This is a genomic window from Sphingomonas sp. TREG-RG-20F-R18-01 (assembly GCF_022662475.1).
In the GTDB taxonomy this organism is placed as follows: domain Bacteria; phylum Pseudomonadota; class Alphaproteobacteria; order Sphingomonadales; family Sphingomonadaceae; genus Sphingomonas.
On the sequence record NZ_JAKNQQ010000002.1, the window covers coordinates 223666 to 451425 of the forward strand.

213 protein-coding genes and 2 riboswitches (2 of these 215 cut by a window edge) are annotated in these 227760 nt (G+C 67.7%); of the genes, 114 read left to right on the forward strand and 99 right to left on the reverse strand.

Going from position 1 to position 227760, the window contains the following annotated elements; genetic code table 11:
* On the reverse strand, window positions 1–23 hold the start of the coding sequence (locus tag L8K25_RS06590; protein ID WP_242138722.1) for a sterol desaturase family protein. The gene continues 493 nt to the left of window position 1, outside the view; only the first 23 of its 516 coding nucleotides appear in the window; its start codon is at window positions 21–23; its stop codon lies beyond the left edge, outside the window.
* Between the two features lie 112 nt (window positions 24–135).
* On the opposite strand from L8K25_RS06590, the gene sucC reads away from it, so the two are divergent.
* From sucC to L8K25_RS06605, 3 genes are all read left to right on the forward strand, one after another.
* Window positions 136–1335, forward strand: a complete 1200-nt coding sequence (gene sucC / locus L8K25_RS06595) for an ADP-forming succinate--CoA ligase subunit beta (protein WP_242138103.1) — start codon at window positions 136–138, stop codon at window positions 1333–1335.
* Between the two features lie 221 nt (window positions 1336–1556).
* On the forward strand, window positions 1557–2303 hold the full coding sequence (locus L8K25_RS06600; RefSeq protein WP_242138104.1) for an electron transfer flavoprotein subunit beta/FixA family protein: 747 nt from the start codon (window positions 1557–1559) through the stop codon (window positions 2301–2303).
* Window positions 2300–3229, forward strand: coding sequence for an electron transfer flavoprotein subunit alpha/FixB family protein (locus tag L8K25_RS06605; protein WP_242138105.1), 930 nt, complete (start codon window positions 2300–2302; stop codon window positions 3227–3229). The genes L8K25_RS06600 and L8K25_RS06605 overlap by 4 nt, the downstream gene beginning before the upstream one ends.
* A 237-nt stretch (window positions 3230–3466) precedes the next feature.
* Here L8K25_RS06605 and L8K25_RS06610 read toward each other — a convergent pair whose 3' ends face one another.
* From L8K25_RS06610 to L8K25_RS06630, 5 genes are all read right to left on the reverse strand, one after another.
* Window positions 3467–4693, reverse strand: a complete 1227-nt coding sequence (locus L8K25_RS06610) for an MFS transporter (protein ID WP_242138106.1) — start codon at window positions 4691–4693, stop codon at window positions 3467–3469.
* Window positions 4693–5697: a histone deacetylase family protein gene (locus tag L8K25_RS06615; protein WP_242138107.1), complete on the reverse strand. Its 1005-nt coding sequence runs from the start codon at window positions 5695–5697 to the stop codon at window positions 4693–4695. Before L8K25_RS06615 ends, L8K25_RS06610 begins: the two co-directional genes overlap by 1 nt.
* A complete protein-coding gene (gene nhaA / locus L8K25_RS06620) occupies window positions 5690–6919 on the reverse strand; it encodes a Na+/H+ antiporter NhaA (RefSeq protein WP_242138108.1) in 1230 nt (409 codons plus the stop codon). The genes L8K25_RS06615 and nhaA overlap by 8 nt, the downstream gene beginning before the upstream one ends.
* 250 nt (window positions 6920–7169) lie before the next feature.
* On the reverse strand, window positions 7170–7991 hold the full coding sequence (locus L8K25_RS06625; protein ID WP_242138109.1) for a shikimate 5-dehydrogenase: 822 nt from the start codon (window positions 7989–7991) through the stop codon (window positions 7170–7172).
* Window positions 7992–8005: 14 nt separating this feature from the next.
* Window positions 8006–9574, reverse strand: a complete 1569-nt coding sequence (locus L8K25_RS06630; protein ID WP_242138110.1) for a lysine--tRNA ligase — start codon at window positions 9572–9574, stop codon at window positions 8006–8008.
* Between the two features lie 53 nt (window positions 9575–9627).
* Between L8K25_RS06630 and L8K25_RS06635 the strand changes: the two genes are divergently transcribed.
* The 3 genes from L8K25_RS06635 to L8K25_RS06645 all read left to right on the forward strand — a co-directional run bounded on the left by L8K25_RS06635 (window position 9628) and on the right by L8K25_RS06645 (window position 13605).
* Window positions 9628–10200, forward strand: a complete 573-nt coding sequence (locus L8K25_RS06635) for a Uma2 family endonuclease (protein ID WP_242138111.1) — start codon at window positions 9628–9630, stop codon at window positions 10198–10200.
* Between the two features lie 104 nt (window positions 10201–10304).
* Complete coding sequence (locus tag L8K25_RS06640) at window positions 10305–13052, forward strand: ATP-dependent DNA helicase (RefSeq protein ID WP_242138112.1); 2748 nt, start codon at window positions 10305–10307, stop codon at window positions 13050–13052.
* A gap of 16 nt (window positions 13053–13068) precedes the next feature.
* Window positions 13069–13605, forward strand: coding sequence for a histidine phosphatase family protein (locus tag L8K25_RS06645; RefSeq protein ID WP_242138113.1), 537 nt, complete (start codon window positions 13069–13071; stop codon window positions 13603–13605).
* 745 nt (window positions 13606–14350) lie between these two features.
* Here L8K25_RS06645 and L8K25_RS06650 read toward each other — a convergent pair.
* Together L8K25_RS06650 and L8K25_RS06655 are read right to left on the reverse strand one after the other, a co-directional pair.
* Complete coding sequence (locus L8K25_RS06650) at window positions 14351–14884, reverse strand: DUF177 domain-containing protein (RefSeq protein WP_242138114.1); 534 nt, start codon at window positions 14882–14884, stop codon at window positions 14351–14353.
* Complete coding sequence (locus L8K25_RS06655) at window positions 14881–15396, reverse strand: ubiquinol-cytochrome C chaperone family protein (protein WP_242138115.1); 516 nt, start codon at window positions 15394–15396, stop codon at window positions 14881–14883. The genes L8K25_RS06650 and L8K25_RS06655 overlap by 4 nt, the downstream gene beginning before the upstream one ends.
* Window positions 15397–15523: 127 nt before the next feature.
* Here L8K25_RS06655 and bamE point away from each other — a divergent pair, with 127 nt between their 5' ends.
* From bamE to L8K25_RS06690, 7 genes are all read left to right on the forward strand, one after another.
* On the forward strand, window positions 15524–16042 hold the full coding sequence (bamE, locus tag L8K25_RS06660) for an outer membrane protein assembly factor BamE (RefSeq protein WP_242138116.1): 519 nt from the start codon (window positions 15524–15526) through the stop codon (window positions 16040–16042).
* 140 nt (window positions 16043–16182) lie between these two features.
* On the forward strand, window positions 16183–16689 hold the full coding sequence (locus tag L8K25_RS06665) for an RcnB family protein (protein WP_242138117.1): 507 nt from the start codon (window positions 16183–16185) through the stop codon (window positions 16687–16689).
* A 201-nt stretch (window positions 16690–16890) separates the two neighbouring features.
* A complete protein-coding gene (locus L8K25_RS06670; RefSeq protein ID WP_242138118.1) occupies window positions 16891–18276 on the forward strand; it encodes a glycosyl transferase family protein in 1386 nt (461 codons plus the stop codon).
* Window positions 18273–19322 (forward strand): hypothetical protein, encoded by a 1050-nt coding sequence (locus L8K25_RS06675; RefSeq protein ID WP_242138119.1) that lies wholly within the window; start codon window positions 18273–18275, stop codon window positions 19320–19322. The genes L8K25_RS06670 and L8K25_RS06675 overlap by 4 nt, the downstream gene beginning before the upstream one ends.
* A gap of 39 nt (window positions 19323–19361) precedes the next feature.
* On the forward strand, window positions 19362–20276 hold the full coding sequence (locus tag L8K25_RS06680; protein WP_242138120.1) for a sulfite exporter TauE/SafE family protein: 915 nt from the start codon (window positions 19362–19364) through the stop codon (window positions 20274–20276).
* Window positions 20273–21043, forward strand: a complete 771-nt coding sequence (locus L8K25_RS06685) for a TIGR02186 family protein (RefSeq protein WP_242138121.1) — start codon at window positions 20273–20275, stop codon at window positions 21041–21043. The genes L8K25_RS06680 and L8K25_RS06685 overlap by 4 nt, the downstream gene beginning before the upstream one ends.
* 188 nt (window positions 21044–21231) lie before the next feature.
* On the forward strand, window positions 21232–22878 hold the full coding sequence (locus tag L8K25_RS06690) for a DUF87 domain-containing protein (RefSeq protein ID WP_242138122.1): 1647 nt from the start codon (window positions 21232–21234) through the stop codon (window positions 22876–22878).
* A gap of 202 nt (window positions 22879–23080) precedes the next feature.
* On the opposite strand, the gene L8K25_RS06695 is transcribed toward L8K25_RS06690, so the two are convergent.
* Entirely contained in the window at window positions 23081–24547 is a 1467-nt protein-coding gene (locus L8K25_RS06695) for a M23 family metallopeptidase (protein ID WP_242138123.1), read from the reverse strand.
* Between the two features lie 264 nt (window positions 24548–24811).
* Here L8K25_RS06695 and L8K25_RS06700 point away from each other — a divergent pair, with 264 nt between their 5' ends.
* The 6 genes from L8K25_RS06700 to L8K25_RS06725 all read left to right on the forward strand — a co-directional run bounded on the left by L8K25_RS06700 (window position 24812) and on the right by L8K25_RS06725 (window position 30423).
* Window positions 24812–27328, forward strand: coding sequence for a helicase-related protein (locus L8K25_RS06700; protein ID WP_242138124.1), 2517 nt, complete (start codon window positions 24812–24814; stop codon window positions 27326–27328).
* Window positions 27321–27653 (forward strand): S4 domain-containing protein, encoded by a 333-nt coding sequence (locus L8K25_RS06705; RefSeq protein ID WP_242138125.1) that lies wholly within the window; start codon window positions 27321–27323, stop codon window positions 27651–27653. The genes L8K25_RS06700 and L8K25_RS06705 overlap by 8 nt, the downstream gene beginning before the upstream one ends.
* A 33-nt stretch (window positions 27654–27686) precedes the next feature.
* Entirely contained in the window at window positions 27687–28028 is a 342-nt protein-coding gene (gene fdxA / locus L8K25_RS06710) for a ferredoxin FdxA (RefSeq protein WP_242138126.1), read from the forward strand.
* 244 nt (window positions 28029–28272) lie between these two features.
* Window positions 28273–28806, forward strand: a complete 534-nt coding sequence (locus L8K25_RS06715; protein WP_010161421.1) for a CarD family transcriptional regulator — start codon at window positions 28273–28275, stop codon at window positions 28804–28806.
* Between the two features lie 130 nt (window positions 28807–28936).
* The gene (locus tag L8K25_RS06720; RefSeq protein ID WP_242138127.1) at window positions 28937–29662 is read left to right on the forward strand and encodes a head GIN domain-containing protein; all 726 of its coding nucleotides are present in this window, start codon (window positions 28937–28939) and stop codon (window positions 29660–29662) included.
* Window positions 29663–29706: 44 nt separating this feature from the next.
* On the forward strand, window positions 29707–30423 hold the full coding sequence (locus L8K25_RS06725; RefSeq protein WP_242138128.1) for a head GIN domain-containing protein: 717 nt from the start codon (window positions 29707–29709) through the stop codon (window positions 30421–30423).
* 49 nt (window positions 30424–30472) lie between these two features.
* On the opposite strand, the gene L8K25_RS06730 is transcribed toward L8K25_RS06725, so the two are convergent.
* Together L8K25_RS06730 and mgtE are read right to left on the reverse strand one after the other, a co-directional pair.
* Window positions 30473–30886: a DUF1489 domain-containing protein gene (locus L8K25_RS06730; RefSeq protein ID WP_242138129.1), complete on the reverse strand. Its 414-nt coding sequence runs from the start codon at window positions 30884–30886 to the stop codon at window positions 30473–30475.
* Between the two features lie 25 nt (window positions 30887–30911).
* Window positions 30912–32309, reverse strand: coding sequence for a magnesium transporter (gene mgtE, locus L8K25_RS06735; protein WP_242138130.1), 1398 nt, complete (start codon window positions 32307–32309; stop codon window positions 30912–30914).
* Window positions 32310–32436: 127 nt separating this feature from the next.
* Between mgtE and L8K25_RS06740 the strand changes: the two genes are divergently transcribed.
* The gene (locus L8K25_RS06740) at window positions 32437–32892 is read left to right on the forward strand and encodes a peptidylprolyl isomerase (RefSeq protein ID WP_242138131.1); all 456 of its coding nucleotides are present in this window, start codon (window positions 32437–32439) and stop codon (window positions 32890–32892) included.
* 313 nt (window positions 32893–33205) lie between these two features.
* On the opposite strand, the gene L8K25_RS06745 is transcribed toward L8K25_RS06740, so the two are convergent.
* A complete protein-coding gene (locus L8K25_RS06745) occupies window positions 33206–34096 on the reverse strand; it encodes a LysR substrate-binding domain-containing protein (protein WP_242138132.1) in 891 nt (296 codons plus the stop codon).
* A gap of 334 nt (window positions 34097–34430) precedes the next feature.
* Here L8K25_RS06745 and L8K25_RS06750 point away from each other — a divergent pair, with 334 nt between their 5' ends.
* On the forward strand, window positions 34431–36713 hold the full coding sequence (locus L8K25_RS06750) for a CDC48 family AAA ATPase (protein WP_242138133.1): 2283 nt from the start codon (window positions 34431–34433) through the stop codon (window positions 36711–36713).
* A 301-nt stretch (window positions 36714–37014) separates the two neighbouring features.
* Here L8K25_RS06750 and L8K25_RS06755 read toward each other — a convergent pair whose 3' ends face one another.
* Both L8K25_RS06755 and L8K25_RS06760 read right to left on the reverse strand, forming a co-directional pair.
* A complete protein-coding gene (locus tag L8K25_RS06755; RefSeq protein ID WP_242138723.1) occupies window positions 37015–38262 on the reverse strand; it encodes an MFS transporter in 1248 nt (415 codons plus the stop codon).
* A gap of 44 nt (window positions 38263–38306) precedes the next feature.
* Window positions 38307–39479 carry a phosphatidylserine/phosphatidylglycerophosphate/cardiolipin synthase family protein gene (locus tag L8K25_RS06760; RefSeq protein WP_242138134.1) on the reverse strand — a complete coding sequence of 391 codons (1173 nt, stop codon included), beginning with the start codon at window positions 39477–39479 and terminating at the stop codon, window positions 38307–38309.
* Between the two features lie 138 nt (window positions 39480–39617).
* On the opposite strand from L8K25_RS06760, the gene rpoZ reads away from it, so the two are divergent.
* Complete coding sequence (gene rpoZ, locus L8K25_RS06765) at window positions 39618–39962, forward strand: DNA-directed RNA polymerase subunit omega (protein ID WP_010161409.1); 345 nt, start codon at window positions 39618–39620, stop codon at window positions 39960–39962.
* Window positions 39963–40060: 98 nt separating this feature from the next.
* Here rpoZ and L8K25_RS06770 read toward each other — a convergent pair whose 3' ends face one another.
* Window positions 40061–41890, reverse strand: a complete 1830-nt coding sequence (locus L8K25_RS06770) for an ABC transporter ATP-binding protein/permease (protein WP_242138135.1) — start codon at window positions 41888–41890, stop codon at window positions 40061–40063.
* A gap of 95 nt (window positions 41891–41985) precedes the next feature.
* Here L8K25_RS06770 and L8K25_RS06775 point away from each other — a divergent pair, with 95 nt between their 5' ends.
* Window positions 41986–42216, forward strand: coding sequence for a hypothetical protein (locus L8K25_RS06775; RefSeq protein WP_242138724.1), 231 nt, complete (start codon window positions 41986–41988; stop codon window positions 42214–42216).
* 147 nt (window positions 42217–42363) lie between these two features.
* Here the strand turns inward: L8K25_RS06775 and L8K25_RS06780 are convergent, their stop codons facing one another.
* The 4 genes from L8K25_RS06780 to crtY form a co-directional block, all read right to left on the reverse strand.
* Window positions 42364–43308, reverse strand: a complete 945-nt coding sequence (locus L8K25_RS06780) for a phytoene/squalene synthase family protein (protein ID WP_242138136.1) — start codon at window positions 43306–43308, stop codon at window positions 42364–42366.
* A complete protein-coding gene (locus L8K25_RS06785; protein WP_242138137.1) occupies window positions 43305–43886 on the reverse strand; it encodes a TIGR00730 family Rossman fold protein in 582 nt (193 codons plus the stop codon). The genes L8K25_RS06780 and L8K25_RS06785 overlap by 4 nt, the downstream gene beginning before the upstream one ends.
* Before the next feature lie 118 nt (window positions 43887–44004).
* On the reverse strand, window positions 44005–45525 hold the full coding sequence (locus L8K25_RS06790) for a phytoene desaturase (RefSeq protein ID WP_242138138.1): 1521 nt from the start codon (window positions 45523–45525) through the stop codon (window positions 44005–44007).
* Window positions 45522–46706, reverse strand: coding sequence for a lycopene beta-cyclase CrtY (gene crtY, locus L8K25_RS06795; protein WP_242138139.1), 1185 nt, complete (start codon window positions 46704–46706; stop codon window positions 45522–45524). Before crtY ends, L8K25_RS06790 begins: the two co-directional genes overlap by 4 nt.
* A gap of 387 nt (window positions 46707–47093) precedes the next feature.
* Here crtY and L8K25_RS06800 point away from each other — a divergent pair, with 387 nt between their 5' ends.
* The 8 genes from L8K25_RS06800 (at window position 47094) to L8K25_RS06835 (ending at window position 54159) form a co-directional block, all read left to right on the forward strand.
* Entirely contained in the window at window positions 47094–47897 is an 804-nt protein-coding gene (locus L8K25_RS06800; protein WP_242138725.1) for a sterol desaturase family protein, read from the forward strand.
* Window positions 47821–48258: a DUF2141 domain-containing protein gene (locus L8K25_RS06805; RefSeq protein WP_242138140.1), complete on the forward strand. Its 438-nt coding sequence runs from the start codon at window positions 47821–47823 to the stop codon at window positions 48256–48258. Before L8K25_RS06800 ends, L8K25_RS06805 begins: the two co-directional genes overlap by 77 nt.
* A 78-nt stretch (window positions 48259–48336) precedes the next feature.
* A complete protein-coding gene (locus L8K25_RS06810; RefSeq protein ID WP_242138141.1) occupies window positions 48337–49212 on the forward strand; it encodes a MipA/OmpV family protein in 876 nt (291 codons plus the stop codon).
* Window positions 49213–49354: 142 nt separating this feature from the next.
* Window positions 49355–50359 (forward strand): ferritin-like domain-containing protein, encoded by a 1005-nt coding sequence (locus tag L8K25_RS06815; RefSeq protein ID WP_242138142.1) that lies wholly within the window; start codon window positions 49355–49357, stop codon window positions 50357–50359.
* Between the two features lie 50 nt (window positions 50360–50409).
* A complete protein-coding gene (locus L8K25_RS06820) occupies window positions 50410–51414 on the forward strand; it encodes a ferritin-like domain-containing protein (protein WP_242138143.1) in 1005 nt (334 codons plus the stop codon).
* A gap of 37 nt (window positions 51415–51451) precedes the next feature.
* Window positions 51452–51560: riboswitch (TPP riboswitch) on the forward strand.
* Window positions 51561–51602: 42 nt separating this feature from the next.
* Window positions 51603–53519, forward strand: a complete 1917-nt coding sequence (thiC, locus tag L8K25_RS06825) for a phosphomethylpyrimidine synthase ThiC (RefSeq protein WP_242138144.1) — start codon at window positions 51603–51605, stop codon at window positions 53517–53519.
* A 141-nt stretch (window positions 53520–53660) separates the two neighbouring features.
* The gene (locus L8K25_RS06830) at window positions 53661–53894 is read left to right on the forward strand and encodes a DUF4160 domain-containing protein (protein ID WP_242138145.1); all 234 of its coding nucleotides are present in this window, start codon (window positions 53661–53663) and stop codon (window positions 53892–53894) included.
* Complete coding sequence (locus tag L8K25_RS06835; RefSeq protein WP_242138146.1) at window positions 53878–54159, forward strand: DUF2442 domain-containing protein; 282 nt, start codon at window positions 53878–53880, stop codon at window positions 54157–54159. Before L8K25_RS06830 ends, L8K25_RS06835 begins: the two co-directional genes overlap by 17 nt.
* Window positions 54160–54521: 362 nt before the next feature.
* Here L8K25_RS06835 and L8K25_RS06840 read toward each other — a convergent pair whose 3' ends face one another.
* From L8K25_RS06840 to L8K25_RS06850, 3 genes are all read right to left on the reverse strand, one after another.
* Window positions 54522–55868, reverse strand: a complete 1347-nt coding sequence (locus L8K25_RS06840) for a PepSY domain-containing protein (protein ID WP_242138147.1) — start codon at window positions 55866–55868, stop codon at window positions 54522–54524.
* Window positions 55865–58108 (reverse strand): TonB-dependent receptor, encoded by a 2244-nt coding sequence (locus L8K25_RS06845; protein ID WP_242138148.1) that lies wholly within the window; start codon window positions 58106–58108, stop codon window positions 55865–55867. The genes L8K25_RS06840 and L8K25_RS06845 overlap by 4 nt, the downstream gene beginning before the upstream one ends.
* Before the next feature lie 177 nt (window positions 58109–58285).
* Window positions 58286–58723, reverse strand: a complete 438-nt coding sequence (locus L8K25_RS06850) for a hypothetical protein (RefSeq protein ID WP_242138149.1) — start codon at window positions 58721–58723, stop codon at window positions 58286–58288.
* 113 nt (window positions 58724–58836) lie between these two features.
* Here L8K25_RS06850 and L8K25_RS06855 point away from each other — a divergent pair, with 113 nt between their 5' ends.
* The 3 genes from L8K25_RS06855 to L8K25_RS06865 all read left to right on the forward strand — a co-directional run bounded on the left by L8K25_RS06855 (window position 58837) and on the right by L8K25_RS06865 (window position 63193).
* The gene (locus L8K25_RS06855) at window positions 58837–59310 is read left to right on the forward strand and encodes a GFA family protein (protein ID WP_242138150.1); all 474 of its coding nucleotides are present in this window, start codon (window positions 58837–58839) and stop codon (window positions 59308–59310) included.
* Window positions 59311–59537: 227 nt separating this feature from the next.
* Entirely contained in the window at window positions 59538–60797 is a 1260-nt protein-coding gene (locus L8K25_RS06860) for an MFS transporter (protein WP_242138151.1), read from the forward strand.
* On the forward strand, window positions 60794–63193 hold the full coding sequence (locus L8K25_RS06865; RefSeq protein WP_242138152.1) for a TIM-barrel domain-containing protein: 2400 nt from the start codon (window positions 60794–60796) through the stop codon (window positions 63191–63193). Before L8K25_RS06860 ends, L8K25_RS06865 begins: the two co-directional genes overlap by 4 nt.
* A 69-nt stretch (window positions 63194–63262) precedes the next feature.
* Here the strand turns inward: L8K25_RS06865 and L8K25_RS06870 are convergent, their stop codons facing one another.
* Window positions 63263–63898: a porin family protein gene (locus L8K25_RS06870; RefSeq protein WP_242138153.1), complete on the reverse strand. Its 636-nt coding sequence runs from the start codon at window positions 63896–63898 to the stop codon at window positions 63263–63265.
* A 239-nt stretch (window positions 63899–64137) separates the two neighbouring features.
* Between L8K25_RS06870 and L8K25_RS06875 the strand changes: the two genes are divergently transcribed.
* The 5 genes from L8K25_RS06875 to L8K25_RS06895 all read left to right on the forward strand — a co-directional run bounded on the left by L8K25_RS06875 (window position 64138) and on the right by L8K25_RS06895 (window position 72115).
* Window positions 64138–64986, forward strand: coding sequence for a hypothetical protein (locus L8K25_RS06875; RefSeq protein ID WP_242138154.1), 849 nt, complete (start codon window positions 64138–64140; stop codon window positions 64984–64986).
* Window positions 64868–66460 (forward strand): DNA polymerase Y family protein, encoded by a 1593-nt coding sequence (locus tag L8K25_RS06880; protein WP_242138726.1) that lies wholly within the window; start codon window positions 64868–64870, stop codon window positions 66458–66460. Before L8K25_RS06875 ends, L8K25_RS06880 begins: the two co-directional genes overlap by 119 nt.
* Entirely contained in the window at window positions 66457–69717 is a 3261-nt protein-coding gene (locus L8K25_RS06885; protein ID WP_242138155.1) for an error-prone DNA polymerase, read from the forward strand. The genes L8K25_RS06880 and L8K25_RS06885 overlap by 4 nt, the downstream gene beginning before the upstream one ends.
* Window positions 69718–69841: 124 nt before the next feature.
* The gene (locus tag L8K25_RS06890; protein WP_242138156.1) at window positions 69842–71293 is read left to right on the forward strand and encodes an ATP-binding protein; all 1452 of its coding nucleotides are present in this window, start codon (window positions 69842–69844) and stop codon (window positions 71291–71293) included.
* 84 nt (window positions 71294–71377) lie between these two features.
* Window positions 71378–72115, forward strand: a complete 738-nt coding sequence (locus L8K25_RS06895) for a hypothetical protein (protein ID WP_242138157.1) — start codon at window positions 71378–71380, stop codon at window positions 72113–72115.
* A 90-nt stretch (window positions 72116–72205) separates the two neighbouring features.
* On the opposite strand, the gene L8K25_RS06900 is transcribed toward L8K25_RS06895, so the two are convergent.
* Genes L8K25_RS06900 through L8K25_RS06910 form a run of 3 tightly spaced genes read right to left on the reverse strand, consistent with a single transcriptional unit; the run spans window position 72206 to window position 74622 of the window.
* Window positions 72206–72592 (reverse strand): thioesterase family protein, encoded by a 387-nt coding sequence (locus L8K25_RS06900; RefSeq protein WP_242138158.1) that lies wholly within the window; start codon window positions 72590–72592, stop codon window positions 72206–72208.
* 37 nt (window positions 72593–72629) lie between these two features.
* Window positions 72630–73403 (reverse strand): sulfite exporter TauE/SafE family protein, encoded by a 774-nt coding sequence (locus L8K25_RS06905; protein ID WP_242138159.1) that lies wholly within the window; start codon window positions 73401–73403, stop codon window positions 72630–72632.
* Between the two features lie 10 nt (window positions 73404–73413).
* Window positions 73414–74622 (reverse strand): LL-diaminopimelate aminotransferase, encoded by a 1209-nt coding sequence (locus tag L8K25_RS06910; RefSeq protein WP_242138160.1) that lies wholly within the window; start codon window positions 74620–74622, stop codon window positions 73414–73416.
* Between the two features lie 307 nt (window positions 74623–74929).
* Here L8K25_RS06910 and phaC point away from each other — a divergent pair, with 307 nt between their 5' ends.
* From phaC to clpS, 3 genes are all read left to right on the forward strand, one after another.
* Window positions 74930–76675 carry a class I poly(R)-hydroxyalkanoic acid synthase gene (phaC, locus tag L8K25_RS06915; protein WP_242138161.1) on the forward strand — a complete coding sequence of 582 codons (1746 nt, stop codon included), beginning with the start codon at window positions 74930–74932 and terminating at the stop codon, window positions 76673–76675.
* A gap of 122 nt (window positions 76676–76797) precedes the next feature.
* Window positions 76798–77619, forward strand: coding sequence for a phasin family protein (gene phaP / locus L8K25_RS06920; RefSeq protein ID WP_242138162.1), 822 nt, complete (start codon window positions 76798–76800; stop codon window positions 77617–77619).
* 130 nt (window positions 77620–77749) lie between these two features.
* On the forward strand, window positions 77750–78088 hold the full coding sequence (gene clpS, locus L8K25_RS06925; RefSeq protein ID WP_131533747.1) for an ATP-dependent Clp protease adapter ClpS: 339 nt from the start codon (window positions 77750–77752) through the stop codon (window positions 78086–78088).
* Window positions 78089–78104: 16 nt separating this feature from the next.
* Here the strand turns inward: clpS and L8K25_RS06930 are convergent, their stop codons facing one another.
* Window positions 78105–78839, reverse strand: a complete 735-nt coding sequence (locus L8K25_RS06930) for a Crp/Fnr family transcriptional regulator (RefSeq protein ID WP_242138163.1) — start codon at window positions 78837–78839, stop codon at window positions 78105–78107.
* Window positions 78840–78983: 144 nt separating this feature from the next.
* Between L8K25_RS06930 and murA the strand changes: the two genes are divergently transcribed.
* A complete protein-coding gene (gene murA, locus L8K25_RS06935; RefSeq protein WP_242138164.1) occupies window positions 78984–80267 on the forward strand; it encodes a UDP-N-acetylglucosamine 1-carboxyvinyltransferase in 1284 nt (427 codons plus the stop codon).
* Window positions 80268–80439: 172 nt separating this feature from the next.
* On the opposite strand, the gene L8K25_RS06940 is transcribed toward murA, so the two are convergent.
* From L8K25_RS06940 to lgt, 6 genes are all read right to left on the reverse strand, one after another.
* Window positions 80440–80838 (reverse strand): DUF2147 domain-containing protein, encoded by a 399-nt coding sequence (locus L8K25_RS06940; protein ID WP_242138165.1) that lies wholly within the window; start codon window positions 80836–80838, stop codon window positions 80440–80442.
* Window positions 80839–80907: 69 nt separating this feature from the next.
* Window positions 80908–82257, reverse strand: a complete 1350-nt coding sequence (locus L8K25_RS06945) for a cystathionine gamma-synthase family protein (RefSeq protein ID WP_242138166.1) — start codon at window positions 82255–82257, stop codon at window positions 80908–80910.
* 780 nt (window positions 82258–83037) lie between these two features.
* Entirely contained in the window at window positions 83038–83832 is a 795-nt protein-coding gene (gene pgeF / locus L8K25_RS06950) for a peptidoglycan editing factor PgeF (RefSeq protein ID WP_242138167.1), read from the reverse strand.
* Window positions 83829–84338, reverse strand: coding sequence for a GNAT family N-acetyltransferase (locus L8K25_RS06955; protein ID WP_242138168.1), 510 nt, complete (start codon window positions 84336–84338; stop codon window positions 83829–83831). Before L8K25_RS06955 ends, pgeF begins: the two co-directional genes overlap by 4 nt.
* The gene (locus tag L8K25_RS06960) at window positions 84335–85399 is read right to left on the reverse strand and encodes an SAM-dependent methyltransferase (protein WP_242138169.1); all 1065 of its coding nucleotides are present in this window, start codon (window positions 85397–85399) and stop codon (window positions 84335–84337) included. Before L8K25_RS06960 ends, L8K25_RS06955 begins: the two co-directional genes overlap by 4 nt.
* Before the next feature lie 381 nt (window positions 85400–85780).
* Complete coding sequence (lgt, locus tag L8K25_RS06965; protein WP_242138170.1) at window positions 85781–86689, reverse strand: prolipoprotein diacylglyceryl transferase; 909 nt, start codon at window positions 86687–86689, stop codon at window positions 85781–85783.
* A 78-nt stretch (window positions 86690–86767) separates the two neighbouring features.
* On the opposite strand from lgt, the gene L8K25_RS06970 reads away from it, so the two are divergent.
* The 5 genes from L8K25_RS06970 (at window position 86768) to L8K25_RS06990 (ending at window position 94388) form a co-directional block, all read left to right on the forward strand.
* Complete coding sequence (locus tag L8K25_RS06970) at window positions 86768–88474, forward strand: class I adenylate-forming enzyme family protein (RefSeq protein WP_242138171.1); 1707 nt, start codon at window positions 86768–86770, stop codon at window positions 88472–88474.
* Window positions 88475–88658: 184 nt separating this feature from the next.
* Window positions 88659–90914 (forward strand): molybdopterin cofactor-binding domain-containing protein, encoded by a 2256-nt coding sequence (locus L8K25_RS06975; RefSeq protein WP_242138172.1) that lies wholly within the window; start codon window positions 88659–88661, stop codon window positions 90912–90914.
* On the forward strand, window positions 90914–91927 hold the full coding sequence (hemH, locus tag L8K25_RS06980) for a ferrochelatase (RefSeq protein ID WP_242138173.1): 1014 nt from the start codon (window positions 90914–90916) through the stop codon (window positions 91925–91927). The genes L8K25_RS06975 and hemH overlap by 1 nt, the downstream gene beginning before the upstream one ends.
* A 39-nt stretch (window positions 91928–91966) precedes the next feature.
* A complete protein-coding gene (phbB, locus tag L8K25_RS06985; RefSeq protein WP_242138174.1) occupies window positions 91967–92689 on the forward strand; it encodes an acetoacetyl-CoA reductase in 723 nt (240 codons plus the stop codon).
* A gap of 82 nt (window positions 92690–92771) precedes the next feature.
* Window positions 92772–94388, forward strand: coding sequence for a hypothetical protein (locus tag L8K25_RS06990; protein WP_242138175.1), 1617 nt, complete (start codon window positions 92772–92774; stop codon window positions 94386–94388).
* Here the strand turns inward: L8K25_RS06990 and L8K25_RS06995 are convergent, their stop codons facing one another.
* The 15 genes from L8K25_RS06995 to flgB all read right to left on the reverse strand — a co-directional run bounded on the left by L8K25_RS06995 (window position 94389) and on the right by flgB (window position 107983).
* On the reverse strand, window positions 94389–95525 hold the full coding sequence (locus L8K25_RS06995) for a GNAT family N-acetyltransferase (protein ID WP_242138176.1): 1137 nt from the start codon (window positions 95523–95525) through the stop codon (window positions 94389–94391). It abuts the gene before it with no gap.
* 9 nt (window positions 95526–95534) lie between these two features.
* The gene (locus L8K25_RS07000; RefSeq protein ID WP_242138177.1) at window positions 95535–96914 is read right to left on the reverse strand and encodes a glycosyltransferase; all 1380 of its coding nucleotides are present in this window, start codon (window positions 96912–96914) and stop codon (window positions 95535–95537) included.
* Window positions 96914–97819 carry a flagellar motor protein MotB gene (locus tag L8K25_RS07005; protein ID WP_242138178.1) on the reverse strand — a complete coding sequence of 302 codons (906 nt, stop codon included), beginning with the start codon at window positions 97817–97819 and terminating at the stop codon, window positions 96914–96916. Before L8K25_RS07005 ends, L8K25_RS07000 begins: the two co-directional genes overlap by 1 nt.
* A gap of 282 nt (window positions 97820–98101) precedes the next feature.
* Window positions 98102–98965 (reverse strand): flagellar motor stator protein MotA, encoded by an 864-nt coding sequence (gene motA, locus L8K25_RS07010; RefSeq protein WP_242138179.1) that lies wholly within the window; start codon window positions 98963–98965, stop codon window positions 98102–98104.
* Window positions 98966–99255: 290 nt separating this feature from the next.
* Entirely contained in the window at window positions 99256–100170 is a 915-nt protein-coding gene (gene flgL / locus L8K25_RS07015; protein WP_242138180.1) for a flagellar hook-associated protein FlgL, read from the reverse strand.
* A gap of 19 nt (window positions 100171–100189) precedes the next feature.
* On the reverse strand, window positions 100190–101530 hold the full coding sequence (gene flgK, locus L8K25_RS07020; protein ID WP_242138181.1) for a flagellar hook-associated protein FlgK: 1341 nt from the start codon (window positions 101528–101530) through the stop codon (window positions 100190–100192).
* Window positions 101527–101892: a rod-binding protein gene (locus L8K25_RS07025; protein WP_242138182.1), complete on the reverse strand. Its 366-nt coding sequence runs from the start codon at window positions 101890–101892 to the stop codon at window positions 101527–101529. Before L8K25_RS07025 ends, flgK begins: the two co-directional genes overlap by 4 nt.
* Window positions 101889–102983: a flagellar basal body P-ring protein FlgI gene (locus L8K25_RS07030; protein WP_242138183.1), complete on the reverse strand. Its 1095-nt coding sequence runs from the start codon at window positions 102981–102983 to the stop codon at window positions 101889–101891. Before L8K25_RS07030 ends, L8K25_RS07025 begins: the two co-directional genes overlap by 4 nt.
* Window positions 102983–103660, reverse strand: a complete 678-nt coding sequence (locus tag L8K25_RS07035; protein ID WP_242138184.1) for a flagellar basal body L-ring protein FlgH — start codon at window positions 103658–103660, stop codon at window positions 102983–102985. Before L8K25_RS07035 ends, L8K25_RS07030 begins: the two co-directional genes overlap by 1 nt.
* Window positions 103661–103671: 11 nt before the next feature.
* Complete coding sequence (flgG, locus tag L8K25_RS07040; protein ID WP_242138185.1) at window positions 103672–104460, reverse strand: flagellar basal-body rod protein FlgG; 789 nt, start codon at window positions 104458–104460, stop codon at window positions 103672–103674.
* Window positions 104461–104471: 11 nt separating this feature from the next.
* The gene (flgF, locus tag L8K25_RS07045; protein WP_242138186.1) at window positions 104472–105215 is read right to left on the reverse strand and encodes a flagellar basal-body rod protein FlgF; all 744 of its coding nucleotides are present in this window, start codon (window positions 105213–105215) and stop codon (window positions 104472–104474) included.
* A 23-nt stretch (window positions 105216–105238) separates the two neighbouring features.
* Window positions 105239–106486: a flagellar hook protein FlgE gene (locus L8K25_RS07050; protein WP_242138187.1), complete on the reverse strand. Its 1248-nt coding sequence runs from the start codon at window positions 106484–106486 to the stop codon at window positions 105239–105241.
* 37 nt (window positions 106487–106523) lie between these two features.
* Window positions 106524–107210 carry a flagellar hook capping FlgD N-terminal domain-containing protein gene (locus L8K25_RS07055; protein WP_242138188.1) on the reverse strand — a complete coding sequence of 229 codons (687 nt, stop codon included), beginning with the start codon at window positions 107208–107210 and terminating at the stop codon, window positions 106524–106526.
* 2 nt (window positions 107211–107212) lie between these two features.
* On the reverse strand, window positions 107213–107623 hold the full coding sequence (gene flgC / locus L8K25_RS07060; RefSeq protein ID WP_242138189.1) for a flagellar basal body rod protein FlgC: 411 nt from the start codon (window positions 107621–107623) through the stop codon (window positions 107213–107215).
* A 3-nt stretch (window positions 107624–107626) separates the two neighbouring features.
* Window positions 107627–107983 carry a flagellar basal body rod protein FlgB gene (flgB, locus tag L8K25_RS07065; protein ID WP_242138190.1) on the reverse strand — a complete coding sequence of 119 codons (357 nt, stop codon included), beginning with the start codon at window positions 107981–107983 and terminating at the stop codon, window positions 107627–107629.
* 393 nt (window positions 107984–108376) lie between these two features.
* Here flgB and L8K25_RS07070 point away from each other — a divergent pair, with 393 nt between their 5' ends.
* From L8K25_RS07070 to L8K25_RS07105, 8 genes are all read left to right on the forward strand, one after another.
* A complete protein-coding gene (locus L8K25_RS07070) occupies window positions 108377–109030 on the forward strand; it encodes a MotA/TolQ/ExbB proton channel family protein (protein WP_242138191.1) in 654 nt (217 codons plus the stop codon).
* Window positions 109027–109605, forward strand: a complete 579-nt coding sequence (locus tag L8K25_RS07075) for an OmpA family protein (RefSeq protein WP_242138192.1) — start codon at window positions 109027–109029, stop codon at window positions 109603–109605. Before L8K25_RS07070 ends, L8K25_RS07075 begins: the two co-directional genes overlap by 4 nt.
* A 6-nt stretch (window positions 109606–109611) precedes the next feature.
* On the forward strand, window positions 109612–110166 hold the full coding sequence (locus L8K25_RS07080; RefSeq protein WP_242138193.1) for a flagella basal body P-ring formation protein FlgA: 555 nt from the start codon (window positions 109612–109614) through the stop codon (window positions 110164–110166).
* Window positions 110167–110229: 63 nt separating this feature from the next.
* Window positions 110230–110514: a flagellar biosynthesis anti-sigma factor FlgM gene (locus L8K25_RS07085; RefSeq protein ID WP_242138194.1), complete on the forward strand. Its 285-nt coding sequence runs from the start codon at window positions 110230–110232 to the stop codon at window positions 110512–110514.
* Entirely contained in the window at window positions 110511–110864 is a 354-nt protein-coding gene (locus L8K25_RS07090) for a flagellar protein FlgN (protein ID WP_242138195.1), read from the forward strand. The genes L8K25_RS07085 and L8K25_RS07090 overlap by 4 nt, the downstream gene beginning before the upstream one ends.
* 230 nt (window positions 110865–111094) lie before the next feature.
* Window positions 111095–112000 (forward strand): lytic transglycosylase domain-containing protein, encoded by a 906-nt coding sequence (locus L8K25_RS07095; RefSeq protein WP_242138196.1) that lies wholly within the window; start codon window positions 111095–111097, stop codon window positions 111998–112000.
* Between the two features lie 34 nt (window positions 112001–112034).
* Complete coding sequence (flhA, locus tag L8K25_RS07100; RefSeq protein WP_242138727.1) at window positions 112035–114086, forward strand: flagellar biosynthesis protein FlhA; 2052 nt, start codon at window positions 112035–112037, stop codon at window positions 114084–114086.
* Window positions 114083–114823 (forward strand): FliA/WhiG family RNA polymerase sigma factor, encoded by a 741-nt coding sequence (locus tag L8K25_RS07105; protein ID WP_242138197.1) that lies wholly within the window; start codon window positions 114083–114085, stop codon window positions 114821–114823. The genes flhA and L8K25_RS07105 overlap by 4 nt, the downstream gene beginning before the upstream one ends.
* Before the next feature lie 542 nt (window positions 114824–115365).
* Here the strand turns inward: L8K25_RS07105 and L8K25_RS07110 are convergent.
* The 3 genes from L8K25_RS07110 to L8K25_RS07120 all read right to left on the reverse strand — a co-directional run bounded on the left by L8K25_RS07110 (window position 115366) and on the right by L8K25_RS07120 (window position 116968).
* On the reverse strand, window positions 115366–115605 hold the full coding sequence (locus L8K25_RS07110) for a hypothetical protein (protein WP_242138198.1): 240 nt from the start codon (window positions 115603–115605) through the stop codon (window positions 115366–115368).
* Window positions 115606–115619: 14 nt separating this feature from the next.
* The gene (locus L8K25_RS07115; RefSeq protein WP_242138199.1) at window positions 115620–115991 is read right to left on the reverse strand and encodes a DUF4440 domain-containing protein; all 372 of its coding nucleotides are present in this window, start codon (window positions 115989–115991) and stop codon (window positions 115620–115622) included.
* A gap of 119 nt (window positions 115992–116110) precedes the next feature.
* Window positions 116111–116968 (reverse strand): LysR substrate-binding domain-containing protein, encoded by an 858-nt coding sequence (locus L8K25_RS07120; RefSeq protein ID WP_242138200.1) that lies wholly within the window; start codon window positions 116966–116968, stop codon window positions 116111–116113.
* A 91-nt stretch (window positions 116969–117059) separates the two neighbouring features.
* On the opposite strand from L8K25_RS07120, the gene L8K25_RS07125 reads away from it, so the two are divergent.
* Window positions 117060–118064, forward strand: coding sequence for a bile acid:sodium symporter family protein (locus tag L8K25_RS07125; protein WP_242138201.1), 1005 nt, complete (start codon window positions 117060–117062; stop codon window positions 118062–118064).
* Between the two features lie 137 nt (window positions 118065–118201).
* Here L8K25_RS07125 and L8K25_RS07130 read toward each other — a convergent pair whose 3' ends face one another.
* Window positions 118202–119467, reverse strand: a complete 1266-nt coding sequence (locus tag L8K25_RS07130; protein ID WP_242138202.1) for a nucleoside transporter C-terminal domain-containing protein — start codon at window positions 119465–119467, stop codon at window positions 118202–118204.
* A gap of 305 nt (window positions 119468–119772) precedes the next feature.
* Between L8K25_RS07130 and L8K25_RS07135 the strand changes: the two genes are divergently transcribed.
* From L8K25_RS07135 to L8K25_RS07160, 6 genes are all read left to right on the forward strand, one after another.
* Window positions 119773–120447, forward strand: a complete 675-nt coding sequence (locus tag L8K25_RS07135) for a queuosine precursor transporter (RefSeq protein WP_242138203.1) — start codon at window positions 119773–119775, stop codon at window positions 120445–120447.
* Between the two features lie 212 nt (window positions 120448–120659).
* Entirely contained in the window at window positions 120660–121559 is a 900-nt protein-coding gene (gene argB / locus L8K25_RS07140; protein WP_242138204.1) for an acetylglutamate kinase, read from the forward strand.
* A 238-nt stretch (window positions 121560–121797) separates the two neighbouring features.
* On the forward strand, window positions 121798–122100 hold the full coding sequence (locus L8K25_RS07145; RefSeq protein WP_242138205.1) for a YggT family protein: 303 nt from the start codon (window positions 121798–121800) through the stop codon (window positions 122098–122100).
* A gap of 16 nt (window positions 122101–122116) precedes the next feature.
* Window positions 122117–122992 (forward strand): bifunctional methylenetetrahydrofolate dehydrogenase/methenyltetrahydrofolate cyclohydrolase FolD, encoded by an 876-nt coding sequence (gene folD / locus L8K25_RS07150; RefSeq protein WP_242138206.1) that lies wholly within the window; start codon window positions 122117–122119, stop codon window positions 122990–122992.
* A gap of 25 nt (window positions 122993–123017) precedes the next feature.
* Window positions 123018–123638, forward strand: a complete 621-nt coding sequence (locus L8K25_RS07155; RefSeq protein ID WP_242138207.1) for a MarC family protein — start codon at window positions 123018–123020, stop codon at window positions 123636–123638.
* A 287-nt stretch (window positions 123639–123925) separates the two neighbouring features.
* On the forward strand, window positions 123926–124546 hold the full coding sequence (locus tag L8K25_RS07160) for a PEPxxWA-CTERM sorting domain-containing protein (protein WP_242138208.1): 621 nt from the start codon (window positions 123926–123928) through the stop codon (window positions 124544–124546).
* A 165-nt stretch (window positions 124547–124711) separates the two neighbouring features.
* Here the strand turns inward: L8K25_RS07160 and L8K25_RS07165 are convergent, their stop codons facing one another.
* Window positions 124712–126529 carry an AcrB/AcrD/AcrF family protein gene (locus L8K25_RS07165; RefSeq protein WP_242138209.1) on the reverse strand — a complete coding sequence of 606 codons (1818 nt, stop codon included), beginning with the start codon at window positions 126527–126529 and terminating at the stop codon, window positions 124712–124714.
* Between the two features lie 107 nt (window positions 126530–126636).
* Here L8K25_RS07165 and L8K25_RS07170 point away from each other — a divergent pair, with 107 nt between their 5' ends.
* Window positions 126637–127020 carry a GtrA family protein gene (locus L8K25_RS07170; protein ID WP_131533754.1) on the forward strand — a complete coding sequence of 128 codons (384 nt, stop codon included), beginning with the start codon at window positions 126637–126639 and terminating at the stop codon, window positions 127018–127020.
* Window positions 127020–127763: a class I SAM-dependent methyltransferase gene (locus tag L8K25_RS07175; RefSeq protein WP_242138210.1), complete on the forward strand. Its 744-nt coding sequence runs from the start codon at window positions 127020–127022 to the stop codon at window positions 127761–127763. The genes L8K25_RS07170 and L8K25_RS07175 overlap by 1 nt, the downstream gene beginning before the upstream one ends.
* On the opposite strand, the gene L8K25_RS07180 is transcribed toward L8K25_RS07175, so the two are convergent.
* Window positions 127682–128737 carry a glycosyltransferase family 2 protein gene (locus tag L8K25_RS07180; protein WP_242138211.1) on the reverse strand — a complete coding sequence of 352 codons (1056 nt, stop codon included), beginning with the start codon at window positions 128735–128737 and terminating at the stop codon, window positions 127682–127684. The two genes, L8K25_RS07175 and L8K25_RS07180, sit on opposite strands and share 82 nt — an antisense overlap.
* A 1085-nt stretch (window positions 128738–129822) precedes the next feature.
* Window positions 129823–131643, reverse strand: a complete 1821-nt coding sequence (locus L8K25_RS07185) for a DUF885 family protein (RefSeq protein WP_242138212.1) — start codon at window positions 131641–131643, stop codon at window positions 129823–129825.
* 302 nt (window positions 131644–131945) lie between these two features.
* Between L8K25_RS07185 and L8K25_RS07190 the strand changes: the two genes are divergently transcribed.
* Entirely contained in the window at window positions 131946–133229 is a 1284-nt protein-coding gene (locus L8K25_RS07190; RefSeq protein WP_242138213.1) for a DEAD/DEAH box helicase, read from the forward strand.
* A gap of 311 nt (window positions 133230–133540) precedes the next feature.
* On the opposite strand, the gene L8K25_RS07195 is transcribed toward L8K25_RS07190, so the two are convergent.
* Window positions 133541–135631, reverse strand: a complete 2091-nt coding sequence (locus L8K25_RS07195; RefSeq protein ID WP_242138728.1) for a bifunctional (p)ppGpp synthetase/guanosine-3',5'-bis(diphosphate) 3'-pyrophosphohydrolase — start codon at window positions 135629–135631, stop codon at window positions 133541–133543.
* 154 nt (window positions 135632–135785) lie between these two features.
* Window positions 135786–136103 carry a hypothetical protein gene (locus L8K25_RS07200; protein WP_242138214.1) on the reverse strand — a complete coding sequence of 106 codons (318 nt, stop codon included), beginning with the start codon at window positions 136101–136103 and terminating at the stop codon, window positions 135786–135788.
* A 129-nt stretch (window positions 136104–136232) separates the two neighbouring features.
* Here L8K25_RS07200 and L8K25_RS07205 point away from each other — a divergent pair, with 129 nt between their 5' ends.
* From L8K25_RS07205 to L8K25_RS07230, 6 genes are all read left to right on the forward strand, one after another.
* Window positions 136233–136742 (forward strand): helix-turn-helix domain-containing protein, encoded by a 510-nt coding sequence (locus L8K25_RS07205; protein ID WP_242138215.1) that lies wholly within the window; start codon window positions 136233–136235, stop codon window positions 136740–136742.
* 59 nt (window positions 136743–136801) lie between these two features.
* On the forward strand, window positions 136802–137551 hold the full coding sequence (ccmC, locus tag L8K25_RS07210; protein WP_242138216.1) for a heme ABC transporter permease CcmC: 750 nt from the start codon (window positions 136802–136804) through the stop codon (window positions 137549–137551).
* Between the two features lie 97 nt (window positions 137552–137648).
* Window positions 137649–138083, forward strand: coding sequence for a cytochrome c maturation protein CcmE (gene ccmE, locus L8K25_RS07215; protein ID WP_242138217.1), 435 nt, complete (start codon window positions 137649–137651; stop codon window positions 138081–138083).
* Window positions 138084–138216: 133 nt separating this feature from the next.
* Window positions 138217–140175, forward strand: a complete 1959-nt coding sequence (locus L8K25_RS07220; protein ID WP_242138218.1) for a heme lyase CcmF/NrfE family subunit — start codon at window positions 138217–138219, stop codon at window positions 140173–140175.
* Window positions 140172–140699, forward strand: coding sequence for a redoxin family protein (locus L8K25_RS07225; RefSeq protein WP_242138219.1), 528 nt, complete (start codon window positions 140172–140174; stop codon window positions 140697–140699). The genes L8K25_RS07220 and L8K25_RS07225 overlap by 4 nt, the downstream gene beginning before the upstream one ends.
* A gap of 134 nt (window positions 140700–140833) precedes the next feature.
* Window positions 140834–141217, forward strand: a complete 384-nt coding sequence (locus tag L8K25_RS07230) for a cytochrome c-type biogenesis protein (protein WP_242138729.1) — start codon at window positions 140834–140836, stop codon at window positions 141215–141217.
* A gap of 111 nt (window positions 141218–141328) precedes the next feature.
* Here L8K25_RS07230 and L8K25_RS07235 read toward each other — a convergent pair whose 3' ends face one another.
* Window positions 141329–142777 carry a mannitol dehydrogenase family protein gene (locus L8K25_RS07235; protein ID WP_242138220.1) on the reverse strand — a complete coding sequence of 483 codons (1449 nt, stop codon included), beginning with the start codon at window positions 142775–142777 and terminating at the stop codon, window positions 141329–141331.
* Between the two features lie 297 nt (window positions 142778–143074).
* Here L8K25_RS07235 and uxaC point away from each other — a divergent pair, with 297 nt between their 5' ends.
* The 4 genes from uxaC (at window position 143075) to L8K25_RS07255 (ending at window position 147073) form a co-directional block, all read left to right on the forward strand.
* Window positions 143075–144493 (forward strand): glucuronate isomerase, encoded by a 1419-nt coding sequence (uxaC, locus tag L8K25_RS07240; RefSeq protein ID WP_242138221.1) that lies wholly within the window; start codon window positions 143075–143077, stop codon window positions 144491–144493.
* A 264-nt stretch (window positions 144494–144757) separates the two neighbouring features.
* Window positions 144758–145762 carry a sugar kinase gene (locus tag L8K25_RS07245; protein ID WP_242138222.1) on the forward strand — a complete coding sequence of 335 codons (1005 nt, stop codon included), beginning with the start codon at window positions 144758–144760 and terminating at the stop codon, window positions 145760–145762.
* Entirely contained in the window at window positions 145759–146778 is a 1020-nt protein-coding gene (locus tag L8K25_RS07250; RefSeq protein ID WP_242138223.1) for an oxidoreductase, read from the forward strand. The genes L8K25_RS07245 and L8K25_RS07250 overlap by 4 nt, the downstream gene beginning before the upstream one ends.
* Before the next feature lie 139 nt (window positions 146779–146917).
* Window positions 146918–147073: a hypothetical protein gene (locus tag L8K25_RS07255; RefSeq protein ID WP_242138224.1), complete on the forward strand. Its 156-nt coding sequence runs from the start codon at window positions 146918–146920 to the stop codon at window positions 147071–147073.
* A 96-nt stretch (window positions 147074–147169) separates the two neighbouring features.
* Here L8K25_RS07255 and L8K25_RS07260 read toward each other — a convergent pair whose 3' ends face one another.
* The 3 genes from L8K25_RS07260 to L8K25_RS07270 form a co-directional block, all read right to left on the reverse strand.
* Window positions 147170–147640, reverse strand: coding sequence for a DUF1203 domain-containing protein (locus L8K25_RS07260; RefSeq protein WP_242138225.1), 471 nt, complete (start codon window positions 147638–147640; stop codon window positions 147170–147172).
* An 84-nt stretch (window positions 147641–147724) separates the two neighbouring features.
* A complete protein-coding gene (locus tag L8K25_RS07265; RefSeq protein ID WP_242138226.1) occupies window positions 147725–148801 on the reverse strand; it encodes an LLM class flavin-dependent oxidoreductase in 1077 nt (358 codons plus the stop codon).
* A complete protein-coding gene (locus tag L8K25_RS07270; protein WP_242138227.1) occupies window positions 148798–149706 on the reverse strand; it encodes an aldo/keto reductase in 909 nt (302 codons plus the stop codon). The genes L8K25_RS07265 and L8K25_RS07270 overlap by 4 nt, the downstream gene beginning before the upstream one ends.
* Before the next feature lie 36 nt (window positions 149707–149742).
* Between L8K25_RS07270 and L8K25_RS07275 the strand changes: the two genes are divergently transcribed.
* Window positions 149743–150819: a Gfo/Idh/MocA family oxidoreductase gene (locus L8K25_RS07275; RefSeq protein WP_242138730.1), complete on the forward strand. Its 1077-nt coding sequence runs from the start codon at window positions 149743–149745 to the stop codon at window positions 150817–150819.
* Window positions 150820–150976: 157 nt separating this feature from the next.
* On the forward strand, window positions 150977–153373 hold the full coding sequence (locus tag L8K25_RS07280) for a TonB-dependent receptor (protein ID WP_242138228.1): 2397 nt from the start codon (window positions 150977–150979) through the stop codon (window positions 153371–153373).
* Window positions 153374–153576: 203 nt separating this feature from the next.
* Here the strand turns inward: L8K25_RS07280 and L8K25_RS07285 are convergent, their stop codons facing one another.
* Complete coding sequence (locus tag L8K25_RS07285) at window positions 153577–154818, reverse strand: MFS transporter (RefSeq protein ID WP_242138229.1); 1242 nt, start codon at window positions 154816–154818, stop codon at window positions 153577–153579.
* Window positions 154819–155042: 224 nt separating this feature from the next.
* On the opposite strand from L8K25_RS07285, the gene L8K25_RS07290 reads away from it, so the two are divergent.
* Window positions 155043–156086 (forward strand): putative sulfate exporter family transporter, encoded by a 1044-nt coding sequence (locus L8K25_RS07290; RefSeq protein WP_242138731.1) that lies wholly within the window; start codon window positions 155043–155045, stop codon window positions 156084–156086.
* A 144-nt stretch (window positions 156087–156230) separates the two neighbouring features.
* On the opposite strand, the gene L8K25_RS07295 is transcribed toward L8K25_RS07290, so the two are convergent.
* Together L8K25_RS07295 and L8K25_RS07300 are read right to left on the reverse strand one after the other, a co-directional pair.
* Window positions 156231–157247 (reverse strand): LacI family DNA-binding transcriptional regulator, encoded by a 1017-nt coding sequence (locus L8K25_RS07295; RefSeq protein ID WP_242138230.1) that lies wholly within the window; start codon window positions 157245–157247, stop codon window positions 156231–156233.
* Window positions 157248–157317: 70 nt separating this feature from the next.
* The gene (locus L8K25_RS07300; protein ID WP_242138231.1) at window positions 157318–158943 is read right to left on the reverse strand and encodes an alkaline phosphatase D family protein; all 1626 of its coding nucleotides are present in this window, start codon (window positions 158941–158943) and stop codon (window positions 157318–157320) included.
* A gap of 73 nt (window positions 158944–159016) precedes the next feature.
* Here L8K25_RS07300 and L8K25_RS07305 point away from each other — a divergent pair, with 73 nt between their 5' ends.
* Window positions 159017–160543 carry a DUF2029 domain-containing protein gene (locus L8K25_RS07305; protein ID WP_242138232.1) on the forward strand — a complete coding sequence of 509 codons (1527 nt, stop codon included), beginning with the start codon at window positions 159017–159019 and terminating at the stop codon, window positions 160541–160543.
* Here L8K25_RS07305 and L8K25_RS07310 read toward each other — a convergent pair.
* From L8K25_RS07310 to L8K25_RS07320, 3 genes are read right to left on the reverse strand one after another with little or no spacing between them, the layout of a single operon-like run.
* Window positions 160530–161720: a glycosyltransferase gene (locus L8K25_RS07310; protein ID WP_242138233.1), complete on the reverse strand. Its 1191-nt coding sequence runs from the start codon at window positions 161718–161720 to the stop codon at window positions 160530–160532. The two genes, L8K25_RS07305 and L8K25_RS07310, sit on opposite strands and share 14 nt — an antisense overlap.
* 4 nt (window positions 161721–161724) lie before the next feature.
* Complete coding sequence (locus L8K25_RS07315; RefSeq protein ID WP_242138234.1) at window positions 161725–162255, reverse strand: DUF2141 domain-containing protein; 531 nt, start codon at window positions 162253–162255, stop codon at window positions 161725–161727.
* 2 nt (window positions 162256–162257) lie between these two features.
* Window positions 162258–163232: a hypothetical protein gene (locus L8K25_RS07320; protein ID WP_242138235.1), complete on the reverse strand. Its 975-nt coding sequence runs from the start codon at window positions 163230–163232 to the stop codon at window positions 162258–162260.
* Window positions 163233–163416: 184 nt separating this feature from the next.
* Here L8K25_RS07320 and L8K25_RS07325 point away from each other — a divergent pair, with 184 nt between their 5' ends.
* Window positions 163417–164532, forward strand: a complete 1116-nt coding sequence (locus tag L8K25_RS07325; RefSeq protein WP_242138236.1) for a glycosyltransferase — start codon at window positions 163417–163419, stop codon at window positions 164530–164532.
* Here the strand turns inward: L8K25_RS07325 and maiA are convergent.
* The 6 genes from maiA to pyrE form a co-directional block, all read right to left on the reverse strand.
* Complete coding sequence (gene maiA / locus L8K25_RS07330; RefSeq protein ID WP_242138237.1) at window positions 164504–165154, reverse strand: maleylacetoacetate isomerase; 651 nt, start codon at window positions 165152–165154, stop codon at window positions 164504–164506. The genes L8K25_RS07325 and maiA overlap by 29 nt on opposite strands.
* A complete protein-coding gene (locus L8K25_RS07335; RefSeq protein WP_242138238.1) occupies window positions 165151–166215 on the reverse strand; it encodes an AI-2E family transporter in 1065 nt (354 codons plus the stop codon). Before L8K25_RS07335 ends, maiA begins: the two co-directional genes overlap by 4 nt.
* On the reverse strand, window positions 166215–167141 hold the full coding sequence (gene lepB, locus L8K25_RS07340) for a signal peptidase I (protein WP_242138239.1): 927 nt from the start codon (window positions 167139–167141) through the stop codon (window positions 166215–166217). Before lepB ends, L8K25_RS07335 begins: the two co-directional genes overlap by 1 nt.
* A complete protein-coding gene (gene acpS, locus L8K25_RS07345; RefSeq protein ID WP_242138240.1) occupies window positions 167138–167548 on the reverse strand; it encodes a holo-ACP synthase in 411 nt (136 codons plus the stop codon). Before acpS ends, lepB begins: the two co-directional genes overlap by 4 nt.
* 124 nt (window positions 167549–167672) lie before the next feature.
* Window positions 167673–168401: a pyridoxine 5'-phosphate synthase gene (locus tag L8K25_RS07350; protein WP_242138241.1), complete on the reverse strand. Its 729-nt coding sequence runs from the start codon at window positions 168399–168401 to the stop codon at window positions 167673–167675.
* A complete protein-coding gene (gene pyrE, locus L8K25_RS07355; RefSeq protein ID WP_242138242.1) occupies window positions 168398–168979 on the reverse strand; it encodes an orotate phosphoribosyltransferase in 582 nt (193 codons plus the stop codon). The genes L8K25_RS07350 and pyrE overlap by 4 nt, the downstream gene beginning before the upstream one ends.
* Window positions 168980–169208: 229 nt before the next feature.
* Here pyrE and coxB point away from each other — a divergent pair, with 229 nt between their 5' ends.
* From coxB to L8K25_RS07420, 13 genes are all read left to right on the forward strand, one after another.
* Window positions 169209–170336, forward strand: a complete 1128-nt coding sequence (gene coxB, locus L8K25_RS07360) for a cytochrome c oxidase subunit II (protein WP_242138243.1) — start codon at window positions 169209–169211, stop codon at window positions 170334–170336.
* 3 nt (window positions 170337–170339) lie between these two features.
* Window positions 170340–172001, forward strand: coding sequence for a cytochrome c oxidase subunit I (gene ctaD / locus L8K25_RS07365; protein ID WP_242138244.1), 1662 nt, complete (start codon window positions 170340–170342; stop codon window positions 171999–172001).
* 130 nt (window positions 172002–172131) lie between these two features.
* Entirely contained in the window at window positions 172132–173037 is a 906-nt protein-coding gene (locus L8K25_RS07370; protein WP_242138245.1) for a heme o synthase, read from the forward strand.
* Entirely contained in the window at window positions 173034–173189 is a 156-nt protein-coding gene (locus L8K25_RS07375; protein ID WP_242138246.1) for a hypothetical protein, read from the forward strand. Before L8K25_RS07370 ends, L8K25_RS07375 begins: the two co-directional genes overlap by 4 nt.
* On the forward strand, window positions 173186–173743 hold the full coding sequence (locus L8K25_RS07380) for a cytochrome c oxidase assembly protein (protein WP_242138247.1): 558 nt from the start codon (window positions 173186–173188) through the stop codon (window positions 173741–173743). The genes L8K25_RS07375 and L8K25_RS07380 overlap by 4 nt, the downstream gene beginning before the upstream one ends.
* A gap of 47 nt (window positions 173744–173790) precedes the next feature.
* Entirely contained in the window at window positions 173791–174651 is an 861-nt protein-coding gene (locus L8K25_RS07385) for a cytochrome c oxidase subunit 3 (RefSeq protein WP_242138248.1), read from the forward strand.
* Window positions 174651–175037, forward strand: a complete 387-nt coding sequence (locus L8K25_RS07390) for a DUF983 domain-containing protein (RefSeq protein ID WP_242138249.1) — start codon at window positions 174651–174653, stop codon at window positions 175035–175037. Before L8K25_RS07385 ends, L8K25_RS07390 begins: the two co-directional genes overlap by 1 nt.
* Entirely contained in the window at window positions 175034–175669 is a 636-nt protein-coding gene (locus L8K25_RS07395) for an SURF1 family protein (protein WP_242138250.1), read from the forward strand. Before L8K25_RS07390 ends, L8K25_RS07395 begins: the two co-directional genes overlap by 4 nt.
* An 11-nt stretch (window positions 175670–175680) precedes the next feature.
* A complete protein-coding gene (gene thrC, locus L8K25_RS07400; RefSeq protein WP_242138251.1) occupies window positions 175681–177081 on the forward strand; it encodes a threonine synthase in 1401 nt (466 codons plus the stop codon).
* A gap of 51 nt (window positions 177082–177132) precedes the next feature.
* Window positions 177133–177996, forward strand: a complete 864-nt coding sequence (locus L8K25_RS07405) for a class I SAM-dependent methyltransferase (protein ID WP_242138252.1) — start codon at window positions 177133–177135, stop codon at window positions 177994–177996.
* 324 nt (window positions 177997–178320) lie between these two features.
* Entirely contained in the window at window positions 178321–181470 is a 3150-nt protein-coding gene (locus tag L8K25_RS07410) for a YdbH domain-containing protein (protein WP_242138253.1), read from the forward strand.
* A 47-nt stretch (window positions 181471–181517) separates the two neighbouring features.
* On the forward strand, window positions 181518–181700 hold the full coding sequence (locus L8K25_RS07415; protein ID WP_242138732.1) for a YnbE family lipoprotein: 183 nt from the start codon (window positions 181518–181520) through the stop codon (window positions 181698–181700).
* On the forward strand, window positions 181701–182075 hold the full coding sequence (locus L8K25_RS07420) for a YdbL family protein (RefSeq protein ID WP_242138254.1): 375 nt from the start codon (window positions 181701–181703) through the stop codon (window positions 182073–182075).
* Window positions 182076–182396: 321 nt separating this feature from the next.
* Here L8K25_RS07420 and L8K25_RS07425 read toward each other — a convergent pair whose 3' ends face one another.
* On the reverse strand, window positions 182397–182966 hold the full coding sequence (locus L8K25_RS07425) for a TlpA disulfide reductase family protein (RefSeq protein ID WP_242138255.1): 570 nt from the start codon (window positions 182964–182966) through the stop codon (window positions 182397–182399).
* Window positions 182967–182985: 19 nt separating this feature from the next.
* Here L8K25_RS07425 and argH point away from each other — a divergent pair, with 19 nt between their 5' ends.
* Genes argH through L8K25_RS07450 form a run of 5 tightly spaced genes read left to right on the forward strand, consistent with a single transcriptional unit; the run spans window position 182986 to window position 187602 of the window.
* On the forward strand, window positions 182986–184356 hold the full coding sequence (argH, locus tag L8K25_RS07430) for an argininosuccinate lyase (protein ID WP_242138733.1): 1371 nt from the start codon (window positions 182986–182988) through the stop codon (window positions 184354–184356).
* Complete coding sequence (locus L8K25_RS07435; protein ID WP_242138256.1) at window positions 184353–184610, forward strand: hypothetical protein; 258 nt, start codon at window positions 184353–184355, stop codon at window positions 184608–184610. The genes argH and L8K25_RS07435 overlap by 4 nt, the downstream gene beginning before the upstream one ends.
* A 12-nt stretch (window positions 184611–184622) precedes the next feature.
* Window positions 184623–185891: a diaminopimelate decarboxylase gene (gene lysA / locus L8K25_RS07440; protein ID WP_242138257.1), complete on the forward strand. Its 1269-nt coding sequence runs from the start codon at window positions 184623–184625 to the stop codon at window positions 185889–185891.
* Window positions 185888–186655, forward strand: coding sequence for an NAD(P)-dependent oxidoreductase (locus L8K25_RS07445; RefSeq protein WP_242138734.1), 768 nt, complete (start codon window positions 185888–185890; stop codon window positions 186653–186655). The genes lysA and L8K25_RS07445 overlap by 4 nt, the downstream gene beginning before the upstream one ends.
* Window positions 186652–187602 carry a zinc transporter ZntB gene (locus tag L8K25_RS07450; protein WP_242138258.1) on the forward strand — a complete coding sequence of 317 codons (951 nt, stop codon included), beginning with the start codon at window positions 186652–186654 and terminating at the stop codon, window positions 187600–187602. Before L8K25_RS07445 ends, L8K25_RS07450 begins: the two co-directional genes overlap by 4 nt.
* Window positions 187603–187754: 152 nt before the next feature.
* Here L8K25_RS07450 and fliS read toward each other — a convergent pair whose 3' ends face one another.
* The 18 genes from fliS to L8K25_RS07540 all read right to left on the reverse strand — a co-directional run bounded on the left by fliS (window position 187755) and on the right by L8K25_RS07540 (window position 204262).
* Window positions 187755–188159, reverse strand: coding sequence for a flagellar export chaperone FliS (gene fliS, locus L8K25_RS07455; protein WP_242138259.1), 405 nt, complete (start codon window positions 188157–188159; stop codon window positions 187755–187757).
* Window positions 188156–189667, reverse strand: coding sequence for a flagellar filament capping protein FliD (gene fliD / locus L8K25_RS07460; RefSeq protein WP_242138260.1), 1512 nt, complete (start codon window positions 189665–189667; stop codon window positions 188156–188158). Before fliD ends, fliS begins: the two co-directional genes overlap by 4 nt.
* A 79-nt stretch (window positions 189668–189746) precedes the next feature.
* Complete coding sequence (locus L8K25_RS07465; protein WP_242138261.1) at window positions 189747–190871, reverse strand: flagellar type III secretion system protein FlhB; 1125 nt, start codon at window positions 190869–190871, stop codon at window positions 189747–189749.
* Entirely contained in the window at window positions 190871–191650 is a 780-nt protein-coding gene (fliR, locus tag L8K25_RS07470; RefSeq protein ID WP_242138262.1) for a flagellar biosynthetic protein FliR, read from the reverse strand. Before fliR ends, L8K25_RS07465 begins: the two co-directional genes overlap by 1 nt.
* A 171-nt stretch (window positions 191651–191821) precedes the next feature.
* Entirely contained in the window at window positions 191822–192091 is a 270-nt protein-coding gene (gene fliQ, locus L8K25_RS07475; protein ID WP_010161284.1) for a flagellar biosynthesis protein FliQ, read from the reverse strand.
* A 4-nt stretch (window positions 192092–192095) separates the two neighbouring features.
* Window positions 192096–192911, reverse strand: a complete 816-nt coding sequence (gene fliP / locus L8K25_RS07480; protein WP_242138263.1) for a flagellar type III secretion system pore protein FliP — start codon at window positions 192909–192911, stop codon at window positions 192096–192098.
* Complete coding sequence (locus tag L8K25_RS07485) at window positions 192908–193168, reverse strand: flagellar biosynthetic protein FliO (protein ID WP_242138264.1); 261 nt, start codon at window positions 193166–193168, stop codon at window positions 192908–192910. Before L8K25_RS07485 ends, fliP begins: the two co-directional genes overlap by 4 nt.
* 6 nt (window positions 193169–193174) lie before the next feature.
* Complete coding sequence (gene fliN, locus L8K25_RS07490; protein ID WP_010161280.1) at window positions 193175–193477, reverse strand: flagellar motor switch protein FliN; 303 nt, start codon at window positions 193475–193477, stop codon at window positions 193175–193177.
* The gene (locus tag L8K25_RS07495) at window positions 193474–194454 is read right to left on the reverse strand and encodes a FliM/FliN family flagellar motor switch protein (RefSeq protein ID WP_242138265.1); all 981 of its coding nucleotides are present in this window, start codon (window positions 194452–194454) and stop codon (window positions 193474–193476) included. Before L8K25_RS07495 ends, fliN begins: the two co-directional genes overlap by 4 nt.
* A 3-nt stretch (window positions 194455–194457) precedes the next feature.
* The gene (locus L8K25_RS07500; protein WP_242138266.1) at window positions 194458–195057 is read right to left on the reverse strand and encodes a flagellar basal body-associated FliL family protein; all 600 of its coding nucleotides are present in this window, start codon (window positions 195055–195057) and stop codon (window positions 194458–194460) included.
* A gap of 18 nt (window positions 195058–195075) precedes the next feature.
* The gene (locus tag L8K25_RS07505) at window positions 195076–197118 is read right to left on the reverse strand and encodes a flagellar hook-length control protein FliK (RefSeq protein WP_242138267.1); all 2043 of its coding nucleotides are present in this window, start codon (window positions 197116–197118) and stop codon (window positions 195076–195078) included.
* A gap of 41 nt (window positions 197119–197159) precedes the next feature.
* Complete coding sequence (locus L8K25_RS07510; protein WP_242138268.1) at window positions 197160–197576, reverse strand: hypothetical protein; 417 nt, start codon at window positions 197574–197576, stop codon at window positions 197160–197162.
* A complete protein-coding gene (locus L8K25_RS07515) occupies window positions 197569–198897 on the reverse strand; it encodes a FliI/YscN family ATPase (protein ID WP_010161275.1) in 1329 nt (442 codons plus the stop codon). Before L8K25_RS07515 ends, L8K25_RS07510 begins: the two co-directional genes overlap by 8 nt.
* 253 nt (window positions 198898–199150) lie before the next feature.
* Window positions 199151–199888 carry a FliH/SctL family protein gene (locus tag L8K25_RS07520; protein ID WP_242138269.1) on the reverse strand — a complete coding sequence of 246 codons (738 nt, stop codon included), beginning with the start codon at window positions 199886–199888 and terminating at the stop codon, window positions 199151–199153.
* Window positions 199881–200891 (reverse strand): flagellar motor switch protein FliG, encoded by a 1011-nt coding sequence (gene fliG, locus L8K25_RS07525; protein WP_242138270.1) that lies wholly within the window; start codon window positions 200889–200891, stop codon window positions 199881–199883. Before fliG ends, L8K25_RS07520 begins: the two co-directional genes overlap by 8 nt.
* Window positions 200888–202630, reverse strand: a complete 1743-nt coding sequence (gene fliF / locus L8K25_RS07530; RefSeq protein WP_242138271.1) for a flagellar basal-body MS-ring/collar protein FliF — start codon at window positions 202628–202630, stop codon at window positions 200888–200890. Before fliF ends, fliG begins: the two co-directional genes overlap by 4 nt.
* A gap of 1 nt (window position 202631) precedes the next feature.
* The gene (gene fliE, locus L8K25_RS07535) at window positions 202632–202988 is read right to left on the reverse strand and encodes a flagellar hook-basal body complex protein FliE (protein ID WP_242138272.1); all 357 of its coding nucleotides are present in this window, start codon (window positions 202986–202988) and stop codon (window positions 202632–202634) included.
* Complete coding sequence (locus L8K25_RS07540) at window positions 202985–204262, reverse strand: sigma 54-interacting transcriptional regulator (protein WP_242138273.1); 1278 nt, start codon at window positions 204260–204262, stop codon at window positions 202985–202987. The genes fliE and L8K25_RS07540 overlap by 4 nt, the downstream gene beginning before the upstream one ends.
* A gap of 235 nt (window positions 204263–204497) precedes the next feature.
* Between L8K25_RS07540 and L8K25_RS07545 the strand changes: the two genes are divergently transcribed.
* Window positions 204498–205340 (forward strand): flagellin, encoded by an 843-nt coding sequence (locus tag L8K25_RS07545; RefSeq protein WP_242138274.1) that lies wholly within the window; start codon window positions 204498–204500, stop codon window positions 205338–205340.
* Window positions 205341–205585: 245 nt separating this feature from the next.
* On the opposite strand, the gene L8K25_RS07550 is transcribed toward L8K25_RS07545, so the two are convergent.
* On the reverse strand, window positions 205586–206380 hold the full coding sequence (locus L8K25_RS07550; protein WP_242138275.1) for a glutaminyl-peptide cyclotransferase: 795 nt from the start codon (window positions 206378–206380) through the stop codon (window positions 205586–205588).
* Entirely contained in the window at window positions 206377–206940 is a 564-nt protein-coding gene (locus L8K25_RS07555) for a helix-turn-helix transcriptional regulator (protein WP_242138276.1), read from the reverse strand. The genes L8K25_RS07550 and L8K25_RS07555 overlap by 4 nt, the downstream gene beginning before the upstream one ends.
* A gap of 97 nt (window positions 206941–207037) precedes the next feature.
* Between L8K25_RS07555 and L8K25_RS07560 the strand changes: the two genes are divergently transcribed.
* Complete coding sequence (locus tag L8K25_RS07560; RefSeq protein WP_242138277.1) at window positions 207038–207514, forward strand: DUF6456 domain-containing protein; 477 nt, start codon at window positions 207038–207040, stop codon at window positions 207512–207514.
* Between the two features lie 21 nt (window positions 207515–207535).
* On the opposite strand, the gene glpK is transcribed toward L8K25_RS07560, so the two are convergent.
* Entirely contained in the window at window positions 207536–209023 is a 1488-nt protein-coding gene (gene glpK, locus L8K25_RS07565) for a glycerol kinase GlpK (protein WP_242138278.1), read from the reverse strand.
* A 28-nt stretch (window positions 209024–209051) separates the two neighbouring features.
* Entirely contained in the window at window positions 209052–209861 is an 810-nt protein-coding gene (locus tag L8K25_RS07570) for an MIP/aquaporin family protein (RefSeq protein ID WP_242138279.1), read from the reverse strand.
* 117 nt (window positions 209862–209978) lie between these two features.
* Here L8K25_RS07570 and L8K25_RS07575 point away from each other — a divergent pair, with 117 nt between their 5' ends.
* The 11 genes from L8K25_RS07575 (at window position 209979) to L8K25_RS07625 (ending at window position 223103) form a co-directional block, all read left to right on the forward strand.
* Complete coding sequence (locus L8K25_RS07575; protein WP_242138280.1) at window positions 209979–210341, forward strand: hypothetical protein; 363 nt, start codon at window positions 209979–209981, stop codon at window positions 210339–210341.
* Between the two features lie 146 nt (window positions 210342–210487).
* Window positions 210488–210597: riboswitch (TPP riboswitch) on the forward strand.
* Between the two features lie 149 nt (window positions 210598–210746).
* Window positions 210747–212975 carry a TonB-dependent receptor gene (locus tag L8K25_RS07580; RefSeq protein ID WP_242138735.1) on the forward strand — a complete coding sequence of 743 codons (2229 nt, stop codon included), beginning with the start codon at window positions 210747–210749 and terminating at the stop codon, window positions 212973–212975.
* A gap of 4 nt (window positions 212976–212979) precedes the next feature.
* Window positions 212980–214122, forward strand: coding sequence for a phosphotransferase (locus L8K25_RS07585; protein WP_242138281.1), 1143 nt, complete (start codon window positions 212980–212982; stop codon window positions 214120–214122).
* On the forward strand, window positions 214122–214727 hold the full coding sequence (pnuC, locus tag L8K25_RS07590) for a nicotinamide riboside transporter PnuC (protein WP_242138282.1): 606 nt from the start codon (window positions 214122–214124) through the stop codon (window positions 214725–214727). Before L8K25_RS07585 ends, pnuC begins: the two co-directional genes overlap by 1 nt.
* Window positions 214728–215112: 385 nt before the next feature.
* Window positions 215113–215724, forward strand: coding sequence for a sugar transferase (locus L8K25_RS07595; RefSeq protein ID WP_242138283.1), 612 nt, complete (start codon window positions 215113–215115; stop codon window positions 215722–215724).
* 34 nt (window positions 215725–215758) lie between these two features.
* Window positions 215759–216913 (forward strand): glycosyltransferase family 4 protein, encoded by a 1155-nt coding sequence (locus L8K25_RS07600; protein WP_242138284.1) that lies wholly within the window; start codon window positions 215759–215761, stop codon window positions 216911–216913.
* Window positions 216910–218046 carry a glycosyltransferase gene (locus tag L8K25_RS07605; protein ID WP_242138285.1) on the forward strand — a complete coding sequence of 379 codons (1137 nt, stop codon included), beginning with the start codon at window positions 216910–216912 and terminating at the stop codon, window positions 218044–218046. Before L8K25_RS07600 ends, L8K25_RS07605 begins: the two co-directional genes overlap by 4 nt.
* A complete protein-coding gene (locus L8K25_RS07610; protein WP_242138286.1) occupies window positions 218043–219017 on the forward strand; it encodes a glycosyltransferase family 2 protein in 975 nt (324 codons plus the stop codon). The genes L8K25_RS07605 and L8K25_RS07610 overlap by 4 nt, the downstream gene beginning before the upstream one ends.
* Entirely contained in the window at window positions 219014–219625 is a 612-nt protein-coding gene (locus tag L8K25_RS07615) for a polysaccharide biosynthesis/export family protein (RefSeq protein WP_242138287.1), read from the forward strand. Before L8K25_RS07610 ends, L8K25_RS07615 begins: the two co-directional genes overlap by 4 nt.
* Window positions 219626–219630: 5 nt before the next feature.
* On the forward strand, window positions 219631–220935 hold the full coding sequence (locus L8K25_RS07620; protein WP_242138288.1) for an outer membrane beta-barrel protein: 1305 nt from the start codon (window positions 219631–219633) through the stop codon (window positions 220933–220935).
* Window positions 220936–220940: 5 nt separating this feature from the next.
* Window positions 220941–223103: a polysaccharide biosynthesis tyrosine autokinase gene (locus L8K25_RS07625; RefSeq protein ID WP_242138289.1), complete on the forward strand. Its 2163-nt coding sequence runs from the start codon at window positions 220941–220943 to the stop codon at window positions 223101–223103.
* A gap of 13 nt (window positions 223104–223116) precedes the next feature.
* On the opposite strand, the gene L8K25_RS07630 is transcribed toward L8K25_RS07625, so the two are convergent.
* Window positions 223117–224058 (reverse strand): glycosyl hydrolase, encoded by a 942-nt coding sequence (locus tag L8K25_RS07630; protein WP_242138290.1) that lies wholly within the window; start codon window positions 224056–224058, stop codon window positions 223117–223119.
* A 188-nt stretch (window positions 224059–224246) separates the two neighbouring features.
* On the opposite strand from L8K25_RS07630, the gene L8K25_RS07635 reads away from it, so the two are divergent.
* A complete protein-coding gene (locus tag L8K25_RS07635; RefSeq protein ID WP_242138291.1) occupies window positions 224247–225503 on the forward strand; it encodes a hypothetical protein in 1257 nt (418 codons plus the stop codon).
* Here the strand turns inward: L8K25_RS07635 and L8K25_RS07640 are convergent.
* Both L8K25_RS07640 and L8K25_RS07645 read right to left on the reverse strand, forming a co-directional pair.
* On the reverse strand, window positions 225490–225720 hold the full coding sequence (locus tag L8K25_RS07640; protein ID WP_242138292.1) for a hypothetical protein: 231 nt from the start codon (window positions 225718–225720) through the stop codon (window positions 225490–225492). The genes L8K25_RS07635 and L8K25_RS07640 overlap by 14 nt on opposite strands.
* A 142-nt stretch (window positions 225721–225862) precedes the next feature.
* On the reverse strand, window positions 225863–226846 hold the full coding sequence (locus L8K25_RS07645; protein ID WP_347341141.1) for a glycosyltransferase family A protein: 984 nt from the start codon (window positions 226844–226846) through the stop codon (window positions 225863–225865).
* A 47-nt stretch (window positions 226847–226893) separates the two neighbouring features.
* On the opposite strand from L8K25_RS07645, the gene L8K25_RS07650 reads away from it, so the two are divergent.
* On the forward strand, window positions 226894–227760 hold the 5' portion of the coding sequence (locus tag L8K25_RS07650; RefSeq protein ID WP_242138293.1) for a glycosyltransferase family 2 protein. It continues 111 nt past the right edge of the window; 867 of the gene's 978 nt are visible here — the first part of the coding sequence; the start codon lies at window positions 226894–226896; its stop codon lies beyond the right edge, outside the window.

A 227760-nucleotide genomic window follows, 5' to 3' on the forward strand; every position in this document is an offset into this window, starting at 1 on the left:
GCAAGGGCAGCAATCCACGACATCCCTCCCACATAGGCGACCCGCGGCGCAAAGGCGAGGGTCGCAAGGGGTGGATTCACCGCGCCCGCTGTGCTTAAGGCACTCGCAAACTCGACCTCTGAAAGGCACGAACCCATGAACATCCACGAATATCAGGCCAAGGAACTCCTGGCGAAATTCGGCGTGCCGGTTCCGGCGGGCTTTTCCGCCATGTCGGTCGAGGAAGCGGTTGCAGCATCGGAGAAGCTCCCCGGGCCGCTCTACGTCGTCAAGGCGCAGATCCACGCGGGTGGCCGCGGCAAGGGCAAGTTCAAGGAACTCGGCCCCGACGCAAAGGGCGGCGTCCGCCTCGCCAAGACCGCTGACGAGGTCCGTGCGGCCGCGACCGACATGCTCGGCAACACGCTGGTGACGATCCAGACCGGCGATGCCGGCAAGCAGGTCAACCGCCTGTACGTCACCGACGGCGTCGACATCGCCAAGGAATTCTACCTCGCGCTGCTCGTCAACCGTGCCACCGGCCGCGTGTCGATGGTCGCCTCGACCGAGGGCGGGATGGACATCGAGACCGTCGCGCACGACACCCCCGAGAAGATCCACGCCATCGACATCGATTGCGCAACCGGCTTCCAGCCGCATCACGGCCGTGCGGTCGCGGCAGCCCTCGAGCTCAAGGGCGATCTCGCCAAGCAGGCCGCGAACGTCGCGTCCAAGCTGTACGATGCGTTCATGGGCACCGATGCCGAGCAGATCGAGATTAACCCGCTCGCGGTCACCGAAGACAACAAGCTGATGGTGCTCGACGCCAAGGTCGCGTTCGATGGCAATGCGATGTTCCGCCACAAGGACCTGCTGGAGCTCCGCGACGAGACCGAGGAAGATCCGGCCGAGCTCGAGGCGTCGAAGTACGACCTCGCCTATATCAAGCTCGATGGCGACATCGGCTGCATGGTCAACGGCGCCGGTCTCGCGATGGCGACGATGGACATCATCAAATTGAACGGCATGTTCCCGGCCAACTTCCTCGACGTCGGCGGCGGCGCGAACAAGGAGAAGGTCACCGCGGCGTTCAAGATCATCCTGAGCGATCCCGCGGTGAAGGGCATTCTCGTCAACATCTTCGGCGGGATCATGCGCTGCGACATCATCGCCGAGGGCATCGTTGCCGCGGCGAAGGAAGTGAACCTCGCGGTGCCGCTGGTCGTCCGCCTCGAAGGCACCAATGTCGAGAAGGGCAAGGAAATCCTCGCGTCCTCGGGTCTCGCGATCGTTCCTGCGAACGATCTTGGCGATGCCGCCAAGAAGATCGTCGCCGAGGTCCAGAAGGCCGCCTGATCCGGCGTGATTCGCGAAAATCGGGGGGCCTGGACGGAAACGTCCGGGCCCCTTTTTCGTTTAGGCCCGGAATAGTTTGACCGGACAAATGAAATGCCGTTACGTCAGGCAGGGTTTTCCGTACCGTACTTGCGAAAAGCGCGGAAAATAGCCATCTGCTCGCCAGATGCACCGCCTTAAATGCAGGCGGCGAACGCAATCGACCTTGGAAGGGATAGCCGATGAAGGTGCTGGTACCGGTCAAGCGGGTGCTTGATTACAATGTGAAACCCCGCGTGAAGGCGGATGGAACGGGCGTCGATCTGGCGAACGTCAAGATGAGCATGAACCCGTTCGATGAGATCGCGGTCGAGGAAGCGATCCGGCTCAAAGATAAGGGTGTCACCGAGATCGTCGTCGTGTCGATCGGCGAGCAGAAGAGCCAGGAAACGCTGCGCACCGCGCTCGCGATGGGCGCCGACCGGGCGATCCTGGTCGTGTCCGAGGACCGGGTCGAGCCGCTCGGCGTTGCCAAGCTGCTGAAAGCCATCGTCGACGAGGAAAAGCCCGATCTGGTGATCCTCGGCAAGCAGGCGATCGACGACGACAACAACCAGACCGGGCAGATGCTCGCGGGGTTGCTCGGTGTCGGTCAGGCGACGTTCGCGTCGAAGGTCGAGCTCGCCAGCGACAGCGTCACCGTGACGCGCGAGGTCGATGGCGGGTCGGAGACCGAGACGCTCAAGCTCCCGGCGATCGTGACGGTCGACCTGCGGCTCAACGAACCGCGCTACGCGTCGCTGCCCAACATCATGAAGGCCAAGTCCAAGCCGATGGCGCAGAAGACACCGGCCGATTTCGGGGTCGACGTCAGCCCGCGCCTGACCACGCTCAAGGTGGTCGAACCCGCCAAGCGCTCCGCCGGCGTGAAGGTCGCGGACGTGGATGAACTGGTTGCCAAGCTCAAGACGATGGGAGTTTCCAAGTGAAGACGCTCGTTTGGGTCGAACATGACGGTGCCACCGTCAAGGACGCCACGCTCGCCGTGGTCACCGCCGCTGCGCAGCTCGGCGAGGTGCATCTGCTCGTCGCTGGCCAGGGCGTCGACGCCGTCGCCGCCGAAGCCGCGAAGATCGCGGGCGTGGGCAAGGTGCATGTCGCCGACGACGCCGCCTATGCGCATGCGCTCGCCGAGAACGTCGCGCCGCTGATCGTCCAGCTGATGGGCGATCACGACGCGTTCCTCGCGCCCGCCACCACCAATGGCAAGAACATCGCGCCGCGCGTCGCCGCGCTGCTCGATGTCATGCAGATCAGCGACATCCTGTCGGTCGAGAGCGAGGACACGTTCACGCGCCCGATTTATGCAGGCAACGCGATCGCGACGGTCCAGTCGAAGGACGCCAAGAAGGTCATCACCGTCCGCGGCACCGCCTTTGCCAAGGCGGCGACCCAGGGGGGCACGGGCACGATCGAGGCGGTCGCGACGACCGGCGACCTCGGCGTGTCGACCTATGTCGGCAGCGAGATCGCCAAGTCGGAGCGGCCCGAGCTGACCTCGGCCAAGATCATCGTCTCGGGTGGGCGTGCGCTCGGGTCGGGCGACAAGTTCCACGAACTGATCGATCCGCTCGCCGACAAGCTCGGTGCCGGCGTCGGCGCGAGCCGTGCGGCGGTCGACGCGGGCTATGCCCCGAACGACTATCAGGTCGGCCAGACCGGCAAGATCGTCGCGCCGGAAGTCTATGTCGCGGTCGGCATCTCGGGCGCGATCCAGCATCTCGCGGGCATGAAGGATTCCAAGACGATCATCGCGATCAACAAGGACGAGGATGCGCCGATCTTCCAGGTCGCGGACATCGGCCTGGTCGGGGATCTGTTCAAGATCCTGCCGGAGCTGACCGGCAAGCTCTGAGCGGCGTGACCGACGTCGAGCGGCTAAAGCGGGCGGCCCGAAAGGGTCGCCCGTTTTATTATGGTAGCGCAACATTCCTTGTTGTTTGCGGCGCCGTTACTCGGCATGAACCATGCCGTTGCTCGGGGGGGCAGCGAGTACGAGTCGGCAGGTTCAGCGAATCGTTTGCGCGCCCCGCGTGGGGGTTCGCGGTTTGTGCAGCGCATCGGTCCGCTGAACCTCGTCACCCGTTTCGCGTCAATCGCTGCCGATCGGCTTGGGTGGCGTCACGGTCTGGTCGGGCAAGGGCGGCACGCGCCGCAGCATCAGCGCGACGACCAGTGCGGCCGCACCGAGCATCAGGCAGAACAGCGTGACCCCCGGCCACCCCGCGCGCGTCCAGGCGATTCCACCGGCCGAGCCCAGCACGCTCGATCCGGCATAATAAAAGAACAGGTACAGCGCGGTGCCTTGCCCGCGATGCTCCAACGCGCGCCGCCCGACCCAGGCGCTGGCGATCGAATGCGCGCCGAAGAAGCCGATCGTCACCGCCGCGATCCCGGCGATGACGCTCCACAACGGCGTGGTCGCGGTCAGCGCGATGCCCGCGATCAGCAGGACCACCGGCATCCAGAACACCAGCCGCCGCCCGCGTCGCCCCGCCAGCGCCCCGAACCAGGCCGAACTCGCCGACCCGAGCAGGTACAGCAGGAAGATTGCCCCGACGGCCGCATGACCCAGGCCGTACGGCGGGGCCATCAGGCGGAACCCGACATAGTTGTAGAGCGTGACGAAGACGCCCATCAGCAGGAACGCCTCGGCATAGAGCAGCGGCAGCGCGCGATCCGCGAACAGCGTTCGCGTCGCCTGCCAGACCGATCCACGCCGCTGCGTCCGCCGGACGAAGCCCTGCGACTCGGGCGCGAGCCGCCGGAACGCCTCCGCCATCGCCAGCCCCGCCAGCCCGACGATCCCGAGCGCCCAGCGCCAGTCGGCGACCTCGGCGATCAGGCTGACGCCGAGCCGCCCCGCCATCCCGCCGATCGCGCTGCCCGCGATATACAGGCCCATCGCAGACCCGACCGAGGCATGGTCGACCTCCTCCGCGACATAGGCCATCGCCACCGCGGGCACCCCCGCCAGCGCGACTCCCGTGGCGAAGCGCAGCGCGAGCAGCACCGTCCAGTTCGGCGCGATCGCGGTGGCAAGGCTGAACAGGCCGGCGAGGAACATCGCGGCGACCATCATCGGCCGCCGCCCGATCCGGTCGGACAGCGCGCCGGCAAACAGGATCCCGATCGCCAGCGGCCCGGTCGCGAGCGAGACGGCAAGGCTCGCGCCTTCCGCCTTGACGCCGAATTGCGCCGCGAAGACCGGAAGCAGCGGCTGGACCGAATAGAGCAGCGAAAAGGTCGAGAAGCCCGCGAACAACATCGCCAGCGTCAGGCGGCGGTATCCGGCACTCCCCTTGGCATGCGCCGCCATCAGAAGCCGGACAACAGGCTGGCGACGTTCCGGCCCAAAGCATCGACCGCATAGCCGCCCTCCATCGCGATCACGCTGGGCCAGCCGCACGCGGCGATGTCCCGCGCAAGCACGGCATAATCGTCGGTGGTCAGCTTGAAATGCGCGATCGGATCGCTCTCCCACGTATCCGCGCCGAAGCTGACGACGAGCAGGTCGGGCGCGAACCGCGCGATCGCTTCCAGCGCCTGATCCTGCGCGCGGCGGAACGGCGCGAGGCCGGCGCCTTGCGGCAGCGGCAGGTTGAGCGTCGCGCCCTCGCCGTCGCCCGCGCCGGTCTCGTCGGCATGGCCCCAGTAGAACGGGTAATCGCTCGCGGGATCGGCATGGATGCTCGCGTAGAACACGTCGCCGCGATCCCAGAAGATGTCCTGCGTGCCGTTGCCGTGGTGATAATCGATATCGAGGATCGCGACGCGCTGCCGCCCCGCCTCTCGCGCGGCCTGCGCGGCGATCGCTGCGGTGTTGAGGTAGCAATAGCCGCCGTAATAATCCGCGCCGGCATGATGGCCGGGCGGGCGGCACAGCGCGAACGCCGCGCGTTCGCCCTCGAGTACGGCATGCGTCGCGGCGAGCACGCTTTGCGCGCTGGCATAGGCCGAGTCCCAGCTTTGCGCGGTCAGCGGGGTCGAGGCGTCGAAGCTGTAGCGCCCGATCTGCCCGTCGATCCGGTCGAGCCTGAGCGACCGCCGCCCGACCACCGGCCAGACATAGCCCATCGCATCCCCCGGCCGCCCCGCCGCCGCCCAGCGCCCCGGGCCGTCGCGCAGGAACGCGAGGTAATCGTCGGTATGGACCGCGCGGATCGCCGCGTCGCCGCGATCCTCCGGGGTTTCCGCGCCGCCGATCGCGGCGAGGATCGCCTCCGCGCGCGACGGTGTCTCGGCATAAGCGGTGAAGCCGCCGTTGTGGAGCTCCTGCGCCGGCGCATGCGCGAGCTGGCGGGGAGAGAAGAAGCTACGCATCGCGTTCCTTTCGTGTCGCCGGGACCAGTCGCAGGACCAGATAGCCCGCCACCGCCGCCAGCGTCGATCCGGCGAGCACGCCGATCTTGACCTCGTCCTGCAACGCTTCGCTGCCCGGAAACGCCAGTCCCCCGATAAACAGGCTCATCGTGAAACCGATCCCCGCGAGCAGTGCGACGCCGTACAGCTGGATCCAGCGCATCCCCTTCGGTCGTCGCGCGATCCCGAGCCGTTCGGCGAGCGCGACGCCGCCCATGATCCCGGCCTGTTTGCCCAGGAACAGCCCGCCCGCGATGCCGAGCACGAGCGGGTCGAGCGCCACCGCCGGGCTGATGCCGGCGAACGATACCCCGGCGTTGGCGAAGGCGAACAGCGGCACGATCCCGAACGACACCCACGGCGACAGCGCATGTTCGAGCCGGTGGAGCGGCGATTCAACCGAATCCGGCATGCCCGGCGACCGCGTCACCGGGATCAGCGCGGCGGTGACGACGCCGGCGACGGTCGCATGCACGCCCGACAGCAGCACCAGCCACCAGAGTGCGGCGAACCCCACCAGATACGGCCAGATCTGCATTACGCGCCGGTTCTTGAGCACCAGCAGGATCAGCACCACGCCGACCGCCCCGCCGAGTGCGACCAGGTCGATCCCGCTGGTATAGGCCAGCGCGATGATCGCGACCGCGCCGCAATCGTCGACGATCGCGACCGTCGTGAGGAACAGCTTAAGCGCCGGGCTGACGCGCCGGCCGAGCAGCGCGAGCACGCCGATCGCAAAGGCGATGTCGGTCGCGGCGGGGATCGCCCAGCCGGCGCGGAACATCGGATTGCCACCGGCGATCGCGAGGAAGACGAGCGCGGGAACGATCATCCCCGCCGCGGCCGCGACGACCGGCAGGCGCCGTCGTGCCGGCGAGGACAATTGTCCGTCGACCAGCTCGCGCTTGATCTCGAGCCCGACGAACAGGAAGAACACGGCCATCAGCCCGTCGTTGATCCACAGATGCACCGTCATCGGCCCGATCGCAGGCGCGAGCACCGGGCCGGTCGCGACGTGGAGCACGTGGAAATACGCGTCGGCGAGTGGCGAGTTGGCGACCATCAACGCGACCGCCGCCGCCGCCATCAGGACCAGCCCGCTGGTCGCCTCATGCGCCAGGAAGGTCCGCAAGGCGGAACGGATCTTCCGCACGGCGCGCGGCGGGGTGGGGAGGTGTGCCATGTATCCGGCCTAACGCGTGGGAGACCCGGGGGGAACCGGAAGCGAGCGGCGGGTTTGGGAAACGCCTCTTCCCGGTCGCCACTTCGGTCGTCCCCGGCCCCAAAAGCTGCCGTCATGCTGAACTTGTTTCAGCATCCACGGCGCAACAGGCATAGTCCGGACATGTGGAGGGCTGGATCCTGAAACAAGTTCAGGATGACGGAATGGGGTGGCGGTAATCCTCCCCCCCGCTCCCCCGCTCCGCTTCTGCCTACCCGTTCGCGCGGGCGAACGCTGCGGCCTCCGCGACCTGATCCGCGTCGGGCGTCACCCCGGTGTACAACACGAACTGGTCGAGCGCCTGCAAGGTCGCCACCTCCGCCCCCGTGATCACACGCTTGCCCGCCGCCCGCGCCGCGCGGAGCAATGGCGTCTCGGGCGGATATTGCACCACGTCCACTACCACGTCGCTCGCCGCGATCATCGCCTGCGGGAAAGCGAGCGCAGCGGCATCGCCCCCGGTCATCCCGAGCGGGGTGACGTTGAGCAGCAGCCCCGCCGCATCCTCGCCCAACTCGGCACGCCAGGCGAACCCGTACAGCGCCGCAAGCCCCTGCCCCGCCGCCGTATTGCGCGCGACGATCGTCCCGTCGCGAAACCCCGCGTCGCGGAGTGCCGCGGCCACCGCCTTCGCCATCCCGCCCGATCCGCGCAGCATGAAGCGCGTCGCGGGGTCGATGTCGGCGATCAGCCGCGCGACCGCGGCATAATCGGTATTGTGCCCGGTCAGCACGCCGTCGTCGTTGACGATCGTGTTGACGCTGTCGATCGCCGCCGCCGAGGGCGCGAGGCCGTCGAGCAGCGGGATCACCGCTTCCTTGAACGGCATCGAGATCGCGCAGCCGCGAATGTCGAGCGCACGAATCCCGCGCACCGCGCCCTCCAGGTCCTGCGTCGAGAACGCCTTGTAGACGAAATCCAGCCCCAGCGTTTCGTACAGCCGGTTGTGGAAGCGCGTCCCGAAAGTGCCCGGACGCGCCGCCAGCGACATGCACAGCCGCGTCGTCGGGCCGATCAGCGGTTTGGTCGGCATGGGTAGGTCCTCCGTCAGTCCGCCAGCGCCTCGGCGATCAGCGTGCGGGTATTGTCGATCCCGTAGAGCGCGATGAAGCTGCCCATCCGCGGCCCCTGCGACGAGCCGAGCAACGTCTCGTACAACGCACCGAACCAGCTGCGCAGCGGATCGAACCCGCCCTCGTTGCCGATCGCATAGACGATGTTCTGCAAATCGACCGCCGAGGCATCGGCAGGCGCGGCGGCCAGATCGCGATCGAGCCGTTCGAGTGCGGTGACCTCGATCCCCACGGGCTTGCGCCGCTGGAGCGTCGGCGCGACGAAATCGCGGTTGTAGGCGAGCGCATGGCCGATCAGCGCGTCGAGCTCGGGCGTGATTTCGCCCTCTACGTAGTTGCTGAGATACCCCCGCACCTGCTCCGCGGTCGCGCCCGCGCCGAGCACGCCGACGAGGTTGAGCAGCAGCCCGAACGTCACCGGCGGGGTCGTCCCCGGCACATCGCCGTCATGGATGTGATGCACCGGATTGCCGAGCTTCTGCTCGACCGGAAGCGCTGCATATTTTCCGCGGAAATCGAAATACTCGTCCACCGCGCGCGGGATGACGCCGACGTGGAGCTGCTTGGCCTTCTTGGGCTCGCGATAGGCGAAGAAGGACAGGCTTTCCTGCGTCCCGTAATCGAGCCACTGCTCGAGCGTCAGCCCATTGCCCTTCGACTTGGAGATCTTCTCGCCCTTCTCGTCGAGGAACATCTCGTAGATCAGCCCCTCGGGCGGCCGACCGCCGAGCACGCGTGCGATCTTGCCCGACTGGACGCCGCTGTCGATCAGGTCCTTGCCGTACATCTCGTAATCGACGCCCAAAGCGACCCAGCGCATCGCCCAGTCGACTTTCCACTGCAGCTTGGCGTGGCCGCCGAGGATCGATTGCACCAGCACTTCGCCGTCGCTGTCGGTGAAGCGGATCGTGCCCTCCTCGATATTGACGACCTCGACCGGGACCTGGAGCACGACGCCGGTCTTGGGGCTGATCGGCAGGATCGGCGAATAGGTCGCGGCGCGTTCCTTGCGCAGCGTCGGGAGCATCACGCCCATGATCGCGGCATAATTGCGCAGCACGCCCTTGAGCGCATCGTCGAACACCCCGGCCTCATATTGCGAGGCGGAGGAGATGAATTCGTATTCGAAGCCGAAGCGATCGAGGAAATCGCGCAGCATCGCATTGTTGTGCGCTGCGAAACTCTCGAACTTCTCGAACGGATCGGGAATGCGGCTGAGCGGCTTGCCGAGATGCTCGGCCAGCATCGCCTGGTTGGGGACGTTGTCGGGCACCTTGCGCAGGCCGTCCATATCGTCGCTGAATTCGATCAGCCGGGTCGGCGCATCCGACAGCGTTTGGAACGCGTGGCGTACCATCGTCGTGCGCAGCACTTCGTTGAACGTGCCGATATGCGGGAGCCCCGAGGGACCATAGCCCGTTTCGAAGATGACGGGTGCGTTCCCCGGCTTGCCGTCGGGATGGCGCTTGAGGAGCTTGCGCGCTTCCTCATACGGCCAGGCCTTGGAGTCTTGGGCGGCGGTGCGGAAAGCTGTGTCGGTCATGATGCCCGCGTTTGCCGCTTTAGGGGGGCAAGCGCAAATGCTATGGTCATCCCATGAACATGCCGCCGTCCCTGACCGAGCCGCATCGCCTGAAGCTCCGTATCGAGGATTTCACACTCCTCGATCACGCGGGCGTGTTTGACGCGTACGGAAAGGTCGAACTGATTGACGGGGTGATCGAGGTCATGAACGCGGAATTCCGGCGGCATAATCGGATCAAGAATTATTTGACCCGTCGCTTGCAGCGCGCGCTGGAAGACATCGGCTCGCGGTATGAGGCGTTCAGCGAATCGTCGCTCGCGCTACCGTCGCACGATTTGCCGCAGCCCGACGTGATCGTTGCCCGCGGGGGGTCGGACGATCGCTATTATGAAGTGCGCGACCTCGCGATCGTTGTCGAGGTAGCGGACAGCACGGTTGCCCGCGATCTCGGCGTCAAATGCGCGCTGTATTTGGCGCACGGCGTGCCGGAATATTGGGTCGTCGCGGTGGCAAGCGGCGAGGTGCACCAGTTCTGGGATCCGGGGGTGGACGGCTTCGCCGCGCGACGCATGGTGCCGCTCGAGGGCGAACTCACCAGTGCGACGATGCCGGCGTTGGCGATCGACGGACGCGGCCTCCTATAACGGCTTCCCCACGCGCGCCGGGGGAGCGCCGTTTCCGATGGCGAAGCGAGCAATCCACCGCCTCCAGCGTTGCCATTCCGTTCCCGCCACGCGATATACCCCCCGTGGCCACGCTTCCCTATCCTGCCCTGCATGCCAGCCACAGCGGCATCTGGATCGCCGACGCGAACGGCACCCGCCCGATCGGGCGCGGCGAGGCGATCCGGATCGCCGCCGATACCCCTGTCATCCTGCTCAATGCCGCGCTGATCGGGCAGCGGCTGGGCTATGCCGATCTCTCGGGGCTCGACCTGCTCGAACTCTACGCGTTCCTCTGCCCCGCGCGCTTCATGGTGCCGACCCCGCGCGGGCTGGCGCGCGTCGCGGGGCTCGCCGCGCCCGAGGCCGACGCCGAGATCGCGCAATTCCTCCGTGCCGCAACCGAGGCGTTGCTCGGGATGATCGGATCGGACGACTGGCCCGAGCGCGAGGGATCGTGGACCGCCGCGCAATCCTTGTTCAAGCTCCGCTGGACCTGGGCGCCGCTGCTGGTCGACCGGCTCCCCAGGCCCAAGGTCGCCGAACGCTGGCTCTACACCCGCCTCCCCGAATGGACCGAAGGTGCGCCCCGCCCCGCCCCGCGCACCGTGTCGCTCGACGCCGACCAGACGCAGCAACGGCTCGCCACGCTCACCGGCAGCGCCGCCGAACAACGTCCGGGCCAACGCGCCTATGCCCAGGCTGCACGCGAGGCGTTCGCGCCGCGGATGACGCAAGGCGCGCCCAACATGGTGCTGGCCGAAGCGGGGACCGGGATCGGCAAGACGCTCGGTTATCTCGCGCCCGCGTCCTTGTGGGCGGAGCAGGCAGGTGGCGCGGTGTGGGTGTCGACCTTTACCAAGGCGCTCCAGCGGCAATTGGGGCAGGAAAGCGCGCGGCTGTTCCCCGACGCCACCGTGCGCAAGGCCAAGGTCGTGACGCGCAAGGGGCGCGAGAATTACCTGTGCCTGCTCAACCTCGAGGATGCGTTGCAGGGCGGGTTCGCCGGGCGCGCGGCGATCCTCGCGCAACTGGTCGCGCGCTGGGCGGGATATACCGCGGACGGGGACATGGTCGGGGGCGATCTGCCCGGCTGGCTGACCACGCTGTTCCGCCGCAACGGATCGACCGCGCTGACCGACCGGCGCGGCGAGTGCGTCTATGCGGGGTGCCCGCATTACCGGAAATGTTTCATCGAACGCGCCGCGCGCGCGAGTGCCGATGCCGATCTGGTGATCGCCAATCATGCGCTGGTGATGGTCAACGCCGCGCGCGGGCGCGAGCAGACGACTCGCCCCACGCGCTATGTGTTCGACGAGGGGCATCACATTTTCGACGCCGCCGACGCGATGTTCTCGACCGCGCTGACCGGCGCGGAGACGATCGAGCTGCGCCGCTGGGTGATCGGCCCCGAATCGGGCGGGCGTGGGCGGCGGCGCGGGCTGGCGGCGCGGCTGTCGGACGTGGCGAGCTATGACGAGGCGGGCGGACGCGCGATCACCGATGCGGTGGTCGCGGCGCACGCGCTCGCCAGCGACGGCTGGTTGCAACGGCTGGGGGAGGGTGCCCCGTTCGGGCCGGTCGAGGCATTGCTCGCGGCGGTGCGCGGGCTGACCTATGCGCGCGCCGAGACCGAGGGCGATGCGGGCTATGGCCTGGAAACCGAACTCGCCGAACCCGATCCCGCCTTGATCGAGGCCGCCGCACCCGCCGCCGAGGCGCTCGATGCGCTGGTGCGCCCGCTGGTCGCGCTCGGGCGGCGGCTGGAAGCGGTGCTCGAGGAAGGGCCCGACTGGATGGACGGGCAGGCGCGCGCGCGGATCGAGGGTGCGGTCGCGTCGCTTGCGTGGCGCGCGGATACGGTCGCGGCGTGGCTGTCGCTGCTGACGCGGATCGGCGGGCCGGCCTCGCCCGATTTCGTCGACTGGATGGCGGTCGACCGTGTCGAGGGGCGCGATTACGACGTCGGGCTCCACCGCCACTGGCTCGACCCGACCCGGCCATTCGCCGAGACGGTGCTCAAGCAGGCACATGGCGTGCTCGTCACTTCCGCGACGCTGCGTGGCGGCGATGCGAGCAGCGACGAATCCGGTAATGGGGGCGGCTGGGACGTCGCCGAAGCGCGCACCGGCGCGAACCACGTGCTGCGCGGCGCGAGCCGGTTCGCCGCGCTGTCGCCGTTCGATTATGCCAACCAGGCCGAAGTGCTGATCGTCACCGACGTCAAGCGCGGCGACATGGCGGCGCTCGCCAATGCCTATGCGCGGCTGGGGCTCGCGAGCGGGGGCGGGATGCTCGGGCTGTTCACCGCGATCCGGCGGTTGCGCGGAGTCCATGCGCGGATCGCGGACCGCTTGGCGCGCGAAGGGCTGCCACTTTATGCGCAGCATGTCGACCCGATCGATACGGGGACTTTGGTCGACATCTTCCGCGACGATCCTGCCGCGTCGCTGCTCGGCACCGACGCCTTGCGCGACGGGGTCGACGTGCCCGGACGCTCGCTGCGGATGGTCGTGCTCGAGGGGGTGCCATGGCCCAAGCCGACCGTGCTCCACGCCGCGCGCCGGATGGCGGCGACGGGCGAGGGGGGCGGCAAGGCCTATGACGACCGCATCGTCCGCGCGCGGATGGCGCAGGCGTTCGGGCGGCTGATCCGCCGCGCGGACGATCACGGGATGTTCGTGCTGCTGTCCTCCGCGATGCCGTCGCGGTTGCTCACCGCCTTTCCGCCCGGCGTTGCGATCACGCGCGTCACGCTCGATGAGGCCGTTGCGCGCGCCGCGGCGCTTCCCTCGGTCGTGCAAACGGGGCATGGGGCTCGCGCAACCGCCTGAATGACGGAGAAGGCCCGTGAAGACGCTGACGCTGCTGCGCCATGCCAAGTCGGGTTGGGATGACCCGGCGCTGCGCGATTTTGATCGGGCATTGAATCCCAAGGGAAAACGCGCCGCCGCAATGATGGGGACGCATTTGCGCAGCGCAGGTCTGGCGTTCGACAAGGTCGTCGCCTCGCCCGCGGTGCGCGTGGTCGAGACGCTCGCGGGGGTGGAGAGCGGCTATGGCCGGACGCTCGCGCCCGCGTGGGACCGGCGGATCTATCTCGCCTCGGCAGTGACGCTGCTCGACCTGGTGCATGCGGTGCCCGTGGCGACCGAGCGGCTGCTGCTGGTCGGGCATAATCCGGGTCTGGAGGATCTCGCTTTGTGGCTGGTGCCGATGTCGGAGGAGCCGTTGCGGGTGGCGCTCGAGGCGAAATATCCGACCGCGACGATGGCGGAGATGACGTTCGACGGGGAATGGGGGGATCTCGCGCCAGGCGCGGCGCGGCTAACGAAGTTCGTACGCCCGCGCGATCTGGACGCGAGCTTGGGGCCGGACGAGGACTGAGACGGGTCGCCGCTACTGTCTTGCAAATCGCTCCTGTCCTGATGACTTCCCCGGCGAGGGCCGGGGCCCAGGAGCGGGCGGCATAAGGCGGGTGCTGCGCTTCGCCCCAGCAACCTTCGCTACTGGGCCCCGGCCTTCGCCGGGGAAGCGCAGAAGGTGCCTCGATGCCGCTCGAACCTTGCGGGAGGTGGTGAAACGCCCGTCCAGGAACAGGCACCGCCAGACCCTGATGACTTCCCCGGCGAAGGCCGGGGCCGAGGAGCGGGCGGCATAAGGCGGGTGCTGCGCTTCGCCCCAGCAACCTTCGCTACTGGGCCCCGGCCTTCGCCGGGGAAGCGCAGAAGGTGCCCTTGATGCCGCTCGAACCTTGCGGGAGGTGGTGAAACGCCCGTCCAGGAACAGGCACCGCCAGACCCTGATGACTTCCCCGGCGAAGGCCGGGGCCGAGGAGCGGGCGGCATAAGGCGGGTGCTGCGCTTCGCTTCAGCGACCTTCGCGACTGGGCCCCGGCCTTCGCCGGGGAAGCGCAGAAGGTGCCCTTGATGCCGCTCGAACCTTGCGGGAGGTGGTGAAACGCCCGTCCAGGAACAGGCACCGCCATACCCTGATCACTTCCCCGGCGGAGGCCGGGGCCCAGCAGCGGGCGGCATGAGGCGGATGCTGCGCTTCGCTTCAGCGACCTTCGCGACTGGGCCCCGGCCTTCGCCGGGGAGGGGCTGGCGGTGTTGTTCGAGTCAACGACGGGTCACGACCGGTTCAGCCGCTTCTCGAGCGCTTCCTTCAGCCCTGCGAGCGCGCCCGCGGGCTTGGCCTCTTCCTCGCTGATCACGCCTGCCGCCCTGAGCGCCGCCGCGGCATTGGGCCCGCGGGGGAAGGGATCGAGCGACAGCGCCATCGTTTCCGCCGCCGCCTCGCCGAGATCGATCGCCGCGCCGTCGAACACCATCGTGTCGAGCGCGTCGGGATCGAGCTCGATCTCCTCCGAATCAGGTTCGTGGTCGACGAAGCGCAAGGCGATCGGCTCCTCGACCGTCACCGGCAACGGATCGTCGGTGACCGAACACGCCTGCACCACCGCCGCGCGCACGGTCCCGCGCGCGACCACGCCGGCGGCATCGCGGCGCACCGCGAACGTCGCCTCGAGCCGGTCGACCGAAATCAGGTCGAACCGCCTGGCGAGCGCCGCGCGCTCGGCATCGTTTGCGGTGATGGTGATGGTGCGTTCGCCCTCGCCGATCGTGTCGATCCGCTCGGTGCGCGAAAATTCGGGGGCGGTCATGCGATGTCTCCCGCAAGGATCGTGGACGTGGGCAGGGCCGCGAGTCGCGCGTCGAACGCAAACAGCGCGTCCTGGGTATGCGCCAGCGCGGCGGGGGCAGGGGGCCCCGCCCGGTACAGGTTGCGTTCCAGCGCCGCGCCAAGGTCGCGCGCCGCCAGGCCGTCGCGATAGGCGCCGAGCCGACCGCCGAGCATTCCCATCATCTTGCCGATATGCTTGCCGACGCCGATGTCGCCGACGCCGGATTCGCGCAGCTGCCCGTCCATGTCGCTGACGAACCGTTCGGTCAGCCGCGCGCTCGCCGCGGCGGCGGACGGGTCGCGTTCGAGCCGCAGCAGGACGAACGACAGGATCGCCGCGATCATGTCGAAGCGGCCGTCGATCGTGTCGGGCACGCCCCCCGCCTCATACCAGTGCGGCAGCCGCGCCTGCGCGACGACGCCGTGGTACAGCGCCAGCGCGACCGCGTCCTCGCGACCCCCGAAAACCTTCGATAACCAGTTCAAACGCATATCCTCTCGCGGTTGCCCAAGGCCTGCCCTTGTTTGGCCGCGTTTCCCGGCATATTGAGGCATCGCGTCCGGGATGCAATGGAATGGCGCGCCCTGCCCTGGGTGCCGCGCCGGTGTGGAGAAGTCGATGAGCCTCAAGTCCGTCCGCCAGCTGACGGCCGCCGTCCTCGCCGCCACCATCATCGTGGGGGGGAGCGCCTGCGTTCCGCTGAAATCGCATCAGGGCTATGTGATCGATCCCGACCTGGTCAATTCGGTCCAGACCGGCACCGACAACCGCCAGTCGGTGCTCGCGGTGCTCGGCAAGCCGACCTTCACCAGCCAGTTCAACGAAGGCGACTGGTATTATATCAGCCGCGAGACCCGCAACTACGCCTATAACAACCCGAAGGTGCGCGAGCAGACGACCGTGCGGATCAGCTTCGACGATCGCGGCGTGGTGTCGGCGGTGCGGCGCACCGGGGTCGAACAGGTCGCGAGCATCAGCCCGTCGAGCAAGATCACGCCGACCCTGGGCAAGAAGCGCAGCTTCTTCGACGAATTGTTCGGCAACATCGGAACGGTCGGCGCCATCGGCGGCGGTGGTGGCGGCGGGGGTACGGGCGGTGGCCCCAACGGCAGTGGCGGTGGTCGCGACACGCCGTAACGCCGGCGTTACACCCTGATACAACCCTGTCGCTGGGCTGACGCGCCTGTTCGCGGAGGGTTCAGTTCGCAACGGGCATATCGCCTCTCATGGTTCGGCGCTTCGGCGAAGCGCCGTTCCGCACTTGGAGGAGATGATCCATGCGTACCCTTATCGTCACCGCCCTGCTTGCCGCCACGCTGACGCCGGTGGCCGCACAGGCGCAATCGAACGAGGAACTGCGGCACGACCGTCGCGAAATCCGCGAGGAACAGCGTGACCTGCGCCAGGCCTATCGCAGCGGCGACCCGCGCGACATCCGCGAACAGCGACGCGACGTGCGCGATGCCCGCCAGGAATATCGCGAGGACGCGCGCGACCGCGATCGCGCCTGGGGCCGCGACGACTGGCGCGGCTGGCGTGACCGCAACCCGGCCTATTACGCCCGCGGCAACTGGAACGCGCCGTTCCGCTACACCGTCTTCCGCCCGGGCCTGCGCATCGACGCGCCGTATTATGGACCGCGCTATGTCATCGCCGACCCGTGGCGCTATCGCCTGCCGCGCGCCGGCTGGGGCCAGCAATGGGTGCGGCATTATAACGACGTGATCCTCGTCGACACCCGGCGCGGCTATGTCATCGATGTGATCCGCGGCTTCTACCGCTAACCGCTTCGTTCGTCGCGAGACACCGGCCGTCCTCCGCCAGGGGGGCGGCCGGTCGTCATTGGGGACGGCAATCCCGCACATGGGGTAATAGCGACCAGCCGCACCACCCGCGCGCCGAACCGTTACGATATCGCAACAAATCGCTGCGGCGGGGCGATCAATCCATGGTTAACTGCGGCCACACTGAGTCGGGGGGCCAGGGTGGGAGCAGGATGGGGTATCGTCGCGATCGATGCGATCGCCCATGAGGCGATCGTCTTTGCCGCGATCGGCCTGGCGATCGGCGGGATCGACGATCTGGCGATCGATATGCTGTGGCTCGTCACCCGGTGCTGGCGGGCGGGACGGCCCAGGCCGACGCTGGCCGCCTACGATCGACGGCCGCAGCGGCGCCTTGCCGTCTTCGTCGCGGCATGGGACGAATCCGCCGTGATCGGCGCGATGCTCCGGACTGCGCTCGCCCGCTTCGATCATGGCGATTATCGGGTGTACGTCGGGGCTTATCCGAATGATCGTGCGACGATCGATGCGGTCGTCGCGGTCGCGGCACGCGATTCACGCGTTCGACTGGTGATCGGGGCGAAGCCGGGGCCGACGACCAAGGCGGATTGCCTCAACGCGCTCTGGCGGGCGCTGTGTCGCGACGAGCGACGCGATGGCGTCACGGCGGCCGCGGTCATCCTCCACGATGCGGAAGACGTCGTCCATGCCGGTGAACTGCGCGTGTTCGATGCGCTGATCGGCCGATACAGCGTCGTCCAGCTTCCGGTCCTGCCGCTCGTCGATCGCCGGGCACGGCTGATTTCGGGCCATTACGCCGACGAGTTTGCCGAGGCCCATGGCAAGCAGCTGGTCGTCCGCCAGACGCTCGGCGTCGGCCTGCCGCTCGCCGGGGTCGGCTGCGCGATCGAGCGCGGCATGATCGGACGCATCGCCGAGGCGCGCGGTGGACGTCCGTTCGACGACCATTCGCTCACCGAGGATTATGAGCTCGGCCTGCATATCGCGGCGCTGGGCGGGAAGGGGACGCTGGCCCGGGTCCGCGAGCGGGAAGGCGGGGCGCCGGTCGCGGTGCGCGCATATTTCCCCGCGACGATCGCCGGCGCGGTGCGCCAGAAGGCGCGCTGGATGACCGGGATTGCGTTCGCGGGATGGGATCGGCTGGGCTGGGGACCCGTCGGGGACTGGCGGGATCACTGGATGCGCATGCGGGATCGCCGCGCGCCGCTCGCCGTTCTGGTGCTCGCAAGCGGTTATGGCGCGCTGGTCGCTTGGGTCGTCGCGCAGGTGGCGCATCGCCTGGCCGGGGTGCCGCCGCCGCCAACGCCGATCGCGCTCGATCGCTTGTTGCATGGCAATGCGGCACTGCTCGCGTGGCGCCTGGCGGTCCGCGCGCTGTTCACCGGGCAGGCCTATGGCTGGCGCGAAGCCTGCTGGTCGGTCCCCCGCGTCCTTGCCGGCAACGTGATCTCGCTGCTGGCGGCGCGGCGCGCCGTCGCGTCCTATGTGCAATCCCTGCGCGGCGTCGCGTTGCGATGGGACAAGACCGCGCATGTCTTTCCGGATCTCACCGGCGATCCGATGTGAAGGCCGCGCAACGGCACGGCCATGGCCGACCGTTACGCTTCCTCGCGGCGGTGGCCGCGGGCTGGATCGGCGTGCGAACGATCGCCTTGTGGCCAGGCTATGCGGTGACGGCGCCGCCGAACCGCGCGGTGGCGGCGCGACTGCGGCCGGTCATGGCGCTGATGGCACGGGTGTCGCGCGATGGCCTTCCGCCGGAGAGCGTGCCGGGGCGACGCGGGGGGATCGCTCCCGACGCTTTGGCCATCCGAGCGACTCCGGCGCTGCTGCTGCTCGGGGAGCGCATGATCGCGCCGCCTGCCGCCGCCGCCGCGGAGCCGCTTCTCCCCGCCGGCAACGCACCCGGCGACCGCACCCCCCTGACCGTCCCGCCCTTCGTCGCGGGGCGGCCTTTCCGCGCAGGCGGATCGGCCCGGGCGCCGCGCTGGTCGGGCAGCGCCTGGCTGGTCGGCCGCGCCGGGATCGCGCCCGCCGGTGCGCCGGTGGCCGGCGAGTTGGGCGGATCGCAGGCGGGGATCAGGCTGGTGCGAACGCTGGATCGGCGAGGTCGCTTGGCGCTGGCCGCGCGGCTCACCACGCCGCTAGGCGCCGGCCTGCGGGAGGCCGCGCTGGGGCTGGAATGGCAGCCGACGCGCCTGCCGCTGCGCCTCGTCGTGCAGCGGCGCTTCACGATCGGCGGGGGGCGAGGCGGGCCGGAGGCCGGGCTGGTCGGCGGTTTCGGACCGCTGCGGATCGGGCGGAGCCTCCTGGCGGAAGGCTATGGCCAGGCCGGCGTGATCCAGCGCGCGATCGCCGAGCCCTATGCCGATGCCGCCGCGCGCCTCACGCGGACCGCGGGGCGGGTGGCGGATGCGCCGATCGACCTCGGGCTGGGCGTTTGGGGCGGGGCGCAGCGGGGCGTCGAACGGTTCGATATCGGACCGACGATGGCGATCCATGTGCCGATCGCGACGCACACGCTGCGCCTGACGCTGGATTGGCGCGAACGGATCGGGGGGCGGGCGAAGCCGGGGTCGGGGCCGGCCCTGACGCTGGGGACGGATTTCTGAGTCGCGGCTTTGGCCAGGCCGCGCTATCGCTGGTCGACCATGGACATCTACCTGCCCATCGCCAATCTTTCGGTCAACGCGCTGGTGATCATCCTGCTGGGTGGCGGCGTCGGATTCCTGTCGGGCATGTTCGGGGTGGGCGGCGGCTTCCTGACCACGCCGCTGCTGATCGTCTATGGCATTCCCCCGACCGTGGCGGCCGCCTCCGCCGCCAGTCAGGTGACGGGGGCAAGCGTCTCGGGCGTGTTCGCGCACGTCCGGCGCAAGGGCGTCGACTTCAAGATGGGTGGCGTGCTGGTGGCGGGCGGCATGGTGGGCTCGCTCGTCGGCGGGTGGATCTTCCGCCTGCTCCAGGCGAGCGGGCAGATCGATACCGTCATCGCGATCGTCTATGTCCTCCTGCTCGGATCGATCGGCAGCATGATGGCGACCGAGGCGCTGGGCGCGATCCGGGCGGCACGCTCGGGCGCGGCACCGCGCCCCCGCAAGCGCCGGCATCATCCGCTGGTGGCGGCGCTGCCGCTGCGCACGCGCTTCTATCGCTCGGGCCTGTATATTTCGCCGCTCGCGCCGTTGCTGCTGGGGTTCGGGGTGGGGATCCTGACGATCCTGCTCGGCGTCGGCGGCGGGTTCATTCTCGTGCCCGCGATGCTCTATCTGCTCGGCATGACGACGCAGGTGGTGGTGGGCACGTCGCTGTTCCAGACGCTGTTCGTGACGGCGACCGCCACCATGGTGCATGCCACGACGACGAAGGCGGTCGATATCGTGCTGGCCGCCTTGCTGCTGGTCGGCTCGGTCGCGGGCGCGCAGGTCGGCGCGCGTTTCGCCAGCAAGGTGAAGCCGGAATATCTGCGGCTTGCGCTCGCCATCATCGTGCTGCTGGTCGCGGGGCGGATCGCGCTCGGGCTCGGCTGGCGTCCCGATGAGATCTATTCGGTCGAACTGTCGTGAAGCGCGCCGGCCTCGCGCTGATCGGTGCCCCGCTGTTGATGGCGCAGACCGCCTCCAAGCCCGTGCTCGTTCCCGACGTGTCGCAGCGCGACATCGAGATCCAGTACAGCTTCACCGGCGCGAACCTGCTGCTGTTCGGCGCGATCCTCTATCCCGGCGGGCGGCTGCCGGATGACGACAAGCCGACCGACATCGTCGTGGTGGTCAAGGGGCCGACGCAATCGATCCTGGTGCGCGAGAAGGAAAAGCTGGGAGGCCTGATCTGGGTCAACGCGTCGCGGCTGCGCTATCGCTCGGCGCCCAGCTTCTACGCGCTCGCCTCGTCCAAGCCGATCGAGCAGCTGATGAACGCGCGAACCCGCGCGATCTACGAACTCGGGGTACAGAGCCTGCAGCTGTCGCCGGCAAGCAGCGCGCCGACGTCGGAGCAGGATCGTTTCGCGCGGGGCCTCGTCGACCTGAAGGGGCGCTCGGGACTGTACGTCGAGTCGCCCGGGGCGGTCGAGATTACCGACGGCGTGTTGTACCGTGCGCGCGTGACGATCCCCGCGCGGGTGCCGGTCGGGCGGTTCACCGCGGAAACCTTCCTGATCCGCGACGGACGCGTGCTCGCCGCGGCAACGCGCGAGATCGAGATCCGCAAATCGGGGTTCGAACGCTTCGTCGCGCGCTCGGCGGAGCATTGGTCGGTCGCCTATGGGCTGGTCGCGGTGGGCCTGTCGGTGCTGTTCGGCTGGGCGGCCGGGTGGATCGCGCGGCGGTTCTAGCGGGCGGGCGGGCACACCGCGCCTGATCGGCGAACGCCGTGGCCCGGCTATTTCGACGGGTCCCCGGCCTTTGCCCTGGCGGCTTGCACCCGGCGGGCTACCCCCGTCCGCCTCCCACCCGCCGACACGCAATCTTTACCACTTGGCGGCAAGGTCTGGCGGTCAGGAACCCCCGGGATTTTATACACATGACCGAGATGCAGGGCAGTCAGGCCTTTGCCGATGCAGCGCCCATGGCGATCGCGACCTGTATCGGCATGGTGTTTGACATAGCCGGATCGAGCGGCATGGTCGTGCTGGATGCCGCCGCGCTAGACGAGACCGGACGCCATGCCGATCCGGTCGTCGGGAGCGCCGGCTCGGTCGGCAGCCAGATCAAGATGCGAGTCGGGTCGACCTGGCTGATCGCCAACGTCCGATCGCTCAAGCTGCTCGACGGCCACGCTGACCGGATTGCCGCGCAGGTCGATTTCCTCGGCGAGGGCGACGAGGAAAAGCTGACCGGCAAGCTGTACAAGTTCCGTCGCGGCGTGACGCGCTATCCGACTCCCGGTTGCTTCGTCTATCCGGTGTCGTCCGCCGACATGCAGCAGATCTACGCCGCGGACGACCGCGCGCATATCCAGATCGGCACCGTCTATCCGACCCGCGACGTGCGCGCCGCCTTGTACGTGGATGCGCTGCTCGGCCGGCATTTTGCGCTGCTCGGCAGCACGGGGACCGGCAAATCGACCAGCGCCGCGCTGATCCTCCACCGGATCTGCGAGATGGCGCCGCAGGGCCATGTCGTGATGATCGACCCGCATGGCGAATATGCCTCGGCGTTTCGCGACAATGGCGCGATCTACGACGTGTCGAACCTGCAGATGCCCTATTGGCTGATGAACTTCGAGGAGCATTGCGAGGTGTTCGTCACCAGCTCGGGCTCCGAGAAGCAGATCGATGCGGACATCCTTGCCAAATGCCTGTTGATGGCGCGCGCCAAGGGGCGGCTGGGGCAGGAGATCACCAAGCTGACGGTCGATGCGCCGGTCCCCTATCTGCTCAGCGACTTGACCAACCTGATCGGGCTCGAAATGGGCAAGATGGACCGCGCGGGCGACACCGCGCCGTATCTGCGGCTCAAGACCAAGATCGACGAGATCAAGGCCGATCCGCGCTACGGCTTCATGTTTTCGGGGATGCTCGTCGCGGATACGATGGCGACGTTCCTCCAGCGCGTGTTCCGCCTGCCCGGCGACGGCAAGCCGATCTCGATCGTCGACGTCTCAGGCGTGCCGAGCGATATCACGTCCGTGGTGGTGGCGGTGCTGAGCCGGATGGTGTTCGACTTCGCGATCTGGTCGCGCGGCGAGCCCAAGCGCCCGATCCTGCTCGTCTGCGAGGAGGCGCATCGCTACATCCCGAACGGCGACAAGATCGATTCGAGCGTCGGGCGCATCCTCAGCCGGATCGCCAAGGAAGGCCGCAAATACGGCGTGTCGCTCGGGCTGATCACGCAGCGGCCCTCGGACCTGGCGGAAGGCGTGCTGTCGCAATGCGGCACGATCATCGCGATGCGGCTCAACAACGACCGTGACCAGGCGTTCGTCCGGGCGGCGATGCCGGAGGGCGCGCGCGGCTTTCTCGATGCAATTCCGGCGCTGCGCAATCGCGAGTGCATCATCTGCGGCGAAGGTGTCGCGGTGCCGGTGCGCGTGTCGTTCGATTCGCTCGAGGATTCACGGCGCCCGGCGTCGGACGATCCGGTCTTCTCGAAGCTGTGGCGCGAAACCGGCGGCGAGGACGAGATCATCGCGCGGACACTGAAGCGCTGGCGCGCGCAGGGGCGGTAAATTCCTTTTCCGTCACCCCGGCGAAGGCCGGGGCCGTGTGGTTATGTAAGCGCGGCGGGACGGCGGGGTGCGGTATTGCCGGTTTTGCCCCTTAACAGGGCGGCCCCGGCCTGCGCCGGGGTGACGGGAAGGGGCAACAGGGCGACTTTTGCAGAGGTCTCGCCTTCGCCGCGGTGATGGGCGCTAATGCCCGACGGGCCAATCAGGCGCCCGGCTTGACCGCGAGCAACCCCGACACCCTGGACCGGAACGCGCGCAACTGCTCGCCCGATAGCGTCGCAAGGCTCGAGAAGGAGAAGCCGCGTGGATTGACCGCGACGCCGCCCCGCAACACTTCCCAGTGCAGATGCGGTCCGGTCGACATGCCGCTGTTGCCCGAATAGGCAATCACGTCGCCGCGCGCGACATGCTGCCCGACACGGACCGCGAAGCGGCTGAGGTGGCCGTAACAGGTCACGATCGACCCGCCGTGCGCCATCTTGAGGAAATTGCCGTATCCGCCGCTGCGCCCGGCAAAGGCGATGACGCCATCGGCCGGCGCGTGGACCGGCGTGCCCCAGGCGGTGCCGATGTCGATTCCCTTGTGCATCCGCGTGAAGCCGAGCAGCGGGTGGAAGCGCATGCCGAAACTGGAGGTCACCCGCGCCATCGACACGGGCATGGTGAACTGGCCCTGCCGCTCGGCCTGGCCGGATGCCTCGTACCAGGTGCCGTCGTTCCACTGGACGAGCTGGGTCTTCTCCCGTCCATGGTCGAGCCCCGCGAACAGCAGCTTGCCGAGCTGGGTCTCCCCGGTCGCCGCGCGCTGGCGCTCGACGATGATGTCGTAGCTGTCGTTCGAACTGATCTGGCCGATCGCGACCTTGCTCGCGATCGCCTTGATATAGGTTTCGACCGCGCGGATCGGGACGCCCGCTGCGCGTGCCGATCGATACAGGCTGGATCCGACCGCGCCGGTGATCCGCAGCGGCGTCGTGTCGATCGCGATTGCCTGCCGGTCCATCACCAGCCGGTCGCCGACCCGCTTCAGGTTCAGCTCGAGGTCGAACCGCGCGCGCAGCGACAGCGCCTCGAGCGGGCGCGCGACGTTGCGATTGGGGCGGCGGCCGAGCGTCATCGGGATCTGCGTGCCCGGCTTCAGGTCGCCGAGCGGCACCGTCGTCGCCACCAGCGCGACGGTATCCTGCGCATCGCGTTCGGAAAGTCCCGCGCGCTGAAGCATGTCGCCCAGGCTGTCACCGTGGCCGACGGTTGCGGTGCGTTGCTCGATCGGGCGTTCGGGCGCTTCGGTGAGCGGGCGGACGAGATCGTTGGATGCCATGTGGCGTCCCGTGTCGGCGCCCCAGGCGAGCGGCGCGATCATCTGCGCGCGGGCCTCTTCGCGGTCGGTCCCGATCAGGGGCGCGGCGGCCTCGCCGAGCACCGGGTGCGTGATCGGAGGCGCAAGCGCGATCGCGGTCGCACAGAGCGCGGCACAGGTCGCGGTTCCGCGCCACCAGTCACGCGAGCCGATCCGTGTGCCAAGATCGGGAACCCAGTCGATCTCCACCGCGGCGGCGCGCAGCCGGTCGAACGTGCCGGGCTGTACCACCGGCACCATCGCGCGGCCGAACGACAGTGCCGTCGTGCCGCCCGCATCTTCGCTGCCGTGATCGTTCCGCAAGAACAAGGCTGAACCGCCCCCCGAAAATCGTACAGCGCTGCCCGATGTCGCCCCGCAGCGTCGGGCCAAGGGACTGTGGCGGGGAATCGCTAAAGTCAAATTAACTGCGGACAATAGCGGATCGCGCTGCGGCGAACCGTTCGACGGGTAAGACAGGGCGCGGAACCAGACGCGGGCGGCTGGTCTGCTGCAGGTAGGCGTTGAGCGGCCGCGTATTTTCGAACGACAATGGTTGCGCAATCGTCTTCTCGACGCGATGTTGGGTGCGTCATGCAACGCGATCACGACAGCACCGTCACCGCGGTGCTCGGGCCGACCAACACCGGCAAGACGCATCTGGCGGTCGAGCGGATGTGCGGCCATTCGAGCGGCATGATCGGCTTTCCGCTGCGCCTGCTGGCGCGCGAAGTCTATGACCGGGTCGTCAAGATCAAGGGTGCGAACCGCGTCGCGCTGATCACTGGCGAAGAGAAGATCGTCCCCAAGGACGCGCGCTGGTTTCTGTGCACCGCCGAATCGATGCCGGTCGACCGCGACCTTGCGTTCGTTGCCGTCGATGAAGCGCAATTGGGCGCGGACATGGAGCGCGGCCACGTCTTCACCGACCGCATCCTGCGCGCGCGGGGCCGGGAAGAGACGATGTTGCTCGGCTCGGAGGCGCTGCGCCCGATGGTCAAGGCGCTCGTCCCCGGAATCGAGATCATGAACCGCCCGCGCTTCTCGACGCTGAGCTATGCCGGCGCGAAGAAGATCAGCCGCCTCCCCAAACGCTCCGCGATCGTCGCGTTCAGCGCGGAGGAAGTCTATGCGGTCGCCGAGATGCTGCGGCGGCTGCGCGGCGGCGCGGCGGTGGTGATGGGTGCACTGTCGCCGCGCACCCGCAACGCGCAGGTCGCGATGTTCCAGGCGGGCGAGGTCGATTATCTCGTCGCGACCGATGCGATCGGGATGGGGCTCAACATGGATGTCACCCATGTCGCCTTCGCCAGCCTCAACAAGTTCGACGGCCACCGCCAGCGTCGCCTTACCGTCGCCGAAATGGCGCAGATCGCGGGGCGCGCGGGGCGGCACCAGCGCGACGGGACGTTCGGCGCGTTGGTCGAGGAAGGGCCGGGGGCGTTCGCGCCCGAGGAAGTGCTCGCGATCGAGGAGCATCGCTTCCCGCCGCTCGAGCATCTCTACTGGCGCGAGGGCGAGCCCGATTTCTCGAGCATCGCCGCGCTGATCGCGAGCCTCGAAGCGAAGCCCGAGAACCGCCGTCTGCGTGCGGCACCGCAATCGGTCGATCTCGCCGTCCTGAAGCGGATGGCGGAGGAGGACTGGGTCCGTGCCCGCGCGCGGCATCCGCTGATGGTCGCGCGGCTGTGGGCGGCGTGCGGGCTGCCCGATTTCCGCAAATTGGGCGTCGACCCGCATACCCGCTTCGTCGCGCGCATTTTTGGGCATCTGAGCGAGGGGCAGGGGCATATCCCGCACCAGTGGTTCGCGGCGGAACTCGCGCGGCTCGATACGGTCGCGGGCGACGTCGAAACACTCGCCGGACGGATCGCAGCGGCGCGGAGCTGGGCGTATATCGCCAACCGGGTCGACTGGCTCGCCGACCCTGCGCATTGGGCCGCCCGCGCGAGCGCGGTCGAGGAACGGCTGTCGGATGCGCTCCATTCGAGCCTGACGCAGCGGTTCGTCGACAAGCGCACGACGTTGCTGATGCGGCAGATCGGCGCGGACCCCCGGATGTTGCCCGTCACGATCGGCGCCGAGGGCGAGGTGATGGTCGAGGACCATGCGATCGGTCGGCTCGACGGGTTCCGCTTCACCGTCGCCGCCGATGCACGCGCGAGCGACAAGCGGATGCTGCTCGCCGCCGCCGAGCGGCGGCTGGGGGACGAGCGGGGCAAGCGCGGGACCGCGCTGGCGGAGGCGGCGGACGCCGACCTGTCGCTGCGGACCGACGCGGGGGAGACCCCGGTGCTGGTATGGAGCGGCTTCACCGTCGCGACCTTTGCGCCCGGGCAAAGCCTGGTGCGCCCACGGATCCTGCTCGACCGCGCGCTCGATTGCCTCGATGTCGCCTTGCGCGCGAAGATCGAACTGCGATTGCGCGGCTGGTTCGGCGATGCGGTCGCGCGCGCGCTGCCGGGACCGGTGCTGCTCGATTCGGTCCAGCGCGATCCGGCCGCGAGCCCGGCGTCGCGCGCGGTTGCGGCGGCGCTGGTCGCGGGGGGCGGGATGGTCGCGCGGAGCGAGGTGGTCGCGGTGCTCGACAAGCTCGACGGCGTTGCGCGGAAGGCGTTCCGCCGCGCGGGGGTGACGATCGGTGCGCTCGACCTGTTCGATCCGCGCCTGCTCAAGCCCGCCGCCGCGCGGTGGCGGCGCGCGCTGTTCGCGATCCGCGAGGGGCGAGCCATTGCGGAAGCGCCGCGCGAAGGTGCGAGCGTACTGGCACGCGGCGTGCCCGGTGCGACGCTCGCGGACGGCTATCGCCCGATCGCGGCGCAGGCGGTGCGGATCGACCTGATCGAACGGATCGCGCGCGCGGCGCACGATGCGCGCGGTGCGGCGGGACGCCAGCCGTTCGCGCTCGACCCGGCGCTGGCGCTGTCGATGGGGCTGACCCCGCCGACGATCGAGAAACTGATGGCTGGGTTCGGCTTCCGTCCCGCCCCCGCTGCAGCCGAGGACGCGGTGCCGCGCTGGATCTGGCGTGGGCTGCCGACCGTCCGACCCGTCGCCGCGCCGCGCGGCACGCACTTTGCGGCGCTCGCCGATCTGGCGGTGCATGGCTGAAGCCTTCCCCCGCGGCCCGAGCATGCGGCTCGACTGTTTCCTCTGGTTCGCCCGGATCGTGAAGACGCGCGGCATCGCGCAGGGGATGGCCGCGAGCGGGCGGTTGCGGATCGACGGGCGCGCGGTCGACCGGCCGGCTGCTGCGGTGCGGATCGGCAGCGTGCTCGCCTTCGTCACCCCGTCTGGCCGGGTCCGCGCGATCCGCGTCGAATGCCTTCCCGAACGGCGCGGACCGCCCGATGCGGGGCGGTCCTGCTACACCGACCTCATTGAAAATGACCGAACAGGCACTGCAATCATTGACGAGGCGGGCGCTCGGGCATAGCAGCGTCGGGTTCGTTGCTCCGGGAGTTACCTAATGACCTACGTCGTCACCGATGCCTGCATCAAGTGCAAGTACATGGACTGCGTCGAGGTGTGCCCGGTCGACTGCTTCTACGAAGGCGAGAACATGCTGGTCATCAACCCCAGCGAATGCATCGATTGCGGCGTGTGCGAGCCCGAGTGCCCCGCCGAAGCGATCCTGCCCGATACCGAGAGCGGCCTCGAGCCGTGGCTGGAACTCAACACGACCTTCTCGAGCCAGTGGCCCAACGTCACGCGCAAGGCGGATCAGACTCCGGCCGACGCGGACGACCACAAGGGCGAGACCGGCAAGTACGACAAATATTTCTCGGCGGAGCCCGGCACGGGCGACTGATCCGTTTCGGATCTGTCAGAATGGGACGGTGCGCGGCGTTTTGCGACGCCCGCGCGGTGCGTCCGGCGACCTTTGGCTGGTAATTTTATTACGACTATGTTAAACGGGGGATGACGGACGGCGCCATCAGCGCTTTCCGGCACGGAGACGTACCAACCCACACACCCCCCGCGTGCGCTGATGCAGCTTTGCTGCAAGAAGTGCGTTGCACCGGGATACCCGGTTCACAGAAAGGTCTAACGGAATGGCTGCCAAGGCGCTGTCCTTCGACGTCGGCGATTATGTCGTTTACCCAAAGCACGGCGTTGGCCGTGTGATCGAGCTCCAGCGGCAGGAAATCGCCGGAATGCAGCTCGAACTCTATGTTCTGCGGTTCGAAAAAGAGCGCATGACGCTGCGCGTTCCCACCAACAAGGCCGAAAGCGTCGGGATGCGCAAGCTGTCGAGCGACAAGACGTTGCGCGAGGCGCTCGAAACGTTGACCGGCAAGCCGCGCGTCAAGCGCACCATGTGGTCACGCCGTGCGCAGGAATATGAAGCGAAGATCAATTCGGGCGACCTCGTGTCGATCGCCGAAGTGGTCCGCGACCTGTTCCGCGCCGACGACCAGCCCGAGCAGAGCTATTCCGAGCGGCAGATCTTCGAGGGCGCGACCAGCCGACTCGCGCGCGAACTCGCCGCGATGGAGCAGGTCGACGAGCCGACCGCGCAGGAGAAGATCCTCGAGATTCTCCGCAAGGCGGCCGCGATCCACAACAAGGATAAGGCGCCGGCCTGACCCGCTCACGGGTTTGTGCTAAAAGGGGCGGCCGGCAACGGTCGCCCCTTTTTGCGTTTGCGCAAACTCTTCCTTTGCAATGGAACGCGCTGGGTGTATTGTTTGCACAACACACAGGGAGTTCCTTGCCATGCGTTTCAACCGCCTGTTCGTCACCGCTCTGTCGCTCACGCTGCCCGTCGCGGCCTGTTCATCGAACGCCAGCGCGGGGGATCGCGTGGCGGGAACAACGCAAAGCTTCCAGATCGCGAACTTTTCCGGGGTGGCGCTGCAGGGATCGGACGATGTCGACGTGCGGGTCGGGACCGGCTTTTCGGTCAGGGCCGAAGGGCCCGCCGCCGAGCTTGCGCAACTCCGCATCGTTCGGGACGGGGATACGCTACGGATCGACCGCAAGCCACGGACCGGGTTCGGATGGACTAGCAGCCGGGGCGTGAAGGTCTTCGTGACGATGCCGCGGATCATCGCGGCGGAAGTGCGCGGATCGGGCGACATGGCGATCGACCGGGTCGAGGGCAGCCGGTTCGCGGCGGCGGCGGTCGGGTCGGGGAATTTGCGCATCGCCGCGATCACGACGGGGCAGGCGACGCTGGCGGCGCGTGGCTCGGGCGATCTCACCGCGGCCGGGGCGGTCGACCAGCTCACCGCCGCCGTGACCGGGTCCGGCGCGATCAATGCGCCGGGGCTGAAGGCGCGCAGCGCGGTCGTGGCGCTGCGCGGGTCCGGCGACCTGCGCGCCACCGTCACCGGCACGGCGACCGTGGCACTCAGCGGATCGGGCGATATCGATCTCGGGCGGCAGGCGCGCTGCACGATCAGCAAGTCCGGGTCGGGCGACGTGCGGTGCGGCGGGTGATACAACGGCTTGCCGCATCCCGGAATCGCGGCGATGCCCTGCAGATGACAACTGTCCGCCTGTTCATTGTGCTTCTCCTCGTTGCACCCGGTGTTGCATCGGCCGCGACCGGCCGATCCTATGTCGTCACCGACTACGACCGGATCCGCGTCGACGGGCCGTTCGACGTTGCCCTGACGACCCGCACCGCCCCATCGGCGCGCGCGGACGGCCCGGCGGAGGCGAGCGACGCGATCGACATCCGGGTTGAGGGGCGGACGCTCGTCGTGCGGGCAGGCAGCCGTGGCTGGGGCGAAGTCCCGCGGCACGGGGCGGCGAAACCCCTGGTGATCCGGCTGGGTGTCCCGATGCTGCGCGGCGCGACCGTGGTCGGGGGCGGGCGGCTCGCGGTGGCGGGGCCGTTCCGCGCGCAGCGGATCGACCTGCAGGTGACGGGGAGCGGATCGATCGATGCGACCGCGCTCGATGGCGACGAGCTCAACGCGACGCTGCTCGGGTCGGGGGCGATGACGCTCGGCGGTCGGGGCGGGCGGGTGCGGCTGCTGACCAGCGGGCCCGGAGGAATCGATGCGACGGCGCTACGGAGCGATGCGTTGACCGTGCGGCTCGACGGGTCGGGGACGATCAAGGCGACCGCGCGCTACACCGCCGATGCGACGAGCACCGGGCTTGGCGCGGTGACGGTCTATGGCAAGCCGACCTGTCGGGTTTCGGCGGCCGCGACGGGACCGATCCGGTGCGGGCTGGATGCGGTGCCGTAAGGGGGCGTCTCGGGGACTGGGTGGAGGACAACCCCGGTATTGGAGTCCGTCAGATCAGCCCCAACGCCGCCAGCTTGCCGATCAGCGCCGCCGGCATCGCATCCCCCACCAGCACGTCACCGCCGAGATCGGCGGGCGCATCGCCCGGCTCGAGATAGCGCCACCCCTGGTGCGCGCGCTTGGGGCGGCCTTCCGTGAGCACCAGCGCCGGATCGATGTGGATCGCGACGCGCCCGCCCTCGGCCTCGCCGAAGCCGAGAATCGGCGAGCGTGCCACCAGCGTGTGCTTGATGATCCAGTAGAGCGACCCGCCCTTTTCGCCCTCCCGCACGATCTCCTCGTGCCGCTTGGGCAAATAGCGCGTGGTGAGGAACACCGGCCCGTCCGCGGCACGTTGCTTGAGCCGTTCGGCGAGATGGTCGAGGCTCGTCGCGCCGAACGCAACCTTGGTCAAATGCAACATGCAGGTGGATTTGGGCGCGGCGGGGTCAGCCGCCAAGCCCCCATAGCGTCGCAAGTCCCAGAAACGACAAGAAACCCATCACATCGGTCATCGTCGTGACGAACACCGCCGAGGATACCGCAGGATCGACCCCGGCGCGCTCCAGCGACACCGGCACGAGCACGCCCGCCAGCCCGGCGACCAGATTGTTGATGATCATCGCCATCGCGATCACGATCGCTAGCCCGATATTGCCGAACGCGAGATAGGTCCCGCTCCCGACCAGCACCCCGAGCATCGCGCCATTGGCGGCGGCGATGCGGAATTCGCGCAGGATCATCCGCGCGGTGTTGGAGCTGGTCAGCTGGTTGGTCGCGAGCGCGCGCACGACGACTGCGAGCGTCTGCGTGCCCGCATTGCCGCCCATCCCCGACACGATCGGCATCAGCACCGCAAGCAGTGCGAACCGCGCGATTTCGCCCTGGAACGCGCCGACCACCGACGCCGCGAGCATCGCGGTGCCGAGGTTGACGACCAGCCAGGTGATCCGCGTCCGCACCGTCAGCAGGATCGGTTCGTTGATGTCGCCATCGCCCGCGCCCGACAAGCGGAGGATATCCTCGCCCGCTTCCTCGGAGATGATGTGGACGATGTCGTCAACCGTGATCATCCCGACCAGCCGCCCGCCGGGGTCGACCACCGCCGCCGAGATCAGCGCATATTTCTGGAAGCGCAGCGCGACCTCTTCCTGGTCCATGTCGACCGGGATCAGCGTCTGCTCGCGCTGCATCACGTCGCCGATGCCGATCCCGCGCGGGGTGCGCAGGATCCACGACAGCGCGACCGTGCCGATCGGCTTGTGCGCCGGGTCGACCACGAAGATTTCCCAGAAATCGGTGGTCAGCGCGTCGTGCGTGCGGAGGTAATCGAGCGTGTCGCCGACGGTCCAATGCTCGGGCACCGCGATCAGCTCGCGCTGCATCAGGCGGCCGGCGGATTCCTCGGGGTAGCTCAGCGCTTCCTCGATCGCGGCGCGATCGTCGGGGTCGAGCGCGCGGAGCACTTCGCGCTGGTCGGCGGGCTCCATGTCCTCGATGATCGCGACCGCATCGTCGGTGTCGAGTTCGGACGCGATATCCGCGACCTGCGTCGCCGAAAGCGAATCGATCAGATCCTCGCGGACGTAATCGTTCATCTCGGCGAAGACGTCGCCGTCGAGCAGGTCGGTGATCGCACTCGCGAGCGCAGCGCGGCAATCCGCCGGGGTGAGTTCGAACAGATCCGCGATATCGGCTGGGTGGAGCGGTTCGACCAGCGACCGCGCCGTCTCGGCGTCGCCCGCCTGCACCGCGTCGATCACCGCGCGAACGAACTCGGGCTTGAGCCGGTCGTCCTCGTCGAGTTGCGTCGCGTCGATTTCGGGGAGGAGCTCGGTCTCGCTCACGGGTGGACCTCCTGTTGCCCTTAAGCCGTTCGTCTAGCCCGATATGGGAACAAAGCCAATCGGTGGCGATTTGCCTCTGCGACGGTGCATCGCTACGGCAGCGTCAGTCCCAATTCAGGAGCCCAACATGGCCGATCTTCCCGAAACCCTGACGCTCACCCTCGACGGCGGCGACGTCGTGATCAAGCTGCGCGGCGATCTCGCGCCGCAGCACGTCGCTCGCGTCGCCGAGCTGGCGAACGACGGCTTCTACGACGGCGTGGTGTTCCACCGCGTCATCCCCGGCTTCATGGCACAGGGCGGCGACCCCACCGGCACCGGCATGCACGGGTCGGACAAGCCCAACCTCCCTGCCGAATTCTCGAAGGAGCCGCATGTCCGCGGCGTCGCTTCGATGGCACGCACCAACGATCCGAACTCGGCGAACAGCCAGTTCTTCATCTGCTTCGACGACGCACGTTTCCTCGACGGCCAATACACCGTGTGGGGCCAGGTGACGTCGGGCATGGAGCACATCGACGCGCTCCCCAAGGGCGAGCCGCCGCGCGAGCCGGGCAAGATCCTGAAGGCGACCGCTGCTTAATTGCTAGTCTTAGCCCCTCCCCTTCAGGGGAGGGGTTGGGGTGGGGCAGTTCAGCAGAACGATGCTCTCTGCGAGGCACTTCCCCACCCCCAACCCCTCCCCTGAAGGAGAGGGGCTTGAGACGTCCCGCGTACATGTGCGTGCGTGGTTAGCGGATCGATTGCTGCCTCAAAAGAATGACCGTTTTCGAATTCCTTAGCCCCTCCCCCTCGGGGGAGGGGTTGGGGTGGGGCCGTCCAGCAGAACAATGCTCTCTGCGAGGCACTTCCCCACCCCCAACCCCTCCCCTGAAGGGGAGGGGCTCAAGAAAAATCTAAACGCTTGGATCGGCGATCGTTGCGATCAGCCAGTCGTGGAACAGTTTCACCGGCTTTTGCGTCAGCGCCCGCGGGCGGCACGCGAACCAGTAGCTGTACGGGCTCTCCACCGAGATATCGAACAGGCGCACGATCCGCGGGTCGTTGGCATCCGCGAAATGGCTCTCGTGCATGAAGGCGATGCCCAGCCCCTGCGCCGCCGCTTCGAGCATCAGCGCGCCCGAATCGAAATGGTCGACCGCGAGCGGCTCGAGATCGGTCAGCCCCGCCGCCGCGCGCCATGCGCTGAACGTGTCGGGCATCTCGCGGTGGACCAGCGCGGTCAGCCCGGCGAGCTGGTCCGGGCGCACCACCGGGTCCGGCCCCTCGATCAGGGATTTCGCCCCGATCACATAGACCTGGTTGCGATCGAGCCGCCGCGCATAGAGCGCCGGATCGATATCCCGCGCGAGCGCGATCACCGCGTCGAGCCCCTCGCCGAGCCGCGAGATGTTGTGCGTGCTCGTATCGATGTCGAGATGCAGCTCGGGGTGCCGCGTGCGCAATTCGCCGAGCCGCGGGAACAGCCGCTGCGACGCGTAGAGCGGCAGGATGCCGAGCCTTAGCCGGAGCACGTCGGTATTGCTCGTCATCACCTCGACCGCGTCGGACAATTGGTCGAGCGCTGGGGCGATCTGCTGGAGCAGCCGGTCGCCATCGGCGTTGAGCACCACCGCCTGATGGCGGCGTTCGAACAAGGGCCGCCCGATAAACCGCTCGAGCGCCTGGATCCGGCGGCTCAGCGCCGGCGGCGAGAGGGCCAGTTCTTGCGACGCCGCCTTGATCGACCCGGTCCGGGCGACCTGGACGAACGCTTCGATCGCGGTGAGTGGCGGTAATCTCCGCATGAGGAGCCTTTCGCAAGCCAGATGGTGCGATGCACCATGTTGCTATCGTTCAATCACAGAATACGCGACACCCGCAATCGATAGCTGCGATTGCAGAAAGCGCAATCGTATCCAATCCTTTCGCACTTGCAACATAATCCCGGTCCGGGCATTCAGACGGTGCCTTTCAGGCATCCTCTCCTAAAACTTTCAAGGCCGATCCTCCGGGGTCGGCCCTTTTTTTGTCCGTCGCGGATCGGGCGCAGATGCGGACCGTCCTGGCGCGCGCCCTCGTATTCGCGGAACCGACGCCCTATCTCGCGCGCTCATCAGCGGGTTTCGTGAGGGAATGACTATGGCGGACGCCGAGGCGCCGATTCGGAAATTGCAGGTTGCCAACGCGCGCGCCGAAGACAGCGGGCGCGGGCTGGCGCATGTCCCGCGCTCGATGCTCGCAGCGCTCGGGATCGGCGAGGGCGACGTGATCGAGATCGTCGGCAAGTCGACCACGCCTGCGCGCGCCGTAGCACCTTATGCCGAGGACGAGGGCCTCGAGATCATCCGGATCGACGGGCTCCAGCGCGCCAATGCCGGGGTCGGGTCTGGCGATTTCGTCGAGGTTCGCAAGATCGAATCGAAGCCCGCGACGCGGGTCGTGTTCGCACCCGCACAACAGAACCTGCGGTTGCAGGGTTCGTCTAACGCACTCAAGCGCACCTTCTTCGGGCGGCCTTTGTGCCAAGGAGACGTCGTCGCGACCGCAGGGCAGCAGCGCGTCGACAACATGCCGCCGGGCGTCCAGAACATGCTGCGCGCGCCCGCTTATGCGCTGCAGGAGATCCGCCTCGCCGTCATCTCGACTGTCCCCAAGGGCGTGGTGCATGTCGACGAGACGACGGAGATCGAGCTTCGCCCCGAATATGAGGAGCCGAAGGAAGCGCGCCGCGCCGACGTCACGTACGACGACATCGGCGGCATGGGCCCGACGATCGACCAGCTCCGCGAGATGGTCGAGCTGCCGCTGCGCTATCCAGAGCTGTTCCAGCGCTTGGGCGTCGATCCGCCCAAGGGCGTGCTGCTGCACGGGCCACCCGGAACCGGCAAGACGCGGCTCGCGCGCGCGGTCGCCAATGAATCCGCGGCGGAGTTCTTCCTGATCAACGGGCCCGAGATCATGGGCTCGGCCTATGGCGAGTCCGAGGGCAAGCTCCGCCAGGTGTTCGAGGAAGCCGCCAAGGCCGCGCCGTCGATCGTGTTCATCGACGAGATCGATTCGATCGCGCCCAAGCGCGGGCAGGTGTCGGGCGAGGCGGAGAAGCGTCTCGTTGCGCAGCTGCTGACGCTGATGGACGGGCTCGAATCCCGCGCCAACGTCGTAATCATCGCCGCGACCAACCGCCCCGAGGCGATCGACGAGGCCTTGCGGCGGCCCGGCCGGTTCGACCGCGAGATCGTCGTCGGCGTTCCCGACGAGCGGGGGCGGCGCGAGATCCTCGGCATCCACACGCGCGGCATGCCGCTGGGCGACAAGGTCGACCTCGGCGAACTCGCGCGGACGACCTACGGGTTCGTCGGTGCCGATCTGGCGGCGCTCGCGCGCGAGGCGGCGATCGAGGCGGTGCGCAAGCTGATGCCGCGGCTCAACCTGTCCGAAGGCACGATCCCGCCCGAGATTCTCGACACGCTCGCGGTCACGCGCGAGGATTTCGTCGATGCCTTGAAGCGCGTCCAGCCGAGCGCGATGCGCGAGGTGATGGTCGAGGCCCCGCGCGTCCGCTGGGACGATGTCGGCGGGCTCGATTCGGCGCAGATGCGATTGAAGGAAGGCGTCGAGCTTCCGCTCAAGGATCCCGACGCGTTCCGCCGGCTCGGCATCCGTCCGGCCAAGGGCTTCCTGCTGTACGGTCCTCCGGGTACCGGCAAGACGCTGCTAGCGAAGGCGGTCGCGCGCGAGGCGCAGGCCAATTTCATCGCGACCAAATCGTCCGACCTGCTCAGCAAATGGTATGGCGAGAGCGAGCAGCAGATCGCCAAGCTGTTCGCGCGCGCGCGGCAGGTGGCCCCGTGCGTGATCTTCATCGACGAGCTCGATTCGCTCGTCCCGGCACGCGGGAGCGGTGGTGGCGAGCCGCAGGTGACCGAGCGGGTCGTGAACACAATCCTCGCCGAGATGGACGGGTTGGAAGAACTCCAGTCGGTCGTCGTCATTGGCGCGACCAACCGGCCCAATTTGATCGACCCGGCGTTGCTGCGCCCGGGCCGGTTCGACGAGCTGATCTATGTCGGCGTGCCGGACCGGGCAGGGCGCAAGCGCATCCTGACGATCCAGACCGGCAAGATGCCGCTCGCCGACGACGTCGATCTCGATGTCGTCGCGGGGAAGACCGATCGCTTCACCGGCGCGGATCTGGAGGATCTGGTGCGGCGGGCGGGTCTTACGGCGCTGCGCGAGTCCATGTCGGTCAGCCAGGTGACGATGTCGCATTTCGAGACCGCGCTCGGCGATTCGCGCGCGTCGGTCACGCCCGAGCTTGAGCGCGAATATGAGGCGATGTCCGCGCGGCTCAAGCAGGATGCGACCGCGCTACAGCCGATCGGCTTCGCCTTCCCGCCCCGCGCGAAGGAAGAGGCGCGCTGATCCTTCTGCTCCCGTCCCTGGAAGGGAGGGGTTGGGGGTGGGTCGGCTCGCAGTCGGGCGGAGCGTTCGATACCGGGCCAACCCACCCCTCGATCCCCTCCCTTTCAGGGAGGAAGATCGTAGCTCGCGCACCATCGCTTTGCCTTTTGCGCCGCGTGCAGAGGAAGAAGCGCGCAAACCCTTCTGCTCCCGTCCCTGGAAGGGAGGGGTTGGGGGTGGGTCGGCTCGCAGTCGGGCGGAGCGTTCGATACCGGGCGAACCTACCCCTCGGTCCCTTCCCTTCCCGGGAGGGGAGGAAGGATCATCGCTCGCGCAACCGCACCCAGGCATAGCCGAACAGCACCAGCATCGCTGCCCCTGCCACGAGGTAGGGCAGCGCATGCTGGGCCTCGTACAGCCCGACCCCGATCGACGGCCCGAGCACGAACGCCGCGCCGTTGATCGACGTCACCTTGCCCGCGACCGACCCCTGCGCATGATGCCCGACCGCAAGCGATGCCCCCGCGGTGAAGGCAGGTCGTGTAAAGCCGAACCCGACCGACGCGAGCGCATAGGCGCAGGCGATGCCGTAGAGCGACGTGGCCACCCCGGTCAGCGCGCAGCCGACCGCCGCGATCGCCAGCCCGACCAGCATCATCGCGCGCGGGCGCAGGTCGAGATTGGGGATGATTCCCCATTGCACCAGCAGCGCGGCAAGCGCGCCGATCATCAACACGATTCCGGTCGGCTGGAGCGCGGTCGCGGGGAGCAGGTGCAGCCGGTCGATGACGAGGAAGCCGATCGCCTGCCCGGTCATCGCCTGCCCATGCCCAGCGACCAGCCCCGCGATCAGCCACGGACGGATGCGGGGGTCGCGATAGCCGACCTGTTCGGCATGCTGTTCGGTCGCGGCCTCGGTCGCGGCAACGATGCTCGCACCGCCGCTTTGCCCGCCGATCGAGGGGTAGGCGTTGGCCGCGCCATGCGTCGCGGTGTCGGGGTGGAGGTCGTTGGGGAGCAGCCGCCGCACCGCGATCCACACGCCCAGCCCGAACAGCGCGAACAGGAAGGCGGGGCCGGACAGCCCGATCTCGACCCCGGCGATCGTCCCGAGCACGAGGAACGGCGCGATCGTCGGGCCGAGGATCGTCCCCAGCCCGAACGCCGAGCCCAGCAAGGTCAGCGCCTTGGTCCGTTCCTCGCGCGTCGTGTTGCCCGCGACCAGCGCCTGCACGGCCGGCGGCGCGGCGCAGCCGAAGCTGCCGTAGATCAGCCGCCCGAGGATGAAGCAGACGAACGCGGTCGTCCCGCCGATCCAGCCGTTGATCCCGGCGGCGAGGAACACGCCGCACACCAGCAGCGACACGCAGAATCCGCCGACCCCGAGCAGGATCATCGCACGCCGCCCGTGCCGGTCCGACCGGCGCGCCCAGAACGGCGCGGCGATCACCCACAGCAGCGCGGAGACCGAGAACGCCGCCGCGACCGCGCTGTCGGGGACTTTCAGGGATCGCCCGAGCGCGGGGAGGACCGATTGCAGCGCGGTGTTGCCTGCGGCGATCGTCAGCATGACGACGAACAGCAAGCCGAACTCGCGGTTTAGCCTCCCCGACTTCACCGCTCGGGTCCGAAATTGAGGCGTTTGGTGATGTTATAGTCGAGCACGGTCATCACGAAGAAGGCAGCGGCCTGTTTCACGCGCATCCACGGGCTGGTCCGCGCCTTGTAGAGTTCGGGCGTGATCGCCTCCGAATTGGCGATCTCGCCGTCGACATAGCGGCGGACGTGCGCGGCGAAGGCGTGGTCCTCGATCCGCAGCATCATCTCGAGATTGAGGAACAGGCTGCGGATGTCGTAATTGGCCGAGCCGATATAGACGACGTCACCGATCAGGAACAATTTGGTGTGCAATTTGGTCAGCTGATACTCGTAGATCTGCACCCGCTTGCGAAGCAGCCCGGCATAGGTGAAGCGCGATGCCCAGATCGCGGCGCCATGATCGTTCTTCGACGCGAGCACGATCCGCACGCGCCCGCGCATCCCGACCTTGTCGAGCCGCCGCAGCATCCCCGGATTGGGCGCGAAATAGGCCGAGATCAGGTCGACCTGCGTCGCATCGCGCAGGTCGCGCTTCACCGCCCGCGCCCACGGCGACAGCCGCCGCGTCGGTCCGCCGAACAGCCAGCGCACGGTCCCCTGCGGCTCGCTCCACGTCGAAAGCGCGCGGCGCAACGTGCGCAAAGGCGGCTTGGGTTGCCCCGCCCAGCGCGCGAGCACGTCGAAATAGCCGGTGATCCGCTGCGCCGCCGGCCCCTCGACGATCAGCCCGAGATCGCGCCACGCCTGGTCGGCAACGGTGCCGAAATAGCTGTCCTGCACGTTGAATCCGCCGATGATCGCGCGCGGGTTGGCGGTCTCGCCGTCCGCGAGCGCGAGCTTCTGGTGATTGCGGAGCAGATAGCGCCGTCCCCAGCGCGGCACGAAGCGGCACACCTGTACCCCGCCGTCGCGCAGCGGATCGAAGAAATCATGCGCCGCCGCCGCCTCGCTGCCGAGCCCGTCGACGATCAGCGAAACCGCCACGCCGCGCGCCGCCGCGCGCAGCAATGCGGCGCGAACCGCTTCGCCCGCGTCGTCATCGACATAGATGTAGAAGATCACGCGAAGCGACCGGCGCGCGCCATCGATCAGCGCGATCAGCGCCGCCAGCCGGCGTGGCCCGGTATCGAGCATCGTCAACCGGTTACCGGCCACGGTAAAGCTCGGCTGAGGGACGGGTTCGGTCATCGCAGCGGGTGATGCCGCCAAGCGCCATAGGCCGCAAGGTGTTGAAGCCCCACGCATGCCCGATTTTCTTGACTCCTGTCGGGTTGCCGCCTAGGGGATCATCTTTCCGAATACCGTCGTTTGCGAAGGAAGCCATTCATGGCGCGCGTCACTGTCGAAGATTGCGTCGACAAGATCCCCAACCGGTTCGATCTCGTCCTGTTCGCCGCGCAGCGTGCGCGGGCCATTTCGGGGGGTGCCGACCTTACCGTCGATCGCGACCGCGACAAGAACCCGGTCGTCGCCTTGCGCGAAATCGCGGAAGAGCGGGTGCGCCCGGCGCATCTCAAGGAGTCGGTCATCAACGGTCTGCAGCGCGTCCAGGTCGACGACGAGGACGAAGCGGATGCGGTCGGCAGCCTGTCGGCATCGGCCGAGGCACTCCGCCTCACCGCCGCCGCGCCGCCGCGCAACCAGAATCTGGGTGCCGATTACGAGGGCTGAAGCCCGCGACTGACGGCGCCCTCGTCAGTCCGTTCCCGCGCTTTCACCGCCCCGTCCGGCCTGAGCCGTGGCGGGGCGTTGTGTTTTCGGACGCTGGATCATTCCGCCGCCAGCGTCTCCTCGGCGCGCTCCTGCGCCTGGCGGTTCCACATCTCGGCATAGAGCCCTTTCTTGCGCAGCAGGACGGCATGGCTGCCGCGCTCGACCACGCGACCGGCCTCAAGCACGACGATCTCGTCGGCATGCACCACCGTCGACAGCCGGTGCGCGATCACGATCGTCGTCCGCCCGCGCTCGATCGCCTGGAGCGTATCGAGGATCTCGCCCTCGGTACGACTGTCCAGAGCGCTGGTCGCTTCGTCGAGGATCAGGATCGGCGGGTTCTTGAGCAGGGTCCGCGCGATCGCGACGCGCTGCTTCTCGCCGCCTGACAGCTTCAGCCCACGCTCGCCGACGCGGGTGGCATAGCCCTCGGGCTGGCGTTCGATGAACCCGGCGATCGCCGCCCCGCGCGCGGCAGTCTCGATCTCGGATTCACCTGCGCCTTCGCGGCCATAAGCGATGTTGTAGCCGATCGTGTCGTTGAACAGCACCGTATCCTGCGGCACGATCCCGATCGACGCGCGCAGGCTCGCTTGCGTGACTTGCGCGATGTCCTGCCCGTCGACCGTGATCCGCCCGCCGGTCAGATCGTAGAAGCGGTACAGCAACCGCGCGAGCGTCGACTTGCCAGCGCCCGATGGCCCGACCACCGCGAGCGTCTTGCCAGCAGGGATATCGAGGTCGATGCCCTTGAGGATCGGCATGCCGGCATCATAGCCGAAGCGCACGTCCTCGAACCGGACATGCCCGCGCGCGATGGTGAGCGGCTTGGCGCCGGGGACGTCGACCACTTCGGACGGCGTGTCGATCAGGTCGAACATCGCGCCCATGTCGATGACGCCCTGTCGGATCGTGCGATACACCATGCCGAGCAGGTCGAGCGGACGGAACAGCTGCGCCAGCAGCGTCGACACCAGCACGACGTTGCCGGCGGTGAAACGGCCCTGGCTCCAGCCATAGACGATCAGCGCCATCCCGCCGCCCATCATCAGATTGGTGATCAGCGCCTGCCCGATGTTGAGCCAGGCGAGCGAATTCTCGGACGTGACCGCGGCATTGGCATAGGCGGCCATTGCCGCGTCGTAGCGCTTCCCCTCGCGCTCTTCCGCGCCAAAATATTTGACCGTCTCGAAATTGAGCAGCGAATCCACCGCATGGCTGACCGCCCCGGTGTCGAGGTCGTTCATCCGCGTACGCAGCGCGGCGCGCCAGTCGGTCACCCAACGGGTGAAGAGGATATAGGCGGCAACCATCACCAGCGTGCCCGCCACCAGCCAGAAGCCGAACTTGGTCCAGAAGATGCCGAGCACCAGCGCGAGTTCGAGGACGGTGGGCGCGATGTTGAACAGGAGGAAATAGAGCATCGTGTCGATGCTCTTGGTCCCGCGCTCGACCACCTTGGTGACAGCACCCGTGCGGCGTTCGAGATGGAAGCGCAGCGACAATTGGTGGAGGTGGCGGAACACGCCCGCGGCGAGGCGCCGCGTCGCATCCTGCCCGACCCGTTCGAACACCGCATTGCGCAGATTGTCGAACACGACCGAACTGAACCGCGCGGCGGCGTAGCCGATCACCAGCAGCGTCACCAACGTGATCAGCGCGGGCGTTTTCGGCCCCCCGGTCATCCCGTCGATCGCCCCCTGCAGCGCGAACGGCGCGCCGTACACCTGCACCAGCTTGGACGCGACGACGAGCAGCATCGCCCCGACGATCCGCAGCCGCAACGCGGGCGCGTCGGCAGGCCAGAGATAGGGCAGGAAGCGGCGCAGCGTCGGGAGCATGGGGCGCTCGGGCGCGGTCGAGGTGGTCGCTGTATCGGGTGGCATCACGAGTGCATGTAGGCGCAGTCAAGCCGGACCGAAAGCGGCTCATGGAACAAGCAGAGCGCTTCGTCGGTTTTATTCCCCGAACGGAGACGATGATGGACCCGCTTTTCTACGTCATGGCGATCATGGGCTGCGGTGATGGCAGCATGGCGTGCCAGCAGGCGCGGATCGAACCCGCGCAGTACCGCTCGATCGCGCAATGCCAGGCGGCAATGCCTGCGGCGCTTGCGCGAAACTCGGATATCGACTTTCCCGTGGTGAGCGCATCGTGCCGCGCGACCGGGATGCCGATGGCTTCGACCAAGGCGCGCGCGCAGCACGGGTAAGCGCCTATTCTCCCTCTTGCTCTTCCCCGGCGAAGGCCGGGGCCCAGTAGCGAGAGCAGAGGTTAACGCGGGCAGCCCTCACTTACATGACGCCCACTACTGGGCCCCGGCCTTCGCCGGGGAAGAAGAAAGGGAAGCGTTCGAAGCCTAGCGTGGCCTCGTCCATAGCGTCGCATCGCGAAGCGACGGCGGATACAACGCTTTGCGCCGCGTCGCCTCCACAAACGCGCGCCGGATGAACCCCAGTTTCGCCGTCCCAGACGTCCCCACGCGCACATCCCAGGCGCCCGGCCCGAGTGCCGCGACCTTGCGCCCGATCGCCCCATAAATCCCTGCCGCCGCCAGCACCGCCCAGGCCGAGCGAAACGAAAGCGCAGGCGTCCCGAACCGCGCGCTCTCTTCATAGCGCGCCGCCAGCAACCCGAGCCGCTCGCCGAGCAACCCCAGCCGGTCGCGATATTCGGGCGCGAGCAGCGCATCCGCCGGGATGCCGAACTCGTCGAGCCAGTCCTGCGGAAGGTAACAGCGCCCGGCGCGCGCATCCTCCGCAACGTCGCGCGCGATATTGGCGAGCTGGAACGCGAGCCCGAGGTCGCACGCACGGTCGAGCGTCGCATCGTCGTCGGGTGCGACCCCCATCGCGATCGCCATCATGCTGCCGACCACGCCCGCGACATGGTAACAATAACGATACAGGTCCTGCTCGGTCTGCGGCCGCCAGCCCTCCGCGTCGAGCGCGAACCCGGCGATCAGGTCGCGCGGCAAGGCTGGCGGCAAAGCGGTCTCTGCCGCGAACAGCCGGAGCGCATCGAACGCGGGTTCGCCGACCGGCACGCCCGCGAGCGCCATCTCGGTCTTCGCGGACATCGCCGCCAGCCGTGCGGGGCCGTCGGTGACGCCGGTCATGGCGTGGCCGTGATCCTGCCCGTCCGCAATGTCGTCGCACGCGCGGCACCACGCATAGAGCAGCCAGGCGCGTTCGCGCACCTTGGGGGCGAACAGCTTGCTCGCCGCCGCGAAGCTCTTGGACCCCCGCGCGATCGACTCCTGCGCGGCGGCGACGATCACGTCACGCGAGGGCTGGTCGCTCACAGGTCGCTGGCGCGCATCTTGGTGATCGTCTCGACCGGCTCGTGCGCCGCCATCTGCGCGAGCAGCCCGTCGAGCGCGGTGTCGATCAGCAGGATCCCCTGATGTTGCGGCCGCAGGAAGCCGACTTCGCCCATCTTGCGATAGAAAGCGACGAGGCCGTCATAATAGCCGCTCACGTTGAGCAGCCCGACCGGCTTGGCGTGATAGCCGATCTGCGCCCAGCTGAGCGCCTCCCACAATTCGTCCATCGTGCCGGTGCCGCCGGGCAGGTTGACGAACCCGTCGGACAGGTCGGTGAACGCCTGCTTGCGCTGGTGCATCGTATCGACGACGCGGAGTTCGGTGAGCCCGCGATGCGCGACCTCGGCGTTGACGAGCGCCTGCGGGATGATCCCGATGACCTCGCCGCCGGCTTCGAGCGCGCTGTCGGCGACCGCGCCCATCAGCCCGAGCTTGCCGCCGCCGTAGACCACGCCGATCCCGCGCTCGGCGAGGGTGCGGCCGACCTGGCGGGCGGAGTCGATGTAGACGGGGTCAGCCGGTGACGCCGACCCGCAGTAAACAGCAAGCCGCTTCATAGCCCCTCCCCTTCAGGGGAGGGGTTGGGGTGGGGAAGTACAGCAGAACCTTGCTCTCTACGAGACACAGCCCCACCCCCAACCCCTCCCCTGAAGGGGAGGGGCTTTTTATACACCCTCATCGCTCACTCTCCAGCATCAACGCGGCAGTCGCCTTCGCACTCCCCACCACGCCCGGAATCCCCGCGCCCGGATGCGTGCCCGCGCCGACGAAATACAGGTTGGGAATATGGTCGTCGCGATTGTGTACGCGGAACCACGCGCTCTGCGTCAGCAACGGCTCGAGCGAAAACGCGCTCCCCAGGTGCGCATTCAAATCCGCCGCGAAGTCGTTCGGCGCATAATGGAACTTGGTCACGATCCGCTCATGGATGTCCGGGATCAACCGCCGCCCGACCTCGTCGAGGATGCGCTTCTCGAGGATCGGGCCGATCTCTGTCCAGTCGACCGGGAACTTGCCGAGATGCGGCACCGGCGCAAGCACATAGAAGGTCGAATAGCCCTCGGGCGCGAGCGATGGATCGGTCACGGTCGGGTGGTGGAGATACAGCGAGAAATCCTCGGGCAGCACCCCGTGGTCGTAGATATCGGCGAGCAGCCCCTGATAGCGTGGCCCGAACAGGATCATGTGGTGCGGGATCCCCGGCCACGTCCCCTTGATCCCGAAATGCACGACGAACAGCGACGGCGAGTATTTCTTGCGCGCCAGTGCGGTCTTGGTGCGTTGTGCGCTGCGCGACGACTTCAAAAGGTCGCGGTAGCTGTGCATCACGTCGCTGTTGCACGCGACCATGTCGGCATCGGCATGCCAGCCGCTCGCGGTGGTCACCCCGGTCGCGCGGTCGCCCATCGTCGCGATGTCGACCGCGGGATCGTTCAACCGCAGCACGCCGCCCAATCGCTCGAAATGGCGGACCATGCCCGCGATCAGCTGGTTGGTCCCGCCCATCGCGAACCAGACGCCACCGTCTTTTTCGAGCTTGTGGATCAGCGCGTAGATCGCGCTGGTGTTCATCGGATTGCCGCCGACCAGCAGCGTGTGGAACGACAGCGCCTGGCGGAGATGCTCGTCCTTCACGTAACTCGACACGATCGAATAGACCGACCGCCACGCCTGATATTTCGCAAGCGCGGGCGCCGCCTTGATCATCGACGCGAAGTCGAGGAACGCGACATGGCCGAGCTTGCGATAGCCCTCCTCATACACACCCGCGGCATATTCGAGGAACTTGGCATAGCCCGCGACGTCTTCGGGGTTGAGCTTGGCGATCTCGGCGTTGAGCGACGGCTCGTCGTTCGAATAATCGAAATTGACCCCGTCGGGCCAGTTGAGCCGGTAGAAGGGGGTCACCGGCGCGAGCGTCACATCGTCCGCCATGTCGCGCCCGGTCAGCGCCCATAGTTCCTGCAGGCACGGCGGATCGGTGATGACGGTCGGCCCGGCGTCGAAGGTGAAACCGTCCTTCTCCCACACATAGGCACGCCCGCCCGGCTTGTCGCGCGCCTCGACGATGGTGGTGTCGACGCCCGCCGACTGCAGCCGGATCGCAAGCGCGAGCCCGCCGAAGCCGGCGCCGATGACGATCGCGGTACGGGCCGCGCTATGCGGCGCGGGGCGCTCGGGCGGACGCGTGCTCATTCAGCGCCCCCGGTGCGCGCCGCGGGCAGCATGCCGATCGCCTGCAAGGCGCGGCCGATCGGCACCGGCGGCTTGCCGGTCAGAATCCGGGCCTTGTCCATCATCGTCGATCGTCCTGAATAGAAGCGCCGCACCAGTTGCGGATCGAGCCGGTAGAAGCGCTCGAGCACACGGTAGCGTTCCTCGGGGTCGGCGGCGCGGAACAGCATCTTGTCGAGCATACGGTAGAAGCCGCGCTGCTGCCACGTCGCTTTGGCAAACCCATGGGTCAGCAGGTGGAGGTTGGCCCCGGACAGGTCGGTGGTCCGCGCAATCAGCGCCGCCGTGCGCACCGCATCGGGCAGCGAATAGCCCGTCGTCGGGTGAAACAGGCCGGCGCGCATCCCGACCTTCGCGACGTTCAGGCCGCTCGACCGCCAATAGCCCTCGAAATCGCCGCCCATCGCAACCGGCAGCACCCCGGTCTCTTGGCGCAGGATCCGCTCCACCTGCCATCCGCGCTGCTGGACATAGCCATCGATCCGCGCGCCCAGCGCGGCCGTGTCGAGCGTGGGCGTGTCGCTGTAATAGGTGTCCTCGACGAACATCCGGGTCGCGGCGAAGGGCAGGCAATAGACGAAGCGAAAGCCGTCGACCTGCGCGACCGTCGCATCCATCACCATCGGGCGGGGGGCGGCATGCGGTTCCGCGAGGGACATCTCGCGGCCGAGGAATTTCTGCCAGCCGAGATCGAGCCGGGCGAGGTTGCCCGGGCCGCGCGCATCGATGACGCCGCGCGCCTCGATCCGGTCGCCGCCTGCCAGCGCGACCGACGTCGCGGAAACATCGTCGACGCGCCGCCCGGTCAGGATCGCGCGGTCCGGGAGCGCCTTGCGGACCAGCGTGTCGAGCCGCTGCGATTCGATCGAATAATAGGCGCTGGCCAGCGCGCGACGGTGCGCCGGAAAGGCGATGTCATACCCGGCCCAGCCATGGCTGATCAGCGGCGCAATGATCCAGCTGTCGCTGGCGGCGATGTCGCTCGAAAAGAACGACCATAGGTGATTGCCGCCAAGCGTCTCCCCGGCCTCCACGAGTCGCACGTCGAGGTCGGGCCGTTTTCTTGCCAGCGCGAGCGCGATCAGGCCGCCCGCCAGGCCACCGCCGACGATGGCGAGGTCGCACGAAAGGGTTGTTGGCATCGGCAGGGCGATAGCCGAATGCGCCCGGCATGCAACCGTCTGCGGGTCGGCACGGCGTTTCGCGTGCGGGCGCGGGCATCATCAGACGCCGCATCCTGCCTTTTCGCGTTGGCGCACCCGTCGCCCCCCGGTAGCCGCCGATTGGCATCGCACGCACCATCCGGCATGTTTCGCGCCCAGCACGACACCTTGCGGAAACGGGCGCGGACGGACGCAACGCTCGGCGCCGCGCTGCTGCCGCGCATCCTGGCGGTTTTCCGCGAGGACGCGGGACTCGATCGACGTTTGCGGAGGTGTCGTGGCATCACCGGGCTCGCGTCCCTGTGTGTCCGCGGCCAGGGCCGCTGCCGCATGGCGTTGCCCCGGGAAACGCTCTACAGCGCGTGCATGACCATCGCCCTTGCCATTGCCGCGTCCATGGTCGCGATGTCGCTGATCGTGGCGGTGCGGTATCTGATCGTGTCGGGTGCCTTTGCCGCCGCGACTCGGGCGCGCTACCCCGGGCTCTACCGCGGCCTCTCCGCGCAGATCCGCCGCGAGATCTGGTGGAGCGTCGCATCGGCGGCGATCTATGGCGTGCCGGCCGGGATCATCGCCTGGGGCTGGCAGAACCGCGGCTGGACGCTGATCTACCAGGACGTCCACGCCTATCCGGTCTGGTACCTGCCGGTATCGGTGCTGGCCTATCTCGTCGCGCACGACAGCTGGTTCTACTGGACGCATCGCTGGATGCACCGGCCGCGCCTGTTCAAGCTGGCACATGCGGTGCATCATGACAGCCGCCCGCCGACCGCCTGGGCGGCCATGGCGTTCCATCCGCTCGAGGCGATCAGCGGCGCTGTGATAATTCCGCTACTCGTCTTCGGGATTCCGATCCACGTCGGCGCACTCGGCTTGGTGCTCGGGATAATGACGGTTATGGGGGTGACCAATCACATGGGGTGGGAGATTTTTCCCGCGTTCATGTGGCGAGGTCCATTGGGCCATTGGCTCATTACCGCGAGCCACCATCAGCGTCATCACGAGCTGTATCGAGGAAATTATGGCCTCTATTTCCGTTTCTGGGACCGGTTGTGCGGCACCGACCGCGGCGTCGGCGATTTCGCGCGGGAACATGCGAAGGCTGGCGTCGACCGCGATCGCGGCGGCCGTGCTGCTCGTGTCCTTGCCGGGCGCGGTCGCGACGAGTGACCTGTCGGTCGACGTTTCGAACCTCCGCTCGGCCAAGGGCATGGTGCGGGTCTGCCTGACCGCGGACCCGGACAACTTTCCCGCCTGCGTCGACGATGCCAACGCGACCACGCGATCGATCCCCGCAAGCATGACGCATCTCCAGTTCGACGGCCTGCCGCATGGTGCGTATGCAATTGCGGTGATCCACGACGAGAACAACAACCGTAAACTCGACACGTTCGCGGGAATTCCTCGCGAAGGCTTTGGTTTTTCAAGAAATCCTTCGGTGACTTTTGGGCCGCCACGCTTTGCGGCAGCGCGTTTCACGCTGGAAAGTGATGCAGATCGGCAACAGGTGCGGATGCGATACTTGCTGTAGGCGCCGAGCTGCGGACCCAAAGCCGCAACATCGCGTTACGCGCCCGACATCATTTTTACGTTTCTGCTGGAGCTGCCCGTGACTCATCGTTCTTTCCTCGCCGCCGCGACCGTCCTCCTGCTCGGCGCCGCGACGCCCGCGCTCGCGCAGCAGGCCAATCCCGTCCCCGCGGACAACAACCAGATCGCGTCCGAGCTCGACAAGGACACGGTGACGGTCGGCGTCGGCGCGGCCTATCTGCCGGATTATGACGGCTCGAACGACTATCGCGTCGTCCCCGCGCCGGTCGTGATCGGTTCGGTCAAGGGCTTCAACTTCACCGTCATCGGCAACCGCGCGAGCCTCGATCTCGTGCCGAACCGCCCGGGCCAGCGCTGGGATATTCAGTTCGGCCCGGTCGGCGTGGTCAACTTCGATCGCTCCAGCCTGAAGAACATCGACGACACGCGCATCCGCGCACTCGGCAAGGTCGGCACCGCGATCGAGCTCGGCGGCTATGTCGGCCTGGGCAAGACCGGCGTCATCACCAGCCCGTACGACAAGCTGTCGGTCTCGGTCAGCCTGCGGCACGACGTCAACGGCGTCCACAAGGCGAGCATCCTGCAGCCGTCGATCAACTATCTGACCCCGCTCAGCCGCAAGGCCGCGGTCGCGCTGTTCGGGTCGGCGCAATATGTCGAGAGCGGCTATGCCGACACCTATTTCAGCATCACGCCGGCGCAGAGCCTCGCCAGCGGTCTCCAGACCTATAGCGCGGGCAAGGGGTGGAAGAACTATTCGGTCGGCGGTCTCGCGACCTACTCGCTGACCGGTGACCTGTTGCACGGCTTCAAGCTGGTCGCCGGCGGCACCTATTCGCGGATGCTCGGCGATTTCGCCAACAGCCCGATCGTGCGGGTCGCCGGATCGCGCAACCAGTGGATCGGCGCAGCCGGCGTCGCCTACACCTTCTGATGTAGCGGGCTGCCGTCGCGGGGCGACCCGTGGGCGTGGCGTCAAGCCGCGCCGGCCCGCCATTTCCCGGCTTGCGTCCCGCGCCACTCGGTGCCACGCAAGCCGGGCCGCAAGGCATTTCAAGGATGAAGGCTTCGCCCCGATGACCGATACCGACCAGCAGCTGATCGAACGGCTTGAGTCGCGCGCCGAACGGCGCAGCGAACGCCGCGAATTCTTCCGCACCGCGCTTGGCGCGGGTGCCGTTGCCGCGATCGGTGCGACCGCAGTCGCGATCGGCAGCACCGCTATGGCGCAGGCAAGCGACAATGACGCGGCGATCCTCAATTTTGCGCTCAACCTCGAATATCTCGAGGCGCAATTCTATTCCTTCGCCGCGTTCGGCACGGGGCTTCCCAACACGCTGCTGACCCCGGGCAGCGCGAGCACGACCACGCAGGGCGCCGTGACCGGTGGCCGCGCGGTCAGCTTCACCGATCCGCTCGTCGCGCAATATGCCCGCGAGATCGCACAGGACGAGGTCAACCACGTGACCTTCCTGCGCACCCAGCTCGCTTCCGCGGCAGTCGCGCAGCCGGCGATCGACATCGGCTCGACCGCGACCAGCGCGTTCAGTGTCGCCGCGCAGGCCGCCAAGATCGTCGCGGCGGGCGCCGCGTTCGATCCGTACGCCAGCGACGAGAACTTCCTCCAGGCGGCGTTCCTGTTCGAGGACGTCGGCGTCTCGGCCTATCGCGGCGCATCGTCGCTGCTGACCAGCAAGGTCTATCTCGAGGCCGCTGCCGGGATCCTCGCGGCGGAAGCCTATCACGCGTCGATCATCCGCACCGTGCTCTACACCAAGGGCCTGCAGACCCCGAGCCTGCGCACCAACACCGATGCGATCTCGAACGTCCGCGACGGGCTCGACGGGACCAGCGACGACGACCAGGGCATTTCGGCGGTCACCATCGCCAACAGCCAGTCGCCCGCGCTCAACGGCCTCACCGCTTCGAACATCGTGCCTACCGGGCAGGATGGGCTCGCGTACGGCCGCACGACCGGGCAGGTGCTCAACATCGTGTATCTCAACAGCCTTGGGGTTTCGAAGGGGGGCTTCTTCCCCAACGGCGTCAATGGCTCGATCGCCACCAGCACCGCGAACTGACGCCAGCCCGTGTCCTTTCTCTTCTTCGCGCCCGTACCGGAGTGTTTCCAGTGATCGATAGCGACCTTCTCCTGCAAGTGCTCGACGCGAGCGATCGCCGTCGCGCCGCCCGTCGCACGTTCCTGCGCAGCGCGGGCGCGGCGTCGCTCGCGGTCGGCGGCAGCGCACTGCTCTCGGCCTGCGGCGGCAGCGGCTCCAGCACCGCGACGCCGACCCCGACCGACACCGCCAGCGCCACGCCGAGCCCCGCCTCGACCGACGTGCTGAAGGACCAGGACACGTTCAACTTCGCGCTCAACCTCGAATATCTCGAGGCGCAGTTCTATAGCTTTGCCGTCACCGGCGCGGGCCTGCCCGCTGCCTTGCTGACCGGCACGGGCACGCAGGGCGGCGTTACCGGCGGCCGGGCAGTGACCTTCACCGATCCCGTCGTCCAGCAATATGCCCGCGAGATCGCGGCGGACGAGGTCGCGCACGTGGCCTTCCTCCGGTCGGTGCTCGGCACGTCGGTCGTCGCGCAGCCCGCGATCAACATCGACGGCGGCGCGACCGGTGCGTTCACCGCCGCGGCGCGGGCGGCCGGGATCATTGGCGCGACCGCTACCTTCGACCCCTATGCCAGCGACGAGAATTTCCTGCTGGCGGCGTTCATCTTCGAGGACGTCGGCGTCACCGCCTATAAGGGCGCATCGCCGCTGATCGCGCAGAGCCTGCTGATCGACGCGGCGGCCGGCATCCTGGCGACCGAGGCCTATCACGCCGGGCTGATCCGCACCGTCCTGTACGCCAAGGGCATCGCGGCACCGACACTGCGCACCAATGCGAATGCGATCAGCGATGCGCGCGACAGCCTCGATGGCACGACCGATCTCGATCAGGGGATCGGCGACGGCACGACCGCGAACCTCGTGCCGACCGACGCGAGCGGCATCACGTTCAGCCGCACGCCGGGGCAGGTGCTCAACATCGTCTATCTCAACCGCAATGCGGTTGTCGGCGGCGGCTTCTTCCCCAACGGCATCAACGGCACCATCAAGATAAGCGCTGCCAGCTGACGGCGCTTTTCTTCGCCGATTGAAACGACTACACCATCGTCATTCCCCGGGGGGCTGCGCCAGAGCAGCTGAGAGGTGGCTGAAGCCACGACCCGTTTGAACCTGATCCCGTTAGCACGGGCGGAGGGAGGGAGCGGTGTCCACGCCCGGGTTCCGTTGTCGCTCGTCCGATTTTGAGGAGCGACACAATGGCCGACAGTCCTGCCCGCACCGAAATTGGCGTCACCACCGGAGCGATCCGTGGCAGCCGCAAAATCCACGTTCCGTCCGCCAACATCCCTGGCGCGGGCGTCGCGATGCGCGAGATCATGCTCGATCCGTCCGCGCTCGAGCCGCCCTTGCGCGTCTACGATACCTCCGGTCCCTACACCGACCCCGCCGCGCAGATCGACATCAACCAGGGGCTCCCGCAGCTCCGCCGCGACTGGATCCTCGCGCGCGGCGACGTCGAATCCTATGACGCACGCGAAATCCGCCCCGAGGACAATGGCTTGACCGGCCCCGATCGCTCGGCGGGCGTCCCGCAATATCCGGGCGTCATCAAGCGCCCCTTGCGCGCGAAGGCGGGCGCGAACGTCAGCCAGATGCATTACGCGCGCCGCGGGATCATTACCCCCGAGATGGAATATGTCGCGATCCGCGAGAATCTCGGTCGTGCGGCGGCGAAGGAAAAGCTGATTCGCGACGGTGAATCGTTCGGCGCGTCGATCCCCGATTACGTCACCCCAGAATTCGTGCGCGACGAGATCGCGCGCGGCCGCGCGATCATCCCCAACAACGTCAACCACCCCGAATCCGAGCCGATGGCGATCGGCCGCAACTTCCTGGTCAAGATCAACGCCAACATCGGCAACTCCGCGGTCGCGAGCAACGTCGCCGCCGAGGTCGACAAGATGGTCTGGTCGATCCGCTGGGGCGCGGACACGGTGATGGACTTGTCGACCGGCCGCAACATCCACGACACGCGCGAATGGATCCTGCGCAACTCGCCCGTGCCCGTAGGCACCGTGCCGATCTACCAGGCGCTCGAAAAGGTCGCCGGCGTAGCGGAGGACCTGACCTGGGAGATCTTCCGCGACACCCTCATCGAACAGGCCGAGCAGGGCGTCGATTACTTCACGATCCACGCCGGCGTGCGCCTCGCCTACATCCCGATGACCGCCAGGCGCGTCACCGGGATCGTCTCGCGCGGCGGGTCGATCATGGCGAAATGGTGCCTCGCGCACCACAAGGAGAGTTTCCTCTACGAGCGCTTCGACGAAATCACCGAGCTCCTGCAGGCGTATGACATCGCCTATTCGCTCGGCGATGGGCTGCGCCCCGGCTCGATCGCCGACGCCAACGACGAAGCACAGTTCAGCGAGCTCTATACGCTGGGCGAACTCACCCACCGCGCGTGGAAGTCGGACGTCCAGGTGATGATCGAAGGCCCCGGCCATGTGCCGATGCACAAGATCAAGGAGAATATGGAAAAGCAGCTCGAAGTGTGCGGCGAGGCACCGTTCTACACGCTTGGGCCGCTCACTACCGACATCGCGCCGGGCTATGACCATATCACCAGCGGGATCGGTGCCGCGATGATCGGTTGGTATGGCACGGCGATGCTTTGCTACGTCACCCCCAAGGAGCATTTGGGCTTGCCCGATCGCGACGACGTCAAGGTTGGCGTGGTGACTTACAAGCTCGCCGCGCACGCCGCCGATCTGGCGAAGGGGCATCCGGCGGCCAAGATGCGCGACGACGCTTTGTCGCGCGCGCGCTTCGACTTCCGTTGGCGCGACCAGTTCAACCTGTCGCTCGATCCGGACACCGCCGAGCAGTATCACGACCAGACCCTCCCCGCAGAAGGTGCCAAGACCGCGCATTTCTGCTCGATGTGCGGGCCGAAATTCTGTTCGATGAAGATCACGCAGGAAGTGCGGGACTTTGCGGCGAAGCAGAACGGCCCGGCGGATGGGTTCCTCGCGGCGGGCGCGGGAAAGGTCGACGCGGACCGCGCGGCGTTCGCCAAGGGCACGACGCATGCCGATGCGGAGGCCGGGATGGCGGCGATGAGCGAGACGTTCCGGGAGAAGGGCGGAGAGATTTACCTGCCGGCGAAGTGAGCGGGTTCAGCGCCATGATCGACGCCAGCCTCGTGCCGGGGTCGGTCATGGTGTTGCCCCATCGTTTCGAATGACACGCAAACCTGGGTAAGACCAGCGCGATTTACTGGTAGGATATGGCAACGTCCGGGGGGACCGAACATGCCAACTGTCCTGCGCATCAACGGCTTTCGCTTCTATTTTTACAGCCATGAGCCGAACGAGCCGCCGCATGTCCATGTCGACAAAGGCGAATCGACCCTCAAGGCATGGCTCGAACCCGTCGCCTACGCCAAGGGCAGCGGCTTCCGTCCTCACGAGATCAATGCCATATTGGCAATGGTCGCGGTTCACCGCGTGCCGTTGCTGGAGGCATGGCATGAATATTTCGGCTAGGGTCGCCGACACGCGGGTCGCTGACGTCCGCTGCGATGCAGATACGCTGAGCGTCGACTTGATGGACGGTCGGACGATCTCCGTGCCGCTGGCGTGGTATCCGCGCTTGCTCGCCGCCACGCCCGAACACCGCGCGCACTGGGAGCGAGCGGGGGCGGGGTACGGGATCTACTGGCCCGAGATCGACGAGGATCTGAGCACGGACGGCCTGTTGCGGGGCGCGCCTGCACCGGATGCGGTAGTTCCACAAATAGGCGTCCACTGAACCGTTTTCTGGTCCCCTCGCGGTCCGGCATCGGCTCGGCGCTGGGGGACAATTCGTAGCGTCCCCCGCGTCAGGGGCTGTTACTCTGGCGCTAGCTGAGGTCCCGGTGCCGCCGCTTGGGTCATTCAAACAAGTCGCGCGCCCCTCCTCAACCAGCGTCGCGTTAGGCAGGGCGAGAAGGGGTGGTTAGCTGCCATACCGCCGTCCTCCGGGGCCTGCCTCGCTGTAACACGACGACGACGCGGACGATCCGCTGTTCGTCACTTTCAATTCGACCGAGTTCGAACGGCGCCCCCGACAACGCCGCCCACGCGGCGCTACGCAAGCCGGTTCCGCCTAACTTTCCCCTCACCTTCCGACCCTCACGCCCGCGCCAATCCCAGCCAACGCCTTGTTCCGCTGAGGTTTCGCAACACCAGCCGTTCGACCGCCAGCACCAGCAGCAAGGTCCCCCCGAACAGCGGCATATAGACCGCGAGCAGCACGATCGCGGCGATCAGCACCGGCCCGAACCGCGGCCGCGTCAGCGGGAGCGGCGCGCCGAGCAGCCCGATCGGTCGCCGGCGCCACCATAGCACCGCGCCCGACCCGGCCAGCAGCGCGAGCAGCAAGGCGACGATCGTCCCCGCGATCTGGTTGGCGAGCCCGAACAGCGCGCCCTCATGGACCGCGATGCCATAGCCGATCAGCCGGTCCATCCAGTGCCGCTCCGCAAACCCGCTGTGGCCGAGGATCCGCCCGGTCGCACCGTCGATCGTCGCCTCCGCGCGCAACGGACGGTCGGCGGCGTCCGACGTCACCTTCCACGGCGCGCCCGGTGCCTTGGGCGGCGCGACCAGCACCGGCGGCGCGAGCCCGAGCGGGCGCGCCGCCAGCGCGACGCGAGACAGCTCGCCCGCGGCAGACGGCGGGACGTGAGGCCCGGGCGGCGCCATCCCCTCCATCCCGGCCATCCCGGCATGGAGGTCGGCGGTGGGTGGCTTGCCGCCGATCGTCCAGTCGACCGGCCCCTTGCTCGTCCCCGTCAGCGTGCGGATCTCGACCAGATAGCTCCCCCAGCCCTTTGCCCAGGGCAAGCCGGTCAGGATCAGCCCGAGCGCAAAGACCGATACCCAGATCCCCGCGGTCGCATGGAGATCGCGCCAGAACCGCCGCTTGCCGCCGCGCAGCCGCGGGTACAGCACCCCGCCGAGCCCGCGTCGCCCGCGCGGCCACCATAGATACAGCCCGGTCAGCAGCATCGTCACCGCCCAGCAGGCGGCGATCTCGACGATATAGCTGCCGATCGTCCCGGCGAGCAGCTCGCCGTGGAGCCGCGACACCAGCGCGAACAGCCGCGTCTCCTCGGGCACCACTTGCAGCACCGCGAGCGTCCCGGGGTCGAGATAGACGCGCTGGTCGGCCCCGCCGCGGCGCACGATCACCCGCACCGCCTGTTCCGGCGCAGTGGGGAGGACATATTTGCGCAAGGTCGCCCCCGGCACCGCGCGCAGCGCGGCGGCGAGCTGCGCGTCGGGCGCCTGCGCGGGCGCGGCGGTCGACAGGTGGTCGAACCGTTGGTCGAGCCACGCCTCCACCTGCGGTCGCCACAGATAGAGCGTCCCCGTCAGCGACAGCCACAGGACGAACGGGATGCACACCAGCCCGGCATAGAAATGCCAGCGCCATACCGCATTGTACCAGCGGGTTCCGGGGGCCTGGACGCTCATAGCCGCGCCGTCACTTCCGCGCTGACGCTGCGCTGCGGGAAGGGATGGAAGAGGAAGTACCGGTCGTTGGTGACGTTATCCACGCCGACCGCAAGGGCGTAGCGCGGCGTCACCGCGACCCGCGCGCGCAGGTCGACGACCAGATAGCGGTAGAAGCCCATATAGGTGTTCCCGACGGTATCGCTGTTGTCGAGCGTCGCGTAATTGCGGCTGGCGTAGCGCGCCGCGGCGGTCAGCGCGATGCCGGTGGTGGGGCGCCACGTCGCCACCGCGGTCGCCTTCCAGTGCGGGACCGAGGGGAGCAGCTTGCCGACCGCGGCGGGGAAGGCGGTGTCCTTGCGGGTGGTCGCATCGGTATAGGTCGCGCTCCCCGACAGATCGACCCCGCGCACCGGAAAGTCGGTCCGCGTCCCCGCCAGCTCGACCCCGCGCGCGCGGGTCCGCTCGACGTTCTGGACATAGCTGTAGGCGGTCGCCGACCCCGCCACCAACGGCGCGGACTGCGCGATCAACGCATCGTCGATCGCTTCGGTGAACAGCGAAAGCCGGGCGGTCCCGCTGGTATCGCGGTGTTCGAGCGCGAGTTCCCCGGACAGTGCGCGTTCGGGGCGGAGGTTGGGGTCGGGCACGGTCAGCACCGCGCCAGTGGTCACCGCCTGGTAGAGCTCGCCGACGGTCGGGAAGCGATACGCCTTGCCGAACGACGCGCGCACGGTCCAGTCGCGCGCCGGGACGAACGCGAGCGTCGCCTTGGGCGAGAAACCGGTCGCGCTCCGCGTCGGCTGCGCGACCGAGAGCACGGGGGTGGTGGAGAAATTGAACCCGTCATAGGCGCGCCAGTCCTCATAGCGTCCGCCGACCGTCAGCGTCAGCGGCGCGGCGATGCGGACCTCGTCCTGCGCCCATCCGGCGACGGTCCGTGTCTTGCCGCGCGAGGCCTGGTTGAGCACGCCTTGCGGGCCCGCGATCCAGTCGGTCGTGGCATAGCGGTTGCTGTTGACCTCGAACCGGTCCCAATGGATCCCCGCGCTGATCGTATGCGTCGCGGCCGCATCGGACCGCCAGGCACCCTTGGCGTCGAAGGTCTCCCAGCCGGTGCCGTCGAGCCGGGTGATGGTCCCCGCCCCGCCAACGAACGCCGCGGGGAGCAGCGCGGTCGGGCTGCGCTGCGTGTCCGTTGCAAAGTCGTAAAGCGTGCCGATCACCTGCCAGTCGAACCGCGCGCCCGTCCCGGTGGCGGAGAGTGCGTGCGACCAGTGGCGCTGGTCGTAGCGATAGACCCCGCTGCTGAACGCGCTCGTATAGACCGGCGCGCCCGGGGTGAGCGCGGTGAGATACGTCTCCGCGGTCGAAGCGGTATCGTTGCGGAACAGCCCGCCGACATAGGTCAGCCGGAGTCGGTCCGACACGTCGAACGCCGCCTTGAGCTTGATAGTGTCCTGCGCCTGATGCTCGATCCCGCCGCTGCCGAGCACTCGGATCGCCGCGCCGGTGCGGTTGCGGTCGGCGACGCCGCCGGTTGTCCCCGCCGGATTGGCGGTGGCGGTGACATAGGTGGTCGGCTGGCTGGTGCTGGTCGTGTGCGTCACGCTCCCGAACACGGCGAGCCGGCCGAACCGGTCGCCGAGCGTTCCCGCGAGCTGGTTAGACGGGAGGGTCGCCTTGGCGCCATACAGGTCGAAGGTCTGGACGCTCGTCCCTGCGCTCAGCGTCCCCTCGAGCCGGTCGGGCAGGCGGGTCGTGATCGAGACGACCGCGCCGATCGCATTGCCCGGATAGGCCGCCGAGAACGGCCCGTAGAGCACGTCGATCCGGGCGATCTCCTCGGGGCTGACCATCCCCCAGCGCGGGCTGGCGGAGGTGTTGTTGTTGCCGATCAGCGCCGACAGCAGCGCGCCATCGGCATAGACCAGGCTGCGGGCGCTCGCCCCCAGCCCCGAGGTGCGCGTCGCGAGCGGGGCCTGGGTGTCGCCGATATGGCGTTTGCGGACGACCAGGCTCGGGAGATATTTGAGCGTGTCCTCGACGTTGATTGCATTGATCGTCGTCGCGATCTGCGCGCCGGTGACGGTCGCGCGGCTGGTCGGCGCATGCTCGATCGATTGGGTCTGGCGCTCGGCGATCACGAGGATGTCGTCGGGCGCTTGCGGTGCCGCGCTGCTTTGCGCGACGGCACTCAGCGGGAAGGCGCCGGCCAGGGCGGCCAGCACCGGCGCCGAACGGCGCAGGGGGTGAATCATGGAAGATCCCTTTTCGAGGACGGCAATGCCGCCCGAATCGTGGCGCACCCGGTCGTGGCACGGGCGCGATCGCGCTTGGGGGGATGCCCGGCAGCGCCGGATCACGGACCGCATCCCACGATGCGGCCCGCGACGGCGTCGGCGGAAGCACGTGGCTTCGCGGCCGCCGGGCACCGATCAACGGTGAACGGGTGGTCCGCGCAACGGGGGGCGCAGGAACGCGCGCCGCGCGATCGGGGCGATCGGCTGGAAGAACAGCCCCGCCGCGACGATCGCCGCCACCGCGATGACGAGCAAGACGACGTCGACTCCGCCGAGACCCGGCAGGGTCAGCCCGGCGAAGGCGCACGGCGTTTCGGCCTTGGCGGGCACTGGTTTGGCGGGAGTTCGTCCGTCCGGCTTGGCGATGGCGGGCATGGCATGGTGCATCATGCCGGGCATCGTCCCGGCAGACGGATCGGCCGTGACACCGGGGCACAGCACGATCTCGAGCCCGTTCGCGGTCATCACCGGCATGAAGCCCGAGGGAACCACCGCCTTCATCAACAGCGCGCAGGCGATCAGCAGCCAGACCGCGAGCGCATTGCGATGGAGAAAGGGCCTGAGCGCGGTCATCCCGATCGGGCTAGCGCGCGCTGGCGGCAAAGTCACTTGGACAAACCGCCCAACCGCGGTCCTTGGCGCGGCCGTCCGTGCCACCGATCGCGCCGTCATGCGTTGACCGCCGCATGACCGACTTTGCTCTCCCCCTCGACGGTGGCTGCTTCTGCGGCGCGGTCCGCTATCGCATCGATCAGGCGCCGTTGTTCACCATGGCGTGCCATTGCACCGATTGCCAGCAGATGACCGCGTCGGCGTTTTCGCTCGGCCTCGCGGTTCCCGGGGACGGGTTCAGGCTCACGACCGACGTAGCGCCGCGGCCTCTCGAGAAAACGGCAGATTCGGCGGCGATCTCCACGCGATACGTCTGCCCTGCATGTGCAGGCTGGACGCATACCACCACGACAGGCTCGCCAGACACCGTCGTTGTCCGCCCGAGCTCGCTCGATGACTCCCGCTGGGTGCGTCCGATCGCGGAGATCTTCACCCGATCCGCCCACCCATGGGCGCGGCTCGCAACCGCGTTCAGCTATGAAACCGAATTCGAGGATCCCTCGCCCATCGTCGAATCGTTCAAGACGAGCGATATCCGTCCGGGTTGACCGGTCTGCGACTGGGCACTGGCGTCGCGGGACACGGGCGTGTCCGCACCGGGATGGCAACATTAACGGAATTGGTCAGGCCAATATAGACAGCTGTGTTCTTCTCGATTAGCCTCCGTCCCAGTGTCGGGGGAGAACCGGTCGAGATGCGCAGTCGCCTAGCCCGTTCGAGGATCGCGTCGTCAACGCCGACCGTCGCAACCCGTGTTCGGCGAGCGTAGCGTTCGGTGACGATCCGAGGGCTACGCTGGTGGATCGTGGGGCTGGTATCGCTCGGGACGATCCTCAATTATCTCGCGCGCAACTCGCTCGGCGTGCTCGCCCCGCAACTCAAGACCGAGCTGCATTTCTCGACCGAGCAGTACAGCTACATCGTCGGCGCGTTCCAGCTCGCCTATACGGTGATGCAGCCGGTGTGCGGCTATATCGTCGATTCGGTCGGGTTGCGGATCGGTTTCGCGCTGTTCGCGATCGCCTGGTCGGTGGCGAACATGCTCCACGCCTTTGCCGGGGGGTGGCCGGGGCTCGCCTTCTTTCGTGGGCTGCTCGGGCTGAGCGAGGCGGCGGCGATTCCGTCGGGCATGAAGACGATCGCCGAATGGTTTCCCGCACGCAGCCGGTCGGTCGCGACCGGGTGGTTCAACGCGGGGACGTCGCTCGGCGCGGTGCTCGCGCCGCCGGTCGTGATCGGGATCAGCGCGCTGTACGACTGGCGGATGGCGTTCATCGTCACCGGCGCGCTCGGGCTGGTTTGGGCGGCGCTGTGGTACACCTTCTACCGCTCGCCCGCCGACCATTTCGCGATCACCCCCGAGGAACAGGCACTGATCGCAGCAGACCGCCCGACGGTGGTTCCGGGCAAGGTTTCGGCCAAGGCGATTCTTCGCACCCGGCGCTTCTGGGCGATTGCGCTGCCGCGCTTCCTCGCCGAACCCGCGTGGCAGACGTTCAGCTTCTGGATCCCGCTGTATCTCGTCACCGAACGCGGGATGGACCTCAAGCAGATCGCGCTGTTCGCGTGGCTGCCGTTCCTCGCCGCCGATCTCGGCGGAATCCTCGGGGGGTATCTGTCGCCGTTCCTGATGAAGCGCGCGGGGATGAAGCTGATTCCGTCACGCGTCGCGGGGATCGCCATCGGCGCGGTGCTGATGATTGCGCCGGGGTGCATCGGGCTGGCGTCGGGGCCGATGGTTGCGATCGCGCTGTTCTGCGTCGGCGGGTTTGCGCACCAGATGATCTCGGTGCTGATCAACACGCTGTCCGCCGATGTCTTCACCCCCGAGGAGGTCGGGACGGCCAATGGCTTCGTCGGGATGGCGGGGTGGACCGGTGGGTTGCTGTTCTCGCTGGCGATCGGGCAGCTGGCGGATACGATCGGCTATGGCCCGTTGTTCGCATGCCTCGCTCTGTTTGATCTGGTCGGGGCGGGGGTGCTGATCCTGACGATCGGGCGACTCGCAATTCCCGAGAAAAAGGTGCTGGCATGAGACTCGCGACGCTTTCCGCTCCCCCGGTGTTCGCGGTCGCCGAACGCGAACCCGGGCGCGTGACGCTCCGCGCGGATACCGGGCAGGTCGCGCATGTCTTCGTGCTCGAGGAGGATGTGGTCCGGCTGCTGCTGCTCGTCGATGGCACCGTCACCAGCATGCCGAGCTGGGCGATCGCGCCGGGGGCCGGGGATATCGCCGAACCCGGGCGTGACCGGATGGCGACCGATGGTTTTGCCTTGCCCGGATTCGCGTTGACCGAAACCCCTGGGCAGGTCGTGATCGAGACCGCGCGGATCCGGCTGACGATCACGCTTCACAGATTCCATTGCGTCTGGGAACAGCGGGTCGGCGGCGGCTGGCGGACGATGGCGGCGGATCGGCCGACGCAGGCGTATGACTTCGGCTGGTGGGACGGGCGCACCTATCATTACGTCGCGCGCCAGCCGGGCGAGCGCCACTACGGCCTCGGCGAACGCACGGGCGCGATGGACCGTAGCGGGCGGCGCTTCCGGCTGACCAGCGTCGATCCGATGGGGTATGACGCCGAGACGTCGGACCCGCTGTACAAGGCGATCCCCTACGTCCTCACCGCACAGGACGACGGTGTCTGCCACGGCGCATTCTACGATACGCTTGCACGCGTCACCTTCGACTTCGGGCAGGAGATGGACAATTACCACGGGCCGTACCGGCACATGGTGGCGGAAAGCGGCGATCTCGACCTGTACATGATCGCTGGCCCCGATCCGGCGGCGGTTACGCGGCGCTTTACCTGGCTGACCGGCAAGCCCGCGCTGCCGCCGCGCTGGTCACTCGGCTATTCGGGGTCGACGATGACTTATACCGACGCGCCCGATGCGCAGGCGCGGATGGCGGATTTCATCACGGGACTCGAGACGCATGACATCGGCTGCGGCTCGTTCCATCTGTCATCGGGCTACACCTCGATCGGCGACAAACGCTACGTGTTCCACTGGAACCGCGACAAATTCCCCGATCCCGCGGGTTTCGCGGCTGGCTATGCGGCGGCGGGGGTCCGGCTGGTCGCGAACATCAAGCCCGCGATGCTGCTCGATCATCCCCGCATCGCCGAAGTCCGCGACGCCGGGCTGCTCGTCGCGGACGCGGACGGCGTGCCGACCGAGGCGCAATTCTGGGATGCGCCCGGGGTCTATCTCGATTTCACCAACCCCGCGACCGCCGCCTGGTGGCGCGGACAAGTGACGACCGCCTTGCTCGATCACGGCATCGCCGCGACGTGGAACGACAATAACGAATATGAAGTGTGGGACGCGCGCGCGCGCATTCACGGCTTCGGGTCGCCGCGCCCCGCCGCCGACGCGTTGCCGCTCCACGCGCTGCTGATGATGCGCGCGTCGCGCGCGGCGCAGGTCGCGCATGCGCCGGGCGTCCGGCCCTATGTCGTCACGCGGTCGGGGATGGCGGGGCTCCAGCGCTACGGGCAGACCTGGTCGGGCGACAATCGCACCGAATGGAAGACGCTGCGCTACAACCTCAAGATGGGGCTGGGGCTCGCACTGGCGGGGGTGTCGAACAGCGGGCACGACGTCGGCGGCTTCTCCGGCCCCGCGCCCGATGCCGAACTGCTGGTCCGATGGGTCCAGGCAGGCGTGCTGATGCCGCGTTTCAGCATCCATAGCTGGAACGACGACCGCACCGTCAACGAACCGTGGATGCACGCCGACGCGCTTCCCGCGATCCGGCGGCTGATGGCGCTGCGGCAGACGTTGGTCCCGTTCCTGTACGACCTGCTCCACCGCTATACGCATGACTATGCGCCGGTGCTGCGCCCGCTGTGGCTGGATCACCCCGAGGATGCGGGAGCTTGGATCGACGGTGACGACCATATGATCGGCCGCGACGTGCTTGCCGCGATCGTGGTCGAACCGGACGCACGCGAACGCGTGGTGCGGTTGCCCGGGCAAGGCCAGTGGTATGCCGTGTGGAGCGGGGCAATATGCGCCGGTGGAAGCCAGCATCGGGTGCCCGCCCCGCTCGACGGACCACCGCTGCTGTTCGCGCGCGCCGGGTCGGGGATGTTCGTCAATCTCGCTCGCGGCGGGTTCCGTTCCGGCGCCGTCGAACGCGGAGTCTGGCTGTTCCCCCCGGTCGGCGCAGGCCGCTTCGATTGGGACGCCTATGAGGACGCCGATGGCGAAGGCGCCGACCGCGCGCCCGATCGCTGGCAGATCCAGTGTGTCGCGACGGATGCGACGGTGGCCATGGAGGTGTCGGTCAGGGCGATCGGCGGATCGTCCGGAAAGGTCATTACGATCGTCTTGCCCGTGACCGAGACCCGCGCGATCCTGATCCACGGTGGAAGCGTCGAGCGTCTGGCTGCGGACCCGCCTACCTTTCGCATCATGCTGTAATCTCGCGCCGATGCAAAAAGGGCGCGCCCGTCGCCGGGCGCGCCCTTCTGTGCCGAAGCGGCGGGTCGCTTACTTGAAGCGAACGCCGATGCCGCCCATCACGCGCTGGCGCGACGTGTGGTCGTTATACTGCGAGTAGACATATTGTGCGTCGACATAGACCGGCAGGCGGCCCTGGGTGACGGTATATTCGACACCGCCGCCGACCTGATAGCCGGTGGTGTTGAAATGGTCGTAGTAGGAACCGGTCCCGGTCGTCGCGTCGAACCGCTTGCGCTGTTCGTTGGTGACATAACCACCCTTTGCGAACACCAGCGCATGCGGCGTGAGCAGGTAGCCGGCGCGGACGCCGACGCCGAATTCCTCGAACGACTTGTGGCAGACCGAACCGCCGATCGCACCGCCGCAATTCTCGTTGCCGCTGTCTGCCTTCCAGAAGGTCGCTTCCGGACCGACGACGATACGGTCGGCGATCACGCCGTCAAAGCCGATCGTCGCGCCGTAGCCGAACTTGTCGTGATGACGGCCCTGCGACTGAAAGCGATCGCCGCCGGCATTGCCTTCGAGGCGGAAGCCGCGGAACGCAGTGTTCGAACCGCTTGCGGTGGTCGTGGTATCGGTGGTCGTGGTCGTCACGTCCTGGGCCGAGGCGGCACCCGCCGAAAGGGCCGCTGCGGCGGCTGCTACCAACAAAATCTTGCGCATGTGTGTTCTCCGTTGAGGGGGCGCAAACCCGCCACAACACGAAGCGATCCCATCCAAAAGGAGGATCGGCAAAATGTGTTGCAATGCAGCAACAGGGCCTTGCGGAGCGCGGGAACCCTCCCAAGGCACCCGTTCGTCGCGAACCGGGGGGAGCATCGGCGGCTACGCACCCGGCAGTGGATTCAGCCGGTTGACTCCGCTTCGCGATCCGCGCGATATGGAACATAAGATGAACAAATATGACCGAGTCGATCGCCTCGCTGCGCCTTTTGAAGCGCCAGATTGCCGCCATAGAGCAGCGCGAGGGGCTGGGCGACTCCACGACTCATGCCGTTCGGGTGAGCACGGGACATGACGGGATCGACCAGGCGATCGCCGGCGGCCTCGCCCGCGGGCGGGTGCACGAGGTGTTCGCGCACGATCCAGCGGATGCGGGGAGCGCGACCGGATTCATCGGGATGCTCGCGGTTCGGCTCGGTGGACCGCTGGTGTGGCTGCGGGAGGATGCGGCCGAAAAGCAGGGCATTCTTCATGCCAACGGGCTGGTCGAACTCGGGATCGACCCATCGCGCCTGATCCTGGGCGTGTTGCCCGATCCGCTCGCGGTGCTCCGCGCGGCGGCGGATGTGGTGCGGTGCGCGGCGGTGGGGGTCGCGGTGATCGAAATGCGCCGCAACCCGCCGATGCTCGATCTGACCGCGGGGCGCAGGCTTGCGCTGGCCGCGGAAAGTTCGGGCGTCACCGTGCTGTTGCTGCGGATCGATGCGCAGGCCTCGCCGAGTGCAGCGGATACGCGCTGGTCCGCCAGCGCGGCGGCGTCTGCGCCGCTCGAGGCCAATGCGCCGGGCTATCCGGCGCTGGAAGTAACGCTTTTGCGCCAGCGTGGTCGCCCCGGCGACGGGCGCTGGCTGGTGGAGTGGGACCGTGACCAAGCAAGCTTCCGCGCAGCGGATGCGCCGCGCCGATCCGATGGACGAGACCGTGGCATCATCCCGGCCCGAACCGGCACGGCGGCATCTGGCACTGTGGTTTCCCTTCCTGTCGAGCGACCGTTTCTGCCGGACACAGGGTTCCGTCGCGCCGGCTGACGGGGGCGCCGACAGCAGGGCCGACGCGCCGTTCGTCTTCGTCGAGAAGCAGCGTGGCGCGATGCGGATCACCGCGGTCGATCCGCGCGCGCACGCGCTTGGCCTCGCGCCGGGCGTCGCGCTGGCGGATGCCCGCGCCGGCCTGCCCGATCTTGCCGCGCATGACGCCGCCCCCGCCGCCGACCAGGACTGGATCGAGCGGATCGCGGATTTGTGCGAACGCTATACCCCGATGGTCGCGCTCGACGAGGCAGATGGCGTCACGCTCGACATCACCGGCTGCGCGCACCTGTTCGGCGGCGAGGACGCTTTGCTCGCGGATGTCGAGGCGCGTCTCGCACCCTGGAGCGCACAGGTCCGCCATGCCGTCGCGGGCAGCCCGGATGGCGCGCAGGCGCTCGCGCGGTTCCAGACGATGCCCGCCGCGAGCGAGGCGGCGGCGTTGCGCCGGCTCGACGTCGCGGCGCTGCGCCTCCCCGAGGAGACTCTGGTCGCGCTGCGTCGCGCCGGGTTGAAGACGATCGGCGATCTCGCCGGGCGCCCCTCCGCGCCGATCGCCGCGCGCTTCGGCGAGGAGACGACCGAGACGCTCGCGCGGTTGCTGGGCGATATCGACAGCCGGATCCAGCCGCGTCGCCGTCTCCCCGCGATGTTCTTCGAACGCCGTTTCGCCGATCCGATCGCGCGGACCGAGCATGTCCTCGAGGTCCTCGCAGACCTCGCCGGCGAGGCGGCGGCGGCGCTGGCCGAGCGGCACAAGGGCGGGCGACGCTTTGCCGCGCGGCTGTTCCGCAGCGACGGGCAGGTGCGCGATCTCGCGGTCGAGACCGGCCTGCCGGTGCGCGACCCGCCGACGCTGATCCGGCTGTTCCGCGAGCGGATCGATGCGCTCGCCGATCCGCTCGATCCGGGCTTCGGGTTCGACATGGTGCGCTTCGTCGTGCCGCGGATCGAGGCGCTGGCGCCGACGCAATTGCAGCTCGAGGGCGGCGCGATCGGCGACGACGCCATGGCGGCGCTGGTCGACCGGCTCAGCACGCGCGTCGGGCGGACGCGAATCCGCCGCTTCGTCGCGCGCGACAGCCATATTCCCGAACAGGGCGTGCTGAGCATTCCGGCGCTCGACGCGCCGACCGCGCCCGTGCCCGCGTGGCAGAGCCTCGATGCGGGCGAGCCGCCGCTCCGCCCGATCCATCTGTTCGACCCGCCGCAACGAATCGAGGTGATGGCCGAAGTCCCCGACGGCCCGCCGCACCGCTTCCGCTGGCGGCGCACGCTGCATGACGTCACGCGGTTCGAGGGACCCGAGCGGATCGCCGCGGAATGGTGGCGCCGCGCCGATGGCGCCGGACTGACGCGCGACTATTACCGGATCGAGGATACGCGCGGGCGGCGTTTCTGGATCTTCCGCCACGGCCTGTACGATCGCGAGAAGCCCGATCCCGAATGGTACGTCCACGGACTGTTCGCATGACCGGCTTTGCCGAACTGGTCGCGGCGAGCAACTATTCCTTCCTGCGCGGCGCGGCGCACCCGCATGAGATGGTCGCCGAGGCGCTGGCGCTCGGGCTCGACGGGATCGGGCTGGCCGATCGCAATACCGTCGCGGGGGTGGTGCGCGCGCATGTCGCGCTGGAGGCCGCGGTAAAGGAAGCCGCCGAGGCCGGCTTGCCCGACCTGCCGTTCCGGCTGGTCGTCGGCGCGCGCCTGGTGTTTTCGGACGATACGCCCGACATCGTCGCCTATCCCGCGACGCGGTTCGGCTGGGGGCGGCTGACCCGGCTGCTGACGCTCGGCAACCTGCGCGCCGAAAAGGGCGATTGCGAGCTGCATTTCGCGGACCTGCTCGATCATCATGAGGATCTGCTGCTGATCGTGCTCGGCGGCGAACGCGATCTCGGCGTGCTCCAGCAATTGCGCGCGGCGTGCGGGGACCGGGTGTGGCTGGGCGTAACGATGCTGCGGCAGGGGCGCGACCGGCGGATGCTCGCGCGGTTGCAGGCGGTGGCGCAGGCGGCGGGGGTGCCGCTGCTCGCGACCAACGACGCGCTCTATGCCGGGCCTGCGCAACGCCCGCTGCACGACGTGCTGACCTGCATCCTCCACGGCACGACGATCACCACCGCGGGCAAGATCCTCGCCGCCAATGCCGAGCGGCACCTGAAACCCGCCGATGAAATGGCGCGGCTGTTCCGCGATTGCCCCGATGCGGTCGCGCAGAGCCGCGTGATCCTCGACCGGATCGGCTTCACGCTGCGCGACCTCAGCTACGAATATCCGCACGAGCCGATCCCCGAAGGCTGGGACCCGCAGGACTGGCTCGAGCATCTCGTGCTCGAGGCGGCGCACGCGCGCTATGGCGCGACGCTGTCGCCCAAGATCGAGGCGCTGCTCGCGGAGGAGTTCCACCTGATCCGCAAGCAGAAATACGCCTTCTACTTCCTCACCGTCCACGATCTCGTCCGCTTCGCGCGCGCGCAGACCCCGCCGATCCTCTGCCAGGGGCGCGGGTCGGCGGCGAATTCGATCGTGTGTTTCCTGCTTGGCGTGACGTCGGTCGATCCGGTCCAGCACGACCTGCTGTTCTCGCGCTTCGTCTCGGAGGAACGCAGCGAGCCGCCCGACATCGACGTGGATTTCGAGCACGAACGCCGCGAGGAGGTGATGCAGTACGTCTATCGCCGCTACGGCCGCCACCGCGCCGGGATCGCCGCGACCGTGATCCATTACCGCCCGCGCAGCGCGGTGCGTGAGGTCGGCAAGGTGCTGGGCTTCTCGGAAGACGTCACCGCGCGGCTCGGCAGCACGGTGTGGGGCAGCTTCGCGAGCAAGCTCGAGGAGCGGCGCTATGCCGATGCCGGGCTCGACACCGCCAACCCCGCGATCGCGCGGCTGAAGGGGCTGGTCGAGCAGATCCTCGAATTCCCGCGCCACCTCTCGCAACATGTCGGCGGGTTCGTGCTGACGCAGGACCGGCTCGACGAGACCGTGCCGATCCACAATGGCGCGATGGCGGACCGCACCTTCATCGAATGGGACAAGGACGATATCGACGCGCTCGGGCTGATGAAGGTCGACGTGCTCGCGCTCGGCATGCTGACGTGCATCCGCAAGAGCTTCGACCTGATGCGGCGACACGGGCTCGGCGACCATGACCTCGAAGTGGACATCGCGGCCGACGATCCCGCGGTTTACGACATGCTGTGCAAGGGCGACAGCATCGGCGTGTTCCAGGTCGAGAGCCGCGCGCAGATCAACATGCTGCCCCGCCTCAAGCCGCGCTCGCTCTACGATCTGACCGTGCAGGTCGCGATCGTCCGCCCCGGCCCGATCCAGGGCGAGATGGTCCATCCCTATCTCAGGCGGCGCAGCGGGATCGAGAAGGTCGACTATCCCTCGCCCGCACCGCCGCATAATCCCAACGAACTGAAGGATCTGCTCGGCAAGACCTTCGGCGTGCCGCTGTTCCAGGAACAGGCGATGAAGCTCGCGATCGTCGCCGCGGCATTCACCCCGGTCGAGGCGAACAAGCTGCGCCGCGCGATGGCGACCTTCCGCCATACCGGCGGGATGGATGCGTTCCGCGTCAAGATGGTCGAGGGAATGGTCGGGCGTGGCTATGACCGCGATTTCGCCGAACGCGCGTTCCAGCAGATCGAGGGGTTCGGCAGCTACGGCTTCCCCGAGAGCCACGCCTTGTCGTTCGCGCGGCTGGTCTATGTCTCCTCCTGGATCAAATGCCACCAGCCCGCGGTGTTTGCCTGCGCGCTGCTCAATGCGCAGCCGATGGGCTTCTACGCGCCCGCGCAGATCGTCCGGGATGCGCGCGAGCAAGGCATCGTGGTCCATCCGATCGACATCAACGCGAGCGACTGGGACAACAGCCTCGAGCCCGACGATGCCGGGGTGCTCGCCCTGCGGCTCGGCTTCCGCCAGATGGACGGCTTCCGCCAGGCCTGGGCCGATACGCTGGTCGCCGCCCGCGTGGCGGGGCCGTTCGGCTCGGTCGAGGCACTGGCCCGGCGCGCGGCCCTGCCACAACGCGCGCTGCGGTTGCTCGCCGACGTCGATGCGTTCGGCTCGCTCGCGCTCGACCGGCGGCAGGCGCTGTGGGAAGTACGCCGCACGCCCGACGCCGCGCTCCCGCTGTTCGCCGCCGCCAGCGCGCGCGAACTGGGGGAGGAGCCCGACATGGCGCTCCCGCTGATGACGCCCGCCGAGGAAGTCGTGGTCGATTACAAGACACTGCGGTTGTCGCTCAAGGATCACCCGATGACCTTCCTGCGCGCCGGGCTCGCCGCCGAGGGGATCAGCAGCTGCGCACAGACGACCGCCGCCAAGGCGGGCGCACGGGTACGGACCGCGGGAATCGTGCTGGTCCGCCAGCGGCCGGGCAAGGGCAATGCGATCTTCGTGACGATCGAGGACGAGACCGGGGTCACCAACGTCGTGATCTGGGCACGGCTGTTCGAGACGCTGCGGCGGCAGGTGATGGCGTCGCGGCTGATGCTGGTCGAGGGCGAGGTGCAGCGCAGCCCGGAGGGCGTCGTCCATCTGATGGCGAGCCGGGTGCTCGATCGCAGCGGCCTGCTCGACACACTGGGGGATGAGGCGGCCCCGCCCCAATCGATCAAGCTGCCGCTCGCGCGCGCCGACGAGATGATCAAGCCGGTCCCCTCGCGGCATCCGGGCGACGCGCGGCTGGTGCCCAAGTCGCGTGATTTCCATTGAGGACCAGCCTGGGATCGCCGGGAAGCATGTTCGACCTGCGGCGCGGTCAGCCAACCCAAATTCATCCGTCGCAAACCCGTCACCACGCTTGCCCATGCCCCCCGGCATCGGCCATTGGACGCGCATGACATTTCAAGTCGACATGGGGCTCGACACGGGCGGGCAACCGGTGCCGATCGATCTCGAGGAATTGCTGGCGACGCGACTGCTGGTCCAGGGCAATTCCGGCTCGGGAAAGTCGCATCTGCTGCGCCGCCTGCTCGAGCGCAGCGCGGGCCAGGTCCAGCAGATCATCATCGATCCCGAGGGCGATTTCGTCACGCTCGCCGATGCCTACGGCCATATCGCGATTTCGGCGGCGGATTATTCGGTCGGCGAGATCGCGCGCTTCGGAACGCGGATCCGTGAGCATCGCTCGTCGGTGGTGCTCGATCTCGAGGGCCTCGAGATGGAAGGGCAGATGCGCTGCGCCGCCGCCTTCCTCTCCGCTCTGTTCGATGCGCCGCGCGAGCATTGGTTTCCCGCGCTCGTCGTGGTCGACGAGGCGCAGGTGTTCGCGCCGTCGATGGGCGCGGAAGTGACCGAGGAGGTCCGCCGCGCGTCGCTCGGCGCGATGACCAATTTGATGTGTCGCGGGCGCAAGCGCGGGCTCGCCGGGATCATCGCGACACAGCGGTTGGCGAAGCTTGCCAAGAACGTCGCGGCAGAGGCCTCCAACTTCCTGATGGGGCGCACCTTCCTCGACATCGACATGGCGCGTGCGGCCGACCTGCTCGGCATGGAGCGGCGGCAGGCCGAACAGATCCGTGATCTCCCGCGCGGCACCTTCCTCGCGCTCGGGCCCGCGGTCAGCCGCCGTCCAGTGTCGATCAAGGTCGGATCGGTCGAGACCGGGTCGCGCGGCGGCGGGCCGGTCCTGACCCCGCTCCCGTCGGCACCGACCGGCGAGATGAAGCAGTTGCTGCTGCTCGGGCTCGAGGAACCGATGCCCACCCCGCCACCGGCCCCGCGCCCCGCGCCCGCCGCCAAGGTGATCGACCGGATCGCGGCGGACTCGGTCCCCGATCCCGTTCCCGAGGTGCCGCGCCACACCGCGGAGGAACTCGCTGCTGTGGTCCGCGACGTGCTGTCCGCGATCGTCGAGGATCCGGATTCGACCGCGCGGCCGGCGGCGATCCTGTACCAGGATTTCCAGGTCCGCTGCCGGATGGTCGGCGTGTCGCCCGCGCCGCTCGACCCTTCGGGGTTCGCGCGGCGGCTGGCGGCGGCGCGCGCCGGGATCCTCGACGGGCTCGACGGCGATTGGGCGGAGGCGATCGCGACCGCGCACGAACTCCCCGACGAAATGCTCGGCGCGTTCCTGCTCGTGGCGAAGGCCGCGCGCGAGGGGCTGCCATGCCCGAGCGACGCCGAGATCGCGCAGACCTACGGCACCAGCTCGCTCGGCCGCGCGCGGCGCGTGCTCAGCTATATCGAGGGGCGCAACCTGTTCGTCACGCGGATCGACCTGGCGGGGAAGCGCTCGGTCACGATCCCGACGCTCGGCTGGACGACGCAGCCCGCCGATGCCGGATGAAATCGCCGTCATCCGTGATCAGAGGCCTTTGAATCGCCCCGATTCTGGTGCAGCGCGGAAATACGCGCTCTGGGCACTGTATTGATGGCATCGACGTCCTACCATTCCACCTCCGATCGACGTCGGATCCGCGGCATCGTGCTTGCGCTGATCGTCGAGGGACTTGTCGCGCTTTTGCTGCTGCAACTCGGCACCGGGGTCTTCACGCCGCCCAAGCCACAGCGTGAACTCAAGACCTTCGAAGTCCCGCCCGAGGCACCCGCGATCGGCCCCAAGCCGACTCAGCCGACGCGCAAGCCGACCAAGCAGAAGGCGGCGACGACCACGACGTCCCCGGCGCCCCCTCCGCCGGTCGCACCGCCGCCCGTGGTCACGCCCGTGCGCCCGAAGTTCATCGAGATGAGCCACGACGAATTTGCTGCCTCGGACATCGGCAAGATCCCGTCGCATCAGGGCGAGGGGGACGCCGAGGGCAAGGGCAAAGACAGCGTCGCGGCTTATGGTCCGGGCGAGGGGCCGGGGGGCGCGGCGCTCTATAACGCCGAATGGTATCGCGAGCCGACCCATGCCGAGCTCGCCACCTATCTGCCCGCCGGGGTGCAGACCGGCTATGGGCTGATCGCCTGCAAGACGATCCCGGATTACCACGTCGAGAATTGCCGCTCGCTCGGCGAATCGCCGCCCGGATCGGGCCTGTCGCGCGCGCTCAGGCTCGCGGCGTGGCAGTTCCGCGTGCGACCGCCACGGATCGGCGGCAAGCCGCTGATCGGCGCATGGGTGCGGATCCGGTTCGACCTGACGGTCGGGGTGAAGGACAACTGACGTCTTGTGCTCCTGCGAAGGCAGGAGCCCAGAGGTGCAGGCGCCGTGTTCCGTTACCTCGCGTTCCTGCTTCCGCGGGAGAACGGGCGCCTAAGCGGGGATCCGTTCCAGAAATCCGCGCACGTCGTCGGCAATCTCCACGGCCTTGCCCGTCGGCAGGTGGACGTTGACGACGGTCATCACGATCACCGTGTGCAAGTCCCCCGTCTCCGCATGGCAGAGCTCGAACGTCTGCGTCAGGCTCGACCGGCCGATCCGCTCGATCCGCACGAACGCCTCGACCGTGTCGCCCAGCACAAACGGCTTGAGATAGTCGATCGCCGTGTGGCGAACATGGAATTCGGTCGAATGCCACGCGTCACCGAGTGCCGCGCCGATCCCGCTCCAGTCCCAGAACTCGGTGACCGCGACATCGGCATATTCGAGGTAGCGCGAATTGAACACCACGCGCTGGCCGTCGATCTCGGCATACCGCACGCGGAATCGCGTCGAAAAGGCAAACCCTTCGCGCATCTCAGAACAGCAGCTTGATGCCGACGACCGCCAGCACGACCGCGAGAATGGGGCTCAGTATGCGGTCCGAGACGCGCGTCGCGATCAGGCTCCCGACGACGATCCCGGGGATCGATCCGAGCAGCAGCGAGACGAGCAGCGCGCCATCGACCGAGCCGAGGATCCAGTGGCCGATGCCGCCGAGCAGGGTCAGCGGTACCGCATGCGCGATGTCCGATCCGACCAGCCGGTTGATCGGCAGCGTCGGGTAAAGGATCAGCAACGCGGTCATTCCGAGTGCCCCCGCCCCGACCGAGGTCAGCGACACAAGCACGCCCAGCACCGCGCCGAGCACGATCGTCAGGCGCGCCTGCCGCCGCGTGCCGACCATGCCCAGCCGTTGCGCCAGCGCGGCGACGATCCGCCGCCGCAGCAGCGTCGCGATCCCCGACAACAGCAACGTGATCCCGAGCACGACCGAGATGACATGCCCGGTGTTCGCCGACCGCTCGCCTTCATAATGGAGGATCACCAGGGTCAGCAGCGCCGCGGGCACGCTGCCCGCGGCAAGCCGCCCGACCACGCCCCAGTCGACCGTGCCGCGCCAGCCGTGCACGGTCGTCCCGACGGTCTTGGTCGCGGACGCGTAGAGCAGATCGGTCCCGACCGCGGTTGCGGGATGGAAACCGAAGACGAGCACCAGCAGCGGCGTCATCAGCGATCCGCCGCCGACGCCGGTCAGCCCGACGACCAGGCCGACGAGGACGCCGGCCATCGAATACAGGGGATTGATCATCCGGCTGGGGTCAACCGGCCTTGGCGCTTGGCGTGTTGACGCCCATCGACTGGAGATACTTCTTCACGTTGCGCGCGGCCTGCCGCAACCGCTGTTCGTTCTCGACCATCGCGATCCGCACAAAGCCTTCTCCGTTCTCGCCATAGCCAACCCCTGGCGCAACCGCGACGTTGGCGCTTGTCAGCAATTGTTTGGAGAACTCAAGGCTACCTAGGTGCGCGAGTGCTGGCGGAAGCGGTGCCCAGGCGAACATCGAGGCGTGCGGCGAGGGAATATCCCAGCCGGCACGGCCAAAGCTCTCGACCAGCACGTCGCGGCGCTTGTGGTACAATTGACGGTTGGTCTCGACGATGTCCTGCGGCCCGTTGAGCGCGGCGCACGCCGCCGCCTGGATCGGGGTGAATGCGCCATAATCGAGATACGACTTTACTCGCGCCATGGCGGCGATCAGCTTGGCATTGCCGACCGCGAAGCCGATCCGCCAGCCCGCCATCGAATAGGTTTTCGACAGCGAGGTGAATTCGACCGCAATGTCCTTCGCACCCGGCACCTGCAGGATCGAGGGCGTCGGGTTTCCGTCGTAATAGAGCTCGGAATAGGCGAGGTCGGAGAGGATCCAGACCTGATTCTCCTTCGCCCACGCGACGAGACGTTCGTAAAAGGCGAGGTCGACCGCCTCGGCGGTCGGGTTGGACGGATAGTTGACCACCAGCACCGACGGGCGCGGGACGGTGAACGCCATCGCGCGTTCGAGCGATTCGAAATAGGCTTCGTCGGGCGTGGTCGGCACCGCGCGGATCGTGGCCCCTGCAATGATGAAGCCGAAGGTGTGGATCGGATAGGACGGGTTGGGCGCGAGCACGACGTCGCCCGGCGCGGTGATTGCCGTCGCGAGGCTGGCGAGGCCTTCCTTCGATCCCATCGTCACGACGACTTCGGTCTCGGGATCGAGATCGACCCCGAAGCGACGACCGTAGTAATTCGCCTGCGCCTTGCGCAGCCCGGGGATGCCCTTGGACTGCGAATAGCCGTGCGCGTCGGGCTTGCGCGCCACCTCGACGAGCTTGTCGATGACATGCGGCGGCGGCGGCAGATCGGGGTTGCCCATGCCGAGATCGATGATGTCCTCGCCGCTCGCACGCGCCGCCGCGCGCATCGCGTTGACTTCGGCGATGACATAGGGCGGCAGGCGTTTGATGCGGTAGAAATCGTCGGACATTGCGCGAAACCCGGCTTGAGGAGACCGATCCTTACGCCAATCGCACGCGCTTCGTCACCCCAGAGCTGTTGCGAGGGGTAATGCGGGCTATTCTTGCCGACTTCCCTCTGTCCGTTCGTTTCGAGCGAAGTCGAGAAACCGGGCACAGTGCAGGTTTCTCGACTTCGCTCGAAACGAACGGGAGGTAGATCCCAGTCAGCATAGTTCGGAACTTCCCAATGCGCCCAAGCGGTTGATAGTCGGCGCGATCCGGCATGACGGCGCCGCGCACGCGCGGTAGAAGAGCGCAAACAGGATCGAGGATGCCATGGCCGATTCGGATACGACCCAACCGACCGGCGCGCTGCCCAGCCTCGCCGACATGCAGCACTGGACCTGGGTGCTGGGCCGCGCGCAGCAGATGATGCTCGAGCAGGGGCTGGCGACGATGACCGCGGGCGACGCGCTGCTTCCGCCGATCCCGGGGCTGACCGATCCTGCGACGCTCGCGCGCACGCGTGATTTCTGGACCGACAGCCTGACGCTGTGGCAACGCATGCTCGATCCGGCGACGCCTGCCCCGCGCGCCGAGTCGCCCGACCAGGCGCGCGACAAGCGCTTCAAGGACAGGCGCTGGCACGAGGACCCGGTGTTCGACTTCATCCGCCAGAGCTATTTCCTGGTGGCGGACACGATGCTGGCGCAGGTCGATGCGCTGCAGGGCGTCGACGAGCGGCAGCGCGAGCAGATGCGTTTTGCGGCGCGCGGCTTCCTCGATGCGATGAGCCCGACCAACTTCCCCGCCACCAACCCCGAAGTGCTCGAGAAGACGATCGCGACGCGCGGCGAGAATCTGCTCAAGGGTTTGCAGAACATGCTCGCCGATCTCGGCAAGGGGCAGCTGACGCATACCGACCAGAGTGCCTTCGAGCTCGGCCGCAACATTGCGATGACGCCAGGCAAGGTGGTGCTACGCACCGACCTGTACGAGCTGATCCAGTACAGCCCGACGACCGAGACCGTACTGGCGACGCCGCTGGTGATTTTTCCGCCGTGGATCAACCGCTTCTACATCCTCGACCTCAGCCCCGAGAAGAGCTTCATCCGCTGGGCGGTGGAGCAGGGGATCACGGTCTTCATGGTGTCGTGGCGCTCCGCCGACGCGACGATGAAGCATGTCGTGTGGGACGATTACATCGCCGCGCAGATCGAGGCGATCGACACCATCCGCAGCGGGCTCGACGTGCCGGCGGTCCATACCATCGGCTATTGCGTGGCGGGAACGACGCTGGCCGCGACGCTCGCGATCCTCGCGGCGCGGGGCGAAGCGGACAAGGTCGCGAGTGCCACTTTCTTCACCGCGCAGGTCGATTTCGAAAAGGCGGGCGAGCTGCTCCACTTCGTCTCGGACGAGCAGCTCGCGCTGATCCGTTCGCTGACGCCGGACGGCTTTCTCGATGGGCGCTACATGGCGGCGGTGTTCAACCAGCTGCGCGGGCGCGACCTGATCTGGAACTATGTCACCAACAACTACCTGCTCGGCAAGGACTATGCGCCGTTCGACCTGCTTCACTGGAACGGTGACACGACCAACCTGCCGGCGGCCTGGCACATCGCCTATCTGACCGACCTGTACCGCGACAATCGCCTCGCCAAGCCGGGCGAGATGACCGCGCTGGGCACGCCGATCGACCTGTCGAAGGTCGCCACGCCGGCCTATATCCAGGCCGGGCGCGAGGATCATATCGCGCCGCCCGAAAGCGTCTGGGCGATGATGCGGCACCTTACCGGACCGCGGCGGTTCGTCCTCGCCGGATCGGGGCATATCGCGGGTGTGGTGAACCCACCTTCAGCCGGGAAGTACCAATATTGGCGCAATGACACCCCTGTCGACGATTTCGAGGCGTTTGTTGCCGGAGCGCGGGAGACCAAGGGCAGCTGGTGGCCGGACTGGCTGGAATGGCTTCGCGCGATCGGGCAGGAGCAGGTTCCCGCAACCGGATCCCGTACGCCGGGGGAGGGAATGCTCGTCCCGCTCGGCGATGCTCCGGGAATCTACGTACGAACCCGATAAGTGAGCCTTTTCAGACGCCTGACACGTCGAAATCTGGATGCTGCACTGCAACACGCCTGTTGCAACTAGGATCATTGTCAACTATATTGCACTGCAACAACAGCGTTGCAGGAGAAACGGTCATGGCCACCAAAGGCCCTAAGTCCGCCCCGTCCAAGGGAATTGCAAAGTCGATCGCATCGGCTGCCGGCATCGAGTCGGACGTGCCACCGGTACCGTTTGTTGCCTCACCCACCGCTATCGCCAAGCCGGTCGCGAACAAGCCCGCGCCGAAGCCTGCGGTAGCTCCCAAGGCTTCGCCCGACGTTCGCGATCTCGCCAAGGTCGTTGCGCCAGTCGGCGTGCCGTCGCCGTCACCGGAGCCGGTGGCTCAGGCCGAGCCGGCGACCCCGTCGCCTGTCGTTGTTGCCGGGCCGGTTGCCCCGGAACCTGTTTCACCTCCAACCCCCGCCATCGCGCCCGCGACGGCCGTCTTGCAGAAGGAAATGAGCACCATGGACGCCACGATCAATACCGCTGCCGACACCGCGCAGACCCAGGCGAAGACGATGTTTGCCGACGTCAACGATCGCGCGAAGACCGCGATGGAGAAGGGATCGAAAATGATCGCCGACATGAACGAGTTTTCGAAGGGCAACCTCGAAGCAGTCGTCGAGTCGAGCAAGATCGCTGCGAAGGGCGCCGAGGACATCGCGCGCTATACCAGCGATTATGTCCGCTCCACGGTCGAGAAGGCCAGCACCACCGCGAGCCAGTTCGCGTCGATCAAGTCGCCGACCGAGTTCTTCAAGCTGCACAGCGAGATGACGAAGCAGGCGATGGATTCGATGATGGCCGAGACCGCCAAGTTCACCGAAGGCTATGTCAAGCTGCTCGGCGAAATCGCACAGCCGATCTCGAACCGGGTCGCGGTTGCGGTCGAAAAGGTCAAGGTCGCCGCCTGAGCGTTCCCTTTTGTAACGGCAAAGGGCGGTTCCGGATCGGAGCCGCCCTTTTCGTTTGCGCGAACCCCTTGCCCTGACCGGTTGCAATGCCATATTTTAGCGCTGCATGACCCACCCCTTTCTCATCTCCATGGCTGAGCGCCGCGACGACGGAACCGACGATTCCGATCGTGATGGCAGCACCGGAGTCGCCACGCGGACGCGCTCCAAGACCAAGCAGCCGACGCCGTATCGGGTGTTGCTGCTCAACGACGATTATACGCCGATGGAATTCGTCGTCCTCGTGCTCCAGCGATTCTTCCGCATGGACATGGAAGCGGCGACTCGCGTGATGCTCCACGTGCACCAGAAGGGCGTCGGCGTGTGCGGCATCTTCAGCTATGAGGTCGCGGAGACCAAAGTGGCGCAAGTGCTCGACTTCGCGCGGCAGAACCAGCATCCGTTGCAGTGCATGCTCGAAAAGGCCTGACCCTGCGGTCGGGGCGTCAGCGCCCCGCGGGAAGCCAGCCCAGGTCCAGGTTGGCGTAGCGATCGACGAAATTGGCGGCACGGGTCAATCCGCGCTCGTCGAGGAACTGGACCCGTCCTGCTTCCCGCGCGATCATCCCCTCCTCCTCGAGTTGCCGAAGCATCCGGTTCACGTGAACCGCCGTCAGCCCCGTGGCATCGCCGATCTCCTCCTGCGTCAGGCCGAGCGTGAAGCTGCTCGTGACGGTACGGTCCAGCACCCGGATCCGGTTGCGGATCTCGATCAGGATCGCCGCTACGCGCGTCTTGGCGGAGGTTCGTCCCAGCGCGGCCAGCCGGTCGGTCAGGGCGGCGCGTTCGATCTGGTTGTAGACCAGGATCAGCGCGGCGATCCGGGGGTGTTCGAACATCAGGGCGCTGAGTGCGGTCCGCTCGAACGGGCAGACCACGCAATCGCTCAGCGCGGTGATCGTCTCGGTCGCATCCCCGTAGATGATGTTCGACACCGCAAGCAGGTCTCCCGCGAAATGAAACCGCAGGATCTGGCGGCTGCCGTCGTCCAGCAGGACCGAGCTCATCACCGTGCCCTTGCGCAGGATATAGATTTCGTTCGCGCGGTCGTTTTCGCGTTGCAACGTCATGTTGCGCCGAAGCGCCCGCTCGCGCTCCTCCAGGCGCCCGAGCGCCTCGTGCTCCGACGCCGTCAGTTCAACCACATCGCCGAGACGCTCGGCGAAACAACTTCCTGGCACGCGGTGATCACCCCTTGTTCTTCTGTCACAAAGCAGCGTGGCCGGAACATTGCATTAAAGTCGATCAACGTGGCTACGATCCGTTCGACCGGTATTCGCTGCGCGGCAGCTTGCGCGCGCGGGGCAAGGCGATAAACGAGATCGATGGACCGTATTCTCATTCGGGGCGGTAACCGCCTCTCTGGCCGTCTCCCCATCTCCGGCGCGAAGAACGCCGCGCTCACGCTGATGCCGTGCGCGTTGCTGACCGAGGAGCCGGTGACGTTGCGCAACCTGCCGCGGCTCGCCGACGTCGACAGTTTCGGGCATCTGCTCAACCAGCTCGGCTGCTCGACCCGGATCGAGGGTGCACGACCCGAGGATTTCGGTCGCGTGATGACGATCCGCGCGGGCAAGCTGACCGCGACCGAAGCGCCGTATGACATCGTGCGGAAAATGCGCGCGTCGATCCTCGTGCTCGGCCCGCTGCTCGGGCGCGCGGGCGAGGCGACGGTGTCGCTCCCGGGCGGTTGCGCGATCGGCAATCGCCCGATCGACCTCCACCTGAAGGCGCTGGAGGCGATCGGCGCGCAGCTGGAAATGGCGGCGGGCTATGTCAAGGCGATCGCGCCGGGCGGGCGGCTGTCGGGCGGGACGTACACCTTCCCGGTCGTGTCGGTCGGCGCGACCGAGAATGTCGTGATGGCGGCGTCGCTCGCGAAGGGCGGCAGCCGGATCGAGAATGCGGCACGCGAGCCCGAGATCGTCGACCTGTGCAACCTGCTCGTCGCAATGGGCGCGAAGATTTCGGGCATTGGTACGAGCACGCTCGAGATCGAAGGCGTCGACCGGCTTCATGGCGCGACCTATCGCGTGATGCCCGACCGGATCGAGGCGGGCAGCTATGCCTGTGCGGCGGCGATCACGGGCGGGGCGCTCGAACTGGTCGGCGTGAAGGCCAGCGACATGATCGCGACGATCGAGGCGCTCCGCCAAGCGGGCGTCACGGTCGAGGAACGCGGCGAGAATCTGTTCGTGGAGGCCAACGGCCCGCTCCGGCCGGTGACGGCGTCGACCGCGCCGTTCCCGGGCTTCGCGACCGACATGCAGGCACAGTTGATGGCGATGCTGTGCATGGCCCCCGGCGAAAGCACGCTGACCGAGACGATCTTCGAGAACCGCTACATGCACGTGCCGGAACTGGCACGGATGGGCGCGGACATTCGCGTCCAGGGGCGCACCGCGGTCGTGCACGGGGTCGACCGGCTGGTCGGCGCGCCGGTGATGGCGACCGACCTGCGCGCGTCGATGAGCCTGATCATCGCGGGGCTGGTGGCCGAGGGCGAGACCCAGGTGAGCCGCGTATATCATCTCGACCGCGGGTATGAGCGGCTCGAGGAGAAGCTGAGCGCGGTCGGCGCGGATATCGAGCGCGTCGGCGACGGCTGAGGGTAGCGTCCCGCGGTGGTTCGTCGGGGCCGGGTGGCCGCTGTCGTCACCCCGGCGGAGGCCGGGGCCGCTGCATTGTGTGCGCTTCGGCTGCGTCTTTGTCCGACTGCCTTTCAGATACCGTGGCGGCCCCGGCCTTCGCCGGGGTGACGACAGTCGCCGGGAGGCGGCCCTACTTTACCCGCGTCCAGGTTTGCGTGCGGCAGCCGATGTTGGCGATCACACAGCCCTCGCCGACCAGCGTATTGGCATCGACCTGCCGGATCGTCCCCGAGATCGTCTGCCCGAGGTCGGGCACCAGCACCGAGCCGAACCACATCCCAGAGTCGCCCTGGCGGAAATCCTGGAACAGCATCGCGCCGACCAGCGGGGCACCACCGCCGCGCTTGGCATCCGCCTCGGCTTGCGGGGTGGCGGCGATCACCTTGCCGCAGATCGCGTCGCCGCACGGTTGGAACACCACGCGGACGCTCTTCCTGGGGTTGGTCCACACACCCTTGGGGATCGCGGCCGTGGCCGCCACCGGGAGCAGCGCGGCCACTGCCGCCGCTGCCATTACAAATGCTCGCATGCTGATCGCCTTCCACGAAGAACCGACGGATGCGCGTAAGCGCACCCGCCTGATCCGTGGATGAACGCGTCAGATCGAATCGAGTGCCTGCGCGAAGTCGGCGATCAGATCGTCCGGATCCTCGACACCGATCGAGATGCGCACGAGATTGTCAGTGATCCCGAGCGCCTGCTTGCGCTCGTCCGACACCGACAAATGCGTCATTGCCGCCGGATGCGACGCGAGCGTCTCGGTCCCGCCGAGGCTGACCGCGAGCTTGGCGATCTTGAGCGCGTCGAGGAACGCGAACGCCTCGGTCTCGCCGCCCTTCACGATCAGCGAGAAGGTCGATCCCGCGCCGCTGCAGTGGCGTGCATAGATGTCGGCCTGACGCTCCATGCCCGGCGTATCGGCGAGGAAGCCGAGATAACCGACTCGCTCGACCTTAGGATGATCGCGCAGGAAGGCGCAAACCTTGACCGCATTCTCGCCCGCGCGGCTCATCCGCAGTTCGAGCGTCTCGAGGCTGCGCATCAGCATCCACGCGGTGTTGGGGTCGCAGATCGTGCCGATCGTGTTGCGCATCAGCCGGATCGTGTTGATGTGCTCCTTGGAACCCAGCACGCCGCCCGCGACCAGATCGCTATGCCCGCCGGCATATTTGGTGAGCGAATAGACGACGATCTCCGCGCCATGTTCGAGCGGCTTGAGCCAGAGCGGCCCGAGGAAGGTGTTGTCGATCGCGATCGGCGGTTTGTTCTCGCCGGTGAAGATCGCGTCGCGGCTCGCGCGCACCGCCTGGATGTCGACCAGTGCGTTGGTCGGGTTGGCGGGGCTTTCGAGATAGATCAAAGCGACATTGCCGGTCGCCGCCTTGGTCATCACCGCGTCGATCTCCTCGCGAGTCGCGCCCGCCGGGAAGTCGAGCCACTGGACCCCGAAGCGCCCGAGAATGCGCGCGATCAGCGTCTCGGTGGCCGCATAAAGCGGGCCCGAATGGACGATCGTGTCGCCGGGCTTGACCATCGACAACATCAGCGTCGCGATCGCGGACATGCCGCTCGAGAAGACGAGTGCGTCCTCGGCTTCTTCCCACACGCCGAGACGATCCTCGAGGATCTCCTGATTGGGACCGTTGAAGCGCGAATAGACGAGACCCTGCGATCCGCCGGGACGCTTGCCGGTGACGCCCTCGAAATGGCGCTTGCCCGCGGCGGCATTGGGGAAGACGTAGGTCGAGGTCGCGAAGATCGGGGGTTTCAGCGAGCCTTCCGACAGCATCGGATCATAGCCGTGGCCCATCATCAGCGTCGACGGCTTGAGCTTGCGGTCGCCGATCTTCTCGACCGAGGGCTTGGCCTTGGTGCGCGGCGCGACGCCGGTCAGGTCGGCTTCGTCCGCGCCGGTCGCGTCGATCGGGGGAGTGGGGGTCTGCGCCATGAAATAGGTCCTGCCTTATGAAGGATATGCTCCTCCGTAACGCGGGATAGTGTCATTTGATACCATGCCGCGTGTCCGGGGCGGGGATTCCACCCTGTAATGCGTTCGTTTCGGGGGATGTCGGGAGGCCTGCCGTGTGGCGGGTTTCTGGGCAGGCGGCCGCGCATCGTTACCTTGGCCTTCGCTGCTGGGCCCCGGCCTTCGCCGGGGAAGAAAGTTTTTGGTGGGCGCGCGCTCGCCACGTTTCCGCTTCCCCGGCGGAGGCCGGGGCCCAGGAGCGAGACAGGCGATTGCGGGCGACTGTGCTTCGTTACTCCCATCTGCGCTACTGAGCCCCGGCCTTCGCCGGGGAAGGAAGTTTTTGGTGGGCGTGCGTTCGCCACGTTTGCGCTTCCCCGGCGCAGGCCGGGGCCCAGTAGTGAGACAGACGATTGCGGGCGACTGTGCTTCGTTACCTCGACCGTCGCTCCTGGGCCCCGGCCTTCGCCGGGGAAGGAAGTTTTCGGTGGGCGCGCGCTTGCCACGTTTCCGCTTCCCCGGCGCAGGCCGGGGCCCAGGAGCGAGACAGGGGATTGCGGGCGGATGCGCTTCGTTACCTCGGCCGTCGCTACTGGGCCCCGGCCTTCGCCGGGGAAGGGCGTTTTCGGTGGGCGTGCGCTCGCTACACTTCCGCTTCCCCGGCGCAGGCCGGGGCCCAGGAGCGAGACAGACGATTGCGGGCGACTCGCTCTACCATCGCTCGGCTGCGCCCGAAACGAACGGATGGAGAAACGCGCCCTCTCAGGCGCGGACCGTCTCCGCGCCCAGACCAATCAGCGCGATCTGCCGCCCATAGCCGGGCTCCCCGCGATGCGTGGCGCGGCGGTAGCTGTAGAAGCGCGTCTCGTCCGCATAGGTATCGAGCCCGAGCGCGGCGATCCGGGTGAGGCCGGCGGCGGCGAGCCGGTGGACGACATAGGATTCGAGATCAAACTGGTGATGCCCAGCCCGCGCCGGTGCGAAGAAGCGTTCGTTGGCGGGGTCGTCCTGCTCGAACCGCCGAGCGAAGGCATCGTCCACCTCATAACTCGCGCGCGCGATGCACGGGCCGATCGCGGCGGTGATGCGATCGCGCCGCGCGCCGAGCGCTTCCATCGCGGCGATCGTCGAGTCGGTCACCCCGCCGATCGCGCCTTTCCACCCCGCATGCGCCGCGCCGACCACCCCCGCCGCGACATCCGCGAACAGGACGGGGGCGCAATCCGCGGTGAGGATGCCGAGCGCGAGGCCGGGGCGATCCGTGACGAGCGCGTCGGCGCGCGCGCGCTGGTCGTCCGCGAACGGCGCGGTGACGGTGATGCAGTCGCCCGAATGGACCTGAAAGAGCGTGACGAGCGCCGCGCCGGGCAGCACCGCGTCGGTCGCACGCACGCGGTTCTCGGCGATTGCGGCGGCATCGTCGTCCGACCCAAGCCCGACGTTGAGCCCGGCATGGACCCCGGTCGAAACGCCGCCCTCACGCCCGAGGAAGCCGTGTGCGACGCCCTCCAGCGTGCGCGCACGAATGACCGGAACGAGATTCTTGTCAGGGGTCACAGCACCAGCCGCATCAGATTGTCGTCATCCACCGTCGTGCCAACGCGGAACGCGATCCGCCCGATATCGCGAAAGCCATAGCGTTCGTAGAAACGGTGCGCGCGGTGGTTGTCGACATAGACGCTGAGGATCACCTCGCGTGCGCCGTGGCTGCGCGCATGGTCGAGCGCCCACGCCATCATCTCCTGCGCGACGCCGCTGCCATGCCACGGGGAGAGCACGTAAAATTGGTACAGTTCGATCGCATCGGGGCGCCATTCGCCGGGGAAGGTGACCGGCCCCATCTTGACGAAGCCGATGATCTTGCCGTCGTCGAGCGCTAGGCGGATCGCGAAATCGGGGTCGGACAGTTGCGACGGCAAGCCGTTCGGCCCGAACGCCTCGTCGAGGAACGCGTTCAGGTCCTTCGCATCGTACAGTGTCCCGAACGTCTCGGTGAACGACTCGCGCGCCATCGCGGCGAGTGCGGGGCCATCGATCGTTCGTGCGTCGCGATACTGGATCATGCGAACCCCGCAGGTGTCGGCCAATTGGGTGCCGACACCGCAAGGACCTGAAAAAGCGTACCCATCGCCTCGGTTAGCCGGGCCTTGTCGGCAGCGATCCCGTCCGCGCGGTCGGGCGCTGCCTTGGACAGCGCGGCGGCGCGCGCATCGATCCCGAGTGCCGCGAGGAACGCGCCCTGGTCGACCGGCCCCTCGACCCGTGCGCCCTCGACCAGCGCCGCCGCGCCGAGCGTGCCGAAGTCGACATGCGCGGTCAGGTCCTGCTCGCCCGGCGCATCGAACGGGTTGGCGAAGGCGTGGCCGCGCACCGCCTGCAACGTGTCGCCGATCGCGGGGCCGTTATAGCCATAATCGACGATCAGCAGCGCGCCGCCCTGCGCGACGATCCGCTGCGCGAGCCCGCGCAGGATCGCGACACTCGCGGGAGAGGTTTCGATCACCGCGCCGTTGGCGGTGTCGCGCAAGGCTTCGGGGATGACGCCGTCGGGCACCTGCGTGCCCGCGATCGGGAGGAACAGCGTGTCCTGGCACGCGACCAGCCGCTCGAACCACCCCGCCGCACCTTTCACAAGCTGGCGGATCGGCAGCGCGTCGAAGAATTCGTTGGCGACGACGATCAGCGGGCGATCGGTCGGGAGCGTGTCGATCGAATCATGGAACGCCGCGTCCGCGACGCGCTCCTGCTGCGCGGTGCGCAAGACCGGGCTGGTCTCGACGAAATGCACCGGCGGCGCGAACCCCGCCTTGCGCCCGGCGCGCAGCGCATCGGCGGAAAGCGTGCCACGCCCCGGGCCGAGCTCGACCCAGGCGGCCTCCGGGCGTCCCGCGCGGTCCCACAGGTCGGCACCCCACAGCCCGATCAGTTCGCCGAACATCTGGCTGATCTCGGGCGACGTGGTGAAGTCGCCGCCCGCGCCCAGAGGATCGCGCGTCGCATAATACTGCTGGTTCGCCGCCGCCATGAACTGCGCGATCGAGATCGGCCCCGCGAGCGTGATCGCGCGGGCGAGCCGGTCGGCGAGGGGAGCAGGCGGGGTCTGGGAAGGTGTATCGTCCGTCATCGTCGGCGCGCAATGCCCCGCCACGGCGCGGTCCGCAAGCGTGGTGGATAGGGGGCTGTCCCGTGCGTCGCCCTCCACCACGCTACCGTCACCCCGGCGAAGGCATGACCTATGCGAAACCATCGCGGTTCTCCCGCGAAGGCGGGAGTCCAGGAGTAGCAAGAACTGTAAGCCGTTGTTCTGCTGGGCTCTGGATTCCCGCCTTCGCGGGAAAACAGCAAGTGACACGTCGGTAACTCCAACTTTCGCAGAGACCTCGCGAAGGCCGGGGCCGCCATGTTGGGCGGCGTGTCCGGCGATACAGCGCTTCGTCGTACCGTCGCGCCTGGATAACCGGACGGCCCCGGCCTTCGCCGGGGTGACGGGTCCAGGGGCCGCCGGTCAAGCGACGCTTGCATCCCCCGCGATCGGCACGACTCGCGTACGCCGCCCCTTGGCGGTCGCGACCAGATACAGGCCGCCGAGGATCATCGGCAGCGTCAGCACCTGCCCCATGTGGATCGTCGTCGCGAAGAAGGTGCCGCTGAACTGTGAATCGGGTTCGCGGAAGAACTCGACCGTGAAGCGCGCGAGCCCGTAGCCGACCAGGAACAGCCCGACGAGCCGCCCCGGCTCATAGCGCGCCTTGGTGCGCCAGAAGGCGAACCACAGGATCGCGAACAGCGCGATTCCCTCGAGCCCCGCCTCGTACAACTGGCTCGGGTGGCGGGGCACGTCGTTGCCGGTGCGCGGGAAGATGATCGCCCAGGCGACGTTCGACGGCTTGCCCCACAGCTCACCGTTGATGAAGTTCGCGATCCGCCCGAAGAACAGCCCGAACGGCACCGCGCACGCCAGATAATCGTGGATCCGCAGCCAATCGAGCTTTTCCTTGCGCGCGAACAGGATGATCCCGATCGACGTGCCGATCATCCCGCCGTGGAACGACATGCCCCCGTCCCACAGCCGGATCAGCCGCCACGGGCTGAGCAGCATGTCGGGCGCATAGAAGATGGCGTATCCGAGCCGCCCGCCGAGGATGATCCCGAGCGTCGCGTAGAACACCAGATCGTCGACATGCCGCCGCGCCATCGGGCTTCCCGGCTGCGCGATCAGCTTGAGCAGATACCACCAGCCGACCAGGATGCCGGTGATATAGGCAAGCGAATACCATTTGATCTGGAAGAAATGCAGGTCGAGCGCGACCGGGTTGAGGTGCAGGTCCTCGAACCGCAAATGGCCGCCCGCTCCAGCGGCGGTGGCGGCGGTCGTCGCATCGGCGAGCAGGGGTAGGGCGGCAGTCAGGATCAAGGCTTTTCCCCTGGGATTTGCGCCTCCATAAAGGCGACTGGCGACAAGACCAAGCGACAAGACGAAACGGAGAATGAGATGCCGAGCATATTGGACGGCCGTATGGATGCGACCCTCGCCGCGTTGACGGGACCGGGCGGTCCGCTGGCCGTCGGGCGCGTTTCGGTCGATGGTCTGGATCTCCCGATCATCACCGGGGTTCCGCAGACGCTGCCGCCCTATTTCGCGCATTATTGCGCCGAACATGCCGACAAGACCTTCCTCGTCGCGGGCGACGAACGGCTCACCTTCGCGCAGGTCCACCGCGCGGCCCACTGCGTCGCGCAGGCGCTGGTCGCGCATTACCGGATCCTGCCTGGCGACCGCGTGGGGATCGCGATGCGCAATTCGCCGTCGTGGATCGTGCTCTACATGGGGATCGTGATGGCGGGTGGCGTGGCCACGCTGCTCAACGGCTGGTGGCAGGCCGAGGAACTCGGCGCGGCGATGACCGATGTCGAATGCAGCCTGGTGTTTGCGGATCCGACCCGTGCCCGCCGGATCGCGGCGATCGACGGACTCGGCGTACCGATCGTGACGATCGACGACACCCTGCCGTTGAAGGCGGCGCTTGCCGGCCTGGATCCGGCGGATGTCGCGCTCCCCGTGGTCGCGCCGGAGGATGCCGGGACGATCCTGTTCACCTCGGGCTCGACCGGCCAGTCGAAGGGCGCGATCAGCGACCACCGCGCCGTGACGCAAGGCGTGTTCAACTATCTCGCGCAGGCGCTGATGATGCTGAGCATCGCGACGCAGGACGGCAGTCCGCCCGAGGGCCAACCCGCGACCCTGCTCAACGTGCCGCTGTTCCACGTCACCGCGGAGGTCCCGGTCTTCCTCCAGAGTTTCGCGATGGGACGAAAGCTGGTGCTGATGCCCAAATGGGATGCCGAGGAAGCGATGCGGCTGATCCAGGCCGAGACGGTCAGCTATTTCGTCGGCGTTCCCTTGATGAGCTTCGAGATCCTGACGCACCCCAACCGCGGTCATTACGATCTGTCGACGGTCACCGATTTTGCCGCAGGGGGCGCACCACGCCCGGTCGAGCACGTTCGCCGCATCGCGGACGAGATGGGCGGTCCCAAGCCCCTGCTCGGCTATGGCCTGACCGAAACCAACGGCATCGGCTGCGGCAATTTCCGCGACAATTACCTCGACAAGCCCAATTCGACCGGGCGCGCCTCCGCGCCGCTGGTCGATCTCGCGATCCTCGATGATAGCGGGCAGCCCGTGGCGCAGGGGCTGCGCGGCGAAGTCGCGATCCGCTCGATCTGCAATTTTCGCGAATATTACGGCCGTCCCGATGCGACCGCCGCCGCCTTTACCGCCGACCGCTACTTCCTGACCGGGGACATCGGCTATCTCGACGCGGACGGCTATCTCTTCATCGTCGATCGCAAGAAAGACATCATCATCCGCGGCGGCGAGAACATCTCCTGTCAGGAGGTCGAGGCGACGATCTACCAGCATCCGAGCGTGGCCGAGGCGGCGGTGTTCGGCTTGCCCGACGAGCGCTACGGCGAAGTGCCCGGCGCGGTCGTCCAGTTGCGCGCGGATCAGCGGGTAAGTGTCGACGAACTCTCGGCCTTCCTGTTCGCGCATGTCGCCGCGTTCAAGGTGCCGCAACGGATCTGGATCGTCGATACGCCGCTGCCGCGGCTGGGGACGGAGAAGATCGACAAGGTCACGCTACGCACGTCGTATCGCGCGCTCGTGGCGGCGGAACAGGCTGGCGTGGGGGTATAGCGCAACGGATGGTCGCCCCGCATCGCACGGTCAGCCGGCGTGGAACCCTGCCCGCGCGGAGCGGATGGCATTTGGCCCGAGGGCTCGGGCGGGAGCAACCGTCCTCCCGCTCGACCGGACGAACCGCACAGCAAACGACGTCTCGCGCTTTCCCCGGCCCGATCACCGCGATACAGCGACCACAATGCGCCCGCGTCTGCCCTCATCGCCCCCTGCCGCCGGGGTCACCCGTCGCGGACTGTTGATCGGCGGCGGGGCGGGCGTCGGGCTGATCCTCGCCTGGGCATTATGGCCGCGGCACTATTTGCCCAATCTGACCGCCGACACGGGCGAGACGATCTTTGGCGCCTGGATCAAGATCGGTGATGACGGGCATGTCACGGTCGCGGTGCCGCAGGCCGAGCATGGGCAAGGAGTCTATACCGCCTTGCCGCAGATCGTCGCGGATGAACTGGGCGCGGACTGGCGGACGATCGCGGTCGAACCCGCACCGCTCAACCCGCTCTATGCCAATGCGCTGGGCGCCGACGAGCTGTTCGAAACCGCGCGCGATACGGTGGCGGGACGGTGGCGCGACGCGCATGCCGTGCGGATCGGGATGATGGTCACCGCCGGGTCGAGTTCGGTCCGCACGTTCGAGGATGACCTCCGCCAGGCGGGCGCGGCGGCGCGCGTGTTGTTGTGCAAGGTGGCGGCGGCGCGCTGGCAGGTCGACTGGCAAGCGTGCGACACGCGGGGCGGGTTCGTCTTCCACGGGAAGGACCGGCTGCGCTTTGCCGATCTCGCGGCGGAAGCGGTACGCGGCAGCTTGCCCGACGCCCTGCCGATGCGCGTCAACGAAGACGACACCCGCCTGTCGGGCCAATCGCTGCCCCGGCTCGATGCGCCCGCCAAGGTCGACGGCTCCGCCAATTTCGCGGGGGACGTGCGGTTGCCCGACATGGTCTTCGCCAGCATCCGCCAAGCACCGGGCGGCAGTTCCCGGCTGGTCCGGGTCGATCGCGCCGCGGCAGACCGTATCCCCGGCGTGCTTCAGGTCGTGACCAACGACCGTTGGGTCGCCGCGATCGGCAATCATTGGTGGGCAGCCAACCGCGCGCTGGATGCGCTTGCCCCGCGGTTCGAAACGCAGGGCGCGATCGTCACCAGTGCCACGATCCGGGCGGCGCTGCAGGGCGCGCTCGATACACCGGGCAGGCGACTGGCGGCGGTCGGCGACGTCGATGCGACGTTCAAGGACGCTCGGTTGATCACCGCCGAGTATCAGGTCGGGCTCGCCGCGCATGCCGCGGTCGAGACGATGACCGCGACCGCACGCTTTGCCGATGGACGGCTCGAGCTCTGGTTGCCGACGCTGGCCCCCGCGATGGCGCGCGATGCGGCCGCGGCGGCGGCGGGGATCGCGACGGACCGGGTGGTCGTCCACCCGATGCTGGTGGGGGGCGCGTTCGGTGCCAATCTGGATCATCGTTGCGCCGAGCAGGCGGCAATCCTCGCCGTGACGCTCAAGCGTCCGGTCCAGCTGACCTGGTCGCGGGTCGAGGATCTGCTGCACGATCGCTTCCGGCCGCCAGCGATGGCTCGCATGGCGGCGCGGCTTGGTCCCAATGGCCAGATCCTCGGCTGGCGCGCCCGGATCGCCGCCCCCGCTACCGGACAGGAAGTCGCTGCGCGTCTGTTCGCGCAGGACGCGGGTTTTCGTACGGCGCTCGCGCTGACGCCATCGGGTGACCCCTATGCGATCGCGGGTGCGGTGCCGCCGTACCGGATGCCGGCCTATGCGGTCGACCATCACCCCGCCGATATCGGCGTCCCGACCGGGCACTGGCGCTCCGGTGCGCATAGTTACACCGCCTTCTTCACCGAATGTTTCCTCGACGAACTCGCGCATCTCGCGGGGACCGAGCCCTTGTCGTACCGGATCGGGATGCTCGGCGGCGACGCGCGGCTGGCGCGGTGCCTGTCGACCGCGGCATCCCTCGGCGGATGGGAGGGCGGGATCGCGGGAAGCGGGCAGGGGATCGCCTGCCACAGCTTTCGCGGCAGCCATATCGCGGTGCTGGTCGAGGCGCATGTCGGCGAAGGGCAGGCGGTCAGCGTCGACCGGATCGTCGCCGCGGTCGATTGCGGACGGCAGATCAACCCCGATCTTGTGCGCCAGCAGATCGAGGGCGGATTGCTGTTCGGCATGGCGGCGGCGACGGGGGGATCGACCGGTTTCACACGCGGTCTGCCCGACGCGCGCGGTTTCGGCGATCTGGGCCTGCCACGCCTCGCCGATACGCCGGATATCACGGTCGAGCTGATCTCCAGCGAGGCCGATCCCGGGGGGGTGAGCGAACTCGCGGTCCCACCGGTTGCGCCTGCGATTGCCAATGCGCTGCAAGCCGCTACGGGCTATCGCTTGCGGTGTCTTCCGCTCGTTCCGGGAACCAAGTGATGCAAGCTGTTCTTCCTCCCGGCCATCCGCCGGTCAAGCCGCGCCGGATCGGCGTGCTGCTGACCAATCTCGGCACGCCCGACGGCGCCGATACGCGGTCGGTCAAACGCTATCTCGGCGAATTCCTGTCCGACCGGCGCGTGGTCGAAATTCCGCCGCTGCTGTGGCAGCCGATCCTGCGCGGGATCATTCTCAATACCCGCCCCAAGAAGTCGGCGCATGCCTATGCGCAGGTCTGGACCGAGGACGGCTCGCCGCTGGCCGCGATCACCAAGGCGCAGAACACTGCGCTGCAGGGCGCGTTCGGGCCGGACGTGATGGTCGACTGGGCGATGCGCTACGGCAAGCCCGCGATCGGCGAGCGTCTGCAGGCGATGAAGGACGCCGGCTGCGACCGCATCCTGATCGCGCCGCTTTACCCGCAATATTGCGCCGCGACGACCGCGACCGCAAACGACAAGGCGTTCGCCGAACTGGCGAAGATGCGCTGGCAACCGGCGCTGCGGACGCTCCCGCCCTATTACTACGAGCCGGCCTATATCGAGGCGCTCGCGCAATCGATCGAGGCGGGTGTCGCCGCGCTCGATTTCGAGCCGGACGCGTTGATCGCGAGTTTCCACGGGATGCCGAAGCGGACGCTCGAACTCGGCGATCCCTATCACTGCCATTGCCAGAAGACCGGGCGGTTGCTCGGCGAGCGGCTTGGCAAGAAGCTGATCGTGTCGTTCCAGTCGCGCTTCGGCCCGGCGAAGTGGCTCGAGCCCGCGACCGACCTGACGCTCGAGGCATTGCCCGCACAGGGGATCAAGAAGGTCGCGATCTTCGCGCCGGGCTTCTCGGCCGACTGCCTCGAGACGCTCGAGGAACTCGCGATCCGCGGGCTCGAGAGCTTCGAAGGCAAGGGGGGTACCCATTTCGCGTATATTCCGTGCCTTAATGCCAGCGAGATCGGCATCAAAATGTTGCGCACTTTACTGGCGCGCGAACTTGAAGGCTGGGCCAACCCCGCATAGCAAGGGCGTGGGACTGAAAGATCCATCAGGAGAGTATGCATGGCACGCGTCGCGATCGTAACCGGCGGCACCCGCGGGATCGGCGAGGCGATCAGCCTTGCGCTGCAAGAGGCCGGAATGACCGTCGCCGCCAATTATGCCGGCAATGACGAGCGCGCGCGCGCCTTTACCGAACGGACCGGAATCGCCGCGTTCAAATGGGACGTATCGGATTATGACGCATGCCAGGCGGGCTGCGCGGCCGTGGTCGAACAGCTCGGCCCCGTCGACGTGCTCGTCAACAATGCGGGCATCACGCGCGACGGCACGATCATGAAGCTCAGCTACCAGGCGTGGAAAGAGGTGATCGACACCAATCTCGGCGGCTGCTTCAACATGGCGAAGGGCGTGTTCCCCGGGATGCGCGATCGCAAATGGGGGCGGATCGTCAACATCGGGTCGATCAACGGGCAGGCCGGGCAATATGGCCAGGTCAATTACGCCGCCGCCAAATCGGGCATCCACGGTTTTACCAAGGCGCTGGCGCAGGAAGGTGCGCGTGCCGGGGTGACGGTCAATGCGATCGCGCCGGGCTATATCGACACCGACATGGTCGCCGCGGTCCCCGCCGACGTGCTCGAGAAGATCGTCGCCAAGATTCCGGTCGGCCGCCTCGGCCAGGCGAGCGAAATCGCGCGCGGCGTCGCCTTCCTGTGTTCGGAAGAAGGCGGGTTCGTGACCGGATCGACGCTGAGCATCAACGGCGGGCAGCACATGTATTGAGGGCGCCGGTTTCCCGACGGCCCATCGCAAGCCCGTAGAACGCGACTTGTTTCTACCCGGACCAACGCGGTAAGAGCCCGGGATGCAGGGGGATACCGCACCGCTCCACTGGTGGCAGACACGCGCGTTCGTCGCACTGATGGCGTTGGTCGCGATCATTCCGTTGGTACGCCCGGAAATCGCGCCGCTCGTCGACTTGCCCGGGCACATGGGGCGTTATCGCGTCCAGCTTGCGATCGGCGAGCATCCGTGGCTCGGCAACTGGTATAATTTCAGCTGGCAACTGATCGGCAATCTCGGGATCGACATCCTGATCGTGCCGCTGTCGAAGATTTTCGGGCTGGAACTGTCGGTCAAGCTGATCGTGATGACGATCCCACTGCTGATCGTGACGGGGTATCTGTGGATCGCGCGCGAGGTGCACGGGCGGATCCCCCCGACCGCGCTGTTCGCGCTGCCGATCGCCTACAGCTATCCGATCCAGTTCGGGTTCGTGAATTTCGCGCTGTCGATGGCGATCGCGCTCAACGCCTATGCGCTGTGGCTGCGGCTGGCGCGGCTCGGGCATCTGCGGTTGCGCGCGGCGATCTTCGTGCCCTTCTCCTGCGCCTTGTGGCTGTGCCACACCTTTGGCTGGGGCGTGCTCGGTGTGCTCGCCTTCTCGGGCGAATTGATCCGGCAGCACGACACGCGCGGCGAGCACGGGGTCAAGAGCTGGGTCAAGGCGGCGTTCTTCGCCGGACTCGGCTGCCTGCCGCTCGCGCTGCCGCTGGTGCTGATGGTGGTGTGGCGCAGCGGCGAACATGTCGGCGGGCAGACCGCCGACTGGTTCGACTGGCGTGCCAAGATCCGCTGGCTGACGATGACGTTCAAGGATCGCTGGGTCACCTTCGACATCGCCTCGATCGCGGTCGTCCTGCTGATCCTGTTCAAGGGGATCCGCGACCCGAGCATCGAATATTCGCGCAACCTGCTGCTGTCCGCGCTGTTCCTGCTGCTCGTCTACATCGTGCTCCCGCGGATCGTGTTCGGCTCGGCCTATGCCGACATGCGGCTTGCGCCCTTCATGCTGGGGATCGCGGTGATCGCGCTGCGGCCCCGCCCCGGTCTGTCGATTCGCGGAAGCGCGACGCTGGCGGCGCTGGGACTGGCGTTCGTGCTGGTGCGGATCGCCGCGACGACCGCCAGCTTCTGGATGTTCGCGGACGATTACGACCGCGAACTCAAGGCGCTGGAACGCCTGCCGGTGGGCGCGCGGCTGGTGTCGTTCGTGGGCGAGCAATGCGGCAACCCGTGGGTGATGAGCCGGCTCGAGCATCTGCCCGCCATCGCGCTCGAGCGGCGGCTCGCCTATACCAACGACCAATGGTCGATGGCGGGCGCGCAATTGCTGACGACGCGCTACCTGCCCGCGCAACGCTTCGCGCACGATCCGTCGCAAATCGTCACCAGCGTGCAATGCCCGCGCGAATGGTGGCGTCCGATCAACATGGCGATGGCCAGGTTCCCGCGCAACGCATTCGACTATGTCTGGCTGATCCGTCCCCCCGCCTATGACCCGCGCTTCAACGAGGGGCTGGTGCCGATCTGGCGCGACGGGACGAGCGTGCTGTTCCGCGTCGATCATGGCGCGCCGGGGATCAAGGTCAGCGACGAATCGCTGCGCCTGCGCTCGCGCCCGATGCCGACGCCGTTCTGATCAGCCGCGGCGGAACGGGGTCAGTTCGCCGAGATAGTCTTGGTCCGCCTCGACCGAGGCGCGTTCGCGCGCGAGGAAGTCCGAAATCGCGCGGCGGAAATTGCGGTCGGGAATGTAATGCGCGGACCAGGTCGGCACCGGGACATAGCCGCGCGCGAGCTTGTGCTCGCCCTGCGCGCCCGCCTCGACCGTCTTGAGCCCGCGTGCGATCGCGGCGTCGATCGCCTGGTAATAGCACAGCTCGAAATGGAGGAACGGGACCTCCTCGGTACAGCCCCAATAGCGGCCGTACAGCGTCTCCGCGCCGATCAGGTTGAGCGCCCCCGCGATCGGCCGGCCGTCGCGATCCGCGAAGATCAGCAACACCTTGTCCGCCATCGTCTCGCCGAGCAGCGTGAAGAAGCGCCGTGTCAGATACGGCTGGCCCCATTTGCGGGCGCCGGTGTCCTGGTAGTATCGCCAGAACGCGTCCCAGTCCGCCTCGGTGATGTCCGCGCCGGTGACATGGCGGATCGTCAGTCCCTCGACCGCGGCGGCACGTTCCTTGCGGATCGCCTTGCGCTTGCGGCTGGCGAGCGCGTCGAGGAAAGCGTCGAACCCGGCATAACCGTCGTTCTGCCAGTGGAATTGGGTGCCTTCGCGCAAGAGCCAGCCCGCCGCCTCGAACGCGGGAAGCTGGTCGGGCGTGACGAACGTGGCGTGGGCCGAGGACAATTGGTGCTGGTCGGTCACCGCCTCGATCGCCGCGATCAGCGCGGGCGCGGTGGCGGGATCGCGCAGCAACAGCCGCGGGCCGGGAACGGGGGAGAAGGGCACCGCGACCTGCAGCTTGGGATAATAGGCACCGCCCGCGCGCTCCCACGCATCCGCCCAGGCATGGTCGAAGACATATTCGCCCTGGCTGTGACTCTTGGCATAGGCCGGCGCGATTCCGGCGGGGCGGCCGTCGGGGCCGTCGACGATGATCGGGATCGGTTGCCAGCCGGCGCGCGGCGTGGCGCTGCCCGAGGCTTCCAGGATCGACAGGAAGGCATGGCCCACGAACGGGTTGGTCGCGCCGGCGCAGGCGTCCCAGTCCGCCGCTGGAATGGCGGCGACGCCGTCGGCGATGCGGGCGGTGACGGCGTTTGTGCTCACGACTCCAAACTAGGGGTTCGGCGGCTGCTTCTCAACCGTCTGGCGGTCGATTGCCCAGCATAAGGCGAGCAGGAGGAAGGGGGTCGCGCATTCGCGGTGGCGTTCGCCGAATTCGAACCACACGCCGAACAGCACCCATTGCAGGACGCACGCCGCGATCAACAGCAGCAGGGCGAGCGGCAAACGGCCCTGGCGGATCGCCGTGGCGCCAAGCAGCGCGATCTGCGCCAGCTGCGCGACCGGCCACAACAGCGCGGCCAGCGCGCGCGGGATCGACGGGTGCATCGCCTCGAGCCGAACCACCCCGAACACCCCGATCCCCGTCGCGCGGACCAATTTGGTCGCGGTCAGCCGGAGGAAGGCGGCGGGATGGTGTTCGATCCACTCGAGCGCGATCGCCTTGATCCGCGCATTGTAGGTCAGTTCGGGCAAGCCCTTGAGCGCGGGCGGCGGGGGCTCCCAATTGCCGGTGGCGGCAGGATTGTTGCCGATCCACAGGCTTGCCCCGCTCGCGCTCGTCAAGGGCACGAAGGTGTGGAACAGCGTCCAGTTGCGGACCCACCAGGGCAGCAGCACGACGACCGCGACCATCGCGCCGCGCAAGCCGAACAGCACCATTGGTCCCCATCCGCTCCGGGCCAGCAGCACGATGCCGAACAGGGCGGCAAGCGGCGCCTCGCCGGGCTGGGTCAGCGCGAGCAACCCCGCCGGCACGCCGAGCGCGACCGCACCGCGCCAGCCCGCACGCGGCGTCAGCCACGCCAGCGCAAGCAGCACGATGAGGAGCGCGCACAGCGACTCCTTCTGCGCGAGCGGTGCCGAGAACAGCACCGACGGCCACACCACATACAGCCACGCCGCCCGCCGCCCCGCCGGGGCATCGCCGAGCCGCGCGCCCAGTTTCGCGATCGACGCGGCGGTCGCAAGATCGGTCAGCGTGCCCAGCGCGAGCAGCGACGCGGTCGAGAAGCCGAGTACCGCGCTCCATGCCGCGAGCACGACCGGATAGGCCGGCGGGAACAGCGCGCGCCAGTCGGATCCGAAATAGGGTTCGTACAGGACCAGCCCGCGCCCGGCGAGAAGGCCCTGCGCCAGGACCCGGTAGGATTGCGGGTCGCCGGGCGATACACGCCCCGCGCCGATCCACGCGGCGCCGACGCGCAACGCCAGCATGACGGCGCACAGAAGGACGAGCCCGCTCGCGCCGGGCCGCTCGCGCAACCGCGCGATCCCGACCGTGGCGAGCGCACCCCATACCGCGATCACCGCGAAGCTTCCGCCGGTCAGCCCCCAGCGTGCCGCGAGATCGGGGAGCGTCGACAGGCCATAGAGCGCCAGCACCGTGAACAGCGCGGCGGTCGCAAGCCGCAGGGCGCGGGTCTCGCGCATCACTCGCCGAAGGCGGTGGCGCGGTACAGCAGCGTGATTGCGACGCGACGGTTGCGCGGGTCGGTCGGGTTGGTCGGGATGATCGGCTCGCGGTCCGCCACGCCCTCGATCCGGTTGAAGCGATTCTCGGGCGTGCCCCCGGCGGCGAGGCGTCGCCGCGTCGCTTCGGCCCGCGCACTCGAGAGCATCCAGTTGTTCATCGCGAGCGGATCGCCGTAGCCGAGGCTATCGGTATGGCCGCGGATCATGATCGGGTTGGCGGTGCCCCTGATCGACTGCGCGATCAGCCCGAGCAGGGCTGACGCGCGCGGTTCGAGCTGGGTCGTGCCGAGGTCGAACATCGAATAATCGGCATCGTCGAGCAGGTCGATCCGCAACCCGTTCTGCGTGCGGACGAAGCGAACGTGCGACGACAGTTTCACCAATTGCGGGTTGGACGCCATCGATGACAGAACCTGCCGGCGCATCTTCTCGAAATTCTTGCGATCCTCGACCGACATCGCGGTACGGTCCTTGAGCGTGCCTTTCTGGCCCGAGCCGACCTGCATCCCGCCGGTCGCGTCGATCGGCACGGTCATCGCGCGGGTGCCGGTCTGCGACGCCTTGTGCTGGTAATTGTCCTTGTCGGTGATCGACGAGCCGCCGAACAGCCCCATCGAGCCGGCGCTGTTCTGCTTGAGCTGGACGAGCGTCGGCGAGAAATAGTCGGCGAGCGCCTTGCGCTGCTTCTCGTTGGTCGCGCCGAGCAGCCACATCAGCAGGAAGAACGCCATCATCGCGGTGACGAAATCGGCATAGGCGACCTTCCACGCGCCGCCGTGATGCCCGCCGTGGCCCTCGATATAGATCTTCTTGTAGATGATCTTGGGAGGCTGGTTGGTCCCATGCGGCGCGCGCGCGGCCATCAGCGGCGGTTCCCGAGCACGACCGGATCACACAGCATCGCCACCGCGCGAAGCGCAGAGACGGCATCGGCGTAGGCACTTCCCCGGGGAGGCGTTGAACCGAGTAAGTTTGGCTCGCACAAAGCCACAAAGTCACGAAGAGAAGAGGGCGTCTCGTTCTCGCGTTGCCGCGCCTCGATCGGGCGACCGACCAATGCGGACCGCTTTGCGGCTTTGTGGCTTTGTGCGAGATTTCCTGCTTCGAAACGCATCCCGCCAACGGTTTGATGGTGAACCATCACGTCACCGCGCCCGCAGGCCGTCGAAGACTTCGGCGAAGCCCGGCTGGTTCGAATGCGCGATGCCCGAGCGCGCCGCCTCGATCACCAGCGGCTGCGGGTGGCCGTGGAGCGAGGCGATGATGATCTGCTTGACCACGTGATAGATCGCGCCATCCGCCTCGATCACCTGTTTGAGCCGGTTGGCCAGCGGCGCGACGATCCCGTACGCGAGCAGCACGCCCATGAACGTACCGACCAGCGCCGACCCGATCATCGCGCCGAGGATCGCGGGCGGCTTGTCGATCGAGCCCATCGTCTTGACCACGCCGAGCACGGCCGCGACGATGCCGAGCGCGGGCAGCGCGTCGGCGAGGCTCGAGATCGTCCCGTGCGGGCCCTCGACCTCGTGGTGGTGGGTCTTGATCATGTTGTCCATCACGTCCTCGACCGCATGGACGTCGAGCGTCCCCGACGAGACGACGACCAGCCGCAACGTGTCCGCGATCAGGTTGATGAGCGTATGATCCGACAGCAGCCGCGGATATTCGGCGAAGACCGCGGAGGACTTGGGATCCTCGACATGCGGCTCGAGCGCGATCGGCCCTTCGGTACGGAGCATCTTCATCAGCTTCGACACCAGGAAGATGACGTCGAGATAGTCCTGCTTCTTGTATTTCGGGCCCTTGAAGACCTTCATGAAGCCGCCGCCGAGCGCCTTCAGTTCCTTCATCGAATTGCCGATGATCAGCGCGCCGACCGCGGCGCCGCCGATGATGAGCATTTCGTGCGGAATCGCTTCCATCACCGGACCCAGCGCGCCGCCAGTGATGGCAAAGCCGCCGAAAATCATCACGAGGAGAACGACGAGGCCGATTGCGGGAAACATGAGTGGCGGTAAGCCCTTGTAAACGCTGCGTTGGACGATGCTGCAAGACGCTCGCGACCCGCATTGGCCGCTATGGTTACGGTCTAGGGGGATTCCGTAGCAAAACGGTTAACCAGCAGTGGGGCTGGCGTTAATTCTTGCGGTTCCCGGCGAAGCGCTACCTTGCGTCACCCCGGCGAAGGCCGGGGCCGCGCGGTTACCCGGGCGCGGCAGGACGGCTGGGCGCGGTATCGCCGGTTGTGCCCCCTGACATGGCGGCCCCGGCCTGCGCCGGGGTGACGGTGCTGGAATCAGCGCAGATAGGTGAACAGCGACAGGCTGCTCAGCTTGGTAAAGCTCGCCTGGGTCGCCGACAGGATCGTCATCTGCTTCTGCAATTCCGTAATCGCTGCGGACAGGTCGGTGTCCTCGAGCCCGGTACGATCGCTCTCGCGCGCTGTGGCCGCGTCGGTGGCCTGCGAGGACACGATGTCGAGTCGCGCGGCGCGGGCGCCGACCGATCCCTGCACGTTGTTGACCTGCGTCTGCGCGGCGCCGAGCCCGTCGATCGCGTCGGAAGAGGCTGTCGAAACGTCCCCGCCGGCGTCGAGTGCGGTGATGTAACTGGACAGGATGGCAAACACGTCGGTCTTGCCGCCCGCCTTGGTCTTGATGTTGCCGAACACGCGCTCCGCGCTGTCGGTCGCCGATACCGAGGTGCCGTCGCCGACCGGGATCGCGGGGAGCTCCCCGGTCCCGCCAAGCGACACCGTGCCATCGGCCGCCTGCGTGACCGCGGCGGTGCCGGTCGCAGCACCGAACAACGGCTGGCCGCGCGCGTCGCTGGTGTTGGCGAGGCTGACCAGATCGTCGAGGATGCTATTGAGCTCGGTCGCGATGGTCTTGCGATCGTCGTCGTTGAGCGTGCCGGTATTGGCGCGAATCGTCAGCTCCGACGCCCGCTGAAGCTGCGTGGACACGGCGGTCAGCGTCGAATCGGACTGTTCGAGCAGCGACTTTGCCAGGCTGATGTTGCTCGAATAGGCCGACTGGTCGGCATCCGCCTGCTTGATCGACGCGAGCCGGTTGTACGCGACCACGTCCTGCGACGGCGCGGTCAGTTTCTTGCCGGTCGCGATCTGCGTGTTGAGCGTGCTCGTCTGCGCGGACAGATTGGTCATCTGCGCCGAGGTGCGATCGAAAAACAGGCTGGTGCCGATTTGCATGGCGGGTTCCGTCCGGGGCCTAGTGGAGGTCGAGGATCGACTGGAGCGTGTCCTTGGCGACCTGGATCACCCGGCTGGACGCTTGATAGGCCTGCTGGAAGCGCAGCAGGTCGACCGCTTCGGTATCGAGATTGACGCCCGACACCGCGTCACGCGCCGACAGCGCGTTGGTGCGGATCGCGCCCTGCGCATCGGCGACCTGCTTGCGCGCGGCGAGCGCGGCGGCATTGCCCGAGACGAGCGCGGTCGTGTTCGATTCGAAAGCGCCGCTGGTGCGCAGCGTATCGAGCTTGCCGAGATTGCTGTTGTCGCGCGGTCCCGCGCCGACTGCCGCCGCGGCGACGCCACGCGGGTCGGTCAGCGCTACGGTAATGTCGGTCGGGCTGGTCCCGGTCGCGAACAGCGCGGTGCCGGCTTTCGAATCGAGATCCGCGCCGCCCTGCTGCACCGCGTTGACGCCGTCGGTGAACGACGTCGCGATCGCGTCGAGCTTGATCCGCGCATCCGATATCCGCTGCGCGCCTTCGACCACGCCCGCCAGCGCGCCGCCGGACGGGGTGACGCTCGCCTGCGAACGCTGCAGCGAAAAGGCGATGACGCCGTCGGTGCCGCGCGCGAATTGCAGCGTCTCGGCCTGGTTGCCCGAAACGAACGACGGACCGCCCGCGTTGCCGAGCTTGACCGCGGCGCGGCCGTAGGAATCGATCGACACCGACACGTCGCTGATCGCGCTCATCTGATCGAGGATCGAATCGCGCTGGTCGGCCAGCTGCGCCGCGCCGACGGAGCCGGGCTTGACCCGCGACAGCCCGTCGTTGACCTTCGCGAGCGAGGCGCCAAGCCCGTTGATCGTGGAGACCGCATTGGCGGCGGTCGTGTCGACGTTGCTGTCGAGCTGGTCGAGTGCCTTGCCGGTGGCGCTGAACGATCCGGCGACCGCCGTCGCCTGTTCGAGCAGCGCGGCGCGCGGTGTCGTCGCGGTCGGATCGGCGGCGACCGCCTTGCTCGCGTTGAAGAAGCTGGTCAGCCGGTCGCCGAGCTGGTTGCCGGTCAGCGCGGTCTCGATCTGCCCGAGCCAGGTGATGCTGGTGTCGCTGCGCGCGAGATCCGACTGCGACGTGCGCACGTCGGCATCGCGCAACGCATCGGCCGAGCGCGTGATGCCCGACGTCGTGACGCCGAACCCGCTGCCGTTCACCGTCGCCGAGTTCAGCCCGGTGGCGGGCGCGATCTCGGACAGGTCGGTGGTGCGCTTGGCGTAGCCCGGCGTCGACGCATTGGCGATATTGTCGGAAACGGTGGTCAGCGCGGTCTGATACGCTTTGACGCCACTCGCGCCGATGCTCAGCATGTCGCTCATGGCGTCTTGGCCTTGTCGGTCGCGGGTGCAGCCTGCAGCCCGGCCTGGACGCCCGCCTGCGACTTCGCGAGAAACGCGGTCATCGCCTTGCCGATGCCGAGCGGCGCGTGCGCGGCCATGGTCTGCGCGACCTGCGTGTCCTGCATTTCCTTGAACGTATCCATACCCTTGGACCCGAACAGATCGTCCTCGGCGAGATGCGTCGAGCGCATCGCCTTGACCATCATGCCGGTGAACACCGCCTCGAACTTCTTGCCGGCGGCATCGAGGTTGGCGCGGTTCGACAGCCGGCTGGTGTCGGTCGCGACACCACCGACCGCCGAAGGCGCGTTGACCGGGGGAAGGGCAGGGACGTCACTCACAATACGATCAACTCCGCTTTGAGCGATCCCGCTTCCTTGAGCGCCTCGAGGATCGCGACCAGGTCGGCGGGCGACGCGCCGATCGCATTGATCGCCTTGACCACGTCGGACAGTTTGGGACCGGGCGCGATCAGGAACATCGGGTGCTTTTCCTCGTCGACCGCGATGCCCGACTTCTGCGCCTTGGTCGTCTGGCCCTGGCTGAACGGCGCGGGCTGGCTGACGCGTTCGTTCTCGTCGATCCGCACGGTCAGCTTGCCGTGGGTGATCGCGGCGGTGCTGACGCGGACCGCCGAGTTGATCACGACGGTGCCGGTGCGCGCGTTGACGATCACCTTGGCGGGCGGCTCGGCCGAGACGACGGTGAGGTTCTCGATCTCGCTCATCAAGGTCGCGCGGACGTCCCCGCCGATCGGCGCGCGGACCGAGACCGACACGGCGTCGACCGCCTGCGCCACGCCGGTGCCGAAGCGCGCGTTGATCGAACCCGCGACGTTCTGCGCGGTCGTGAAATCGGCGCGCGCCAAGTTGAAGGTCAGCGCGGGCGTGTTCTCGAACCCGGTCTTGACCGCACGCTCGACCGTCGCGCCTTCGGGAATGCGGCCGGTCGAAGGGATGTTGATGACGATCTGCGACCCGTCCTTGCCCTCGGCACCGAGGCCGCCGACCGCGAGATTGCCCTGCGCCATCGCATAGATCTGGTTGTCGGCACCGAGCAGCGGCGTCAGGATCAGCGCACCGCCACGAAGCGACTTGGCCTTGCCCATCGAGGCGATGGTGATGTCGAGCTTCTGCCCGGGCTTGGCAAAGGGGGGCAGTTCAGCGGTGATCATCACCACCGCCGCGTTCTTGAGCCCGGGATTGACGTTGGCGGGCAATTGCAGCCCGAAGCGCGAGGTCACCGCCTTCATCGACTGGATGGTATATTCGAGATTGTCGTCGCCGGTGCCGGGCAGCCCGACGACCACGCCATAGCCCGTCAGCTGGTTGGTACGGATCCCCTGGAACCCGCCGAGATCCTTGATCCGGTCGGCCGAGGCGGGGGCCGCGACGACGAGCGCGAGGAGCGTGGCGAGCAGCAGACGCAGCATCAGAACGGACTCACGACGGAGAAGAAGCGGCCGAGCCAGCCCTGACGGCTCGCCCGCGCGACGTCGCCCTTGCCGGTATAGGCGATTTGCGCATCGGCGACCCGGGTCGACGGGACGCGATTGTCGGCGTCGATGTCGGCGGTGCGGATCAGCCCCTTGATCTGGACGAACTCGTCGCCGCGATTGAGCGTGACCCGCTTCTGGCCCTGCACCAGCATCGTGCCGTTGGGCAGGACGCGGCTGACCGTGACGCTGATCTCGCCCGACAGCGTGTTCGACTGGTCGGCGGCACCGCCGCCCTTGAAGTTGCGGTTGCCGCTGGTCGCGATGTCGGTCCCCTGGAACAGCGCGAGCCGCCCGGTGGTCGGCGGGGTGAACGCCAGGCTGCCCGACGAATCGAGCTTGGAGTTCGCCGACTTGGACGCCGCGGTGCGCTCGACCAGCACGATCGTCAGCGGATCGCCGACGCGGCGGGCGCGGGTCCCTTCATACAGGGCCGCATAACCGTCGCCGACCTGGAAGATCGATCCCGTCGCGGCCGCCGGCGCCAGCGCCGGTTCGGGCATCGCCGCCGAGAAATCGACCGGCGGCGTCTTCTTGCCGAGCAGGCGCGACTCGGCCGCGCTGGGCAAAAACAACGCAAATCCGACGATCAGCTGGATGGCGAACGGCTTCATGACTCTAGCCATCAGATATTTTGATTAACATATTTGAGCATTTCGTCGGTCGCGGTGATCATTTTTGAATTCACCTCATACGCGCGCTGGGTTTCGATCATGTCGACCAGCTCCTCGACGACGTTGACGTTCGATCCCTCGAGCTGCCCCTGGCGGATATTGCCGCGTCCGTCCTGCCCGGCGATGCCGAGGTTGGCGGCACCGCTCGCCGCGGTCTCGGTCAGGTAATTGTCGCCCTTGCTCAGCAACCCGGCCGAATTGGGGAAGCTCGCGACCTGAATCTGGCCGAGCTCGCTCGGGGTGGTCTGGCCGGGGATCGTCGCCGAGACGGTGCCGTCGGTGCCGATCGTGATCGCGGTCGCGCCCTGCGGCACGGTGATGCCCGGCTGGACCTGATAGCCCTCGCTGGTGATCATCAGACCCTCGGGCGAGCGCGAGAAATTGCCCGCGCGGGTGTAACCGAGCGTGCCGCCCGGCATCTGCACCTGAAAGTACCCGTCACCGTCGAGCGCGAGGTCGAGGCTGTTGTTGGTCGACTGGAAAGACCCCTGCGTGTCGATCCGCGCGGTGCCCTGGATCTTGACGCCGGTGCCGAGGTTGAGCCCGGTCGCGTACTTCGTCTCGGACGTGCTCGGCGCGCCCGGCGCGGTCACCGTCTGGTACGCCAGCGTCTCGAACGCGGCGCGGTCCTTCTTGTACGCGGTCGTGTTGACGTTCGCGAGGTTGTTCGAGATGACTCGCATGCGCATGTCCTGGGCATCAAGCCCGGTCCGCGCGATATGCATGGCTGCACTGCCCATCGTCTATTCCTTCAGCTCGGCAGCCGCATCACAGATGCAGCGCTTTCGTCCATGTCCTTGGCCGACTTCATCATGTTGGCCGAAACTTCGTAGCTGCGCTGGTTCTCGATCATGTCGACCAGCGCCTGGGTCATGTTGACGTTCGATCCCTCGAGCGCGCCGCTCTCGACCTTGGCGTCCAGATCCTGCGGCAGCGTGCCGCCGCCCTTGACGTAGAGCAGGTTGTCGAGCCCCTTGACCGTCTTGGTGCCGGTCGGGTTGGCCAGCTTGAGCTGGTCGATCACCTGCGGGTTCTTGGCGTCGCCGCCCTGCGGGACGATCGACACGGTGCCGTCCGCCGAGATCGCGATGCTTTGCGCCGGCGGCACGGTGATCGGGCCGCCCGACCCCATCACCGGGAAGCCGTCGCCGGTCTGGAGCACGCCCGAGGGCGCGACCTGCAGATCGCCGCGCCGGGTGTAGGCCTCGCTCCCGTCGGGCGACTGGACCGCGAGCCAGCTGTCGCCGGTGATCGCGACGTCGAGCGAACGGCCGGTCTGCTGGATCGCGCCGGAGCTGCGGTCCGCGTCGAGCACGTCGCCAGAGGTCGGCTCGCGCGATTCGAGCGGCGAGCCCTTGAGCGACAGCCGGTCGAACACGACGCGATCGGCGCGAAAGCCGGTCGTCGAGGCGTTCGCCATGTTGTTGGCGATCGCGGCCTGTGACGCGAGATGCGCCTTGAGCCCCGTCGCCGCCGTGTAGACCAGCTTGTCCATGCTGCGCTCCGGTTCTGCCTAGATCAGTTGCGGATGTTGAAGATGGTCTGCGAAATCTGGCCGTTGATATCGAGCGCCTTGGCATTCGCCTGGAAGTTGCGCTGCGCGGCGATCAGATCGACCAGTTCCTCGGTGATATCGACGTTCGAGCCCTCGAGCGTGCCCGCGCTGAGCGACCCGAAGCCGTTCTCGTTCGCCGAGCCGAGCGCGGCCGACCCCGAAATGCCGGTCGCCGACCAATAGCTGTTGCCGGTCTGGCGCAAGCCCGTCGGGTTGGCGAAGTTGGCGAGCGCGACCTTGCCGAGTGCGACCGTGTCGCCGTTCGAATAATTGGCCGAGACGATCCCCTGCTTGTCGACCGACACGCCGGCGAGCTCGCCGACCGAGGCACCGTCCGCCGTCTTGGCGTTGACCGAGAAGGGGCTCGACTGTTGCGTCGATCCCGTCAGGTCGAGCTTGATCGTCTGCGCGACGCCGCCGGTGGTCGGATTGAACGAGTCATAGGTCACCGACGACGGGGTCGAGGACAGGTTGCCGGACGCATCGAACGTCACCGGCGTTCCCGCATTCGATCCGCCGACCTTGAGTTCCTGGTCGCCGACATAGCTGTGGACGGACCATGAATCGGCACCGGTATGGACATAATAGCTGGTGAGCGTGCTCGCCTTGCCCGCCGAATCGTAGATCGTCGTCGCGGTCGAGCTGTTGTAGCTGGATGCGTTGGTGGGCGAGAAGGGCGCGGACGGGGTCGACGCCGCGGCGTACAGGTTGATCTTCAGCGCGACGTTGGCGGTGGCCGCGGGCGTGCCGTTGGTCTCGGGCAGGTTGAGCGCGATCAGGCCGTCGGTGCCGCTGGCGGTGGTGTTGCCCTTCGCGTCGACCGGATAGCCGAGCAGCGCCGACCCTTGCGCGTCGACGATGTTGTGCGTCGCCGGATCGACCTGGAACGCGCCGTTGCGGGTGTAGGCGGTCGCGGTGTTCACGCCGCTGGTCTTGACCGCGAAGAAGCCGTCACCGGTGATCGCGAGGTCGAGCGACGAGCCGGTCGTCTTGAGGTTGCCCTCCCCGAACTGCTGGCGGTTCGACTTCACCACCGCGCCCGAGCCGACCAGCTTGGTCGGATCGGTCGCGATGCTCGAGGCGATGACGTCGGCGAAATCGGTGCGGCTCTTCTTGAAGCCGTTGGTCGAGACGTTGGCGAGGTTGTGCGAGACGGTCGAGAGTTCGGTCTGCGCGGCCTGCAGGCCGCTGAGCGAGGTATAGAAGGACATCGGGTTGCTCCTGTGAATCGATTAGACGGGAAGGGGATCAGCCGACCTGGCGGACGGCGCTGGCGGCGACTTGCCCGATGCCGGGCAGGGTGAGCATCGGCTCGCCCGACGCGGGCAGCGAAACCGCGGCGACCGGCGCCCAGACGAGATTGCGCGACGTGACGCTGGCCCCGCCGTTCGCCGCATTGACCGAGACGGTGAACGGGCCGGTTCCCGCCTCCGCGCCGTCCGCGGTCTTGCCGTCCCAGTCGTAGGTCGCGGTGCCGGCCTTCTGCGCGCCGAGCGACAGCGTGTTGAGCGTCTGCCCGTTGGCGTCCTTGATCGACACGGTGACGTCGGTCGCATCCTTGTCGAGCTCGACCGCGCCGGCGAGGCCGCCCGCCGAACGGCCGTAGGCGGTCGACCCTTCGGTCAGCACGGTCTTGCCGACATAGGCGAGCGCGTCGCTGGGCGTCGTCGCGCCGAGCTTGTCCTGGATCGCCTTCAGGGTGGTGCCCATGTCGGCGATCCCCGACGTGCTCGAGATCTGCGCGAGCTGCGCGACCATCTGCGTGTTGTCGACCGGCGAGAACGGGTCCTGGTTGTTGAGCTGCGCGGTCATCAGCTTGAGGAAATCGCCGGTGCCGAGCGACGAGGAGGACGACGTCTTGGCGGCATTCGCCGCGGCGGTGCTGCTGGCATTGATGCCGAGGCTGGTGAGCGTGGAGTCGAAAGTGGAGGCCATGATCAGCGTCCCAGTTTGAGGGTATCGAGGATGAGCGACTTCGCGGTCTGCATGACCTCGACGTTGTTCTGGTAGCTCCGCGAGGTCTCCATCATGTCGACCAGCTCGCGGGTTTCATCGACGCCCGACTGCCAGATGTTGCCATCCTTGTCGGCGAGCGGATGCGACGGATCGTAGACCTTGGTCGGGCCTTCGCCCGCGGTGACGATGCTCTCGACGTTGACCGTCGCGAGACCGGAGGCCTTGTCATATTGCGTGCGGAAGACCGGCTTGATCGTCTTGTAGGCGGTCTCCGCGCTGCTCGTGACCGCGCCCGCATTGGCAAGGTTCGACGCGGTGGTGTTCATCCGCACGAGCTGCGCGGACATCGCGCGCCCGGCGACCTGAAAGATGGAAAGCGGTTGTTCGGCCATCTGTTATTCGCCCTTCAGAGCACGGGTGATCTGGCCGATCCGCCCGTTGAGGAAGGAGAGCGTCGTCTGGTAGGCGACGGCATTCTCGGCGAAGGCGGTCTGCTCGGTCGACAGTTCGACCGTGTTGCCGTCCAGCGAGGGCTGCGACGCGGTACGGTAGCGCATGGCGCCGGCGATGCTGGCGCTGCCGCCGGTGTCGACCGCATTCTCGGCGGTCGCCAGCGCGGTATTGAAATCAATGTCCTGCGCCTTGAACCCGGGAGTCGAAGCGTTCGCGATATTGGACGCAAGGACACCCATGCGCTGCGAGCGCACCTCGAGTGCCGCCCCATGTACCCCGAACAGTCCTTCGCTGGGCATCGCCCGTCTCCAGCGCATGATTGCGCAGCCAGGTCTCAGCAAGGGGCGTGCCAAATGCGCATGGGAGCCGGGCGGCAAGCGAAGCACTGGCAAAGCGGCAATGGCTTGCCGGATGGCGGCAAGCCGGTTGCCGCCCCCTGCCGTCGCGTCGGCAAAAGCGAGGCCTCTGCGAAACCATCCGTGTTCTCCCGCGAAAGCGGGAGCCCAGGAGTCGCGAGAGCTGTTAGCTGTTGTTTTGCTTGGCTCAGGATTCCCGCCTTCGCGGGAAACAGCAAACGGGGGGGCGGGAACCGACTTCGGCAAAAGTCTCGCAGAAGCCGGAGTGGCGGGTTGGACCAAACCATAAGCCGTCACCAGTTTGGCCCACGGCTTGCAGTGCTTCCTGCGATGTCCATGACCCTTTCCCCGTTCCTCGACCCCATCGCCTTCGCCATCGTCGTCGGCGGTACGGTGACCGCTGCGGCGCTGCGGACCTCCGCGGGGGACATCGGCCGGGGGATGGCGGCGCTTCGCACGCTGGCTGCGCCGCGCTTTGCGGCGGATCCGCTGGTCGAGCAGATCGCCGCGTTCGGGCGGATCGCCAAGCGACACGGCGTGCTCGCGCTCGACCGCTCGGTGATCGCCGACCCCGACATCGCCGCCGCGGTCGCCGCGATCGTCGATGGGGCCGCGCCCGAGGACATCGCGGAATTGCTCCGCCAGCGCCGCCGCGCGCGCGCCGAACGTGCCGCCGCCGTCGCGGAGCTGTGGTCCGGTGCCGCCGAGACCGCCCCTGCGATGGGGATGGTCGGCACGCTGATCGGGCTGGTCGGGATGTTCGTCAAAATGCAGGATCCGCATGCGATCGGCGCGTCGATGGCAGTGGCGTTGCTCGCCACCTTATATGGCGCGTTGCTCGCCAATCTGGTGCTGGCACCGATCGCCGCCCGGCTGCGCCGGATCGCGCGCGACGAGGCGGTCGAGCGGTTGCGGCTCGAACCCCCGCTGATCGCGCTGGCAACCCGCGAACAGCCGCGCCGACCGCTCGCCGTGGCGAAATCGGCATGATCGCGCGCGACGACGACCTTCCTGAAATCGCCCCCGCGCGCCCAGCGTGGCTGATGACGCTCGCCGATCTGGCATTGCTGCTCGTCGCGTTCTTCGTCTTCATGCAGGCCAATCAGCTCGACGGAGGCACGCTGGCCCGCGGGATCCGCGCCGGTTTCGGGGGCGCGGATACCGGTGCCGACGTTCCGCCGGCGCCGATGCCGGTCGCGGCCAGCGCGCTGGACGGCTTTGCCCCCGGGTCGGCGGAGGTGCCGGCCCCGGTCGCGCCGCTGGTCGGCTGGGCGACCGAGGCGCTGCGCGATCCGCGCGCCACCCTTGCGGTGACCGGGATGGTCGACGGCACCACCACCGACGTCGACGCGGCGACGCAGAGTCCGGCGCTGCTGGCCGCCGACCGCGCGCGGAGCGTTGCCAGCGTCCTGATCGCCCATGGAATCGACCCCCGCCGCATTGCCCTTACCGCTGCCGGTCATCCCGGTCGCCGCAGCGTCAGCGTGACGACGGGGTTTGCCGGCAACCGGCAATCCGTTGCCGCGCCGGTTTCCGCTCCTCCTGCCGCCCATACAAGGACCTGATCCATCATGCGCCGTTTGCCGCTGCTGTTCCTCGGCCTCGTCGCCATCCCTGCCTTTGCCGCCCCCGCCTTCGCTGCGCCGTTCCAGGATACCGGCGCGATCGATCGCGCGGTTGCCGCCTTCACCGGCCATGGTGTCGGGAATGAAGGCGGCGCGCGCACGCCCGTGGATGCGCGGCTGAAGCTTGCCGCCTGTCCGATGGTGTCGATGGCGTGGCGCACCGATACGCATGATGCGGTGGTCGTGACCTGCACCGGTCCCGAATGGCGGTTGTTCGTTGCGGTGAAACTTCCCGCCGTCCTGCCAAAGGGCGCAAGCCCCCTGGTCATCACCCCGAGCGCGCAGCCCGCCGCGATCAAGGCGGTCTATGTCATCAAGCGCGGCGATCCGGTGACGATCAGTGCGGGGTCGCCCGGCTTCTCGATCACGCGCGAGGGCGTCGCGGTCGGCGATGCGGTCGTGGGCGGGCGGTTCATGGTCAAGGTCGACGACCAGAAGAACCCGGTCCAGGCGGTCGCGATCGCCGCGGGCAGCGCGACCCTGCCGGGTTGGACAGAATGATTTAAGCTTTGCCGCAACCGGTCGTTATACCCTTCGTCATCTCTTCCCAAAGGTGCTGATGTGGTGGACGCGATCGGACCCAAGACTGTTTCAACGCCGGATCGGCTGGTCGTATCGACCACGCCGGTGACGACGGTCGCCAGCGTGGCAAAGCAACCCGCCGAGGTCGCGCGGCAGCCGCTCGAACTGTCGGCGATTGCCTCGGAGGTCGGCAAGGGCGTGCCGGTCGACAGTCAGCATGTCGAGGATGTCCGCCGTGCGGTGCGCAACGGGACCTATCCGATCACCCCCGACACGATCGCGGATCGCATGCTTGCGTTGAAGCTCAACTGGAGCCCCAAGAAATGACGCCCCCCGCAACGCGCCGAGACGCGCTGATCGCCGTGATCGAAGCGCTTCATGCTGAGATCGCCGCGCTCAAGACCAACGACGTCGGTGCGCTGGAGCGCGCGACGACCGACAAGTTGATGCGGATCGAAGCGGTTGCGGCATTCGGCGACACGCCGCCGGGCGCCGAGATGCGCGCGCTGGCCCAGGAAGCCCAGCGGCTGAACGACACCTGCCGGATCTACGTCAACCTGATGGCGGCAAATGTTCGCCGCCGCCTGCAAAATCTGACCGGTTCGGCCGGCATGGCAATGGGGGCGGCGCCGGGCGCGGTGTATCGCGCGGGGATGGGGCTGGCGGCGTTGGCCTGAAGGGCGGCGGCGTCGCTACCTTTTCATAACCGCTTCCCCGGCGAAGGCCGGGGCCCAGTCGCGCAGGTTTTCATAACGAAGCGCTGACCTCCGCCACTTCTGCTCCTCAACTGGGCCCCGGCCTTCGCCGGGGAAGCAGACAGTTGAAGGAAGTGGCATCCCCGAAAACTGGCACGTCTCTTGCTGATACCGGGCTGTCCGCCTCATCGCGGATCAACAGCCGGGGACCAATGCCTTTCAATCCGCTTTCCATTCTGAACGGGGCCGTCGATGCAACCGGCGCGGGCGGATCGATTCGCAGCGCGATCGCCAATGCCAGCCAGAAAACCGGCATCGACTTCAACTATCTGATGGGCCAGGCCAAGCTCGAGAGCGGGATGCGCAGCAACGCGCATTCGGGCACGTCGAGCGCGAGCGGCCTCTACCAGTTCGTCGACCAGAGCTGGCTGCGCGTGGTCAAGGCGCATGGCGCGGAGCACGGCCTCGGCTGGGCGGCGAACGCGATCTCGACCAGCGCGAGCGGCAAGGCGGTCGTCAACGATCCCGCGACGCGCCAGGCGATCCTGTCGCTCCGCAATGATCCGACCGCCGCGTCGCTGATGGCCGCCGAGCACGCCAGCGACAATAAGGGCGCGATCGAGGGCTCGCTCGGCCGCAGCGCCACCAGCACCGATCTCTATATGGCGCATTTCCTTGGCCTGGGCGGCGCGCGGCAGTTCCTCACCGCGATGCAGACCAATCCCGATCGCAGCGGTGCCGCGATGTTCCCCGCCGCCGCCAATGCCAATCGCAACGTCTTCTATGATTCGACCGGCGCGCCGCGCTCGCTCTCGCAAATCTACAACCGTTTCGCCGCCAAGCTCGACGCGGCGGGCGCGCCGCAGACGATCGGCGCAACCTCGGGCCTGTCCGCGACTCGGCTCGGCGAATGGGGCGCGGACGTCATTCCCGGCAATGGCGAGGAATCGACCTCCAACGCCGCGGTCTGGGCGCAGAACACGCTCGCGCAGCTGAGCGGCACCAGCAGTCTTGGGGGCAGCCTCGCGGGCACCCGCACCGAAACCGCGAGCCTGCTCCGCCCGACCCCGACTACCGCGCGGCTCGCGTACATGATGCTCGCGACGATGGGAGCCTGATCCAGTGGCCTTGTCCCCCAAGACCGGTGGCGTGATGCCGCTGCTGCGCTCCGCCGCGCTGCCGGTCGCGATCCTGTTGCTGGTCGTGCTGATGGTCGTGCCGATTCCGGCGGCGATGCTCGACGTGTTCTTCATCATGAACATCACGATCAGCCTCGCGGTGCTGATGGTCAGCCTCAACGCACAGAAGCCGCTCGATTTCTCCGCCTTCCCGACCGTGCTGCTGTTCGCCACGCTGTTCCGCCTGAGCCTCAACGTCGCCTCGACGCGTGTGGTGCTGGTCCACGGACATGAAGGCGAGAGCGCGGCGGGCCATGTGATCGAGGCGTTCGGGACGTTCCTGATCGGCGGCGATTATGTCGTCGGCCTGTTCGTCTTCGCGATCCTCGTGATCATCAACATGATCGTCGTCACCAAGGGCGCGGGCCGCGTGTCCGAAGTCAGCGCGCGCTTCACGCTCGACGCACTCCCGGGCAAGCAGATGGCGATCGACGCCGATCTCAACGCCGGGCTGATCACCCCCGACGAAGCCAAGGCGCGCCGGATCGAGGTCTCAACCGAGGCCGATTTCTACGGCTCGATGGACGGTTCGTCCAAGTTCGTGAAGGGCGACGCGGTCGCCGGCCTGCTGATCCTCGCCGCGAACATCGTCGGCGGGCTGATCCTCGGCCCCGTCAGCCACGGCATGACGATCGCTGATGCGGCGCATAATTACGTGCTGCTCGCGATCGGCGATGCGCTCGTCGCGCAGATCCCGTCGCTGATGCTGTCGATCGCCGCCGCCGCGATCGTGACTCGCGTCACCTCCAGCATGGATCTCGCGGGCCAGATCGGCAGCCAGTTCGGCTCGGCGCGGACCTGGACGCCGGTCGCGATCATCCTCGCCTTGCTCGGGCTGATGCCCGGGATGCCGCATCTGGTGATCCTCCCTGCCGCCGGGCTCGCCGGGTTCGCCGCGTGGAAGATGCGCCAGGCGTCGCGCCGCCCCGCCCCGGTCGAGGTGGTCGCGCCCGAGCCGGTCGATCATTCGAAGATCGGCTGGGACGAAGTGTCCGACCTCATGCAGGTCAACCTCGACATCGGATACGGCCTCGTGCCGCTCGTGGACGAACGTCGCGGTGCGCCTTTGATGGGCCGGATCACCGGGGTCCGCCGCCAATTGTCGAAGGACATGGGCTTTGTCATCCCGCAAGTCCGCGTCCGCGACGACATCAACCTGCCGCCCTACACCTACCGGATCATCGTCGGCGGCGTGGTCGTCGGCGAGGACAGCGTCTCGCCCGACGAAATGCTCGCGCTCGACACCGGGCAGGCGATCGGCGGCCTGATGGGTAAGCGCGCCAAGGACCCGACCTTCGGGCTAGACGCGGTGTGGATCGCGGCGGGGGATGCGGATGCGGCAACCGGCGCGGGCTATCTTGTGGTCGATCCGGGCACCGTCATGGCGACGCACCTCAACCACCAGCTGACCCAGCATTCGGCCGAGCTGCTCGGCCCCGACGAAGTCCAATCGCTGCTCGACGGGTTGAAGGACCGGGCCGCCAGCCTCGTCGCGTCGCTGTCGCCCAACCCGCTCCCGCTGACGACGCTGACGCAGGTGTTGAAGGGGCTGCTCGCGGAGAACATCCCGCTCAAGGAATTCCGCCGGATCGCCGCCGCGATCGCGGTCGCCGCGCAGCGCACCGCCGATGCCGAGGAAATCATCGAGGCGATCCGCCCCGACCTCGGCGGGCTGATCATCGGCAAGATCTGCGGCGTGCGCGAGCCGCTCCGCGTGATGACGCTCGAGGGCGGGCTCGAGGGGCTGCTCGGCCAGGCGATGCGCGCCGATCCGTCGCGCCGCCACACGATCGAGCCCGATCTCGGCCGCCGCATCGTCGATGCGCTGCAACGCGCGGCACAGCCGCTGGTCGACGAGGCCAAGCCGTTCGCGCTCGTCGTCCAGCCCGCGATCCGCGTCGCGATCCGCAAGCTGGTCAAGACCTGCCTGCCCGACATTCCGGTAATGAGCTTCTTTGAAGTGCCGGAAGAAAAGGCCGTCGAAGTCGTCGCCGTGATCGGCGCTCCCGGAGCCCTGCCAGCATGATGCAGCTTTCGCCCACCGCCTTCACCGATGCGCAGCCTTTGGTCTATGGCCGCACCGCCGCCGGGCCGGACCTCAAGCTGCTGGCGAAGAAGCATATGCCGCTGGTCCGGCGGATCGCGTGGCATGTCCACGGCAGCATGTCCTCCTCGGTCGAGGTCGAGGATCTCGTCCAGATCGGGCTGGTCGCGTTGGTCGAGGCGGCGGGCGCGTTCGAGGAGCGCGGGCAGGTGACGTTCGAGCAATATCTGATGACACGCGTGCGCGGCGCGATGATCGATGCGCTGCGGCGTTCGGCTACGCTCACGCGCGGCGCGATGCAGCGCAAGCGGCAGTATGAACAGACGGTCGCGGCGATGACGACCGAACTGGGCCGCGCGCCCGACGAGGCAGCGGTCGCGGCGCGGCTCGGCGTGTCGCGCGAGAAACTGCGGATCGATTATGCGAGCGCGCAGCCGGTGCGGCTCGAACCGATCGAGGATCTCTATTCGGACGAAGGCCCGTGGTTCGCGAGCGACGAGCCCGACGCCTTCGCGCAGCTTTCCGAAAGCGAGGAGCGCAACACGCTGATCGCTGCGATCACCGCGCTGCCCGAGCGCGAGGCGCTGGTGATCCAGCTGTATTATGTCGAGGAAATGAACCTTGAGGAGATCGGGCTGGTGATCGGCGTCGGGTCGGCGCGGGTGTGCCAGATCAAGGCGTCGGCGCATGCCAAGCTCAAGAAGGCGATGCTGGGGTAGCGCCCGTCAGTGCCCCCTCTCGCTCTTCCCCGGCGAAGGCCGGGGTCCAGTAGCGAAACGGGGGAAGTCGAAAGACTGCGCTTCGTTACCTCAGCCACTTCGATTGGGCCCCGGCCTTCGCCGGGGAAGTGCACCGTTAGGGAGGAAAAGCTAAATCAGCGCACGCGAGGCTGAAGAAAGCGTTCCCGAAATACCACCGTCAGCCATACCGAACGCCTCCCCGGCGAAGGCCGGGGCCCAGGAGCGAAACGGGAGAAGTCGAAGGACCGCGCTTCGTTACCTCGACCACTTCGACTGGGCCCCGGCCTTCGCCGGGGAAGTGCACCGTTAGGGAGGAAGAGCTAGATCAGCGCACGCGAGGCTGAAGAAAGCGTTCCCGAAATACCACCGTCAGCCACACCCAACGCCTCCCCGGCGAAGGCCGGGGCCCAGGAGCGAAACGGCGGAAGTCGAAGGACTGCGCTCCGTTACCTCGACCACTTCGCCTGGGCCCCGGCCTCCGCCGGGGAAGTGCAAAAACGCAGAGGACGTTCGCGCCCCCGTCAGTCGCCCGACGCCATCCCCTGCTTCCGCGCGCCCACGATCATCTTCCGCGCGATCCCGCGCACGGCCTCGTCATCCTGCGTCCCGTCATTCGCCGGATCGCCGAGGTGATCCAGGCTCCCCTCGAGATAATCGAGCAGCCCCGGATGTTTGTCCTCGACATATTCCATCAGCTTGAACAGCAGATGTTCGGTCGCGATCTCGCGCTGGCGGACCTGAACTGTGGTGTCGTCGCTCATCATCGCCTCCGGGATTACCGCTCGACCGACTTGGTCAGCACAGGCGTCTGCTGATGCTGGACGACGCGCCACACTTCGTGCTCGAGCCGACGGATCACCGACGAACAATGCGCCTCATAGGCCTCATCGCCGCGCTGCGCATGGACGTGATAGCCGATCACGATCAGCCCCTCCTGCGGGCGCGAGACGGTCCGTTCGGTGAGCTCGGCGCTGTCCCACACCGGCGTATCGGCGACCGCATCGATCGCCTCGGTGCCCTGCAGCACGAACGGCGGGCGGGGGAGGACCATCACCACCTCGGGGTCGACCTTTTCGCGGTAATTGTCAGGCCCTTCGGTCCAGAGGCTTTCCTCGAAGCTCCACAGCCGTGCGTCTTCCATCATCATTCTCCCGAGTGTCAGGGGAGGAAGGCCGGACGGCGCAAATCGTTCCGAACAAAGGGGCATGGCACGACAGCCGGGAACATATCCGCCCGATGAGTTTCCAGGCGGACCGGCCGCGGCGGCTATCCCAGGCTCGCCCATTGCAGGATCGATCGGGTCAGCGCTTCGGCGACCCGCTCGCCGCGGCCGGGGCCGAGGATGACGAATTCGATTTCCGGCAAGACCGGCAACAGCCCCTCCGGCGTGACCCGCGCCAACCCGGCGGGCAGCAGTCGCTGCGAATGCGGCATGATCCCGACTCCGGCGCGCGCGGCGGCGGTCAGTGCGCTGAGGCTCGCGCTGGTGAAGGCGACACGCCACGCACGCCGCGCTGCGTCGAGCGTGGCGATCGCGAGCGATCGGGTGACGCTGGGGGGCGGATACAGCAGCAGCGGGAGTGGCACGGTCGGGTCCAGGGAATAGTCGGGCCGCGCGACCCAGGCGACCTGCTCGCGCCACGCGGTTACTCCGCGCGGATCGCCCGACCGACGTTTGGCGAGGATGATGTCGAGCTGCCCCGCGTCGAACGCATCATAGAGGATCTCGCTCAGTCCCACGGTTACGAGCAGGTCCACCTCGGGATGCCGCCGCGCAAAGCTGGCGAGTACGTCGGGGAGCGCCGAGAGCACGAAATCCTCCGATGCGCCGAACCGCAGCCGACCGCGCAGCGGTACGCCGGTCAGGTGGCGGTCCATCGTGTCATAGGCCTCGAGGATGCGTCGCGCCGGATCGACGAAGCTTTCCCCCTCGACCGTCAACGCGACGCGGTGCGTGTCGCGCGCGAACAGCCGCCGCCCGGTGAGCCCTTCCAGACGCTTGATCTGCTGGCTGACGGTCGATTGGCGTGTGCCGAGCGCGCGGGCGGCGGCAGTGAAGGTGCCCGTTTCAAGCACGGCGACAAAGGCGCGTAGCAGGTCGGGGCCGATACTATCCATGGTCATCACGATGCATGATGACTGTTATCGTGTCCATCATGATTGTGCATGACATCGGCGCGGCGTACTTCGGGGCAGGACGAAGGGACTTACCAAGATGACTGCTTTTCGCACGATGATCCGCCGCCTGCCGATCGACCCCTATCTGCTGCTGCTAATCGCGACGGTCGCGGTGGCGTTCGTCTTTCCGGCGCGTGGGGCCACGCAGCCCGTCGCGGAGGGCAGCGTCACGATCGCGGTCGGGCTGTTGTTCTTCCTGTACGGCGCGCGGCTGTCGCCCGGCGCGGTGTGGGCGGGGATCACGCACTGGCGGCTGCAATCGCTGGTGTTCGCGAGCACCTTCCTGATCTTCCCGGCGATCGGGCTTGGCGCCTATTGGGCGACGCGCGGCTGGTTGCCCGAGGATATCGCGGTCGGGTTGCTGTATCTGTGCCTGCTCCCCTCCACCGTCCAGTCATCGATCGCGTTCACCTCGATCGCGCGCGGGAACGTGCCCGCGGCGCTATGCAGCGCGTCGGTCTCCAACCTGCTCGGGGTCGTGCTGACGCCGTTGCTGGTCGCGTTGCTGTTGCGCTCGGTCGGGGGCGGGGTGTCGCTCCATGCGATCGAGGGGATCGCGCTGCAGATCCTGCTGCCGTTCGTCGCCGGGCAGGTCGCGCGACCGCTGATCGGCGGGTGGCTGGTCGCGCATCGCACGATCACGTCGGTGGTCGATCGCGGGTCGATCCTGCTGGTCGTCTATGCCGCGTTCAGCGCCGGGGTGGTCGCGGGGGTGTGGACCAGCCTGTCGCCGGGCGATCTCGGAATCGTGCTGGCGATCGACCTGGTGATCCTCGCGCTGATCCTGGCGATCACGACTTTGCTCAGCCGCTGGCTCGGTTTCTCGAAGCCGGACGAGATCGCGATCGTGTTCTGCGGGTCGAAGAAGAGCATGGCGGGCGGGATTCCGATGGCGACGATCCTGTTCGCGGGGCATTCGGTCAGCCTGATCGTGCTGCCGCTGATGCTGTTCCACCAGGCGCAACTGTTCGTCTGCGCGACGCTCGCGCGGCGCTATGCGCGGCGGGCGGAGGATGTGGGGGAGGTGGCGGTGCTGGCCTGAAGCCGCACCCGACCGGGTTGCGCGCCCGATATCCGTTCGGGCTGAGCGCAGTCGAAGCCCCCGCGCCACGCCGGCCCTTCGACTTCGCTCAGGGCGAACGGAAGGGGGGAGGGGATCGTCAACGCGCCTTCAGACCGTTACCCCAGCAACAACCCGGCCAGCGCCGCCGACATCAGATTCGCCAGACTCCCCGCCGCCAGCGCGCGCAGGCCGAGCTTGGCGATCATCGGTCGCTGGTTGGGCGCCAGGCTCCCCGCCGACGCCATCTGGATCGCGATCGACGAGAAATTGGCGAAGCCGCACAGCGCGAACGTCACCACCGCGGTGGTGTGCGGCGAGAGATTCTTCATCTTGCCGAGATCGATGAACGCGACGAATTCGTTGAGCACGATCTTCTGCCCGAACAATTCGCCCGCCGCGCGCGCCTCGGTCCACGGGATGTCGAGCAGGAACATCACCGGCGCGAAGACGAAGCCGAGCATCCCCTGGAAACTGAGGTCGGGATAGCCGAACCACCCGCCGATCCCACCGAGGATCCCGTTCGCGAGCGCGACCAGCCCGACGAACGCGAGCACCATCGCGCCGACCGCGACCGCGATCCGCACGCCGGTCTGCGCGCCGTTGGCGGCGGCCATGATGATGTTCGCGGCGCGTTCTTCCTCAAGCGCCTTCTCGGCGACGTGGAGCACCGCTTCCTCGGGATCATCGCCGAGCGCGAGCTCGCCCGCGGGCGCGGTGGTCTCGTCGGGCATGATGATCTTGGCCATCAGCAACCCGCCCGGCGCGGACATGAACGACGCCGCGAGCAGATAGGGCAAAGCACCCTGGCCGAGGAAGGTCGCGTAAGCGAGCAGGATCGTCCCCGCGACCCCCGACATGCCGACCGTCATCACCGCGAACAGCTGCGGCGGGGTCAGCCCGGCGAGATAGGGGCGGATCACCAGCGGCGATTCGCTTTGCCCGACGAAGATGTTGGCGGCGGCGCACAAGGCTTCCACCTTGGACACGCCGATCACCTTCTCGATCGCGCCGCCGACCCAGCGGATCACGAACTGCATGATCCCGAGATGGTAGAGGATCGACACGAGGGCCGCGAAGAAGATGATGACGGGAAGCGCCGAGAAAGCGAACGCCGTCCCGAAGGTCGGGTCGCTCGCGAGCCCGCCGAAGATCGTCGTCGTGCCCGCCTTGGCATAGCCGAGCAGGTTCCACACCCCGCGCGACATGCCCTCGATCATCTGGCGGCCGATCGTGCTGTGGAGCACGAGGATCGCGATCGTCACCTGCAACGCGAACGCCGCGCCGACCACGCGCAGTCGGATCGCGCGGCGATTTGTCGACAACAGGATGGCAAGCCCCAGGATCACGACGATGCCCAGGATGCCGATCGGAAATTTGTCCACGTATTCCCCGCAGTTTCGCGCGCACTCCCCAAATTACGGCGCGCAACGGGTGGGGACCATACACGCAGACGCGGATAGGGCTAGGGGGCGGGGGAGAAAGTGAGGGGTGGGGCCGACCGCGCGCGGTTTTTACAAACCTCCGTCATCCTGAACTCGTTTCAGGATCCAGCTCTCCGCGAGTCCGGACTATGCCTGTTGCACGGTGGATGCTGAAACAAGTTCAGCATGACGCCAGCTTTTGGGGTGCGGAAGGCCGCCCGGGAACCGATTCCCTTTTTGCGAACATTCCGCTAGCGTCCCGCGCGATGACGACACCTGCTCCTGCGATCCCGCGTTCGCTTTTCGCCTTTTCGATCTTCTACGGCGGCATGGTCTGCATCGCGGGAGTGCTCGGCAACAAGCAGGTCTCGCTCGGGCCGATCTCGCTGCTCGGGCCGCTCGTCGGGATCGGGCCGCTCGCGGTCGAATCCGGGATCTTCGCGTTCCTGCTGCTCGTCGTCGTGTCGAGCGCGGTGGCGGAACTGCATGGGCGGACGGTCGCCAACCGGCTGGTGCAGATCGGGTTCGTGCCGTTGATCGCATCGATCCTGCTGTCGATCGCCGTGCTCGCCGCGCCGGCCGCGCCCGCGATGGAGCCCGCGCGGCGCGACGCGTTCGCGCTGATGATGGGGGGCACGCCGCGGATCTGGCTCGGCGGGATCGTCGCCTACGGGATTTCGCAGACGCTCAACGTCACGATCTTCAGCTGGCTCAAGCGCAACGAGACGGGCGGGCTGTTGTGGCTGCGCGCGGGGATCTCGAGCATCCTCAGCCAGATCGTCGACACGCTGCTGTTCGTGACGATCGCGTTCTACGGCGTGTTCCCGATCGGGTCGCTGCTCGCCGGACAGATGCTCGCGAAGGTGACGCTGTCAGCGGTGCTGGTGCCGCCGCTGATCTATCTGGTGGTGGGCATCGGGCGGCGACTGGATCGCGCTTAACCGTCACCCCGTCGACGGCGAGACCTCTGTGAAAGTCGACTTGTTGCCTTCCCGTCACCCCGGCGCAGGCCGGGGCCGCCATGCCAGCGGGCAAAACCGTCGATACCGCACCCCGGCGTCCCGCCGCGCTCAAATAACCACACGGCCCCGGCCTTCGCCGGGGTGACGGCTTGTGGCTTTCGCATCCATGCCATCCGAGATAAGGCGCGGGCATGACCGATCATTCCCCCGCTCCAGCCTTGCTCGCCAAGGCCGAAACGCTGGTCGAGGCGCTGCCCTACATGCAGCGGTACGCCGGCAAGACCTTTGTCGTGAAATATGGCGGCCACGCGATGGGCGATCCCGAGGCGGCGCGCGATTTCGCTGAGGACGTCGTGTTGATGAAGGCGGTCGGGATCAATCCCGTCGTCGTCCACGGCGGCGGCCCGCAGATCGGCGCGATGCTCAAGCGGCTGGGCGTCGAATCGCGCTTCGTCGACGGTCTGCGCGTAACCGATGCGGAAACCGCGCGGATCGCCGAAATGGTGCTCGCGGGCTCGATCAACAAGGAAATCGTCGGCTGGATCGGCCAGGCGGGCGGCCGCGCCGTCGGGATTTCGGGCAAGGACTCGAACTTCGTCACCGCGGTCAAGGTCGGGCGCGAGACGCCCGATACGCTGCAGGGGATCGAGCGGCACGTCGATCTCGGGTTCGTCGGCACGCCGGTCGGCGTGGACCGGCGGATCATCGATACGCTTTCGGAAGCGGGCATCATCCCGGTGGTCGCGCCGATCGCGATCGGTACCGACGGGCACACCTATAACATCAACGCCGACACGATGGCGGGTGCGATCGCCGCTGCCTTGGGCGCGGAACGATTGTTCATGCTGACCGACGTGGTCGGCGTACTCGACAAGGACAAGGAGCTCGTCACCGATCTCGATCCGGCGGGCGTCGCCCGCCTGCGCGCCGACGGGACGATCTCGGGCGGGATGATCCCCAAGCTCGAGACGTGCGTCCATGCGGTCGAGAGCGGGGTCGGCGCTGCGGTCATTCTCGACGGACGCGTGCCGCATGCTATGCTGCTCGAGATCTTCACCAAGCGTGGGGCGGGGACGCTGGTCCGGCGCTGAGCGACCGACCTATACTTCTGCCGTCACCCTGAACTTGTTTCAGGGTCCACCGCACAGCGAGTCCGGTCCGGGCCCGTCGCGCGGTGGATGCTGAAACAAGTTCAGCATGACGGAAGGTGGGGCGGAACGGCGTCCGGGGGGGGGCGAAACGATCAGCTGCCGGCCAAAACGCTAAGGGGGTGTTCGCATTTGCGAGATACCGCTAGGATCGCACAGCTCAACGCCCGGAGACGCCATTTTGCATACGATCATCCAGATATTGCAGGTCCTGATCAGTGCGATCACGACGATCGTGCTGATCCAGGTGGTCCTGTCGCTGCTCGTCTCGTTCAATATCATCAATACCTACAACGAGCTGGTGCGCTCGATCTACAACGGCCTCAACCGCGGGACAGAACCGCTGTACCGCCCGTTCCGCCGGATCCTCCCCGATTTCGGGCAGATCGATCTCGCACCGTTCGCGCTGCTGCTGACGCTGCGGATCATCAGTATCGTCCTCAACAATTACGACGCGCACCTGCTGGTCGGCGCGCCGCTCTGATCCGGAAGGGCTCGACATGACCGCTACGATCATCGACGGCAAGGCGTTCGCCGCTGCCTTGCGCACGCGCATCGCCGCACAGGTCGCGACCTTTACCGAGGCCGCCGGCCGCGCGCCCGGCCTCGCGGTCGTGCTGGTGGGCGAGGATGCGGCCTCCGCGGTCTATGTCCGCAACAAGGGCAAGGCGACGCAGGGCGCGGGGATGATCAGCGTCGAGCATCGCCTCGCGGCCGACGTCGCGCAGGACGCGCTCCTCGCACTGGTCGACACGCTCAACGCCGATCCTGCGATCGACGGGATCCTTGTCCAGCTCCCGCTCCCCGGCCATATCGACGAGCGCGCGGTCACGACGCGGATCGATCCCGACAAGGATGTCGACGGTTTCCACCCGGTCAATGCCGGACGGCTCGCGACCGGGATCGCAGGCTTCGTGCCGTGCACCCCGCTTGGTTGCGTGATGCTGCTGAAGGATACGCTCGGCGACCTGACCGGGCTCGACGCGGTGGTGATCGGCCGGTCGAACATCGTCGGCAAGCCGATGGCGCAATTGCTGATCGCCGAAAGCTGCACCGTCACCGTCGCGCATTCGCGCACGCGCGACCTGTCGAGCGTGGTCAAACGCGCGGACATCGTGATCGCGGCGGTCGGACGGCCCGAGATGGTCAAGGGCGACTGGCTCAAGCCCGGCGCGACCGTGATCGACGTGGGGATCAACCGGACCGAGGCGGGGCTCGTCGGCGACGTCGATTTCGCAGGCGCGATGAGCGTCGCGGGCGCGGTGACGCCGGTGCCGGGCGGGGTCGGCCCGATGACGATCGCCTGCCTGCTGCGCAACACGCTCGTGTCGGCGGCACGGCGCGAAGGCGTGGTGCTCGACGAGACGGCCCTGTGATCGCCGCCCGGGTGGCGATCGGGGCATGATCGAACTCTACATCTCCTCGCTCATCACCTTCTTCGTGGTGATCGATCCTCCTGGTTGCGCGCCGATCTACGCCGGGCTGACCGCGGGCGCGTCCCCGGTCCACGCGCGTTCGATGGCGATCCGCGCGGTGATGGTCGCATCGGGCATCCTACTGGTGTTCGCGCTGTTCGGCGAGGCGCTGCTCCACGGGCTCGGCATCAGCCTCGCCTCGTTCCGCATCGCGGGCGGGATCATGCTGTTCCTGATCGCGCTGGAAATGGTGTTCGAAAAGCGCACCGAACGCCGCGAGGACCGCGCCGCCAAGATTGCCGGCACGCCCGAAGTGGAGGACGTTTCGATCTTCCCGATGGCGATGCCGATGATCGCGGGGCCGGGGTCGATCGCGTCGGTGATGCTGCTGATGAGCCGCAACGAAGGAATCGAGCGCTCCGCGGTCGTGCTGGGGGCGCTGGTCACGATCCTGCTGCTGACGCTGGTGGCGTTGCTCGCAGCGGGGCCGATCATGCGCGTGCTGGGCGCGAAGATCGAGGCGGTGATCACGCGGTTGCTGGGCGTGCTGCTCGCGGCGCTGGCGGTGCAGTTCGTGATCGACGGGATCCGGGTGAGCCTGGCGTAACGTCGCAGGCGACGACCGGCGTTCGACGGTGTCGGGCGCGGTCGACCGGTAAGTATCGGGCGGATGTCTTTCCGTATCGGGGGGATGTCTTGTAATAATTGTGAAGTAAATCTGTGATCGTACATCCGGTCGGGAAACTGTCGTGACCGAATAGGGCCGACTCGTAACGAAGCCTTACAGATGACGCTGTCGCGACTTGACGACGAAGTTCAGATGATTGGCAAACTACGTCCGGCACGCTGTTTGCTTCGGTTTCACTACCCGAATGACGGGGTAGGAGAAAGACCATGAATGCCATCAAGCATGCTTTCGCCGCGACGGTTCTAGCCGTTGCCGCCTGTGTTGCCGCGGTTCCGGCGTCCGCTACCACGGTCGTCACCTTTGAGGGGGTGCCGGACCAGGTTCTGATCAACGACTATTACAATGGCGGTATTGCCGCAAATGGGTCGAGCGGCCCGAACATCGGGGTCGCCTTCACCAATTTCAGCAGCTATGTCGGGGCCGGGTCGCCCAGCAGCACGATCGCCTATAACAGCGCCGCCGTCGCGACCAGCACCTTCGCGGCAGGATTCCAGTCCCTCAACTTCCTGTACGGTTTTTTCGGTACCGGCACGATATCGGTATTCTCCGGGCTGAACGGTACCGGAAGCCTTCTGGGCACGCGGACCTTCGCGGCGGATATCGCCAGCTTGGATAATGCGTTTTCTGCTGGTTCGGTGGCGTTCTCCGGCACGGCGAAGTCGTTCACCCTGGCCAGCGCCGTTGGCAACGCCGGGTTGGACGACATCACCTTTGGGGCGTCCGCCGTTCCCGAACCCGCCACCTGGGGCTTGATGCTCACCGGTCTCGGGATGATCGGCGGAACGGTCCGTCGTCGGAAGGTAAAGACGGCGGTGGCCTACGCGTAAGTTCGCCGCGATGCGCTGATGAAAGCCACCGGCCGAAAGGCTGGTGGCTTTTGTTTCATCCCCCGCTCGGTCGAAAGTGCGTGAGTCGCCGGCGCCCGGCCAGCGTCCCGTCGCACGCGTCGCATTTCCAGCCCGACCGTCCCAGCGATCGGTCCGATACCGCATTCACGCAGGCTTGATCCGGAACAACCGCAGCGGCGACCCCCGCGGCAAGTCGATCGGCTCCAGCCAGTCGAACGTCTTGCGATGCGCGAGCTGCGCGTAAAAGCCGTTGGGCGCGCGCACCCGGTAATTGGTCGATTCCGACATGTTCGGGCACACCAGCAGCAGCGTCGCGCCATGCCGTTTGGCGATCGCGCGAAAATTCTCCGGCGTACCCTTGAAGGCATGCTGCACGTCGAGGATGGCGTCGCCATTGCGGTGATACGGCCCCGCGATCGCATTGTGATGCGTCAGCGTGATCAGCCGGGGCCCCAGGTCGACAAAGGTAAAGACCGTCTGCGCCGGCACGCGATCGAGCGGGGTCATCGCGCTCATCGTCGGGCAGGAGGCGCTGGCACGGTTGATGATCTGGACACGCCTGGTCGGTCGGTCGGGCGGGCTGTATTGCAGGTTGAGCCCGGCCCAGCGCAGGTCGATCGGCGTCATCACCGCGCCCGCGAAGCTGCCTGAGGCAAGCACCACCACCGCTGCTGTGCCGAGCACGCGGACCACGACGCTCTTGCTCGCCTGCATGACGGGGACGAACAGCCAGATCATTGCAACCGCGCCCGGGACCGCCAGCATCTGCGCCGCGGGGCCCGCGCGCGCCTGCCACAACAGCATCAGCGCGGCGAAGGTGACGAACAGCAGTACGGGGGCCCAAAGCCCGCCCCGCGCGGTGCCGCGCGCCCGCCAGCTTGCCAGCGCGGCGCCGATCACCCCGATGATCGGCAGGACGACGATCGGAAAGGCGGTGCGGAACGGGTGGCTGTAGATCGGCTTGGCTTCGCGCACATTGTTGAGCCAGCTCGCGGCGAGCTCGGGCGAAACCTGTTCGGGGCGGCCGAGGCATTGCGGGAAGACCAGCGCGAACCCCGCGACGATCACGCCCCCCGCCAGCACGGCGAGGCCAAGCCGCACCCAGCGGTTCGCGGGGTTGGCCCAGGCCATGGCGAACAGCAGCGCGCCCGCCACGACCATCACGCTCAGCCATACCGGAGTCAGCGCGTCGCAGCGCGCCACGCTGTTGGCGTAGGAAGCGAACGCGGCATAACCGATCGCGCATCCGCCGCCGAGCGAGAGCGCATAGACGGTCAGGCGGCGCGCGCCGTCGCGGTCCCAGATCCAGCGGAGCGCCAGAATCGCCCCCGCCATCGCGGCATAGGGCAGCATCTCGAGCCCGATCGACAGCGACACCGCGCTCGCCAGCCCGACGATCGCGCCGCCGCGCGCATCGCGCGGATCGCACAGCCCGGCGACGGTGAGGCTCAGCATGGCGAGCTGCCACCCGTGATGGTCGATCCGCTCCGGCATGAACATCAGCATCGTCGCCACGCAGCAGAACACGAGCACCGCGATCGCCACCGGCCACGCGGCCGGACTGACCAGCCGCCGCACGGTCGCGCCAAGCCCGAGGATCGCGATGCTCAGCGGCAGCAACGGCGCGATGCCGCACGCGAGCATCTCCGCCTCGCGAGATCCCACGAACGGACGCAGCGTCACGATCAGCGCGGCGATCGGGAGGTCGACGATGCGGCTCCAGTGGATGTCGAAGCCGTGCGGCGGGTTCATGCGATATTGCCGCAGGTCGTACCAGCCCTGGCCGTTCAGCCAGGCGCGGACCTGCATCAGCCGCATGTTGTCGTCGGTGTCGCCGAGCTGGAGGTAATGGATTCCGGTCCAGCGATTGATCACGTAATAGAGTGCGACCAGTGCCCAAGCGAGCAGGCTCAGGCGAACCCAATCGCGCTCCACCGTGCGCGCCAGCGAACCGTCATTCATCCAAAACGCTTTCCTAGAATGAGAACGCCCTCTAGTGCGGCAGGCGTAAAGGGCAAGCGAACGTGACAGCACTCAACCGACAGTTTCAAAGCCTCCGCGACAGCGGGATGCTCGGGCAGATCATCCGTTTCGGGATCGCAGGCGGGCTTTCGACGATCGTCTATGCGGCGGTCTATCTGCCGCTGACGCATTATGTGTTCGAACCGGCACATGCAGTCTACGCGGTGCCGTTCGCGTTCGCGGTCGCGGTGCTGGTCGGCTTCCCGCTCCACAGCTACTGGAGCTTCAAGGGCCACGGTACGCGCGACAACAGCGGCAAGCAGCACGGCAAGTTCGTCGCGGTACAGGCGTTCGGGCTGGTGCTCAACGCGGTGATCACCTGGATCGTTACCGGGTGGTTCCACCAGCCGACCTGGGTCCCGTTGCTCTTTGCCGTGTCGGTCGTGCCGCTGGCGACCTTCGCGCTCAACCGCATCTGGGTGTTCGGCTGATGGATCGCATCGTCTACGACCGCATGGCGGCGCATGATTCGACGCATTGGTGGTATCGCGCGCGCCGCGACATCCTCGCCGACTATCTGACGCGCGAGGCGAAGCTGCCAAAGGACGCGCGGATCCTCGAGATCGGCTGCGGCACCGGGCACAACCTGCCGATGCTCGCCGCGTTCGGCGATGTCGAGGCGATCGAGATCGACCCCGCCGCGCGCGAGATCGCGGCCGAACGGCTGGGGCGCCCGATCAGCGCCGCACCGCTGCCGATGCTCCCGGGGATCGAGCGCGGCGCGTATGACCTGATCGCGGTGCTCGACGTGGTCGAGCATATCGAGGACGACGTGGCGGCGCTACGCGCGATGGCGGCGTGCCTCAAGCCCGGCGGCAAGATTCTCGTCACCGTGCCCGCGCATCGCTGGATGTGGAGCGCGCACGACGTGGTCAACCACCACCACCGGCGCTATTCCAAGGCAACGCTCGCCACGGCGATCAGCGACGCGGGGCTCAAGTCCAACGGCCTGCGCTATTTCAATTCGCTGCTGTTCCCGCTCGCCGCCGCAGCGCGCGTCGCGGGGCGGATGACCGGGCGCGACGACAGCGACGATTCACCCCCGCCGCCGATGCTCAACCGCCTGTTCGAGACGATCTTCCGGTTCGAGCGTCACCTGGTCGGCCGGGTCCCGTTGTCGCCGGGGGTCTCGATCGTGACGTTGCTCTCGCCCACAGGCTCTTCCGCGCGATAACCGAGCGTCGCGCGGCCCTGAATCGGGCCGACGACGTCCCCGACGATGTACAAGGGGCGGCGCTTCGATTCGACGTAGAGCCGCCCGAGATATTCGCCGATCATCCCGAGCACGAACATCTGGAACGCGCCGAGCAACACCACGACGAGCATCGTCGAGGTCCAGCCCGCGACCGCACTGCCGCTGAAGAAACCGACCGCGATATAGAGGAACAGCAGCAGCGACGCGCCCGTCAGCGCGAGCCCGAGGTGGCTGGCGAAGCGCAACGGCGCAGTCGAGAAGCCGGTGACCGCGTCGAACGCAAGCCGGATCATCTTGCTCAAGGGGTAATTGGTCTCACCCGCATGCCGCTCCGCGCGGTCATAGGGGAAGGGGATCTGCTTGAAGCCGACCCAGGCGACCATCCCGCGGATGAAGCGCGCCTGCTCGGGCATCGACAGGAACGCATCGAGTGCGCGGCGGCTCATCAGCCGGAAATCGCCGGTATCGAGCGGGATCGCGGTGTCGGTGACACGATCGAGCAGGCGGTAGAAAGCGGCGGCGGTGGCCTTCTTGAACAGCGTCTCGCCCTCGCGCTTGCGGCGCACCGCATAGACGACGTCAGCGCCTTGCGACGCCATTGCCGCGCGCATGTCGGTGAGCAGCTCGGGGGGATCCTGCAGATCGGCATCGATGATCAGGATCTGCGCGCCGCTGCACAGGTCGAGCCCCGCGGTCAGCGCGAGCTGGTGCCCGTGGTTGCGCGACAGGTTGATGACGACCAGCCGCGGGTCGGCGGCGGCGAGGCGCTGCATCACCGGCCAGCTGTCGTCGCGCGAGCCATCGTTGATCAGGAGGATCTCGTAATCGTCCCCCACCGCCGCGCGTGCCGCGCCGGAGACGCGGGCGTGGAGCACGTCGAGGCACGCGGCTTCGTTGTAGCAGGGGATGACGACGGACAGCGCGGGGGTGGTCGGCGATACGAGACGGGTCATGCGCGCTGGTCTAGGATTGTTTCGGTTTGAGGGGAAGCGATCGGTTCGATGCTTCCCCCGGACGCTTGCGATAAGCCCCCCTACGCTGGACTTCCGCTACGCTACGCTTCCCCGGCGAAGGCCGGAGCCCAGGAGCGCAACCGGAATGGTCGCAGGCTGCGCACAGTTGCAAAAACCTTCGCTACTGGGGCCCGGCCTCCGCCGGGGAAGGGTTAAGGAAAGGGTGCGACGGATTCCGCCGGACGCGATCGGCACCCCCGCCGGATGCGCCGCGCGCGAATCCAGCCGATATACCCGAGCTCGAAACCACAAATCTGCTTCCCCGGCGAAGGCCGGGGCCCAGGAGCGCAACCGGAATGGTCGCAGGCTGCGCACAGTTGCAAAAACCTTCGCTGCTGGGCCCCGGCCTCCGCCGGGGAAGGGTTAAGGAAAGGGTGCGACGGATTCCGCCGGACGCGATCGGCACCCCCGCCGGATGCGCCGCGCGCGAATCCAGCCGATATGCCCGAGCTCGAAACCACAAATCTGCTTCCCCGGCGAAGGCCGGGGCCCAGCAGCGCAACCGGAATGGTCGCAGGCTGCGCACAGTTGCAAAAACCTTCGCCACTGGGCCCCGGCCTTCGCCGGGGAAGGGTTAAGGAAAGGGTGCGACGGATTCTGCCGGACGCGATCGGCACCCCCGCCGGATGCGCCGCGCGCGAATCCAGCCGATATACCCGAGCTCGAAACCACAAATCTGCTTCCCCGGCGAAGGCCGGGGCCCAGCAGCGCAACCGGAATGGTCGCAGGCTGCGCACAGTTGAAAAACCTTCGCTGCTGGGCCCCGGCCTCCGCCGGGGAAGGGTTAAGGAAAGGGTGCGACGGATTCCGCCGGACGGGATCGGCACCCCCGCCGGATGCGCCGCGCGCGAATCCAGCCGATATACCCGAGCTCGAAACAACAAATCTGCTTCCCCGGCGAAGGCCGGGGCCCAGCAGCGCAACCGGAATGGTCGCAGGCTGCGCACAGTTGCAAAAACCTTCGCTACTGGGCCCCGGCCTCCGCCGGGGAAGCGTTTCTATTGGGGGGAAGCGGAGGATGTACCTTACGCGATCGGCGTCCCCGCAAGCTGCGCCCGCGCGCGTTCCTCGCTCAGCCGCTCGAGGATCGTCAGCGGGACCGGGCCGTCGCGCAGCACTTCGTGGAACTGCTTCTGGTCGAACTTCGCCCCCAGGATCTTCTGCGCCGTGTCGCGCGCCCGCATCCAGCTGAGATGCCCGAGCTTGTAGCTGCACGCCTGCCCCGGCATCGCGCAATAGCGCTCGATCTCGCTTTGCGAACGCCCGCGCGTAAAGCCGACGACCTCGACGAAATAGTCGGTCGCCTTGTCGCGGCTCCAGCCCTTGGAATGGATCCCGGTGTCGACCACCAGCCGCGCCGCGCGGAACAGGAACGACTGGATATAGCCCGCGCGCTCGATCGGCGTCGCATAGCCCCCCAGCGGTTCGGCGAGCTGCTCGGCATAATGCGCCCAGCCCTCACCGTATGCGCTGAAGAAGCCCAATTTGCGCAGCACCGGCATGTCGAGCGCCGCGACGAGGCTGAGCTGGAGATGATGCCCCGGCACGCCCTCGTGATAGCTCAGCGACGGCAGCGTGTATTTCGGCCAGTTCTCGATGTTCTTCAGGTTGATGAAGTAGATCGCCGGACGCGAGCCATCGAGCGCGGCGCGCTTGTAATAGCCGTTGGGCGCGCCGTCCTGGATCTCGACCGGGACGGCACGGATATCGAGCGGCGCGGACGGCGGGTTGAGGAACGCCTGCCCGAGCTTCGCCTGCATCGCCGCGACCCCGGTGTTGAGCCCCGCGATCAGCTCGGCGCGACCGGCGGGCGTATCGGGATAGAGCTGTTCGGGCCGCTGGTTGAGCGCGGTCAGCCGCGCGCCGGTCGAGCCTTGCGTCAGCCCCTGCGTCTTGAGCAGCGCATCGAGCTGTGCGCTGAGGTCGGCGACCTGGTCGAGCCCGATCTTGTGGACCTCGTCGGGGGTGAAGCTGGTCGTCGTCGCGGCGGCGAGCGCGGCGGCGTAGATCTCGCTCCCGCGCGGGAGCGGGGCGATCCCGGCGGTGCTGCGCGCGCCCGCGCGAAGCGTCTTGACCAGCGCGATCTGGCGATCGAGCGCGGGATAGACCTTGTCGTTCAGGCTCGCCGCCGCGCGCTTGTCCCAGTCGCCGGACAGGCCGCGCGCCTTGGTGCGGGTCGCGACCGACGAGACGATCGAGCTGTCGGCGGCGGCGGGCGCACGCAGCTTGGCGAGCTGCCCGAGCGTCAGGTCGAGCAGGAAATCGGGCGCGACCATCCCGCGCGCGGCTTCGCTCCGCTGCAGTGCGCTGTCCTGGTCGAGCGCGGTCGCGAACGCATCGACTCGCGCGCAATAGGCGTCGGCATCGGCGGCGGTAACGATCGTGTGCGTGCTGTTGAGAAAATCGGGAACGTCGAAATAGGCACCGGACTGCTGCGACAGCACATAGGGCCGGTTCGGCGAACCGAGCCCGAACTTCTCCGGCCCGACGGCGCGTTGGGTCAGCGAATAGAGCACGACCTCGCGGTTGAGCTTGCCGCTGCGCGACAGGCCGGCGACCGGCACCGCCTGCACCGCGGCGATCGCCTTGCGGGTGCAGGCAAGCGCTGCGGCGCGCGCGGCGGGGGTGCGTTCGTCGAGGCGGCTTTTCAACGCGGCGTTGGCGCCTTTGTCGAGCCCCAGGCTGCTCGCCTGTTCAGGCGATTCCTGGACGTTCTGCTCGAAGATCGTCTGGAAGGTCGCGTTGAGCGTGGCGTCGCCCGCGGGCACGGCGGCGGCGGCGACCCGGGGGACGAGCGCGATGGCGGTAGCGGCGCTGCCTGCGCCAAGAAATGTACGGCGTTGCAAGGGGTAAGTCCTTCCGGTGACGATCTCTGACGGGATCGTACCAGCGTCGACCGGATCGACAAGACGCCCCCTGCAGCAAATCTTCCGGTTCTCCTGCGGAGGCAGGCGTCCAGAGTCGCGCGCACTCCAGGGCCGACTCCGCCCAATGGTCATATGGCGCGTCGGCGCGAGGTACCGACGACGGTACAACCCGGGCGGCAGCTTTCCGGATTGACGCAGTGCAGCATAAAACCTACCTGCCCGCGCTCTTACGCTAAGCCCGTTCCGGCGCAGCCTTGCTCAGCGCTGGAGGCGCCGCGATCATGACCACGACCTTCACCGATCTCGCCTTGTCCCCGCTGATCCTCCAGGCGCTGGCCGAGGAAGGCTATGCCACCCCGACCCCGATCCAGGCGCAGTCGATCCCGCTGCTGCTCGAAGGGCGCGACATGCTCGGCATGGCGCAGACCGGCACCGGCAAGACCGCCGCCTTCGCGCTCCCGCTGCTCCACCGCCTCGCCGCTTACCCCCGCCCCGCCCCCAAGGGCGGCGCGCGCATCCTGATCCTCGCACCGACGCGCGAGCTCGTGTCGCAGATCGCCGCGGGCTTCGAGAGCTTCGGGCGCCACCTGTCGCTCAAAGTCACCACCATCTTCGGCGGCGTCAGCCAGTTCCATCAGGTCGCGGCGCTCGACGCCGGTGTCGACATCCTCGTCGCCGCCCCCGGACGCCTGCTCGACCTCGTCGACCAGGGGCTGTGCGACCTCTCCGCGCTCGAGGCGCTGGTGCTCGACGAGGCGGACCAGATGCTCGACATGGGCTTCGCCAAGCCGATCGAGCGCCTTGTCGCGACACTCCCGAAGGACCGCCACACGCTGCTGTTCTCCGCGACGATGCCCAAGGCGATCGCCGCGCTCGCCGAGAGCCTGCTGACCGACCCCGCCAGCGTCGAGATCGCGCCGCCCTCCACCACGGTCGACCGGATCGCGCAGTCGGTGATGTTCCTCGACGCCGCGAACAAGAAGACCGCGCTGCTCGAACTGCTGCGGACCCCCGACATCGGCCAGGCGGTCGTCTTCACGCTCCAGAAGAACATCGCCAACGAAGTCTGCGCGTTCATCACCGAGGCGGGGATCACCGCCGAGGCGCTCCACGGCAACAAGTCACAGGGCCAGCGCGAGCGCGCACTCGATGCGTTCCGCGCGGGCACGGTGCAGGTGCTGGTCGCGACCGACATCGCCGCGCGCGGGATCGACGTCGACACGGTGACGCATGTGTTCAACCACGATCTGCCGAGCCTGCCCGAAAGCTATGTCCACCGCATCGGCCGCACCGGGCGCGCCGGGCGCAGCGGCTTCGCGATCACGCTGTGCGATGCCGAGCAGCGCGCCTGGCTGCATGACGTCGAACGCGAGATCGGGCGCACGCTGGACGTCCACGACGACCACGCCTGGCATTGCGAAGTCGCGCGCCACTCGACCAAGCGCGCGCCGGTGCTCGGCGGTGGCCCGGTCAAGCAGGTCAAGCCCGCGAAGGCACCGCGCGAACGCAAGGTCTGGACCGAGGAAGAAAAGCTCGCCGCGCGCATGGCGGCCCGCGCCGCCTGAGCGGAGCGCATCACAAGCGCGTGACGGGCGTCGCGCGACTTGTTCTTCTTATGTCGGACCGCCGTCACCCCGGCGCAGGCCGGGGCCGCCAAATAAGCGCGCAAAACCGGTGATACCGCACCCAGCCGTCTCGCCGCGCCCGGGTAACACCACGGCCCCGGCCTTCGCCGGGGTGACGGATGGGGGATCGAGCGACGTTCGCCAAGGTCTCGCGAAGGCCGGGGCCGCCAGGTTGGTCACGCGCGCGAAGACCATGCGGAGCGCTCCTACGGCGTGACGGCCCCGGCCTGCGCCGGGCCGACCGCGCAATCCTAGACCCGCGCCACCCCGTTGACCGCATCCGCCGCGCGCAACGCGCCGATCACGCGCATCAGGTGATGCACATCGTGGACTTCCACGTCGATCGTGTTGGTGTGGAAACCGGTATCGCGATTGTCGAGCCGCAGGTTGACGATGTTCGCCTTCTGCGCGCCGATGATCGTGGCGATCGTGCCCAGCGCGCCGGGTTCGTTCTTGACCTCGACCGAGATCCGCCCGGTCGCACCTTCGGTCTTGTCACCCCAGGACAGGTCGACCCAGTCGGCGTCGTCGGCATCCCCCAGCACGTCGCAGTCGATCGCATGGACCTCGATCCCCGCATCCGGGCGGCGCAGCCCGACGATCCGGTCGCCCGGGACCGGGTGACAGCATTCGGCCAGGTCGAACGCCACGCCCGCGGTCAGCCCGCGGATCGAGATCGCGTTCGATTGCGGCGGCAGGTCGCGCATCGCCTCGGTCCCCGCCGATCCTGGCATCAGCGCTTCCATCACCGCCGCATCGGGAATCCGCCGCCGCGCGATCGCCTCGAGCAAGGCCGCCTCGTCGGGCACCTTCAGCCGCTGCAACGCCATCGCCTGCGCTTCGCCCGACAGCGGCGCGGGCAGGCGCGAGACGAGCTCGTCGTACATCTTGCGCCCGAGCGCCTGGGTCTCGATCCGCTCCTTGTGGCGCAGATGCCGGCGGATCGCCGCGCGCGCCTTGCCGGTGATCGCGAAGTTCAGCCAGTTGGGTTGCGGCTCCTGCGCCTTGGATCGCAGGATCTGGACCTGATCGCCATTTTCGATCGTGGTGCGCAGCGGGACGACGCGCCCGTTGACCTTGGCACCGACCGCCTGGTCGCCGAGATCGGTATGGACCGCATAGGCGAAATCGATCGGCGTGGCGCCCTTGGGGAGCTGTTGCAGCTCGCCCTTCGGGGTGAAGGCGAAGATCCGGTCCTGGTACATCGCCATGCGCGTGTGTTCGAGCAGCTCCTCGGGGCTCTCGGCATTGTCGAGGATCTCGACCAGGTCGCTGATCCAGCTGTGCTGGGTGTCGGGGCGAACCTTGTCCTGCTTGTACGCCCAGTGCGCGGCGAGCCCGAGTTCCGCTTCCTCGTGCATCTCGCGGGTGCGGATCTGGATTTCGACACGGGTATTGTCGGCGTGGATGATCGTGGTGTGGAGCGAGCGATAGCCGTTGCGCTTGGGGGTGGAGATATAATCCTTGAACCGCCCCGGCACCATCGGCCAGCGCCGGTGGATGACGCCGAGCGCCTCGTAGCACGCCTCCTCGCTCGGCACGATCGCGCGGAACGCCATGATGTCGCTCAATTGCTCGAAGCTGATGTGCCGTTCGGCCATCTTCTTCCAGATCGAATAGGGGTGTTTCTCGCGGCCCGAAATCTCCGCTTCCAGCCCGTGGCGGGACAGCAGCAGTTTGAGCCCGGATCCGATCTTGGTGATCCGGTCGCCGCCGCCTTCCTTCAGCTGGGCAAGGCGGATCGTGATCGATTCATACGCTTCGGGCTCGAGCTGCGCGAAGGCGAGCGTCTGCATCTCCTTCATGAACTCGTACATGCCGATCCGCTCGGCGAGCGGGGCGTAGATATCCATCGTCTCGCGCGCGATGCGTTTGCGCTTGTCGGGGTTCTTGATGAAATGCAGCGTGCGCATGTTGTGCAGCCGGTCGGCGAGCTTGACCAGCAGCACGCGGATGTCGTCCGACATCGCGAGCAGGAATTTGCGCAAATTCTCGGCGGCGCGCTCGTTTTCGGTCTGCGCCTCGATCTTCGACAATTTGGTGACGCCATCGACGAGTCGCGCGACGTTCGCCCCGAACAGCCGGGTGATCTCCTCGGGCGTTGCGACCGTATCCTCGATCGTGTCGTGCAGGATCGCGGTGGCGATCGTCTCGTCATCGAGATGGAGATCGGTCAGAATCCCCGCGACTTCGATCGGATGGCTGAAATAGGGGTCGCCATTGGCCCGCTTCTGGCTGCCATGTGCCTGCATCGAGAAGACATAGGCGCGGTTGAGCAGGGCTTCGTTTGCCGTGGGATCGTAGTCCAGGACCCGATCGACAAGTTCATACTGACGCAACATCCGCATCAAGATGGCGTCGCGATGGCTTGATTTGCAACCTGTTTGCGCAACAAACCGAAAAAACCCCTCCCGCGCGCGCGGCGCGGAAGGGGGTAAAGGTCCTCGCGAGGAGGATCCGCGGGATCGGAAATCGCCAGCGCCTTGCTTCCCGCCCTTATTTGGCGTGCGCGTTGCACTTGGTCAGGGCCGCGTCGTCGAACACCTTGCCGCCGGCGCTGAAGGCGGAAAGCTTGCCCGCGTGCTGGACGATCATCTCGCACATGATGTTCTCGCGCTGCGGCCCTTTGCTGGCGGTGAACGCGGTATCGCGCCACTTCCACACGGTGCCGCTGGTGATCAGCATTTGTTGTGCAGGTGCAGCAGCCGGCGTTGCGACATAATAGGGACCGGCATCGGCGGCATGGCCGACGACCGGGGTCAACAGGAGGGCAGTCGCCAGGAATGGCGCCGCGGCACGAAAGGTCGAGGACATCGGAACGACTCCAGAGATATGTTTGCAATGCAGCAATTAGCAAAGTAGGTTGCGACTTGCAACTGAAACTTGCGGTGTTGGTGGCGTGCCGTTTCCCTGCCGTGCAAAAATGCGATACGATGAGGAATCATGGACGAAAAACTCCGCGAACCGCTGCGCGAACAACTGGTCAACTGCAGCCTGCCCGCCGCGCTCGAGGCGATGGGCGAGCGCTGGAGCTTCATGATCCTGCGCGCCGCGTTCAACGGCCTCCATCATTTTGAGGAATTCCAGTCCGAACTGGGGATCGCGCGCAATATCCTCGCCAACCGGCTGGGGCGGCTGGTCGAGCACGGTATCCTGACGCGCGACGCGATGATCAAGGACCGGCGCAAGATCCATTACCAGCTGACCGAAAAGGGCGCCGCGCTGTTGCCGACGATGCTCGCGCTGCGCCAGTGGGGCGAGCGGTGGGAGACGGGATTCCGCGCGTCGCCGGTGCTGGTCGATGCGCGCGATCGCCGCCCGATCGGCCCGATCGAGGTGCGATCGTGGGACGGGCGCACGCTGACCAAGCACGACCTGTTGTGGGCCCTGCCGGAGGACGTCAATTATGCGGAGCCGGAAGGGATCGAAGCGACCGCCCGTGCGGCCGAATAGCGTGCGCGGGCCCGCGATGCCTTATGGATTCGCGCGGCGATCTTGCGTATCCCTGTCGCGTGCCTAGCCTTCACGCCCTTGCGAACCCCGCGCGCTTCCTCGCGCTCGCACGGCCGTTGACGCCGGTGCTGTTCTGGGCGGGGGTCGCGCTGATCCTGTTCGGCGGCTGGGCCGGGCTGACCCAGACCCCGCCCGATTATTTGCAGAAAGACAGCGTCCGCATCCTCTACATCCATGTCCCGACCGCCTGGCTCGGCATGGGGGGGTGGAGCGGTATCGCGTTGTCTTCGTTGATCTTTTTGGTCTGGCGCCATCCGCTGGCGATGATCGCGGCACGCGCGATCGCGCTGCCAGGTGCAACCTTCGCTGCCTTGTGCCTGGCAACCGGATCGATCTGGGGGCGCCCGACCTGGGGCACGTGGTGGCAATGGGACGGGCGGCTGACTTCGATGCTGCTGCTGTTCTTCGTCTATCTGGGCTTCCTCGCGCTGGTCCGCGCGGAGGATGAGCGCGCCGGGTTCGGCGGCGGCGGGCGGATCGCGGCGCTGTACGGCGTGGCGGGATCGGTGCTGCTGCCGATCATCCGCTATTCGGTGGTGTGGTGGAACACGCTGCACCAGGGGCAGAGCATCGGCCTGACCAAGTCGACGATCGCCCCCGCGATCCTGTGGCCCTTGTGGTTCACGCTCGGCGGTTTCACGCTGTTCTTCGCGGGCATCGTGCTGATGCGGATGCGCACGATCCTCGCGCGGACCAAGGCGGAGGCGCGATTGCGCCGGCGCGCGCATCATGTCGAGGTGCCGGCATGAGCCACTGGCCCTTCATCATCGCCGCTTATGCGCTGACCGCAGCCGGATCGGTCGCGCTGGCGGCGTGGAGCTATCTCGCGATGCGGAGGGCGGAGAAATGAAGGCCAAGCACCAGCGCCTGACGCTCGCCGCGCTCGCGGTGGCGGCGGTCGGCGGGTCGAGCGCGCTGGCGCTGTCGGCGCTCAAGGACCAGGCGGCGTTCTTCTACGCGCCGGGCGACGTGAAAAAGGACGGCCTGCCGCTCGGCCGCGCCGTGCGGCTCGGCGGGATGGTCGCGGGCGGGTCGCTCCACAAGCGCGCGGACGGCGTGACGATGCAGTTCGTCGTGACCGACGGGGTCGCGCGCGTGCCGGTCGCGTTCCGCGGGATTGCGCCCGATCTGTTCAAGGAAAATTCGGGCGTGGTGGCGGAGGGGCAGTTCAACCCCGATGGCAGCTTCACCGCGAGCAACCTGCTGGCGAAGCACGACGAGAAATACATGCCCCCCGAAATGGCGGGCAAGATGCACGAAACGAAGACGCTCGTGCAATGAGGGTTGGTTTGACGGTTGCCTTGCCTGCTCTCCCGCCGTGTTCCTGCCCAGGCAGGAACCCGGGGGTTCCGTGTGCCAACCGCTGTTTCCCGGCTTGGCTCTGGGCTCCTGCCTTCGCAGGAGAACAGGAGGCATGATCGCCGAGGCAGGCCTTGCGGCCTTGTGGTTCGCGGCGGCGCTGGCGGCGTTGCAGCTCCTGCTCGCGGCGCTCGGTGTCTGGCGGTCAGCGAAGCCTGCGCTGGCCGAGCTTGCGACGACCGAGGACGTTTTGCGGGCGGTGAGGCCGGTCGCGGTTGTGCAGGGCGTGCTGGCGCTGCTTGCGATGCTGCTGCTGATCGCGCTGTTCGTGCGCAGCGACATGTCGGTGCTGCTGGTTGCGGAGAACAGCCACTCCGCCAAGCCGATGCTGTACAAGGTGGCGGGCGCGTGGGGGAATCACGAGGGCTCGATGCTGCTGTGGGTCACGATCCTCGGCATTGCCGGCGCGGCGGTGGCGCTGTTCGAACGCAGCCTCGCACGACCGACGCTGATCGCGACGCTCGGCGCGCAGGCGGCGATCGCGCTCGGCTTCTATGCCTTCCTGCTGTTCTCCTCCAATCCGTTCGCGCGGATCGATCCGGCGCCCGCGGACGGCAACGGGCTCAACCCGTTGCTGCAGGACCCCGGCTTGGCGTTCCATCCGCCGACCCTGTACATCGGCTATGTCGGCATCTCGATCGCCTTCTCCTTCGCGGTCGGTGCGATGATCACGCGCGATGTCGGCCCGGCGTTCGCGCGCGCGATGCGGCCATGGGTGCTGGGGGCGTGGATCTTCCTGACGCTCGGGATCACCGCGGGATCGTATTGGGCCTATTACGAGCTCGGCTGGGGTGGCTGGTGGTTCTGGGATCCGGTCGAGAATGCCTCGCTGATGCCGTGGCTCGCGGCGACCGCTTTGCTCCATTCGGTGACGGTGCTGGCGACCCGCGATGGCCTGCGTGCGTGGACGTTGATGCTCGCGGTGGTGGCGTTCTCGATGTCGATGATCGGCACGTTCCTGGTGCGCTCGGGCATCCTGACGAGCGTCCACGCCTTTGCGGTCGATCCGACGCGCGGGAGCTTCATCCTTGCGCTGCTCGCCATCTATATCGGCGGCGCGTTGCTGCTGTTCGCGCTCCGCGTGGGGACGGTGCGCGCGGGCACGACGTTCGACTTCGTCAGCCGAGAGGGGGCGCTCGTTGCGAACAACCTGTTGCTGACGGTGATCCTCGGCGTCGTTTTGATCGGGACGCTGTACCCGATCGTCGCGGCGGGGTTCGGGACGCAATTGTCGGTCGGGCCGCCGTTCTTCGACAAGGCCGCCGGGCCGGTCGCGCTGGTGCTGATCGCCGTAATGGCGGTCGGCCCGTTGCTGCGCTGGCGACGCGATACCGCGCAGGCGGCGCTGGGGCGCGTCACCATCCCGATCGCGGTAACCGGCGCGGTGCTGATCCTCGTCGCGGCGACCAGCGGCGGGATCGCGTTGCTGCCGTTGCTCGGGCTCGCGCTCGCGGGTGGCCTGGCGGCGGCAAGCGTCGCGCCCTTGTGGAAGCGCAACCTGCGCCGGACGCCGCTGTTCACCTATGGGATGGTGGTCGCGCATCTCGGGATTGCGGTCAGTCTCGCGGGGATGGCGTGCGATACCGCCTTCACCCAGGCAACGCTGGTCGCCGCGCGGGTCGGCGAGCCGCAGCGGGTTGGGCCCTATCTCGTCACGCTCGACGGGGTAAAGCCGGTGATCGGCCCGAACTGGTCCGCGATCGAGGCGCGGCTCAGCGCGCGGCGGGGGGCGGATGGCGGCGTCTTCTTCCTACGGCCGCAATCGCGGTTTTTCGCCAATCCGGTAACGGTGACCAGTGAGTCGGCGATCGCGACGCGCTGGGACGGGCAGCTCTATACCGTGCTCGGCGAACCCGATGCGCAGGGGCGCTGGCAGGTGCGGTTGTGGTGGAAGCCGTTCGTCACGCTGATCTGGCTCGGCGGCGCGCTGGTGGCGGTCGGCGGGGCACTGTCGCTGCTCGGGCGGCTGTTGCGCACCCGCCGCGACCGGGTGCGCGCGGACGCCTACGCATGAGTCGGCAACTGATCTGGATTCCGTTCGCGGTCGCGCTCGGGCTGCTCGCGCTAATTGCCTGGGGGTTGTACAAGCCGGCGGACCGCACGGTGCATTCGGCGCTGGTCGGGCAGACTCTGCCCGCTTTCGACCTGCCGCCGATCCTCCCGACCAAGCCCGGGCTGGCCAGCACGCAGTTCGGCGCAGGCAAGCCGCGATTGCTCAACGTCTTCGCGAGCTGGTGCATCCCGTGTGTCGCCGAGGCACCGCAACTGCTTCGGCTGCAACAGGCGGGCGTGGTGATCGACGCGGTCGCGATCCGCGATACGTCGGCGGACATTCGGCAGTTCCTCGCGCGCAACGGCGATCCCTATGCCGCGATCGGCGACGACAAGACGAGTTCGCTGCAACTCGCGCTCGGCTCGTCGGGCGTGCCGGAGACGTTCGTGATCGACGGGCGCGGGCGGATCGTCCAGCAGCATGTCGGCGACATCCGCGAGGACGAGGTGCCGGGGCTGATCGCGCTGATGCGGGGGTTGCAGTGAAAGGTTTCCCCGTTCTTCTTCCCCGGCGAAGGCCGGGGCCCAGTAGCGACGGCGGATTTCGCGGCGGACTGCGCGCGATGACGAAGCGCCCTCGACTGGGCCCCGGCCTCCGCCGGGGAAGCGCGGTGGTGGGAATGCTTCTCCTCACCGCTCCGGCCTTCGCCGACAGCAGCCTGCCGCCCGCGCCACTCGCCAACGTCCAGCTCAAGGATCCGGCCAAGGAAGCGCAGGCGCAGGCATTGATGGCAACGCTCCGCTGCGTCGTCTGCCAGGGCCAGTCGATCGCGGACAGCAATGCCGAGATGGCAGGCGACATGCGCTCGCTGGTGCGGACACGGATCGAAGGGGGGCAGAGCCCGGCGCAGATCCGCGACTGGCTGATCGCGCGCTACGGCGATTACATCAGCTACGATCCGCCCTTCAGCGCGCTGACCGCGCCCTTGTGGATCGCACCGCTGTTGTTGCTCGTGCTCGGCGTCTGGCTTGCCCGGGCCAGCTTCAAGCGACGGCGGCGGTAGCAGACCAGCGTCACCCCGTCGGAGGCCGGGGCCGCGTCGTGCCGCGCGCGTGACGGTTCCGCGCGGCAACGGGACGGTGCCAGCCTCCGCCGTGGCGACGGAAGACCCGGGTCAGCCCAGCACCGTTCCCCAATCCCCCGCAACCGCCGCGTCCGCGGCCGCTGCGACCGCCGTCATGACCATCGCATCCTGCGCCAGCGCCGGATCGAACCCCAGCCCCGCCGATACCAGCCGTCCGAGCACCGCCGCTGCATCGCCGTCGCGCGCCGCCAGCGCGAGCGCTTCGCCCGCCGGATCGACGATCGCCACGCCGCCGCGCGCGCGCTGCATCAGGAAGGCGACCCAGCACCCCAGCGCCGCCACCACATGCCGCGGCAGCTCCCCCCGCGCGCGGTGCGCGGCGAGCGTGTCGCCGAGTCGATAGGGCAGCTTCTGGCTGCCATCGGCGGCGATCTGCTCGAGCCGGTGGACGATGGCGGGATTGCGGAACCGGGCCAGCACCGCAGCGCGATACGCGTCGTGATCGAACCCGGCGACGCGCGGAAGGATCGGTACGATCTCCGCGCGGATCATCGCGTCGACGAAGGCGGCGAGCGGCGCATCCTGCATCGCCTCGGCGACGCTGGTCGCGCCGCGCAACAATCCGGCATAAGCGAGCGTCGAATGCGATCCGTTGAGGACGCGCAGCTTGGCCTGTTCGTACCCCGCGACATCGTCGGTCAGCGTTGCGCCCGCGCTGGCCAGCGCCGCCCCGACCGGTCCGCCGAGATCCTGGATCACCCATTGCGCGAATCCCTCGCGCTGGACCGCGGCGCGATTAACGACGCCGAGCGTGTCCGCGACGTCGGCGTAAAGCGCTTCATCCGCGGCGGGGGTGATCGAATCGACCATCGTCCCCGGCACGCGGACTTCGCCCGCGATCCATTCGGCGAGATATGGGTCGAGCATGCCCGCGTAGGCGATCAGCGCGGCGTGCAGCTTCGCGCCATTGTCGGCGAGATTGTCGCACGGCATCACCACATAGGCGGGCGTCCCCGCAGCGTGCCGCGCCGCCAGTCCCGCGACGATCCAGCCGATCACGCTGCGCGGGGTCTCGGTGCCGGTCAGATCGTGCGCGATATCGGGATGCGTCAGGTCGAGCGTCCCGTCAGGGGCGAGGCAATAGCCCTTCTCCGTCACCGTCGTCGTGACCAGCCGCACCGCCGGGTCCGCCAGCAACGCATGGGTCTCCACGGCGTCGTCGGGGCCGAGGAAACGGCTGTGCGCGCCGATCACGCGGTAGCGCGGTTCGGCATCGCGGATCGCGAGCGTGTAGAGCCCCTGTTGCGCGGCGAGCTCGGTCACCGTGCCCGCGCTGCGCAGCGAGACCGCGGCGATCCCCCAACTCGGGTCGTGCTGGAGCAGCGTATCGATATACGCCGCCTGATGCGCCCGGTGGAACGCGCCGGGGCCGAAATGGACGATCCCGATCGGCGCGGGTGCCGACCGATCCGGACGGGCAACGGTGGCGGGAAGCGCGTCGAGTACGGCATAATCCAGTCGCTGGCGGTCGTCCTGCATCGTCATCCTGCTTCCGCGCTGTTCGAACTGAAGATGTGTGGCGTTACCCGCAGAGGGGCCGGGGATGCCAGCTTCTTTCGCGATCTCCCGCTCGTTGCGGACGACGTCGAGGAACGGCCACGCATGCTGTGCCGGGTTTTCGACCGGGCTCGCAACGACTGGGGGGCGGCGTTTCGGCTGTACGGGACGGGCCCGGCGTGCCGCACCAGGTTGGCAACGTCGCCCGGCATCGCACCTTGTCCCTGTGCCCGCCACCGCCTACCAGATCGCACGGCAACCCGGTTCGGGAGAAACAGAATGACGCGACGCCTGGATTTGCACCCCGACCGCCTGTTTCCCGCCGATCCTTCCACGCGCGCCATCGCGCGGACGCTCTACGCCGAGATCGCCGACCTGCCGATCGTCAGCCCGCACGGCCATACCGATGCGCGCTGGTTCGCCGACGATGCGCCGTGGAGCGATGCGACCGCGCTGCTGCTCGCGCCGGATCACTATATCTTCCGCATGCTCTACAGCCAGGGCATCGCGCTCGACGCGCTCGGCATCCCGAGCCGCGCCGGCGTTCCCGCGACCGACCCGCGCGCGGCGTGGCGGACCTTCGCCGAGCATTACACGCTGTTCCGCGGCACCCCTTCGCGCATGTGGCTCGACCATGTCTTCGCCGACGTGTTCGGCTTCGACGTCGCGCTGGAGGATGCCACCGCCGACCTGTATTTCGACACGATCACCGAGAAGCTGGCGACGCCGGCGTTCCGTCCGCGCGCGCTGTTCGACCGCTTCGACATCGCGTTCCTCGCCACCACCGAGGGGCCGCAGGACGATCTGGGCGCGCACCACCGGATCCGCGAGTCGGGCTGGAACGGGCGCGTCGTCACCACCTATCGCCCGGACGGGGTGATCGATGTCGAGCACGAGCAGTTCGGCGCCGCGATGTCGCGTTTTGCCGAGCTGACTGGCGAGGACGTCCACAGTTGGCAGGGATATCTCGCCGCGCACCGCAAGCGCCGCGCCGACTTCCGCGCGGCAGGCGCGACCGCCACCGATCACGGCCACCCGACCGTCGCGACTGCCAACCTCTCCGCGGTCGAGGCCGAGGCGCTGTTCGGCAGGATCGTCGGCGGCCGCTGGACCCCTGCCGATGCCGAGCTGTTCCGCGCGCAGATGCTGACCGAAATGGCGGCGATGTCGGTCGAGGACGGGATGGTGATGCAGATCCATCCCGGCTCGTTCCGCAACCACAATGCCGGCCTGTTCGCGAGCCACGGGCGCGACAAGGGTGCCGACATCCCGGTACGCACCGAATATGTCCACGCGCTCAAGCCGTTGCTCGACCGGTTCGGGACAAGCACAGAGCTGTCGATCATTCTCTTCACGCTCGACGAGAGCGTGTACGCGCGCGAACTGGCCCCGCTGGCGGGGCATTATCCGTGTCTCAAGCTCGGGCCCGCCTGGTGGTTCCATGACAGCCCCGAGGGGATGCGCCGCTTCCGCGAGATGACGACCGAGACCGCCGGATTCTACAACACCGTCGGATTCAACGACGATACGCGCGCGTTCCTGTCGATTCCGGCGCGGCACGATGTCGCGCGGCGCGTCGATTGCGGCTTCCTCGCACGGCTGGTGGCGGAACACCGGATCGAGGAGTGGGAAGCGGCCGATCTCGCGCACGAGCTGACCAGCGGGTTGGTGCGACGGGCGTATCGGATCGATCGGTGACGGGCGACGCCGAGCACGCGCCGCATATGGCTGCCACTGTCCCTTCCCGTCACCCCAGCGAAGGCCGGGGCCGCCACGTTGCGGGGCGCGACCGGCGATACGGCACCTGGTCGCCCGCCGAGCGCGGGTAACCGCACGGCCCCGGCCTCCGCCTGGGTGACGGACGAGGGGGCAAGCAAGTTCGCAGAGGTCTCGCCTCCGCGGGGATGACGGAGGGGGCAGTCGACAACACGGCCCACGCCCGCTTCAATAAAGGACGACACGATGAAGATCCTGGCATTCGGCGAGATCATGCTGCGGCTCTCCCCGCCGGGGCGCGAGCTGTTGCTCCAGACGCCCAAGCTCGACGTGTGGTTGGCGGGTGCCGAGGCGAACGTCGCGGGCGCGCTCGCGCGGCTCGGGCATGACGTCGCCTTCGCCAGCGCGCTGCCAGACAATGACCTCGGGCGGTCCGCGATCGCGACGCTGCGCGGCGCTGGCGTCGAGACGCGCGGCATCCAGCTGCGCGGCGACCGCATGGGGCTGTATTTCGTGACCTCGGGCGCCGGCCTGCGCGCGACCGAGGTGATCTACGACCGCGCGCATTCGTCCTTCGCCGAAACGCCGAGCGAAGCGTGGGACTGGGATCGGCTGCTCGACGGAGTCGACCGGCTGCTGCTGTCGGGCATCACCCCCGCGCTCGGCCCGGTGCCGGCGGCCAGCGCGATCGCCGCCGCCGAGGCGGCGTCCGCGCGCGGGATCGCGATCGCGTTCGACGGCAACTGGCGCGGCAAATTGTGGGAACGCTGGGACAGCGACCCGCGCGGCATCCTGATGCAGCTGGTGGACAAGGCGGACCTGCTGTTCGGCAACCACCGCGACATCGCACTGCTGCTCGACCGCGACTTCGCATCCGACGGCGAGGACCGGCGGCGCGCGGCGGTCGCCGCGGCGTTCGAGGCCTTTCCCCGCTTGCAGACGATCGCCTCGACCGCGCGGCACGTCGAGCATGTCGACCTCCACCGCCTGTCGGCGCGAGTCGATACGCGCGAGGCCAGTGCCCAGACCGAGGACGTCGTGCTCGCCGGGATCGTCGACCGGATCGGCGGCGGCGACGCGTTCGCGGCGGGCGTGCTCCACGCGCTGCGGCAGGGTGGCGATCCGGCCGCGGCGGCGCGGACGGGGCTGGCGCTCGCCGCGCTCAAGCATTCGTTGCCGGGCGATGCGTGCCTGTTCCGCCAGGCGGATATCGACGCCTATCTCGCCGGCGGGCTGGACGTCCGGCGGTGAGCGCGCCGATCCGCGTCGGGCTGATCGGCTACGGTCTCGCCGGGGCGTGCTTTCACGCCCCGCTGATCACGGCGCTGGACGCTTTTGCGCTGAGCGCGGTGGTGACGTCGCGCGATGCGGCGGTCGCGCAGGCGCTGCCGCAAGCGCGGGTCGTGCGCGACAGTACCGACCTGTTCGAGGATCGCGCGATCGATCTGGTCGTGATCGCCGTGCCGGACGCGCAGCACGCACCGCTGGCGCGGGCAGCGTTGGAGGCCGGCAAGCATGTCGTAATCGACAAGCCGTTCGTGACCGATCCTGCCGACGGTGCGGCGCTCGCGGCGCTGGCGGCCGCGCGCGGGCTCATGCTGTCGGTGTTTCACAACCGCCGTTGGGACGGGGACTTTCTGACGGTGCGCCACGTGCTCGACTCCGGCGTGCTGGGCGAGATCGCCTTGGCCGAGCTGCGCTGGGATCGGTATCGCCCGGCGATCAAGCCCGGCTGGCGCGAAAGGCCGGGGGCGGGGCTGCTCAACGATCTCGGCCCGCATCTGATCGACCAGGCAATCCAGCTGTTCGGCATGCCGGACGGGGTTACGGGCGATGTGGCGATGCAGCGTGCGGATGCACTCGCCGACGATTATGTCGAGGCGACGCTCCATTACGGATCTTGCCGCGTGATCGTCTCGGCGGCCACGCTCGTGGCGGCACCGCGCCCGCGCTTCGCGCTGCATGGCCGGTACGGCAGTTTTGTCAAACACGGCATCGATCCGCAGGAAGCCGTGCTGCGCGGCGGTGGCGGACCGCGCGATCCCGGCTATGGCATCGATGCCCCGGCGGACCACGGGATGCTGACCTTCGGTGACGGGCGGCGCCAGCCGGTGCCGACCGAACCGGGGAACTGGTCCGCCTTTTACGAAGGGGTTGCCCGCGCGATCCGCGAGGATGCTGCGCCGCCGGTCGCCGCCGCCGATGCCCTCATGGTCATGCAAGTGATCGCGCAGATCCGCCGCAGCGCTGCGCAACGGAGCCCATGATAGCGGCGGTGTGACGGTTCCTCGCCAGGATCATTCTTTAGATCGATGGCAGGAACCGAAGTGTCCCCCTTCGGTTTGACGCTGGTGGGAGGCACTTTGTCGCACGGCGTCCGAAGCGTCTCCGCAGGAGGAGCGTGGGATGAACGGAACCATCGTTTTTCGCGCCGATTACGAATTGATCGGGCGCGTACTCGCAGAAAAGCTGCGTCGTCGGACCGAGCGACCCGATTTTCAGGACTGTATCCGGGTCATCCCGCCGCGCCCGCTCCCCTGGGCGGAACGGGCTGGGCGCTGACGGGGAACGGCGCGCGTTCGATCGCAGGACCGTCTTGCGCCTGACGGGACCGAGCGCTTTGTGCGACGTTGACAACGTTTGGCGAGTGGGCAGCTTTTAGGCCGAGCGAACGATCCGCGCCGCATAGCACCCGCGCAACGCATAATGCGCGTGAAGATAGGCGACGCCCGGATCGGCGAACAGGCGTTCGATGCCGGGTATCAGCGCCTCGCCGGCACAGAGCTCGGCCGCGCGCATGTCGCCGACGTCGTCGAACGCGCGGAGCGATATCGGGCGGCGGTAGAGCGCGTCGGGAATCGTATCGACGACGTCCAGTGCTTCCCGCGCTGTCTCCCCCACGAAGATCGCGTGGCGTGAGCGATAGGGCGTATCCGCCGGCTGATGTTCGTAGTTCAGCAGGATCGCGGTTTCCCCAATGGCGAGGTCGCGCACCGCGATCCTGTCGGGAAACCCGGGGTAGGTATCAACGCGACAGCGCCGCGCTCCGCGCGCGGCTAGTTCGGCATCGGTACGCCCGATGAAATTGGCGAAAAGGCCGGGATCGAGGCCCAGAACGCGAAATGCCATGGTTTGCTCCTTTGTCGCAGACGGCATTGGCGCAATCCGGCGCCAATGCCGTCCCGGAGCTTGCGGGCAAATAAATTGGCGCGTCTACGGCCTGTTCAGCGGCGCATGATCGATCTGCGGCAGCACATGTCGCGCGAACAGATCGGCCTCCGCAGCGTGCGGATAGCCCGACAGGATGAACGCCTCGATCCCCATGTTGCGATAGGCATTGATCTTGGCGAGTACCTGGTCGGGATCCCCGACGATCGCCGCGCCACAGCCCGAGCGCGCGCGGCCCACGCCGGTCCACAAATTCGGCTCGGCATAGCCGTCGTCCGCGGCATTCTCCCGCAGAGCTGCCTGCGCGGCGACACCGGCCGAGGTCGAATCGAGCGATCTGGCGCGGATCGCCGCGCCTTCCGCCGCATCGAGCTTGGACAGCAGCCGCACTGCGGCGGTGCGCGCCTCGGTCTCGGTGTCGCGGACGATGACGTGCGCGCGGTAGCCGAACTTGAGCGTGCGCCCGTAAGCGGCGGCACGCGTGGTCATGTCGTCGATGATCGCGGCGACCGCTTCCTGCCGGTCGGGCCACATCAGGAAAACGTCGGCTTCGCGCGCGGCGGCGTCGCGGGCGTCGGGCGAAAGGCCGCCGAAATAGAGCAGCGGTGCCTTGCCGGAGACGGTGCCGATCCGGGGCGGGTCGAGCTTGAGCTTCCAGAATTCGCCGTCATGGTCGAGCGGCTCGCCGTTGAGCAGGGTCTTCAGGATCCGCATCAACTCGACCGTGCGCGCATAGCGCGGGCCGGAGCCGAGCGTCTCGCCGGGCATGTCGGACGAGATGATGTTGACCGTCAGCCGCCCGCCGAGCAGCCGGTCGATCGTCGCGATCTGGCGCGCGAGTTGCGGCGGCCAGCTTTCGCCAACGCGCACCGCCATCAGCAGCGCCATCCGCTTGAGCATCGGCGCGATCGCGGCGGCGAAGGCGGTGGTATCGATCCCGAGCGCATAGCCCGAGGGAAGCAAGATGTTATCGAACCCGCCGGTCTCGGCCTGGAGGACGATGTCGCGGCAATGCTCCCAGCTCGACTTGAGCCTGGCATCGGGGACGCCGAGGAACTCGTAATCGTCGTCGCACAGCGCCGAGAACCAGCTGACCTCGCACGGCACGCGGGTCGCGCTCATGGCAGGCGTTCCCCGCGCGAGGCGATCAGCACATCGTACCAGCTCTGGCGGGTGAAGCGGACCTTGTAGACGTCGGCAATCTCGGCAATTCGGGCGACATTCTGCGTCCCGACGATCGGGATCGCGCGTGCCGGATGCGCCATGATCCAGGCATAGGCCGCAGCCGCGCGCGACACGCCGGCGTCCTGCGCGACTACGTCGAGCGCGACCGAGACCGCCTTGGAGCGATCGTCCTCGGGCGACCCGATCCGCCCACCGCCGAGCGGCGACCAGGCGAGCACCGCATGGTCGCGTTCCATCGCGAGATCGAGCAGGCCGGTCTCGATCGGTCCCAGCTCGAGCGGCGACAGCTCGGGCTGAAGGCTGGCGATCGGGATCGTGAGGAACGCCTCGAGCGCCCGGATCTGCGGAATCGTAAAGTTTGACACGCCGACCGCGCGGACCTTGCCCGACGACACCATCTGCTCGAGCGAACGCGCGAGTTCCTGCGGGTGGGTCAAAATGTCGGGCCGGTGGATCTGGTACAGGTCGACCTGGCCGACCCCGAGTCGCGTCAGCGAGTCCTCAAGTGCCTTGGTCAGATAGGCGGCACTCTGGTCGTAGGGGACCGGCGGGAGGATCCCGCCCTTGGTGGCAAGCACCATCCGGTCGCGCAGGGCGGAGTCCTCGGCAAACACCTTGCCGAGCAGCGACTCGGCATCGCCGAAACCGTCCACCCCATTGAATCCGTAGATATCGGCGGTGTCGAACAGCGTCACGCCCGCGTCGAACGCCGCATCGATCAGCGCGCGGCCTTCCGCCACGGTGGACTGGCCAAAGCGCCACATTCCCCAGGCGACCGGGCTGACCATCAATCCGCTCTTGCCGAGTGGACGCAATTCGGGTGTAAGGATGATCTCAGACATCGTTGTCATATAGAGGCGAAGACCTTGGCAGAGCAAGTGCGTTACGGGTTGGTCGGCACTGGCATGATGGGGGTGGAGCATATCGCCAACCTCGCGATCACCCCGGGCGCGGTCATCACCGCACTGGCCGATCCGGCGGAAGGTTCGCTCGGCTGGGCTCGCGATGCGCTCAGCGACCGTGCGAGCGGGGCGACCGCGTTCGGCTCGGTAGAGGCTCTGGCGGCGAGCGGTCTGTGCGATGCGGTGATCGTCTCCAGTCCGAACTATACGCATCGTAGCGTGCTCGAGCCGTTGTTCGATGCCGGCCTCCACATCCTGTGCGAAAAGCCGCTCGCGACGACGCTGGACGATTGCCGCTGGATCGTCGAGCGCGCAGACCGCAGCGACCGCGTGTTCTGGACCGCGATGGAATATCGCTACATGCCCCCCGCCCAGGCGTTCATCGAGGAAATCCGGAACGGTGCGATCGGGCGATTGCAGATGCTGTCGATCCGCGAGCATCGCTTCCCGTTTCTCGTCAAGGTCGCCGACTGGAACCGCTTCAACCGCAACACCGGCGGGACGATGGTCGAGAAATGCTGCCATTTCTTCGACCTGATGCGGCTGATTACGCAGAGCGAGGCGGTGCGCGTCTATTGCTCGGGCGCGATGGACGTGAACCATGTCGACGAAAGCTATGGCGGCGAGCGGCCCGACATCATCGACAATAGCTACACCACCGTGGATTTCGCCAATGGGGTCCGCGCGATGCTCGACCTGTCGATGTTCGCGGACGGCGCGGTGAATCAGGAAGAGATCACCGCGGTCGGCGACCAGGCACGGCTCGACGTGCTGATTCCGGAGGGCGCTTTGGTCCATTCGCCGCGTGTCGGGTTCCGTAATCCCAAACAGGTGACGCGGCGCGTGGTCGAAGTCGAGCAGGCGGCGCTCGATGCGGGGAGCCACCACGGCTCGACCTTCTACGAGCATCAGCGGTTCAATGCAGCCGTGCGCGGCGCGGGGCCGGTCGAAGTGACCGCGCGCGACGGGATGCTTGCGGTGGCAATCGGGACCGCGGCGGAGATCAGTGCACGAGAGAAACGCGTCGTCGAGATGAAGGAGCTGGGGTTCTGATACTTTAATCCCACTCCCCCTCCCGTTCGTTTCGAGCGAAGTCGAACGGACGGAACGCGACAAGCACAACTTTACGCCGGGCAAGACTGACAGCGGTGTCCGGGACCGCAAAAGAGCAATGCCCACCAAAGAAGTGGGATTTCTGTACAGGGAGGGAATGATGATGACCAAGGGACGCTATCTCGCGGGAGCCGCCGGCTTCGCGCTGTTCGCCGCCAGTCCGCTCTGGGCGCAGACCGCGGTTTCCGCGCCGGACCAGAGACCCGCGCCCGTCGCCGAAGCGACCGCGCCGGTGCCCAACGCCCCCGACGAAGCCCCCCCCGGCGACATCATCGTCACCGCGCAGAAGCGCTCCGAACGGCTGCAGGACGTGCCGGTCGCGGTCAGCGTGATCTCGGGCGATGCGCTCGCGAGCCAGGGCAAGGTCAGCCTCGAGGGCGCGCAATATCTCGTTCCCACGCTCAACTTCCTCAAATCGGGGACGACTCTCAACCAGTCGCTGTTCCTGCGCGGAGTCGGCACGTCGACCTTCTCGATCGCGGGCGAGCCGTCGATCTCGACCGTGGTCGACGGCGTCGTCTACAGCCGCGCGGGCGAGGCGTTCGGCGATCTCGTCGACGTCGACCAGATCGAAGTGCTGCGCGGGCCGCAGGGCACGCTGTTCGGCAAGAACGCGAGCGCGGGCGTCATCAACATCATCTCCAAGAAACCGACGCGGACCTTGGGCGGCTATGTCGAGGCGGGGTTCTTCACCGACAGCGAATATCGCGGGCGCGCGGCGATCAACGTGCCGCTCGGCGACAGCGTGCGGTCGCGGCTGACCGGTTTCTACACCAATTACGACGGCAACATCCGCAACGCCGCGGTGAACAAGATCGTCAACGGGTTCGAACATTATGGCGGGCGTCTGCAGGTCGATGCGGATGCCGGGCCCAACGTGAAGCTCGCCTTCATCGCGGATTACCACCACAATAACGACGATTGCTGTGGCGAGGTGATCGCCACCGGGCCGATCAATCCCGCGACGGGCGCGTTCGTCACCAACCCATCGTCGAGCGCGCTGCCGACCCCGCGCGGCACCGATACGCGCTCGATCGCGCAGGATCTGGTGACGCGGACGAAGGAGACCGGCTACGGTTTCTCGCTCCAGGCGGACATCAGCGCGGGGACGCAGACCGTCACATCGATCACCGCCTATCGCAACTACAAGAACACCGAGATCCGCGACGGCGATTTCCTGCCGGGCGCCTATGTCGGGTTCAACCAGCTCCACGATTTCGGGCCGCAGACCGGCGACACGTTCAGCCAGGAGCTGCGGCTGACCTCGCCCGGCAACCAGTTCCTGACCTATGTGCTGGGGGCTTATTATTCGCGCGCGGCGAGCGAGCGGATCTTCACGCGCAACGACGTGGTCTGCAACACCACCCCAGGGACGACCCCCAACCCGCTGGTGCCGTGCGGCAGCGCGGGCGCGCCGCGCACGACCGCGCCGAGTGGCACCGCCGATTTCGGGTCGGTGTTCAAGAACATGGCGCTGTTCGGGCAGGGCACGCTCAATCTTGCCGAGCGGTTTCGGCTGATCGGTGGCTTGCGCTACACGGTCGACCAGCTCGATGTGTTCCATTCGCGCGTCACAGCGCTGGCCGGGCCGGGGATCAACGGCAATTTCGATCAGGGCGTGTACAACGGCGGGCTCGGTGGCGGCGTGTCCAACGGCATCCCGTTCCGCGCCAAGGCGACCAACGAGAATCTGTCGGGGAAGGCGGGCGTCCAGTTCGACATCAACCGCGGGTCGACGGCCTATGCGACCTTTGCGCGCGGCTATAAGGGGCCGGCGTTCAACGTCTTTTACAACCTGACCGCTACGGGAACGAACACGATCGCGCCGGAAACGTCGGATTCGTACGAGATCGGGTTGAAGAACACGTTCCTTGGCGGCAAGCTGACGCTCAACCTCGCGGCTTATTACGCCAAGTATCACAATTTCCAGGCGAACAACCCTGACTTGGTCGCTGGCGTGGTCGTCACGCGCTTTACCAATGCGGGCGACGTTTCGACCCGCGGCGGCGAACTCGACGCGACGTTCCGGCCGATCCGCGACCTGAGTTTCACAGGGGGCGTCGCGTACACTGACGCGCATGTCGACCAGTTCAACGCGCCTGCGGGGGCGGCGGTGGTCCCGGCGGGAACGCCGCTCGGGTTTGCCCCCAAGTGGAAGGGTAACCTCAGCGCCGATTATCGTGTGCGGACCGGCGGTTTCGCGGACATTTTCCTCGGCGCGCAGGGGGCCTACCAGAGCAGCGAACTCGCGCTGTTCTCGGCGGATGCGGTGCAGCGGCGGCTGGGGACGATCGGCGCGTACGGGCTGGTCAATCTGAGCGTCGGGCTGGCCACGCCGGACGATCACTACAAGCTGACCTTCCAGGTGCGGAACCTGTTCGACCAGAGCTTCGCCGCGTCGATCATCAACGGCGGCCCGGGCCAGGCGTATCGCTACCAGATCCCGCGCGATGCGGACCGGTATTTCGGGGTGACCGGGCGGGTTACGTTCTAAGCTTTGTTCTCCCGCGCAGGCGGGAGTCCAGGGTCACAGGCGTTGCGCGTGGGCTCTGGGCTCCCGCCCGCGCGGGAGAACGGTGGGGGTGAGGGGCGGACGTTCGCATCAACCGTTCGGGCTGAGCGAAGTCGAAGCTCCTCGCGCAGCGCCAGCCCTTCGACTGCGCTCCGGGCGAACGGAGGGGGCATGTGCAAGCTCCCTCAATGCGCCACCACCAACCCGTCCCCGCGCTCGCTCTCGTCGATCGGCACGATCCGCGGGATCAGCAAATGGATCGCGAGCAGCGCGGTCAGATACGACCCAGCGCAGATCGCCAGCGCCGGCCCGTACCCCCAGCCGTGCGCGAGCGCATAGGCCTGGAACTGGATCATCCCGATCGAACACAGATTGCCGCAGAACGCCGCGATCCCGATCCGCGACCCGACCGAACGCGCGGGCGTGATATCGGTCACCACCCCGAACACGTTGGTCGAAAACCCCTGGTGCGCGAACAGCACGAGCCCCAGCAGCATAGCTGCCGACCACGGGCTCGAAACGCTCTGCACGAACACCACCGGCAGCACGAGCAGCGCATAACCCAGCATCGTCACCTTGCGCGCGCGGTTGACGCTCCACCCCGCCGCCATCAGCCGCGAGGGGAGAAACCCGCCGGTCAGCGCGCCGCACGCCGCGAGCACATAGACCAAAGCGACCGGCAACCCGAGCTTGCCCTGTTCCATCCCGAACAGCCGGTGGAACAGGTCGGGCAGCCACAGCAGCATGAAGAACCACACCTGATCTGACAGCACCTTGGCGATCGCGATCGCGAGCGTACCGCGCGTCCACAGCACTTTCAGCCACGGCACGGGGGCGGGCGCGACCGCGTCGAGCGCGACCGGCTGGACGCGGATCGCGAACCACACGACGACCCAGATCAGCCCGAGCCCGCCCGCGACGAGGAACGCCGCCTGCCATCCGAACGCGAGTGCGAGCGCAGGAATGAACAACGGCGTGACGATCGCACCGATATTGGGCGCGGTATTGCCGATCCCCAAAGCGATCTGGCGGTCTTTGTGGTTGAAATAGGTCGCCGCCGACTTGACCGCGGCGGGGGTGCCGACCGATTCCGCGATCCCGAGCAGGATCCGCGCGGCGAAGAAGGCGGGGACGGTGGTGGCAAAGGCATGCGCCATCCCCGCGAGGCTCCACATTAGCACCCCGAGCGCGAACCCGATCCGCAAGCCCACCCGGTCGAGGAACCAGCCGGTGCCGAGGAAGGCGAACGCGGTCGCGACCTGGAAGGCGGTGCCCATGTTGGCATAGTCCTGGTCGGACCAGCGGAACTGCGCCTCCAGCGTGGGCTTGAGCAGCGCAAGGATTTGCCGGTCGACATAGTTGAGCATGACCGCGACGAACACCATCGCGACGATGATCCACCGGGCTGCGCCACCTCGCATTGCCATATGCGCTCCACTCCTGTCTTTTTGTTGAGACAGCGTTGTCAGATATCGTTGCGTTCGGCTAGACTCGAACGCACTCCGTCGCCCGGTCTTGTCCCCGGGTCTGCCGCGCTCCAAGACATGAAGGTGCGGTGTGCGGCACGGTGAACCCCGGGACAAGCCCGGGGTGACGCAAAAAGGGTCGGTGAAGCGCGATGGCATCCAGGCAACCGAACCGTCCGCTGCCGATGGCGGCCGATCTCTACGGCGACCTGTATGGCGACGTCTCCGCAACGCCCAAACGCGACTGGCGCGGGTATGCGCCGGGGCTGGTGGTGGTCGTGATGGGGACGCTCGCCGCGGGGTTCCTGTCGGACCATTACGGCGTGCCGCTGACGCTGATGGCATTGCTGATCGGGCTGGCGCTCAATTTTCTCAGCGCAGATTCGCGGCTGACGCCGGGGCTGGCGTTTGCGTCGCGCTCGCTATTGCGGTCGGGGATCGTGCTGGTCGGTGTGCGGATCACCTTCGGGCAGATCGTCGCGCTCGGGCCGGTCGCGTTGCTGTGCGTGGTGGCGATCGTCGCGCTGACGATGGCGGCGGGGGTGTTCGCGGCGCGGCGGTTCGGGTTCGATACCGCGTTCGGGTTGCTTGCGGGCGGGTCGGTCGCAATCTGCGGCGCGTCCGCCGCGATGGCGCTGGCGACGACGCTGGGGGAGAAACGCACGACGCAGGCGCAGCTGACGCTGGTGCTGGTCGGCATCTCGGCGATGAGCGCGTCGGCGATGATGCTGTATCCGTTGGTCGCACATGCGCTCCATATGAGCGATCTCAAGGCCGGGTTCCTGCTCGGCGCTTCGATCCACGACGTCGCGCAGGCGCTTGGCGCGGGCTATTCCTATTCGGACGGTGCGGGCGGAATCGCCGCGATCGTCAAGCTGACGCGCGTGGCGTTGCTTGCGCCGGTGCTGGCGGTAGTCGCGGTGGGGCTCGCGCGGTTCGATCCGACCGGCGGGGCGGGCAAGGCCAAGGGGCCGGGCGTGCCGTGGTTCGTGGTCGGGTTCTTCGTGCTGGCAGGCATCAATTCGTTCGGGGTGATCCCGCCAATCGTCGCGACCGGCGCGGAGAAAGCGGCGGCGGCGATGCTCGCGGCGGCGGTGACCGCGACCGCGATCCGCTCGCCGCTCGCGCAATTGCTCGAGGCGGGGCCAAAGCCGTTGCTCGTGATCCTGATCGCGACGGTAGCGGCGTTTGCGTTCGCGCTTGCGGCGGCGGTGTTCCTGATCGGGTGAGTCACCCCTGATCCATAGCGCCGTCATGCTGAACTCGTTTCAGCATCCACTTTCCGCCTGGCCCGTCAGCCCGTGTGGCGCGGTGGACCCTGAAACGAGTTCAGGGTGACGGCACGGGTATGGGGCGACCGAAGTGGTGACGGTTCAGCGCGGGCCCGCCACGACCCCGGTCGATTCCCGCACCACCAGCTCGAACGGCAATTCGCGCTGTTCCGCCGGCACCTCCGCATCGACCGGCGCCAGCAGCAAGTCCGCCGCCTGATACGCCATCTGCCGGGTCGGTTGGCGAATCGTGGTGAGTGGCGGCCAGACGAAGCCCGCCATCTCGGTATCGTCGAACCCCGCGACCGACAGCTGTTCGGGCACCTTCAGCCCGCGCCGATGCGCCGTCGTCAGCGCGCCCGCCGCCATGTCGTCGCTCGAGGCGAAGATCGCGGTCGGCGGCTTCGCCAGATCGAGCAGCACCGCCGCCGCGATCGAGCCCGACGCAAAGTCGTAGCTTCCTTCGCACACCAGATCGGGATCGAACGCGATGTCCGCCGCGCCGAGCGCCCGGACATAGCCACGCAACCGCTGTGCGCTGGTCGCATAGCTCGGATGCCCTGCGATGAACCCGATCCGGTGGTGGCCGAGGGTCAGCAGGTGGGTGGTCATCACCGCTGCCGCCGCTTCATTGTCGATGAAGGTTGCGGGGCCCAGCTCGAGCCCGCTGCCTGGCGAAACCCGCACGAACCGAACGCCGCGTCGCGCGAGCAGGTCTAGCACGTCGGGATTGTCCGAGACCGGCGGGGTGAGGATCAGCCCGTCGACATGCGTCGCGTCGACCAGGCTCTCGAGTTCGTCGAGCAGGGTCGTCGCGTTGCGATCATAAGGCTGCGCGATCATCCGCACTCCGTCGAGCACGCACCGGTCGCGGATTCCCGACTGCATCTCATAGACGTAATACGGGCTCGGGTTATCGCAGATCAGCGCGATCTGGAAACTCCGCCGCCCGGCGAGCGAACGTGCCGCCATGCTCGGGCGGAACTTGAGCTCGGCCACCGCGGCCTGCACGCGCGCGCGGGTTTCCGCGCCGACATAGCGCTCGTTGTTGAGTACCCGCGAGACGGTCTTGATCGACACGCCCGATACCCGCGACACGTCCTTGATCGTTACGCGCAATTCGTGTGCCCCCCGCGGCCATCTCCGGGCCTGGTCCGGGTTTGCCGCAGCGGGGGCACGACGGCAACCGTCACGCCATGATATTGCGCCCGCGGGATACGGTAGCCGTGTGCCCGACGCGTCCGGCGGCGGACTTGGCCTTGATCGTGTCGACCATGATCCAGGCGTTGCTGACCGTCGCGGGCGTCAGCGTCATCGCCATGTAGCCACGCCGGCTGGTGTCGCACCATTTCAGCTCGGGGTTGGTCCTGATCAACGCGGCTGCGATGGTCCTGGGATCGGTCTTGCTTGCCGTTTCATAGCCCGGCGACGTGACCGAATGCCCGGCGAACTCGACGCCGGCGGGCTTGCCGTCCTGCCCGAGGTCATAAGCCCAGGCATTGTGGCTGTCACCCGACAGCACGACGAGGTTCGCGCCCAGACCTTGCGCCTTGCGGAGGAAGCGTGCGCGCGCGGCGGGATAGCCGCCCCAATTGTCGTAGTTGAACGGCAACCCGACCTTCGCCGCGGCGACGCCAGCGAGCAGATAACCGCGCGCGCGTTCCGGGGAATCGGGCGAAAGCCAGCTCATCGCTTCCGCCGGCATCACCGTCTGTCCCATGATCGTTCCGAAGCCGACGACCTGCCAGCGTTGCCCCTGACGGACCGATTGCGCCATCGCATGCGCGAGCCAGCTTTCCTGTTGCGATCCCATCATCGTCACGGCTGGGTCCATCCACAGGCCATCGCGGAACGCCTTCAGCGCGCTGGTCGGGTCGGTCGCCGCGAACAACGGGGCGACGTCGGGCTGCTTGGTGCGCGCGAGCAGCCGTGTCTCGGTGCGGAACAGCGTGGCGAGGGTGCCGATTTCATAGGCTTTCCACGGCTCGTCCGAGACGGGCATCCATTCGCGATATGCCTGGATCGACGCGGCCCGGCGCGCATTCCAGTCGCCTTCGTTCGGCTGATGGTTCTGCGCGCCGCCCTCCCAACTGTCGTTCGAGGATTCATGGTCGTCCCACTGGACGATCATCGGGTGCTTTGCGTGGAGCGCCATCAGGTCGGGATCGCTGCGATAACTGCCATAGCGCAGCCGGTAATCCGCCAGATGGAACAGCTCGGTCGACGGAAGCGGCACGCGCCCGGCCACCTGATCCTTTGCCGCCGGATAATCGCCGGTCTCATATTCGTAAAAATAGTCGCCCAGATGAATCGCCAGATCGATATCGTCGCGCGCGGCAGCGTGCGCATAGGCGTTGAAATAGCCGTACGGCATGTTCGAGCACGAAAAGGTGACGGTGCGGAAGCGGTCGACCGGGCCGACCGGCAGCGTCTTGGTCATCCCGACGGGGGAAAAGCTGCCATCGGGCGCCACGAACCGATAGTGATAGCGCGTGTCGGGCTTGAGCGTGTCGACCGTGATCTTCGCGGTAAAGTCGCGCCACACCCCGGTGATCTGGGATCCGCCCGCGACGATGCGTGCAAAGTCGGGCGTTTCGGAGATTTCGACGCGGAGTTCAGCCGTATCGCCGGTCGTCGGGACGTAGCGCGTCCACAGCAGCATCGTATCACTACCGGGTTCGCCGCTGGCGACCGAATGGGTAAAGCCGCGCGCCTGCGTCACATTCGGGGTCTGCGCGAAGCCGGGAACGGCAAAGGCCCCCAGACCGAGCGATCCGGTCAACAGGAGCGAGCGGCGGTCGATCTGGACGGTCATCTTGGGGCTCCTACTGATACCGTGTTTCTTCTGCCGTGCGGATATGGCGTGTTCGTGACAGGACCGAAACTGCATGCTAGGCGCCGGCACGATGGAGCCAACCGTTCCCGGGCGTATCGGTCTGCCGCTTCGGCTTCTGGCCACGGTATTCGTGCTGTTCGCGCTGCTCGCGCTGCTGCGACCGATCGATCACGACGAAAGCCAATATGTCGCCGCCGCGGTGCTGAGCGCGCACGGCTATCTGCCGTATCGCGACTATGCCTATCTGCAGACCCCGCTCCAGCCGCTGTTGTTTGCGCCGCTGGCGGCGATTGCCGGGACCTTGGCGTGGCCGGCGCTGCGGCTGGTGAACGTGCTGCTCGGCGCGATCCTGGTCGGATGCGTCTGGCGAGCCGCGCGCGAAGCCGGGGTGGCGGCGCGAGTCGCGTTGGCGGCGGCGGGGTTGTTCGCGACCTGCGACTGCTTCCTGTTCAGCGTTGCGACCGCGCGCAACGATGCCTTGCCTGCTGCGCTGCTGGGTGGTGCGCTGGTGCTGATCGTCCGCGTCGCGACCGGGCGCGGCCGGTGGGGCGGCGCGCTGCTGATCGGGGTGTTGCTCGCGGCGGCGGCGGCGGCGAAGATCTCCTATGCGCTGCCCGCAGCCGGCTATGGCGCCTATGCGCTGTTCGATCGCCGCCATCGGCCACTAGCGGTGTTGGCGGGGGTGTTGCCGGTGCTGCTACTGGTGGCGTGGACCTGGGCGCAGGCCCCTGCGGGCTTCGTGTTCGGCGCGGTGCAGTTTCCGGCGCGCGCGCCTGCCGAATACTATCTGGCGACGCCGTGGAAATTGACATGGCTCGCCAAAGCGATCGACCTGCTGAAGTTTCTGGCGCTCGGACCGGGGCTGGTTGCGCTGATCGTAATGGCGCGCCGGGGATGGCGTCGGTTGCCGGTCGTCACCGTCGTGACGCTGGCCGGAGTGGCGGCGGCGATGCTGCCGTTCCCGACGTGGCGGCAATATCTGCTGCCGGTCCTCCCGCCGCTGTTCCTCCTGCTTGCGGTGGCGTGGCAGGAGCGGCCGCCGGTGCAGTGGGTGCGGATCGTGACGGCGGTGTTCGTGGCTGCGGGGCTTGCGCCGACGGTTGCCGGGCTGATCGCCGGTGGGGGTGGCGGAACCGGGCGGTTGCCGCTGCTGGCTGCGTTGCGCGACGGGTGTGCGGTGCGGAATGCACTCGATCGGGCAGAGGTGACGGGGCCGGTTGCGACGCTGTCCCCGCAGTTTCTGGCTGCGACCGGGCGGTTACCGGACCGGCGTTTTGCGACGGGGCCATTCTATTTCCGGAGCCATGCGCTGGTCGCGCCGGGGGCGGAAGCGGGGTTGCATCTCGTCTCGGGGGATCGGTTGGATGTCTTGGCAAGGCCTCTAGCAAGCGCTTCTCCGGCGAAGGTAGGCGGGCGCAGTACGCTGCCGCCCGCCGCGATCCTCCTCGGCGGCGAGGCCAAATGGAGCAGCGGAAACCCCGATCTCGACAGGCGGCTCGAACGTTGGGCGATCGCGCATCGCTATCGCGCGGTACAAGTCGCGTCCCCGCGCTTCCGGCTCTACGTCAGGCGACCCTGAGCAGTCGTCCGCTGCGCTTCGCGTCCACCAGCCCCTGGTAATAGTCCATGAGCTCGATCGTATGTTCGCGGTCGCTGCGAACCTTGGTCGCCGCGACCAGCGCCGCACGGCGCAGCACCCGCTGGTCGCGTGCGAACAGCCGGTGGATCGCGCTCGCGGCACTCTGCGCATCGCGCGCGGTGTAGAATTCGGACGACAGCGGGTCTGCCACCTCGGCACATCCGCCGGTATCCGGCACGATCAGCGGCAATCCGCCCGCCATCGCCTCGGATGCAACGAGCCCGAACGGCTCCGCCTCCGACCCGTGGATCAGCGCGTCGCAACTCGCGACGATCCTTGCGAGCCGCTCGCGGTCATAGACCGGGCGGAACATGCGGATGTGCGGCGAGCCGGCGATCCGTGCCTCTATCTTCGCGCTTTCGACCCCGGCGCCGAGCAGCATCAGCCCGACCGGCAGGTCCGCACCCGCGCGCTCGACCGCGTCGATCACCAAGCGCCAGCGCTTCTCGGGATGATGCCGCCCCAGCCCCAGCAGGAGATGCCCGGTCGGCGGCAGGTCGCACTGCGCGAGCAATGCCGTGCGCAACCGGTCGTCGCGCAGGTCGGGCGAAAAGTGCCCGCGCTCGATCCCGAGCGGCATCGATGCGTCGATCCGAACGCCGCGGTTCTTCAACCGCTTCTCGAGTGCGGGGCCGTTGGTGACGACCGTGTCGAAATGCGTGAGGAAACTGTCCATGTAGCGGCTGTACCAGTTGAACGCACGCTCGATCCGGTCCTGCGGGGCAAGCCCTTCGAACCAGCGCAGCGCATAGGCCGCCATATTGTCGTTGTGCATGAAGAACGCCTTGACTGCGTCCCCCTGCCATTTGCCCACGACCCAGGGCAGGCGCCACGGGGATGACGTCTCGACCACGTCGGGCTGGAGCTGGTCGAGCAGGCGAAGGACTGGCGCGCCGTCCCAGAAGATGCCGTAATTGGCGTCAAGCGGCAGATGGCCGGTCTGCACCGTGATCACACGGCCGCCGCCGGGGCGTTCCTCGATGCTGGGTTCGCGCCCCGGCGCAATGACGATCAGTTCATGCCCGAGATCGGACATAATCCCCATCTTGCGATCGATATACGTGCGCACCCCGCCGCCGGTCGGGGAGTAGAATTCGTTGACGTCGACGATCCGCATGCGATCAACCGCCTTGAATTGGACCAAAACCACCGAGCCCGCGAAGATATTGCGCGCGGATTTCGACCGAGACAACACCTTCCGGGACGACGATCCGGCCTTGCGTCACTTTGGGCCGCGCGCGACCGAGTTTGGTGTTGCTGGGGAATCCGGCACCGTCGGACCAGAAATTGAACTTGTTGCGGCCGTCGCGATTGTGCGTGAACAGCAGGGCGTAGGGCCCCGGGGACGGCACCCGGATGCACAGCACGACCGGACCGCTCGCCGGGGTGGGGACCCGTACCCGGCGGAAGAACTTGCCTTCCTTGATCAGGTCGCGGTCGTCCTTAAGGAAGTCGGCCGCGTTCGCGGGATATAGTTCGAGCTTGAGTTCGCCGGTCCGATCCTTCAGCCCGTCGACCGTGACGCGGATCGCCGGGCCGCCGCTGGTGCAGGCAGCGCTGTCGCTGCCGATCGGCGACTGCACCGCGCGCGCCGGGCCAGCCGCCAGCATCGCCGCTGCCAGCCCCGTCGTCATCACCAGCTTGCGCACCATCGTCACGACTTCCTAATCAGATCGACCAGCCCGAATATCGCGACCAGCACCACGTGGACCAGCAACGGCAGGGCCGCCGTCACTGCAATCAACACGGACAGTTGCGCGTCCTGGCCGATCAATAGGGTGGCGAAGGTGGCAAAAAGAAGGTCCTTGTTCGGCACAAGTGGCAGCCGTCCCACAATCATCCGAGCGGCGGACAGAAGCAGCCACATGCCGACCGGCACGATCGGCAGGCCGTAATGCCAGGCAAAGGCGGTCAGCACCGAGCCTGCGATCAGCCGCAGGCAATGCACGCCGAAGATCCACCACAGCGTCCGCCGTGGCAACGAGAATACACGCTTCGAAAAGATCAGGAACGGCAGCGACATGGCGAACACGGCGACGACCGACCAAGTTGCCGTATGCAGTTCCGATTCGGTCATCAGCCCGACGCCAAGCGGCAGTGCGAGCGCAATGATCGCCAGGGTCACCATGTTGCCCGCGATCGCCGACAGGATGCTGACATCCTTCACCGCGCCGAACGGCGCCGCGACCATCGACGAGCGTTGCCGCGCCCAGGCGTAGAAATAGGCTTCGCCCGAATAGTTCAGCACGTCGTTGGCGATGCGTTTCTTGGCGAGCGCGATATAGCCGGCGGCGGGGATGCCCCACAGCCGCCGGAAAATCACGAAGTCGCCGGTCACCGGTGCAATGTAGACCAACGCAAAGAACACGTAGAACAATGGGTTGCTGGGCATGGCCGACCATAGATTGTCGACTCCCATCGCCCGCAGTTTCATGCCCAGCCACACGATCATGATCAGGGTCGCGGCGGCGCCGAGATAGGATGGCCAGCGTCGACGCCGACGGGCCATCGGCTCCAGCCCGGCAAGATCGGGGGTGCCTGCAATCCCTGGCAGCGGTGGCAAGGGGAGGTGTGCGGTCGGGGCATCCGTCGCAGCGCCGATCCCCGGCCCGGTCGTCAATTTGTTCACGTGGCGAAGGTGTCCGCTTGTACGCCGATCAGGGTGATCGAATGCCGCGCCTTACCCCGAACCGGGCCGCGCGGCAAATCGCGTGCGTACGGTCGGTCGGATCGTTCCACTCCCCGCAAATTGAAGGGTATTCCGGAACGGCCGAGAAACATTTGCGACACAGCGGGGTTACAAACACCCAATCATGCTGAATCCTCGTCCCCCCGCCGCGCACATTCTCGCCTTTGCCCAGACCCTCGACGGTGGCGGCGTGGAAAAGGCGTTGTTGCGTCTCGCCGGGGGGTGGGCGGAACTCGGGCGACGCGTGACGCTGGTGATCGGCGACGTTGCCGGACCGCTTTCGCGCGATCTTCCCGACGGCGTGGACGTACGGACGGTGGGGACGACGTCCATGGTCGGCATGCGCGCGATCGCGGCGTTGACCGAGTCGATCGATCCCGACGTGCTGTTCTGCCCGGGAAATCATTACACCGCGCTCGCGGCCTGGACGCGGCTTCGCCTCGGAACGCGGTGTCCGCCGATCGTCGCCAAGATTTCGAACGCGCTCGACCGCCGCGACCATAACGCACCGGTCGCTGCGGCCTATCGCACCTGGCTCAAATGGCATCCCAGCTTCGTCGACCGGCTGGTGGCGATGAGTCCGGCAATGGCGGACGAAGCCTGTACGATGATGGGCGCTCGGCGCGATGCGATCAGCGTGATCCCGAACCCGGTCCCGCGGCCGCTGGTCGCAACGGCACCGTCGGTCGTCCCTCGGGGACGGTTCCTGCTGGGCGTCGGCCGGCTGGCGCCGCAAAAGCGTTGGGACCGTTTGATCGATGCCTTTGCCGATATCGACGACCGCGACGTATCGCTGATGATCCTGGGCGAAGGGGCCGAGCGCGCAACGATCGAGTCGCGCATCGCCGCGCGCGGGCTCGGGCAGCGTGTCTTGCTGCCAGGCCATGTCGACGATCCCACGCCGGCGATCGCCCGCGCGACGGCGCTTGCGCTGGTCAGTGATTTCGAGGGCGTCCCCGGCGTGCTGCGCGAGTCGCTCGCGGTGGGAACGCCGGTGGTGGCAACTGACTCCAGCGTCGCGGTACGCGAGATCGTCACCAGTCCGGCGGTCGGCAGCGTGGTCGTGCCCGGCGACGCGGCGGGGCTGGTCGCCGCGCTTGAACATTGGCTGGAGCCCGGTCGCTCGCGGCCACAGCCAGTACCCCAGCCGGGCGAGAATGCCGCCGCGGCCTATCTCGATCTGTTCGACCACGCCGTTCTGGAGCGACGCTTCAGGCGGGGTTTGCAGCGCGCGGCTTGACCTGATCGGGGTGTGCCGCGGCGATCTCGGCGATCGTGGCTGCCGCGGCATCGGCAGCGACCAACCGGGGAAAGCGATCGAGCGCCACATCGAACCGCCGGGCATTGTACAGTTGCGGCACGAGGCAGGCGTCTGCCAGATTGGGCCGCTCGCCCCCGAGCAGCGGCCCGGCAGTCTCCGCCGCCATCTCCTCCAAGGCGCTCAACCCCGTCTCGACCCAATGGACGTACCAGGCCCGGCGGGCCGCTTCGTCCGCGCCGAATTGTTCGGTCAGTCGATTCAGGACGCGCAGATTGTCGATCGGATGGAGATCGGCGACGACCGACAGCGCCTGCGCCAGCACCCGTGACCGCGAGATCGGGTCACGCGGCAGCATCGGGACGGCGGGACAGGTTGCGTCGAGATAATCGATGATGGCGAGACTCTGCGTCAGCACCGCGGTGCCGACATCCAGCGCAGGGACCAGTCCCTGGGGATTGCGCGCGAGATACGCCGGCGCGCGCTGCGCGCCCTGGGTTAGGTCGACCGCGACGCTGTCATACGCAACGCCCTTGAGGTTCAGCACGATCCTGACGCGATACGCCGCCGACGAGCGCCAGTAATCGTACAGGACCGGAGTCATGCGGTCTCTGCTTCGCCTTCCGCTTCCGAACTTCGTTCGAGCGCGACCTTGATCATCGCGGTCATCGGGTCGGCAAGCGTCAGCCCGAGCAGGCCGAACAACGTTCCCGCCAGGATCTGCGACGACAGCGTCAGGGCGGGCGGCAGGTCGACCGTCTTTTTGGCGACCATCGGGATGACGACATAGCCGTCGACCGCCTGGATGAAGACATAGATGCCGATCGCCCAGAAGCCGGTCTGCGTCCCGGCACTGAACCCCACCGCGACCATCAGAACGCCGCTGGTAATGGCGCCGATGTTCGGAATGAAGGCCAGCAGCCCGGTGATGATGCCCAGCACCAGCGCCATCGGCACGCCGGCGAATGCCAGCGCAACCCCGGTCATCGCGCCCTCCAGCGCCATGCCAAACAGACGCCCGGCAAGCAGGCGGCGCATCGTGGTTGCCATCTGGTCGATCGTGCCAGCGAAACGCGGGCGCATTTCGGTCGGGATCATCCATTCGAGCCCACGCCCGTACAGCCGTGGTTCCATCGCGACGAACAGGCCGATCACCAATACCATCACCAGGCTGGCCATCGCGCCGAAGAACGTCCCGAGATAGCTGGTCAGCTTACCGAACGAACCGAGCGCCTGCTGCAGCATGCCGTTGATATCGGCCTGTTGCGGCATGATGCCCTTGCTCGACGCCCAGCCCGCAAGACGGGTGGCCTGCGCGATCAGCGTCTGCTGGAGCTGCGCGAACTGCGCGGTGACCTGGACGCCGGTCAGCCACACCAGCCCCACAAGGAACACTACGGTCAGCAACACGACGATCATCAGCCGCCACGACCGCCCGATCGGCAGCACGCGGCCGAGCAAACGAACGCCCCCGTCGAGCATCGCGGCGAAGACCAGCCCGCCGAAGATGATCAGCAGCGGATGAATCACCAACACGAGCAGCGCGATGGCGCCCGCCAGCCCGAGCCACACCGTCGCCCGGGTCAGTTCCTTCCGAACGAACGGGTCGCGCAGCTCGTTGGGGGCAGGTTCACTAACCAGTTCTACGCTTTGGGACTCACTCATCAATTACGGCTCGCATGCAGGGAGGTGCCAGCGCGTCCACCACGGAACGACTGACCCCAGGTCAAGGGATTCCAGGAACCAAGCCCGGTCTTCGAAAAAGTAATGAATTCCGCGCGGCCGCCAAGATATTCCCACGGCACTGGACCGCCAAGACCCTGTTCGGAAAGCGGAAAACGGCTGTCGGCGCTACGATCGCGATTGTCGCCCATCAGGAAGACATGGTTGGCGGGAATGGTCACTGCGGGATAATTGTCACCGGGATAGCTGCCGAGGTCGACCGTGTCGTAATGGCGGCCATTGGGGAGCGTCTCTGTAACGAGCGGCAGCCGGCAGAAGCTTTTGCCGTTGGGCGCGGTCTGTAGCGCATTGTCATATTGCGTCGGATCGCAAGTCACGCCGGATTCGGGCGAGGGCAAGGGCGCATTGCCGTAATTGGGAATATCGACGTAATGGATGGGCCCGCGCTTCACGGGGACCCCGTTAAGAATGACGGTGCCGTCGCGCACTTCCAGCCGATCGCCGGGTAGGCCGATCAGCCGCTTGATATAGTCCGTCTTCGTTCCAGGCGGCGTCACGATCACGACGTCGCCGCGCTCAGGCAGGTGGCCGAGCAGGCGGCCGGGGAAGAAGGGCAAGAGGTGGAAGGTCGGCGAGACGAACGACCATCCGTAGGGGAACTTGCTGACCACCAGCTGGTCGCCGACGAGCAGACCGGGTAGCATCGATTCCGACGGAATGTAGAACGGCTTGGCGATGAAGCTGTGGAAGCCGAGGACGGCGAGGATGAGCCAGAAGATGCCGCGCAATTCCGATGCCCAGTCGGTGCCCGGCTTCTTGCTCTGCTTCCCGCCGGTCGTGGTGCGGGCATCGTTGGCGCCTGCGCGCGGCTTGGGGTCGTCTGCGCTCAGGGCCAGCTCCTCGTTCATGTCTCGTCCCTCGGAACCGCTTCGATGATCACAAACGCTTGCGCCCAGGGATGATCGTCGGTCATCGTCAAATGTAGTCGCGCGACGTGGCCGTCAGTGGTCAACGCGTCAAGCCTTGCCTTTGCGCCGCCCTGCAGGTGCAGGGTCGGCGCGCCGGAAGGTGCGTTGACGACGCCAATATCCTTCATGAACACCCCGCGCTTGAACCCGGTTCCGACCGCCTTGGAAAAGGCTTCCTTGGCAGCGAAGCGCTTGGCGAGCGTGCCGGCCTTGGTGAACGGTCGGGCGGCACCCTTTGCCCGTTCGACGTCGGTAAAGACGCGCTGTTCGAAGCGCTCGCCGAAGCGGTCGAGCGATGCCTGGATGCGCTCGATGTTGCACAGGTCCGAGCCAAGACCGATGATCATGCTGCTCCCTCTCCCCGCTTGCGGGGAGAGGGCTGGGGAGAGGGGCAGTCCGGCCGCGCTGCGCTCGTTGCAGCCCATCTCCCCGACCCTCTCCTTGGGAGGAAGAGGGAGAATGTGGCGCGCTTCACCGCGCCGAATCCATTGCGGAACGCATCGCGCGGACCGCGTCGTCCAGCCCCACGAAAATCGCATCCGCGATCAGGCTGTGCCCGATGTTGAGCTCGCGAATCTGCGGGATTGCGGCGATCGGCGCGACATTGGCAAGCGTGAGACCATGGCCGGCATGGACCTCGATCCCGTTCTTGACGGCGAGCGCGGCGGCATCGGCGATGCGACGGAGTTCGTCTGCCTGCGCCGCGCCTTCCAGCTCGCAATAGCGCCCGGTGTGGAGTTCCACGACCGGCGCGCCGAGCCGGAGTGCCGCGTCGATCTGCGCCGCGCTCGGTTCGACGAACAGCGAGACGCGGATCCCGGCGGCACCCAGCTGTGCTACCAGCGGCTGGAGCATCGCGAACTGTCCCGCCGCGTCGAGTCCGCCCTCGGTGGTGCGTTCCTCGCGTTTTTCGGGGACGATGCACGCTGCGTGCGGACGGTGCCGCAACGCGATGTCGAGCATCTCCGCGGTCGCCGCCATCTCGAGATTGAGCGGTATCGTCAATTCGGACGAGAGCCGCGCAATATCGTCGTCGGTGATGTGCCGGCGGTCCTCGCGCAGGTGTGCGGTGATCCCGTCCGCACCCGATTCGGCGGCCAGCAGTGCGGCCCGGACCGGATCGGGATAGCCCGAGCCGCGCGCGTTGCGCACGGTCGCGACGTGATCGATGTTGACCCCCAGACGCAGCGCCCCGGTCATGCCGCACGGCTGCCGGGCTTGATCGCGGGGATCGCGGCGAGTTCGGGCGGAAGCGCGTCGGCGCTGTAGGTCGGCACGTCGAGCCGGATCAGCGGGAAGAAGGGCACGCCGAGATCGGCGGTGCCGTTCGACCGATCGACCAGCGCGCCCGCCGCGACCGTCTCGCCGCCCGCCCGCGCGATCGCGGCGATCGCCTCGCGCGACGACAGGCCGGTGGTGACGACGTCTTCCATCATCAGTACCCTGGTGCCCGGTTCGAGCCGGAAGCCACGGCGAAGCTCGAACGTGCCGTCGGGACGTTCGAGGAACATCGCGGGGACGCCGAGCGCGCGGCCCATCTCGTGACCGGCGATCACGCCCCCCATCGCGGGCGACACGACCGCCGCGATCGTGCTGCGGACATGCTCCGGGATCCGGGCCGCCAGCGCTTCCGCCAGCCGTGCGCCGCGCGCCGGATCCATCAGCACGCGCGCGCATTGCAGGTAGCGGGAAGATCGCAGGCCGGACGACAGGATGAAGTGTCCTTCCAGCAACGCCTCGGCGGCACGGAATTCGGCCAGAACATCGTCTTCGGTCATTGCTTGCGGTCCAGTGATTGCGGCGGCCTGATTACGGGGCAGTGCCGCCTGACGCAACGATATGCCCGTAAAAAGCGTGGCGCGGCAAAAACGCGTTCCATAAAAACGGCCTGCGCGACTTGAGGCATCGGCATAGTCCGCTTATAGGCCCAAAAGAAAAAGGCGTATCCCCGCCGGATTGTCGTCGTATAGTCGGTGGAGTCGCCAGGGGTAGAAACAGAGGATGCGTATGATCGGATTCAAGTCGATCGTGCTGGCCGCGGGCCTCGCGATGGTTGCTACAGGGGCGGTTCAAGCCGCGCCACAAGCCGCTCCGGTCGTTACCGTTTCCAAGCCCGAAGTCACGCCGGCGCCCGCTGCCGCAGCGCCTGCTACACCGTCTGCGGCAACTGACCCGATGCTCGCGGTCGACGGCGCGCCCGCGATGGCGATCGACCCCAATATCGGGCAGCCGGTGCTTGGCCATATCTCGCTCCAGCCGCAGGTCACCAAGACCGGACGGCAGGCGGCGTGGTTCCACAATGCGCTGCTGATGCCGGTCATCACCGTCATCTCGCTGTTCGTGCTCGCGTTGCTCGGCCTCGTGATCGTGCGGTTCCGCCGGGCAGCGAACCCGGTAGCGTCCAAGACCTCGCACAACACCATCCTCGAGGTCGCCTGGACCGGCATCCCGGTGCTGATTCTGCTCGGGCTAGCGCTACCGTCGATCGGGTTGTTGCAGGCGCAGTACAAGCCCGCGCCCAAGAATGCGGTCGTGCTGAAAGCGATCGGCAACCAATGGTATTGGTCTTATGAATATCCGGGCAACGGCGGGTTTTCGATCACGTCGAACATGCTGAAAGAGGCCGATCAGGTCGGCAAGGGCGAACGCGCCCGCGCCGCGGTCGACGGGCCGCGGCTGCTCGCGACCGATAATCGGGTGGTGCTGCCGGTCGGCCAGCCGATCCGGCTGATCACCACCTCCAATGATGTGATCCACAGCTGGGAAATCCCGGCGTTCTGGATCAAGCTCGACGCCATCCCGGGTCGCCTCAACGAGACCAGCTTCACGATCGAGAAGCCCGGCGTCTATTTCGGCGTCTGCTCCGAACTGTGCGGCGCACGGCACGGCTATATGCCGATCACCGTCGAGGCAGTGCCCCCGGCGGTGTTCGCCGCGTGGGTCAAGGCCAAGGGCGGGACGATGCCCGCCAATGGCGCGCCTGCAGCGCCGGTCGCCAAGACCCCGTCCGCCGTCGCGACGGGCGAGCCGACCGCGATCGGCAACGCCGCGGCCGCGGCGCTGCCGGCCGTGGCGCCCGTCGCCGGTGCCAGCCCGGTCGCTGCCCCCGCCGCCAATGCTTCCGCAGGGAACTGAGTCATGACCGATACCGCCCTGACCCCCAGCGCCTTCGAAGCGCATCACGACGCCGCCCATGCGCATGACGCGCATGACATGCCGTTCTTCGCGCGTTGGTTCATGTCGACCAACCACAAGGACATCGGGACGCTGTACCTGATCTTCGCGATCGTCGCGGGGATCATCGGTGGCGGTATCTCGGGTCTGATGCGCGCCGAGCTCGCGCATCCGGGGATCCAGTATCTCGGCTATTGGGCGAGCTTCCTGCCCGGTGGCGAACAGGGGCTCGATCACTCGCTCCATCTGTGGAACGTGCTGATCACCGCGCATGGCCTGATCATGGTGTTCTTCATGGTGATGCCCGCGATGATCGGCGGGTTCGGCAACTGGTTCGTGCCGATCATGATCGGCGCGCCCGATATGGCGTTCCCGCGGATGAACAACGTGTCGTTCTGGCTTCTCATCCCTGCCTTCACGCTGCTGCTGGCATCGCCGTTCTTCGGCGGCGCAGGTAACGGCTGGACGCTCTATGCGCCGCTCTCCACCTATGGCGAGCCGGGGCCGTCGACCGACATGGCGATCCTCGCGCTCCATCTGGCGGGTGCATCGTCGATCCTCGGCGCGATCAACTTCATCACCACGATCTTCAACATGCGTGCACCGGGCATGACGCTGCATAAGATGCCGCTGTTCGTATGGTCGGTGCTGGTCACCGCTTTCCTGCTGCTGCTGGCGCTGCCGGTGCTCGCCGCGGCGATCACGATGCTGCTGACCGATCGTAATTTCGGCACGACCTTCTTCGATCCGGCCGGTGGCGGCGATCCGGTGCTGTACCAGCATCTGTTCTGGTTCTTCGGCCACCCCGAGGTCTACATCATGATTCTGCCGGGGTTCGGCATCGTCAGCCAGGTGATCTCGACCTTCTCGAAGAAGCCCGTCTTCGGCTATCTCGGCATGGCGTACGCGATGGTCGCGATCGGCGTGGTCGGCTTCGTCGTGTGGGCGCACCACATGTTCACGACCGGTCTCAGCGTGAACACCAAGATGTACTTCACCGCAGCGACGATGGTGATCGCGGTGCCGACCGGCATCAAGATCTTCTCGTGGATCGCGACGATGTGGGGTGGCTCGCTCAGCTTCAAGACGCCGATGCTGTGGGCGATCGGGTTCATCTTCATGTTCACGGTCGGCGGCGTGACCGGCGTGGTGCTCGCCAACGGCGGCATCGATGACTACATGCAGGACAGCTATTACGTGGTGGCGCATTTCCACTACGTGCTGTCGCTGGGGGCTGTGTTCTCGCTGTTCTGCGGCTTCTATTACTGGTTCCCGAAGATGTCGGGGAAGATGTACAACGAGTTCCTCGGCCAGGTGCATTATTGGGTGTTCTTCCTGGGCGTGAACGTGATGTTCTTCCCGATGCACTTCCTGGGCCTCCAGAACATGCAGCGCCGCGTGCCGGACTATGCCGATGCGCTCGCGCAGTGGAACTGGGTCGCCAGCATCGGCTACATGATCATGGCGGCATCGATGGTGGTGTTCTTCGTCAACGTCATTATGTCGCTGATGTCGGGCAAGAAGGCTGGCGACAGCCCGTGGGGCGAGGGCGCGACGACGCTCGAATGGACGCTGTCGAGCCCGCCGCCATACCACCAGTTCGAGACGCTCCCGCGGATCGACTGACGTTTTAACTCCCCTCCCGCTTGCGGGAGGGGTAGGGGTGGCCCTGCGCTCTGCTCCGACCGATTCCGCGAGGGGATAGCGCGAGCCCACCCCCAGCCCCTCCCGCGAGCGGGAGGGGAGGATTTTGTAAATGACCGTTGTGACCGTTTCCAACCCGAGCCTTCCCGCCGACTGGCGCGACTTCTTTGCGCTGACCAAGCCCCGCGTGATGCGTTCGGTCGTGTTCACCGCGCTGTGCGGGATGCTCGCCGCGCCGGTATCGCTGCCCCCAGTCCTCGCCTTCACCGCGATCCTCGCCATCGCGCTTGCGGCGGGCGCGGCGGGCGCGCTCAACCAATGGTATGAGTCCGACATCGATGCGCTGATGAAGCGCACCGCCAAGCGCCCGCTCCCCGCGGGCAAGATGGAGCGCGAGACCGCGCTCCAGTTCGGCGTGGCGCTCGGCGTGTTCTCGGTGTTGTTGATGGGGCTGGCGGTCAACATCCCCGCCGCCGCGCTGTTGGCCGTATCGATCCTGTTCTACGTGCTCGTCTATACCGTGGGCCTCAAGCGCCTGACCCCTCAGAACATCGTGATCGGCGGCGCGGCGGGCGCGTTTCCGCCGCTGATCGGTTGGGTCGCGGCGACGGGGTCGGTCTCGACGCTGCCGCTGCTGATGTTCGCGATCATCTTCCTGTGGACCCCGCCGCACAGCTGGGCGCTCGCGCTGCTGATCCGCGACGATTACGCCAAGGGTGGCGTGCCGATGCTGCCCGTCGTCGCGAGCGCCAGGACGACGCGCGCGCAGATGCTGTTCTATGCAGTGCTGATGACCACGGCGGCGATCTCTCCTTGGCCGCTCGGCCTCGCGGGCTCGCTCTACGGAATCGTGACGTCGGTGCTGTCGGCGGTGTTCCTCGGACTGACCGTCTGGGTCGTCGTTCAGCGCGCCGAGACGCCCGCGACGATGAAGGCGGAACGCTGGCTGTTCGTCTATTCGATCGGCTATATCCTCGCGATCTTCGCGACCCTCGCAACCGATCGGTGCCTGGCATGAACGAGCTTCCGGATCCGACCGCACAGGCGGCGCTTGTCCGCAAGCGCCAGCGCGCACGCGCGACCGCACTGGCGATCATCCTGTTCGCGTTCGTGATCCTGGTGTTCGCGATCAGCATTGCCAAGATCAAGGCGGGGATGCCGCACGCATGATCCGTTCGATCGCCCGGATGGATCGCAAGCTGCGGACGGCAATGCTCGCGGTGCTGGGCATCTGCTTCATGTCCGGGCTCGGCTGGGCGAGCATCCCGCTGTACCGGATGTTCTGCCAGGCGACCGGCCTCAACGGCACGACGCAACGCGGGACGGTCGCGCCGGGGGCGGTCAAGAACCACCAGATCCGGATCGACTTCGACACCAATGTCGCGCCGCACATGCCGTGGAAGTTTTCCCCGGAGAACCCGTATGACACGGTCGACGTCGGCGCGCGCGACATGGCGTTCTTTACGGCCACCAACACCTCGAACAAGCCGATCACCGGCACCGCCACCTTCAACGTGACCCCCGCGCAGGCTGGCAAATATTTCACCAAGATCCAGTGCTTCTGCTTCACCCAGCAGACGCTTAAGCCGGGCGAGACCGCGCGCATGCCGGTGATCTTCTTCGTCGACCCGAAGATCCTCTCGGATCCGGACGCAAACGACGTCGAGACAATCACCTTGAGCTACACGTTTTACCCGGTGGATTCGGCGAAAGCCAAAAGCTAGGGTAGTAAAAACCGATCGATCCAACGATCATACGACGGGGATGCAGCATGGCCGGTGCCAAGAACCACGATTACCACATCCTGCCGCCAAGCATCTGGCCGCTGGCCGGAGCGATGGCCGCTCTCGCCATGGCGTCGGGTGGGATCATGTGGATGCACTCCGCGGTCGGCGGCGGCTTGGTATTTTACGCCGGGCTCGCTGGCGTTCTTGCGGTGATGTACGGCTGGTGGCGGCAGGTCATCCTCGAGGCGAATGCGGGGGATCACACCCCGGTCGTCCAGCTGCATTTGCGCTACGGCATGATCCTGTTCATCGCGTCGGAAGTAATGTTCTTCGTCGGCTGGTTCTGGGCGTTCTTCGATTTCTCCCTGTTCCCGGCGGGCGTGCAAGTGCTCGACGGCAAGGTCAGCCTGATCGCCGACGTCGCGCGGGGCGCGGGGCAGTGGCCGCCCAAGGGGCTCGAGGTGATCGACGCCTTCAAGTTCCCGCTGCTTAACACGCTGATCCTGCTCACCAGCGGCACCACCGTGACCTGGGCGCACCATGCGCTGATCCACGGCGATCGCGACGGGCTCAAGAAGGGGCTGTGGGCGACGATCATCCTGGGGCTGATCTTCAGCTCGATCCAGGCGTTCGAATATTCGGAAGCGCCGTTCCCGTTCAAGGGGCTCAACTATGGCGCGGCGTTCTTCATGTCGACCGGGTTCCACGGCTTCCACGTGATGATCGGGACGGTCTTCCTGATCGTCTGCCTGATCCGCACCTATCGCGGCGACTTCACCCCCAAGCAGCATTTCGGGTTCGAAGCGGCGGCGTGGTACTGGCACTTCGTCGACGTGGTGTGGCTGTTCCTGTTCGTCACCGTCTATGTCTGGGGCGGCTGGGGCGCGCCGGTCCATAGCGGGTGATGCCGCCGGAGCGGGGCCAGACCTTCGTCGCGCCGAACCCGGCGGCCGCCGCGCTCAAAGGGCTTTGCCCGCGCTGTGGCGCGCCGGGTCTGTTCCGCGGGTGGTTGGACTTCGCTGCGAAGTGCCCACGCTGCGGGCTCGATTACAGCGCGTTCAACGTCGGTGACGGGCCCGCTGCGATCCTGACCTTGGTGCTGGGCGCGCTGATCGTCGGGATCGCGATCGCGATCCAGCTGGCGTGGGGGCCGCCGATCTGGCTTCAGCTCGTTATCTGGCTGCCGATTACGGTGTTCGGCGTGGTCGGGTCGCTCCGTGTCGCCAAGGCGGCGCTGCTGGGGGCGGAGTATCGCAACGCCGCGCATGAGGGACGAATCACCCCGCCATGAAGTGCGTTCCGGTCTTCGCGACGATTCTGGTCGCGCTGGCAATCATTGCGATGGTTGCACTTGGCGTGTGGCAGCTCGGGCGGCGGGCGGACAAGGCCGCGCTGCTCGCCCATTATGCGCGGAACGTCACACTGCCGCCGGTCGCCTTCCCCGCAATCCCCGTCGACGACGGGCTTTTATTCCGCCGTTCCAGTGCCTTATGCCTTGAGCCTGTGAGCTTCGCGATCGAGGGCGGGCGCAATGCGCACGGTGGCACGGGCTGGCGCCAGATCGCGCATTGCCGCACCGGCGCGGAAGGGCCGGGCTTCACGGTGCAGCTCGGGTTCGGCAAGGATCCGCACGCCAAGCCATCGTGGAAGGGCGGACCGGTCACGGGCTATATCAGTCACGCGCCCGACCATCAGCCGCTGATCGCCGGTCTGTTCGGCAGCGCCGCGCCCAAGACGCTGATGCTCGTGGCCGACCCGCCGCTCGCCGGGCTCGATCCGAATCCGCAACCCGATCTGTCGGCAGTGCCCAACAACCACCTCGCTTATGCGGTACAATGGTTCATCTTCGCCGCGATCGCCGCAATAATCTATGCGCTTGCGCTCCGGCGACGCACGGTTGCCGAGTCGGACGCATCCCGCTAACCGCAGTCGCCATGCGCTATATCAGCACGCGCGGCACTGCGCCGGCACTCGATTTCCGTGACGTGACCCTCGCCGGGCTGGCGAGCGACGGCGGATTGTACCTCCCCGAAAGCTGGCCGCAGTTCACGCCGGAGCAGATCTCCGCGATGCGCGGGCTTTCCTATGTCGAGACCGCGGTGCAGGTGATGTTGCCGTTCGTCGGCGATGCGCTGAGCGAGGCGGAGCTGCGCGGATTGTGCGAGGAAGCGTACGGCCGGTTTGCGCACGCCGCAGTCGTGCCGCTCGTCCAGCTCGATGCGCAGCACTGGCTGCTCGAGCTGTTCCACGGCCCGACGCTCGCGTTCAAGGACGTCGCGCTGCAATTGCTCGGGCTGCTGTTCGAACGCTTCCTGACCGGGACAAGTCAGCAACTGACCGTGATCGGTGCGACGTCGGGCGATACCGGCTCGGCGGCGATCGACGCGCTCGCCGGGCGTGCCGGGGTCGACGTGTTCATGCTCCACCCCAAGGGCCGCGTGTCGGATGTCCAGCGGCGGCAGATGACGACGGTGATCGCGCCCAACATCTATAACATCGCGCTCGAGGATTCGAGCTTCGACGATGCGCAGGCGCTGGTGAAGGCGATGTTCAACGACGACGCCTTTTCGCAGCGGTTCGCGCTGTCGGCGGTCAATTCGATCAACTGGGCGCGGCTGATGGCGCAGGTGGTCTATTATTTCTACGCCGCGGTCCGGCTGGGGGCGCCCGAGCGGCCGGTCGCCTTCTCGGTTCCGACGGGCAATTTCGGCGATGTGTTCGCGGGCTATGTCGCCTCCAAAATGGGGTTGCCGGTCGCCAAGCTGATCGTCGCGACCAACGTCAACGACATCCTCGCCCGCGCGCTCTCGACCGGGGATTATTCGAGCCGGAGCGTGATCCCGACGCCGAGCCCGTCGATGGACATCCAGGTGTCGAGCAATTTCGAGCGCCTGCTGTTCGATCTCGGCGGGCGCGATGGCCACGCGCTCGCGGCGCAGATGCAGGGGTTCGAGGCGACGCGCGCGATGCAGCTGACCAATGCGCAGCGCGCCGGTGCCGCCTCCCTGTTTGCGAGCGACAGCGTCGATCTCGACGACATGGCGCTGGCGATGCGGCGGACGTGCGAGCGAAGTGGGCAGGTGATCGACCCGCATACCGCGATCGGGCTGGCGGCCGCGCACCGGGCGGGTCTCCCCGCCGACGTGCCAGTGGTGACGCTGGCAACCGCGCATGCCGCCAAGTTCCGCGACGCGGTCGAGCGCGCGACCGGGCAGCGGCCGGGCCTTCCGGCCCGGATCGGCGACCTGTTCGACCGCGAGGAGCGCTATGACACGTTGCCGGGGACGTTCGACGCGGTGACGGCGTATATCGCCGAGCGGGCGACGGCGAAATGATGGCGCGTTGTTGTGTCGCTGTCTCCCCTCCCTGGAAGGGAGGAACCCAGCATGACGCTCCTCACTCTCATTACCGAACCCTGGGCCGATTACGGTCTCATCGACTCTGGCCATGGCCGCAAGCTCGAGCGCTATGGCCGCTTCCGTTTCATCCGGCCCGAGCCGCAGGCGATGTGGGCACCCGCGTCCGATCGCTGGGAAGCCGACGGCGACTTCATCGGCGCGTCCGACGAGGATGGCGGCGGGAAATGGCATCTGTCGAAGGATGTGCCGCGCGGGGGCTGGCATGTGCGCTGGGAGGAACTGCTGTTCCTCGCGCAGAACACGCCGTTCCGGCATCTCGCCTTCTTCCCCGACATGGCCGCGCAATGGGCGTGGATGCGCGGGCGTGTGGCCGAGGGGGACGAGGTGCTCAACCTGTTCGGCTATACCGGGGTCGGGACGCTCGCGCTTGCCGCGAAGGGCGCGCGGATGACGCATGTCGATGCGTCGAAAAAGTCGGTCGAGGCGGGCAAGGCCAACGCCTTCCTGTCCGACATGGCGGATCGCCCGATCCGCTGGATGGTCGACGACGCCGCGAAGTTCGCCGCGCGCGAGGTGCGGCGTGGGCGGCGCTACGACGGGATCTTCCTCGATCCGCCCAAGTTCGGGCGCGGGCCGGAGGGCGAGGTGTGGCGGCTGGAGGAGAATCTCCCGGCGCTGATCGCGGATTGCCGCGCGTTGCTGGATGTGGAGAGCAAGTTCCTGGTGCTGACGGTCTATGCGGTGCGGATGTCGGCGCTCGCGATTGGCGAGCTGGTGCGGCAGGCGCTTGGCGATCTCGGCGGGACGGTCGAGGTCGGCGAGATGGCGGTGCGCGAGGAAGCACGCGGGTTGTTGCTTCCGACCGCGATTTTCGTGCGCTGGTCGAAGTAGCGGGGGCGCCGGGGCTGGCGTCGTCACTGCGGCGGCGGCGCGACTTCTGCGAAAATTGCGGATGGACATCACGCTTCGTGTTTTCCCGCAAAGGCGAGACCTTTGCCAAAATCGGTTTACCGACCGGTCCCGCGTTGTTTTCCCGCGAAAGCGGGAATCCAGGGTATAGCAAAGCAACACCTGAACGCTCGCGCGACTCCTGGGCTCCCGCTTCCGCGAGAGAACGGATATGGTTTCGCAGAGGCCTCGCCTGCGCCGGGGTGACGGGGGGGCTTCTGTCCGTCTAAGGTCTTGGCGCAAGGCAATGCGGGTGACGAAGACGGCGTGACGGACGATATTCCCGAGGAATCGGTTTCGCCCGTGGCAACCGGGCGGCGTCGTGCGTCATGGCGATGGGTCCTGTCCGGCATCGTGCTGGCGATCCTCGTCCTGCTCGCTGCGCTGTGGCTCGCGCGCAAACCCGTCGCCGAGCATTTCATCGACGATGCGCTCAGTGCCGCGCACGTGCCCGCGCGCTACGAGATTTCGCGGATCGGGCTGCGCACGCAGCGGCTGACCAACGTGCGGATCGGCGATCCCGCACGGCCCGATCTGGTCGCCGACTGGGTCGAGGTCGATACCAGCCTGTGGTTTTCGGGCGTCGGGATCACCGCGATCCGCGTGGGCCATGTCGCGATGCGGGCCACGCTCGCGAACGGCAAGGTGTCGTACGGATCGATCGACCGCCTGCTCCCCGCGCCGTCGGGCAAGCCGTTCGCGCTGCCCGCATTCCATGCCGAGATCGCGGATGCGCGGATCGCGCTGGCGACGCCGTACGGACCGGTCGCGCTGGCGCTTGCGGGTCGGGGAAAGCTCGACGACGGGTTCCGGGGAACGCTCGGCGCGCGGTCCACCGCGCTTGACCTGAGCGGTTGCCGGATCTCGGTGCTGAACGCCACCTTCGCCATCCGGATCGATGCGGCGCGGCCGAGCCTGGCGGGTCCGGTCGCCGTCGATCGTGCGGCATGCAAGGGTGTCGTCGTGGCGCGGGTGCGGGCGGATGTGTCGGTCGCGCTCGGGCTGACGCTCGACCATTTCAAGGGCAAGGCGCAACTGGTGATCGGCGACGTCTCAAGCGCGGCCGCGCGCGTGCAGCAGGTGGCGGGGACGGTCGCGTTCGTCGGCTCGGCGGAGGATGTCTCCGGGGCGGTCGACCTGACGTCGGGGGCGCTCGCTGCGGCGGGAACGCGTGCGGGCGGGGCGGGGGTAAGCGGCCGCTATCGCTACGCCGACGACGGTTTCGCGTTCGATGGCCGCGTCCACGCGGATCGCGCGGCGGTGCCGCCTGCGCTGCTCGCGCGACTGAGACCGATGCGCAGCGTCGGGGCAGGCACGCCGATCGCGCCACTCGCCGCCAGGCTGTCGGCGGCGCTCGAGTCCGCGGGGCGATCGATCGATGGCACTGCGGCGGTCTCGGCGATTATCGACGGCAAGCGCGGTCAGCTGGTCGTATCGCGGCTCGACCTGGCGAGGGCCTCGGGCGCGCGCGCGACGCTGTCGGGTGGGAGCGGCGTGGTCTATCGCTGGCCGGGCGGGGTGCGGATCGCAGGCGAGGCGGTGTTCGCGGGCGGCGGTCTCCCTTCGGCGCGGATCATCATCGCGCAGGCGGCACCCGGCGCGGCGCTGGTCGGGCGGGCGGTGGTCGAGCCCTATGCGGCTGCGGGTGCGCGGCTCGTCGTCGCGCCGATCGCCTTCTCCGCCGGGGGCGGCGGCGCGAGCCGGATCGCCACGCGGATCGCCCTGAGCGGCCCGCTCGGCGATGGGCGGGTCGAGGCGCTCGCGCTGCCGGTGGAGGCGCGTTGGGACGGGCGCGGGACGCTGATCGTCAATCCGGGCTGCGCGCCGATCGGCTTCGCGCGGTTGCGCACCAATGGCATCGACTTGCCGCGATCCGCGCTGACGGTGTGCCCGCAGGATGGTGCGCTGGTGCGGCTGGCGAACGGTCGGCTTGGCGGTGGTGGCCGGATCGGCGGCGCGCGGCTGGCGGGGACGCTGGGCGCCTCGCCGGTGACGCTCGCGCTGCGCCGTGTGGCGTGGACCCTTGCGGACGGACGGTTTGGCGCGAACGGGGTTGGCCTGCGGCTGGGTGCGCCGGAGCGGGTGACGCGGCTCGATATTACCGATCTCACCGGCGCGGTGGCCGACGGCGGCGCGGCGGGGCGGTTCGTCGGGGCGGGCGGGCAGATCGGTGCGGTGCCGCTGGTGCTGTCGGGTGCGACGGGCGGGTGGCGGTTCGCGAGCGGCACGCTTGGCGTGGACGGCACGATGACGGTCGCGGATGCTGCCGCCGTCGCGCGCTTCCGGCCGCTCGCGGCGCGCGACGTCACGCTCCGGCTCGAGGCCGGCCGGATCACCGCGGGCGGCGCACTGTTCGAACCGAGCCGCTCCGTACGCGTCGCGGACGTCACGATCGTCCATGACCTTACGCCGGGGACCGGCCATGCCGACCTGCGTGTGCCGGGGATCGTCTTCGGGCCGAAGTTCCAGCCCGAATTGCTGACGCCGCTGACGCTGGGCGTGGTCGCGGATGTCGTCGGCACGGTTGCGGGCGCGGGGCATATCCGCTGGACGCCGCAGGGGGTGACGAGCGACGGCGTGTTCGGCACCGCCAATACCGATCTTGCCGCCGCGTTCGGTCCGGTGACGGGGATCGCGGGCGAAGTGCGTTTTACCGACCTGCTCGCGCTCGCCACCGCGCCGGGGCAGGTGGCGACGGTCAAGAGCATCAACCCGGGGATCGCGGTGACCGACGGGACGATCCGCTATCAATTACTGCCCGGCACGCGGATCGCGGTCGAGGAAGGGGTGTGGCCGTTTGCGGGGGGCGCGCTGCGGCTCGAGCCGACGCTGCTTGATTTCGGATCGCCGCAGGAACGGCGGATGACGTTCCGCGTGACCGGCATGGAGGCGGCGCAATTCCTCCAGCAGTTCGATTTCAAGAACCTCGATGCGACCGGCGTGTTCGACGGCGTCTTGCCGATGGTGTTCGATGCGAGCGGCGGGCGGATCGTCGACGGACGGCTGGCGGTGCGGCCGGGCGGGGGAGCGATCGCCTATGTCGGGGAGATCACGCAGAAGGACCTCGGCTTCTGGGGCAATTATGCGTTCCAGGCGCTGAAATCGCTGCAATATCGCAACCTGTCGCTGGTGATGAACGGACCGCTCGCGGGCGAGATGATCACCGAGGTCACGTTCGCCGGGATCAGCCAGGGCAAGGGGGCGAAGCGCAACTTCCTGTTCGACCGGCTCCAGAAATTGCCCTTGGTGTTCAACATCCGCGTGCGCGCGCCGTTCCGGCAGCTGATCGATTCGGCGCAGAGCTTCTACGATCCCAAGCGGTTGATCGAACGCAATCTGCCGAGCCTGCTGCTCGAGCAGGACAAGCAGTCGAAACCCCCCGTTATTCAGCCCCCGGAAAGCAGAATCGTGCCATGAGCGAAACAGGATTGACGATCGATATGGGACGACCGAGCATCGCAGCGATGAAACGAATGGCATCGACCGCGAGTTTGGGTGCCCTGATGACGCTGGCGGGCTGCGTCAGCATCAATGCGCCCGACAAGCCGATCGAGATCAATCTCAACATCAATGTGAAGCAGGAAGTCGTCTACCGGCTCGACAATCAGGCCAAGACGGTGATCCAGTCCAACCCGGGAATCTTCTGAATGCGTACGTGGAAAATGGCGGCGATGCTCGCCGCGGCAGTGTTGCTCGGGACGGCGGGCGTCGCGCTGGCGCAGGACGACTGGAAGGCGGCGCGCGCCGCCGGGCAGATCGGCGAGCAGCCCGATGGCTATCTCGGCGTGGTGGGGGCGTCGACGCCCTCGCTGGCGGCGCTGGTCGCGCACGTCAACATCCAGCGCAAGTCGGTCTACACGCGCGAGGCGGCGGCGAACAACGCGACGGTCGAGGATTTCGCGTTTACGTCGGGGTGCAACCTGATCGCGAAGACGGCGCCGGGGGACAAGTATCGCGCGCCGGGCGGCGCGTGGAAGACGCGTGAAGCGGGTGCACCGGAGCGGGACTCGCGCTGTTTGTGATGTAAACAGCGCATCCACCCCGGCGAAGGCCGGGGCCCAAGAGCGGAACGCTGACTGTTGAAGCGTCGCGTCCGTTGCCTTCGACCTCGCTACTGGGCCCCGGCCTTCGCGAGACCTTGGCGAAAGTCACTCGATCCCGCATCCGTCACCCCGGCGAAGGCCGGGGCCGCTTGGTTGCCCGGGCGCGGCGGGACGGCTGGGTGCGGTATCGCCGGTTCTAACCCCCTAACATGGCGGCCCCGGCCTTCGCCGGGGTGACGGGAAGGGGCAAAGTGCGACTTTCGCAGAGGTCTCCCCTTCGCCGGGGTGGTGGGCATTGGACTACTTCGCCTCCGCCAGCGCTGCCTTCGCGGCGGCACTCGTCCAGTCCATCCCGCCGGTCGAGCGCCACACTTCGTGGCCGGTCGAATCGAACAGGATGCTCATCGGCAGGCTCGCCTCATAGGTGACGCTCAAAGCGACGTTCTTGTCGAGATAGGGTTTCAGCCGCTTGAAGCCGTTCTTCGCGAAATAGGCCTGGATCGTCGGCCGGTCCTTGTCCTGGCTGATCGCGACGACGGTGATGGTCTCCGCCGCCGCGTCCAGCGTCGGCATTTCCTTGACGCAGGGCCCGCACCACGTCGCCCACAGGTTGACGAGCACCGGCTTGCCCTTGAACCGCGCGAGCGTCATCGGCTTGCCGTCGGGGCCTTCGAAGCTGACCGACGGCGCGGGGTCGCCCTTGTGGGTGCGGTCGATCTTCTCGGCCTTTGCCGGAGCGGGGGTGGACGCGGCGGGAGTCGCCTCGGCTTGCCGGTTGCCCGAGACTTGCTTATCGCAACCCGCGACAAGGCCCAGCAGCAGGACCGGGACGATCGCCGAGCGGAACACCAAAATGGTCGAGACTGACATGAACGAAACATCCAATGCGATGTGGGGCGGGCGCTTTGCCGAGGGTCCGGCCGCGGTCATGCGATCGATAAATGCCTCGATCCCGTTCGACAAGCGGCTGTGGCAGCAGGATGTCGCGGGATCGAAGGCGCACGTCGCGATGCTCGGGCAGCAGGGCATCGTCTCGGCGGAGGACGCGGCGACGATATCGGCGGGGCTCGACACGGTCGCGGCGCATTATGCCGCGCATGGCGTGACCGAGGACATGGTCCTCGAAGACATCCACATGCAGACCGAGGCGCGGCTCGCCGAGGCGATCGGGCCGGTCGCGGGGCGGCTCCACACCGCACGGTCGCGCAACGACCAGGTCGCGACCGACTTCAAACTGTGGGTGCGCGACGCGATCAATCAGATCGACGCGGCCCTCGGCCAGTTCCAGGATGCGCTGCTGACCCGCGCCGAGGAACATGCCGCGAGCGTGATGCCCGGCTTCACGCATCTGCAAAGCGCGCAGCCGGTGACGCTCGGCCATCACCTGATGGCGTATCACGAGATGATCGCACGCGACCGCAGCCGCTTCGCCGATGCGCGAGCGCGCGGCAATCTGTGCCCGCTGGGCTCGGCGGCACTGGCCGGAACGGGCTTCCCGATCGACCGCGAAATGACCGCGCAGGCGCTCGGGTTCGACGGGCCGACGCGCAATTCGCTCGATGGCGTGTCCGACCGCGACTTCGCGCTCGATTACCTGACGGCGGCGACGCAATGTTCGTTGCATCTCAGCCGGCTGGCCGAGGAGTTCGTGCTGTGGGCGTCGCAGCCGTTCGGCTTCGTCTCGCTGTCGGACCAATGGTCGACCGGCAGCTCGATCATGCCGCAGAAGCGCAACCCTGACGCCGCCGAACTGGTGCGCGGGCACGCAGGGCGGATCCTCGGCTGCATGACCGCGCTGATGGTGACGATGAAGGGCCTGCCGCTCGCCTATTCCAAGGACATGCAGGACGACAAGCCGCCGGTGTTCGAGGCGCACGACTTGCTAGACCTATCGATCGCGGCGATGACCGGGATGGTCGCGAGCGCGACGTTCAAGACCGAGCGAATGCGGCAGGTCGCGGAATCGGGGTTCGCGACCGCGACCGATCTGGCGGACTGGCTGGTGCGCGAAGCGGGCGTGCCGTTCCGCGAGGCGCATCACATCACCGGCCAAGCGGTGCGCCGCGCGGAGACGCTGGGCGTGATGCTCGACGCGCTGTCGCTTGAGGATCTGCAGGCGATCGATGTGCGGATCGACGCGCGGGTGTTCGACGTGCTGAGCGTCGATGCCTCGGTCGCGAGCCGGACGAGCTTCGGCGGCACCGCCCCCAGCAACGTGCGCGCCGCGGTGGCGGCGGCGCGGGAAGGATCGCATCGATGAAACGCTTGGCTCTCGGGTTTTCAGTGGGCGGGTTTGCAGCGGGGCTCCTGCTGTCGGGCTGTGGCGCGTCCTCCGCGCTCAAACCGGCGGAGGGGCAGCCGCTCCCGGTCGCGCCTTATGGGGCCAAGGCGACACCGACACCCACGCAGTTGCTGACGCCCAGCAACCAGGCCCGACCCGAGCGCAGCGATGAGCTGCTGAAGAATTCCCAGGAACGGCGCGGCGACGAATTCGACTTGCCCCCGCCCAATTGATCGGCTGATTTCATGGATCATTTTGCTCTCGTCGACGGCGTGATGCACTGCGAGGGCGTGCCGCTGCCGGCGATCGCCGAGGCGGTCGGATCGCCCGTCTATGTCTATTCCTCCGCGACCTTCCAGCGGCACGCGCGCGTGTTCCGCGAGGGGCTGGCGGCGGCGGGCGACGTCCACCTGGCCTATGCGATCAAGGCCAACCCCAATCTCGCGGTGCTCCGCCTGCTTGCGAACGCAGGCTACGGCGCGGACGTGGTTTCGGGCGGCGAACTCGCGCGCGCGCTGGCGGCGAGGATTCCGGCGGCGGACGTGGTGTTCTCGGGCGTCGGGAAGACGCGCGAGGAACTGGTCCGCGCGCTCGATTGCGGGCTTGGCCAGTTCAACCTCGAGCTGGAGGAAGAGGGCGTCGTCCTCGCGCAGCTCGCGACCGAACGCGGCATGACCGCGCACGCGACGCTCCGCGTCAATCCGGACGTCGATGCGGGCACGCATGCCAAGATCTCGACCGGCAAGCGCGAGAACAAGTTCGGCGTGCCGATCGACCAGGCGCCGGCGATCTTCGGGCGGCTGGCGGGCTTGCCGGGGCTCAACCTGCGCGGCGTCGCGGTGCATATCGGCAGCCAGCTGGGTGATCTCGCGCCGATGGAAGCGGCGTATCGCCGGGTCGGCGCGCTGATGGCCGAGTTGCGCGGCGCAGGGCACACGATCGACCGGATCGATCTCGGTGGCGGGCTCGGCGTGCCGTATCGCGAGGGCGAGGTGTTCCCGAGCCCCGCCGAGTTCGGTGCGATGGTCGCGCGGGTGACGCGCGACTGGGGCGTGACGCTGATGTTCGAGCCCGGGCGCGTGATCGCGGGGAATGCGGGCGTGCTGCTGACCAAGGTCATCTGGGTCAAGCCGGGGGTGACCAACCCCTATGTCATCGTCGATGCCGCGATGAACGATCTCGCGCGGCCTGCCTTGTACGATGCGTGGCATGATTTCGCGGCGGTGCGCCCGAACGGGCGGCGGATGATGGCGAATATCGCGGGGCCGGTGTGCGAGAGCGGCGACACCTTCGCGATGGGGCGCGACATCGACGAAGTGGTGAGCGGCGACCTCGCGGTGTTCCGCACCGCGGGCGCTTACGGCGCGACGATGGCGAGCACGTATAACAGCCGCGCGCTGGTGCCCGAGGTTCTCGTGGACGGCGATCGTTTCGCGGTGGTCGCGGACCGGATCAACCCCGAGACGATCCTTGCCGCGGAACGCCTGCCCGAATGGCTCAAGCCCGCGGCATGACGCTCCACAGTCTTCCGCTGTTCGTCCGGCTGGCGGGGCGGCCGGTGATGCTGCTCGGCGAGGGCGAACCCGCGGACGCCAAGCGGCGGTTGCTGGAGCGCGCGGGCGCGGTGATCGTCGGCGAGGATAGCGCGGCGTCGCTCGCGATCGTCGCGATCGAGGATGATGCCGAGGCGCGCGGCGCGATCGATCGGCTGAAGGCGCGCGGGGTGCTGGTCAATGCGGTCGACCGGCCCGACGATTGCGACTTCACGCTCCCCGCGATCATCGATCGCAGCCCGGTGCTGATCGCGATCGGGACGGGCGGCGCGTCGGCTGGGCTGGCGGCGGCGTTGCGGCAACGGCTGGAGGCGATGCTGCCCGCGACTTTGGGGCCGCTCGCCGATCGGTTGAACGCGATGCGCGGCGCGATCCGGCTGGTGCTGCCCGCGCTCGACGACCGTCGGCGCGCTTTGGGGCGCGCGTTCGCGCAAGGCGGGCCGCTCGACCCGCTGACGGCGCCGCCCGAGGCGGTGCCGGGGTGGCTGGTCGATGCGACCGCCTCGCCCGACCGGCTGGTGACGATCCGGCTGACCTCGGCCGACCCGGACGATTTGACGTTGGGGCAGGCGCGCGCGCTCGCGCTGGCCGACCGGATCTATGCGCCCGCCGCGACGCCGGCTGCGATCCTCGACCGGTCGCGCGCGGATGCGGTGCGGATCATTTCCGAGGTGCCGCCGGTTGAGCAGGAACCGGGACTCACGATCTGGATGGAGCTGCCATGAGCGGGTTTGCGTACCGCGTCGCGGAGGGGAAGGCCGAGCGGCTCGACATCAAGGCGGCGATGGATACGTCCGGCGAGCTGATCTGGATCCATCTGACCAGCAACAACGAGCAGGCGCAAAGCTGGCTGGGCGAAACCGCCGGATTGCCCGACTATGTCGTCGACGTGCTGACCACGACCGAGTCCCGCCCGCGCTGCGATGCGCTGGGCGAGGGCGCGTTCCTCAACCTGCGCGGGCGCTCCAACGAGGCGATGACGGCGTCCGACCCGCTGGCCTCGGTGCGGATCTACGCGTTGGCGGGGCGGGTGTTCTCGGTCACGCGGCGCTCGCTGACCGCGGTCGACGACGTGGTGAAGGCGATCGAGGGTGGGACGATCGCCGATCCGGGCGATCTGATCGCGGAATTCGCCAGCGCGATCACCGAGGAGCTCGATCCCGAGGTCGGCGAACTGGGCGACCAGCTCGACGATTGCGAGGCCGATCTCAACGCTGACAAGGTGTTCGAACTGCGCCGCAACGTCACCAAGGTGCGGGTCGCCGCGATCGGCTACCGGCGGTTCCTCCAGCCGCAACGGGCGGCGCTGGAGAAGCTGGCGGCCTTGCCGTGCGACTGGCTGCACGATGACGACCGGCTGCATCTCAATTCCGCCGCCGACCGCGCGGCGCGCATGGCGGAGGAACTGGAGGCGATCCGCGAACGCTCCGCGCTGATGCACGAGGCGCTGACCGACCTGCGCGCCGAACAGATTGATTCGCGCTCGCTGCTGATCTCGATCGTCGCGCTGATCTTTCTGCCGCTGACGTTCCTGACCGGGCTGTACGGGATGAATGTCGAGGGGCTGCCGTTTTCGAAGGAACCCTGGGCGTTCGATGCGATCGGCGGGGTGTGCATCGCGATCACGGTCGGGATCATCGGGTATTTCAGCACGCGGCGGTGGTTCGGGTAGGGCAGAAGCCGAACCTATTCCTGTCACCCCGGAGAAGGCCGGGGCCACCATGTTGCGTGGCGCGACCGACGATACGGCACGGCGTCGCCCGCCGTACCCCTGTAACCACCCGGCCCCGGCCCGCGCCGGGGTGACGGACGTAGGGCCGAGCGTCAGGCCGCGCGCGCGGTCCGCCAGGCCTGGCCGATCTCGTCAAGCGTGTCCGCCACCTCGCGGAACGGCATCGGATCGTTCTTCACGGCCGCGTTGACCACCGTCATCCGCGTGCCCGCGTAGAGCCGGGCGAGGGCGGGCGCGACGGTGCCGCCCTTGTCGAAATCGAGCCCCGCCTCGAGTGCGAACAGGATCGCGGTGGCGCGCGTGACCTTGTCGCTCTTCATCTTGTAATTGCCGTTTTCGGCGGCCCAGGCGGCACCGCGAAGTGCGCGGATCGCCTGATCGTACAGCAGCTGCACCAGCGCGGGACCATCGGCCCCTGCGGTCTGCCCCGCGATCTCGATCTGGCGGTAGGTGGCTTCCGGGTTGCGGCCGAAGGGGGAGGCGTATGCGACGGTCATTGGCCCGACTTGTTCCACTGGTCGATCTGGTTCTGGAGCTGCGTCTGGGTCGCCTTGTACGCGGCGACCTTCGCGTCCGAAGCGGCATATTGCTTGGTCAGCCGCTCCTGGTACGCGGCCGTGTCGCTCGTCACCTTGTCCTCGGCAACGGCCACCTTGGTCTTGGCGGCGGTGTAGAGCGCGGTGCTGGCGACGAGTCCGGTCGTCTCGGTACGCCCGTTGACGGTGATCTTGTTGCTGACCGCAGCCGTGGAGATCGCGTTGAGCGCCGCCGCGATCCCGCCGCCGGTCGCGCCCGTGCCGTCCGCGAACATCGCCTCGACCGCGTCGGGGGTCTTGGTCAGCGCGGCGGACAGCTGCGTCTGGTCGACGCTGAGCGTCCCGTCCTTGTTGGTCTTGACCCCGATGGCGGCGAGCGTGCTCGGGCTGCCGGCGGCGCCGCCGGTCGTCAGGGTGGTCAGCGTCATGCCGCGCAGGGCGCGCATCAGGTTGGTCGCGTTATAGTCGCTCTTCAACGGACCGGTCGATGCATCGGTCTCGGTCTTCAGTTCGGCAAGCAGCTGGTTGTAGGTATCGACGAAATCGCCGACCGCCTGGGTCAGCCCGGCGGTCGGGGTCGAACTGCCCAGCACGACCGGCTTGCCCGCGGCGGTGACGCTGGAGAGCGTCAGCTGGACACCGTCGACCAGGTCGCTGATCGTGTTGCTCGAGCGTTCGACCTGGGTGCCGTTGAGCGACAGTTTGGCGTTGCCGGCCGATCCGGTGATCGTGCTGGCGGGCGCGCTGCCGCCGACGTTGAGCTGGGCGAGGCTGCCGCTGTCGCCGCTGAGCGTGAACGCCTTGTCGGTCCCGGTCGGGCCCTTCAGCGTCAGGCGCGCCTTGCCGTCGACATCGGTGACGATCGTTGCGGACACCCCGCTGTTGGCCGCGTTGATCGCCTTGGCAATGCCGTCGAGCGTGTTGTTGGTTGAATCGATCGTGATGCTGACCGGCGCGGCGGCACCGCTAAGGCTGGACACGGCGCTGTCGCTGGCGGTGCCGAGCGTGAGCGTCAGCGTGCCCGTGCCGACGGTCGCGCTGCGACTGTCGAACCGGGTGGTGCTGGTCGACGTTTGCGCGCTCGCGAGCTGGGTCACTTCGACGAACGCCGACAGGCCCGACAGCTTGGCGCCCGGCAGCGCGCTGGCGGTCAGGACGCCGGTGTCGCTGCTGGCCGGCTGGGTCTGCAGGCTGCCGCCCTTGACCAGCGTGGTCAGCCCCGAGGCGAAGCTGGTGATCGCGCTCTGCACCTTGGCGACCGACGAGATCTGCGCGGTGAGGGCGGTATCCTGCTTGGTCAGCTGCAGGTTCTTGGACGCGAACTGTGCCTGGGTCAGCGACGCCACGAGGCTCGCGGTATCGACGCCCGATCCCGCGTTGAGCCCGTTGATCAGCGACTGGCCGATCGTGGTCGTGCTCGTGGGTGTCGGCGTGGGCGTCGCGCTGGTGGCGCTGGTGGTCGTCGTCATGCGGTCGGTCCCGTCACTCTGCTCCCAAGGTAGAACGGCGGGCGTGGAGAAACCTTTAGCGGTTTTCCGGCCTTTTTGGTCACGCCTGGACGCCATTCTCGTCATAGCGCGCGGTTTCGGGGACGAAGACCGGCGGCGGCAGGCCACCCGCCTCGGCGTTGAGCCCGAACACGAACGCCAGCACCGTCGCGAGCGCGACATACAGGTCGTCGCGGACTTCCTGGCCCTCGCGGCTGGTGTAATAGACCGCACGCGCCAGCGCGGGATATTCGAGCACCGGGATCCGCGTCTCCGCGCCGAGTTCGCGAATCGCGAGCGCGACCACGCCGCGCCCCTTGGCGACCACCACCGGGACCTGATCGTTCTCGCGATCGTACCGTAGCGCGACCGCGAAATGCGTCGGGTTGGTGAGGATGACGTGTGCTTCCGCAACGCTCTTGCGCATGCTGCGCATCGACATCTCGCGCTGGCGCTGCCGCATCGCGCCCTTGGCCTCGGGCGAGCCTTCGGTTTCCTTGTTCTCGTCGCGGATCGCCTGCTTCGACATGCGCAGCTTGCTGAGGCGCTGGAACAGCTGGAGCGGGACGTCGATCCCGGCGATCGCGACCATGCCGAACGCCATCGTGAACAGCACGGTGAGGAACGTTCCCGTGAGGGCACCGACCGCGGTGGTGAAGCTGCTCGACGACAGCCCCATCGACACGTGCGCGACCTGGCCGAGCAGATACCAGCCGATGCTGCCGAGCAGCCCGACCTTGAGCAACGCCTTGCCGAGCTCGATCCACCCCTGCGGCCCGAAGATCCGCTTCAATCCCGACGCAGGGTTGATCCGCGACGCCTTGGGCGCGAGCAGGCTGCCGTTGAACCCGAGATGCCCGAGCCCGGCCTGGCTGAGGATCGCCGCGACGAAGCTGATCGCGAGCAGCGAGATGAGCGCGGGGGCGATCTTCCAGCCGCTCTGCGCCAGCGGACGGAACGGCTCGAAATCCTCGATGTCGCGGTGATCGAACGAGAAGCTCGTCGCCATGATCTCCTTGCACGCGGCGACCAGCGACGGCCCCATCAGGGCGAGCCACGCCATCCCCGCGAGCATCACCAGCGCGGTCGCGAATTCGCGCGATTTGAGGATGTCGCCCTTCTCGACCGCATCGCGCTTGCGCTTTGCGGTTGGGGCTTCGGTCCGTTCGCCGGACTCCTCCGACATCAGCCGAGCACCAGTTTCTGTGCGGCGGCGAGGCCTTCCTGGACGATCACGAGCATGTAATCGCCCATCGTCGGGAACGCCATCGCGAGCGCGATGACGCCGACCGCGAGGCTGGCGGGGAGGCCGACCGCGAACAGGTTGAGCGACGGGGCCGAGCGCGAGATCATCCCCACGATCAGGTTGAGGCACAGCAGCAGGAAGCCGACCGGCAAGGCGAGCAGGAGTCCCGCAAGGAAGGTATAGCCGCCGAACAGCGCGATGTTCTCGAGCTGGGCGGGTTTGAGCCATGCGGCGCCCGGCGGCATCACGTCATAGGATTTGACGATCATCTCGACGAGCACGAGGTGGCCGTTGACGCTCAGGAACAGCAGCGTGAGCATCATCGTGAAGAACTGGCCGAGCGCAGGGGTCGACTTGCCGTTCTGCGGGTCGATCGCCGAGGCGAAGCCGATCCCCATCGAGGTGCCGATCAATTCGCTGGCGAGCGCCGGCGCGGCGAACGCGATCTGGAGGACGAAGCCGATCGCGAGGCCGACCAGCGCCTCGGCGGCGACCGCGAGGATCGTCGCGAGCGCGAAGATATGCTCGGGCGGGGTGATCGGATGCGCGCCGAGCACGAGCACGCCGATCGCGCCCGACAGCGAGATGCGGACCACCACGGGGATCGACACCGCGCTGAACACGGGCGCTGCGATGAACGCCGCGCTGATGCGGATCATGACGAAGATCAGCGCCCACATCTGCGGCTCGATCGAGAGGCCGAGGCCTAGCGGGCCCATTGGGATACCCCGGCCCATACCGTCATCCCGGGCTTGTCCACGCTCTTGCGCGTCCCTTGCTGTTCTCCTGCGAAAGCAGGAGTCCAGGAGTCTCGCAAACCAACGGGCGTTGGTTTGCGAGACTCTGGGTTCCTGCCTTCGCAGGAACACGGGGAGGGGAATGCGCGCACTTTAGCGCACCAGATCCGGGATCCGCTCGAAGATACCGATCGTGAAGTCGCTCAGCAGCCCGATGATTAGCCCGCCGAACACCAGCAGCGAAATGCCGACCACGATCAGCTTGGGGACGAACGACAGCGTCTGCTCGTTGATCGACGTCGCCGCCTGGATCATGCCGGTCAGCAACCCCGCGAGCAACGCGGGGATCAGGATCGGCGCGGAGGCAAGCGCCAGCACCCACATCGTCTGATTGGCGACCGTCAGGAAATATTCTGCGTCCATGCGCTCAGCTCACGAACGAATTGGCGAGCGACCCCATCGTCAGCGCCCAGCCGTCGACGAGGACGAACAGCAGCAGCTTGAACGGGAGCGAAATGATCGTCGGCGACAGCATCATCATGCCGAGCGACATCAGCACGGTCGCGACGACGAGATCGATCACGATGAACGGCAGAAACACGAGAAAGCCGATCTGGAACGCGGTCTTGAGTTCGCTCGTCACATAGGCCGGGAGCAGCACCGAGAAGGGGATGTCCGCGGCATTCTGGTACGGGCCGCTCTTCGCGATGCCGGCGAACATCGTGATGTCCTTCTTGCGGGTCTGCTTCGCCATGAACGCGTGGAGCGGCACGCCGCCCGCCTTGATCATGTCGGTCGCGCCGATCCGGTTCTCGGAATAGGGCTGGATCGCGACCGTGTTGATCTGGCTGATGACGGGCGCCATGATGAAGAACGACAGGAACAGCGACAGGCCGACCAGCACCTGGTTGGGCGGGGTCTGCTGGAGCCCCAGCGCCTGCCGCAGGATCGACAGCACGATGATGATCCGCGTGAAGCTCGTCATCATCAGCAGGATGCCGGGCAGGATCGTCAGCAGCCCCATCACGATGAGCAACTGAAGGCTGAGCGACAGCGGGGCATTGCCGCCGCCCAGATCCTTCAGCGCGCGATCCGCCGCATCACCGACGCCGGGGGCCGGCGCGACGGGAGCCGCCGCTGCAGCCGTCTGCGCGAGTGCCGGGTGGACCGCCACGAGCGCGAGGAGGATCGCGATCGTGAACAGGAAAATCTTCCGCCAGTCGAAACGGAGACCGAGCGTCATGCCGATGGCCCCCCGCGATCGACCAGCGATACGCCGGTGCGGCTGACCGAGACGAGCAACCGCCGCCCCTCGAAATCGAGCACCGCGAGCCGTACGGTCGGCGAGATCATCATCGTCTCGGTGACCTTGAGCAGCCGGTTGGCGGGCTGCCCCGGCATCCGCGCCTCGAGCCGGCGCCAGAGATACAGGCAGCCGATCATCAACCCGCAGACCAGCGGGAGGAGGATGACGAGTTTCAGGACATAGGACCACATCATGAGCGATCAGGCCCGCTTCTCAGGGCTGACCAGCTCGGTCATGCGGACGCCGAAGCGATCGCCGACCATCACGACCTCGCCGCGGCCGATCAGCGTGCCGTTGACGAGCACGTCGAGCAGTTCGTTCGCCTGGCGGTCGAGCTCGATCACGCTGGTCTCGCCGAGCGCGAGCAATTCGCGCAGCGTCAGCGAAGTCGAGCCGATCTCGACCGTCAGCTTGACGTCGACGTCCTGCAACAGGCGGAAGTTCGCAGCCAGGCTGGCATCGAGCGGGAAGCCGCTCGACGGGGTTGAACTCATGTCGCTCATTGCAAATCGCCCCTGAAGTCGCTGTCGATGTCGTAACAAATCGTGTTGAGCTTGATCGCGGCCTTGCCGTTCGACGTGCCGACGGTGCCGAGCGCGAGCCGGTCGCCGCCGACCATCACGGGCACGTCCGACCCGACGTTGATCGGGATCACGTCGCCTTCCTTGAGCCCCATCAGCAGGCTGAGCGAGACCATCGGCTCGGCGAGGACCGAGCGGATCGGGAAGCGTACGTCCATCACCGCGCGGGTGAGGCCGGTGCGCCAGCTTGGGTCGGGCTCGGCGGTCTTGCCGTGGACCTTGCCGGTCAGCGAAGGCCCGTGCGGCTTGAGCGCGGAGACCGGGTAGAGCAGGTCGAGGAAGACGGGCTTGGCGGTGCCCACCGCGATCCCGAAGCGCGTGATGACGAGCGCATCGTCCGCGTCGAGGTTCGCGAGCATCGCGGGGTTGAGCTCGACATGGCCGGGGGTGAAGGACAGGCGCGCGAGCGGTTCCCAGGCCGCGCGCATCGGTTCGGCGAGCAGCTTGCCGAGCTGGGTCACCATCACCTCCGCGGCGGGGGTGAATTCGGCAGGGAGCTCGGCAGGGGCGTGGCCGGTCCCGCCGAAGAACAGGTCGAGCAGTTCGAGCACGAACCGCCCGTCGAGGACGGCCAGCGCCTGGCCCGCGGGGGCGCTGCCGAGCGCCATCGTCATCGGCAGCCATGCGGTCAGCCCGTCGGGACGTTCCATCCGGTAATCGGCGAGCCGCTGGACGACGAGCGGCTCCGCCCAGGTGCGGCATTCGCGGCGCAGCAACGGCTCGAACACCCCGCGCACTCCGCGCGCGAGCCGCGCGGAGAGATGCTGGACGGTGTGCAGGTCGCCGAACGGATTGAGGTTGGTGGCCCCGAGCGCGACGTGCTGCGCACCCCCGCTCTTGGCTGCGCCTCGCGTCCGTTCGCGGCGTTCGTCCGCCGTCGCTGATGCCTTGTTAACCATGGCTCACTGAACAACGAAACTGGTAAAGTAAACGTTACCGACGCCTCCAAATCCTTCTTTTTCCTTGAGCGTATCGTTGATGGCCTTGGCCACGCGGCGTTCCAGCTGGCGCTTTCCGTCGCTGGTGAAGACCTGCTCCTCGGTGGTGTCGCCCAGCGCCATCAGGATCGACGAGCGCACCGCGATCTCGTTGGTCTTGATGTTCTGGATCACCGAATCGTCATAGGGCGTCGACACCGCGACCCCGACCTGGACGAAATGGACGCTGTCCTGCAGGTTGGAGGTGAACTCCTTGTCCATCGCGTAGTAATTCGAGGCATATTTGTCGCCGCCGGTGCCGATCGGCGGTTTGTTGCCCGCGGTCGCATGCGCATCGCCGCCTTCGCCACCCGCGCCGATCCGCTTCTGCTCGCTCTTGGGGACGAGGCGCGGGCCTTCGGGCTCGGAATGCTTGCCGCCGCCGCCGATAAACCCGGCGTTGACCGCGAACAGCGTGCCGCCGACGCCGCCGCCGACCAGCGCCAGCAACCCGACGACGATCAGGATGATCTTCATCATCCCGCCCTTTTTCTTCTTGGTCTTCTCTTCGACGATCTCACTCATGCTCTGCTTCCTTGGGGGTTAGGCGAGGCGCTGGTCCTCGGGGGTTTCGGTGTCGCGCTGCGCCCGCGTTGATGCGCGGGGCGGCTGCTGCGGGGCGTTGGGGCGCGACTGGGACGGGTTCTGGGATTGCGGTTGCGACTGGGACTGGGACTGGGCTTGCGCCTGTCCCTGTTGGAGCGACGCGGATGTGCCCGGATTGGCGTCGGTCGCGACGCTGGTCCCGACGATCCGCACGCCGCGCTCGGCGGCGAGTTCGGTCAGGCGCGGCTGCGCGTCGGCGATGAGGGCGCGCGTGGCCTCATGCTCGGCGGTGAAGCTGACGTGAATCCGCTCGCCGACCTGCCGCACCGCGACGTCGACGCTGCCGAGCGCATCGGGGACCAGCCGGATCCGCGTATCGCGCGAATCGGCGCCGTCGCGGAGCACCTCGATATGGTCGATCATCCGCTGGACGCCGGTGTCCTGCGTCAGGTCGAGCGGCGCGCGCTGCGCGTCGCCAGTCGGCTGGACCGGGGTGGTGCTGCCGAGGTCGACGGCGGTGGTGAAGCCGAGCGGGGGCGTGGGGGATGCGGGGTCGGTACGCTCGGCTGCAGGGCGGTCGCGCCAGGTCGCCGCGGTGGCGAGCGCGGCGGCGAAGACCTGCGCGGCGGGTTGCGGGGTGGCGGAGACGGCGATCGGCGCCACGACGCTTCGGTCGAGGCGGACCGGCATGGTCTCGCTCCGCACGGGCGAGTCGGGCGCGGTGGCGGCGGTACGGCCGGCCAGGGCGTCGGCGGTCGTTGCGGCGACGCGCGCAAGCGGCGCGGTTGCCGCGGTGGCGGTGGCGGTCGCGGCTGTCGCTGGTTGCTGGGGCGAAGGTGCGTCGATGGCGGGCGGTCGTACTGTGGTGGACGACACTGGCGCGATTGGGGTCGCAGCCACCTCTGGCACAGGTACGATGGCCGGCGTTGCGCCCTGAACGGGGCTCTCGTCGCGCCCGGGATTGGGCAGCGCGCCGAGCGCGGCGAGAATGGCCTGGTCGGACGGCAACGCGCGGGCCGCGCGCGCCAAGACGCGCGGCGGCGCGCTTGCTGCGTCTTGCTCGGTTGCCGGAACAGCCGCTCCTTGCGTGCGCGACGCCGTGGGATCGGACAGGAGGGCGGGCGTGGCCTGCTCCTGCACCGCTGGTGGCGTCGCATCGGTCTGCGCCGAGCGTGCCGGCGTGCGACCCGGGCGGTCGACAGCGGGTGCCGCGAGCTCCTGCCCGGCCTGGGCGATCATCGGCGGGGCCGGGAGCATCGCAACTGCCGGTCTGGCGGCGGGTCCGGCAACGGATGCAACGGTGCCTTGCTGGCGGGCGTCCGGCTCCGAGGCGACCCGCTCGGGCGCAGCGCTCGCCGGCGCGGGAACGGTTGTCAGCGGCACCGCCGGGAGCGGTAGCGGTGCGCTCGCCGTACCATCCGGTGTGGACGGCAAGACGACCGGGCCGTCCGTCGCCGCCTCGGGGAACGCCGCCACGTCCTCCGTATGCTCGCGGGGAGACTTCGCGACCGACGCCGTGGTCGATCCCCGCGCGGGCTTGGCGGCGGCGGATGTCGTTACCTGGGCGGCGGCGCGCTCGAGCGCGGTGCGCAAAGGTACGGAGGTGCGGGGCGGTGTCGCTGCCCCGACGACGGCCGCGCGCCACGCCGGGTTGGCGAGAAACCGGACCGCGGGCTCGGCAGGCACTGCGTTGCCGTCGTCGGCAAGCGCTTGCCGGTCGGTGATGCCGGTGGCCAGCAGCTTGCCGTTTGGCAGCGGTCCGACCAGACCTAGGATGGGGAGCGGTTGTGCGGCGTCGGGCAGCGCGACCGCCCCCAAGGCGGGCGTGGCGGCGGGCGTGGCGGCGGGCGTGGCGGCGGGCGTGGCGGCGGGAATGGTGGCGGACGGCACGACCGACGTCGTACTCGCCAGCATGTCTCCGAGCGTCTGCGCGAACTGCGCTGCCATGCCGGGCACGCCTGACACCGACGCGGGCGCCGCGGGGGCGAGCGGCGATGCCGAGGGGGCGGTCGGGAACGGCAGGGTGGTCAGGTCGGTCATGCAGGCATCCAGCGGGGCCGGAAGCGGCACCCGTCAGCGGTTCAGCAAGGATCGTGCCGGATCACGCGCGCGGGCGGCATCGCCTCCATCGCGCGCAATTCCTTGAGCGCGGCCTCGGCATCCGCGCGTGCGATCAGTTTCTCGATCGCGCTCTGGTCGCGGCGCGCTTCGCGCGTGGCTTCGGCGGCGCGGGTGGCGACCGCTTGCGCTGCGCGCAGGCGCCCCTCGGCGGCTTCGGCGGAGCGGTGGAGGCGTTCGCGGAAATGCGCGGCGGCGCCGAGCGCGGACGCGCCGATTGGCGCGACCGTCGGCGCGACGTTCTCGGACAGCTGGACGATGCGACCGTGGAGCGTCGTCTCGGCGTGCGCCTTGTCGCGCGCACGCGCTTCGTCGGCCTGGACGAGCCCGAGTTGCAGCGTGCGGACGCGGAGCAGCCGGTCGAGCTTGGACTTAGGCATCGCCGAACACGCCGATCAGTTCGATCGCCGAATCGCCGAGCGAGACGGTCTCGTCCGGATCCTGCTTGATATATTCGAGCACCGCCGGGTGGCACGCGATCGCGGCGTCGATTGCCGGATCCGCGCCCGAGCGATAGGCGCCCATCAGCACGAGATCGCGATTCTCCTCATAGGTCGCAAGGTGGCGGCGGAGCACACGCGCGGCGCGCTGGTGCGGCTTGTCGACGATGTCGGTCATCACGCGGCTGACCGAGGGGCCGAGGTCGATCGCGGGATAGACGCCGCGTTCGGCGAGTTGCCGCGAGAGCACGATATGCCCGTCGAGGATCGAGCGCGCGCTGTCGACCACGGGATCGTTGCCGTCGTCGCCATCCGCCAGCACGGTGTAGATCGCGGTGATCGACCCGCCGCTGTGGACGTCGACGCCCGCGCGTTCGATGAGGTTCGGAAGCATCGCGATCGCGGACGGTGGATAGCCGCGCGCCGAGGCGGGCTCGCCCAGCGCAAGCCCGATCTCGCGCCCGGCGTGCGCGACGCGGGTGAGCGAGTCCATGATGAGCAGGACCTTCTTGCCCTCGGCGCGAAACGCCTCGGCAATCGCGTGGGTGCGCAAGGCGCCGCGGATGCGCAGCACCGGCGAATGGTTGGCGGGCACCGCGACCACCACCGAGCGCGCGCGCGCCGCGCCAGCGACCTTGGTTTCGAGGAAGTCGGCGACTTCGCGGCTGCGCTCGCCGATCAGGCCGATGACGACGACATCGGCTTGCGCTGCGCGGACGATCATCCCGAGCAGCACCGACTTGCCGACGCCCGAACCCGCCATGATCCCGATCCGCTGGCCCTGCCCGACGGTGAGCAACCCGTTGATCGCGCGGACGCCGACATCAAGCGGCTCGAGCACGCGCCCGCGATCGAGCGGCGACTGCATCTTCCCCGCGAGCGGCCAGCGCCCGGCACCGCGGATCGGGCCGAGCCCGTCGATCGGCTTGCCGGTGCCATCGACCACGCGCCCGAGCAGCGCCGCGCCGACCTCCGCCTCGCCCGGCGCGCCGAGCGGACGGACCGGGGCTTGTGGGAGCAAGGCCGCGGGGCCACCGAGGTTCATCAACAGCGTGCGCCCGTTGCGGAAGCCGATCACCTCGGCCTCGACCGCGGCGGTGCGGTCGCCGACCTGGCAGACGGTGCCGACGGGGACGGTGAGGCCGACCGCTTCCATCAGGAGGCCGTCGAACGAGGCGAGGCGGCCCGAGACCTTGGGGCGCGGCGTGAAATCGGGGACGACGAGCGCGTCGAGATAGTCGCCGGTGAAACGGTTCAGCATGTGGCGGGACCTTGGGCGGGCGGGGCTTCGACTGCGCTCAGCCCGAACGGGTTAGAGGGGGTGCCCCCATACGGAACAGGTCGAAGTACCGGGATAAGGCCCTTCCCATTCCCGTTTGCCCTGAGCGAAGTCGAAGGGGCCCGTGCAGCAGAAAGCGAGGTGTGTGGTCCGGGCAGGGCTTCGACTTCGCTCAGCCCGAACGGTTTGGGGGTGCGTGCGACACGTGCGGCACGACCTGACAAAGACCGAGCCATCAGTGCGTTGGCACCGCGACGCGGTCGATCGCCGCGCCGAGCTGTTCGATCCACAATTCGGGGCCGTCCTCGACGATCGTCGACGCGCTTTCCAGCAGGAACGATCCGCGCGTGATCGCCGCGTCCCCCACCGCAAACACCTGCTTGGGCAATTTGCCCTCGAGCAGCGCGACGTCCGCGGGGTTGACCCGGAGCATCGCGGATTCGGTGCCGTCGCTGAGCAGATCCGCCGCGGAATCGATCCGTCGTGCGAGCAGTTCGGGCGAAATCCCGACTTCGCCGACGATCTGCGTGACGAGGAACATCACGGTCTGGCGCAAGCGGCGCGCGGTCGCCTCGCGGTCGAAGCGTTCGCCCGCCTGAAGCGCGGCGGCGAGTTCGGTCAGCAGGCGGTGGTCGCGCTCGACGTTGGCGGCGACTTCGGCAAGCGCGGCGTCCATGCCCTCGGCATAGCCCGCCGCGTGTGCCGCCAGCACCGGATCGACGAACGGCGTAGTCGGCGTGGCCTCGGCATCGAACGGGTCCCAGCCCTCGGTCGGATTGGCATCGGGATCGGCGGGGGAAAAGTGGCGCGGCCCCTCGGGCCTCGCCGCAAAGACGACCGGCCCGGCACGACCACCCGCGCGTTCGCGGAGATCGGCCGCGGCGAAGCCCCCGACGCGCGGTGCGAAGGCGGCTTTCAGGGCATCCGCAATCCCCTGGCTGCGCGGCGAGAAACCGGCGACGAACTCAGACATAATCGTCCTCCCCGCCACCCATCTGGATCGTCCCGTCCTTGGCGAGATTGCGCGCGATCTGGATGATGATCTTCTGCGCGTCGAGGACTTCGGACAGCTTCATCGGGCCGCGCGATTCCATCTCGTCGCGGATGCCGTCGGCGGCGCGGCTCGACATGCAGCCGAGGAAGCGCGCGCGAATGCTTTCGTCGACGCCCTTCAAGGCGCGCGTCAGCACGTCGCTGTCGATGTTGCGGATCAGCGTGCCGAGATTCTTGTCGTCGAGCTCGAGCAGGTTGTCGAAGACGAACATCGCCTCCTCGATCGCCTTGGCGACGTCGCGGTCGATCTTGAACAATTTGGGCATGACGCGCAGCTCGGTCGCCTTGCGCCCGCTCGACAGGATCTTCGCGGCGTCCTTGGTCCCGCCGAGCGTGACGCCCGCCTGCGCCTTGCCGGTGCCGGTGCGGTTGGCGAGCATGGTCTTGAGCGTCTCCACCGCCTCGGGCGTGATCGGCCCCAGTCGCGCGAGCCGGTGGAGGATGTCGGGCTGGATCGCATCGGGCATCATCTCGAGGACTTGCGCCCCGATCGTCGGGTCGAGATTGGCGATCAGGACGGCGGCGATCTGGGGATGTTCCTTGTCGATCATCGCGGCGATCTCGCCGGCGTCGAGCCAGTTGAGCAGGTCGAGCTGGCACGCGTCCTCGACCGGCACGATCCGCGCGAGCACGCTGTCGGCTTTTTCCTGGCCAAGCGCGCGCGTCATCACCGCCTCGATCCGCGGGCGCGGGTCGAAGCCGATCGCGGTGCGCTCGCGCGCGTGGCCGACGAAATCGTCGAGCACGTCGGCGACTTCGGCTTCACTGACGTCCGCCACCGCGAACATCGCCTTGCCGAGCTGGCGGACTTCCTCGGGATCGAGCTTCTGCAGGATCGCCGCGGCTTCCTCCTCGCCGACGAGCATCATCAGCACCGCAGCACGTTCGACTCCGCTATAGCTGCGGACTACCGCGGTGCTCATGACTTGATCATGTCGCGGACCGCGAGCGCGGCGCGCGCGGGATTGTCACGGGTGAAGCCACGGACCATCCCGATCCGCTCGTCATAGCTGCGCGCGCCTTCGAGCGCGTCGATCGTGACCGGCTCGCCCGTTTCCGGGCCTGCGGGCCCGCCGCCCTGCGCTTCGCCGAGCAGGTCGCGTGGCTGGCCGGTCTGGCTGGCGGCGGTGTCCTCGCCCTTCTTCTTCGAGATCGCCTTGACCAGCGGCCGGACGCCGAGCAGCAGCACCAGCAGCGCGACGACGATCGCGGTGAGGTTGCGCGCGACGACGGGGAGCCAGCCCGCCTCATACCAAGGCTGCTTGTCGTCGAGCGCCGACGCGCCCGCGAACTTGCGGCTGATGACGGTGACGACGTCGCCGCGCTGCTGGTTGTAGCCGACCGCGCTTTGGACGAGCTGCGTGATCTGCTGGATCTCGACCGTCCCGCGCGGCTTGCCGGTCTCGGGATCGCGGAGCAGCACTGCGACCGACAGATGCGAGATCGCGCCGGGGGCGGTGCGGCTGACCGACACTTCCTTGCCGAGATCGTAGGCGCGCGAATATTGGTCGCTGGCCTTGAGCGCATCGCTGACCGCGCCAGCCGCTGCAGCGGCGGGACCGGTCGCCGCGCCGGGGGCAGCCGCTGCCGGAGCACCGGGCGCACCGGGGGTGGGGGCGGGCTGCGGTGCGCTCAGCGTCGAGGCGGGCGGCGGGGTGTTGGACAGCGCGCCGGGGATGCCGCCGGGGGCCTGCCCGCCGTCCTTGCCGTTGCTGGTCCACTGGCCCTGCTCGACGCGCAGCGCGCCCGCCTTGTCGTAGCTTTCCTTGGTCGCCTGAGTCTCGTTGAGATCGACGTCGGCCTGGACTTCGGTGGTGAAATTGCCCGCGCCGATCAACGGGGTGAGCAATTGGACGATCTGCGCGCGATACTTTTCCTCGACGCGACGCTGGAGCGCGATGCGCTCGTCGCTCGCCGCGCTGGTGGCGCTTTCGTTCGCGCCCTTGGTCAGCAGGCCGCCCATCTGGTCGACGATCGTGACGTTCTCGGGCTTCATCCCAGGCACCGACGAGGCGACGAGGTTGATGATCGAGGAGACCTGCGCGTCGCCGAGACTCCGCCCGGGCTGGAGCTTGACGATCACCGAGGCGGACGGCGCGGCATTGTCGCGCACGAACACCGAGGCTTCGGGGGTGGCAAGATGGACGCGCGCCTCGGCGATCGCGTCGATCTCCTGGATCGAGCGGGCGAGCTCGGTTTCGCGGGCCTGGCGGAGGCGTTCGCCCTCGACCGCGCGCGACACGCCCATCGGGAGGTTGTCGAGGATCTGGTAGCCGCCGGGGGCTGCCTTGGGCAGACCTTGGCCCGCCAGCAGGATGCGCGCGCGCGAGAAGTCCTCCTCGTTGACGGTCACCGCGCCGGTCGAATCGTCGATGTGCGACTTGATGTTGGCGGTGGTCAGCGCGGTCGTGACCGCGCCCTTGTCGGCATCGGACAGCCCGGAGAACAACGTCTTCTGCGTCGGCGTTGCGAGCATCATCCACGCGGCGGCTGCGGTGGCGAGCAGGCCGACGAGCAAGACCATCGGCAGGCTGCGACGGACCGCGGGCTGCGCGAGCAGGCCCTGCATCTGCGCGAGCGGATTGGCGAACCGCTCAGGAACAAGCGACGCGACGCCGCTGGGGAGCTGCGGCTGGGGCGAGGGGGTGAGGGCGTTGCTCATGTCAGACCGGCATGCTCATGATGTCCTTGTAGGCGGACAGTAATTTGTTGCGGACCTGCAGCGTCGCCTCGAACCCGACCGATGCCTGCTGGCGTGCGAGCATCACCTTGGCGATGTCGACGGTCTCGCCGCGCTCATAGCTTTCGCTGAGCTTGGCGGCCTGCGTCTGGCCCTGGTTGACGTTTTCGAGCGCGGTTTGCATCGTCGTGGCGAAGCTGGCGGGCTTCGTCTCGGCGACTGGCGTTGCCGCAGGCGTCGCGCTGGCACGCGCGAGCGCCTGGTTGCGCTCGAGGATCTGCGCGCGGAGCGCCATGACGCGGTCGATCCCGCCCGCGCCGCCAATGCCACCTACGCTCATGCCGACACCGCCGTGCGGTCATGCGCGCGGATGATGTCGTCGCCTTGTTCTCGCGCCTTGGCCAATCGGTAGCGCAGGGTGCGTTCCGAGATGCCGAGCCGCTTGGCGGTCTCGATCCGGCTGCCGTTGCACGCGGCGAGCGTTTCGCGGATCGCCTGGAATTCGTGCATCTGGACGATGTTGCCGAGCGTGGCGGGCGCATCCGGCGCGGTGACCGCGATCGTCGCGCGCGCGCTCGGGCGGTCGAACACGATGTGCTCGGGCTGGATCGTGTCGCCGCCCGCGAACAGCAAGGCGCGCTGCAACACGTTCTCGAGCTCGCGGACGTTGCCGGGCCAGTCATGCTGCGACAGCAGGTCGATCGCCTCGGCGCACGGCCAGGGGATCGTCGTGCGGTTGCCCGCGTGGCGCAGGATCAGCGTCGCGACGAGCGCAGGGATATCCTGCACGCGGTCGGCGAGCGGCTTGGTCGTCAGCGGGAAGACCGACAGGCGGTAATAGAGATCCGCGCGAAAACGGCCCGCGGCGACTTCGTCCTGCAGGTCGCGGTTGGCGCTCGCGATGATGCGGACGTCGATCGGCTGCGGCGTGGTCGCGCCGATCGGAATGATCTCGCGCTCCTGCAACGCGCGGAGCAGCTTCGACTGGAGCAGCAGCGGCATCTCGGCGATCTCGTCGAGCAGCAGCGTGCCGCCGTCGGCCGCGCGGAAGAAGCCCTCGCCGCCCGACGACGCGCCGGTGAAGGAGCCCTTCTGGTGGCCGAACAGCAACGCCTCGAGCATCGTCTCGGGGAGGGCGGCGCAATTGATCGCGATGAACGGCTTGGCGGCGCGGTTGGATTTCAGGTGGATCGAGCGTGCGAGCACTTCCTTGCCGGTGCCGGTCGGGCCGTTGATCAGCACCGTGATGTCGGCGGTCGCGACGCGCTCGGCGAGCGTGTGGAGCGCGAGGCTCTCGGGGTCCGCGGCGGTCGGCATCTCCGGCTCTGCGAGCAACGCGCGGACGAAGCCCGCGCCGACCGCGGCGTCGGTCTCGTCATAGGACACGAAGGCCGGGCTGCCGTCGCGCGACGGCACGATGGCGCGGCTTTCGTGACCCAGGATGACGGTGCGTGCCGAAACCGGCGGGGTTTCCCCGGCTGCGACGAGGTAGAACTCGCCCGGCGCACGCTTGCCGTCCTCGAACGAACCGATCGCAAACCCTTGCGCGCGCAGGCACGACACGAGCGCATAGTGCTGGCGAAGAATCGCGGCAGATGGAACGATGGTTCGCATGGAAACTCCCTGTTGATTCGGGGAATGCGGCCTGCGTAGTAAATTCCGCGTTAAACCGGTCGCCAAACCGGCAATATTTTTCCGCTTTGCCGCCCGATAGTTGGCGGCACCGACACAAATGCGAAAAAGTGCGCCGCAGCGCTTAAAGCCGCGACGGAATGGTCGTTACCATCTCTGGCGGCTCGGCTCTCCGATAGGGGGCGGCGGGATTGCCGGACCTATTTGGAGACCATCAATGACCGTCATCGGAACCAACGTCGCCTCGCTCAAGTCGAGCAACGCATCGAACGCCGCCAACACCGCGCTGCAGACCAGCATCGAGCGCCTGTCGACCGGCAAGCGCATCAACTCGGCCAAGGACGACGCCGCCGGTCTGGCGATCGCCACCTCGCTCGGCGCCCAGATCAAGGGCCAGAACCAGGCGATCCGCAACGCCAACGACGGCATCGCGCTCGCGCAGACCGCCGACGGCGCGCTCGGCGAAGCGACCAACATCGTGCAGCGTATCCGCGAACTCGCGGTCCAGTCGGCGTCGGGTACGTATCAGCAGAGCGATCGCGACAACCTGCAGACCGAAGTCGGCGAACTGCAGAAGCAGCTCACCAACCTGACCGCGACCAAGTTCAACGGCGTTGCTCTGTTCGGCACCACTGATACCAAGATCGCGATCCAGACCGGGTCGTCCTCGGCCGACCAGACCACCCTCACGATCAAGGGGCTCAACCTTGCAGCGGTAGAAGCCGTCGACATCTCGACGGTCGGCACGGCGGGCACGGGCTCGCCGCCAACGGGTGGCACCGGCGCGCTGGGTGCGTTGGACGACCTGGACACCGCGCTCAACGCGGTCAACACGACCCGCGCGTCGATCGGTGCCGGTGAAAGCCGCCTGAGCTCGGTCGTCAACACGCTGACCTCGAGCGTGTCGAACCTGACCGACGCGAAGAGCCGGATCGAAGACGTCGACTTCTCGACCGAGACGACCAGCCTCGCCAAGGCGCAGATCCTCAGCCAGGCATCGACCGCGATGCTCGCGCAGGCGAACCAGTCGCAGCAGGGCGTGCTGAAGCTGCTCGGCTAAACCGACCGGTCCCGTCGCCCGCCCCCCTATCCAGGGCGGCGGGGCCGACCGGGCCATCCCGCGCGCATTCCATTTTGGACAGCACCGCGCGCGGGGCGGTCTCGAACAACCCCGGTGGTCGCGCGCGCGATCGCCGGGGTTTTTTGCGTGCACGGCCGGGCGCCTGCCGCTCCTGGCACTTCACCCGTCGAGGCCCTTCCCCGGCCTTCGCCGGGAAAGCGCCTCCAGGGAGCAACGCCGGATCCTCAGCGCGGGCGCTTGATCTCGAACAGCGTTGGCCAGTTCTTGCCGGTCACGTACAGCCGGTGCGCGACGCGGTCGTAGGCAATGCCGTTCGGCACCGAATCCCGGTCCGTCAGCGCGACCCTGGCGACCAGCGGCGACACGTCGATCACCCCGACGACCCGGCCGTTGGCCGGGTCGATCCGCGCAATGTAGGGCGTCATCCAGATATTGGCGTAGATCTGGCCGTCGACATATTCGACCTCGTTGAGCTGGTCCACCGGCCGGCCATTGGCGGTGACCGTCAATCGCCGCACGACTTTCTGCGTGACCGGGTCGAGGAAGCGCAGCACGGGCGTCCCGTCCGACAGGATCAGGTTGCGCCCGTCGTCGGTCATCGCCCAGCCTTCGCCGGTATAGGTGAACCCGCCGGTCCGCTTGAGGCCCGGCAAGCTCCACTTGTATCCTTGCCCGCCATGCCAGGTGACGCTGAGCAGCTGGTTCCGCCAGGCGACGATCCCCTCGCCGAACACCTGCGGCGCGAGCCGGACGCTGGCGAGAACGCGACCGGTCTTGAGATCGACGCGACGGATGTCGGACTGCCCCTCCCGCCCGGTGCTTTCATACAGGGTGCCGCGGTCGATCAGCAGGCCTTCGGTAAAGGCGCGCGGATCATGCGGATAGGTGGCGACGATCTCCGCCCGGGTCACCGGCAGCGGGGAAGCCGCCGACGCGGCGACCGGTGCGGGCGTGCCGGCGTCGGCCACCGGCGCCGGGGGCAGCGCCAGCGCTGCAGCTAGAAGAAGCGATGCGATCATAAGGGACGAACCAATCGAACAGCGGTTGCGATCCATGGCGGATCGGTGACGATCTGCTGCCGCGCGCCAGCGCCGAGCGGCAACAGGTGGAGTTTGCTTTCCTCGCGCCCGATCAATCGGCCGAACAGATAGCGGCCGGCGGGGCGGGGCACCAGCACGTCCCGGTTGAGCGCGCGGGCAAAACCTTCGGGCGGCAAGCGTTCGCACCAGATCTCGTCACCGGCGCGATAGTCGCCGATCCCCGCGACCACCCGGATCGCGATATGATCGGACGATGCGACCGGCGGTGCGATCGTCGCGGGCTGTCTGGGCGCCTGAACGCCGTTTGCATCCAGCACGGCCGCAACCGGGATGTCGGGACGATCGGGCAACCGAACGAGATCCGCGGCGCGCACCCCCAGCGCATCCGCGATCCGGTTGAGCCAGCCGACCGACACGGTCCGCGTCCCCGTTTCGAGCCGCCCGATCGTCTGCGCGGTGGTCGGCGGCACGCACGCGCGCGCGACGTCGTCGAGCGTCATGCCCTTTGCCCGGCGGACTTCCCGGATCGCGGTGATCATGACCGGTCCTTGTTGTGAGCAAACCAAATCGGTTTCTTACTGTCCTACATCCGTGCCTTCGTGGCAATCCCCCGACGACTCGAACGGGAGACGAAAGATGCGCGAACTGGTGGAACGGAAGGTCGACGCGCGGGGGGTGACGGAATCCGCGGGGCTGGAACGGGGGCGGGGCCGGGGCCGCAGCGTCACCGTCAATCTCGCCGAATCGCCGCTTGGCTGGTTGCGCGCGCGGGGGCTGGTCGATGCCCGCCAGTTCGAGGCGGGGGAGCGTCTGCGGGCCGATTACGAACGCGCCGCCCTGGCACCCTCGGTCACGATGCGCTGGACCGAACGGGTGGATGGCGGCGGCGGCGACACGCTCGACCCGACGCTCACGCAGATCGCGGCGAAAGCCCGGTTCGACGCCGCCCTCCACGGCGCGGGGCGGGGATTGGGCGACGTCTTGTGGCGGATGGTGTGCGCCGGGGAAGGGCTGCCCGACATCGAACGGACGCTCGGCTGGCCGCAACGCAGCGGCCGGATCGTATTGACGCTCGCGCTCGACCGGTTGGCGGATCATTATGGTCTGGCGTGAGCGTCCGGCCTTGGAGTGGCGCTAGGCGTTCTGGCGGGAGCCGGTGCGGCCGAGCGCTTCCTGCCACCCCCCCATCAGCGCGGCGCGCTGATCGCTGCCCATCGTCGCGCTGAAGATCCGTTCTTCCTTCCAGGCGGCGGCAATGTCGTCCGGGCCGTTCCAGATCCCGACCGCCATCCCGGCCAGAAACGCCGCGCCGGCGGCAGTCGTCTCGATGTTCGCGGGACGGACGACGTCGGTGTCGAGCACGTCGGCGAGGAACTGGCAGAACCAGTCGTTCGCGGCCATCCCGCCATCGACGCGGATCTGCCGGGCATCGCGGGCGCCGTCGGCGACCATCGCGTTCATCAGGTCGGCGGTCTGATAGGCAACCGATTCGAGCGCCGCGCGCGCAATGTGCGATCCGGTGGCCGCGAAGGTCAGCCCGGTGATGCTCGCGCGCGCGTTCGGATCCCAATGCGGCGCGCCCAGCCCGACGAAGGCCGGCACCATATAGACGCCGTCATTGCCTTCGAGCTTGGTCGCCATGTCGTTGGTATCGGCCGCGCGGTTGATCAGGCCCAGCCCGTCGCGCAGCCATTTCACCGCCGCCCCGGCGACGAAGATCGATCCTTCCAGCGCGTAGGTAATCTTCCCGTCCAGCTGGTAGGCGATGGTGGTGAGCATGCCGTTCTTGCTGACCACCGCCTCCTTGCCGGTGTTGAGCAGCACGAAGCAACCGGTGCCATAGGTCGACTTGGCGTCCCCCCGCTGGAAACATGCCTGGCCGACGACCGCGGCCTGCTGGTCGCCCGCCATCCCCCCGATCGGGACGCTGTGGCCGAGCAGGTCGGGCGTCGTCTCACCGAAGATCGTGCTGTTGTCCTTCACCTCCGGCAGCAGGCTTTCGGGAATATCGAGCATTTTCAGCAGTTCGGCGTCCCAAGCGCCTTTGTGGATGTCGAACAGCAGGGTACGTGAGGCGTTGCTCGCGTCGGTCGCATGTACCTTGCCGCCGGTCAGCCGCCACAGCAGGAAGCTGTCGATCGTCCCGAAGGCGAGTTCGCCGCGTTCCGCGCGCGCGCGGACGCCGTCGACCTCGTCGAGGATCCACTTGAGCTTGGTGCCCGAGAAATACGGATCGAGGATCAGCCCCGTCCGCGCACGGACCAGTTCCTCATGGCCATCGGCCTTCAACTGCGCGCAGAGCGCGGCGGTGCGGCGGTCCTGCCAGACGATCGCATTGAAGACCGGCTTGCCGGTCGCGCGATCCCATACCACCACCGTCTCGCGCTGGTTGGTGATGCCGATCGCGGCGACCTTGCCGCCGTCGGCGGCGGCGGCTTCCTTCAGCGTATCGACGGTGTCGCGCCAGATATCCTCGGGATCATGCTCGACCCAGCCGGGCTGCGGATAATGCTGCGCGAATTCGCGCCGCACCGTCTGGCGCGGAACGCCATCGGTGCCGAAGGTCATGCTGCGGGTGGAAGTCGTGCCCTGGTCGATCGCCAGGATGATGGTGTCGCTCACGCGTCGCTCTCCATGTCTGTTGTCGGGTTTATTGCGGGCCGGCGAGCGGCTTGTCGCGCGGCAGGAACGGCCGGATCAGCAGATGCTGCGTCCCCCCGCCGATCACCGCGCCGATGAACGGCCCCGCGATCGGCACCCACCAGTAATTGTCGACGCCGGGGAAGGCGGATGTGTCCCACCCCATCAGCCACGCGAACACGCGGGGACCAAGATCGCGCGCCGGGTTGATCGCCCACGCCTCGAGATACCCCATCGACGCGCCGATCAGCGCGACGAGCAGCCCGATCACGATCGCGCCGAAATTGGCCTGGGGTGCCATGGTGTTGAATTCGTCGGTGATCGCGAAGATCCCGAACACCAGGATGGCGGTCAGGATGATCTCGTCGATGAAGCCCTTCATCGTCGTGACCGCAAGCCCGGGCGCGGTGAAGAACACGCCGCCCGCGCCGCCGCCGGCGCGCGTCAGGTGCTGCGTCGCGTTGAAATGGTCGATGACGTTGTAATAGAGCGCATAGACGATGGCGGCGCCCAGGAACGCGCCGACCAGCTGCGCGCACCAATAGGGCACGACCTTCTTCCACGGGAAACCGCGATAGAGCGCCAGCGCGAGCGTGACCCCCGGGTTGGCGTGCGTCCCCGACACCGCGCCGGTAACATAGATCGACAGCGACACCGCCATGCCCCAGGTCATGCACACGCCCCAATAGGCGGTCTTGTACGGGCTGGGGTCGTACAGCGTGTACATGCCGGCGACCGACAGGCCGAAAGTCATCACGATGCAGATCGCGACCGCTTCGGAGATCAATTCGCCGAGAAAGGCTTTGCGCTGTGGTTCCATGCGGCGAGCTTACCGCTGATCGCGTCGCACTAGCAAACGGTATGCCCGTTCCTCACCGCTGGCGCACGCTTCGAGCCGCCGTATAAACGCCTGGTGGCAACAGGATTGGACGTACAGTTGGCAAAAGCGGTTTCGAAGGCATGGGATGGCGCGACGGTTCGCAAATGGCTCGACAGCCGCGTGGTCGCCGCACGGTCCGAGCAGGTGTCGGCCGAGCGGGGCGGTCGCGATCGACAGGACGATTGCGACAAGGCGGCGGCGGAGGAAATGGTCTGCGCGCTGCTCAAGGCCAAGAGCGCCACCCCGACCCAGGCCGAGGTGCTCGACGCATTGGCCGCGCTGTTGGACCGCGCGGAGTTCGTCTGGGCCGGTGTCTATAACGATACCCGCTTCGATCGGCACGTCCGTGCCTTCGCCAAGAAGGTGGTCAGGATGGCGAAGGCCTCGGACGGTTTTGAAAACGTCGCGCATTATCAATGATGCGCGTGCCGGGAGGGGGTTGCGACCCCGGCGGTCGTCCGCGCGTGGCGCCCGTGCTCGCCCCGCATGCGAGCGGCCGCCGAGCGCCGGAGCGACGGCTCCCTGGCTGAATACCCCTTTCCACGCCCGATCTTACCGCCTAAGTCGCGGCTTCCCCGGGGGGCCGCTGATGTGCGGCTGAGAGGTGGGCAGCAGCCCACGACCCGCTGAACCTGATCCGGCTAACACCGGCGTAGGGAGGGTTGGCGGCAGGTCCCGTTGTCCCCCCATGAGGAGTGACGACGGACGATGGCGTATCTGTTCCCCCGGCTTGCACACGACCCGTCCCGCTCTCCCCTGCTCGGCCATCGGGGCGCACTGCGCCTGGTGGTACTGGTATCGACGGCGCTGCTCGCCACTCCGGCGATGGCGGCACCCCCCGTGGCCGACAAGGACGGTCCGAGCGACATCGTCGTGACCGGGCGCCCCGATCCCGAGGGCCTGCTGCCCGACCAGAGCGTTCCAAAGCAGCAAAGCGCGCTGTCCGCCGATTTCATCGCCAAGCAGGCACCCACGCAAAACGCGTTCCAGCTGGTCAGCCTGCTGCCCGGCGCGAACGTCGCGTCGAGCGATCCGTATGGCCTGTCGACCAGTTCGAGCCTCACGCTGCGCGGGCTCGGGCAGGACGAGATCGGCGTGCTGATGGAGGGCGCGCCACAGAATGACATCGGCTATTATTATGCCTATCCCGCGCAATTCGCCGATGCCGAAAACCTCAAGCAGATCACGCTCGCGCAAGGGGCGGTCGATCTCGAATCGCCGACTCTGGGCGGGGCCGGGGGGCTGCTGTCGCTGGCGCTCGACGACCCCACGACGCACCCGCGGGCGCAAGTCGATCTGTCGCTCGGCACCTATGCGGCGCGGCGCGGGTTCGTCCGGCTGGATACGGGCCGGATCGGGACGACCGGGTTGCGCGCGTTCCTGTCCTATTCGAACACGCGCGCCGACAATTGGCGCGGGGCGGGGTTCGACACGCGGCAGCACGTCGATGCCAAGCTGCTCGACGAATGGGGCAACGGCAATCGCGCGAGCCTGGCCGTGTCGTTCAACGACGCCAATTCGTCGACCTATCCGAGCCCGACCCTGGCCGAATGGAAGGCCGACGGGCGCGGCTTCAATTATGACCGCGACTATACCGCCGGCGACACCAATTACTGGCGATTGTACCGCGCGCCGTTCCGCAACGTGTATCTCGCGGCACCCGTGCATCTGGTGCTCGGCGACGGACTGGCGTTCGACAGCACCACGTACCTCCAGTTCGGCTACGGCAACTCGCCCTATGGCACGCAGCTGGCCACGACCGGCAATTTCCTCGGGACCGAAGCGCTCGCCGATCCGATCGCGCTTCCGGGCGCGGTCGACGGGGAAGCGACGGTGCTCGGCAATTTCACCGGGAAGCAGTTTCGCGGCGGTACCGTCGCCAAGCTGACGGCGGACGTGGGCAGGCATCGGCTCACCGCCGGCCTGTGGTTCGATTATGGCACCGACCGCGTGCTGCAGACATACACCGCGATCGACGCCGCCGGGAATCCGGTCGACCGCTGGGGCTATCGCGACAAGGCGATCCGCACCGCCGATGGCCGGCTGCTCGCCTATGAGAACGAGCGGACCGTGACCGTGACCAAGGGCTTTTTCGTCGCCGACACGCTCACGCTCACGCCACGGCTGACGGTGGACGTCGGGTTCAAGGGCGTCGACGTCCTGCGCAACGGACGCAACGATCTGCCGGGACCGCAGTCGGACGTGCGCTTCGACAGTTTCGCCGCGCTGCCGCGGGCCGCGGTGCATTATCAGCTCGACCGGCGGCAGCAGCTGTTCGCGAACGTCACCACCAACTTTCGCGCGCCGAACGAATATACGCTGTACAATGTGTACGACGGCGGCGCGCTGACGACGCAGGGCACGACCGCGCTCAGGAACGAATATTCGGTATCCGAGGAGCTCGGCTATCGCTTCATCGGCACCACCCTTTCGGCAACGGTCACGGCGTTCCACTATCGGTTCCGCAACCGGCAGCTGGCAACGGTGATCGATCGCGGCGGGGCGCAGATCAATTCGACGCTCAACGCGGGACGGCAGACGTCCTACGGCATCGACGCGGAGATCGATTATCGGCCTGCGGCCGGGGTCAGCGTCTATCTTTCGGGCGAATATCTCCACGCGCGCCTCGACGACGACCTGCCGATCGGCGACGATGTCCTGCCGACCCGCGGCAAGCAGGCAGTATCGAGCCCGACGTTCCAGCTCGGCGGCGGCGGGACCTATGACGACGGCCGCTTCTTTGGCAGCACCGCGGTGAAATATGTCGGGCGGCAATATGCCAGCTTCATGAACGACGAGCGCATCGCGGGGTATGCCACGCTGGACCTGTCGGTCGGCGTGCATCTCGCGCGCTGGCTCGACGGCAAGCGCACCGACGTGCGGGTCAATGCGATCAACGTGACCGATCCGCACGTCCTGTCCGGGGTGCAGGCGGTCAGCACCAACGCGCGCGACACGATCGGCCGCAACGGTACCCTCATCGCGGGCAGTCCCCCGGCCTATTACGTCGGCAGCGGGCGTGCGGTCATCGCGACCGTGTCGCGGGTGTTCTGAGCGAATGGCATCGTCCGCCCCGCATCAGGTCCATGGCATGGGCACCGCCATGGAGGCGCCGACCTGGCCCGCGATCACCCCGGAAGAAGCGGCGCTTGCGCTCGCCCGCTTCCCGTCGGCCGGGACGATGATCGCGCTCGACTGGCATTCGCCGCGGCCCTTTTCGGCAGCGACGCTGCTGCGCACCACGGCGGGTGCGTTCTTCCTGAAGCGCCACCACCATCGGTTGCGTTCGATCGCCGGGCTGGCCGAGGAACATCGCTTCATCGCGCATCTGGCGCGCGCGGGGTTGCCGGTGCCGGAAGTGATGCAGACCGCCACCGGCGGCGGTGCGACCGCGCTGGGCGAATGGCGGTACGAACTGCACCGCCGGGCGTCCGGGGTGGATCTGTATCGCGACCGCCTGTCCTGGACGCCCTTCCTGTCGCCCGCGCATGCGCACGCCGCCGGCGCCGGCCTCGCGCGGCTGCACGGGGCGGCCGAGGGCTTCGACGCCCCCGCGCGGCGGCCGCAACCACTGGTGGCGAGCTTTACCATCCTGCCCGCCGCCGATCCGCTGGCGGCGACGGAGGCCTATGTCGCGGCGCGTCCGGCCCTTGCGGCATTTCTGGCGGGGCGCGCATGGCAGCGTCAGCTCGCGCCGGTGTTCGCGCGCCTGGCCGGGGGGCTGCCGGCGCGGCTGCGCGACCAGCCGTCGCTGTGGACGCATAACGACTGGCATCCCTCCAATTTGTTGTGGGCGCGCGACGGGACGGTTGCGACCACCTTCGACTTCGGTCTCGCCGATCGGACCTGCGCGCTCTACGATATCGCGATCGCGATCGAACGGAGCGCGGTCCAGTGGCTCGACCTGGGGCAAGGCGCCGACGATGCGATCGCAAGCGCGGACGCGGCGCGCGCCGTGCTGGCCGGTTACGCCACGGTGCGACCGCTCGATCGGGTGGATCGCGAAACGATCGTTCGCCTGTTGCCGCTCGTCCATCTCGAGTTCGCGCTGTCCGAAATCGAGTATTTCAGCGGCGTGCTGGCCAATCGCGATCATGCGATGCTGGCGTGGGACGGATATCTGCTGGGCCATGCGGAATGGTTCCTGTCGCCGCCCGGACGGGATTTCCTGCGCCGGATCGACGGGAGCGATCTCCGCTGATGTCGCTGCTCGAGATCGCCGCCGTGCTGGTCAGTTTCGTCGCGATCTGGCTGACCGCCGCGCGCCGGATGCTGTGCTGGCCGCTCAATCTCCTGGCCTGCGCGCTGTATTTCAAGCTGTTCCTGGATGTCCGGCTCTATGCGGACATGGTGTTGCAGGCGCTGTTCGGGATTGCGATCGGCTATGGCTGGATCGCCTGGGCCGCGGGCAAGGACGCTGCCGGCGCGGTGATCGTCCGGCCGCTCTCGCCCCTGGCGGCAGCGGCGGGGCTGGCGATGGGCGCGGTGGGTGGCATCGGGATCGGCTGGATCACCAGCCGCTATACCGATGCGGCGCTCCCCTGGATGGACGCGGCGCTCAGCAGCTTCAGCCTGGTCGCGCAATATTGGACCGCGCGGCGCCACAGCGCGAGCTGGCTGCTGTGGATCGTAGTGGATGTCCTCTACGTCGGAATGTTCGTCTTCAAGGGGCTCCTGCCGACCGCGGGGCTCTACGCCGCGATGGTCGGTCTCGCCGTGCTGGGGTTCATCCGCTGGCGCAGCGCGCAACGCACATCCGGTGCCGAATCGCGTGCGGAACCCGCGCGCGGCGATTCGCACGCCTGATCGCCACGAAAGGGTTGCCGATCGCGCCGGGAATATGCCCAGCATCCGCGCGGATGCGCGCGAAACGATCATGTCGCGGCCAGAGTCGCGGCAGGCGCGGCCAACAAATGCACAATAAAACGCACCAGCCAAGCTCGCACCGAATGCCAGGATTTCCGCCGCTTTTCGACGGTGCAATGCGACGAACAGTCCAAAGGGCAGGGCAGTCGGCGTAAACTATGCTTTGCAAGTAAATGATTTGTCTGCGATATTGCGTTGCAGCAAACACACAGTATTAAAAGGCGCAGCCATGGCTTTTTATGGCGACGTGCGTGCCCGATTTAGGGCGCGTTCACGATCGGACGACCTGCGTTTGCGGACCGGAAAATTCGGTCTCAGGCCGGGTATGGACCGCAATCTTTCCCGGTTGCTCGACGTGATTTTGTCGGCGGCGGCCTTTGCCATCCTGCTGCCCGTAATCGCCTTGATTTGCATAGCGATCACGATCCAGGACGGGGGATCTCCCGTGTTCGTCCACCGCCGCATCGGGCGTGGCGGCCGGATGTTCCCGTGCCTCAAGCTGCGCACCATGGTGCGCGACTCGGAGAGCCGCCTGCGCCGGCACCTCGAGGGGAATTCCGCCGCGCGCGCGGAATGGGCGCTCGACCAGAAGCTGCGCAACGATCCGCGGATCACGCCGCTCGGGCAGTTCCTGCGCAAGTCGAGCCTGGATGAACTGCCGCAGCTGCTCAACGTCGTCTGCGGGCACATGAGCCTGGTCGGCCCGCGGCCGATCGTCCCGGCGGAGGCCGCGCGCTACGGGCGCTACATGCAATTCTACTGCAACGTGCGGCCCGGCATCACCGGGCTGTGGCAGGTCAGCGGGCGCAACGACGTCAGCTACCGGCGGCGCGTCGCGATGGACACGGTCTACAGCCGCACCCGCTGGGTCGGCGGGGACATCCTGATCATGCTGCGGACCGTTCCGGCGGTCATTGCCAGCAAGGGTTCGTTCTGAAGCCCCGATCTCCTTTTCTTGTCAGGATGGTATCATGACCCCTCGGGTTAAGGGGCAGGCCGCGCCGTCGGTCCTGCTGGTCGATCCCTCGCTGTTCACCGCGCCCTATGACGCCGCGCTGTCCGCCGGGCTGACGGCGAGCGGCGTCCAGCCCAGCTGGGCGACCCGGGGGCTCCGCGTTCAGGAGGAGGATCTGCTGGGCGCGACGCCGACGCTGCCGTTCTTCTACCCGCGCACCGATGGACCCAATCGGCGCGTCGGCGCGGGCTGGCGCGTGGTGAAGGGTCTCGAGCATGTCGCGGGGCTGCGGCGGCTGACGCGCGAGGCGGGCCGGTTCGACGTCGTCCATTTCCAATGGGCCGCGGTTCCCATGCTCGATGTGCGCGCGGTGCGCCGGATCCGGCGCGAGCGTCCGGTGGTGCTGACCGTCCACGATATCCAGCCGTTCAACGGCCGCGCGGTCAGTGCCGCGCAAAGCCGCGGCTATGATGCGACGCTCGCGGCGTTCGACCGGCTGATCGTCCATACCGAACAAGGCCGGGCCGCGTTGCTCGCGCGCGGGCTGGCGGCGGCGCGGATCCATGTCGTCCCGCATGGCATCCTCCCGCTGCGCGCCGCCGCGCCGGAAGCGCGCGCCGACGACGGCCGCTGGCGTGTCGTGCTGTTCGGACGGTTGCAGGCGTATAAGGGCGTCGACGTGCTGGTCGAGGCGCTGGGCCTGATCGACACGAGGACACGCGCGCGGCTCGAGGTGATCGTCGCGGGCGAAGCGCAGCTGCCGGTCGAGCCGCTGCTGGCGCGCGCGCGCATGCTCAACCTGGGCGCGAGCTTCACCGTGCGCGAAGGGCGGCTTTCGGAGGATGCGATGGCCGCGCTGCTGCGCAGTGCCGATGCCTTCGTCTTTCCGTATCGCACGATCGACGCGAGCGGGGTGCTGCATCTCGTCGCCGACCTCGACCGCTGGCTGATCGCGAGCGACCTCGGCGCGTTCCGCACGATGATCGGCGACGCCCCGGGCGCGGGCGAGCTCGTCCCGCCGACCGATGCGAAGGCGCTGGCCGCCGCGCTCGTCCGGTCGATCGGGCAACGGCCGCAGGCCCCGCTCGCGACCGGGCTGCCCGACTGGGCGCAGATCGGCGCGATGACACGGGCGGTCTATGAATCCGCGCTCGCGGAGCGTCGACCATGAGCCGCACGCTGCTGATCCTGCAGGACAGCCCGGATTTCGGCGGGCATGAGGCGATGTTCCTGCGCTTCCTGCCCAACCTCGTCGAAAACGGCGGGTTCACGCGGATCGTCCTGCGGCACCCCACCGCCAACACGACGCTCGCCGAACGGTTGCGGCCGTTTCATTCGGACCGGTTCGACGCGACGCCGTGGCGCTTCGCCAAGCGCCGCGCCGAACCGTATCTGGCGGGCTTCCGGCATCGGTACGCGCAGGGCGTCCGCGCGCTGTTCGCCGAGCTGCGCCCCGCGGCGACCCTGCTGCTGCAGGGGCGGGTCGAGAATTGCGCGGTCCCGCTGCTCGCCGCGCCGCGCGACAGTTTCCTCGTCAGCTACGTCCCGATGGCGCACCGCATGGCGGAACTCGGGCGTCGCGCGGTCCCGGGCGACTGGGTCCGTCAACGGCTGTACCGTCGCCCCGATCGCTTCATCGTGCCTGGCCCGGCGGTCGTCGCGCAGGTCCGCGCGGCAGGCGGTCGCGCGCCGATCGTGGTTGCGGACAATGTCGTCGCGCCGCCGCCCGCGCCGGCGCGCGCCCAGTCGCGCGCCGCGCTCGGCATTGCCGAGACAGCGCGGGTCGCGCTGTTCCTCGGGCGGCTCGACGTCCGGCAGAAGGGACTCGATACGCTCGCCAAGGCGATCCGCCGGGATGCGGCGCGGCTGGCGGGCTGGACCTTCCTGTTCGTCGGTTCGGGCGAGGGCGAGGCGAGTCTCGCGCGCCTGCGCAACGATCTGGCCGGGCAGGTCGACATCCGCTGTTCGCGCTGGACCGACAGCCCGCATGCAATGCTCGCCGCCGCCGATCTGTTGCTGATGCCGTCGCGGTGGGAAGGTGTCCCGCTCGTGATGCTCGAGGCGATGACCTACGGCATCCCGATCCTCGCCTCGCAGATCGACGTGTTCGAGGATTACCTCCCTGCCGCGAACCGCGCGGATTTCGCCACCGTCGAGCTTGCCGGCGCGATGACGCAGGTGCTGTCGCCCGCCGTCGCGGACGCCTATCGCGCGCGCGCCGGTGCGCGGCTCGCACAGACCGACCTCCAGCGCTCGAGCGCCCGCTTCGCCGATGCGCTCCGCCCGGGAAGGGTCGTCGCATGACCGCCACCGTCATCATCCCGACGCTCAACGAGATCGCGCACATCGGTCCATTGCTCACCAAGCTGCTGGGGGAGCCCGCCGGGGTCGTCGGCGAGATCCTCGTGGCGGATGGCGGCAGCCGTGACGGCACGCGCGAGGTCGTGTCGGGCTTCGCACGGCGCTGGAGCCGGGTGCGGCTAATCGACAATCCCGAGCGGATCCAGGCGGCGGGCGTCAATCGCGCGGTGGCGGCGGCGGATACGCGGTTCGAGACGATCGTGCGGATCGATGCGCATGCGCTCTACCCGGCCGACTATGTCGCGCAACTGTTGCCTTCGCTCGCGGCGAGCGGCGCGGATTCGGTCGTCGTGCGGCTGACGACCCGTGGGCATGGCGGGTTCCAGAGCGCGGTCGCGATCGCGCAGAACAGCCGCATCGGGACGGGCGGCTCGACGCATCGCATGGGTGGCGCGTCGGCGTGGGTCGACCATGGCCATCACGCCGCCTTCCGGCGGACGATGTTCGAAGCTGCAGGCGGCTATGACACCAGTTTCGAGGCGAACGAGGATGCCGAACTCGACGCGCGGCTGCGCGCGCTGGGCGGGCGGATCTGGCTCGATACGACGATACCGGTGATCTATTATCCGCGCGCGACGCTGGGTGGGCTCGCAAAACAGTATTTCCGCTATGGCTCGGGTCGCGCACGCACCAGCATCAAGCATGGCGAGCGGTTGCGGCTGCGGCAGCTGCTGCCGCCTGCGGTCACGCTGGCGGTCGGTTTCAGCCTGGTCGGGGCGGTGCTGGTGCCGGCGCTGCTGATCGTGCCCGCGATCTATGCGCTCGCGCTGGGCGCGGCGGCGACGGTGTTCGCGGTCAAGGAACGCGCGCTGGTCGCGCTGCTCGCCGCGCCCGCGCTGGCAACGATGCACATCGCCTGGGGGGCCGGATTCCTGTGGCGCAAGGCGCTCCAGACCAAGGTAGGAAACCTATGATCGGCACAACGACGCGACGTGGACCCGGGCGTATCCCGCCGAAGCGCCCAAGCCGCGCGCTGGTCGCCGGGCTCGGCGCCCTGCTGGCGCTGTCGGGATGCGCGGCGGACATTGCCCGCTCGGATCCCGGCGCGGCGCCGGCGGTGGCTTATGTCTACCGGCTCGCGCCCGACGATCGCGTGCGCATCAACGTCTATAACGAGGCGGGGGTCAGCGGCGAATTCGCGGTCAACAGCGAAGGCAACGTCTCGATCCCGCTGGTCGGCATGATCCGGGCGCAGGGGCAGACGATCGGCGAATTCTCCGACAGCCTGACCAAAACGCTCCAGACCCGCTATTACAAGACCGCGCACGTCGCGGTCGACCTGATCGCCGCGCGCCCGATCTATGTGCTCGGCGAGGTCAACAAGGCCGGGCAGTTCCCGTATCAGGCCGGCATGACGGTGCTCGGCGCGGTGGCGACGGCGGGGGGCTTCTCCTATCGCGCCAACCAGAAGATCGTGATGATCCGCCATAATGGCGAGGCCGCGGAACAGCGCGCGCCGCTGACGGCCGAGCTGAGCGTCCAGCCGGGCGACACCGTCCGGATCCGGGAGCGGAACTTCTAGCGCCGGTGTCGCAGCGCGCGCCCCGATGGTTCCGCCACCTCGCCCGCGTCGGTCTGCAGGGCAGTGCGCTGCTGTGTCCGCAGCTGGCGCGGGCCCAGGAGACGCCATTGCTGCCCGAGGAAAAGCCGCAGATCGACAAGCGCTACACTGCGGTGCTCGAGCGCGTGCAGCCGGGGTATGTCCCGCCGGACATTCCACTCGGCAGCTTCCGGATGGCGCCGTCGATCGCGCTGACGACCGCCTATGACGACAATATCTTCGGCACGCAGGCGGACCCGGTCGCCGACGCCTCGCTCCACCTCCAGCCGCAGGTGCAGCTGCAATCGCAATGGTCGCGCAACAGCCTGAGCCTCGACGCGCAGGGCACGATCGACCGATATCTCGCGCGCCACAGCGAGGACATCGCGGATTATTCGGTCACCGCGCGCAGCGTGGTCGAGCTCGACCATGCGACCACGCTGACGACCGCGGTGCGCGCAGAAAGCGACCACCAGTCGCGTTTGTCGCAGGACATCTTCTCGCAGACGCTGCGGCCGATCTATTATACGCAGCAGTCCGGTGCCGCGGTGCTCAGCCGCGACTTCGGCAAGTTGCGCTTGTCCACGACCGCGCGGGTCGCGCGGTTCGACTTTCGCGATGGCCGGCTCGTCGACGGGACGCTGTCCGACCAGCAGCCGAGCGACAACATGAGCTACCGCGCCGGCGTCCGCGCATCCTATGCGCAGACGCCCTCGATCGCCTGGTTCACCAGCGCGAGCTACAACGTCCGCCGTTTCCGCACGGGCAACCTGCAGACGCCCAAGCGCGATTCGCAGGGTTTCGAACTGCTCGCCGGGGTCACCTTCGAACCCGCCGCGCTGATCCGCGGGAGCATCGGCATCGGTTATATCCAGCAGCGGTTCCGCCTGCCGTTTTACACCAACATCGGCGGGGTCGGGTTCAACGCCAGCGTCCAGGTCTTCCCGACGCAGCTGACCACGGTCACGCTGCGCGGTAACCGGTCGGTGCTCGATTCGGGGATCCCCGGCTCGGGCGGGTATCTGTCGACGCGCGGCAGCGTCCAGGTCGATCACGAATGGCTGCGGCAGCTCATCCTGTCGGCATCGCTCAGCTACGAAAACAATCGCTTCAACAATCTGGCGCGGGTCGACGACCGCATCGGCGCGCAGGCCAGCGCGACCTACCGGATGAACCGCTTCGCATCGCTCAAGCTCGGCTACGCCCGGCTCGACCAATCCTCCAACGGCACGGACCGATATCGCGCGTTCAAGGACGACCGCGTGACGATCGGCCTGACGCTGACAAGGTGACCGCCATGGACGACCTCCGCCTCCCCCCGACGCCCGCAGAGTCGTCGCAGCGCGGCCGGATCGGTGCCGCGATCGGCGATCCGATGGACGGCATTCGCCGCGGCGTCGCCGTGTTGCGGCACCGCAAATGGTTCGCGATCATCATGTTCCTGGGCGTGCTGATGCTGGTGCTGGCATACGGGCTGACCCGCACCAAGCTGTACACCGCGACCGCGAGCATGGTCGTCAACTCGCGCGAACTGAACGTGTCGGAAAAGGACAAGGAAGTCCTCCCCGGCCTGTCGACCGCGGACAATGCGGTCGACACCGAGGTCGAGATTTTGCGGTCGCCGGCGGTCGCGCTCGGCACCGTCCGCGCGCTCAACCTGGTCGACAATCCGTCGTTCGCCCCCAGCCTCGGCAAGGCGGTCGGTTCCGACAGGGAAACCGCCGCCACCGCCATGCTGCTCGGGGCGATCAAGATCATGCGCCCGGGCACCTCGAGCGTCGTCTCGATCGCCTATACCGCGCCCGATCCGATGCTCGCCAAGGCGGTCGCGGACCAGATCGGGCACCAGTATCTCGCGGTCAAGGAAGGGTCGCGCCGCGCGGCGGTCGAACAGGTCGCGCGCGGGCTCGGCTCCGAACTCGATACGCTGCGCGTCCAGCTCGAGGCGGCGGACACCGCGGTCGCGCAATATCGCGCGCAACACGCGCTGTTCGACAGCCAGGGCGCGACCTTCACCCAGCAGGAACTCTCGCTCTACAAGCAGCAGCAGGCGGTCGCGCAAGCCGCGCTGGCCGATGCGCAGGCCAAGCTCAGCACCGCGCGCGGCCAGTCCCGCAAGGGCGGCGCGGGCGGGGTCGGCGCGGTGCTGCAGTCGCCGGTCGTCCAGCAGCTGCGCAACCAGCGCGCGCTGGCGGCGGCGAGCTATGCCGACCTGCAAAGCCGGTATCAGCCCGACCATCCCGACCTGATCCGCAGCCGCGATCAACTCGCCGCGCTGGACAAGGCGATCGGCGCCGAGACCGCGCGCCAGCTCGCCAGCCTCACCGCCAATGCGCAGATCGCGCGCGACCAGGTCGCCAATGCCGCCGGGATCGTCGCGCAGACCACCGGTACGCTCGCGAGCGACAACAACGCGTCGGTCCAGCTCGCGCAGCTGCAGCGCAAGGCGGACGGCTTCCGCGCGACCTATCAGGCGCTGCTCGCGCGCAAGACGCTGATCAGCAGCCAGGCGCTGGTGGCGGACGAGGATGCGCGGATCTTCTCGCCCGCCGCGTTGCCGCTACGGGCGACCTCGCCCAACAAGCCGCTGATCGTGCTGATCGCGCTCGCGCTGGCGGGGATCGTGGCGGGCGCCTCGGTCTGGGTGGTCGAGGCGTTCGACCGCAAGCTGGTGTCCTCGGCCGATATCGAGCGCAAGCTCGGGCTGCCGCATATCGCCAACGTGCCCGAGATCGCGTCGATCCTGCGCGCCGGCGACCAGGCGGTGTCCCCGGTCGATTATCCGGTCGCGCATCCCATGTCGCTCTATGCCGAGCAATTGCGCGCGATCCGGCTGGCGCTGGTGCGCAAGGGGCGCAGCGGGATGACGAGCGTCGGCATCACCTCGGCCCGCCCCAATGAGGGCAAGACCACGCTCGCGATCTCGCTGGCGCGGGTCGCCGCGATGGCGGGGAGCCGGGTGCTGCTGGTCGACGCGGATATCCGCCGCGCCTCGGTCTCGCGGATGCTCGGGCTCCCGCGACATGCCGGGCTGGTGCAGGTCCTGCGCGGGACGGTGCGGCTCGAGGATGCTTTGATCCACGATGCGGCCAGCGGCATGCAGGTGCTGCCGGCGGGCGACATGGCCGGCAATGGCCAGGATCTGTTCGGCGCGGGCCACATCGATGCGCTGCTGGCCCAAGCCGAGACGCGGTTCGATCTGGTGATGTTCGATGCGGCGCCGGCGCTCGCCGTCGCGGATGCGCGGCTGCTGCTCCGCCAGGTCGACGAGGTGCTGATGGTGCTGCGCTGGAACGATACGCCGCGGCACACCGCGGCGGCGACGCTGAAGCGGTTGCGTGCGCTCGACATCGAACCGCTCGGCGTGGTCGCGACCCGGGTCGACATGCGCGCCTTGGCCGCCTTCGGCCACGGCGATGTCGATCGCAACCACGCCGATTACGGCGCTTATTATGCCTGAGGCGACCGGACGGTCAGCGCGCGAACTCGGTCTTGTACGCGGCCAATGCCTGCGGGAACTTGCCCGCCGACATGGTCGAATCATAGTCGGACGCGGTGAAATCCCAATAGCTCTGGTACGCCACGCGGTGGGTACGCATCCAGGCGGCCATGTTGTGGATGAACAGCGGGTCGTCGCCCCAGCCGTGGCCGTCGGGGCGGGTGCCCGTGCCCCATTCGGGCACGACGATCGCCTTGCCGTGCGCGGCGGCGAAGGTCGCGACCCAGTCGAGCCCGTAATTCGCGCTGAGATAGCCCTGCCAGCGCACCGCCGGGTCGGTATCCTGCGCGCGCCAGCTCTGGTTGTAGAAGTCGATGCCGATCAGGTCGACCACGTCGTCGCCCGGCCACAGCGCCTGCGGCGCGGCCGTCCCGCTGCCGAGCGACGGGTTCCACACGATCCGGAAGCGCTGCCCCGGCACCGCCCGAAGCACGCCGACGACATGGCGGAACGCGCCGACGAACGACACCGTGTCCTTGTTGCCGGACCACGGATACCAGTCGCCGTTAAACTCCCAGCCGAGCCGGATGATCGCATTCGGCTGGCCCTTGGCGACGAGCAGCGCGCCGATCTTCTGGAACTCCGCGTCATGTTCGCCCGCGGCGGCGGCGCTGAGCGTGCCGCCCTTGACGATCAGCGGCAACCCGACCGCGAGCCGGTAGGGCTGGCCCTGCCAGCAGCCGAGCGCCCATTGCGCGCCGCTCTGCATCTGCGCCCAGCTTTCGGACGAGAAGAAATCGCTGACGCCGTCGAGCTTGTGCCCGATCACGCCTTCGTAGCGCGGCAACCGGCCCTTGCCGTCGCAACCGGCGCCCTTGTAGACGAATTCGTGCGGGTTGGCACTGGCGGGTGTGGCGGCGAGGGGAATGGCAGCCAGCGCGGTAGCAGCAAGCGCAATCATAGCGGTCCGGACCATAAGGCGACACTCCAGCCCGGCCGGATTGGGGAAGCAAAGCACCGGCCGGCCGGGCGGCGGCGGTGGCAATCGATCCTCGGAGGGGCTTCGTGGCGAGCCGCCGTCCGGCGTAGGGCTGTGGTCGGACAAAGCAAGCCGCTGCACTGCACAATGACATATGTATGCGACCAAGCGAGCCGGAACGCCGCATGACCACGGCCCAAGCCCTTCGACCCGCTGACTTTTCAGCAGCGTTATCGGCGCAATCCGACCGCGACAGCCGGCTGTTCGTGCACGGTACGCTGATCGCGTGCCTGATCCTGCAACGCTTCGGGACGACCGCGGCGGGGGGCGCGCTGTTCATCAGCCTGCCGCTGTTTGCCGCGCTGCTCGGCTGGGCGGTGCTCCGCGGGATCGGCACGCTGCGCGCGCGCGGCGTGGCGCTCTACGCCGCCTTCGCCGCGTGGACGCTGTTGTCCACGCTCGTCGCGCTGACCGTGCCGGACGGTCGCTTCGGCGTCAGCGTGACGTCGCTGCTCGCGGTCCTGCTGACCTATGGCTTCACCATCATCGGGCCGACCCTGCGGTTCGACCGGGCGACCGTGTTCCGGCTGTTCCTGGCCTATACCCGCGTCATCGCCGCGGCCGGGATCGTCCAGTTCGTCGTCCAGTTCGTCGGGATCCGGATCTTCTCGTTCATGGTCACGGTGCCCGCGCTCAAGCCGGTGCTGGTCGAGCGCGAATTCAATTTCAACCCGATCCTCCATTATGGCTCGACGATCGTGCGCTCGAACGGCTTCTTCCTGCTCGAGCCGAGCATGTTCTCGCAGGTGCTCGTGATCGCGATGGTGATCGACTATTTCATCCTCGGCCGCGTCAAATACCTGCCGCTGTATCTGGTCGCCTATCTGCTGTCCTTCTCGGGCACCGGCGCGCTGACGCTGGCGCTGGCCATCCCCTTTTATGCGTGCCTGTCGGCGCGCAATTTCGGACGGGTCGCCGGGTTCGTCGTCGCGGGCGCGGTGGCGCTGATTCTCGGCGCCTTCGCCTTTCCCGAGCAGGTCGGGTCGTTGCTCAGCCGCACCAACGAACTCAATTATTCCGGATCGAGCGGCTATGCGCGCTTCATCGGGCCGTTCCTGCCGATCGCGGAGCTGAGCCACGAGGCGCGCATCATGGTCGGCTGGGGGCCGGGCGCGACCGAACGCTATCTCTATCATGTCGAGGGGACGGGCAATTCGATCGCCAAGCTGATCCTCGACTATGGCATCGTCGGGATCGCGGCGTTCCTCGCGCTGTTGGTGGGAACGCTGTGGCGGCGCGAGACCGCGATCCTGACGGTCGTGGCGCTCACCACCTTCGTGGTCGGCGGGGGCTATCTGTTGTTCACGCCGATGCTGGTGCTGCTGTTCCTGCTGTGCATCTGGGGCGGACCGGCGGCGGACGACGCGGTCAGAGCAGCTTGATGATCACCACCCACAGCACGATCCCGACGACCCCGGCCAGCGTCCAGGCGGTGAACGAGATCTGGCGCCCGGCCGGGACTGCGGGCGGGGGCAGGTTGGTCGTGCGTCTGGTCTCCGGAGCGGACGTGAAATCGGCCGCGCGGTGCAGCGGTTCGCGGTGCGTCGGGTCGGGATTCATCGGCTCGGGGTCGTTTCGGGTCGCTTCGTCGCCGTTCATCCCTGCCTCTCCGGTTGGCCGTTTCGTGTCTCGAACGGCTCTGTTAGTGCGACAGTGTTGCGAATTCCTGTGCTTCGACCGCGCCGCGTGCTGCTATGCTGCCTGCATAGCGGGCGGCGCACGGTTTGGCTTGCGGAATCCGCTAGGCCGGGCGGTCGGCGGCAACGTCGCGGTCGCGGAAGCGCAGTCGCGAGACCAGCGCCAGCCGCATGTGCCGCTGCAAGCTCGCCGCGACCAGCAGCGCGGCGCGTTTCGCCGAGGGTTCGAGCCGGATCGCCCCCAGCATCAACCGGCGCGCCGGGCGGAAGCGGCGCATCGTGAAGTTCACCCGGCCGCATTCCCACATGTGGCTGGCACGCATCTGCCGGCTCAGGTGCCGCCATGCCGCCTCCGAGAAGCGCGCGCGGATCGCCGCGTTGCCGAGCACCGCGTCGAGCGAGGGTTGGTGGTTGGCCCAATCGACCGAAAGCCCGCCCGAAGCGCTGCCCGGCCGGACGCGCAGCGAGAACACCTCCGGTTCGGTGCCGATGAACGCAAACGTCCCCTCGGCGGCGAGCCGGCACCAGAATTCCCAGTCCTCGCTCAGTCGCAGCGCGGTATCGAACCCACCGAGCCGTTGCGCAACCGCGGTGCGAAGCAGGACGTGGCCGCCATTGGCGAGAAAATTGCCGCGCAGCATTGCCGCCAGCACGTCGCCATCGGGATAGCGGTGCAGCGCGAGCGGTTTCTGTCCCGGGTAGGGCGCACCGCTCGGCAGGATCTTGAGAAAGGTGCCGAACGCCGCGACCGCTTCGGGGTGCGCATCGAGCCCGGCGGCGAGCCGCGCCAAGGCGGTCGGGTTGAGCACGTCGTCGCCGTCGAGGAACATCGTGAACCGACCGCGCGCCAGCGACAGTCCGTGGTTGCGCGCGACCGAGACTCCGGCATTCTTTTGCTGCACGAGCGAAATGCGCGGGTCGTCCAGCGTCGCGATCTCGGCGGCGGTCGCGTCGGTCGAACCGTCGTCGACGACAATCGCCTGCCAGTCGTTCCGCGACTGGGCCATGACGGACGACAGACAGGGCAAGATGAGCCCGGCGACGTTGTAAGCCGGTATAATTACCGTAATCTCGGGGTCCGACATCATGCTCCTCTCGAGCAGCGATCCCGGACACCCGATGGGAGGGAGCCGGTATGATCCAGGCCAGCGTTATCATTCCGGCCTTCAATGCCGAACAGTATATCGAGGCGACGATCGCTTCCGCAACGCAGCAAACGCACTGCGCGCTGGAGATCATCGTGGTCGACGACCGGTCGACCGACGCGACCGCCGCCATCGTCGCGCGGATCGCGCGGGACGATCCGCGCGTGTCGCTGCTCGCGTTGCCGCGCAACGGCGGGCCATCGGTCGCGCGCAACACCGGGATCCTCGCCGCGCGCGGGACGTGGATCGCGCTGCTCGACGCCGACGACAGCTTCCTGCCCGACCGGCTCGCGACGCTGATCGCGCTGGGAGTCGAGCAGGACGCCGACATGGTCGCGGACAATCTGTGGCTGGTCGATCAGGCGACCGGGGCGCAGATGCCGATGCTGCCCGAGGGCGCGCTTCCCGCGCCCGTCCGGATCGACCTGCCCGAATTCATCGCGCGCAACATCTCCACGCCCGATGCGCCGCGGCGCAATTACGGATTTCTGAAGCCGCTGATCCGGCGCGACTTCCTGATGCGTAACGCCATCCGGTACGACGAGACCGTGCGCTTCGCCGAGGATTTCGCGCTCTATGTCGAATGCCTGCGCGCGGGCGCGGGGTGGTGGCTGCATCCGACCCCGCTGTACCGCTATCTCGTCCGCGCGGATTCGCTGACGCAGGTTCAGACGACCGGCGACCTCGACGTGTTGCGCCGCCGCCAGCGATTGCTGCTCGCCGAGGCGTGCGCCGCGGGCGACACGGCGTTCGCCGCGTTGCTGCGCCGCCACCTGCGCACGATCGACCGCTGTTATTATTATCGCGGCTTTACCGACGAACTGAAGGCGCGCGCGCCGCGGGCTGCGCTCGGCTAT

Coding starts and splice junctions, on each gene's coding strand:
- sucC (WP_242138103.1), top strand. CDS start 136: ATGAACATCCACGAATATCAGGCCAAGGAACTCCTGGCGAAATTCGGC.
- L8K25_RS06600 (WP_242138104.1), top strand. CDS start 1,557: ATGAAGGTGCTGGTACCGGTCAAGCGGGTGCTTGATTACAATGTGAAA.
- L8K25_RS06610 (WP_242138106.1), bottom strand. CDS start 4,693: ATGGCGGCGCATGCCAAGGGGAGTGCCGGATACCGCCGCCTGACGCTG.
- L8K25_RS06615 (WP_242138107.1), bottom strand. CDS start 5,697: ATGCGTAGCTTCTTCTCTCCCCGCCAGCTCGCGCATGCGCCGGCGCAG.
- nhaA (WP_242138108.1), bottom strand. CDS start 6,919: ATGGCACACCTCCCCACCCCGCCGCGCGCCGTGCGGAAGATCCGTTCC.
- L8K25_RS06625 (WP_242138109.1), bottom strand. CDS start 7,991: ATGCCGACCAAACCGCTGATCGGCCCGACGACGCGGCTGTGCATGTCG.
- L8K25_RS06630 (WP_242138110.1), bottom strand. CDS start 9,574: ATGACCGACACAGCTTTCCGCACCGCCGCCCAAGACTCCAAGGCCTGG.
- L8K25_RS06635 (WP_242138111.1), top strand. CDS start 9,628: ATGAACATGCCGCCGTCCCTGACCGAGCCGCATCGCCTGAAGCTCCGT.
- L8K25_RS06650 (WP_242138114.1), bottom strand. CDS start 14,884: ATGACCGCCCCCGAATTTTCGCGCACCGAGCGGATCGACACGATCGGC.
- L8K25_RS06655 (WP_242138115.1), bottom strand. CDS start 15,396: ATGCGTTTGAACTGGTTATCGAAGGTTTTCGGGGGTCGCGAGGACGCG.
- bamE (WP_242138116.1), top strand. CDS start 15,524: ATGAGCCTCAAGTCCGTCCGCCAGCTGACGGCCGCCGTCCTCGCCGCC.
- L8K25_RS06665 (WP_242138117.1), top strand. CDS start 16,183: ATGCGTACCCTTATCGTCACCGCCCTGCTTGCCGCCACGCTGACGCCG.
- L8K25_RS06680 (WP_242138120.1), top strand. CDS start 19,362: ATGGACATCTACCTGCCCATCGCCAATCTTTCGGTCAACGCGCTGGTG.
- L8K25_RS06690 (WP_242138122.1), top strand. CDS start 21,232: ATGACCGAGATGCAGGGCAGTCAGGCCTTTGCCGATGCAGCGCCCATG.
- L8K25_RS06700 (WP_242138124.1), top strand. CDS start 24,812: ATGCAACGCGATCACGACAGCACCGTCACCGCGGTGCTCGGGCCGACC.
- L8K25_RS06705 (WP_242138125.1), top strand. CDS start 27,321: ATGGCTGAAGCCTTCCCCCGCGGCCCGAGCATGCGGCTCGACTGTTTC.
- fdxA (WP_242138126.1), top strand. CDS start 27,687: ATGACCTACGTCGTCACCGATGCCTGCATCAAGTGCAAGTACATGGAC.
- L8K25_RS06715 (WP_010161421.1), top strand. CDS start 28,273: ATGGCTGCCAAGGCGCTGTCCTTCGACGTCGGCGATTATGTCGTTTAC.
- L8K25_RS06720 (WP_242138127.1), top strand. CDS start 28,937: ATGCGTTTCAACCGCCTGTTCGTCACCGCTCTGTCGCTCACGCTGCCC.
- L8K25_RS06725 (WP_242138128.1), top strand. CDS start 29,707: ATGACAACTGTCCGCCTGTTCATTGTGCTTCTCCTCGTTGCACCCGGT.
- L8K25_RS06730 (WP_242138129.1), bottom strand. CDS start 30,886: ATGTTGCATTTGACCAAGGTTGCGTTCGGCGCGACGAGCCTCGACCAT.
- L8K25_RS06740 (WP_242138131.1), top strand. CDS start 32,437: ATGGCCGATCTTCCCGAAACCCTGACGCTCACCCTCGACGGCGGCGAC.
- L8K25_RS06745 (WP_242138132.1), bottom strand. CDS start 34,096: ATGCGGAGATTACCGCCACTCACCGCGATCGAAGCGTTCGTCCAGGTC.
- L8K25_RS06750 (WP_242138133.1), top strand. CDS start 34,431: ATGGCGGACGCCGAGGCGCCGATTCGGAAATTGCAGGTTGCCAACGCG.
- L8K25_RS06755 (WP_242138723.1), bottom strand. CDS start 38,262: ATGCTGACGATCGCCGCAGGCAACACCGCGCTGCAATCGGTCCTCCCC.
- L8K25_RS06760 (WP_242138134.1), bottom strand. CDS start 39,479: ATGACCGAACCCGTCCCTCAGCCGAGCTTTACCGTGGCCGGTAACCGG.
- rpoZ (WP_010161409.1), top strand. CDS start 39,618: ATGGCGCGCGTCACTGTCGAAGATTGCGTCGACAAGATCCCCAACCGG.
- L8K25_RS06770 (WP_242138135.1), bottom strand. CDS start 41,890: ATGCCACCCGATACAGCGACCACCTCGACCGCGCCCGAGCGCCCCATG.
- L8K25_RS06775 (WP_242138724.1), top strand. CDS start 41,986: ATGGACCCGCTTTTCTACGTCATGGCGATCATGGGCTGCGGTGATGGC.
- L8K25_RS06785 (WP_242138137.1), bottom strand. CDS start 43,886: ATGAAGCGGCTTGCTGTTTACTGCGGGTCGGCGTCACCGGCTGACCCC.
- L8K25_RS06790 (WP_242138138.1), bottom strand. CDS start 45,525: ATGAGCACGCGTCCGCCCGAGCGCCCCGCGCCGCATAGCGCGGCCCGT.
- crtY (WP_242138139.1), bottom strand. CDS start 46,706: ATGCCAACAACCCTTTCGTGCGACCTCGCCATCGTCGGCGGTGGCCTG.
- L8K25_RS06800 (WP_242138725.1), top strand. CDS start 47,094: ATGACCATCGCCCTTGCCATTGCCGCGTCCATGGTCGCGATGTCGCTG.
- L8K25_RS06805 (WP_242138140.1), top strand. CDS start 47,821: ATGCGAAGGCTGGCGTCGACCGCGATCGCGGCGGCCGTGCTGCTCGTG.
- L8K25_RS06815 (WP_242138142.1), top strand. CDS start 49,355: ATGACCGATACCGACCAGCAGCTGATCGAACGGCTTGAGTCGCGCGCC.
- thiC (WP_242138144.1), top strand. CDS start 51,603: ATGGCCGACAGTCCTGCCCGCACCGAAATTGGCGTCACCACCGGAGCG.
- L8K25_RS06830 (WP_242138145.1), top strand. CDS start 53,661: ATGCCAACTGTCCTGCGCATCAACGGCTTTCGCTTCTATTTTTACAGC.
- L8K25_RS06835 (WP_242138146.1), top strand. CDS start 53,878: ATGAATATTTCGGCTAGGGTCGCCGACACGCGGGTCGCTGACGTCCGC.
- L8K25_RS06840 (WP_242138147.1), bottom strand. CDS start 55,868: ATGAGCGTCCAGGCCCCCGGAACCCGCTGGTACAATGCGGTATGGCGC.
- L8K25_RS06845 (WP_242138148.1), bottom strand. CDS start 58,108: ATGATTCACCCCCTGCGCCGTTCGGCGCCGGTGCTGGCCGCCCTGGCC.
- L8K25_RS06850 (WP_242138149.1), bottom strand. CDS start 58,723: ATGACCGCGCTCAGGCCCTTTCTCCATCGCAATGCGCTCGCGGTCTGG.
- L8K25_RS06855 (WP_242138150.1), top strand. CDS start 58,837: ATGACCGACTTTGCTCTCCCCCTCGACGGTGGCTGCTTCTGCGGCGCG.
- L8K25_RS06865 (WP_242138152.1), top strand. CDS start 60,794: ATGAGACTCGCGACGCTTTCCGCTCCCCCGGTGTTCGCGGTCGCCGAA.
- L8K25_RS06870 (WP_242138153.1), bottom strand. CDS start 63,898: ATGCGCAAGATTTTGTTGGTAGCAGCCGCCGCAGCGGCCCTTTCGGCG.
- L8K25_RS06875 (WP_242138154.1), top strand. CDS start 64,138: ATGACCGAGTCGATCGCCTCGCTGCGCCTTTTGAAGCGCCAGATTGCC.
- L8K25_RS06880 (WP_242138726.1), top strand. CDS start 64,868: ATGGACGAGACCGTGGCATCATCCCGGCCCGAACCGGCACGGCGGCAT.
- L8K25_RS06885 (WP_242138155.1), top strand. CDS start 66,457: ATGACCGGCTTTGCCGAACTGGTCGCGGCGAGCAACTATTCCTTCCTG.
- L8K25_RS06890 (WP_242138156.1), top strand. CDS start 69,842: ATGACATTTCAAGTCGACATGGGGCTCGACACGGGCGGGCAACCGGTG.
- L8K25_RS06895 (WP_242138157.1), top strand. CDS start 71,378: ATGGCATCGACGTCCTACCATTCCACCTCCGATCGACGTCGGATCCGC.
- L8K25_RS06905 (WP_242138159.1), bottom strand. CDS start 73,403: ATGATCAATCCCCTGTATTCGATGGCCGGCGTCCTCGTCGGCCTGGTC.
- L8K25_RS06910 (WP_242138160.1), bottom strand. CDS start 74,622: ATGTCCGACGATTTCTACCGCATCAAACGCCTGCCGCCCTATGTCATC.
- phaC (WP_242138161.1), top strand. CDS start 74,930: ATGGCCGATTCGGATACGACCCAACCGACCGGCGCGCTGCCCAGCCTC.
- phaP (WP_242138162.1), top strand. CDS start 76,798: ATGGCCACCAAAGGCCCTAAGTCCGCCCCGTCCAAGGGAATTGCAAAG.
- clpS (WP_131533747.1), top strand. CDS start 77,750: ATGGCTGAGCGCCGCGACGACGGAACCGACGATTCCGATCGTGATGGC.
- murA (WP_242138164.1), top strand. CDS start 78,984: ATGGACCGTATTCTCATTCGGGGCGGTAACCGCCTCTCTGGCCGTCTC.
- L8K25_RS06940 (WP_242138165.1), bottom strand. CDS start 80,838: ATGCGAGCATTTGTAATGGCAGCGGCGGCAGTGGCCGCGCTGCTCCCG.
- L8K25_RS06945 (WP_242138166.1), bottom strand. CDS start 82,257: ATGGCGCAGACCCCCACTCCCCCGATCGACGCGACCGGCGCGGACGAA.
- L8K25_RS06955 (WP_242138168.1), bottom strand. CDS start 84,338: ATGATCCAGTATCGCGACGCACGAACGATCGATGGCCCCGCACTCGCC.
- L8K25_RS06960 (WP_242138169.1), bottom strand. CDS start 85,399: ATGACGGACGATACACCTTCCCAGACCCCGCCTGCTCCCCTCGCCGAC.
- L8K25_RS06970 (WP_242138171.1), top strand. CDS start 86,768: ATGCCGAGCATATTGGACGGCCGTATGGATGCGACCCTCGCCGCGTTG.
- L8K25_RS06975 (WP_242138172.1), top strand. CDS start 88,659: ATGCGCCCGCGTCTGCCCTCATCGCCCCCTGCCGCCGGGGTCACCCGT.
- hemH (WP_242138173.1), top strand. CDS start 90,914: ATGCAAGCTGTTCTTCCTCCCGGCCATCCGCCGGTCAAGCCGCGCCGG.
- phbB (WP_242138174.1), top strand. CDS start 91,967: ATGGCACGCGTCGCGATCGTAACCGGCGGCACCCGCGGGATCGGCGAG.
- L8K25_RS06990 (WP_242138175.1), top strand. CDS start 92,772: ATGCAGGGGGATACCGCACCGCTCCACTGGTGGCAGACACGCGCGTTC.
- L8K25_RS07000 (WP_242138177.1), bottom strand. CDS start 96,914: ATGCGCGAGACCCGCGCCCTGCGGCTTGCGACCGCCGCGCTGTTCACG.
- L8K25_RS07005 (WP_242138178.1), bottom strand. CDS start 97,819: ATGGCCGCGCGCGCGCCGCATGGGACCAACCAGCCTCCCAAGATCATC.
- motA (WP_242138179.1), bottom strand. CDS start 98,965: ATGTTTCCCGCAATCGGCCTCGTCGTTCTCCTCGTGATGATTTTCGGC.
- flgL (WP_242138180.1), bottom strand. CDS start 100,170: ATGCAAATCGGCACCAGCCTGTTTTTCGATCGCACCTCGGCGCAGATG.
- flgK (WP_242138181.1), bottom strand. CDS start 101,530: ATGAGCGACATGCTGAGCATCGGCGCGAGTGGCGTCAAAGCGTATCAG.
- L8K25_RS07030 (WP_242138183.1), bottom strand. CDS start 102,983: ATGCTGCGTCTGCTGCTCGCCACGCTCCTCGCGCTCGTCGTCGCGGCC.
- L8K25_RS07035 (WP_242138184.1), bottom strand. CDS start 103,660: ATGAAGCCGTTCGCCATCCAGCTGATCGTCGGATTTGCGTTGTTTTTG.
- flgG (WP_242138185.1), bottom strand. CDS start 104,460: ATGGGCAGTGCAGCCATGCATATCGCGCGGACCGGGCTTGATGCCCAG.
- flgF (WP_242138186.1), bottom strand. CDS start 105,215: ATGGACAAGCTGGTCTACACGGCGGCGACGGGGCTCAAGGCGCATCTC.
- L8K25_RS07050 (WP_242138187.1), bottom strand. CDS start 106,486: ATGTCCTTCTATACCTCGCTCAGCGGCCTGCAGGCCGCGCAGACCGAA.
- L8K25_RS07055 (WP_242138188.1), bottom strand. CDS start 107,210: ATGGCCTCCACTTTCGACTCCACGCTCACCAGCCTCGGCATCAATGCC.
- flgC (WP_242138189.1), bottom strand. CDS start 107,623: ATGGCCGAACAACCGCTTTCCATCTTTCAGGTCGCCGGGCGCGCGATG.
- flgB (WP_242138190.1), bottom strand. CDS start 107,983: ATGCCCAGCGAAGGACTGTTCGGGGTACATGGGGCGGCACTCGAGGTG.
- L8K25_RS07070 (WP_242138191.1), top strand. CDS start 108,377: ATGACCCTTTCCCCGTTCCTCGACCCCATCGCCTTCGCCATCGTCGTC.
- L8K25_RS07075 (WP_242138192.1), top strand. CDS start 109,027: ATGATCGCGCGCGACGACGACCTTCCTGAAATCGCCCCCGCGCGCCCA.
- L8K25_RS07080 (WP_242138193.1), top strand. CDS start 109,612: ATGCGCCGTTTGCCGCTGCTGTTCCTCGGCCTCGTCGCCATCCCTGCC.
- L8K25_RS07090 (WP_242138195.1), top strand. CDS start 110,511: ATGACGCCCCCCGCAACGCGCCGAGACGCGCTGATCGCCGTGATCGAA.
- L8K25_RS07095 (WP_242138196.1), top strand. CDS start 111,095: ATGCCTTTCAATCCGCTTTCCATTCTGAACGGGGCCGTCGATGCAACC.
- flhA (WP_242138727.1), top strand. CDS start 112,035: ATGCCGCTGCTGCGCTCCGCCGCGCTGCCGGTCGCGATCCTGTTGCTG.
- L8K25_RS07105 (WP_242138197.1), top strand. CDS start 114,083: ATGATGCAGCTTTCGCCCACCGCCTTCACCGATGCGCAGCCTTTGGTC.
- L8K25_RS07110 (WP_242138198.1), bottom strand. CDS start 115,605: ATGAGCGACGACACCACAGTTCAGGTCCGCCAGCGCGAGATCGCGACC.
- L8K25_RS07115 (WP_242138199.1), bottom strand. CDS start 115,991: ATGATGATGGAAGACGCACGGCTGTGGAGCTTCGAGGAAAGCCTCTGG.
- L8K25_RS07120 (WP_242138200.1), bottom strand. CDS start 116,968: ATGACCATGGATAGTATCGGCCCCGACCTGCTACGCGCCTTTGTCGCC.
- L8K25_RS07125 (WP_242138201.1), top strand. CDS start 117,060: ATGACTGCTTTTCGCACGATGATCCGCCGCCTGCCGATCGACCCCTAT.
- L8K25_RS07135 (WP_242138203.1), top strand. CDS start 119,773: ATGACGACACCTGCTCCTGCGATCCCGCGTTCGCTTTTCGCCTTTTCG.
- argB (WP_242138204.1), top strand. CDS start 120,660: ATGACCGATCATTCCCCCGCTCCAGCCTTGCTCGCCAAGGCCGAAACG.
- folD (WP_242138206.1), top strand. CDS start 122,117: ATGACCGCTACGATCATCGACGGCAAGGCGTTCGCCGCTGCCTTGCGC.
- L8K25_RS07155 (WP_242138207.1), top strand. CDS start 123,018: ATGATCGAACTCTACATCTCCTCGCTCATCACCTTCTTCGTGGTGATC.
- L8K25_RS07160 (WP_242138208.1), top strand. CDS start 123,926: ATGAATGCCATCAAGCATGCTTTCGCCGCGACGGTTCTAGCCGTTGCC.
- L8K25_RS07165 (WP_242138209.1), bottom strand. CDS start 126,529: ATGAATGACGGTTCGCTGGCGCGCACGGTGGAGCGCGATTGGGTTCGC.
- L8K25_RS07170 (WP_131533754.1), top strand. CDS start 126,637: ATGCTCGGGCAGATCATCCGTTTCGGGATCGCAGGCGGGCTTTCGACG.
- L8K25_RS07175 (WP_242138210.1), top strand. CDS start 127,020: ATGGATCGCATCGTCTACGACCGCATGGCGGCGCATGATTCGACGCAT.
- L8K25_RS07180 (WP_242138211.1), bottom strand. CDS start 128,737: ATGACCCGTCTCGTATCGCCGACCACCCCCGCGCTGTCCGTCGTCATC.
- L8K25_RS07190 (WP_242138213.1), top strand. CDS start 131,946: ATGACCACGACCTTCACCGATCTCGCCTTGTCCCCGCTGATCCTCCAG.
- L8K25_RS07195 (WP_242138728.1), bottom strand. CDS start 135,631: ATGTTGCGTCAGTATGAACTTGTCGATCGGGTCCTGGACTACGATCCC.
- L8K25_RS07200 (WP_242138214.1), bottom strand. CDS start 136,103: ATGTCCTCGACCTTTCGTGCCGCGGCGCCATTCCTGGCGACTGCCCTC.
- L8K25_RS07205 (WP_242138215.1), top strand. CDS start 136,233: ATGGACGAAAAACTCCGCGAACCGCTGCGCGAACAACTGGTCAACTGC.
- ccmE (WP_242138217.1), top strand. CDS start 137,649: ATGAAGGCCAAGCACCAGCGCCTGACGCTCGCCGCGCTCGCGGTGGCG.
- L8K25_RS07220 (WP_242138218.1), top strand. CDS start 138,217: ATGATCGCCGAGGCAGGCCTTGCGGCCTTGTGGTTCGCGGCGGCGCTG.
- L8K25_RS07225 (WP_242138219.1), top strand. CDS start 140,172: ATGAGTCGGCAACTGATCTGGATTCCGTTCGCGGTCGCGCTCGGGCTG.
- L8K25_RS07230 (WP_242138729.1), top strand. CDS start 140,834: ATGCTTCTCCTCACCGCTCCGGCCTTCGCCGACAGCAGCCTGCCGCCC.
- L8K25_RS07235 (WP_242138220.1), bottom strand. CDS start 142,777: ATGCAGGACGACCGCCAGCGACTGGATTATGCCGTACTCGACGCGCTT.
- uxaC (WP_242138221.1), top strand. CDS start 143,075: ATGACGCGACGCCTGGATTTGCACCCCGACCGCCTGTTTCCCGCCGAT.
- L8K25_RS07245 (WP_242138222.1), top strand. CDS start 144,758: ATGAAGATCCTGGCATTCGGCGAGATCATGCTGCGGCTCTCCCCGCCG.
- L8K25_RS07255 (WP_242138224.1), top strand. CDS start 146,918: ATGAACGGAACCATCGTTTTTCGCGCCGATTACGAATTGATCGGGCGC.
- L8K25_RS07260 (WP_242138225.1), bottom strand. CDS start 147,640: ATGGCATTTCGCGTTCTGGGCCTCGATCCCGGCCTTTTCGCCAATTTC.
- L8K25_RS07265 (WP_242138226.1), bottom strand. CDS start 148,801: ATGAGCGCGACCCGCGTGCCGTGCGAGGTCAGCTGGTTCTCGGCGCTG.
- L8K25_RS07270 (WP_242138227.1), bottom strand. CDS start 149,706: ATGTCTGAGATCATCCTTACACCCGAATTGCGTCCACTCGGCAAGAGC.
- L8K25_RS07280 (WP_242138228.1), top strand. CDS start 150,977: ATGATGATGACCAAGGGACGCTATCTCGCGGGAGCCGCCGGCTTCGCG.
- L8K25_RS07285 (WP_242138229.1), bottom strand. CDS start 154,818: ATGGCAATGCGAGGTGGCGCAGCCCGGTGGATCATCGTCGCGATGGTG.
- L8K25_RS07290 (WP_242138731.1), top strand. CDS start 155,043: ATGGCGGCCGATCTCTACGGCGACCTGTATGGCGACGTCTCCGCAACG.
- L8K25_RS07300 (WP_242138231.1), bottom strand. CDS start 158,943: ATGACCGTCCAGATCGACCGCCGCTCGCTCCTGTTGACCGGATCGCTC.
- L8K25_RS07305 (WP_242138232.1), top strand. CDS start 159,017: ATGCTAGGCGCCGGCACGATGGAGCCAACCGTTCCCGGGCGTATCGGT.
- L8K25_RS07310 (WP_242138233.1), bottom strand. CDS start 161,720: ATGCGGATCGTCGACGTCAACGAATTCTACTCCCCGACCGGCGGCGGG.
- L8K25_RS07315 (WP_242138234.1), bottom strand. CDS start 162,255: ATGGTGCGCAAGCTGGTGATGACGACGGGGCTGGCAGCGGCGATGCTG.
- L8K25_RS07325 (WP_242138236.1), top strand. CDS start 163,417: ATGCTGAATCCTCGTCCCCCCGCCGCGCACATTCTCGCCTTTGCCCAG.
- maiA (WP_242138237.1), bottom strand. CDS start 165,154: ATGACTCCGGTCCTGTACGATTACTGGCGCTCGTCGGCGGCGTATCGC.
- L8K25_RS07335 (WP_242138238.1), bottom strand. CDS start 166,215: ATGAGTGAGTCCCAAAGCGTAGAACTGGTTAGTGAACCTGCCCCCAAC.
- lepB (WP_242138239.1), bottom strand. CDS start 167,141: ATGAACGAGGAGCTGGCCCTGAGCGCAGACGACCCCAAGCCGCGCGCA.
- acpS (WP_242138240.1), bottom strand. CDS start 167,548: ATGATCATCGGTCTTGGCTCGGACCTGTGCAACATCGAGCGCATCCAG.
- L8K25_RS07350 (WP_242138241.1), bottom strand. CDS start 168,401: ATGACCGGGGCGCTGCGTCTGGGGGTCAACATCGATCACGTCGCGACC.
- pyrE (WP_242138242.1), bottom strand. CDS start 168,979: ATGACCGAAGACGATGTTCTGGCCGAATTCCGTGCCGCCGAGGCGTTG.
- coxB (WP_242138243.1), top strand. CDS start 169,209: ATGATCGGATTCAAGTCGATCGTGCTGGCCGCGGGCCTCGCGATGGTT.
- ctaD (WP_242138244.1), top strand. CDS start 170,340: ATGACCGATACCGCCCTGACCCCCAGCGCCTTCGAAGCGCATCACGAC.
- L8K25_RS07370 (WP_242138245.1), top strand. CDS start 172,132: ATGACCGTTGTGACCGTTTCCAACCCGAGCCTTCCCGCCGACTGGCGC.
- L8K25_RS07375 (WP_242138246.1), top strand. CDS start 173,034: ATGAACGAGCTTCCGGATCCGACCGCACAGGCGGCGCTTGTCCGCAAG.
- L8K25_RS07380 (WP_242138247.1), top strand. CDS start 173,186: ATGATCCGTTCGATCGCCCGGATGGATCGCAAGCTGCGGACGGCAATG.
- L8K25_RS07385 (WP_242138248.1), top strand. CDS start 173,791: ATGGCCGGTGCCAAGAACCACGATTACCACATCCTGCCGCCAAGCATC.
- L8K25_RS07390 (WP_242138249.1), top strand. CDS start 174,651: ATGCCGCCGGAGCGGGGCCAGACCTTCGTCGCGCCGAACCCGGCGGCC.
- L8K25_RS07395 (WP_242138250.1), top strand. CDS start 175,034: ATGAAGTGCGTTCCGGTCTTCGCGACGATTCTGGTCGCGCTGGCAATC.
- thrC (WP_242138251.1), top strand. CDS start 175,681: ATGCGCTATATCAGCACGCGCGGCACTGCGCCGGCACTCGATTTCCGT.
- L8K25_RS07405 (WP_242138252.1), top strand. CDS start 177,133: ATGACGCTCCTCACTCTCATTACCGAACCCTGGGCCGATTACGGTCTC.
- L8K25_RS07415 (WP_242138732.1), top strand. CDS start 181,518: ATGAAACGAATGGCATCGACCGCGAGTTTGGGTGCCCTGATGACGCTG.
- L8K25_RS07420 (WP_242138254.1), top strand. CDS start 181,701: ATGCGTACGTGGAAAATGGCGGCGATGCTCGCCGCGGCAGTGTTGCTC.
- L8K25_RS07425 (WP_242138255.1), bottom strand. CDS start 182,966: ATGTCAGTCTCGACCATTTTGGTGTTCCGCTCGGCGATCGTCCCGGTC.
- argH (WP_242138733.1), top strand. CDS start 182,986: ATGTGGGGCGGGCGCTTTGCCGAGGGTCCGGCCGCGGTCATGCGATCG.
- L8K25_RS07435 (WP_242138256.1), top strand. CDS start 184,353: ATGAAACGCTTGGCTCTCGGGTTTTCAGTGGGCGGGTTTGCAGCGGGG.
- lysA (WP_242138257.1), top strand. CDS start 184,623: ATGGATCATTTTGCTCTCGTCGACGGCGTGATGCACTGCGAGGGCGTG.
- L8K25_RS07445 (WP_242138734.1), top strand. CDS start 185,888: ATGACGCTCCACAGTCTTCCGCTGTTCGTCCGGCTGGCGGGGCGGCCG.
- L8K25_RS07450 (WP_242138258.1), top strand. CDS start 186,652: ATGAGCGGGTTTGCGTACCGCGTCGCGGAGGGGAAGGCCGAGCGGCTC.
- fliS (WP_242138259.1), bottom strand. CDS start 188,159: ATGACCGTCGCATACGCCTCCCCCTTCGGCCGCAACCCGGAAGCCACC.
- fliD (WP_242138260.1), bottom strand. CDS start 189,667: ATGACGACGACCACCAGCGCCACCAGCGCGACGCCCACGCCGACACCC.
- L8K25_RS07465 (WP_242138261.1), bottom strand. CDS start 190,871: ATGTCGGAGGAGTCCGGCGAACGGACCGAAGCCCCAACCGCAAAGCGC.
- fliR (WP_242138262.1), bottom strand. CDS start 191,650: ATGGGCCCGCTAGGCCTCGGCCTCTCGATCGAGCCGCAGATGTGGGCG.
- fliQ (WP_010161284.1), bottom strand. CDS start 192,091: ATGGACGCAGAATATTTCCTGACGGTCGCCAATCAGACGATGTGGGTG.
- fliP (WP_242138263.1), bottom strand. CDS start 192,911: ATGACGCTCGGTCTCCGTTTCGACTGGCGGAAGATTTTCCTGTTCACG.
- L8K25_RS07485 (WP_242138264.1), bottom strand. CDS start 193,168: ATGATGTGGTCCTATGTCCTGAAACTCGTCATCCTCCTCCCGCTGGTC.
- fliN (WP_010161280.1), bottom strand. CDS start 193,477: ATGAGCGACATGAGTTCAACCCCGTCGAGCGGCTTCCCGCTCGATGCC.
- L8K25_RS07495 (WP_242138265.1), bottom strand. CDS start 194,454: ATGGTTAACAAGGCATCAGCGACGGCGGACGAACGCCGCGAACGGACG.
- L8K25_RS07500 (WP_242138266.1), bottom strand. CDS start 195,057: ATGAGTGAGATCGTCGAAGAGAAGACCAAGAAGAAAAAGGGCGGGATG.
- L8K25_RS07505 (WP_242138267.1), bottom strand. CDS start 197,118: ATGACCGACCTGACCACCCTGCCGTTCCCGACCGCCCCCTCGGCATCG.
- L8K25_RS07510 (WP_242138268.1), bottom strand. CDS start 197,576: ATGCCTAAGTCCAAGCTCGACCGGCTGCTCCGCGTCCGCACGCTGCAA.
- L8K25_RS07515 (WP_010161275.1), bottom strand. CDS start 198,897: ATGCTGAACCGTTTCACCGGCGACTATCTCGACGCGCTCGTCGTCCCC.
- L8K25_RS07520 (WP_242138269.1), bottom strand. CDS start 199,888: ATGTCTGAGTTCGTCGCCGGTTTCTCGCCGCGCAGCCAGGGGATTGCG.
- fliG (WP_242138270.1), bottom strand. CDS start 200,891: ATGAGCACCGCGGTAGTCCGCAGCTATAGCGGAGTCGAACGTGCTGCG.
- fliF (WP_242138271.1), bottom strand. CDS start 202,630: ATGAGCAACGCCCTCACCCCCTCGCCCCAGCCGCAGCTCCCCAGCGGC.
- fliE (WP_242138272.1), bottom strand. CDS start 202,988: ATGAGCGTAGGTGGCATTGGCGGCGCGGGCGGGATCGACCGCGTCATG.
- L8K25_RS07540 (WP_242138273.1), bottom strand. CDS start 204,262: ATGCGAACCATCGTTCCATCTGCCGCGATTCTTCGCCAGCACTATGCG.
- L8K25_RS07545 (WP_242138274.1), top strand. CDS start 204,498: ATGACCGTCATCGGAACCAACGTCGCCTCGCTCAAGTCGAGCAACGCA.
- L8K25_RS07550 (WP_242138275.1), bottom strand. CDS start 206,380: ATGATCGCATCGCTTCTTCTAGCTGCAGCGCTGGCGCTGCCCCCGGCG.
- L8K25_RS07555 (WP_242138276.1), bottom strand. CDS start 206,940: ATGATCACCGCGATCCGGGAAGTCCGCCGGGCAAAGGGCATGACGCTC.
- L8K25_RS07560 (WP_242138277.1), top strand. CDS start 207,038: ATGCGCGAACTGGTGGAACGGAAGGTCGACGCGCGGGGGGTGACGGAA.
- L8K25_RS07570 (WP_242138279.1), bottom strand. CDS start 209,861: ATGGAACCACAGCGCAAAGCCTTTCTCGGCGAATTGATCTCCGAAGCG.
- L8K25_RS07580 (WP_242138735.1), top strand. CDS start 210,747: ATGGCGGCACCCCCCGTGGCCGACAAGGACGGTCCGAGCGACATCGTC.
- L8K25_RS07585 (WP_242138281.1), top strand. CDS start 212,980: ATGGCATCGTCCGCCCCGCATCAGGTCCATGGCATGGGCACCGCCATG.
- pnuC (WP_242138282.1), top strand. CDS start 214,122: ATGTCGCTGCTCGAGATCGCCGCCGTGCTGGTCAGTTTCGTCGCGATC.
- L8K25_RS07595 (WP_242138283.1), top strand. CDS start 215,113: ATGGACCGCAATCTTTCCCGGTTGCTCGACGTGATTTTGTCGGCGGCG.
- L8K25_RS07600 (WP_242138284.1), top strand. CDS start 215,759: ATGACCCCTCGGGTTAAGGGGCAGGCCGCGCCGTCGGTCCTGCTGGTC.
- L8K25_RS07605 (WP_242138285.1), top strand. CDS start 216,910: ATGAGCCGCACGCTGCTGATCCTGCAGGACAGCCCGGATTTCGGCGGG.
- L8K25_RS07610 (WP_242138286.1), top strand. CDS start 218,043: ATGACCGCCACCGTCATCATCCCGACGCTCAACGAGATCGCGCACATC.
- L8K25_RS07615 (WP_242138287.1), top strand. CDS start 219,014: ATGATCGGCACAACGACGCGACGTGGACCCGGGCGTATCCCGCCGAAG.
- L8K25_RS07625 (WP_242138289.1), top strand. CDS start 220,941: ATGGACGACCTCCGCCTCCCCCCGACGCCCGCAGAGTCGTCGCAGCGC.
- L8K25_RS07630 (WP_242138290.1), bottom strand. CDS start 224,058: ATGGTCCGGACCGCTATGATTGCGCTTGCTGCTACCGCGCTGGCTGCC.
- L8K25_RS07635 (WP_242138291.1), top strand. CDS start 224,247: ATGACCACGGCCCAAGCCCTTCGACCCGCTGACTTTTCAGCAGCGTTA.
- L8K25_RS07640 (WP_242138292.1), bottom strand. CDS start 225,720: ATGAACGGCGACGAAGCGACCCGAAACGACCCCGAGCCGATGAATCCC.
- L8K25_RS07645 (WP_347341141.1), bottom strand. CDS start 226,846: ATGATGTCGGACCCCGAGATTACGGTAATTATACCGGCTTACAACGTC.